This window comes from Paraburkholderia sp. Tr-20389, assembly GCF_017104565.1.
Taxonomy (GTDB): domain Bacteria; phylum Pseudomonadota; class Gammaproteobacteria; order Burkholderiales; family Burkholderiaceae; genus Paraburkholderia.
On sequence record NZ_JAAGPD010000009.1, the window covers coordinates 1 to 229003 of the forward strand.

Here is a 229003-nt window from a genome sequence, read left to right on the forward strand (position 1 = left end):
TGCGACGGCGGCAGTCGCCGCCGAGTGCGGCGCCACGGGCTCGACGCGCGAGCGGGCTTTCGAATCGAGCTGTCGATGCAGACGGCAATATGTGGCGACCGCGAGGCCGAGCGCGACGCCGAATACGAGTCCCGAGAAGCGCGGGCCGAGTGGATTGCCGCCGATCGACGTCGCAGGCAGAGCGGCGAGCAGCAGGATCGCGCGTCCGAACACGGGCAAGAGCGGCGCGCCGGGGCTGCGCGCGCGCCATCGGCGGTACGCGTTGGCGCAATGCCACAAGGTCACCAGCACCGCCAGCGGCAGCGCGAGCCCGAACAGCAGGCCGCCTGCGAACAGCTGATAGATCCAGAAGTTATGGCCCGCCGCCCATTCGTGGATCGCGTAGAAATCCTTCTCGCTGATCGTTCCTGCCAGATCGGGCAGGTATTGCGGCGAATAGCGATAGTAGTGACCGTAGCCTTGGCCGAGCAGCAGCGATTGTGTCGACGAGGTCACCTGATCGACCTGATCCTTGATTTCGGCAAGGCGCGTGATGGTGGTCGGATCCTTGCCCGTCTGCGTGTTGGCGGCCACCGTGAAGCGCTGCATCCAGTGTTCGCTGACGGACGGCATGCTCCAGATGGCTGCCGCAGCCATCGCGCCGAGCACGATGCTCACGATGAACACGCGGAAGGCCGAGCGCAGCAGATAACGCAGCGACGGCGCGCTCATCCACGCGGCCATCACGAACAGCAGCACGGTGCCGACCAGCAGGCTGCGCGTCACGCTCAGCAACTCGACCATCACCGTGCCGAGAAACACGGCGAGCATGAAAGGCGAAAAGCGCCGCGCCAGCACGAATTCATGCAGCAGCACGCCTTGCAGTCCGAGCAGCGTCACGGAGACGATGCGAAAGCGCACATCGGCGATTCCGCCCAGGCCGCCGCCCGTCGCGATGCCGAAGATGAAGGTAAAGACGAGACAGATCAGATTCGCCCAAAAGAGTGCCTTTTCGATCTGGCCGATGCGGTTTTCGTGCCACGGATGGCAGGCCAATGCGTAGCCGAGCAGAAACAGCAGAAACGGCAACACCACGCGCAGATAGTTGCCGAAATCGTTGCCTTGCACGAGTTGCGAAATCAGGCTGCCCGGCACGCTGAGCACGAGGCAGAGTGTCACGAAGCGGCGCAGCGGGGACGCGTCGCGAAAGCGCGGCGCGATGAAGATCAGCGCGAGCGCGGCGGCGAGCGTCGGGGCGACGAGCAGTATCTGCGCGGCGTGGCCCGAATCGGCATCCGGCGCCTTGTAGTCGAGCGCGAGCGGGCACAAGCACATCCAGATCCACAACGTAGCGTACTTGTTGCGCATCGACGATTCTCCCCTTCCCGGTGCGGTGCATTTATCGTGTCAGCGGCGCGCGCCACTGTTCAGTCTGAATATAAATGGATGGCCTGGCGTCAAGTCCGGAGCAGGCGTAATACGCCTGGGTTCTGGCGGGGTCGCACGATGCGGGCAAAAGCCCGTAGTCAGACGGTTTGGCGGGGTCCGCCAGGCTGTCCGACAAGGACAGCAACTTGGCGCACGAGTGCGCGGTCAAGCTAGCAACATGACTGACATATCGTGCGAAAAAGTGCCGTGTCGACGATGCTGCCCGCAGTGGCTCGTCGATGGTGTCCGGCCATGAAAGCAGGCACGAAATCGCAGTGGCTCTCCGCGTGGCGGCTCACAAACAAAGACCAGCAAACGACGTCGAAGGGGAACAGGCATGAAGTTATTCGGCAGCGCGCAATCGATGACGCGGGGCAGGTCGGTCGAGCTCGACTTCGTGCGCGGCATCGCGATTCTCGCGGTAATGGGCTACCACTTCCATGTGAATCACACGGGCAGCGCGCTGATCTCGATCATCGAGTATCCGCTGAAGAACTTCGGCCGCGAAGGCGTGAACCTGTTCTTCACGCTGAGCGGCTTTCTCGTCGGCGGGCTGCTGCTGCGGCAATACGCGGAGACGGGACACGTCGACGCGCGCCGCTTCATCGTGCGGCGGATGTTCAAGATCTGGCCCGCGTATTACGTGCTGATCCTGTTTCATTCGATAGTCGGCCGTCATCCGCTGGATACCTTCCTCTGGCAGAACCTGACGCATTTGCAGAATTACTTCGGCACTTCGATTTCGCAGACGTGGAGCCTCGCCGTCGAAGAGCACTTCTATCTGTTCCTGCCCGCCGTGCTGCTGCTGTTTGCGCGCTGGAAGATGCGCGCCGGTTCGATCATCAGCGTGCTCGGCGGCATCTGCGTGGTCGTGCTGATCGCGCGCTGTCTCGAAGTCGCGGGCGGCGACCTGCAAGCAGCGTTTTTCTATACGCAGTACCGGATCGACAGCTTGCTGTACGGCGTGATTCTCGCGGCGATCTACTGGATGAAGCCCGACGTGTATCAAGGCATCGCGAAGCGCACGGGCTGGCTGCTCGCGGTCGTGGCCGTGCTGGTCGCGTGGCTCGTGCTCGCGACGAAGCATGAGCCGCTCGACGAAAGCATCGGCTACACGATTCAGGCGATCGGCTTTTGCGCGTTCATCGTGCTGATGCTCGAGCACTCGGGCAAGGTGCGCGATTCGTTCGCGTATCGCGCGGTCGCGTGGCTCGGCGTGTATTCGTATGGGATCTACCTGTGGCACTCGCTCGCGCTCGCGCCCGGCGACATCGTGATCCGCAAGGCGACGGCGCTCGGCTTGCCGCCTGCGGCGATCTGGTTCGTCGCGCTCGCCGCACAGTCTGCCATCGCGATCATCGCGGGCTACGTGATGACGCGTGCGGTCGAGTATCCGTTCCTGCGGCTGCGCAACGCGCTGTTCCCGGCGAAGCGCAACGCGTCGGTGCGAGAGGAAATGCCCGTTGGCGGGCAGCTGTCCTGATACAAACGCTGCTTCAAACCTGCTGCAAAGCCTGATTCAAAACTATTTCATGCTGCACAGTGCCGCACGCATCGCGTGCGCGCGGGCGGGCGAACCATCGGGCCCGCAGGGGAGAACTTGCGTGGGCTCCACAGGAACGCCGACATGGCTTGACCGCATCGGCAGCCGTTGCCTACGGCGCGTGAGCGTGTCAGGAACGCTCGCTCTGCATGCGCCGTCGCCCGCGATGACGTCGGGCGCCGTTATCGCGAAGGCGGTCGCGCGCGACGAAGCGCGCGTCGCCGCACTCGATGCCGGCCGCGCGCTCGCGATCGTCGGCGTGATTCTCGTGCATCTCGCGCTCTTCATGCCCGCGTTGCCCGCATGGCTGCAGGCCCTTGCGGACATGGGGCAATACGGCGTGCAACTGTTCTTCGTGATCAGCGCCGTGACGATCATGCTGACGCTCGAAGAGGAAACGAAGCGCTTCGGCGACGATCGCGCGCTGATCGCGTGGCGCTTCTACATCAAGCGTTTCTTTCGAATCGCACCGCTGTATTACCTCGCGATTGCCGTCTATTCGCTCGGCAATCTTCTTGCGGGACACTTCAATACGCAGGTCACGGCGCCGCACGATGTATCCGATGTCCTCGCGAATCTGCTCTTCATTCACGCGTGGTTGCCGAGTGCGGTGAACACGGTGGTGCCGGGCGGCTGGTCGATCGGCGTGGAGATGTGCTTCTATCTGTTCGCGCCGCTCATCTTCATCGCCACGCGCACGCGGCAGGGACTATGGCGCACGTCGCTGGCGTTGCTGGTGTGCAGCGCAGTCGTGCTCACGGCGGGCGCGTGTGCCGGCGACGTCTGCACCGTCGAGAACAATTCGTTCCTCTACTACTGGCCGCCGACGCAACTGCCGTGCTTCGTCGTGGGCTTCATATTCGCGCGTTACGGCAAGCGGCTGCTGCTGCGCGACGGCATCGACCTGTCGCGGTTCGGCAGCGCGTGTGCGCTGGCTGCCTTCGCCGCTTTTCTCGTGCTGCTGTACGCGACCGGCTCCGGGCTGGGTCTCGCGCACTGGCTCGCGCCTACCGTCGCCGCGTGCGCGGCCGCCGCGCTGTTGCTGCTGCTCGCGCAATTGCCGCGACGCTATCCGGGGGCGCGGATCGTCGCCGCGTTCGGGCAGAACAGCTATGGGCTGTACATCTGGAGCTTCGTCGTGATCCTGATGGTGCGTGTCGCGTTGAAAACGCCGCTCGATGCGCTCGATCATCGGGGGCCCGTGCTGGGTTTCGCGATCGCCGCGCTGTTCGCGTGCTGCGCGAGCTATGTGGCCGCGCGGATCAGCGCGGCACGCATCGAGAAGCCATGCGCGCAATGGGCGCGGCAGGTGCTGCTGCCGCGCGTGGCGCCTGCGAAGGGAATCGAGCGGGTGAGCGGCGAGACGCCTGAATGAGCGCTCCGGATGCACGCTGACATGTTGACCGTGCGACGACGCAGACGCGCGTTGCGTCCTGACCTCAGACGCGCGCTTCGATTGCCGCGGTGATCGTCTGGCGCAGCGTTTCCTTGAACTGACCGAGCGTGTTGCGCGCGAGCAGATGATCGAGCGGCCGCTGATGCTTCTCGCCGCGCCGCCATTGCTCTGCGACGTCATCGAGCGCGCGCTTGATCGAATCCGCTGACAGATCGTCGAGACACGGCCCAAGCTGGCCGTCGCGGCAGAACCAGCCGATCAGTCCATCGCTCGTGGCGACGACGGGCTTGTCGAAGCGGTAGGCCTGCACGAGCACGCCGCTCATCCCATAGTGGCCCTTGTAGCCGAGCCAGACGACGTCGCACGCGGAGAACAGGTCGCGCTCCATCTCGTTCGAAATGAAGCGGTCGAGAATCACGGGTGCGGGCTTGAGAATCGGAATGAACGCGCGCATGAAGCCACGGATCTCCTGATCCTGTTCGCCCGCGAGCAGCAGCGTCGGTGCGTCCTTCATGCCTGCCAGCGCTTCCGCCAGCTCGCAGATGCCCTTGCGCTCGCTGATCGAACCGTAGACGAGCAGATAGCGGCCAGTGGGGTCGAGATCGAGACGCTCGCGCGCGACCAGGGGATCTTCCGCCTTCGCATCGGGGAACGGATCGGCGACATAGCGCACGGCCGCCCCATGTCTGGGCTTGTCCCGGCCGATCCATTCGGGCAGCGTCGGATCGATCGACAGAAGTGTGCGCAGTCCTTTCGTATGCACCGCGCGCCGGAACAGCAGCGACTTCAGCGTATTGACGAGCGGCCGCCCCGGCGTACGCACGCCGACCTTGCGATGATGGAAGGTTGCGCGCATCGTAATCGCGATCCACGGCGCGTGGCCGAACGGCGTGCCGAGCAGCGGCAGTGCATGGAAGAAGTAATCGACGTACGGCACGACGACGAGACGGACGCGTTCGGCGTGCTTGACGGAGTCGTAGGCGAGCTTGAAATAGGCATGAAACCGCGCATAGCTGATGCGCTTGAGCCCCCGGCCTTGACGCTGGTTTTCAGCATCGACGAAGGCGATCTGCAGATCCTCGCGCCGCGCGGACATGATCTCGCGCGCGAGCCGATGATCCTCGTTCGAGTTCTCGGTCACGACGAGACATGGATAACCTGCTTCGAGGCAGGTCTGCGCGATCCATTCGACATAGCGCCACCGATGCCCGGTGAAATTCGGCTCGATGATGACGATATAGCCGCGACTCGCGGCATCGGCGATGGGTGCTTCGATGGGGGCGAGATGGGTTGCACGTTCCATAGCGATCGTAGGGAGCAGCCGTGCGTTCACCTTAGCATCAGGCCTTCGCCGTGAACCGACAATTTCGCCATTTCTTTGGCGACAACAGACAGTCTGAATGGTGCCGTTGCCGAATCTGACTGACAGATGGCGTCCGTGTGCGGGTACGGCGAGTTACCTTGAGGGACGGCGTGCGTGAGCCGACGGACGGGCTGTGTCTGCCACGGGAACGGGCGCTCGAGCGCCGGCTTCGATCGACAGCCTTGCATGGGACAGGAGAAAAAGATTGCGGACGATGAGGCTACCGGGGTTCTCGTTCAGGGCAGGCCTGGGTTCGAGCGCAGCGACATGGGTGCTGTTGCAGCAGGTGTTGATGCGCGGGCTCGTGGCTATCAAGTTTCTCGCGATCGGCCGCATTCTCGGGCCGGAGGCGATCGGCAGCGTAAGCGTCGCGCTGCTCGCCGTCGCAATTGCAGAGTCGCTGTCTGATACGGGACTTTCGCAGGCGGTGATCCAGGGGCAGGCCGCGCCGACGCACGATGAGCTGGGCGCAGTGTGGACCACGCTCGCGACGCGTGGTCTCGTGATCGGCGCCGCGCTCGTCGCGATAGCGCCGCTGATGAACAGTCAGTTCCATCTGGGCGGCGCGCTGCTGCTCCTGCAGCTCGCGGCGCTGTTGCCGTTGCTGCGCGGCGTCGCGTCACCCGCCTATTACGTCGTGCAGCGCGAGCGGCGCTTTCAGCATGTCGCGCTCATCGAGATCTCGGCGGCTTTTCTCGACTGCTGTTGCGGCCTCGCGCTGGCCCTCGCGGGGGCGGGCGCGTATTCGGTGCTGCTCGGGATGATCGTCGGCGAATCGCTGAAGACGGCGCTCACGTGGATCACGATGAGTCCGCGTCCGCCCATCCGGTTGCGCTGGTCGGGCATCGGTCATTACATCGGTTTCAGCCGCTGGATCTGGGCGGGCAGTGTCGTCAACCTGATCCTCAACCAGTTCGACAAGGTCGTGGTCGGCAAGCTGCTCGGTCCCGCGCAACTCGGCGCGTATCAGATGTCGTCGCGGCTCGCGCAGATGCTGCTCGCCGATGCCGCGATTGCGATGTCGCAGTACCTGTTCCCGACTTTCGCCGCACGCCATCGCACCGATCCTCACGCGGCCGCGCGGCTCTTCAAGCGCTATATCGGCTTGATCGCGCTGGGGCTGGTGCTTGTCGTGATCGTGCTGCGGCTGGCGGCGCAGCCGCTGTTCGCGCTGATACTCGGCCCAGCCTGGCTGCCTGCCGTGCCGCTCTTCAAGATCTTCCTGATCAACATGGCGATCGGTGCGCTGATCGCGGTGCTGGTGTCGTATCTGCGCGCGGTCGGCGACGCGAAGGCGACGACTCAGGCGTCCGTGATCCAGGTGCTCGTGCTGCTCGCCTGCGTGCCGCCCGCGACGCACTACTGGGGCGTGACGGGCATCGCGTGGGGGATGACGGTCGGCCTCAGCTCGGCGGCTGCATGGATGATGTACCGGACCGCGAGGGTGCTGTGATGCGGATACTTCATCTCGTGCTGGAGCCGCGGCTGTCGGGCGCGGAAGTGCTGGCGAAGGATCTCGCGATCCATCAGCAGCGCGAGGGCAGCGTGGTCGGCGTGACGGCGTTGTTGCCCGAACGGCCCGACTTCGCGCCGTTCACGCGCGAGCTGGCGAGCCACGGCGTCGAGTGTGCGTTTCCCGCCAGGCGTTCGAGTCTGCCCGGCAAGCTGATTCATCTCGCCGCTGTGCTGCGGCGTTTCAGGCCCGACGTGCTGTTCGCGCATGCGACGATCCCCGCGTTCTATGCGCGTGCGCTGCCGACCAGCGTGCCCGTGATCTACGTGATGCACTCCGCCGTCAACGACTTCGAGCGCAAGCTGTTTCGCAACGTCGAGCGTCTGCTGTCATCGCGGGCGCGGGCCGTGATCGGCGTATCGCCGGCGAACGTGCGGGACTACAACGACTGCGTCGGCTCGCATCCGCTCGTGACGTTGATTCCGAATGGCGTCGACATGTCGCGCTTCGCATTCGACGATCGTCCGCGTTCCGGCGATGCGCCTCAGCAGATCGTGCAGATCGGCCGTTATACGTCGGTGAAGAACCAGTTGCAGACGGTGCACGCGTTCAGCGAGGTGGCGGCGCAAGTGCAGGACGTGCGGCTGCAACTGTACGGCGTGGTCGAGGATCCCGCCTATCTGGCGGCAATTGAGGACCTGGTGAAGAAGCTCGGCATCGAAGACCGGGTCAGGGTCGATGGTCCGCATTCGGACGTGAGCGGCGTGCTGCGCGCGTCGAACGTGTTCGCGATGCCGTCGCGCTCGGAAGGGCACAGCATTGCGTTTCTCGAGGCGCTGGCGTCGGGGATTCCCGTCGTCGCGAGCACGATTACACCGTTTCAATTCGCGAAGACGCTGCCCGGCGTTCAACTCGTCGATACCGACGATACGTCCGCCTATGCCGCGGCGCTGTTGACGGCGCTGGCGCAGCCCAAGGTGCCGAGGTCGCTTGCGGGTTTGACGCTGCAGGATACGGCGCAGCGTTATCTGGCCGTTGCGCAACAGGTGATCGGCGCGCGGGTTTGAGTCTGTTGCCCGCTCTTTCGGGCTCGCGGTGGCGTGCGCCGCGCCTTCAAGGCTTCAACGCTGCGCGGACGATCTCCGCGAGCTTTCTGCCGAGTGTCGGCGAATTCAGTTGCTGGTACTTCGAATGCGCGGCGGCGGCCGCCGCGCGCATCGTGTCGGGCGGCATCGTCCACACGCGGCGCAGCGTATCCGCGAGCGCATCGACGCCGCCTTCGCGCGGATAGAAGAACCCTGTGCTGCCGTCCTCGACATAGCCGGGCTCCGGTCCCATGTGCCGCTGCATTTCGTCGTGCACGAGGGGCGGCAGGCTCAGGCCGAACATGTGCACGACGCTCAGGCCCGCCGCGCCCGGATAGCAGCCGATGCGGCACTGCCGGCTGATCGCGGCGATGCGGCTTTCGTCGAACACGGGACCGTACCAGACGACATACTCGCGGTCGCCGTACAGGCGCTTGAGTTGCGCTCCGTGCTTGCCGCCTCCGACCAGATGCAGCGTGATCTCATGATCTTCGCTGCGCAGACGGCCGACGGCTTCGATCAGCGCATCGACGTTCGAATCGTCGCGCAGCCGCCCGATGAACAGGATGCCTGTCTCCTTGCCGGATTTCTCGGCGGGATCGACGGTGTGTTCAACGGTCAGCGAGTTATCGGCCACGATCAGTTTCCCTGAAGGACATCCGACGCCTTCCAGCGAACGCTTGGATGCGTCGGTGTAGCAGATGTACTGCGTCGACAGCGCGACGGCGATCCGGTAGCACAGCCCGCGGATCACGCCGACGTCTTCTTCGTGCCGGTACAGGCCCTGTCCGTGAATCAGGACGGGAATGCGCATCGTGCGGCCGGCCACCAGCGCGAGCCAGAGCGACAGGTAGCGGATATCGGCGAACATCAGCACGGCAGCGGGGCGCTCGCGCAGGATTCGTCCGACGACCTCGCGCTGCATGTTGATGCCCGGCGAAAACACATGGCTGATCTGCGTTTCGACGAATTCCGCGCACGCGGGTTTTTCCCGCGAGAATCCGTTCGATTCCATACCCGCGGAACTGGCGAAGAGCTTGACGGAAAAGAGCCGGTTAAGCGACTCGATGACCTCCATCCGATAGTGCGCGATCAACGGCTGCACATAGAACACGGTCCGCTTGTTGTCGGCCGTCGTGCTTTTGCCCAGCGACGCAGTACTCCAATCGGTAAGCAGTTTGTCGGTCACCGGATCAACCCTTTGCAGGTTAGTGATGCGCTGTTGATTGAAGGCCGCTTGAATTATGCAGTAGACAATTCCCTTACGCAGATTAAATGGCCGAAATTGACTACGGCGAAGGGGTTATTGTCGGGAAAACACTATTTTTTCTGAAGCCGGAATGGGATATGACCGGTGCGAGGCTTTCTGTTTCACATATTGCACGCGCCGGATGTATGCCAGGCAAGGGTTTGACGCACTATTCGCGGTGATGGGCGCGGTGCGGCGGCTATGCTGAAAAACGCATTCTTTGGCGGCGGTATTTCGATTTAATTGTGTCTTTTTAAAAGCGCCGATCGTGATTTTGCAATTGGGAATGCGGCCAGTAATTTTGGCGGAGCTTAATGAAAATGAATGGGCGCGGGTAAATTTTTCGCGAGCGATGACGGCGCTTGCGAGGCACGGCGGAAATTGGCGATCGGGATGCGTCGTGCAGAAAGCGTGACGCGAAATGAAAAGGGCTCAGCTTGCGCTGAGCCCTTCATATCTTTGGTAGGCCGTACGGGATTCGAACCTGTGACCAACGGATTAAAAGTCCGCTGCTCTACCAGCTGAGCTAACGACCCAAAAGAGAAGCGAAATTATAGCGACGCTACATCAGACTGTCAATAAACGGGCCGGCAATCATCGCCTGCGCGTGCTCCAAAAGAAAAGCCCGGAACGGTGAAGTTCCGGGCTTTCCGGCGAGAGGCGCGCGTATCGGTTCTTGAAGCGTCGACACTGCGCGTTTACTGCATCATGACAAACGGACGTCCGGCGAGAGCCGGGTGTCACGAATCATTTGATCTGCGAGAGCTTGCTTTGTGCCGACTGCGCGACATCCGAGCCGCCGTACTGCGCGACGATCTGTTCGAGCGTCTTCTTGGCGGCCGCCTTCTGGCCTTGTTCGAGCTGGTTGTTCGCGATGGCCAGCAGCGCCTCAGGCGCGCGCGGATGCTGCGGATACTTCTGCACGACGCCTTGCCACACTGACGTCGAGCCCTTGTAGTCGCGCAGCGCATACAGCGCGTTGCCTAGCCAGTATTGCGCAGTAGGCTGATACGGGCTTTGCGGATACTTCGCGATGAAGCTGCGGAACGACGTCGCCGCATTCTTGAAGTCACCGCTGCGGAACTGCTGTGAAGCCGCGTTGAACGCCTCCGTTTCACCCGGCTGCACGGTGCCTTCCACGCCATCGACCGTCTGTTGCTGCGGCTCGAACTTCTTCAGACGACCGTCGAGGTCGGTGTAGTAGTCCTTTTGCTGCTTCTGCAACGTCGTGACCTGATTGGTGAGGTCCTCGTTCTGTCCGCGCAGCGTCGCGACCTGCTGGTTCAGCTGGTCGAGACGGTTTTGCTGATCGAGGATCGTGCGTTGAGCCGCCGACAGCTGGCTCGACAGACTATCAGTCTTGGTGCGCAGATCGAGGATCGCCTGGCGAGCCTGATCGTCGTCGAACATGCCGGCGTGAGCGGGCAGGGCCATCACGGCCGACCCCGCGACGCAGGCGGCTGCGGCCATGCGCAGCCAGGAGAAACGGTGCGTCATACGGCTTGTCACCTATTACTGTTGATAGACGAGGTCCGCGCGGCGGTTTTGCGCCCACGACGCTTCGTCATGACCCGTTGCCTGCGGCTTTTCCTTGCCGAGGCTCACGGCTTCCATTTCCGAATCCGGCACGCCCAGCAGCGACATCGAACGGCGGACGGCTTCAGCACGCTTCTGGCCGAGTGCCAGGTTGTATTCGCTCGTGCCGCGCTCGTCGGTGTTGCCCTGGATCAGGACGTGACGTTGCGGGTGGCTCTTCAGGTACTGAGCGTGTTGCTGCAGCAGCGGCTGGTAGTCGTCCTTGACCGAGTAGCTGTCGAAATCGAAATAGATGCTGCGCTTTGCCAGCGGGCTGTTCGGATCGTTCAGCGGATCGACGTTGACCGTGGCGACATCGTTCGGGTTGGGTTGTGCGCCCGTCGCGCCGCCCTTGCCGGCGTTTTCGTCGAGCTTCACGCCCGAATGACAGGCAGCCAGCGTGCCGACCATTGCCACGGCCAACGCGATACGAAGTTTGGACATCATGCTTTACTCTCCTTGTGTGTTATTGCATAAACGGGCCCCAGGACGGCTCGCGTACGCTGCCACCCTGAACGGACAGGACCTGCCGCGTCCGACCATCGGTCGATACTGCGGCCAACACGCCACGGCCGTTCACCTGAGTGGCGTAAAGAATGTACTGACCATTCGCCGCGAAGCTCGGCGATTCGTCATGTGTTGTATCGGTGAGCGCCGTCGCGACGCCCGACTGCAGATCCTGGATATACAGCTTGAAGCCCCCGCCCGTGCGCGAGATGTATGCGAGCTGCTTGCCGTCCGGGCTCACGCGCGGACTCGTATTGTAGTTGCCCGTGAACGTCACGCGCTGCGCGCCGCCCGATGCCTCGCCGCCGGCGGGCATCTTGTAGACCTGCGGCTGGCCGCCGCGGTCGCTCGTGAAATAGATCGACTGGCCATCCGGCGAGTACGACGGTTCGGTATCGATCGAGCTGCCTTGCGTCAGGCGGCGCAGGCCGCTGCCGTCGGCGTTGACGGCGAAAATCTGCGTGTTGCCCGTGCGCGACAGCGCGACGGCCAGCGTGCGGCCGTCGGGCGACCATGCGGGCGCGCTGTTGTTGCCCTTCTGGTCGGACACGACGACGCGGCGCCCCGTCGGCAGATCGTGGATATAGACGATCGGCTTCTTCTTTTCGAACGAGACATACGCGACCTTGGTGCCGTCCGGCGACCACGCCGGCGAGATGATCGGTTCCGGGCTGGACAGTGCGATGTGCGCGTCCTGGCCGTCGGAATCGGAAATCTGCAACTGGTAGCGGTTGCCCGTCTTGATCACGTACGACAGACGCGTCGCGAACACGCCGCGGCCGCCCATCAGCTTCGCGTAGATGTAGTCGGCCACCTTGTGCGCGCTCATGCGCAGGCCGCTCTCCGGGCTGACCAGCTCGAGGCCGCCGAGGCTTTGCTGGTTGACGGTGTCGTACAGCTTGAAGCGCACCTGGTACTGGCCGTTCGGCAGCTTGGTGACGCTGCCCGCGACGAATGCGTTCGCGCCTTTCGCCTTCCATGCGCCCAGATCGACGGAATCGCCTTCCGATACGGGCGCGCTGCCGGCGTCGATGTTGGTGAATTTACCGCTGCGCTGAAGATCCTGGCGGACAATCGTGCTGATCTGCTGGGGAGAATTTGCCTCGTTGGCAAAATTTGCCGTGGCGATCGGGAACTGGGTGGACCCGACGCCCGTCACGAGGACGTTGAGTTGCGCATGGGCGGCACCGCCCGCGGCGATCAGACACGACGCTACGAGTGCTCGCAGGCCTAGCTTGGTCATCAAACTCATTGTTTATAGATTCCCCAAAAAACGAATTTCTAACACTTCACAACTGCAAACAGACCGGCTTGAGCAGAAATCGTTCCCGGTAAGCCCGCGTAAGCGGGCGAATCGGGAACGGAGCATCAGGCGGCCGGTCGCAGTGTGATCTTGAAGCTTTCAGGCGTCTTGCCGTTGACGTCCTGCGGCATCGGGTCGGAGCGCTGGACGGCGCGCAATGCGGCGTCATCCCACGCCTGGTTGCCGCTGCTGCGCGTGACCGTCGCGCTCAGCAGCGTACCCGTCGGCGAGCAGCGAACGGAAACGACGGTTTCGAGACCCGACGTATCGCCCGACCAGATGATGTTCGGTTGCACGCGACGCTTAACCTTGTCCGCATAGCCCGGCGACGTGGCGTTGCCGCCCGAGCCGGTGCCCGTGCCGCTCTTCGCGAGGCCGTTGCCCGTCGAGCCTTCACCGCCCGCCATACCCTGCATCGCGGCGAGACGCTGACGGCGCTCCGCGTCGAGCTTCTTCGCGGCCTCGGCCTGCGCTTGAGCCTGAGCCTGAGCTTTCGCCTTGGCGGCCTTCGCGGCGTCAGCCTTCGCCTGCGCGTCGGCTTGCGCCTGCTTGGCTTCCTGTTCCTTCTGCTGTTCTTCCTGCTGCTTCTTCAACTGCTCCTGCTTCTGCTGGGCGAGTTGCTGCTGCTTGAGCTTTTCAGCCTGCTGTTGCTGCTGCTGTTGCTGCTGCTTGAGCTTCGCGGCGGCGGCTGCGGCGGCCTGGTCTGCCGCGAGTTGCTTCTGGCGCTTAGCCTCGGCTTCCTGCTGAGCCTGCAGCTTCTGCTGGCGCTGCTGCTCGGCGAGTTCGGCCTGACGCTGGGCTTCCTGCTGCTGCTTGCGCTTCTTCTCCTGCAGCGCGATGTCGGCCTCTTCGTCGTTCACCTGCGGCGCCGGCTTGACGGGCGCGGGCGCGGGCGGCGGCGGAGCGGGGCGCGGCGTCGGCACGTCGGGCACTTCCGTCCACAGTTCGGCTTCGGCGCCTGCGGGCGTGCTGTTCTGCCAGTGAATGCCGTGATACAGGAAGAATCCGAGCAGCACGTGCATCACCACGGCGAGCGCAATGGCGCGGCCTGTACCGCGCTCGCGCGGCGGTTGCAGCGGATAGGCGTTGTTCTGTCGGCGGGTCATTGCGATTTGACGAGCAATCCAACGCGCTTGACGCCGCGAGCCTTGAGGTCGGACATCACGTTCATCACGACTTCATATTTGACGGTTTTGTCGGCGGCGATCACGACAGGCTGATCGGGATGCGACGCTTCGCGGTCGGTGACGAAGCCGCGCAGGTCGGCTTGCGTCATCGTCTCCTGCTGGGTCGCGCCTGAGTCGTCCTTGTACTTGACGCTCATGTTGCCGTCGGCCTTGATGTTGACGACGACGGGCGGCGTCTGCTGCTGCGGCGCGGCGCCGCCGACCGTCGGCAGATTCACGATGGACGGCGCCACGAGCGGGGCCGTCACCATGAAAATCACGAGCAGCACGAGCATCACGTCGATGTACGGCACGACGTTGATGTCGGCCATCGCGCGGCGCGAGCGGCTGCCGCGCATGCTGGAACGAACTGAACCGGCCATCGTGGGACTCCTTAATGGGCCTGACGCTGCAGGATGTTCGAGAACTCTTCGATGAAGGTTTCGAAGCGGATCGCGAGGCGATCGATGTCGTGCGCGTAGCGGTTGTAGGCGACCACGGCGGGGATCGCGGCGAACAGGCCGATCGCCGTTGCCGTCAGCGCTTCGGCGATGCCGGGCGCAACGTTCGCAAGGGTAGCCTGCTGGACGTTCGCAAGGCCGCGGAACGCGTTCATGATCCCCCAGACCGTGCCGAACAGACCGATATACGGGCTGACTGAGCCGACGGAAGCGAGGAACGCGAGGTTCGCTTCGAGTACGTCCATTTCGCGCTGGAAGGCAGCGCGCATCGCACGGCGTGCGCCGTCGAGAATCGCGCCCGGATCGTTGATCCGCTTTTCCTTGCCCTTCAGGAATTCACGCATGCCCGACTCGAAAATACGTTCGAGCGCACCGATCGTGTGACGGTTGTTCGCGGCGCTCTGATACAGCGCCTGCAGGTCGCCGCCCGACCAGAAATCGCGTTCGAAACGTTCAGTCTGCGCCCGCGCGCGGCGAATCGCAAACCACTTGCGGAAGATGAAAGTCCACGACATCAGCGACAGCAGCAACAGCAGCGCCATCACTGCCTGCGCCAGCAGGCTCGCATTGAGAACGAGAGAAATGATCGACAGATCTTGTGTAGTGTTCATAGAGGTTCGATGTAACGTCCCGGGTGGGGCGTCCGGCTGCAAGGTGGGTCGAAGCGTTCGGTCGGCATTCAGTCGGCAAACCGGAAGCTTCGGCGGGTCCTTCGCCGAACCATACTTGGTCTTGTTGTGACCGTTACGAGTTCACTGTCCAGGTAACAACGCGTTCAAATACTCGCCGTTGACACGCTGGCGCCGCTTGAGTCCGGTCCGCGCTGCAAGGCGGCGTGAACCGGTGGAGGAATGGCTGACGGCTTCATCGATTGTGCGTCGACACAACCGACGCGGATCGTCCCCGTCGCCAGCAGCGTGTCGCCACGCCAGGCTTCCTGGGCGAAATCCACCGACGCGCGGCCAAGCTTCTCGATCCGGCTGACGATGCGCAGCATGTCGTCGAGCCGGGCAGGCGCGCGATAGTCGAGGGCAGTGCTGCGCACGACGAAGAGCGCACCCGTTTCTTCAGCCAGCTTGCGTTGATCGACGCCGCACGCGCGCAGCCATTCGGTGCGCGCGCGCTCGAAAAACTTCAGGTAGTTCGCGTAAAACACGATGCCGCCGGCGTCGGTGTCTTCGTAATACACGCGAATCGGCCAGATAAAGCCGATTTCGGCACCGGACTGACTATCAGACATATTCATGGCGCGCATTTTACCGGAACGCAAAAGGGCGCCGCATTTTTGGGCACTGTTGTACCGGAATGTGTTCTGCGCACGCGACAGGCGCCGCATCGACGCCACCCTGTGCAGGGCTGTGCGGTCGATGCGGCACGCTCGCGATGCCTAGCCCCGATGGATGTTCAGGCCGGCGAACGACTGTGCGACGGGCATCAACTCGATTGTATTGATGTTGACGTGCGCGGGACGCGTCGCGATCCAGTAGATGGAATCGGCGATGTCTTCCGCCGTGAGCGGCTGGACGTTCTGGTAGACGTTCGCCGCCTTCTCGTCGTCGCCGCGGAAACGTACGTTCGAAAATTCGGTGCCGCCGCACAGTCCCGGCTCGATGTCCGTCACGCGGACGGGCGTGCCGTGCAGGTCCGCGCGCAGATTCAGGCTGAACTGGCGCACGAAGGCCTTGGTCGCGCCGTACACGTTGCCGCCCGGATACGGCCACATGCCCGCCACCGAGCCCAGATTGAACACGTGTCCGCGATTGCGCTCGATCATGCCCGGCAGGAACGCGCGCGTGACCTGCACGAGACCCGTGCAGTTGGTGTCGATCATCGTGGTCCAGTCGTCGAGCTCGGCGCGCTGCGCAGGCTCGAGACCGAGCGCGAGGCCGGCGTTGTTGACGAGCACGTCGACGGCGGCAAAGTCGGCGGGCAGCGCGGCGGGGACGGCTTCGACGGCCGCGCGGTCGCGCACGTCGAGCTCGAACGGCAGCAGGTTGTCGCCGAGTTCGTCGGCGAGCGCCTGAAGACGGTCCTTGCGGCGCGCGGTCGCGACGACGCGGTGGCCGCCTTTGACGAAAGCCCGGGCGATAGCGGCGCCGAATCCTGCGGACGCGCCGGTGACGAACACGATCATTGCTGTTCCCTGGTCGGTGGAGAAAGGCCACAAGCCTACTTCCAACGGCGCGATGCGGCAAGAATGACCCCGCCGCGCGAAGGCGCGTTCGGGCAGGCCCCCCGGCGGTCGCCGCACCGGTATGGCGGGGCTGCGGGCGGCTTGCGCGGGGCGCTCTCCCGCTTGGTTGCCTATTCGACCCGGTTCCAATACACTAACGCGCTCACCCCTGCGTGACTGGCGATAGAACCCAATGCTGTCAAGCCTGACGGGTTCAAGGTGGAGCGTCCCACCGTGAAGCGCAGGGTGCCGTTTTGCCGTTCGCCTGGGCAGCCATGTATCGCGCGCGCCGTCGTTTGCGCTGCCGGTGGTTGTCCTGACTCGCGTGTGCGGCACCTCCTTCATACGCCACGTCAAGCCTCCCGCCATCAGCAGTGGCCAGCAGTGCTGCGTACCTACTACGCTCCCGGCACACGACCTGCGCACGATCCGGTCAACCTGAACACACTTAACGGAACCAGCATGTTTGACAGAGCCCAAAGCACCATCGCCAACGTCGATCCGGAAATCTGGAACGCCATCCAGGACGAAAACCGCCGTCAGGAAGAGCACATCGAACTGATCGCGTCGGAAAACTACACGAGCCCGGCCGTGATGGCCGCGCAGGGCTCGCAGCTCACCAACAAGTACGCCGAAGGCTACCCGGGCAAGCGCTACTACGGCGGCTGCGAATACGTCGACGTCGTCGAGCAGCTCGCGATCGACCGCGTGAAGCAGCTGTTCGGCGCGGAAGCCGCGAACGTCCAGCCGAACTCGGGCTCGCAGGCCAACCAGGGCGTGTTCTTCGCGATGCTCAAGCCGGGCGACACGATCATGGGCATGAGCCTCGCGCACGGCGGCCACCTGACGCACGGCTCGCCCGTCAACATGTCGGGCAAGTGGTTCAACGTGGTCAGCTACGGCCTGAACGAAGCCGAAGACATCGACTACGAAGCGGCCGAGAAGCTCGCCCAGGAACACAAGCCGAAGATCATCGTCGCGGGCGCATCGGCGTTCGCGCTGCGCATCGACTTCGAGCGTCTGTCGAAGATCGCGAAGTCGGTCGGCGCGTATCTGATGGTCGACATGGCGCACTACGCCGGCCTGATCGCGGCAGGCGTCTACCCGAACCCGGTGCCGTTCGCCGACTTCGTCACCACGACCACCCACAAGAGCCTGCGCGGCCCGCGCGGCGGCGTGATCCTGATGAAGGCCGAATTCGAGAAGCAGATCAACTCGGCAATCTTCCCGGGCATCCAGGGTGGTCCGCTGATGCATGTGATCGCGGGCAAGGCCGTCGCGTTCAAGGAAGCGCTGGCGCCCGAATTCAAGGAATACCAGCAACGCGTGGTCGAGAACGCGCGCGTGCTGGCTGAAACGCTCGTCAAGCGCGGCCTGCGCATCGTCTCGGGCCGAACGGAAAGCCACGTGATGCTGGTCGACCTGCGCGCGAAGAAGATCACGGGCAAGGCAGCGGAAGCGGCGCTCGGCGCGGCGCACATCACCGTCAACAAGAACGCGATTCCGAACGATCCGGAAAAGCCGTTCGTGACGAGCGGCGTGCGTCTGGGTTCGCCCGCGATGACGACGCGCGGCTTCGGCACGAAGGAAGCCGAGCAGGTCGGCTTCCTGATCGCCGACGTGCTGGACAACCCGGAAGACACGGCGACGATCGAGCGCGTGCGCGCGCAGGTCGCCGAGCTGACGCAGCGTTTCCCGGTTTACCGCTAAGCCGCCATGCGCTGCCCCTTCTGCCGGCATGACGACACGCAGGTTGTCGACTCGCGTGTGTCCGAGGACGGCGCCGCGATCCGGCGCCGCCGGCGCTGCCCGGCCTGCGACAAGCGTTTTACGACGTACGAGCGGGTCGAGCTGGCGTTGCCCTCGGTCGTGAAGAAGGACGGCAGCCGCACGGAATTCGATCGCCGCAAGATCGTGGCTAGCATGCAACTGGCGCTGCGCAAGCGTCCAGTTGCTGCCGACGCCATCGATGCCGCCGCGTCGCGCATCGAATATCAGCTGCTTGGCAGCGGCGAGCGCGAAGTGCGCAGCGAGCGCCTCGGCGAACTCGTGATGAACGAACTGCGCGCGCTCGACACCATTGCGTACGTGCGCTTTGCTTCCGTCTACCGGCGCTTCGAAGACGTCTCCGAATTCGAAGACGTCATTGAAGAGTTTCGCCGGATGAACGCTCCTCCGGCCGCGCCCGCGAAGCCTACCCGCAAGCGCTGATTGTTCGCGCATCCGCATTTTCTCTCCCTGAAGTTCTGCCGCGAATTCACTTGATGCACGGGCATTTTCGTGCAGGAATTCGCGCGCCCGCCACCTGGCCATCCGGCTAATTGTTGGCGTTCCTGCACGCCGTTAGAGTCATCGCGTTCTTGGCGAAAATCGAGGAATGCTGATGAAACGGGATGCTCATACGCGGCGCGCACGCCGTGGCTTCACGCTGTTCGAAACGCTCGTGGTGATCGCACTGCTGGCGATCATCGCGACGTTGACGGTGCCGTCGTTCGTCGCGTGGCACGTGCGCGATCAGGTCGACGCTCGCGCACGCGCGCTGCTGGCCACGCTCAGTTACGCACGCGGCGAGGCGTTGCGCCGGGGCGCACGCGTGACCGTGTGCCGCGTCGACGCCGCGCGTCATTGCCTCACTACGGCGCAGCCGTGCAAGACGGGTGTCGTCGACTGGTCGTGCGGGTGGGCCGTGATGATCGAGCGCGCGAGCGGCTTCTATCCGTTGCGCGTGCAGCCCGATCTCGCGTCGGTCAGCATCGCGGGCGCGCTCACCAATCTGACGTTCACGCCGCCCGCAGGCCAGGTCAACGGCAGCTTCCGCAGCTTCGATATCGGTCCGCGCGCCGATTCGAAGGCGACGCAAGGCAAGGACTGGCGGCGCTGCATTCGCATCGCGGCGGGCGGACGTGCGCGCATCGCTGACGGCGCATGCGGAGCAACGGCATGACGCGCGCGCTTCTCTCATTGCAGCGCGGCCAGACATTGATCGAAGTGCTGGTTGCCGTGGCCGTGACGGCTGTGACTGTGCTTGGCCTGATCGCCGTCCAGCTGGCGATCGCACGCGATGCGCGAGCCATGTCTTATCGTGCGCAGGCGGCACTTGTTGCGGATGCCATCGCAGAGGCGGCGCGCGCGCCGAGCCCCAACGAAGCCTCGACCAGTCAATGGAAGACCCGTGCAGCGAGCCTGCTGCCGAAAGGCGACGTCGGCATAAACGCCGGGATTGACCTTGCGTTCTCCCGAGTGACATGGGCGTGGCAGGCAAGCACGCCGCGCGGCATCGCGAATCCCGGTGACACAATCGATGCGCCTGCGTCGTGCGGCGACGTCGATGTGCCGCGAGGCATGCAGTGCGTTGCCATCGCGTTCTCACGATGAAAGCACGTGTCTCTTTCACGCGTGCATGCGGTTGGCAAAGGCGCTTCGGACACGCATGCGGTCACACGCTTCTTGAGATGACGATCGCGCTCGCGCTCGGACTGATCGTGACGGCGGGCGTGGTGTCGCTGTACCGCTCGCAGCGAATCGCCTTTGCACGGGCGGCCGACGCAGCGCAGATCCACGAAGCGGCGATGAGCGCGCTGACGCTGATCGGCGAGCAGTTGCAGATGGCAGGTTTCGTTTCCGCCGACATGCCACGCCCGTATTCCGCGCGGCCCGCGCTATTCGGCTGCACGGGTGGAAGGCCGATCGGTACGGACGACAATCCGACCTGCGAGTCTCTCGCGACACATTCGGACGGGGTCGCAGTGCGTTATGTCGCCGACAGCGTCTCGACATGGCCGTCCACGACGGGGCTCGCGACAGACTGTCTCGGCCAGGGCGTCACGAAGACGGACGCCGATGCGCCTGGCGCGCCTGTCGTCAACCGCTTCTATGCGAAGACGAGCAGCTCCACAGGTGAGCCGGAGCTGTATTGCGAAGGCACGGGGAAGGCCAATTCTTCGCAGCCGCTCGTCGAAGGCGTTGAGCGCGTGCGCTTGCGGTATTGGCTCGCGGGTGCATCGTCGGCGGCGGACGCGGCGGCGTTGGCACCCGCGCAATGGGCCAACGTCGTTGCCGTCGATCTTTGCGTGCTGGTTCGGGGCACGCCGCAGAACGCGCGAACTGGCTACGTCGATTGCGACGGCGTGTCGGCGGTCGGTTCGGACATGCGCGTGAGACGCGCATTCTGGCGGCGCGTCGCGATACGCAACATCGAGGGAGGCGCAACATGATCCCTTTTCAATGCAGATCGCGGCGACTGCGCGCACGCAGCCAGGGCATTGCGCTACCCGTCGTGTTGCTGATCGCCGCCATGATGCTGACGACGTCGGCCGCATGGTTCGAGCAGACGGTGGCGGCGGCGCGCAACGCGGCAGGCATTGGCGATCATCTGATCGCATTGCATGCGGCGGACTCGGCTCTGACCGCGTGCGCCCGCAATCTCGTCAACGGATCGCTCACAGGCGTATCGCCTGTACAGGGAGCAAGCGGCGAGCCGGTTGGATGGAAGTCGCAGACGACGTTCGAATCCAGCGCGATCACGCCGTTCGCATCGTGGCCTGTGTCGCTATCGGTCCGCGCTCCGCAATGCCTGATCGAGACATGGCGATTGTCGAATCGCGCTAACGCACAGGCCTTTCTCGTCACCGCGAGAGGCTACGGTCGCAGCGCGGATTCGCAGATGTGGCTGCAACTGCAACTGGTAATCGACGGCAGCGTGGTGGAAAAACATTGGCGCCGTATTGCCGCGCGTCCCTTCTGAGTGCACATCTTATGAGCGTCGACATGAAGCCGAACACGCACGCCTTTTCCCTGCTAGAACTGGTTGTCGCACTGGCGATCGCAGCGACGTTCGCCGCTTTCGCGATGCCGTCGTATCGCGACCATATTGCGAAGGCGCACCGAACCGATGCCGCGTCCGCGCTGTTTCGCGCGGCGCAGTTCGCCGAGTCCGCCGTGCGCGCAGATGGTGCACCGTTGCCGTCCGGTTTCGATCAGGCGCCGCAAGCGGGAAGGGCAATCTACCGGCTGCGCATTCTGCCCGCCGACGAGACCAACGGTGGCTATGCGCTCGAAGCCCAGCCGCTCGAAAACGGTCCGATGGCCGGCGACGCGTGCGGCACATTCATACTCGATGCAACGGGCTTGAGGAACAATCGGGGTGCAGCAGGCGCCGCCCCTGACGACTGCTGGAGCGCGCGCTAGATGGGAAAGATATCGACGACGCGCGTCCCGTCAGGGCGGGTTCATATCGGCGTCGTCCGACGCCGTGGAGGCCGCCGGTTTGCGCGATTCGCGCTTCACCTGCTGATAGATGCGAAACGCTTCCCAGGCCGCGAGGCCGAGGCTGCCCCACTTGAGCGTGGGCTTCGCCACGCCGAGCACGCTGTTGCGAATCGGCTTGGCGAGCACCAGCGACACGATCGAGCTGATCAGCGGATATTCCTTGAGCAACGCGCCAATCCCGCTCGCGGCGCCGCCGCGCCGGCGTCCCCATGGCATCGAACTCATCGCGCCGAAGCCCGGCAGGATGAACTTGAGCCAGCTGAAATGCGTGACCGCATTACGGAGTTCGTAGGTCGCCTGCGCGAGTTCCATGCGCTCGACGTCCGCGCGCACGATCAGCAGTTCCTTGCGCAGCGCGCGCAGATGCGGCGCGCTGAGGTCTTTGGCGGTCGGTCGGCGGCTGCGAAATTCGTTATCGGAATGGACCTGGCTCATGAAGTTGATCGATGGCGTTGGACAAGGGAGAGAAGGACGCTGCGTTCAGCGTTTGCGGAAAATGTCGCGATCTTTCTCAAACTCGTGAAGCGTGGCTTCGAAGATCATCGGTGCGTTGTGCAAGCCGCTGCGCGCTTTCAACGCGCAGACGATCGCCAGGATCGCATAGACGAGCGTGATGCCGGCGAGTGCCTGCCAACGGTAGGTGTCCCAGAACGCGATTGCGACCAGCGCGGTGAGCGCGATCAAGGCCATCGTCGCGAGCATCATGGCAGCGAGGCCCATGAACAGAACCATCAGCAGTCGGTCCTTCTCTTCGGCCAGTTCGATGCCGATGAGTTCGAGCCGTGTCTGCAGGATCGAAAAGAACGAACTGAGAATGCGCCGCAGTGGTCCGCGGTCCCCGCTCTGCGATTGTGTATCGATCATGGCGTCAGCGTGTTGCGCGCGAGGATGCGCGAAGAAGGCGCGGACAGGGCGCGCGCGCCCGTCCGCCTGTCAGCGAAGCGCGCCGGCCGCCGAATGCACGGCCGGCGGCTCCACTCGCATTACTTGCGATTGATCAGCAGGCCAACCAGCACGCCCACTCCGGCTGCGATGCCGATCGACGCCCACGGGTGTTCGTGGACATAGTCGTCGGTGGCGCGAGCGGCTTTCTTGCCTTTCTCGACGACCACGACCTGCACGTCGGCTGCCTTTTCCTTCGCCTGCTTGAGACGCGAGAGCGCCGTCTCGCGCAGTTCAGAAGCGCGTTCGCCGGTGGCGCTCGCGGCCTGCTTCAGCAGATCTTCCGCGTCTGCGAGTACGGTTTTGATATCCGACATCAATCTCTCCTTGTTGACTTCCGACATTGACTGCTCCCTTCGTGCACGCTACGCGTGAATCGTAACCAAAGAAACGGCCGCTGGCGAGCCAGCGGGCCGTGCGCATGGGTTACGCGCAAATCGCGCGCAATTTCCCGAACGCGGTCGCATGAAGCGTTCCCGAACATCGCGTGCGTTTCATATCGCCCGTTTCGAACGTTTACGCTCATGGCCGTGCAGAGCACTCCACCGTTTGATGGAGCTGATCTGTCCCGCTAAGTTTCGTACATCGGCGAGAAAATTACAAAAACTGATAAGCGTTTTAGCGAATGTTCGTTAGAAGTGCATGCTCCCGTCCCTTATGCTCTAATTTGTACCCCTCGACCGGGCCGAGCCTGGCGAAACATTCGAACACTTCTAGGAGCTGCACTATGAGTCTACGTCTTGGCGACGTCGCACCCGATTTCGAGCAGGAGTCGAGCATTGGCCGCATCAGTTTCCACGAATGGCTGGGTGACAGCTGGGGCGTTCTGTTTTCGCACCCGGCCGACTTCACGCCCGTCTGCACGACGGAACTGGGCCTGACCGCAAAGCTCGCGAGCGAATTCGAGAAGCGCAACGTGAAGACGATCGCGCTGTCCGTCGACAGCAAGGAATCGCACGGCGAATGGATCAAGGACATCAACGAGACGCAGGCCGCGAACGTTGGCTTTCCGATTCTCGCCGACGGCGACCGCAAGGTTTCGCAGCTGTACGACATGATCCATCCGAACGCGAACGAAACGCTGACCGTGCGTTCGCTGTTCATCATCGACCCGAAAAAGAAGGTGCGACTGATCATCACGTACCCGGCCAGCACGGGCCGTAACTTCGACGAAGTGCTGCGCGTGATCGACTCGCTGCAGCTGACGGATAACTATCAGGTCGCCACGCCCGGCAATTGGAAACATGGCGACGATGTCGTGATCGTGCCGTCGCTCAAGGACGAAGAAGAGATCAAGCGCAAGTTCCCGAAGGGCTACAAGGCGCTGCGTCCGTATCTGCGTTTGACGCCGCAACCGAACAAGTAAGCGACGGCTTCTTACGAGGCGAAAAGAAAAGCCCGCGTTTGTTGAGAACGCGGGCTTGTTATTTTGGCGCTGTCCGAGGCGGGCGGAGGTGTCAGAAGAACGCCTGAATGCCCGTCTGTGCGCGTCCGAGAATCAGCGCGTGAATATCGTGCGTCCCTTCGTACGTGTTGACCACTTCCAGATTCACCAGATGCCGCGCGACGCCGAATTCGTCCGAAATGCCGTTGCCGCCCAGCATGTCACGCGCCATGCGCGCGATGTCGAGCGCCTTGCCGCATGAATTGCGCTTCATGATCGACGTGATTTCGACGGCCGCCGTGCCTTCGTCCTTCATCCGGCCAAGGCGCAGCACGCCTTGCAGGCCGAGTGTGATTTCCGTCTGCATGTCGGCGAGCTTCTTCTGGATCAGCTGGTTGGCGGCGAGCGGGCGGCCAAACTGCTTGCGGTCGAGCGTGTACTGACGCGCCGTGTGCCAGCAGGATTCCGCCGCGCCGAGCGCGCCCCACGCGATGCCATAACGCGCCGAGTTCAGACAGGTGAACGGTCCACGCAGACCTTTCACGCCCGGCATCAGATTTTCTTCAGGCACGAACACTTCATCGAGAACGATCTCACCCGTGATCGACGCACGCAGGCCGACCTTGCCGTGGATCGCGGGCGCGCTCAAACCCTTCCAGCCTTTCTCAAGAATGAAGCCGCGAATCTCGTCCTTGCCGTCCGTTTCGAGCTGCGCCCAGACGACGAACACGTCCGCGATCGGCGAATTGGTGATCCACATCTTCGCGCCGGACAGCGAATAGCCGCCGTCGACTTTCTTCGCGCGCGTGACCATGCTGCCCGGATCGGAGCCATGGTTCGGCTCGGTCAGGCCGAAGCAGCCGATCCACTCGCCCGAAGCGAGCTTCGGCAGGTATTTGTCCTTCTGCGCGTCGGAGCCGAACTCGAAGATCGGGACCATCACCAGCGACGACTGCACCGACATCATCGAGCGATAGCCCGAATCCACGCGCTCGACTTCGCGTGCGATCAGCCCGTAGCTCACATAGTTCAGGCCGGGGCCGCCGTATTGCTCGGGAATGGTCGGGCCGAGCAGACCGAGTTCGCCCATTTCGCGGAAGATCGCGATGTCCGTCTTCTCGTTGCGGAACGCGTCGAGCACGCGAGGCGCGAGCTTGTCCTGCGCGTAAGCCTCTGCGGCGTCGCGCACCATGCGTTCTTCTTCCGTGAGCTGCTGGTTCAGGAGCAGCGGGTCTTCCCAGTGAAATTGCGCGGCGGCTGCCATGACGTATCTCCTTGTCGACGAGAAGGGGCGCTTTCGTCCAGATTCCCGTCCGAATGCTTGACTTGAGTTCCGCTCTGCGAAACAATGTTTTGCAAAACGACGATTGAGTGTAGCACCCGATGTCGAAACCTGCATCCACAACATCCCCAAGTTCCGCGATGTCCGTGTCCGCACGCACGTCCGATGCCGTCGACGAGCGCAAGTTCGTCGTCGCGCTGGCTCGCGGGCTCGATTTGCTGCGCGCGTTCCGGCCTGGCGAGACGCTGCTCGGCAATCGCGACTTCGTCGAGCGCACGGGCCTGCCGAAGGCGACGGTGAACCGGCTCGCGTACACGCTGACGGTGCTCGGCTATCTGCGCTTCGACGAGGCGCTCGGCAAGTACGCGCTCGACGCCGGCGTGCTGTCGCTCGGCTTCGCGCTGCTGTCGGGCACCGACACGCTCGAACTCGCGCGCCCGCACATGCGCAATTTCGCGCGCGAGGTCGGCGCGGCGGTGTCGCTCGGCTGTCGCGACGGACTCGACATGATTTATCTGGAGACGATCCGCAGCGAGACGGCGCTGACGCTCGGCCTCGCATCGGGTTCGAAGTTGTCGATGCTGACGAGTTCGATGGGGCGCGCGTATCTCGCCGTCCAGCCCGCCGACGTGCGGGCCGCATTGCTCGACGAATTGGAGCGCGCAGCGGGCGACGAAGGCGCGGCGTTGGTCGCGCAGGCGCAAAAGGAAATCGACGCCTACGCGAGCGAAGGATGCTGCTATTCGTTCCGCGACTGGCACGACGATGTGAACGCCGTGGCCGTGCCGTTCAGCGATCCGCGCGACGGCCGCCTGCTCGTGTTGAGTTGCAGCGGGCCGGCGTCGTCGATGGGGGAGAGCGTGTTTCGGGAAATGGTCGCGCCACGATTGAAGGCGCTCGCGCGCCGGCTGGGCGACAGTCCTTGAATAATCTCAAGCCGTCCGGTTCTCGTGCACGACGAATAGCGGTCCCTGCACGAATCGCACGTCGTACTGCTGCAGAAGATCGAACTGCGCTTCCGTCGCCACGCGATTGAAGATCAACGGAATCTTGAGCCGATTCGCATAGCTGACCAGCGGCTTCACCATCGAATCGCGCAACGCCGAAGCGGCGTCCATCTTGACGAAATCCAGTCTCGCCATGTCCGACACGGACAGGATCTGCCCCGCGTTCGGCAGGTTGCCGGCCACCTTGAATCCATAGTGCTGATAGCTCTTGGTCAGATAACCAAGAAACGTCCGATGCGCGACCGCAGCGGGCGGCAATTCGATCACCACCCGCGACGGATTCAACCCAAACGACATGAGCACGGTCGAGAAATGTCGGCCGTGATCGTAGCGCACGCTTTTCAGCAACCGCTCGTGCACGCGCAGGAACAGCAGGCCGTGCCGCTGCGGGCCGAAGAAGTTGATGGAGTGCATTGCGCGCGACATGCGGTCGAGCGCCACCAGTTGCTGGTCGTCGGGTACGTGATCGAACGGGTCGAACGCGTCGAGCGGCGTGCCGTCGACCAGTTGTGTGACCGCCTGGACGCCGAGTTCGTCGCCGAAACGGTCCGCGCTGTCCGGCGACGACGATAACGACTGCGCAAGCGCATGCACCGAGATGTCGAAGATCGGTTCGTAGCTGCTGCCGATTTCGACGTCGCCGTAAGTCGCGATGGCCTCGCCGCTGCGCGGGCCAGCGCCCATTCTTAGATGCTCCCCGAGAAACGGGTGAGTGGAGGCGCGTTCGACGAGTTCGGGGATGGTCAGCGGAATCATGAATACGTGGGGAGCGGACTGGGATCGCGGCGGACGCCGCATGATTCGATGGTAGCAGCGGCGGCCGCTCTTTCATGCACCAAATACTGATATGGATTTCGCCGTTCGTGTGGCGCTCGTGGCCCAACTCGGGGTTAACGTTAATTTCACTAATCATAATCTGTTTTACTATTCGTAAAACGTCGGCGGCGATGCGCGAGCACGCGGCCAAAGCATTCACGGAGATCACTGCATGGAATCGAGCACACGACGCGAAATACAGCCGGGCTACCAGTCGGGCTTCGCCAATGAATTCGCCACCGAGGCGTTACCCGGCGCGCTGCCGCAAGGCCGCAATTCGCCGCAGCGCGCGCCGTACGGGCTCTACGCGGAGCAACTGTCGGGCACCGCGTTCACCGCGCCGCGAGGCCACAACCGGCGCTCGTGGCTGTACCGCATCCGGCCGGCGGCCGTGCATCAGCCGTTCACGGCGTTGCCGTCGCACCGGCTCGTGGCGAATTTCGCCGAGGTCCCGCCGACGCCGCCCAACCAGCTACGCTGGGATCCGCTGCCGATGCCGACCGAGCCGACCGATTTCATCGACGGCTGGGTGACGATGGCGGGCAACGGCTCGGCGGAAGCGATGAGCGGCTGCGCGATCCACGTGTATGCGGCCAACCAGTCGATGCAAGACCGCTTCTTCTACAACGCCGACGGCGAACTGCTGATCGTGCCGCAGGCTGGGCGCCTGTCGATCTTCACGGAAATGGGCAAGCTCGATATCGAGCCGTTCGAGATCGCGGTGATTCCGCGCGGCGTGCGTTTTTCGGTGGCGCTGCCGGACGGTCGCGCGAGCGGCTACATCTGCGAAAACTTCGGCGCGCTGCTGCGCTTACCCGACCTCGGGCCGATCGGCTCGAACGGACTCGCGAATCCGCGCGACTTCCTCACGCCGCACGCCGCCTATGAAGACCGCGAAGGCGACTTCGAACTGGTCGCGAAGATGAACGGTCACTTGTGGCGCGCGGACATCGGCCACTCGCCGCTCGACGTGGTCGCATGGCATGGCAACTTCGCGCCGTGCAAATACGATCTGCGCCACTTCAACACGATCGGCTCGATCAGCTACGACCATCCGGACCCGTCGATCTTCCTCGTGCTGCAATCGCAGAGCGACACGCCGGGCGTCGATTCGATCGACTTCGTGATCTTCCCGCCGCGCTGGCTCGCCGCCGAAGATACGTTCCGTCCGCCCTGGTTTCACCGCAATGTCGCGAGCGAGTTCATGGGGCTCGTGCATGGCGCGTACGACGCGAAGGCGGAAGGCTTCGTGCCCGGCGGCGCGAGCCTGCACAACTGCATGTCGGGCCACGGCCCGGACGCCGACACGTTCGAGAAGGCGTCGAACATCGACACGAGCAAGCCGAACAAGGTCGACAACACGATGGCCTTCATGTTCGAAACGCGCACGCTCATCAAACCGACCCGCTTCGCGCTCGAAACGGCGCAGCTTCAGGCGCATTACTTCGAATGCTGGCAAGGTCTCAAGAAACACTTCAACCCGGAGCAACGATGAACGCATTGAGCGATCTTCAGGCGACGCTCGACGCGTCGCGCAAGAGTTGGATCGAATCGGCGAACGATCCGTCCTGTGATTTTTCGATCCAGAACCTGCCGTTCGGCATCTTCACCAACGGACTGAACGCGACTCGCCGGGTCGGCGTCGCGATTGGCGATGACATCGTCGATCTGGCTGCGCTCGAAAGCGCGGGCCTGCTGACGGTGCCGTCGTCGGGCGCCGGCGACAGCGTGTTCGTGCGCGACGCGTTGAACGACTTCATCGCACTGGGCCGCGATACGTGGCGCAGCGTGCGAATCCAGTTGAGCAAGCTGTTGTCGCGCGATAACGCCACGCTGCGCGACGACGCCGAACTGCGCAACCGCGCGCTGATCCGCCAGGCCGACGCGACGCTGCATCTGCCCGTACAGATTCCGGGCTACACGGATTTCTATTCGTCGAAGGAACACGCGACGAACGTCGGCTCGATGTTCCGCGATCCGAAGAATGCGCTGCTGCCCAACTGGCTGGAGATTCCGATCGGGTACAACGGACGGGCGTCGTCAGTGGTGGTGAGCGGCACGCCCGTGCGCCGTCCCAACGGGCAGTTGAAGCTGCCCGATCAGGAGCGGCCGGTGTTCGGCGCGTGCCGCAAGCTCGATATCGAACTGGAGACGGGTTTCTTCGTCGGACGCGGCAATGTGCTGGGCGAACCTATCCCCTGCGAGCAGGCGGAGGATCATATCTTCGGCATGGTGCTGCTGAACGACTGGAGCGCCCGCGACATCCAGCAATGGGAATACGTGCCGCTCGGGCCGTTCAATTCCAAAGGCTTCGCGACCACGATCTCGCCGTGGATCGTCACGCTCGATGCGCTTGAACCGTTCCGCGTCGCGCAGCCTGTGCAGGATCCGCAGCCGCTCGACTATCTGCGTCACGGCGGCGAACATGGCTTCGATATCTCGCTCGAAGTGCTGCTGAAGCCAAAGGCCGCGAAGGAAGCGACGACGATCTCGCGCACCAGCTTCCGTCACATGTACTGGACGATGGCGCAGCAGCTCGCACATCACACGGTGTCGGGCTGCAATACGCGTGTCGGCGATCTGATGGGTTCGGGCACGATCAGCGGACCGACGGACGATTCGTTCGGCAGCCTGCTCGAACTGACGTGGAACGGCAAGAATCCGCTGCAGCTTAAGGGCGGCGGCACGCGCGCGTTCATCGAAGACGGTGACGAACTGACGCTCGCCGGATGGTGCCAGGGCGACGGATATCGCGTCGGCTTCGGTACCTGCGTCGGCGAGGTCGTACCGGCGCAGCGCTGAATCATCAGCGAGATCAGGACGCGGCGCTCGCCACGCCGCGTCTTTTTTCCCACAGCGCCGCGGCGAGAAACGCCAACGCGCTCACGAGCACGACGCCGATCATCGCGTCGTTGCCGACACTCTTCATCAAGGCGCCCGCGACCAGCGGCCCGCCGAAACTCGCGATGCTCCATGAAGCGCCGACGAGCGAACTCGCCGACACCAGCGCCACGCCGCGAAAGCGTTCACCACATGCGACGAGTGACAGCGTGTAGATCGCGCCCGCCGCCGCGCCCAGCACATACAGCAGCGGCCAGCACAGCCAGGGCGACTGCACGGCCCACGGCAGCAGCGGCAGCAACACGACGACGAGCACGGCGCAGCCGATATGCACGCGCTCGCGTCCGAGGTGATCCGCGAGCCAGCCGATCGGAAACTGCATCGTCGTATCGCCGAGCAGCAGCGCCGACGCGAACAGCACCGCTACTTCGCTCGAAATGCCATGCGCCATCGCGAAGAGCGGCATCAGCGAGAGCGCGATCGTATCGAACAGCGCGAAAAAACCCGTGCCGAGCACCAGCGCAGGCATCTGCGGCAGCACGCGACGCCAGCTGCCGTGCGGCTCGTGTTCGTCGGATGCGTGAGGCGCCGAGCGGATCATCGACAGCACGGGCAGTGCGATCAGAAAGATCGCGCCGCAGATCAGGAAACGCGACGCGTCGTGCTGCGCGATCTGACTGACGAGCACGGGGCCCGCCATCTGGAACAGCGTGAAGTTGGTTGCGTAGATCGCGACGACGCGGCCACGCGATGCGTCGTCGGCGAGCTGGTTGACCCATGCTTCGCCGATCGTGAAGAGCAGCATCAGCGCCGCGCCGCACAGCACGCGCAGCACGGCCCAGACGAACAGATTGGCGGTCAGCTGCATCAGCGCGGTGGCGATCGCGACGATCAGCACCGAGCCGATGATTGCGTGGCGGCCGCCGCAGCGCGCGGCGATCCAGCCGGCGACGGGCACCACCAGCAGCCCGCCGCCCGCCTGCGCAGCCGTCAGCAGGCCGACGACGTCGGTGCCGTAGCCCGCTTGCGTCAGCGCGAGGGCAGTGAGAGGAAGGGTCGCGCCGCTGCCGAGGCCGACGACGGCGACGCTCAGGATCAGCGCGAGGAAATCACGTGAGAAGACGACTTTCATCGGGCGAGATGCTACACCGCCACTGTGTCACGCGCACCCTGTGATGCCGGGTATGGGCGGCTGTCGCTCAGCCCGCCACAGGCACACGCCGATCGAGCGACACCGACCACCACGTGAGCGCCACCGCGCCCGCCGCCGTCGCGACGCCGACCCACGGCAGCGAGGTGAGCGGCGCGCCCGCGCCGATCGCCATGCCGCCGAGCCACGCGCCCGTCGCATTGCCGAGGTTGAACGCACCCTGATTGAGCGTCGAGGCCAGATTCGGTGCACTGCTTGCACGATCGACGATCAGCATTTGCAGCGGCGGCACGATCGCGAACGCGAGCACGCCCCACAGGAAGATCGTGATCATCGCGGGGATTTCGCTGTGCATCGTCATTGCGAAGATCGACAGGATCGCGACGATCGCGAGCAGGAACGATAGCAGCGACTGCACGGGACGCCAGTCGGCGAGCTTGCCGCCGAGCGTGCTGCCCACGGTCAGGCCGAGGCCGAACAGCAGCAGCACCATCGTCACGGCGTGCGGCGTGAAGCCCGTCACGTCTTCGAGGATCGGCGTGATGTAGGTGAAGGTCGAGAACAGGCTCGCGGAGGCGAGCACGCTCGTGCCGAGCACCATCAGCACCTGCGGGTTCTTCAGCACCGTGAATTCGTGGACGAGGCTGGCTTTCTGCATCTCGATCTTCGACGGCAGGCACAGCGCCAGCGCGACAGCCGCGAGCACGCCGATGGCTGTCACGGCCCAAAACGTCGCGCGCCAGCCGACGGCCTGGCCGAGCGCCGTGCCGAGCGGCACGCCGAGCACGTTGGCGAGCGTCAGGCCCGTGAACATCAGCGCGATCGCCTGTGCGCGGCGGTTCGGCGCAACGAGCCCGGCCGCGACGACGGAGCCGATGCCGAAGAACGCGCCGTGGCAGAACGCGGTCACGATGCGCGCGGCCATCAGCACCGCGTAGCCCGGTGCGATCGCGCACAGCAGATTGCCGAGAATGAAGATGCCGATCAGGCTCATCAGCGCCTTCTTGCGCGGCATGTTGGCGACCGCGATCGCGACGATAGGTGCGCCGATCGTCACGCCGAGCGCATACGCCGATACCAGCATTCCCGCGGCTGGAATCGACACGCTCAGATCGCGCGCGACATCGGGCAGCAGCCCCATGATGACGAACTCGGTGGTACCGATTCCAAACGCCGCGATAGCAAGCGCAAGCAGGGGCAAAGGCATGATGGGACTTTTACGGGAGGGTCGCGGCGGCGGACGGAAGCGCCGTGCGCGTTGCCGTCGCGCGCTTTCGGGACGAGTGCGCAGACGTCGGCAGGGGTAAATCAGTAGGGGATTGTACCTAAGCCATATCGGCCGTGCAGTCTGCGTTGCGCACTGTTGTATTTCGTCGATCCGGATGCGATTGCGTAGCGAAAAGCCCTTATTTCAAGGGACTTTTTTGTCAGGTGAATGATGTGGTCCGGCGTCCAGTACGCCGCCGTGGCGGCCCGCACCCGCAGCGAATGCGGCGGCGCCCGTCAGCCCTTGCTCGAACACGGCCTCGTAGCCGCCTGCGCCCTCGCGGCGCAGGGCTTCTGGCAGATCGTCGAGTAACGAATTCTCGTAGACGGAGCGGCGGTCGGCGAGCAGCGCCGCCTGCGGAAATGCGGCCAGTTCGGCGGCCAGTTGCTCGGCGGCGGCGCGCGCGTGGCCCTTCGGCACGACGCGGTTCGCAAGACCGAACGCGAGCGCTTCATCAGCCGTCACGGCGCGGCCCGTCAGGATCAGATCGAGCGCGCGAGATTGCCCGATCAGGCGCGGCAGCCGGATCGTGCCTCCGTCGATCAGCGGAATGCCCACGCGCCGGCAGAACACGCCCAGCACGGCGTCTTCCTCGACCACGCGCAGATCGCACATCGCCGCCAGTTCCAGACCGCCCGCCACCGCATGGCCAGCAATCGCGGCGATCACCGGCTTCGTGAACATCATGCGCGTCGGTCCCATCGGTCCGGGGCCGCTGCCGTCGGCGTGCAATTCATTGCGCCGCGCGTCGTCTTGTAGAGCAGTGAGGTCTGCGCCCGCGCAGAACGTGCCGCCCGCGCCCGTCAGCACCGCGACGCGCCATGCGTCGTTTGCTTCGAAGCGGCGGAATGCGGCGCACAGCGCTTCCGCTGTTGGGCGGTCGACGGCATTGCGGCGCGCGGGCCGGTCGATGACGATCGTCGCGACGGCATCAAGCGGGCGCGCAACTTGCTGATTCTGTGCAATTGGGTTTTTTTGTGCAGTTTCAATTCGCACGTGTTCGCCGAACTGTTCGCTAGCCATCGTTCGCTCCGTTGAGAAGCTTTCGCAAAGACCTGGACTGAATGAAAAGCATCGTTTAAAAGCGGCCGCGCGCATGCCGACACCCTTAAGAAGCGCGCAAAACGACCGCTAAACGGGAAACAACTCGAGAAGCATCGCCGACGCGACGATGCGTGGCGAACGGATGGCGATGCAGCGCGAATCGCTTGTTCGCACGTCACGCGGTTTTAACAATCGACTCGTAGCTTAGGCGAATTTTGAACAGCCAGGGCGCGCGCACGCACCGGCGCAAGGAGCACGCCCATGTCCACCTTGATGGAATCACCGATCGCATCACCTGCGGCGTCGCCGTCGTCCGGCAGCGAACCCGTCTGGATCGTGCCGCTGCACGATCATCCACCGTACGGACACGTGCGCCTGAAGCGCGTCTTCTCGACGGACGGCACGCGGCATCAGGTCGTGCTCGTCGATGCACGCAAGCTGGTCGCGTGCGCCGATCGTGACGACACCGATTACGTATTGCGTCCCGTGCAGGAATGGCATCAAGGGAAGCTGCGCGGCATCCGCGAGTTTCTCGATCCATCGAACACGCGCATTCCGCAGATGCCCTATGTGACGATCACGACGCGCCGGGCGCCGGGTGTGCTCGGCCTGCTCAGGCTCGAACACGAGGGCGTGGTCGCGTTCCGCAACGGCCAGCATCGCGCGCGCTACATGATGGCGGCGGGCGCCGTGTGGTTTCCCGTGGAAGTGCACGAGCGCGAAGCTGCGCTGCTGCGTCAGTACTGCGGCGCGTCCGACGATGCCCGCACGGCATTGCGGCCCACGCCGGCCAATGCGAGCGGCGGCCCGCACTCGACGCCATGAGCGTCTGACGAGCGACGCGTCGTCATTCGACGCCGCGCCGCTTCAACCGCTCGCGGGCGGCGCCTCGACGACGTTGCGAGGCGTGCCGTCCCGCCACGCCTCGACATTGCCAAGTGTCGTCTGCGCGATTTCCGTCATCGCCTCGCGCGTGAAGAACGCCTGGTGCGCGGTGACGATCACGTTGGGGAACATCAACAGCCGCGCGAGCACGTCGTCCTGCAGCGGCAGATTCGAATGATCCTCGAAGAAGATCCCGCCTTCTTCCTCGTACACATCCAGCCCGAGATGTCCCAACTGGCCGCTCTTGAGCGCGCCGACCAGCGCATTGCTTTCGACCAGCCCGCCGCGCCCCGTGTTGATCAGCATCGCGCCGCGTTTCATCTTCGCGAGCGCGTGGCTGTCGATCAGGTGATACGTGGACGGCAGCAGCGGGCAGTGCAGGCTGACGATGTCCGAATCCGCGAGCAGCGTATCGAGCGGCACGTAGCGTCCGCCGAGCGCGATCAGCTCGGTGGCGGGCGGACCGGGATCGTGCGCGAGCACCTGCATGCCGAAGCCCGCCATGATGCGCGCGAAGCAGCGGCCGATGATGCCCGTGCCGATCACGCCGACCGTCTTGCCATGCAGATCGAAACCGAGCAGGCCGTTCAGCGAGAAGTCGCCTTCGCGCGTACGCGCGACCGCGCGCGCGAGCTTGCGGTTCAGCGCGAGGATCAGCCCGACCGCATGCTCGGCGACCGCGTACGGCGAATAGGCCGGCACGCGCACGACCCCGATGCCGAGCCGTTGCGCCGCCGCGAGATCGACGTGATTGAAGCCCGCCGAACGCAGTGCGATGAGCCGCGTGCCGCCCGCGTGCAGAGTTTCGAGCGTCGCGGCGTCGACGCTGTCGTTGACGAACGGACACACGACCTCGTAACCCTCGGCGAGAACGGCCGTGTCCGCGTCGAGATGCGACTCCTGAAAGTGCAACTCGAAGCCTGACGCGGCATTCGCCTCGGTGAACGTGTCGATGTCGTACTGGCGGCTGCTGAACAGGATCATGCGCATGTCACGGCTCTCCTCATGGGCTTCCTGTGCGGCGTCGGCGGTGCGTGGGCCACGGCGCGCACCTCACGAAGCGTGCTGCGCGAGATGCAGGTCGTGCGCCACGATCGCATGCGCGGCGACGGGCAGGACGGTTGCCGGACAGCCCGCATGCTCGACGGTGTAATCGACGAACGCGCGCGTTTTCGCGGGCAAATGACGGCGGCGCGGATACACGAGCGACACCTTGGCCTGCGATTCGTCGACGGTGTAATCCTGCATGATGCGCTTCAACGCGCCCGTTGCGAAGTCGTCGGCGACCAGCGACTCGGGCAGCACGGCGATGCCCATGCCCGCGATCGCCGCGAGCCGCACGAGCAGCGGACTGTTGACCGTGTATGAAGGTTCGAGCGTGACGGGTTGCGCGTCGCCGTCGTTGTCGATGAAATGCCAGACGGTGGGGCCGCGCTGCTCGGCGGGTGTCGCAATACACGAATGCAGCGCCAGCTGCTCAGGGTGGCGCGGCTCCTCGCGCGTCGCCAGATAGGACGGCGCCGCGCACGCGACGAGTCGCTGCGTTGCAAACGACAGTTCGATGCTGTCGATCTCGGCCGCCGCGCCCGGTGTCGGCGCCGGACTCGCGATGAAGAGCCCGACGTCATAGCCGTCTTCCAGCAGGTGCGGCATGCGCTCGGCGAGTGTGAGCCGGATCCGCACCTTCGGATAATGCCGCCGGTAGCCGTCTAGCAGCTGCGTGAGCGCCTGGGCCGATAGCGCGCCCGTTGCGACGACGCGCAGCGTGCCGCCCGGCTCGCGCTCCGTGCCCGCGACCGAGCCCTCCAGATGGTCGAGTTCCTCCAGCAGCCCACGGCAGCCTTCCAGATAATGCGTGCCGGCTTCCGTCAGCGAAAGGTTGCGCGTGGTGCGGTTGATGAGGCGCGCGTGCAGATGCGCCTCGAGTGTGGCGATCGAGCGAGTGACCAGTGCGTTCGATACCTTCAGTTGCTGGGCCGCGCGTCTGAAGCTCTGTGTTTCGGCGACCCGGACAAAGACCCGCATTGCGTAGATCTGATTCATGGTGGCGCCCTCTAAAGCGCGATGCTGCCGCGCGTCGTTGACCCGGTGGTGGCGTGCGGCAGATAGTTCTGCGTCGGCCTTTGGCGGGTGTAATACGGGCATATTGAATGCAATTTGCCCGCACAGGAATTTTGCAGATCCGGCTTAAAAATAATATTGACAGTCGCCGACGATTACAATATCTATAAAAACGATGAGGACATTTCGCAAATGTAAAAATGCCTCATCCCGTGATTTGACGCAATCCGGCGATACGATTCCCGCTCGCTTCAAATACGGACATAAAAAAGCCATCAGGCTGCAGAACGCTGTCCTCTGTTGTTCAACAACTTTACGAGGGAACGATGCCTGTCAACGGAACCAACACGAGCTGATTTTCAGCTTTCTCACCGCCGCGCCATTCCGGACTGACGCATGCCCGTCAGTGCGGCGCAGCACATTTCGCTTCGAATATAGCCGATTAATTCGGGCGAATATACGCGCACATTTTCATTTAACGCGACTAATGTCCGTGGGGATAATCGCGCGCGCAAAATTTTTAAAAAAATTCGTACAAGATCCGCCTTGCCGGGAAATCCGAACATGGTCGCCGAATTGCTTAAGTCTCAGCCGGAGATTGCGCTGTTCGCGAGCCTTGCGCTCGGCTATCTGATTGGTTCGTTCAAGCTGGGGCCGATCCAGTTGGGCGGCGTGTGCGGCACGCTGATCGTGTCGCTGCTGCTCGGCCAGACGGGCGCGCGCATCGCGCCCGACCTGAAGAACATCGCGTTCGCGCTGTTCATCTTCGCGCTCGGCTTCACGGGCGGCCCCCAATTCTTTGCCAACGTCGGGCGCGGCTGGCGCTACGGGCTGCTGTCCGTCGTCGAGATCGTCTCGGTGCTCACGCTCGTGATGATCGCGGTCGCGCTGCTGCATCTCGATCCGGGTACGGCGGCGGGACTGCTGGCGGGCGCGGCGACGGAATCTGCCGTGATCGGCACGGCGTCGGAAGCCGTTGCGAAGCTCGGCCTGTCCGACGCCGAGACGCTGCGCCTCGAGGCGAACATCGTCACTGCGTACAGCGTCAGCTATCTGTTCGGGCTTATCACGATCGTGCTGTTCACCAGCCAGTTCGCCGCGCTGCTGTTGCGGGTGAATCTGCGCGAGGAAGCCGAACGCCTCTGGCGGAAGCTGGGCGGCGGCGAGTCGCTCGGCGAAGGGGAGCGGCTCGCCGCGCCCGCGCTGGTCGGACGCGCGTTCCGGATCGGCCCGGCGGCGGGCGTTGCCGTCGGCGCGTTCGAAGCCCGATACGGACACAACCTGACCATCGAGCAGATCGAGCGCGGCGGCGCGCGGCTGGCCGTTGCGCCCGAACTCGCGCTCGCGCCCGGAGACCTGGTGCTGGTCGGCGGTCGGCGCGAGGCGCTCGTGACCGCCGCGCCTTCGCTCGGCGAGGAAGTCGCGGCCGGGCACCATTTCTCGACGGCACTCGCCGACTCCATCGACGTCGTGCTCACGCGCAAGGATGCGCACGGCGCGACGATCCGCCAGTTGCGCGAGCGCGCGGACCCGGTGCAGGGGCGCGGCATCTACATCGCGGCCGTCACGCGGCTGGAGACGCGCGTGCCGGCGCTGCCCGGCACGGAACTGAATCGCGGCGACGTGCTGACGCTGGTCGGCATGAAGGAAGGCGTGATGCGCGGTGCGCAGCGGCTCGGCTACGTGCTGCCCGCGACGCTCAAGACCGACTTCGTCTATCTCGGGCTCGGCGTGCTGATCGGTATGGGGATCGGGCGTCTGTCGGGCACCTTCGGCGGCGTCACGCTCGCGCTCGGCACGGGCGGCGGGTGTCTGCTGTCGGGACTGCTGTTCGGCTGGATCCGCTCGCGGCATCCCATCGTCGGCTCGCTGCCGCCCGCCGCCGCGCAGATTCTCAAGGATTTCGGACTCGCTACCTTCATTGCCGCCGTCGGCCTTTCCGCCGGTCCGGATGCGATCAAGCTCGTGCGCGAGTACGGGCTCGCGCTGCCCGTCGCCGGGATTCTGATGGTGCTGGTGCCTGGTCTGTTGTCGCTGTGGATCGGCCGCATGTTTCTCAAGCTCGACGCGCCGATGCTGCTCGGCGCGATTGCCGGCCAGCAGTGCAGCACGCCCGCGATCAGCGCACTCGTCGGCGTGACGGGCAATTCGACGCCCGTCATCGGCTACACGATCACCTACGCGCTGTCGAACATCCTGCTGCCGCTGATGGGGCCCGTTGTCGTCGGGCTGACGGCGCAGTTCGGGCACTGACGGCAATGGTAACGACGACATCGGGATTCGCGCGGCCGGACAGCGTCGCGCGGGCAGGAGCGGCGGACGGTAGTGCCACGTCGTCCGCTGCGTTTCGTTCGCGGGTCACGCGCCCGCCTTTTCAATGAGAGGGCACGATGGACTGGATACACAACATCTTTCACAAATCACCGGAGATAGCGCTGTTCCTGTCGCTGGCCGTCGGTTACTACATCGGCCAGATCAATTTCGGCAAGTTCCAGCTAGGCGGCGTCGGTGGCTCGCTGCTGGCGGCCGTCGTCATCAGCCAGGCGGGCGTGTCGATCGACAGCGGCGTAAAGGCGGTGATGTTCGCCGTGTTCATCTATGCGGTCGGGTACGACTCGGGGCCGGGCTTCTTCAACTCGCTCAATCGCAGGACGCTGCGCGAGATCGCGATGGCGCTGTTTCTCGCCATCTCCGCGCTGATCACGGTGATCATTTGCGCGAAGATTTTCCATCTGAACAAGGGGCTCGCCGCCGGGCTGGCGGGGGGCGCGCTGACGCAGTCGGCCATCATCGGCACGGCGGGCGATGCGATCGCCCGGCTCGGACTGCCGCCCGAAGAGGTGAAGTCGCTGCAGTCCGACGTCGCGATTGCGTACGCGGTGACCTACGTGTTCGGCTCTCTCGGCGCGATCATCGTGTGCGTCAACATCCTGCCCAAGTTCATGGGCCGCGACCTGCGCTCGGCCGCGCTCGACGCCGAGGCGAAACTCGCGGGAGGCACGCCGTCGCGCGCGCCGGGGCAGTTGCCCGCGTTGCCGGATCTGGTGGGCCGCGCGTTCAAGGTCGGGCCTGCGGCGGGGCGCAAGGTGTCCGAGATCGAAATGGCGGGGCAGGACTTCATTTCGATCGAGAAGATCCGGCGCGGCGGCAAGGAAATCGAGCCCGGGCCGAACGTCGTGCTGAATGCCGACGACGTCGTGCTGCTCGTCGGGCGGCGCGAAGGCATGGTGCCCGTCGCGCCGATGATCGGCCCCGAGGTCTCGGACGTGACCGACGTCAGCGCCGTCATGCAGACGCGCCAGGCCGTGTTCACCGCGAAGGGCCTGAACCACACGACGATCAGGGCCGTGCGCGAAACGGTCGACCGTGATCTGCGCCACGGCGTGTTTCTCGAAAGCATCACGCGCGTCGGCCAGCCGGTGCCGATCCTGCCCGAGACGCAGCTCGAACACGGCGACGTCATCACCTATTTCGGCTCCGCGAAGGACACGAAGCGTGCGGTGCAGGCGACGGGCTACGAGCTGCCGTATTCGATCAAGACGGACTTCATCTACATGGGCATCGGCCTCGTGATCGGCCTGCTGATCGGGCTGATCGTCGTCAACGTGGGCGGGGTGCCGCTCACGCTCGGCTCGGGCGGCGGCTGTCTGCTCGCGGGCCTCGTGTTCGGCTGGCTGCGCGGCAAGCATCCGATGTACGGCGTGATGCCGCCCGCCGCGTCGCGTCTGTTGCAGGACTTCGGGCTGGCCGCGTTCGTCGCCGTGGTCGGGCTGAACTCGGGCTTGCAGGCCGTCACGACGGTCAAGCAGCTTGGCCTCACGATCTTCCTGCTCGGCGTGCTCGTCACGATACTGCCGCTGATCCTCACGATGCTGTTCGGCCGCTACGTGCTGCGCTACGACAACGCGGCGATTCTCGCGGGCGCGCTGTCCGGCTCGCGCAGCGCGAATCCGGCGTTCGGCGGCGTGCTGGACAAGGCCGAAAGCGCGGTGCCGACCGTGCCGTTCGCGATCACGTATGCGATTGCGAACGTGCTGCTGACCTTGCTGGGGCCGCTTGTCGTCGGGCTGGTTTGAACACGCTGACTCGATCGAACCGATTCATACGATCGTCAGGACTGTAGCCGGTGCAGCGAGCGGGCCAATGCCCGCGTCGCGTCGGCGCATTTCCTCTTCTACTGGAGAACGCATCATGGCAAAGGACAAAGGCAACGACAAGGCAGCGCTGCAGGCGCTCAGCCCGTTCGAACTGAAGGACGAGCTGATCAAGGCGGCAGGCGGCGGCGCCGTCGAGCGCCCGGCCAACGCGTCGATGCTGAACGCGGGCCGCGGCAACCCGAACTTTCTCGCGACGATTCCGCGCTACGGCTTCTGGCAACTCGGTCTGTTCGCGATGCGCGAGTCCGAGCGTTCGTTCGCGTATATGCCAGAGGGCGTCGGCGGCTTTCCGAAACGCGAAGGGCTGTCCGAGCGCTTCGAACTTTTCCTGCGCGAGAACAAGGGGCTGCCGGGCATTTCGTTTCTCGCGGGCTGCGTGTCGTACGTGCGCGACCAGCTGGGTCTGTCGGGCACCGACTTTCTCTATGAGATGTGCGAAGGCATTCTCGCGTCGAACTACCCCGTGCCCGACCGCATGCTGAAGCTGTCGGAGACCATTGTCGGGCAGTATCTGCGGCGCGAGATGATCGGCAAGTATCCGTTCGTCGGCGAGTTCGACATCTTCGCGGTCGAAGGCGGCACGGCGGCGATGACGTACATCTTCAACACGATGAAGCAGAACCACCTGATCAAGGCGGGCGACACGATCGCGCTCGGCCGCCCGATCTTCACGCCGTACATCGAGATTCCGACGCTCAACGACTACGAGCTGAACGTCGTCAATCTGGACGCGGACGTCGAGAACAACTGGCAGTACTCGAAGGCCGAACTCGACAAGCTGCGTGATCCGAAGGTGAAGGCGTTCTTCCTTGTGAACCCGAGCAATCCGCCTTCCGTGCGTATCAGCGACGAGAGCCTCGAATACATCGCGCAGATCGTCAAGGAGCGCCCGGACCTGATCCTGCTGACGGACGACGTGTACGGCACCTTCGCCGACGACTTCGTGTCGCTGTTCGCGCTTGCGCCGAAGAACACGATCCTCGTGTATTCTTATTCGAAGTATTTCGGCGCGACGGGCTGGCGCCTCGGCACGATCGCGACGCACAAGGACAACATCCTCGACAAGCTGATCGCCGAACTGCCGAAGGACACGAAGAAGATTCTGCACAAACGTTACGAGTCGATCACGACGGAGCCGGACAAGCTGAAGTTCATCGACCGGCTGGTCGCCGACAGCCGCACCGTCGCGCTGAATCATACGGCCGGGCTGTCGACGCCGCAGCAGGTGCAGATGGTGCTGTTCTCGCTGTTCTCGCTGATGGATACGCCGGATGCGTACAAGAACGCGCTGAAGCGGCTGATCCGCAGCCGCAAGCGTGCGCTTTACGAAGAGATCGGCATTGCCTTCGACGAGAAGGATGCGAACCAGGTCGATTACTACACGATCCTCGACATGGAGTATTTCGGCGAGCGCGCGTACGGCCGGGAGTTCGTCGACTGGCTGCTGAAGAATACCGAGGCGTCGGAAATGCTGTTCCGGCTTGCTGCCGAGGCGCGGGTCGTGCTGCTGCCGGGCATGGGCTTCGGCACGAAGCATCCGTCGGGACGCGTGTCGCTCGCGAATCTCAACGAGTCCGACTACCGCAAGATCGGGCGCGCGATACGCAAGCTGACGGAAGACTACGTCGAGCGGTATCGCAAGGAGACGGGCAAGAACCTCGTGCGGAAAGAGGTGAAGTGACAGGTGAAGTGACAATCGAGGTCAAGTGACAATCCGGCATGCGAAGACGGGGATGCATCCCTTGCGCAAACGGACATATGGGTGAATGATCGAACGACGGCCCGCCGCCCGCAGGTGCTGCTGCGCGCGGCGGGCCGTTTTTCCTGCAACGTTCACTTCCGTTTCATGCGTACCGATCATGACCATTACAACGTCCAACGTCGTTCCCTGTCCTGAAGTCGAATCGCTCGATGCGATTCTTCCCGAAGAACCGCTCCTGATGATGGGCGCCGGCCCTGTGCCGATCCCCGCCGCCGTCGCGAAGGCCAATGCGATCGTCATCAACCATCTGGGCAACACGATGGCCAAAGTGGTCGGACAGGTGAAGACGATGGCGCGCTACGTGTTCCAGACGAACTCGAAGTGGGTGCTAGGCGTCGCGGGGCCGGGCTCGGCCGCGATGGAAATGGCGATTTCCAATCTCGCGTGGCGGGGCACACGTGTGCTGAGCATCAAGAATGGCTTTTTCAGCGCGCGGATGGCGGAGATGGGGCGGCGCGTCGGTGCGGACGTGACGCTGCTCGAAGTCGAGGACCGCGCGGTTGCGACGCTCGAGCAGATCGAAGAGGCGATCCGCCGCACGCGTCCTGAGATCGTGACGATCGTGCAGGGCGAGACGTCGAACACCGTCTGGAACTACCACCTGAAGGACATCGCGGCGCTCGCGAAGAAGGCGGGGGCGCTGGTCGTCGTGGATGCCGTCTGCACGCTGTCGACGATGCCGCTCGACATGGATGCCTGGGGCATCGACGCGGTGATCACGGGCGGGCAGAAGGGTTTGTCGTCGATTCCGGGCGTATCGCTGATCGCGTTTTCGGATGCGGCGTGGGAGCGGGTGAAGGGGCGCAAGGATGCTAGCCCGCACTGGTGTCTGGATGCGTCGCTGGCGGAGAACTTCTGGCACAACGCGGGGTATCACTACACGGCGCCTGTGTCGGGTGTGCTGGCGCTGCACGAGGCGTTGCGGCTCGTGTGCGCGGAGACGCTGGAGAAGCGCTTCGCGCGGCATCTGCGGTGCTCGCTTGCGTTGCAGGCGGGGATCAGCGCAATGGGCTTGCAACTGTATGCGCCGGCTGAGTGCCGGTTGAATTCGGTGGTGGGGATCGAGGTGCCTGCCAGGCCGTCGCTCACACCTGCCGATATTTGCGGGCATATTTCGCGGTATCACCAGGTGGAGATTTCGGGATCGTTCGGGTTGCCGATCGTGCGGATCGGGCAGATGGGCGAGCAGGCTCGCGCTCATAATCTGTTTCGCACGCTCCATGCGTTTGGGCGGACGATGTCCGAGCTTGATGTCAGGGTTGACTTGCCAGCTGGCGTGGCGGCTTTGGAGCGGGCTCTCGCCGCTGGAAGGGATTGAGTTTTGGTTTGTTTGTTTGTTTGTCTGTCTGCGACGTAGTCGCCATTCTTGCCTTCTCGGCGCGGGCTTCGCCTTTTGGTTTTTGCTCCGCGCTTTCGCTGGCATCCGCGCTTTCGTAGTGGTTGTTCATGCGTTGCCCCTGTGCGGGGCGGCACCTACTTTTCTTTGCAGCGGCAAAGAAAAGTAGGCAAAAGAAAGCCGCTCACACCGCCAGCCCTTGTTCCTGCCTGCGGGCCCCCAACGGGTCCCGCACTCCACTCGGCAACACTTTGTTTTGCGCCCGTTGCCAGCGCCTTGAGCAGGCGCATCACCCACTCCAGTCACCCGCAGGCAGCCAGCGGCAGCGACTCGTCTGCGCCGCCCAGGTGGCAAACTGTGTGTAGCTTGTCGCACCATATGCGTTGGCGATCCTACGACACCGATCCGCTTTTCCGTCCGGAGTGATGCACGTCCGTCGCGATCGCCTACACACAGTTTGCCACCTGGGCGGCGGTGGACTTTCTGGTAGAGCAGGCCGTGACGTGGGAGCGTGGAATGGGTGATGAGAATCCAAGAGCGCTGGCAACGAGCATGGATTAGCGCGCTGCCGCATGAAGCGTAAGAACTGTTGAGGGCCCGCAGGCAAACACACCGGCTGGCGGTGTGAGCCCGCTTTCTTTGCTTACTTTCTTTGCGGCGGCAAAGAAAGTAAGTGCCGCCCCGCACAGGGGCAACGCCAGCAAACCAGAAGCAAAACGCGGACGCCAGCGCTAAGTCAAGAACCGGAAGGAAAACCGCCGCGCCGCGAAAAGCACCAGCAGTAAACGTCAAGCAGCAGCAGGCGCATTCGGCGTTCGCGCATTGCGCAAATACAGCATGGTGGACAGACCGACAGCCGCCGCAGCGGCAACAGCTGCAAACAGAAACACCGATCCGTATCCAAACTCACCGGCAATATATCCGGCCAGCGGCCCAGTAATCCCGAGCGACAAATCGAGGAACACCGAATACGCCGACAACGCCGCGCCACGGCTGGCAGGCGGCACGAGCCCAACCGCCTCGACGCCCAGCGCCGGAAACACCAACGCAAATCCAAACCCCGTCAACGCAGCGCCCGCAAGCGCAACATGCGGCTCCGGCGCGAGCCACAACAACAGCAAGCCAGCGCATTCAAACGAAAACGAAGCAATCGCGACGCGAAACCCGCCATACGTCTTGATCGTGTTGGCAAACAGCAGACGCGCACCGATGAACAGCGTGCCGAACACCGTCAGCGACAACGCAGCATTAGGCCAATGATTGGCCGCATAGAACAGCGTGATGAACGTCGCAATCGAACCGAAGCCCGCCGAGCCGAGCGCGAGGCCAATGCCGTGCGGCAGCACGCGCGTGAACACGCTGCGATACGACATCCGCTCGCCATGCACGACCGGCACAGGCGCAATTCGCTGCGCGAGCGTATAGCCAATCGCCGCCAGTGCGATCACCACGACGCCAAGCGCGAAAAAGCCCACGCTGCGCGAAATCCATACGCCCACCGGCGCGCCGATCGCGAGCGCGCCATACGTGGCGATACCGTTCCACGAAATCACGCGCGCATTGTTCGTCGTGCCGACCCGTCCGATGCCCCACAGGATCGCACCCGTGCCGCACAGGCTTTCGCCGAAACCGAGCACCAGCCGGCTCAGCACCAGCAGGCTCAGGCTCAACGTCGGCCAGCGGCCCAGCAAGACGGCCAGCAACAACATAATGCCGCTCGCGCCGCAGCCGAGCAGACCAATCGTCACCGTCTTCTTCGGCCCGAGCGTGTCCGCCGAACGGCCGGCAATCGGACGCGACGCGAGCGTCGCGAAATACTGGACGCTGATCGCCAGGCCCGCGATCACCGCGCTGTAGCCAAGGTCGTCATGGACGTAGCCAGGCAGCACGGCAAGCGGCACGCCGATCGTCAGATAACAAAGAAACGTGAAGAAAACGACCGGAATGATCTGCAAAGTGGTCGCAAATTCGCTGCGCGGTGTAGCGGAGTCGGCGGACATGGGGAAAACGAGACTTGAATTTGGCGGGGAGCCATGATTTTCCCATGGAACCGATTCCCCTGCAGGCTCCGCTTAAAAATTTTCTCGTCGAAACAACGCGCTGAAACGGCCTTCTGACGGCTTCCCATCAAATTTTTCGGCATCGCGTCGCCCGTACGAATCAATCCGATTGTCCTAATCTCGTTAAAAATTACCAAAACAGCTTGAAACGGACATCCAGATATAAGCCGAGCTACCGTCCGCTGTCTCAATTTATCGCTCCAGCTGTATGTCCCCCATGCGATCGGGCCTATGGGTTGTGAATATTGATGATGCTACTTTTCGACCATCAGCCGCACCGTCCGCAGCCCCACGCGGACGCGAACAACCGAAACGAGCACGAGACATGAGCCAGCCGATCCGCTTCTACCATCGCAACGCGATCCGTGAAATCACCGACGCGCCCGTCACCCGCACCGTTCTTCAATACCTGCGCGAAGACGCGCGCTGCACGGGCACCAAGGAAGGCTGCGCGGAAGGCGACTGCGGCGCGTGCACGGTCGTGGTCGGCGAGCGCAACGACGCGGGCGGCGTCAGCTTCAAGGCGGTCAACGCGTGCATCCAGTTTCTGCCGACGCTCGACGGCAAGGCGCTCTTCACCGTCGAAGACCTGCGCCAGCCGGACGGCAGCCTCCATCCCGTGCAGGAAGCGATGGTCGAATGCCACGGCTCGCAATGCGGCTTCTGCACGCCGGGCTTCGTGATGTCGATGTGGTCGATGTATGAAAAGCACGGCCACGAGCACGCCTGCAGAAACAAGACGGTGCCAGACCGCGCTGACATCGCCAACGCGCTGACGGGCAATCTGTGCCGCTGCACCGGCTATCGCCCGATCATCGACGCGGCCGAGCGCATGTTCCAGCTGCCCGCGCCGAAAGCGCCCGTCGACGTGAAGGCGCTCGCAGCGAAGCTTGCGACGCTCGAACGCGGCGAAACCTTCCACTACGAACACAACGGCCAGCAGTTCGACGCGCCGCGCACCGTCGCCGCGCTCGCGCAGATCAAGGCCGCCGCACCCGACACGCGGATTCTCGCGGGCAGCACCGACATCGGCCTGTGGGTCACGAAGATGATGCGCGACCTCGGTCATATCGTGTACGTCGGCCAGATCGCCGAAATGCAGAAGATCGACGTCACCGAAGACTGGATCGAAATCGGCGCCGGTGTCACCGTCGAGCGCGCGTACGCCGAACTCGCGAAGCAGTATCCCGAACTGACGGAGATGTGGCAGCGCTTCGCGTCGCTTCCCATCCGCAACGCGGGCACGCTCGGCGGCAACGTGGCGAACGGCTCGCCCATCGGCGATTCGATGCCGGGCCTGATCGCGCTGGGCGCGCGGGTCGTGCTGCGCGGCGCCGACGTCGAACGCGAACTGGCGCTCGAAGACCTGTACCTCGCGTATCAGAAGAAGGACATGGCCGCGCACGAGTTCGTCGTCGGTCTGAAGGTGCCCGCGCGCAATGCGGCGCGTAAGCACTTCCAGTTCCGCACGTACAAGATTTCGAAGCGCTTCGACTCGGATATTTCCGCCGTATGCGCCGCGTTTTCGTTCATCGCCGACGGCGAGACGATCCGCGAGCCGCGCATCGCGTTCGGCGGGATGGCCGCGACGCCGAAGCGCGCAACGCACGCCGAAGCCGTGCTCGCCGACAACGACTGGCACGAAGCCACCGCGCAGATCGCGATGCTCGCGCTCGCGAAGGACTATCAGCCGCTGTCCGACATGCGCGCGACCAGCGACTACCGCCTCGAAGCCGCGAAGAACACGCTGTACCGCTTCTGGCTCGAAACGCGCCCGAACAATCCGCTGCAAAAGAGCGCGCTCGATGTGCGCGCGGTGCTGGCGGCAGGCGCGGACGCCTGATAGCGAACGGTACGAATACGGAGAACCAGCAGAATGAACCAGCAAGCCGAACCGTTCCTGAAAGACGCGAAGGAACTCGCCGACTTTACGCAAGTACATGTGTCGCGCCCGCACGAATCCGCGCATCTGCACGTGAGCGGCCGAGCCACCTACACCGACGACATCCCGGAACTCGCGGGCACGCTGCACGCCGCGCTCGGCCTGTCGCCGAAAGCGCACGCAAAGATCCTGTCGATGTCGTTCGACAAGGTGCGCGCGACGCCCGGCGTCGTCGCCGTCTTCACGGCTGACGACATTCCCGGCCACAACGATTGCGCGCCGATCGTCAAGGGCGACGATCCGATCCTCGCAGATGGGCTCGTCCAGTACGTCGGCCAGCCGATGTTCATCGTGGTCGCGACGTCGCACGACGCGGCGCGCCTCGGCGCACGTCGCGCGGATATCGAATTCGAGGAACTGCCCGCCGTGCTGACGGCGCAGCAGGCGCGCGCCGCGAACCAGAGCGTGATTCCGCCGATGAAGCTCGCACGTGGCGATGCCGCGTCGAAGCTCCAGCGCGCGGTGCATCGCGATGCGGGCGAAATGCTGCTCGGCGGCCAGGAGCAGTTCTATCTGGAAGGGCAGATCTCCTACGCCGTGCCGAAGGACGACGACGGCATGCACGTGCATTGTTCGACGCAGCACCCGACGGAAATGCAGCACCTCGTCGCGCACATGCTGAACGTGCATTCGCACAACGTGCTGGTCGAGTGCCGCCGCATGGGCGGCGGCTTCGGCGGCAAGGAATCGCAGTCGAGCATGTTCGCGTGCTGCGCGGCGCTGGCCGCATGGAAGCTGCTGTGTCCCGTCAAGCTGCGCCCGGACCGCGACGACGACATGATGGTCACGGGCAAGCGCCACGACTTCCACTACACGTATGACGTCGGCTACGACGACGAAGGCGTGATCGAGGGCGTGTCCGTCGACATGACCTCGCGCTGCGGCTTTTCGGCCGACCTGTCCGGTCCTGTGATGACGCGCGCCGTGTGCCACTTCGACAACGCGTACTTTCTGTCGGACGTCGCGATCGACGGCTTCTGCGGCAAGACGAACACGCAGTCGAACACCGCGTTTCGCGGCTTCGGCGGCCCGCAGGGTGCGTTCGCGATCGAATACATCATGGACGACATCGCGCGCTCGCTCGGCAAGGATTCGCTCGACGTGCGCCGCCGCAACCTGTACGGCAAGACTGAGCGCAACCAGACGCCGTATGGACAGGTCGTCGAAGACAACGTAATTCACGAACTGATCGACGAACTCGAAGCGACGAGCGACTATCGCCGGCGCCGTGCCGAAGTGTTCGAGTTCAACCGCAACAACGACGTGCTGAAGAAGGGCCTCGCGCTCACGCCCGTCAAGTTCGGCATCGCGTTCAACGTCACGCACTTCAACCAGGCGGGCGCGCTCGTACATATCTATACCGATGGCTCGGTGCTCGTGAATCACGGCGGCACGGAAATGGGCCAGGGCTTGAACACGAAGGTCGCGCAGGTGGTCGCGCATGAACTCGGCGTGAGCTTCAACCGCGTGCGCGTCACGGCGACGGATACGTCGAAGGTCGCGAATACGTCGGCGACGGCGGCATCGACGGGCTCGGACCTGAACGGCAAGGCCGCGCAGGACGCCGCGCGTCAATTGCGCGAGCGCCTTGCCGCGTTCGCCGCCGACAAGTTCGGCGCGGGCGAAGTGACGGCGGCGGAGGTGCGCTTCGCGGGCGACTGCGCGCTGATCGGCGATGCTGTCGTGCCGTTCGAGGAAGTGATCGCGAAGGCGTATCTCGCGCGCGTGCAACTGTGGTCCGATGGTTTCTACGCGACGCCGAAGCTCTACTGGGATCAGGCAAAGCTGCAAGGCCGGCCGTTCTTCTACTACTCGTACGGCGCGGCCGTGTCGGAAGTCGTGATCGACACGCTGACGGGAGAAATGCGCGTGCTGCGCGCCGACGCGCTGCACGATGTGGGCGCGTCGCTGAACCCGGCCATCGACGTGGGCCAGGTCGAAGGCGGCTTCATTCAGGGCATGGGCTGGCTCACGACGGAAGAACTGTGGTGGAACGCCGGCGGCAAGCTGATGACGCACGCGCCGTCCACGTACAAGATTCCGACCGTCAACGACACGCCGCCCGATTTCCGCGTGCGTCTCTTCAAGAACCGCAACGCGGAGGACAGCATCCATCGCTCGAAGGCGACGGGCGAGCCGCCGCTGCTGTTGCCGTTCTCGGTGTTCTTCGCGATTCGCGATGCCGTGGCCGCTGTCGGCGACTACAAGGTGAATCCACCGTTGAACGCGCCCGCGACGGGCGAAGAAATCCTCAAGGCGATTCGCGCGGTGCGCGCTTCGCGCTCGGCTTGAACGTTATAAGAGGGCGCTCGCCATGATGCACGTTCCGTCTTCTGTCGACATGCCCGTTCAGATCGGCCGGCGCAGCGGCCACGCGACGAAGCTACCGCCGCCGATGCACGTCGTGCTGTTCGGCGCGGGCCATGTCGGCCATGCGCTGATCTCGCTGCTCGGCCGGCTGCCGTGCGTGGTGCAATGGGTCGACGAACGCGACGAGCTGTTCCCCGACGAAGTGCCCGCGAACGTGCAGGTCGAGGCGACCGACACGCCCGCCGCGATCGTCGACGAAGCGCCCGCCGGCGCGTACTTCCTCGTGATGACGCACAACCACGCGCTCGATTTCGCGCTCGCCGAGCGCATCATGCGGCGGCGCGATTTCACGTACTTCGGGATGATCGGTTCGAAGACGAAGCGCGTGAAGTTCGAGCGTCGTCTGATCGATCGTGGCGTCGATCCGCAGCGTCTGTTCGAGATGACCTGTCCGATCGGCGTGCCGGGAATCGTCGACAAGGCGCCGCCGTCGATTGCCGTCGCCGTCTGCGCGGAACTGCTGCAGGTGCGTTCGCAGCAGATTTCGCTCGCCGATCTCGCATCCGCTCAGCAGGCGGACTGCGTCGGCGCGTGATTCACTGACCGATTCCTCCAGCGGGCGCAGCGGGCACACTCGCGGCGCCCGTTTTTTTCTCCGCCTTTTCTTCACGTGCCGCCGCCCGCGCGCGCCGCGGCTTATTTGCCACCAGCATCTCCGACACCTGCGCCATCAGGCTGCGCAGCCATGCGATATCGCTTGGCCGGTCCGGTTGCGGATGCCACATCTGATAGCACTTGATGCGCGGAAACGGAATCGGCACATCGACCACGGCCAGCGGCAACATCTCCGCATAGTGCAGTGCGAAGCGGCGTGTCGTCGTGAAGATCAGATCCGATTGCAGCAGCACCTGCGGTACGAGACCGAAATAGGGCAGCGTCGCGACGATACGGCGCGACGCCTGCGCGCGCGCGAAACCCGTGTCGATGGCGCCGCCGCGCGCGCCGCTGTAGTGCGCGGGCGCGAGATGCGGCGCGGCGAGATAGGCGTCGCGCGTGAGCGGCGCCTTTGCCAGCGGATGATCGGCGCGCATCATGCACACGACGGTATCGGAGAACAGGTCGCTGCGCTCGAAGCGCACGTCGGGCTTCGGCCAGTTGCCGATCACGAGATCGAGTTCGCCCGCATCGAGCGCGGAGGTGTGATCGAAGAGCGGCCCGAGCGACTCGATCTCGAGCCGCGCATGCGGCGCCGCCTCGCGGAACTGCGCGATCACGGTCGGCATGAAGAAATCGTTCAGATAATCGGGCGCGGCGATGCGGAACGTGCGGCGCGAGCGCGCCGGATCGAAGTCGCCGTGCGGCGTCGCGACGAAGTCGACATCGCGCAGCACTTTCTGCGCGGCCGCCAGCAGCGATTCGCCGTATTCCGTCGGCACCATGCCTGACTTGCCGCGCACGAGGATCGGATCGTTCAGCGTTTCGCGCAGCTTGCGCAGCGCGGTGCTGATGGCGGGCTGCGTCTGGTTCAGCCGCAGTGCCGTCTGCGTGACGCTGCGCTCGACGAGCAGCGTGCGCAGCACGCGCACGAGCCAGATATCGAGTGAAGCGGCGGTGTCGTCATCCATGAATCGGCGGGGCGGGGGAGGCCCGTTGAAGGCATTTCGAGTGCTTGTGTCAGGCGGTGCATCGTGCGTGCGCGGCGTCTCGTAGTCGACGCCGTGCCGCACGCGTACGAAGCCATAACCTTATGCCCGTTTAACCGGCGCGGGCATAGTGCGCGCCCTATGCCGGGCATCACGGCCGGCGATCCGCTCATGCTTTGCGCGCCGCGCCGCCGCCGTGCGACGCGGGAAGAGACTCACGCCTGCGCCAGACCCTTCGGCAGCGACGTGATCCGCTTCACTTCCTTCGATTCGAGCCAGTTCGGCGTGCGCGCGCAATAGAGCACCATGGGCAGCGCGTCTTCACCCCAGAACAACTGCTTGTTCAGCCAGAACGTCGGCACGCCGAACACGCCGATCGCGATCGCGTCAGCGCCGTTGCGCATCATTTGTGCGCGTGTCGCTTCGCGTTCGATCAGTTCCTGGCCGTCCGGCACCTTCAGGCGTTCGCACAGCGCGGCGAAGCCTTCGTCGGTCGACGGATCGCGGCCGTCGCGCCAGATGAAGCGGAATATCTCGCGCACCGTGTGCAGGTCGGAGCCGAGCGCGACGGACAGTAGCATCGGCCTCGTCGAATCGAACGGATGCGAGGGTGGCATGCGGAACGGAATGCCCAGTTGCTCCGCGCGAAACAGCGCGTACCGGTACGTGAAAATGCGTTTCGCGGGCACGTCGTAGGCGACCCGCTGGCCCCAGTGGCGATACAGGTCGTTCAGCAGCACCGGCGTCAGCACGAACGGCAGTTCAGGCCATTTATCGTGCTGTTCGAGCAGCAGATACGAGAACGGTGAGACAAAGTCGTAAAACCACAACGGCTGCGTGGCGTCGATGCCATCGGTCATGATGTCTCCCGGTTGCCTGAATCGGCGGGCTGTCGGCGATGCCGCGCGTCAGCCCATTCTGATTGTTTCGATCTTACGCGGAGCAAGCCCCGTGCGCATCATTTGACGAAATGCCGTTGCGGCATTGTTTGTTGCGCGGACGCTCGGAGGGTGCGTCATGACGCACCCGGTCTCGACAGGGCGGTCCTAGCGGTTCTCTCCGCCTTCGCGGTCTTCGTGGCCTTCGTTCGCCGCGTGGCCCTCGTGCATGGCCGCGCGCGCTTCGGCGCGGCCGACGGCGCCTGCCTCCGACGAACCCGGCGTTCCCGCGGCGCCCCCGGCGTCACGCGTCGCAGCCGCTTCCGACGCGCGCGCGAGGCGCGTCCGGACGAAGCCGATATGCTCGCGCAGCACGTAGAACTGATCCGCATACGCAAGCGGCATCTTCAGTCCGTTCACCGATTCCTCGATCTTGTCGAGTCTCACGATGAGCGCCTCGCGCTCGGCCGCCGAGGTGTCGCTGAGCGCCTCGCGCTCGATCGCGATCAGCGCGCCGTACCAGCGGTAGATGCGAGATTTCACACGCCACGCATACAGCGACGGCACGAGCCGCAGCCCCGGTATCAGCACGACGATGATCGGGACGAGGACGACCAGCAGCCGGTCCGCGAGACTCGCGAGCCAGAACGGCAGCATGCGATAGAGGAAGCCCTTGCCCGACTTGTAGTAGCGGGCGGCGTCGTCGCTGATCGTGAAATCATGCGCGAGCGGCGCGGGGAACTCCCCCGCCTTCTGCAGCGCCGTCGCCTTGCCATGCACTTCGCGCGCGGCTTCGATCAGCAGATCGGACAGCGCGGGATGCAGCGAGTCGCGCGCGACCAGTTCGGCTGTGGGCGCGATCATGTGCAGCGCGGTCGACGGCAGGTTCTTGCCGAGATCGAACGAGCCCATCGGCATGTCGAGTTGCGTCAGATACGGGAAGCGTTTGGCATACGCGCTCGCCTGGGTGAAGTCGTAGAACTGCACGCCCGCCGTGCGATACAGCTTGCCCATTACGGGCGGCTGCGCGGAATCGCCCGTGAGGATCGCCGCATCGATCTTGCCTTCCGTCAGCGCGCGGGCGGCGTCGTCGCCCGACAGCGGCAACAGTTTCGTCGTACCGTCGGGCGTGATCCCGTTCGCTTTCAGCAATTGCAGCGCGAGTTCGCGCGTGCCGCTGCCTTCGACGCCGATCGCGATGCGCTTGCCCTTGAACTCCGACAGCAGCGTGACCATCGGCCCGCGATAAAAGATCGCGACGGGCACATAGGCGACGCTGCCGAGCGACATCAGATCGTCCGTCGGTTTGGACGGCGCGATGCCGTCCTGCACGAAGCCAACATCGACGTTCGCGTGCGGGTCGGCCAGACGACGGTAGTTGTCGAGCGAGCCTTCCGTCTCCAGCACGTTGAGCGTGATGCGGTTGCGAGCGAGGATTTCCTTGTACTTCTGCGCCGCGACCCAGAAGGTGCTGCCTTTGGGACCGGCCGCCATCGTCAGCGTATCGGGCGGGGCCGGCTGGATCAGGCGCACGGCGATATAGATCGCGATGGCGCTGATGATCAGGATCGGTCCGAACGAGATGGCGAGATCGCGCCACGAAATCGCCACGAAACGGGCGACGAGCTTGGGCGGCTTGTGTTCAGCCGTGCGTTCCGGCCGACGTCCTTCGGAAGGCTTCATGGGAATGCGGGGCGGTCGGATGAATGATTTCGCGCCGATGGTACATGAGATTGACGGCGCGGCGGCACGTCGGGCGGACCGACGGCGCCCTAAACGCGTAACAAAAGGTGACCAGACGGGCGATCGTGAAAGGCTTGGGCCGTTTGCAGAATGTGGGAAGCCGGCGTCCTGGGCCGGGCGAGGTATCCGCCGAACCGTCGACGGAAACCGTGCGTCACGCGCGATATCCTTTGCAGAACTTGCGCGGCTAGATTACATTGGCATCGCTGCCGCGAATCGACGTTGGCGCAGCGCGACCCGGCCAGACTCAAGAGCACAGGGCACGCTGCCAACCGCGCGGCGCACGGCAAGCGTCATGCATCGTCGCGCAAGGTGGATCGCGCCGGCCGTCACCACTTCCAATGCCTCTCGCAGACCGTGACAACGCTCCAGGCTCGCCATGCCTCGTTGCGCCTTCGTGCGCGCGCGCAGGCGGGCCGTCCGCAGTCGTAACCAAGCCGCAAGTGAAACGCGGTCCAAACCAAAGCAAAAAGGAGAAGTTATGAAATCGGTCGATTTTCTGAAGGCAGTGGGTGGTGTTGTCGCAATGGTCGTCGCATGCCACACGTATGCCCAGGCAAGCGACTCCACGGCAACCGGCACGACGGCAACCGCGCCCGCCGCGAACTCGAAGGCCGCCAAGAAGGAAAACCGCACACTCGGCAAGAAGGTCCGCTCAGCGCTCACGAAGGGTGGCGTCGACGTGTCGAAGGTCAACGTGCGCGCCCACGGCGGCGCTATTTCGCTGACGGGCACCGCGCCTGACAACGACCAGATCCAGAAGGCCGGCGAAATCGCGAAGGGCGTCGAAGGCGTCACTTCGGTGTCGAACAAGATCAACGTCAAGCAGCAGTAAGCGGCGAAGGCCGCGCCGGCGCAGGGCGGATCGAATGATCCGGCGCGTGCGGCAACGGCCAGCCGGTCGCCGCCGGACGGCACGCTGCAGATCGCGGCGTGCCTGGCGGTCGACATGACAAGCGGGCTCCCGTCCGAGACGGGAGCCCGCTTCATTTTGCATGCCGTTGCGCTTCAGGACGAGCGATATAAAGCGGCGGCCCGTGTGACGAGCGCGTGACAACCATGCACGCTCAGCGCGCATGCGTGCAGCCGATTGTGGCAGCCACCGGCCAAACGCGACGGACCTTCGCTCTTGCACGCCGTGACATACTTTTTACCCGCCGGGTGCGGTACTGTGAAGCTATCGATCTTCGCCGGGGACCGCTATGGACACGACCCGTTTCACTTACACCGATTTGCCCATCGGCGAGCGCGCGGCGTTCGAGCTGGTGTGCGCGCGGCATGGTTTCGCGCCGGTGCATTTCGACATCAGCGCAAGCGACGATCCCGATGACAACTCGCATCAATCGCGTCTTCTGACGATACGGCGCGGCGGCTGGGCGCAGTCGTATCACGAGGATACGGCGGGGCATTGGGTGCGTCAGTTCGAGACCGATCTGAACTGCCGCTTCTTCAAGTAACCGTCGATGTGATCGCCCGCACGCGGCGGACGTGTGCGCGCGTTCGCGCTCAGGCAATCACCAGCCTCACGCCGACGAGCGTCAACGTGGCGGCGAGGAGGTTGCGCAGCAGCTTTTCGGGCGCCTTTGTCGACAGGTAGCTGCCGAGCACGATGCCCGGCAGCGAGCCGACCAGGAGCGAGATCAGCATTGACCAGTCGATAGAGCCGAGCAGCCAGTGGCCCGCGCCCGCGAGCAGCGTGAGCGGCACGGCGTGCGCGATATCGGAGCCGACGATGCGCGTGGTCGGCAGCAGCGGATAGAGCAGCAGGAGCACCGTGACGCCGATCGCGCCTGCGCCGACCGACGTCAGCGACACCAGCACCCCGAGGACGGCGCCCGTCAGCATGGTCAGCGCGAGCGTGCTGCCCTGGCCCGTCCCGCGCGTGCGCGACGCCGCGAACGCGGTCAGCTGCGGCCGGAACACCAGCGCAACGGCCGTGATGAGCAGCGCCACGCCGAGCACGACGGAGATCAGATGGCCGCCGCGCGAGGACGTCATGCCGTAGCGGTGCAACAGGATCAGCGTGATCGTGGCGGCGGGCACACTGCCCGCGGCGAGACGCAACGTCACCTGCCAGTCGATCGACCCCTTCACCCCATGTACGAGCGTGCCCGTCGCCTTGGTCGCGGCGGCGTACAGCAGATCCGTGCCGACGGCCGTCGCGGGATGGACGTTGAAGAGCAGCACGAGGATCGGCGTCATCAGCGAGCCGCCGCCGACGCCCGTCAGTCCGACCAGAAAGCCGACGAAGAGACCGGACGCGGAATACAGGAGATCGATATGGGGAAGTGCCATTGCGCGGACCGCGGACGGTCGTAAAAGGTTGCGGGCAAGCTTGCCGGTACTGTCGCCAGAGCGCCGCGCCCGGGCTTGCGCGTCGGGCGAACGACGCTGAGCGGCGCGGCGAAAGACCGCTATTGTCGCAAAACCGGCGCTGCCGCGTACGAATCCGAGGCGATACCGTTATCGGGGTTGTCCCGACAGTCGGCTTACAATAACTGTTTCGGGCGCCACGGTGTGCCGGACAGCGCGCTCATGGCGACGTCCGCCAGGCTGGCTGCGTCTTGCTCCCGCCACTTCGGCTGGTGCTTTCCCCGTGTGTTTTTCGCGCGTTTTTCCATCCGCAGACCGATAAAAATGAATCCCGGCGTCGCCTACGCATTGCTCGCGTTCACTCTGTGGGGACTGTTTCCCGTCTACTTCAAGTCGCTGCATCAGATTTCACCCGTGGAGATGCTCGCGCACCGGATGGTGTGGTCGATGCTGTTTCTCTTCATCGTGTTGACGGTGCGGCAGCAGTGGCGGTGGCTTGCGCCCGTGCTGCGCGATCGGCGGCTGCTGGCGCGCTTCGCCGCGAGTGCGCTGTTGCTGTCGACGAACTGGGGCATCTATATCTGGGCCGTCAACGCGGGGCATATCGTCGAGGCGAGCCTTGGTTACTTCGTCAATCCGCTGATCAATGTGCTGTTCGGCCTTGCGTTTCTCGGCGAGCGTCTGCGGCGCGTGCAGTGGGTGTCCGTCGCGATCGCCACGTCGGGTGTGCTGTGGCTCACCTGGCAAAACGGCCATCCGCCGTGGATCAGCCTTGCGCTTGCCTTCAGCTTTGCGGGTTATGGCTTGTTGCGCAAGACGGCGCAACTCGGCGCGCTCGAAGGGCTGACACTCGAAACGGTGCTGCTGTTTCCTGTGGCGGTGCTGTATCTGTTCTTCGCGTCGTCGCACGGGGAGAGCGGGTTTGGCGCGGCGTCCGTCGGGGTGAAGGTATTGCTTGCGCTCGCGGGACCGATCACGGCCGTGCCGCTGCTGCTGTTCGCGGCGGGTGCGCGGCGCATTCCGCTGTCGATGCTCGGCTTGATTCAGTACGTGACGCCTTCGCTGCAACTGCTGATTGGCGTGCTGATCTATCGCGAGCCGTTCGGGCAGACGCAGCTGATCGGCTATGGCGCGATCTGGATTGCGCTCGCGCTGTATTCGCTCGATGGCTTGTGGCGCGCGCGTTTTGCGCGCGCCTAGGGGCCGATGATCAGATCGCGCGTTTGATCTCGACGACGCCGAACGCGGCGAGCGCGAAGCCTGCGATACGGTCGATGATCACCCGCAGTTTGTGACCGATGGCATGCCGCGCGAGCGACACGGCTGTCACGAGGAAGCACCACCACGCGATCGATCCGCAGAACACGCCGAACACCGTCGTGAGTGCGACGCCCGACGAAAACGGCCCGCGCGGCGCGAGGGTCGTGAAGAGGGCCGCGAACATGATGACCGTCTGCGGATTGGTGAGGGTGAGGAGCAACGCGCTCGCGAATGCTTTTAGGGCCCCTGCGTGGCCGATGGCTGCGAGTTTGCTGTTTTTGTCGCTGTTGCCATTGCCATTACTGCCGTTGTCGGCGGGGACTTTTTGCAGCATCGTGCGGATGCCGAGATACAGCAGGAAGAGTCCTGCGATGATGTGCAGCGGTTTGTCGTAGGCAAGCATGAATTGCGACACACTGACGAGGCCTAGTGCTGCCACCAGGCCGTAGATCGCGTCGCCGCCCGCGATGCCCAGGCCGATCGCCAGCCCCGCGCGTGGGCCTTCCGTTAGCGTTCGGCGAATGCATAGCATGCCCATCGGGCCGACCGGGGCGGCCACTGCGAGGCCTACGCCTGCCGCTGTCAGAAATAAGGTGGTGCTGAACATTTGGGGTTCCTTTGGTTTTTTGTCTGCGACGCTGGTTGGGTATTTTGCCTTTTTTGCTCGTCGCTGCGGTTTTGTTTCGCTGGCATCCGCGTTGTGTTTCCGCGCTGGCATCCGCGTTTTGCTTCTGGTTTGCTGGCGTTGCCCCTGTGCGGGGCGGCACTTACTTTCTTTGCCGCCGCAAAGAAAGTAAGCAAAGAAAGCGGGCTCACACCGCCAGTGCTAGTTGTTGCCTGCGGGCCCTCAACAGTTCTTACGCTTCATGCGGCAGCGCGCTAATCCATGCTCGTTGCCAGCGCTCCTGGATTCTCATCACCCACTTCAAACTCCCGGGTTACAGACCACGTTACCAGAAGTCCACGGCCGCCCAGGTGGCAAACTCTGTGTAGGCCGTCGCGATCGAAGTGCACCACTCCGGACTGAAAAGCGGGATCGGTGTCGTAGAAGCGCGAACGCATATGGCGCGACAACCTACACACAGTTTGCCACCTGGGCGGCGCAAACGGACCGCCGCCGCTGGCCGCGCTATGGGTGGCTGGAGTGGGGGATGCACCTGTTCAAAGCGTTGGCTACGGGCGCAAAACGATGAGTTGCCGTGTGAAGTGTGGGACCCGTTGGGGGCCCGCAGGCAGGGACACGGGCTGGCGGTGTTAGCCCGCTTTCTTTGCTTACTTTCTTTGCGGCGGCAAAGAAAGTAAGTGCCGCCCCGCACAGGGGCAACGCCAGCAAACCAGAGACAAACCGCGGATGCCCGCGAAACAAACCGCGGAGGCCCGCGAAACAAACCGCGGATGCCAGCAACAACCACCAGCATACAAAAATCAAGCAACCGCCGCACGCCCACGATGCTCAGCAGCAAGAAACATATACATAGCCGGCACAACAAAGAGCGTAAACAAAGTCCCAATAGAAAGCCCGGAAAAAATAACGAGCCCCATAGCATTACGCCCTGCCGCGCCGGCACCAGAGGCGATAACGAGTGGCAAAACCCCGAGCACCATCGCGGCAGTGGTCATAAGAATAGGCCGCAACCGCACAGCGGCAGCCTCTTCGAGAGCCTCGCGCTTACCGCGACCCGCCCGCTGCAACTCATTAGCAAACTGCACGATCAGAATGCCGTGCTTGCTGACCAGACCCATCAGCGTAACAAGCCCGACCTGCGTATAGATGTTGAGCGTCGACAGCCCCATGTTGATAAAAATGAGCGCTCCAAACAACGCCATCGGCACAGAAACAAGAATCACGACAGGATCGCGAAAACTCTCGAACTGCGCGGCCAGCGCAAGAAACACGATGATCGTCGCGAACATCAGCGTAACGACGAAGCCCCCCGATTCCTGCACGAACTGCCTCGACAATCCCGAGTAGTCCGCGCTATAGCCGGTCGGCGCGGCATCCGTCGTCGCCTTGCGCAGGAAGTCGAGCACCTCGCCCTGCGAAATGCCCGGCGCGATCACGCCCGAGATCGTCGCCGAGTTCAACTGCTGGAAGTGATTGATCGATTCGGGCACGACGTTCTGCTTCAGATGCGTGACCGTCGATGCAGGAATCACGCTGCCATCCGGCGTGCGCAAATAGTAGTCGAGCACCTGCGACGGATTCAGCCGGTCCGTTTGCAACACTTGCGGAATCACCTTGTACGAACGGCCCGCAATCGAAAAGTAATTCACGTAGTTGCCGCCAAGCGCCGCGCCCAGCGTCTGCCCGACATCGCTTTGCGTGAGCCCGAGCGTCGCCACCTTGTCGCGATCCACCACCAGCACGCTCTCCGGCTTGTCGATCTTCAGATCGCTGTCGACGAAGAAGAACATGCCGCTCTCGCGCGCCTTCTGCAGCACCGTCTGCGACACTTCGTTGAGGTTCTCGAACGGTTCCGTCGTGCTGATCACGAACTGCACGGGCAAGCCCTGCGCGCCCGGCAACGGAGGAAACTGGAACGCGGCCACGCGCGCGCCCGCGATACCGTTCCACTTCGCCTGCAACTCCTGCTGCAACTGCGTGGCGTTCTTCTTGCGCTTGTCCCAGGTCTTGAACAGCACGCCGCCGATACCCTGATTCAACGTCGGCGCGCCCGTCAACTGGAACATCTGCGAATACTCGGGCAAGCCCTTCGAGATGTCGAACACCTGATCCGCGTAAGTCTGCATCTGCTGGATCGTCGCGTTGGGCGGCCCCTGGATCTGCGACAGCACGATGCCCTGGTCCTCTTGCGGCGCGAGTTCCGATTGCGAAGTCATGAACAGATAGACGGTGCCGCACAACAGCAGCGCGCCCATCACGATGAACACGGGCCACGTGTCGAGCATCGCATGCAGAAGCCGCGCATAGCCGTGGTGCACGCGCTCGAACTGCCGGTCGACGAAACGCGCGAAGCGCCCCGACTCCTGATCCATGCGGAAAAAACGCGAGCACATCATTGGCGACAGGCTCAGCGCGATCACGCCCGACACGGCCACCGCGCCCGCCAGCGTGAATGCGAACTCGGTGAACAGCGCGCCCGTCAGTCCGCCCTGAAAACCGATGGGCAGATACACCGCGATCAGCACGACCGTCATCGCGAGAATCGGCCCGCCCAACTCGCGCGCGGCGATCAACGCCGCTTCGAATGGCTGCTTGCCTTCTTCCTTCATATGCCGGTCGACGTTCTCGACCACGATGATCGCATCGTCCACCACGAGCCCGATCGCGAGCACGAGCGCGAGCAGCGTCAGCAGATTGATCGAGTAGCCGAGCAGTTGCATCACGAAGAACGTGCCGATCAGCGACAGCGGCATCGCGATCACGGGCACGATCACCGCGCGGAAGCTGCCGAGGAACAGGAAGATCACGACCGTCACGATCAGCAGCGCTTCGACGAGCGTCTTCACCACTTCTTCGATAGCGGTGTTGATGAAGTCGGTCGCGTCGTAGACGATGTCGCCCGTCATGCCCGTCGGGAACTGCTTCTGCAGATCGGGAAAGATCGCTTTCACACGCTTCGCGACATCGAGCACGTTCGCATCCGGCGCGACCTTGATGCCGATGAATACCGAGCGCTTGCCGCTGAATGCCACGTTGAAGTCGTAGCTGTCCGCGCCGAGCACGACATTGCCGACATCTTCGAGCCGCACGATCGCGCCGTTCTTCTGCTTGACGACCAGCTTCTTGAAGTCGTCGACGGAGTGCAGATCGGTGCCCGCGTTCAGGTCGACGCTGATCATCTGGCCTTTGGTCGTGCCCAGCGTCGCCAGATAGTTGTTGCTGCCGAGCGCCGTGAAGACATCGGATGCCGTCACGTTGTGCGCGGCGAGCTTCGCCGAGTCGAGCCACGCGCGCAACGCGAACTGGCGGCCGCCGAGAATTTCCGCCGTCTGCACGCCCTGAACCGAATCGAGCTTCGGCTTCACGACGCGCAGAAGATAGTCGGTGACGTTGTTGCTTGGCAGCACGGTGCTGTAGAAGCCCATGTACATCGCATCGGTAGTCTGACCGACCTGCACGGTGAGCACGGGCTGCTGCGCCTGCGGCGGCAACTGGTTGCGCACCGACGCGATCTGCGTGTTGATCTCCGTCAGCGCGCGATTCGAGTCGTAGTTCAGGCGCAGCGTCGCGGTGATCGTCGATACGCCCGTCGTGCTCGTCGACGACATGTAGTCGATGCCCTGCGCCTGCGCGATCGCCGCTTCGAGCGGCTGCGTGATGAAGCCGGCCATCGTGTCCGCGCTTGCGCCGTAGTACGAGGTCGTGATCGTGACGACGCCGTTCTCGGTCTGCGGATATTCGCTGACCTTCAGCGTCGACAGCGCTCGCAGGCCGAGCACGAGAATCAGCAGGCTCACAACCGATGCGAGCACCGGCCGTTCGATAAAGATGTCGGTGAATTTCATCGGCGGCCCCTTATTGTTCCTGAGGCGTCGGATTCGGGCTGTCCGCAGGCTGTACGCGATTGTCGATCACGAGCGGCGTGCCGTTCTTCAGCTTCAACTGGCCGCTCGTCACGACCTGCGTGCCTTCGGCAATGCCCTTGAGTATCGCGACCTGATCGCCGCGCGTCGGTCCCGGCGTGACGAACACCTGCTGCGCGACGGGCATGATCTTGCCTTGCGCGTCCTTGTGTTCGCCGGGTTTGACGACGAACACGGTCGCGCCGTACGGGTTGTACGTGATGGCCGTCTGCGGCAGTGTCAGATAGCGCTCTTCGCCGCCCGCATCGATCTTCACGTTCGCGTACATGCCGGGCAGCAGCTTGCGTTCGCGGTTGTCGACGGTGGCTTCGATCTGCACGTTGCGCGTCGTGCTGTCGACGCGCGGATTGATCGAGCGGATCCTGCCGTCGAAGGTGCGGCTGCTGTACGCATTCGTATCCACGACGACGGTTTGTCCCACCTGCAATTGCCCGAGTTGCTGCTGCGGCAGATAAAAGTCGGCGTAGATGGGATCGATGGCCTGCAACGTGACGATGGCATCGCCGGGGTTCATGTACTGGCCGGGATTGACCGTCGTGATGCCGACGCGTCCTGCGAACGGCGCGCGGATCGTTTTCTTGTCGACGAGCGCGGCCTGCTGATCGACCTGCGCACGCTTGCTCTTGAGGTCGGCGGCATCGGCATCGAGTTGCGCCTTGGCGATGGCCTGAATGTCGAACTGAGCTTTGTCGCGCTTGTAGACAGTTTGCGCGAGGTCGGCGGCCGCTTGCAGCGACGCGAGTTGCGCGCGGTCCGAATCGTCGTTCAGGCGCAGGAGCACCTGGCCTGCCTTCACTTCCTGCCCCGAGTTGAACGCAATCTCACGCACGAGCCCAGGCACTTCCGTCGTCACGTCGACGCCGCGCACGGCGCGCAGGCTGCCCACGGCAATCAGTTGCGGCTGCCACTGCTGATAGCGCGCGACGGCGGACGTGACGGTCGCGGAGGGCACCGCGTTGCTCGCCATGAACTTGCGGATCATGTGCGCCTTGAACAGATTGAAACCGATCAGTGCGCCGAGCAGTACACCCACGCAGATCAGCATGATGATCATCCGCTTTGCCATCGGTCTTTTCGTCGTCATCGTCATGTCCTTGCACGGCAAACTGAGGCACAAACCTGTCCGGCGGCGCTGCGTTTCATCGCCTGCGCTGCCCGGTGACTGCATGAAGAATCACTGCGGAATCACTGCGATGTAGCGACGGGCGGTGCTGCGCCCGTCGCCGCGTCGTTCCACCAGCCGCCGCCGAGGGCCTGGAACAGCGCCGCCGTGTCCGCGTAGCGCGCGGCCTGCGCCTGCGCGAGATTCACGACGGTCTGCTGGTACTGGCGCTGCGCATCGAGCAGCGCCAGATAGCTGACGCCGCCGACACGAAACTGGCCGCGCGTCAGGTCGAGCGAATCGCTGGCCGAACGCCACGCGTCCGTTTGCGCGGCAAGTCCCGTCGCATCGTGTTCGAGCGCGCGCAGCGTATCGGCGACGTTCTGGAACGCGAGCAGCACGGTCTGGCGATACTGCGCGTTGGCCTGATCGAAGGCGGCCTCGGCCGCGCGTTTTTGCGCGCTCAACTGGCCGCCGTGAAAGATCGGCTGCGTGATGCCTGCGCCGATGCTCCAGATCATGTCGGCGTACTTGAGCAGGCCGGCAGGCGTCAGCGCTTGCGGACCGTAGCTCGCGGACAAGGTGATCTGCGGATACATATTGGCCGTCGCCACGCCAACCTGTGCGCTGGCCTGATGCAGCGTCGCGTCGGCGGCGAGAATGTCGGGCCGCTGCCTGACGAGCGAAGAGGGCAAGCTCACAGGCAGGCTTTGCGGCAGCGTGAACATCGACAGCCTGAATTCGGGCACACCCGTGTCGCTCGGCGGCTTGCCGGCAAGCACGGCGAGCTGATGCCGCGTCTGGTCGAGCGATTGACGCAGCGGCGGCAAGGTCGCCCGTGTTTGCGCGAGCAACGTTTCCTGCGAGAGTACAGCCGTGCGGCCCACGCCGCCCAGATCGAACTGCTTGTGCAATACGTCGAGCTGCGATGCCTCGTCGTGGGCAATGCGTTCGGTTGCGTCGATCTGTTCGCGCAACGACGCTTCCTTGACGGCCGCCGTGACGATGTTCGCCGACAGCGCCAGATACGCGGCCTGCAACTGATAGCCCTGGTAGTCGATCTGCGAGCGCAGCGATTCGAGTTCGCGCCGCGAGCCGCCGAACACGTCGAGGTTGTACGAGACGTTCACCGACGCGTTATACAGATTCAGCACTTCCGTAAGCCCCGGCTGGCCGAACGTGACGCCGTTGAACTTCTCGCGCGTCGCATTGAGCTTCGCATCCACTGAGGGATAAAGCGCGCTGCCCACTTCCGCGCGATAGTTCTCGCTCGCCTGCCGCAGTGCAGCCTGCGCAGCCGCGACGTTCGGGCTGTTGGCGAGCGCTTCGCGGATCAGCGCATCGAGCGGCTCGCAATGAAAGAGCGTCCACCATTGCGCGGGGATGTCCTGCCCGCCGACGAATTGCTGCGGCACGCCCGTTGCGCCCGGCGAGGACGCCGTCTGATCGGGCAAGGGCGTGGGTGTATAGGTTTCGGTGGCGGGCGGGGCAGGCGTGCGGTAATCGGGGCCGACCGTGCAGCCGGACAGCGGCATCACGGACGTGCTGACGATGGCGAAGATGCTGAACGATACGGTGATCGAAGCTGTGATCGAAGCTGTGATCGAAGCTGTGATCGAAGCGGAATGCGTGCCGCACGCACGAAGAGGATGGCGGCATGACGCCAGGCATGAAAGTCTGTGCGAGCGACTGCGACTGAAACTGCCATTGACGTCATCGATCATCTATCCACCCTGGCTTGCCTGCGCGGACTACGAACGAAACAGCGGATGCAGCATTCAACAGCCTGATGCCGCGCATAGCCTAGCATGGGTCGTTACAAACGCAATCATGCATGCAGAAGCTTTAGGGGATTAGACGCGCATGACGATCGACAAACGTTAAATGCAGCAGCGAAAACGCCGCAGGCATCCTGTGTCGATGCATGCGGCGTTTGTCGAAGGGCAGGTAGATGAACGATTCGGTGAGCGATCGAATATCGCTGCACCAGGTGATTTGACAATCGAATGCGGGCACATTCAAAAGATGCGTTCGCGCCCTTACAGCAACGAAGGATTCAATGCGTCGCGCCGCGCTCGCCCGATGTCGCGACCGTACCCGGCTTGCGCAGCATCTTGTCGACTTCGCCTGCATGCATCTCTTCGGTGGCGATCATCTGCCGAGCATATTCTTCGAGCGCGACGGAGCGGTCTTTCACCAGCGCGAGCAGATCGCGATAGAGGCCGAGCGCGACCTCTTCGGCCGTCAGCGACTCGCGCAGGATGGAGGCGATATCCGTCGTATGCGAATCGAGCAGCGGCCCGATGCCGAGCGACGGATACTCGCCGAGCGTCGTGATCCATTCGCCCGCCAGATGCGCATGCGTGAGCGATTCGTCAGCCTGCTGGCGAAGCCACGACACGATGGGAATACGGCCAAAGCCGAACACGAGGAAAGAGTAGTGCGTATAGCGAACCACGCCTGCCAGCTCGGATTCGAGAATCTGGTTCAGTACGGCGATGACCTTGTCCTTTTCGATCTCCGGCATGTGGCCCTCCGTGGTGCTCGTCGAAAGTCGGTGGATGTTGCGAGAGCAGAGGTTTCATTGTTGGACGCACCTCTGCAAAGATCAAGTGAATCGCCGTATGGAAACCAACGACACATCAGCGCGTGACGACGACGGGCACCGCTGCAACCGGCTGCGCATAGACGATGCGGTTGCCGGGCACGACGGCATACGCGGGTGCCGCGGCGATGGGAACGGCGACCGTCGCGTAGGGCAAAGGCTTCGCGGGCGCGGGTGGCGGCACGACGGCCACGTAGGGCACGACAGGCGCAGCGGGCACGACGGGCACGGCGTAATGCGGTTGCGGCGGCACGTAATAGAGTGTACGCGCCGGCACATACAGCGCGGCGGGCACATAGGCCGCGTGAACGAAGACGGTGCCGGCGAAGGCGCTGGTCGAACAGGCGATCCCCATTGCGGCGATCGCGGACGTATAAGCAGAGCGAATGTTCACATGAAACTCCTGAAGCGGACATCGTCGGCGGATGCGAGGTGAAGTCCTGACGTTGCCGCCGACGTGCAAACGATACGCATCGGGTCCGTCGAAGGGCAGCGATAACTTGTTTCATTCGATGTCGGAAAAAGCACGCTCATATATGAAGCGCATGCTTCGGGGCGAACGATGCATCGTTCGCGAACATGCGGCGAACAACGCGCAAAGCGACGACATATTTCGACATAACTTTGAAATTGCCTTCTCCCCGTCCGGCTACCAGAATTCGCTTCGCCAACGACGAATCGCAACACCGCGTAGCGAAGAAGTTGAATGAAACGATGGAGATGGGAAATGAAGAAGCTGATCGCTATCCTTGCTTTGTGCATTGCATCGACGGCCGCCATGGCGCAGACGGCGCCGCAACAGATGTCGGCCTCGCCGCGCATGGAGCGCATGATGTCCCAGTTGCAGGAGCGCTTTGCGGCCGCCAACACGACGCACGACGGCAAGCTGACGCTGGCCCAGGCGCAGACGGGCATGCCACGTGTGGCGCAGTATTTCAGCGAGATCGACACGCAGAAGCAGGGCTACGTGACGCTCGCGCAGATCGAGGCGTTCATGGCGCAGCGAGCGGGATCGCACTGACCTAAAAACGGGTCGGCATGAAGCTACACTGTTTGCAGTACGGCCAATCGCATGAGCGACGAAGGAGTCTTCATGGACCGACCCGCCCGCATCATCGTGCTCGACGACGAAGCGGAACTCCGCAACATGTTGCAGCGCTTCCTGAGCGGACACGGCTTCGAAGTGCGTGCCGTCGAAAACAGCAAGCGGCTCGAACGCTATCTGCAGCGCGAGCCCTATGACCTGCTCGTGCTCGATCTGATGATCGGCGAAGAAGACGGCCTGCAGATCTGCGCAAAACTGCGTGCGGAAGGGCACACGCTGCCCATCCTGATGCTGACGGCCAAGGGCGATCCGCTTGACCGTGTGATCGGGCTCGAAACGGGTGCCGACGATTACCTCGCCAAGCCCTTCCTGCCGCGCGAACTGGTGGCGCGCATCAATTCGCTGCTGCGCCGCCAGAAAATCGCATCGAACGATCCGACCGTCACCACGCAGACGCTGCGTTTCGGCGACTTCCGGCTCGATGTCGGCAAGCAGTGTCTGTACCGGCAGGACGATCCGCTCGAACTGCACTCGGCGCAGATGTTGCTGCTGACGGCGCTCGCGGCATCGCCAAATCGGGCGGTGAGCCGCGACAACCTGATTGCGCGCGCGCGAGGCCGCGATCACGATGCGCTCGATCGCAGCATCGACGTGCAGATTCTGCGGCTGCGGCAAGCGATCGAACACGATCCATCGAAGCCGCGTTTCATCAAGACCGTGTGGGGCGTCGGCTATATGCTCGTCGCCGACGTCGAAGCATGAGCGCGCGCATGCTGCGGTATCTGTTGCCGCGCAGCGTGCTCGGGCGCAACATCGCGCTGCTGATCGTGCTGGTGGCATTCAGCCAGATCTGCGCATTGAGCGTGCTGGTTCACTACGTGCAGAAGCCGCGCGTCGAACGCGCGGCTGCCGTGTTCGGCGCGTACATCAAGACGCTGGATAACGCACTGACGGCATCCCCGGAGAACGCGCGCGAGACGCTCGTCGCGCGGCTCGATGCGCGCAGCGAGCCGCCCGCAGAAGCCGTGTCCGAGCCGAGCGTTCGCTTGCTGGCGTTCTATCGCACGTATCAGCTGGTGACGTTTCTGGAGACGCTGCATCGCTATCTGCCGCCCGGCACGGAAGTGCGCTGGCAAGGCGTGCCGCATCCGCGCATGTGGATACGCATGCACGTGGCCGCGACGCCGTACTGGATCGGCTTGCAGGTGCCGGAGGAAGCGCAGGGCGGCGGCATGCTGACGGCGGTGCTGCTGTCGATCGGCCTCGGCCTGCTCGCCGCGCTGACGGGTTTCGCGCTGCAGGCGTACCTGAACCGTCCGCTGCGCGAACTGGCGCACGCGGCGCGGCGCGTGAGCGCGGGCGAGACACCGCCGCCGCTGCCCGTCGACGGTCCGACGGAAATCGCGCAGGTGAGCGGCGCGTTCAATCAGATGACGCAGGCGCTGCAGCAGGCGGAAGCGACGCGCGCGTTGATGCTCGCGGGCATTTCGCACGACATCCGCACGCCGCTGACGAAGCTGCGTCTCGCGATGGCGATGGCCAACGACACGAACGGCGACGAAGCGTTCGTAGGCGCTGCGGAGTCCTATCTCGACCAGATCGATACGATCCTTCAGCAGTTCATGGACTATGCGGGCAGCGGCGAGCGCGAAACGCCGCAACGGGGCGATCTGAACGCGCTCATCAGCCAGCTGGCCGCGGACTTCGCGGGGCTGGGGCACGAGTTCGACTTGCAGCCGGGCGAGTTGCCCGAACACGCGTTCAGGCCGATCACGATGATGCGGCTCGTGATGAACCTGATGCAGAACGCCGTCGTCTATGGGCAAACGGGACTCGCCGTCAGGACATGGGCGGATGCGCAGGCGATATACGTGGCCGTCGGCGATCGCGGCAAGGGCTTGAGCGCGGAAGAACTCGAACGACTCAAGGCGCCGTTTCAGCGCGGCAAGAACGCGCATGGGAAAACGGGCGGCACGGGGCTCGGGCTCGCCATCGTCGAACGCATTGCGCGCCTGCATGGCGGCACGCTGGAGTTTCATGCGCGCGAAGGCGGCGGGCTCGAAGTGTGGGCCGTGCTGCCGATCCAGATCGCCGCGCGTGCGGCGGGCGCGCCGTCGGCTTCGGGCGAGCCGTCCGCGGCACAGCCGGCCGCGTGAGCCGGTCGAGCCGCTCACGCGTGCAAGACAATTCGCGTGTGAGCCGCTAATCTGTCGGCTGTCCGGATTCCGCCCGCCGGCGCTCGGCGGCAACAGCGATGACACGCGTCGACTCTCCCTTCGATATCGAACATCTGGAAGACGAGTGGCTCGAAGCCGATGGTGTGGGCGGCTTCGCGTCCGGCACTGTCGGCATGCTGCGCACGCGCCGTTACCACGCGCTGCTGCTGACGGCGACGCGCCCGCCGTCGGGCCGCGTGGTGCTCGTCAATGGGATCGAAGCGTGGGTCGAAGCGAATGGCGCGCGTTATCCGCTGACGATGCAGCGTTATGCGCCCGATATCATCTATCCCGACATCGCCGCGAGTCTGGTCTCGTTCGAGACGGCGCCTTGGCCGACATGGCGATTTCGTATCGACGACACAACGTGCGTGATCGCCGAAATCTTCGTCGTGAAGGAAACATGCGAGACGGTACTGCGCTGGCGTATCGCGTTCGATAACGATGCACCCCGCGATGTGCCTCTCACATTGCATGTCCGTCCATTGATGTCGGGCCGTGACTATCACGCGCTGCATCATGAAAACGGCGCGTTCGATTTCGCTGCCGCGATCGACGGCGGACGCGTTCAGTGGCAGCCGTATCGCGATCTGCCCGCCGTTCGCGTCGTGACGAACGGCGCCTACGAGCATGCGCCCGACTGGTATCGCAACTTCTGCTATGTGCGCGAACGTGAGCGCGGCCTCGACTTTACGGAAGACCTCGCGACACCGGGTGTCTTCACGTTCGACCTGCTCGCCGGCGATGCGGCGATGATCCTGAACGCGAGCGTATCGAACGACGCCGTGCGTGTTCCTGCGCAAGCGGCGATCGATCATGCAAACGCGCTCGCAGAGAAAGAAGCCACCCGCCGAGCGACGTTCGCTTCCCGTTTGCATCGCTCGGCCGATGCCTATGTCGTCGCGCGTTCGGCGGGCCGCACGATCGTCGCGGGCTTTCCGTGGTTCACGGATTGGGGCCGAGACACGTTCATCGCGATGCGCGGCCTGCTGATCGCGACGGGGCGGCACGCGGAAGCCGAAGCGATCCTGCTCGCGTGGGCAGGCACGATATCGCAGGGCATGTGCCCAAACCGCTTTCCCGATTACGGCGACGAGCCTGAATACAACTCGGTGGATGCGTCGCTGTGGTTCGTCATCGCCGTGCACGACTATCTGGCGACGGGACATGTGTCGAACGCGACGCGCGACCGCCTGCATGAAGCCGTCGAGACGATTCTGTCCGGCTACACGCAGGGCACGCGCTACGGCATACGCGCCGACGGCGACGGCCTGCTGCGCGCCGGCGTGCCGGGCGTGCAACTGACGTGGATGGACGCCAAGGTCGGCGACTGGGTCGTGACGCCGCGTATCGGCAAGCCGGTCGAAGTGCAGGCGCTGTGGTTCAACGCGTTGTGCATCGCGGCGCAGTGGAACGCGCGATGGAATGAAGCGGCTGGGCGCGCAGCAGCTTCATTTGTGCAGCGCTTCGTCGATCTGCAATCGGGCGCGCTGTTCGACAACGTCGATGTCGATCATGTGCAAGGCAGCGTCGATCGCTCGATCCGGCCCAATCAGATTTTTGCCGCGGGCGGTTTGCCGTTTGCACTGGTCGAAGGAGAGACGGCACGCGCGGTCGTCGCGCAGGTTGAGGCGCACCTGCTGACACCGCTCGGATTGCGTACGCTGTCGCCGGAAGCTCCTGGGTATCGCGGGCGTTATGGCGGCTCGCCGCTCGAGCGCGACGGCGCCTATCACCAGGGGACGGTGTGGCCATGGCTGCTCGGACCGTTCGTCGAAGCATGGCTGCGCGTGCAGCGTCCGGACGATGCAGCACGCCGCGCGGCGCGTGCACGCTTTCTCGCGCCGCTCGATGCGCATCTGGATCGGGCGGGCCTCGATCATCTGTCGGAAGTCGCGGACGGCGATGCGCCGCATGCGCCCGGCGGTACGCCGTTTCAGGCGTGGTCGCTGGGGGAACGGTTGCGGATCGGCGTATTGCTGGGCGAATAACACGAAGGCAGCGTGCAGGCGGAACTGCCCGTTCCGCAACGCGACTCACCCATTCCGCGCTACGATGTGACTCCCACCGTCACCCGAGAGACGAGGACGCCGTCATGCCTCCGCTGCGCGCTGGAAATCTGCTTGCCACGGTCGAAGGGATCCGCCTGCATTCCAGCGAGTGCGCGCGATGGCAGCGTTGGGGCCCGTACCTGAGCGAGCGTCAGTGGGGCACGGTGCGCGAAGACTACAGTCCCAACGGCACCGCGTGGGACTACTTCCCACACGATCACGCGCGCAGCCGCGCCTACCGATGGGGCGAAGACGGTATCGCCGGTTTCGGCGACGACACATTGAACTGGTGCGTGTCGATCGCCATGTGGAATCGCGCCGATCCCATCCTCAAGGAGCGCCTGTTCGGTCTCACGAACCAGGAAGGCAACCACGGCGAAGACGTCAAGGAACTGTACTTCTATCTCGACGGTACGCCGACGCATTCGTATATGCGGATGCTTTACAAATATCCGCATGCCGCGTTTCCGTATCAGGATCTCCTTGAAGAAAACGCGCGGCGCGGCGCGGACCAGCCCGAATACGAAGTGCTCGATACGGGCGTATTCGACGACCTGTGCTATTTCGACGTGACGGTCGAATACGCGAAGAACACACCCGAAGACATCGTGATGCGCGTGACCGTCGAGAATCGCGCGGACGAATCGGCATCGCTCGATCTGCTGCCGCAAATCTGGGCGCGCAACAAGTGGTCGTGGAAAGAGACGGACCAGCGTCCGAAGCTCACGAAGGAAACCGTGCATGGCGTCACGCGTCTGCTCGGCACGCATCCGGGCCATGAGCCGATCATCGTGACGGCATGGTCGCCTGACACGACCGTGCTCGAATGGCTGTTCTGCGAGAACGATACGAACGTCAGGCGCCATTTCAACATGGACGCGCAAGGTCCGTTCAAGGACGGCTTCAACGATTACCTCGTGCATGACGACGCCGACGCGATCCGGCGCGACGGCGGCACCAAGGCGGCTCTGCACGTGCCGCTGAATCTGCCGCCGCAGGGCAAGGCCGTGGTCTATCTGCGCTGGCGGCCGGAGTTCGCGGTCGACGAAACGCCGCTTTGCGCAGACGATCTTTTTACGCAGCGCATCGCCGAGGCCGACGCTTTCTATGCCGCGTTGCAGCACGATATCGCAGGCGCCGACGAACGGCTTGTGCAGCGTCAGGCGCTCGCGGGCATGTTGTGGTCGAAGCAGTACTACCAGTTCGACGTGCAGCGCTGGATGGACGGCGACCCTTTGCAGCCGACGCCGCCCGCGTCGCGCAAGAACGGCCGCAACCGCGACTGGCGGCATCTGTGCAATGCCGACATCGTGTCGATGCCCGACAAGTGGGAGTACCCGTGGTACGCGTCGTGGGACCTCGCCTTTCATGCGGCGGCATTCGCGTTGATCGATCCCGCGTTTGCGAAGCGCCAGTTGCTGCTGCTGGTGAAGGACCGCTACATGCATCCGAACGGGCAGATTCCCGCCTACGAGTGGGCGTTCAGCGATGCGAATCCGCCCGTGCATGCATGGGCGGCATGGCGTGTCTACGAAATCGATCGCGCGCTGACGGGCAAGGGCGACCGCGATTTTCTGGAACTCGTCTTTCACAAGCTGCTGCTCAACTTCTCGTGGTGGGTGAACCGCAAAGACGCTGATGGCCGCAATATCTTCCAGGGCGGCTTTCTCGGGCTCGACAACGTCGGCATTTTCGACCGCTCGTCGCCGCTGCCGACGGGCGGTCATATCGATCAGGCCGACGGCACCGCATGGATGGCCGCCTATGCGCTGGACCTGATGCGTATCGCGCTGGAACTCGCCTTCGCGAATCACGTGTTCGTCGATATCGGCGTGAAGTTCTTCGAACACTTTCTGTATATCGCGCAGGCGGTGAGCTGCGAAGACGGTTGCGATACAGGCTTGTGGGACTCGGAAGACGAGTTCTTCTACGACAAACTGCGCCTGCCCGACGGCACCAGCGTGCCGATGCGCGTGCGCTCGATCGTCGGCCTGATTCCGCTGCTCGCCGTTCATGTGCTCGAAGAGCGTTTGCATGGCTCGCTGCCGGGCCTGCGCGATCGTCTCGTCTGGTTCCTGCGCAACCGGCCCGATCTCGCGAGCCTCGTGTCGCGCTGGAATGAACCGGGGCGCGGCAACAACCTGCTGCTGTCGCTATTGCGCGGGCATCGGATGAAGGCGCTGCTCAAACGCGCGCTCGACGAAGCGGAGTTCCTGTCCGATCACGGCATACGTGCACTGTCGCGTGTGCATCGCGACGAGCCGTATGTCTATCGTCACAACGGTCAGAGCTTCTGCGTGAAGTATTTGCCTGCCGAATCGGATTCGCGTGTGTTCGGCGGCAATTCGAACTGGCGCGGGCCCGTGTGGATGCCCGTGAACTATCTGCTGATCGAGTCGTTGTACGAATTTCACCGCTATTACGGCGACGATTTTCGCGTCGAGTATCCGACGGGCTCGGGCAACAAGCTCTCGCTGTCCGAAATCGCCGATGCGCTCGCGCAGCGCACCACGACGCTCTTCCTGAAGGACAGGAACAACGAGCGTCCCGTGATGGCCGCGTATCCATTGTTGCAGGCGGACCCGCGCTCGCAGGATCTCGTCCTCTTTCATGAATACTTTCACGGCGATAACGGGCGCGGTGTCGGCGCGTCGCATCAGACGGGATGGACGGGCCTTGTCGCGTTGCTGCTGCAGCCGCGCAAACACGCAAGCTCGGGGATCTTGCCCGCGACGGGCGAGGTGCCGGAATCCGAACGGGTCGCGGCTTCCGTGAAATAGATCGCACTGCATGCCGCCCATGCTGCTGTTCGATTGAACCACGCGGCATCGCGGCAGGTCTTTCAGATATCGCCACTCGTGGCTCATCGACGGAAAGCGTGCCATGTCCAATGACGCGAAACATACCGACGCTTCACACTCCCAGCCCGCAAGCTGCAAGATCGGCGCGGGGCCGCATGCAGCGGGCGGCCCCGCAGGCAAGCAGCCCGCGCCGCCGTGCACGCTCGTCATTTTCGGCGCGGGCGGCGATCTCACCAAACGGCTGCTGACACCGTCGCTCTATAACCTGAGCGTAGACGGCCTGCTCGACGACGGCATGAACATCATCGGCGTCAATCACGGCGAACGCGAAACGAAAGAGTGGATCGACGATCTCGGCCAGTCGCTGAAGCAGTTCGCCGCCGACAAGGCCAGCGAAGCTCACACCGGCAAGGTCGACGAGAAAGCCTGGAAGCGGCTGTCGTCGCGCATGGAGTACATGGCGGGCGAATTCGAAGCGGATGACGTTTTCGAAGCGCTCAAACAACGCATCGATCAAACCTCGCATGGCAATGCGATCTTCTATCTGGCCGTGGGCGCGCGCTTCTTCAAGCCGATCGTCGAGCGGCTCGGCAAGCATGGCTTGCTGAAAGAAGACGCGCAACAGCAGGTCCGCTTCCGGCGTCTCGTGATCGAGAAGCCGTTCGGCACGGACCTCGCTTCTGCGCGCGATTTGAACGCACACATCCTGCGCTATGCAAGCGAATCGCAGGTGTTTCGCATCGACCACTTTCTCGGCAAGGACACCGTGCAAAGCGTTCTGGCCGTGCGCTTCGCCAATGCGATGTTCGAGCCGGTGTGGCGGCGCGAATACATCGACAACGTACAGATCACGGCGTCCGAAACGCTCGGCGTGGAAGGGCGCGGCAAGTTCTACGAGCAGACGGGCGCGTTCCGCGACATGGTGCCGAACCATCTGTTCCAGCTGCTGGCGATGGTCGCGCTGGAGCCCCCCAATTCGTTCGATGCCGAAGCGGTGCGCGATAAGAAGGCTGAACTGTTCGACGCGATCGAGCCGCTCAAGCCATCGGACGTCGTGCTCGGCCAATACGAAAAGGGCGATGCGGGCGTGGGCTATCGCGACGAACCCGATGTCGCGCGCGACAGCACGACGGAGACCTATGCGGCTGCGCGCGTGTTCATCGACAACTGGCGCTGGGCCGGCGTGCCGTTCTATTTGCGCACGGGCAAACGCATGGCCGCGCGGCGCACGGAAATCGCCGTGCAACTGAAGCGCGTGCCGTTCCTGCTGTTTCGCGACACACCTGTCGAAGCGTTGACGCCGAACGTCTTCACGCTGCGCATCGATCCCGCTCACGGCACGCGGTTCGACTTCAACGTGAAAGTACCGGGACCGACGATGCAGATGGGCGCGGTGCGTTCGGCCTTCAACTACAACGACTTCTTCGCGGAGCGCGCGAACGTCGGCTATGAAACGCTGCTGTACGACTGCATGCTCGGTGACGAGACACTGTTCCAGCGGGCCGACAGCATCGAGTCGAGCTGGTGTGCGGTCGATCGCGTATTGCATCCCGAAGGCGGCGCGCTGCCCGTGCATGGCTATGCGGCGGGCGGCAATGGGCCGGTGCAAGCCGACGAACTGCTCGCGCGCGATGGCCGCGCGTGGCGCCCGTTGCAAGACGCGGAATAGACCTGTGAACACGAAGACGAATGGAGGGGACGACTTGGCCAAGACTAAAGAAGCGCGGCAACGCAAGGCCGCGAGCAGCGGCGAACGGATACTCGCAATCGACATCGGCGGAACGGGCCTGAAGGCGGCCGTGATCGACGCAGGCGGCGAGATGAAAAGCGAGCGCGTGCGCGTGGCGACACCGCATCCGTGCAAAGCGGAGCAACTGGTCGATACGCTGGCGACCCTCGTGCAGCCGCTCGTCGACACACATCATCCGACACGGATGTCGATCGGCTTTCCGGGCGTCGTGCGCGACAACCGCGTGCTCACCGCACCGAATATCGGCGACCCGAGCTGGCGCGGCTTTCCGCTTGCGGACCAGCTTGCCGCGCGAGTCGGTGGTTTGCCCGTACGCATGATCAACGACGCCGAGATGCAGGGCTTCGCGGCGATCGAAGGGCACGGCCTCGAATTCGTGCTGACGCTCGGAACGGGTGCGGGCACCGCGCTCTTTCGCGACGGCGAGTTGATGCCGCATCTCGAACTCGCGCATCATCCCGTCAGCAAGGGGCGCACGTATGACGAGTACATCGGCAATGCGGCGCGCGAGAAAGCGGGCAACAAGCGCTGGAACCGGCGTGTCGAGAAGGTGATCGGCATCCTGGCTTCGCTCGTGAATTACGACAAGCTGTGGATCGGTGGCGGCAATGCAGAGCGTCTGGCATTCGAATTGCCGCCCGATGCGGCGATCGTGTCGAACGCGGCGGGCATCGAAGGCGGTGCGAAGCTGTGGCATCCGCAGTCGGTTCGCGAGACGAGGCAATTGCCGCAAGCGAACGGGAAGACAGGGGCCTCCGGAAAATGACTCTGACCACACGTGCGGAATAAAACGGCATGCCCGTTCGTTTCGTTCCATGCAGCCGCAACGTGCGGCTGCATCTCTTTCGACGGAGCCGCACGATGAAAACGCTTCTGTATTACGCCCGGCTCGCAGCGTTGGCTGGCGCGTGCCTGTCGACAGACTTCACACATGCCGTCGCGGCGGAGCCTTTCGAAGTCACGTCGCCGGGCACGGCCGATGGCGGCACCATCGATTCGAGCCACGCAGCTAGCGCGAACAATTGCGGCGGCGGCAACCAGTCGCCCGCCGTGCAATGGCGCAACGGGCCTTCGGGCACGCGCAGCTTCGCGGTGACGTTGTTCGATCCCGACGGCGCCAAGGGCCTCGGCGTGATTCATTGGGTGTTGTACGGGATACCCGCGTCGATGAACGCGATGGCGCATGGCGCGCCGGCTCCCTCGGGAAGCGTGAGCGGCATCAATCGCACGGGGCAGCCCGGCTATTACGGACCGTGTCCGCCCGTCGGCGATGTGCCGCATCACTATGTGCTGCAGGTCTATGCGCTCGACCTCGCGCCCGATGCGCTCCCGGCCAATCTCAATCACGATGCGTTTCTCGCAGCCGTCACCAACCACGTGCTGGCCGCGAGTAGCACCGTGCTGCGCTATGGACGCTAGCGATGAACTGAGCTGCGTGTTCAGCGCTGCGCATCGCCCCAGCGATACTCGACGGTCGCTTCGTCGAGTTGCTTCTTGATCTCGGGATCGAGCGCATAGTCGACGGCAGCGAGCGAGTCGTTCAACTGTTCGACGCGGCTCGCACCGATGATCGCCGAGGTAATGGTGGGATTCGCTAGCACCCATGCGATGGCCGTCTTCGTCATCGGCTCGCCCGTTTTCGCGTTGATGTCGCGCAGCGTGTCGATGGTCTTGAACTCGCGCTCGTGCCAATAGCGCTCCGAGTACATTGCGCCAGCCTTGCCGACCGTTTCGGTGAAGCGTCCGTCCGTGGGCTTCGCGTCGTGACGATGCTTGCCTGTCAACAGTCCGCCCGCGAGCGGGTTGTAGGGGATCACGGCCAGGCCTTCTTCGTCGGCGAGCGGCAGCAGTTCGCGTTCGATCTGCCGGAACAGCAGGTTGTAGCGCGGCTGCACTGACACGAAGCGCGCGGCGCGCAGCACGTCCGAACGTCCCAGCATGCGCGCGAGCCGGTATGCGAGATAGTTCGACACGCCGATATAGCGTGCCTTGCCCGAGCGCACGATCACGTCGAGCGCTTCGAGTGTTTCGTCGAGCGGTGTGTCGCGGTCGTCGGAGTGCAACTGGTAGAGGTCGACGTAGTCGGTGTTCAGGCGCCGCAATGAATCGTCGATGGCATCGAGCAGATGTTTGCGCGATGCACCCTGATTCCACGGATGCGGGCCCACCTTGCCGACGGCTTTCGTCGCGAGGATGAAGCGCTCGCGCTTGCCCTTGAGCCAGCGCCCAATGATCTCCTCGGTGCGGCCTGCGAGATCTTCGCCGCCGCCGAGCGGGTAGACGTCGGCGGTATCGATGAAATTCACGCCGGCATCCGTCGCCTTGTCGAGAATGCCGCGCGATACGTCTTCTTCAGTTTGCAAACCGAACGTCATCGTTCCGAGACACAAACGCGAGACAGTCAGGCCCGTATGGCCGAATTTGCGGTATTGCATGATCGACTCCGCGAGAAGGGTAAGGGTTGTGTGCAGCAGGTTGAGATGCAGAAGATAGAGCATAGCGGCTATTGCGAGTCGGCGTCGCGGCGCTGCCATCGCGCATACATTGTGCTGACAACGGCGTGGGCTGTGCTCAGAAAACTTTTTATCGGCGTCGGGTCTAAACGGCTTTGTCGCGCGTCGAGGTTCTTCTCCGATGAGTGTCGAAAGAAGTGAGCATCTCAAACACGGCGGTTTGCCGGCACGCGCAGTGCTTGCGGGCGCAGCTGTCGTCGCGGTAGGTTTGCTGGTCGCGTGCGCCGTCGCCATCAAAAGACAGCGAGGTAATGCGCGAGTGCCCGAGCCGGCGAAGCGCGTCGATCTGGACCGCTATGCGGGGCACTGGTACGAATATGCGCGCTACGACAATCGCTTCGAACGCGGCCGCGATTACGTCACGGCCGACTATGCGAAACGCGATGACGGATTGATCAGCGTGATCAACACGGGGCGCGAAGGCGGCGCGAACGGACCGCGGCGCATCGCGCGCGGCAAGGCGCGCGTGACGCCCGGCTCGAACAACGCAAAGCTGAAGGTGTCGTTCTTCGGTCCGTTCTATGTCGGCGACTACTGGGTGCTCGATCATGACGACGATTACCGCTGGTCGATCGTCGGCGAGCCGGGTGGAACCTATCTCTGGATCCTCACGCGCGAAGCAAAACCCCCAGTCGAACTGCAACACGCGCTGCTGGAACGCGTGCGCGCATTGGGCTATGACCTGTCGATGCTGCGGCGTACGCAGCATTGAGGGTGCCCTCGATTGCCGATTGAAATTTTTTCTACCGCTCTTTCCTTTTGCGCAAGCGAGCCCCGCACATCCTTCAATTGCGGCCGGAAACCACGCTCAACGCGGTAATACTTCCCTTCGGTTCGCGCGCTTTCGCGCAATTACTTCCGCTTTTTCGCATCGGCATGAATTTCGCATCGCAGGTCATATTGCGACTCCGCATCGATCCGCGCTGATCGATGTGGCCTTTCGAACCGGAGTGTGACCTGCCCACGTAAAGCATCGAGTGAAGGAACCGTGGCTTGTCGCACCATACTGCGTCAAATGTCATGGATACCAACTCTACTGTCACGACCATCCGGAGCGGCGCGCACCGTATCACCGACCATCGGGACGATATCTTCTTCGCCGCCGTATCGACGACCCGCATGCCGATGGTCGTCACCGATCCCAATCTGCCCGACAACCCGGTGATCTTCGCGAACCATGCGTTCCTGCGCATGACGGGTTACGAGCTGACGGAGATCATCGGCAGCAACTGCCGCTTTCTGCAAGGACCGGAGACCGATCGCGCGACCATCGACGAAGTGCGCGCCGCGGTTGCGGATCGCCGCGAACTCGCGACGGAGGTGCTCAACTATCGCAAGGATGGTTCGACGTTCTGGAACGCGCTGTTCATTTCGCCCGTGTTCAACGAACAGGGCGAACTCGTCTATTTCTTCGGCTCGCAGCTGGACGTCAGCCGCCGCCGCGACGCGGAGGACGCATTGCATCAGGCGCAGAAGATGGAGGCGCTCGGCCAGTTGACGGGCGGCATTGCGCACGACTTCAACAACCTGTTGCAGGTGATGGCGGGCTATGTGGACGTGCTGCAAATGGGCATCGAAGGCAATGCGCAAAGCAGCGTGATGGCGCAAAGCCTCGATCGCATCCGCGGCGCGGTTGCGAAGGCGACGACGCTCACGCAGCAGTTGCTCGCGTTCGCGCGCAAGCAGAAGCTCGTGGGCCGCACGGTCAATCTGAACACGCTGGCGGACAGCATGGTCGAGCTTGCGCGGCGCACGCTCGGTGGCAACATTTCGTTGAGAACGGAATACGAGGAAGGACTCGGCAATTGCCGCGTCGATTCGACCCAGCTCGAAGTCGCGCTGCTCAACGTACTGCTCAATGCGCGCGATGCGCTCACGTCGCGGCGCGATGGCGTGGTGACGGTGCGCACGGAGACCGTCGAACTGGAGCAGCAGGAGACGGTCGGGTTCGCCGACTTGCGCGCGGGTTGCTATGTGACCATCGCGATTTCCGACAACGGCTGCGGTATCCCGCCTGAAATACTCGACCGCGTGATGGACCCGTTCTTCACGACCAAGGACGAAGGCAAGGGTACGGGTCTGGGGCTGTCGATGGTGTATGGCTTTGCAAAGCAGTCGGGCGGCGCGGTGAACCTTTATTCGGAGCCCGGCGTCGGCACGACGCTGCGGCTTTATTTCCCCGCTGTCGGAGGCAATGCGCAACGCCGGCCGTCCGCACCGAAAGCGATCGAAAAGGCGGGCAACGAAATGATCCTGATCGTCGACGATCGTGTGGAAGTGGCCGAGGTCGCACAAGCGATGCTCGAGCAGATCGGCTATCGCACGCGCGTCGTGCTGAACACGAAGGAAGCGATGGACATCCTGCAGGAAGGCACGCACCTCGATCTGCTGTTCACCGACCTCATCATGCCCGGCAACATGAACGGCGTGATGCTCGCGCGCGAGGCGCGGCGTCTGCATCCGAAGATCAAGGTGCTGCTGACGACAGGCTACGCCGACGCGTCGTTGGAGCGAACCGATACGAACGGCAGCGAGTTCGACATGATTCACAAACCATACAGGCGCGCCGAACTGGCGCGCAAGGTGCGGATCGTTCTCAACGGACCGACAGGGGTCGGATAACTTTCAATGCAGTTCAGGTCGATCAGCGCGGTTATCGAATGAACACGTTGTGATCCTTTTCATTTGTTGCCACTCGCGGATAAAATTTATGTTCGGTTCCGTTCAACCTGCGGCGACACGCGGGGTGCTAAAACAGCATCGCGCGTTCGTGTTTTAACCGGACCTCGAATGTTGCGACCACCTATACCAGACAACGAAAGCGAGCGCGTGGAGACATTGCGTTCGTTCCATATCCTCGATACACCGCCAGAAGAGCGGTTCGACCGTCTAACGCGCCTCGCGCGACGCCTGTTCGGCGTGCCCATTGCAGCCGTGACGCTGGTCGACAGTCATCGCCAGTGGTTCAAGTCGCATCCCGGCCTCGAAGCGTCTGAAACGCCGCGCGATGTATCGTTTTGCGGCCATGCCATTCTCGACGGCGACCTGTTTCTCGTGAACGACGCATCGCTCGATGTGCGTTTCGCCGACAATCCGCTCGTGACGGGCGATCCGAACATCCGTTTCTATGCGGGTTATCCGCTTACCGTCGACAACGGCAGCCGGCTCGGCACGCTATGCCTGATCGACGTGAAGCCGCGTGCGCTCGACGACGAGGAGCGCGTGCTGTTGCGCGATCTCGCACGCATGGCCGAGCAGGAAATCGCCGCCGTGCAGCTCGCGACCACCGACGAGCTGACGGGCCTGTCGAACCGCCGAGGCTTCGAAGCACTCGCGCAGCATGCGATCAAACTCTGCAAGCGCGCGCAGAAGGCTGCCTCGTTGCTGTTCTTCGACCTGAACGGCTTCAAGCAGATCAACGACGTGTATGGTCACGCGGAAGGCGACCGTGCGTTGATTGCATTTGCGACGGTGTTGCGCACGGCGCTGCGCGACAGCGATGTGATCGGCCGGCTAGGCGGCGACGAGTTCGTCGTGCTGCTGACCGAGTCGGACCACGAAGGCACGCTGCAGACCGTCGAGCGGCTGCGGCATCAGCTGGATCTGCACAACCAGGCGGCGCAAACGCCTTATCAGCTGCATTGCAGCGTGGGCACGGCGACCTGCGAGCCCGACAGTCCGCAGACTATCGACGACCTGCTGGCGCAAGCCGACGTCGCGATGTACGCGAACAAGCGCGCACAACGCTAAATACTGGGCGACTGCGCAAACGTTCGCGCAGCCGCCCGCCGCGCGTTCGCTTCATCGTCGTTCAGCGGTTTTCCAGCACCCACCTTTCTTCGCGCTCCAGCCTGAGCAGCGCATGCTCGAACATCGCACGCGCGCGGCCCGAGATATTCGAGAGATAGACATGCAACAGTGCATCGGCGGGCGTGCGCGAAGCGCAACTGACGCTGTACTGCTCGAACGCGCTCAACTGCATGATGATGTTTGCCAGATGCTTGGGGCACTCGCATGCGATGGTGGTCGACGCATGCGCCATCGCCATCAATGCTTCATCGGTGTAGTGGCGTTGCGGCGCGGGCTCGCGCATGTCGGGCTGCGCGGCCTTCGTGCCCGTCTTGCGCTGAAAGTCGCCCAGCATCTGCGAGACCGACGGCTGGTCGAGCGGCTCGCGTATCGTGCGTACGCCGACGCGTTCCAGCAGGTTGATCGTGTTGGCTGCGGCGAACGAGTACACGACGACGATGTTTTCCGCATGCGTCGATGCGCTCAAGGCAAGCACGCGTTCGACATCGTCGGTGTGCAGCGACGGCAGATGAATGATCAGCACGTCGGCAGGCTGATTCATGCGCTCGGTGAACGCGGCCGTCATGTTTTCGAAGACCTTCGGCTCGCCGGCGAGTTCGGCCTGCATCGCGTGCAGGTGCTGGCGGATCGTATTGGCGAGCGCCGTGCCGACGATGCGCAGACGCAAGCCCGGCCGGCCTTCCGTGAGCGGCGACACGGGCGTCTTGTCGACATGCATGAACGCGAGGCGTTCGAGTTCGCCCGTCTGCAAGGTGGCGATCGAGCCGATCGAATAGCCGCGATCGACGAGCCCCTTGATCATCGCCACGCGCCGCACGTCGGCTTCGCTATAGAGGCGGTGGCCGGACTGCGTGGTAGGCGGCGCAACGACGCCATAGCGGCGCTCCCAGATGCGCAGCGTGCCCACGGGGAGATTCGCCATGCGAGCGACAGCCCCGATGCGATAGCGCGGCACGACTTCGGGATCATCCACTGTGTTGTTCATGAATCGAAAACCCTTGGAGAAGTCGATTCGAGTCTAACAAGCGCGACGATGTTTTGAGGCGGATTTTTTTGTTCAATGATGCCGCAAAGCCGCATGCACAAACGTTTCGCGGGGCGCGACCCTTTGAATCGCAAGCGTTTCGAGGGTTCTTGCACGCATTCTGTCCTGCCTGTTGCGCGTGCGTGCGGAAAAGGTGCTTGTACCGCTTTTGACCAGGATCGAACGATTCGGAGCTTGTGCTACGCATTCATGCGATGTATGGACGCGCGTGCGCCGAAGGCATCTAGCGTGCGTGCTTGAGCGTAGAGCCGCGCACGATCAGTTTCGGTTCGGACGTCACGCAGATGCGCGGTGCTTTCTGATGCGAGCCATGCGCGCGCGCGGGCCGTTCGATCAGCTCGCGCAGCAGCGACACGGCGAGTTCGGCGGCTTCGACCGTCGGCACCGCGACGGTCGTGAGAGGCGGGCGCGATTGCTGCGCGAGTTGAATGTCGGTGATGCCGACTACGGAGAGATCGTGCGGCACATCGCGCCCGAGATCGGCGGCTGCGTGAATCGTGCCGAGTGCGGGCAGGTCGTTGGTCGCGAAGATGGCTGTGAGCTTTGCGTCGCGCTCCAGCAGATCGCGCGCGGCCGTGTAGCCCCCTTCGATCGTATCGGGCGCGTAGCGCACGTTTTTCGCGGGCACTTTCAAACCAGCTTCGCGCATCGCGTCGACGAAGCCTTCGTAACGCGATCCGTGGATGCCGGACGGTTTGCTGCCGACCACCGCGCCGATCCGCGTGTGACCGAGTTCGATCAGATGCCGCGCGGCGAGCCGGCCTGCGAGCCGGAAGTCGACGGCAACACACGGCAAGCCGGGCGGATCGTCGGGGCGTTCCCACATGCACAACACCACGGGCGTTCCGCGCGCTTCGGCCTTGCGCAGATCGTCGAAGTCGAGGTTGGCGTTCATCACGAGCACGCCCTCGGAAAGCGAGCCCGCGAGCTGGTCGAGATAGGTGCGACCCGCGTGCGGGTCTTCGTTCGTGTTGCAGATGATGACGAAGTGCCCGCTCGTGCGCGCCGCGCGTTCGGCGGCGAGCGCGAACTCGGGATAGAACGGATTCGCGATACTCGACACCATCAGCGCGATGGTCGGCGCGCGGCCTTCGGCGAGCGCGCGGGCTGCGAGATGCGGACGATAGTTGAGCGCCTCGACGGCTTCGAGCACGCGCTGGCGTGTCTGTTCTCCGACGCGTCCGCGATTGCGCAGCACGTTCGAAACGGTGGCCGACGTGACGCCGGCGCGCCGCGCGACTTCGCTCAAGGTGGACATGGTTCGTAGCGTATCCTCAATATGTGGGACATGCGTTCATCATTTGCATTGGCTACGAAGGCGGGGCACCATGCGCAAAACGACAGAACGATTCACGGAGACAAGCCTTACTGTCTGACAGAAGGCCTTCAGAAGGACCAGCGATCGCATAGCGGTCGTTTTTTCGGTCATTCAGATTAAGCGCTTAATCTCCGCTTCGGGCTGATTAAATCACGGAGTCGAAGCGATGGCGAGCATTTCGTTGAAGGGCGTGCAAAAAGCGTATGGAGACAACGCGCCCGTGATCCGCAACGTCGATCTTGAGATCGGCGAAAACGAGTTTTGCGTGTTCCTCGGTCCGTCGGGCTGCGGCAAGTCCACGCTGCTGCGCATGATTGCAGGGCTGGAGGACGTGACGGACGGCGACCTGTCGATCGGCGGTCGCATCGTCAACGACGTGCCCGCTGCCGAGCGGGGTGTCGCGATGGTGTTCCAGAGTTACGCGCTGTTTCCGCATATGAGCGTGTACGAGAACATGGCCTTCGGCCTCAAGCTCGCGAAGAAACCGAAAGCGGAAATCGACCGCAAGGTGCAGGAAGCAGCGCGCATCCTGCAACTCGAAGCGCTGCTCGACCGCAAGCCGCGCGCGTTGTCGGGCGGCCAGCGGCAGCGTGTCGCGATCGGCCGCGCGATCGTACGCGAGCCCGGCGTGTTTCTGTTCGATGAACCCCTGTCCAACCTCGATGCGACGCTGCGTGGCCAGACGCGCATCGAGATCGCGCGCCTGCACAAGCAGTTCGCTACGGCGAGCGTCGTCTATGTGACGCACGATCAGACGGAAGCGATGACGCTCGCCGACAAGATCGTGCTGCTGCACTCGGGCAAGGACACGGAACGCTACGGCAGCATCGCGCAGATCGGCGCGCCGCTCGAGTTGTATCACCGGCCGAACAGCCGCTTCGTCGCGGGCTTCATCGGCTCGCCGCGCATGAACTTCCTGCCCGGCAGAGTGACGGCGCTCGATGCGCAAGGCGTCGACGTCACGCTCGATCACACGAACGAAGTCCTGCGCGTCGCTGTCGACGGCAGCACCTTGCAAGGCGGACAACCCGTCACGCTCGGCGTGCGTCCCGAGCATCTCGAACTCGTGACGGACGATGCATCACGACATGATGCAACGCTCACGCGCACCATCTCGCTGATCGAGCGTCTGGGCGAGCACAGCTACGTGCATCTCGAACAGCCCGGCGGCAACGTACTGATCGCCAAGGTGCCGGGCAATGCCCGCATCGAACAGGGCGATCGCGTGGTCTTCGCCGCGCCCGTCCGTGCCTGCCATCTTTTCACCGAAGACGGATTCGCCGTGAAGGCGCTCGATACCGTCGAACACTACATTTAAGGGACACGCGCATGCGCCTAGGAGTCTGTTATTACCCGGAGCACTGGCCGGAATCGATGTGGGAAGACGACGCGCGCCGCATGAAGGCGCTCGGCATCGAGCAGGTGCGAATCGCGGAGTTCGCGTGGAGCCGCATGGAGCCGACGCCCGGCGAATACGACTGGGGCTGGCTCGATCGTTCGATCGACGTGCTCGGCAAGGCGGGCCTGCAAGTGGTGATGTGCACGCCGACGGCCACGCCGCCGAAGTGGCTGATCGACCGTCATCCCGACATTCTGCCTGTCGGTGCCGATGGACGTCCGCGTGCGTTCGGCTCGCGCCGTCACTACGATTTCTCGTCGCCGTCGTATTTCGAAGCGTCGCGCAAGATCTGCACGGCGGTGGCCGAGCGCTACGGCAAGCATCCCGCCGTCGCTTACTGGCAGACGGATAACGAGTTCGGTTGCCACAACACGGTAGTCAGCTATTCGCCTGCTGCCGTCGCGCGGTTTCGCGAGTGGCTCAAGGAGCGCTATCAGACCATCGACGCGTTGAACCGCGCATGGGGCACCGTGTTCTGGAGCATGGAGTATCGCAGCTTCGACGAAATCGATGCGCCCGTTGCGACCGTGACGGAAGCGCATCCTTCGCATCGGCTCGACTATCGCCGTTTTGCATCGGATGAAGTCGCGCGCTACAACCGCATGCAGGTCGAGATCATTCGCGCGCATTCGCCGGGTCGTCCCGTCGCGCACAACTTCATGCAGCTGTTCACCGAGTTCGATCACTACAAGGTCGCGCGCGATCTCGACGTGGCGACGTGGGACAGCTATCCGCTCGGTGCGCTCGAAGAGCAGTGGTACGCACCGGAGATCAAGGCGAAGTTCCTGCGCACGGGGCATCCCGACTTCGCATCGTTCAATCACGACGTGTATCGCGGCATGTCGAAGCTGCCGTTCTGGGTGATGGAGCAGCAGCCCGGACCGGTGAACTGGGCGCACTGGAATCCGTCGCCGCTGCCAGGCATGGTGCGTCTGTGGAGCTGGGAAGCGTTCGCGCACGGCGCGGGCTGCGTGTCGTACTTCAGATGGCGTCAGGCGCCGTTCGCGCAGGAGCAGATGCACGCGGGCCTGAACACGCCGGACAATCGCCTCGATATCGGCGGCAGCGAAGCGGAAAAGGTCGCGCATGAAATCGCGCAGGTGTCGTCCGCAGGTGCCGATGCTGACGCGAACGTGCGCAGCAAGATCGCGTTGATCTACGACTACGAAGCGAAGTGGCTCTTCGAGATTCATCCGCAGGGCGCCGACTTTCACTATCCGCGTTTCGCGTTCGAATACTACTCGGCGCTGCGTGCGCTCGGCTTCGACGTCGACGTGATTTCCGCCGATGCGCCGCTCGACGGCTACAAGATGATCGTCGTGCCGCCGCTGCCCGTCGTGCCCGGCGATTTCGCCGTGCGGCTCGCGGCATCGGGCGCGCAGATCGTGCTCGGTCCGCGTACGGGTTCGAAGACGCCTGACTTGCAGATTCCCGCGAACCTGCCGCCCGGCGCGCTCGCGTCGCTGCTGCCCATTCGCGTGTGGCGCGTCGAATCGATGCGGCCCAACGTGACCGAGCCGGTGCAGATCAACGGCGCGGGCGACGGACTGCGTGAAGGCCATGCACGTCACTGGCGCGATCTGATCGATGCCGCCGACGAACGCAGCTTCGGCGTGCGCGCGCGTTTCGCCGACGGCCATCCCGCCTACGTGCAGCATGGTTCCGTGCATTACTTCGCGAGCCTGTTCGACGATGCGCTCACGCAATCGCTGTTCGCGCGCATCGCGACGGAAGCCGGCCTCACGCCGACGCCGCTCGGCGACAGCCTGCGCATCAGCCGGCGTGGCAAGCTCGCGTATGTCTTCAACTACGCGAATGCACGGCATACGATCGAAGGCGTCGATGCATCGCGCTTCGTGATCGGCACGCGTGAAGTCGAGCCGCAAGGCGTATCGGCATACCGGTTGGAGTAACCCATTTACTTCGCAACGCAGCAGTGATCCAGCATGTAAGAACCAGGACGCAAAAGGAGACAGGAGCATGACAGCAAAACGATTCAATGCGCGCACCGCGATTGCAGCGGCTGCCCTCGCAGTGGCGGCGGCCGTTGCGCCGTTCGCGGCAAGCACGGCGGAAGCCGGCACGCTGACGATGAACATCGCGTTCAAGGGCGCAAGCCAGCGTGCGGTGTGGCAGTCGGTGATCGACGACTTCAAGAAAGCGCATCCCGACATCGACGTGAAGGCGTCGTTCATCGATGAAGAGGCGTACAAGGTGCAGTTGCCGGGCTGGCTGTCGACGGTGCCGCCCGACGTGCTCAACTGGCACAACGGCGAGCGCATGGCGTACTACGCGCGCCGCGGCCTGTTCGAGGACCTGAGCGGCGACTGGAAGAAGAACGGCTGGGACACGATGTATGCGTCGACCAAGGAATCGTCGACCTACAACGGCAAGCAGTACGCGGCGCCGACCGTGTACTACTCGTGGGGCCTGTTCTACCGCAAGGATCTGTTCCAGAAAGCGGGCATCGCGTCTGAGCCGAAGACGTGGGATCAGCTGATGGACGCATGCAAGAAGCTGAAGGCGGCGGGCATCACGCCGTTCGCGGTCGGCGGCCGCGATGCATGGACGCTGGCGGGCTGGTTCGATTATCTCGACCTGCGCATCAACGGCAATGCATTCCACCAGAAGCTGATGGCGGGCGAAGTGCCGTACACCGATCCGCGCGTGAAGAAGGTCTACACGACGTGGAAGCAACTGCTCGACGACAAGGATTTCATCGACAACTCGCTCTCGTACGATCTGGATGCCGCGCAGCCGTTCCTGTTCCAGGGCAAGGCCGCGATGATGCTGATGGGCACGTTCATCACGGGCGGCTTCCCGCCGAACGTGAAGCCGAACATGAGCTACTTCCAGTTCCCGATCATCGACTCGAATGTGCCGACGGCGGAAGATGGTCCCGTCGAATCGCTGCATATTCCGGCGAAGGCAAAGAACAAGGCGGACGCGCATACGTTCCTCGCGTTCGTCGAAACGCCTGAGCAGGGCGCGAAGCTCGCAACGGGTCTCGGCTCGCTGTCGGCGAACAGCAAGTCGCCGGAACCGGAAGATCCCATTTCGAAGATCGGTTTCCAGATCCTGTCGAACACGAAGGGCGGCATTGCGCAGTTCTACGATCGCGACATGACGAAGGAAATGGCCGACGAAGGGATGAAGGGCATGCAGCAGTTCATCGCCGATCCGACCAAGCTCGATGCGATCCTCGCGCAACTCGAGCAGACGCGTAAGCGCATCTACAAGAAGTAAGCTTGTGAAGCAATGCCGTCGGGCCGTTTGCATCGCGGTCCGGCGCGCAGCACCACTTGGAGAATCGTCGTGTCGCACTCCGTCACACGTCAGGACATCAACGGCACGCCGCCTTCGCAGCCGCAGGCGTCGCCGTTGCCCCGCGCCGCCGGCAAAAAGCGCGGGCCGTCGCCCACCGCGCGGCGCCAGCGCAAGGCCGCGTTGCTGTTTCTCGCGCCCGCGTGCTTCATGGTTGCCGTTTATGTCGTCTGGCCAATCCTGTCGTCGATCTGGCTGAGCTTCTTTAACTGGGACGGCATGACCGACAAGGTCTTCGTCGGTCTCGCGAATTACATCGAGCTGTTTCAGGCGCCGACCTTCTATACCGCGCTGAAGAACAACCTCATCTGGCTCGTGCTGTTCCTGCTCGCGCCGCCGATGGGTCTTGCCGTCGCGCTGTACCTGAACCAGGCGGTGTCGGGCATTCGCGTTGTGAAGTCGCTGTTCTTTGCGCCGTTCGTGTTGTCGGGCGTGGTGGTCGGGCTGATCTTTTCATGGTTCTACGATCCGACCTTCGGCCTGTTCGCGGTGATACTCGGCCACGGCATACCCGTGCTCGGCGATGCGCACTACGCGACTTTCGGCATCATCTTCGCCGCGCTGTGGCCGCAAACCGCGTACTGCATGATTCTGTATCTGACGGGTCTGACGTCGCTCAACAGCGAGCAGCTCGAAGCCGCGCGCATGGAAGGCGCGAAGGGCTGGGCGATGCTATGGCATGTGGTGCTGCCGCAATTGCGGCCCGTCACGTTCATGGCGATCGTCGTCACGGTGATCGGCGCGCTGCGCAGTTTCGACCTGATTTCGGTGATGACGGGCGGCGGTCCGTTCGAAAGCTCGACGGTGCTCGCGTACTACATGTACGACCAGGCGATCAAGTATTACCGCATCGGCTACTCGGCATCGATTGCCGTCGTGCTGTTCGCGATCATGCTCGTCTACATCGTCTATCACCTGCGCCGCATGCTGCGCAACGAACAGTAAAGCAAGGAGCGACTCATGTATCCGATGCCCGTCGCCAAATGGAAACCGGTCAACCGGCGGCTGTACAAACTCTCGTTGCCGGTTGCGCTGCTGATCTGGCTGCTGCCGATGATCGCCGTGCTCGTCACCTCGGTGCGTTCGACGGAAGAACTCAGCGAAGGCAATTACTGGGGCTGGCCGAAGCACATCGCGCTGATCGACAACTATCGCGAAGCGCTCACCACGTCGCCGATGCTGCATTACTTCTGGAACAGCGTGCTGATCACGGTGCCGTCCGTGATCGGTTCGATTGCGCTGGCGGCGATGGCAGGCTTCGCACTCGCCATCTACAAGTTCCGCGGCAACACGACGCTGTTCGCCACGTTCGTCGCGGGCAATTTCGTGCCGATCCAGATCCTGATGATTCCCGTGCGCGATCTGTCGCTGAGCCTCGGCATCTTCAATACGCTCAGCGCCCTGATTCTTTTTCACGTGGCGTTTCAGACGGGTTTTTGCGCGCTTTTTCTGCGCAACTTCATCAAGCAGTTGCCGTATGAACTCGTCGAAGCGGCGCGTATCGAAGGCGCGGGCGAGTGGACCGTGTTCTTCAAGATCGTGCTGCCGCTGATTCGCCCGGCGCTTGCCGCGCTCGCCATTCTTGTCTTCACGTTCGTATGGAACGATTACTTCTGGGCGCTGTGTCTGACACAGGGCGACGAGGCCGCGCCGATCACGGTCGGTGTCGCGGCGCTCAAGGGTCAATGGACGACAGCCTGGAATCTCGTATCGGCGGGATCGATACTGGCCGCGCTGCCTTCCGTCGCAATGTTCTTTGCGATGCAAAAGCACTTCGTGGCAGGGCTTACGTTCGGCGCCACGAAAGGCTAACCGTGTTTCGTCGATGTCTCCTGGTAGAAGGTTGCCCGCGTAAGCGGGCTTTTTTCTATCGACGGCCTGTTACTGGCCCGGCATCACGGCAGTGTGCACGCCCGCGAGCGGCGAACCATAGCCGCCCGACTGCGCATTGTTCGGCGTGCCGTTGACGAGTTGTGCGCGCGGATCGGTCGGATTCAGATTGAGTTCGCCCGCCTGCTGGTTGCCGTGCGTCGGATACTCGCTGCCGCGTGGGGCGTTGGGCATCAGGCGCGTGCTGTTGGCGGGCGCGTTGACGTCGTCATATACGGAAAGCCCTTGCGCATGCGTCAGCGCCGCGCTCATCGAAAGCGCGAGGGCAGCAGTCAGTTGAAGAAAAGCGGTGGTCTTGCGCACGATGAACTCCTTGCTCGAAGAAAGGGCGCGCGTGATGAACGGGCACCGGGCGCACGCCGCTGAGACGCTTTAACTATTGGACATCGCCTTCGCGAGTTCAAGGCGCAGCGCTTGTGCGTGACGGGTGCGCGCGGGTCGCGTCGCGCTTTTGTTGCGGTTCTTCGTTAAACCGGCTCAGCGCTCGACTTATTCCCCCGCGATCTCGCCGACCGTGCGCCGTACCGCGCGCAGTATTTCATTCGCGAATTCCGGCTGCGCCTTCAGCGCCGCACGCGACGCCGAGATCGCGCCGATCAGCGCCGCCGAAATCGCAATCGCTTTCTCGCGGTGGTTGCCCTTCGCCTTGTGCGCGTGCAGGTGCTTTTCGAACACGGCGGACATCTTCTCGAAGCCGTCGCTGTAGCGCGCGCTGATCGCCTCATCCTGCCGGCCGATTTCGCTTGCCGTCGCGGCCAGCGCGCAGCCGTTCGCAATGTCGTCGCGTCTTTCTTCCGATAAATAGCTATCGAGCAGTTCGCTCAGAGTAGGCAAACGGCCGTCGTGCGCAGAGACCATCCGCGAGTGGCTGATTGCCAGCCCGTGCGCGAGCGCTTCGGCCGCGAGCGCTTCCTTCGACGGGAAGTGCGCGTACAGCGCGCCATGCGTGAGCCCCGCCGCCTTGCCGATTTCGGCCACGCCGACGCCGTCGATGCCGCGTTCACGGAAAAGGCGCGCGGCCGTTTCGACGAGGGCCGCGCGGTTTTGCGCCGCCTTTTCCTTGCTGACTTTCATCACTGACCTACCTTGTCCGACATACGCCAATGAAACGCGATCGCGAAAAAATGCTTGACACGCATTGATTGCGATCACTATCATTAATTTAAGATTGCAGTTGCAATTATAAGGCAGCTGCCGGCGGATGTCCGCCTCGAACCTCAACTTTTGGAGAATTGATCATGTCATTCGCAAACAAGACGGCGCTCATCACGGGCGGCAACGGCGGCATCGGTTTTGCGGCTGCGCGCATCCTGATCGAGCAGGGCGCGCGGGTCGCCATCACGGGCCGCGACCAGAAAAAGCTCGACGAAGCGGCGGCCGAACTCGGCCCGAATGCGCTGGCGATCCGCGCCGACATCAACGATCCCGCCGCCATCGACGACGTGATGAAAACGATCGCCGACAAGTTCGGCAAGCTCGATATCGTGTTCGCGAATGCGGGCGTGAGCGGTGCGACGCCCGTCGGCGAGACGACGGCGGAGAAGTTCGAGTCGATCATGCGTACCAACGTGACGTCCGTGTTCCTGACCGTGCAGGCCGCCGTGCCGCTGATGGGCGAGGGTGGCGCGATCGTGCTGAACGGTTCGGTGATGCGTCAGTTGGGCGCGCCGGGTTCGTCGGCGTATTCGGCATCGAAGGCGGCCATTTCCGGCATGGCGCGTGTGCTCGCATCGGAGCTCGTCACGCGCGGCATCCGCGTGAACACCGTGATCCCCGGCGGCACCCGCACATCGATCTGGACGCGCGGCGATCGCGAAGGCGCGACGCTCGATGCAACGGAAGCCGCGCTCAGCCCGATGATCCCGATGAACCGTTTCGCACTCGCCGAAGAAGTGGCGCAGGCGGCCGTGTTCCTCGCGTCGGATGCGGCGTCGGGCATGACGGCCGCTGAGATCGTCGTCGACGGCGGCAACACGGGTGCGCCGATGGGTGCGCCGGCGTTCCGCCGTTAAGCGTCAGCTAGCAGTACAAAGAAGAAGGGCGATGCGCCATCGCGCATCGCCCTTCGATGTTTGCAGCGGCGCGAACCGTCAGGCCATCCCCGCGACGATCGCCGCCACGATCGATCCGAGCACCAGCACGGCGCCGATCGTGCGGCGCTTGTTCAACTGCGTCCACAGCAGCACGCCCGTCAGCGACAGCAGGATCACGCCGCCCGCGAACGTGTCGATCAGCAGCACCCAGCCGATGCTGAGCCCAACGCCCTTGTGCAGATTCGTCAGTGCCGCGAGGAAGGTGTTCGCGCTACGCTTGACGGTCACATAGTCATTGCCGACCCAGTATTCGGCCTGCGTGTTTTCGTTCGGCGTGGCAAACGACACCTGCCAGTGTTCCGGCTGCACGGCCGTGCGGTCGCCCCATGCGACGGGATGCGGCGGCTCTTTCTGCATGCGTCCGGGCTTGCCTTGCACCTTGAGTTCCTGCTTCAGCCATTTCGCGAGATCGCGTGGGGTTTCGGGCGCAGGCTGCGGCAACTTCACTTGCAGCGACTCGACTTGCGGCTCGCCCGTCGATACGCGCAGCGGCCCGCCGCGATGGTTCAGCAGAAAGCCGCTGGTGCCCATCAGCAGACCGAGCGCCGCGCCCCACAGGCCGATCCAGCTATGTACCTTGCGCAGCCAGCGGATGAACGTGATGCGGCGCGAGCCGGAAGGCGGTGCGCCATTGCCGGCGCTCTTGTTCTTGCTGTCGGTGCGCGGGGGGCGATCGACGGCAATGATTTCGGGTGTGTTCACAGGTCGCTCCAGGTTGCACCTGACCTCAACCGTCGTCGACATGGCGGCGCACGCGTCGGGCCGCGAAGGCTTGCGACGCGCGTGATGCTTCGAGACGGAATGACCATCGACGGGGGGATGCGATGGCGTTGGCTGGCTGGCCGCGTCGCTTCAATGGCGCGCGCAGTGGGCTGGCTTTGCGATCAGATAAGGCTGCCTATGATTTCACGGCGTAATGAATGCCGCAATCGCCGGGCGCGATTTACAACAATGGCAATGTTTCGACAGATTACGTAAGGAGTATGCAAGCTCAGCGCACGCCGAGGCGGTAGACCGTCGTGTGGCGATAACGCGCGCCGGGCCGCAGCACGACATCTTCGGCATCGGGCATGTTCACCTGATTCGGAAACGCCCCTGTTTCAAGGCACAACGCGGCGTGCTTGCCATACGTCTTGCCGTTGCGCCCGTTGACGCCAGCGAGAAAGTTGCCCGAGTAGAACTGCATGCCTTTCGCGTCCGTCGACACCGTCAGTTCGCGTCCGCTCGCGGGATCGTAGAGCGTGGCAGCCGGTCGCACTGCGCCAGCGCCGTCGCGCAGCACGTAGCAGTGATCGAAGCCGCCTGCGCGCGCGAGTTGCGCATCGGGCCAGTCTAGGCGTGCGCCGATGGGCGCGCCCGCGCGAAAGTCGAACACGCTGCCGGCGACGTCCTTGCGTTCGATGGGGATCATCGTTTCGTCGACGGTGAAGAACGCGTCGGCATCGATCGAAATCACATGGCCGCGAATTTCCGGTGCCTCGGCGAGTGCATCGCCCGACAGGTTGAAGTACGCGTGATTCGTCAGGCTGACAGGCGTGGGCGCATCGGCGGTGGCGTCGTAGTCGATCGTGAGCGCGCCGTTGTCGTCGAGCGCATAGCGAACGGTCGCCGTCACCGCACCGGGAAAGCCGGCGTCGCCTTCGGGCGATTCATGCGACAGCACGAGCGCGCCGTCCACTTCGCGCGCCTGCCACAACGCCTTATGAAAACCGCTCGCGCCGCCGTGCAGCAGATTGTCGCCGTCGTTGCGATCGAGCTGATAGGTCACGCCGTCGAGCGTAAAGCGCGCCTGCGCAATGCGGTTCGCCCAGCGGCCGATTGTCGAGCCGAAGAACCAGCGGCTCGCGAGATAGTCGGCGGGCGTGTCGTGGCCGAGCAGCACATCGGCGACGCGGCCCGCGCGGTCGGGCGCATGCCACGAGACGAGCGTCGCGCCCAGGTCGCTGATCGCCGCGCGCATGCCGTGCGCGTTGCGCAGCGTGAACAGACGGATGTCGCCGAGGCCGGGCAACGTGCCCCAGCGTTCGACCTGGACGCTGGATGAAAGAGGGGTGTCGGTGCTTTGCATGTCGGCGAAATTCATGGCGGTCGCGGATCGAACCAGCTTAAGGCATTTGAGCGGAGGGCGCATCGGGCGCGGATTGTTCGGACTGCGCCGCTTGCAGGCGCTCTTGATACTCGCGCGGCGTGCAGTCGAGTTCGCGTCGGAACACGGCATACATGTACTGCAACGAAGTGAAGCCGCAGCGTATCGCGACCTCCGCGCTCGACATGTCCTGCTGCGCGAGCAGTTGCTTCGCGACGTCGAGCTTGTGTTTGAGGATTTCCTGATGCACGGTGCAGCCGAGTTCGCGCCGGAAGTAGTCTTCGAGCGACGAACGCGATACGCCCACGTAATCGGCGACCTGTTCCGTCTTGATGCCCTGGCAGGCGTACTGGCGGATGTAGTGACGCGCCCGCATCACATACGGGCTGGCGAGCGGCTCGTGCTTGGTCGATTCGCATACGTTGATACCGACGGGCGGCACGAGAATGCGGCGGCCTGCAAAACGCGCACCGCCCAGCATCTGATGCAGCAGGTGCGCGGCCGTGCGGCCCATTTCCTCGGTGCCTTGAATCACCGATGAAAGCGGAATGCGCGTGAGCGAACGCGTCAACGGATCGTTGTCGATGCCGATGATCGCAACCTGTTCGGGCACGGGAATCCCGCTGATCAGACACGCCTGCAATAGCTGACGCGCGCGCGCATCCGTCACCGCGATGATGCCGACGGGCTTCGGCAGGCTTTGCAGCCATTCAGTGAGTTGCACGCTTGCCTGGTGCCAAACGGGTGCGCTGGTGGGCAACCCGCGATGCACGTCGCCTTCGAGTCCGTCCGCTTTCAATAGCGCGTTGAACGCGAGTTCGCGTTCCTGCGCCCAGCGGTTCGTCGGCGATTCGGGCAGGCTGTACAGCGCGAAGCGTTGCAGCCCCGCGCCGATCAGATGCTTGTAGGCGAGCGACACGAGCTGCATGTTGTCGGTCGCGATGTACGGCAGATTCGGCGGATACGCGGATGCGTCTTCATACGATCCACCCACGGCTACGACGGGCAGAGGCGAATCGGCGAGTGCTTCGCACACGGCGGGATCGTCGAAATCGGCGATGAAGCCATCGCCTTCGAAGTGCTCGATGCCGTTGAGCCGTGCGCGGAAGTCTTCTTCGAGAAACAGATCCCATGCGACGCGCGTCGACAGCAGGTAATTGCCGATACCCGTGATGATCTCGCGGTCGTACACCTTGTTCGCATTGAAGAGCAGTGCGATCCGATGCGTGCGTTGAGCGGTGTGCTGTCGTGTCATCGAGTCTCCCGGCGCGCGCTGTTGCGCCGTTGTCTCCGTGATATCTACGCGTGCTGCGCCGCAAGGCAGCCGCACATTTAAGTGTTCTGCTTATTCTAGGCGTCACTCGCCCTGGCCCGCCAATGGATTTTTCCCGGTAACAAGAATCACCAGTCGCGCTGGCGGATTTCGCAATTGCCGCGCCAACGCACAAGCGTCAGCATGGCGTCACATCACGCACGGTTCGATGCGAGTGCATCGGCCGACACATACAGGAGACGCGCATGTCTTACTTCGAACACTTGCCCGCTGTGCGCTACGAAGGCCCGCAGACGGACAACCCGTTCGCTTATCGCCACTACGACAAGGACAAGCTGGTGCTCGGCAAGCGCATGGAAGACCATCTGCGCGTTGCCGTGTGCTACTGGCACACGTTTGGATGGCACGGCGCGGACATGTTCGGCCCCGGCACGTTCGAGCGTCCGTGGCACCGTGCCGGCGATGCGCTCGAAATGGCGCGTGCGAAGGCCGACAATGCGTTCGAACTGTTCTCGAAACTGGGTACGCCGTACTACACGTTCCATGACATCGATGTCGCGCCCGAAGGCGACAGCATCAAGAGCTACGTGAACAACGTCAAGGCGATGACGGATGTGCTCGCGCTCAAGCAGGAGCAGACGGGCATCAAGCTGTTGTGGGGCACGGCGAATCTGTTCTCGCATCCGCGCTATGCGGCGGGCGCGGCGACCAATCCGAATCCCGATGTGTTCGCGTTTGCCGCCACTCAGGTCTTTAACGCGCTCGAAGCGACGCAGCGTCTATCCGGCGCGAACTACGTGCTGTGGGGCGGACGCGAAGGCTACGAGACGCTGCTCAATACGGATCTCAAGCGCGAGCGCGAGCAGCTTGGCCTCTTCATGAGCATGGTGGTCGAGCACAAGCACAAGATGGGTTTCAAGGGCGCGCTGCTGATCGAGCCGAAGCCGCAGGAGCCGACCAAGCATCAGTACGACTACGACGTTGCGACGGTGCATGGCTTTCTCACCCAGTTCGGCTTGCAGGACGAAATTCGCGTGAACATCGAAGCGAATCACGCGACGCTCGCCGGTCACTCGTTTCATCACGAAATCGCCAATGCGTTTGCGCTCGGCATCTTCGGCAGTATCGACGCGAATCGCGGCGACGCGCAGAACGGCTGGGACACGGACCAGTTCCCAAATAGTGTGGAAGAACTGACGCTCGCGTTCTACGAGATCCTGCGCAATGGCGGCTTCACGACGGGCGGCATGAACTTCGATGCGAAGGTCCGACGTCAGAGCATCGATCCCGAAGACATCGTGCATGGCCATATCGGAGCGATCGACGTACTCGCGGTGGCGCTCGAGCGTGCTGCGCATCTGATCGAGAACGACCGGCTTGCCGCGTTCAAGCAGCAACGCTACGCGGGCTGGGACAGCGACTTCGGACGCAAGGTGCTGGCGGGCGGCTATTCGCTCGAGTCGCTGGCAAGCGATGCCGTAGCGCGGAACATCGCGCCTCGTCATGTGAGCGGACAACAGGAGCGTCTGGAGAACATCGTCAATCAGGCGATCTACTCATCCGCGAAATAACGCATCCACGCAGCACGAAAAATCGTTAGCAGCGCCGGTAGATTTCGCAATTGCTCCGCCGGCGCGCACGGCACACGCTGACGTGCAACCAAAACTGGGGCAGCTTTCGACAATCGACGCTCGCGAACAGGTATTCGCGGCGCATCCTGAGGTTAAGACGGCGGTTCGATTTCTCGCATTCGAAACCGCACGCAACCCTAAATGGAGTGAGACATGAAATCTGCAATGCGCCGTTCCGTATTGAGTTCCCTCGTTTGCGCCGCGATGGCCGCCGGCCTGACGATGATTGCGCCGCTCGCGCACGCGAGCAAGGACAAGCCCGAAATCGGCTTCTGTATCGACGATCTGCGCGTCGAGCGCTGGTCGCGCGATCGTGACTATTTCGTTGCGGCTGCGACGAAGCTCGGCGCGAAAGTTTCCGTGCAATCGGCCGATGCGAGCGAAGCGCGGCAAATCTCGCAGATCGAGAATCTGATTTCGCGCGGCGTCGATGTGATCGTGATCGTGCCGTTCAATTCGAAGACGCTCGGCAATGTCGTCGCCGAAGCGCACAAGGCGGGCATCAAGGTCGTGTCGTATGACCGCCTGATTCTCGATGCCGATGTCGACGCCTATATCTCGTTCGACAACGAGAAGGTCGGCGAACTGCAGGCGCAAGGCGTCTATAACGCGCAGCCGAAGGGCAACTACTTCCTGCTCGGCGGCGCGCCGACCGACAACAACGCGAAGATGCTGCGCGAAGGGCAGATGAAGGTGCTCAAGCCCGCGATCGATCGCGGCGATGTGAAGATCGTCGGTCAGCAGTGGGTGCCGGAATGGAGTGCCGCGACGGCGCTGCGCATCACGGAAGATGCGTTGACCGCGAACAACAACAAGATCGACGCGATCGTCGCGTCGAACGACGGTACGGCAGGCGGCGCGATTCAGGCGCTGGCCGCACAGAAGATGGCGGGCAAGGTGCCCGTGTCCGGCCAGGATGCGGATCTTGCGGCCGTCAAGCGTGTTGTAGCGGGTACGCAGACGATGACTGTCTACAAGCCGCTGAAGCTGATCGCCGGCGAAGCAGCCAAGCTCGCCGTCGATCTCGCGAAGGGCGACAAACCCGCATACAACGCGAAGTACGACAACGGCAAGAAGCAGGTCGATACCGTGCTGCTGCAACCGACACTGCTCACGAAGAGCAACGTCGACGTCGTGATCAAGGACGGCTTTTACACGCAAGCGCAACTGGCTGGCAACTGATTGCGGGCACGGGCGCTTCCTCGTCTTCATGACGGGAAAGCGCCCGCGCATCTTTCATCCATCCAGGACATTACGCATGGCACAAGCGCTTCTGGAGCTGCGCGGCATCGCCAAATCGTTTGCCGGGGTGAAGGCGCTCGACGGTATCGATCTCGTCGTCGCCCCCGGCGAATGCGTCGGACTATGCGGCGAGAACGGCGCAGGCAAATCGACGCTGATGAAGATCGTCTCCGGCGTCTATCCGCACGGCGACTGGTCGGGCGAGATTCTTTGGGACGGCAAGCCGCTCGTCGCGCAGAACATCCGCGATACCGAACGCGCGGGCATCGTCATCATCCACCAGGAACTGATGCTCGTGCCGCAACTGTCGGTGGCCGAGAACATTTTCCTCGGTAACGAAATCACGCTGCCCGGCGGTCGCATGAATTACGCGGCGATGTACCAGCGCGCCGATGAGTTATTGCGCGAACTCAACATCACCGGCATCAATGTCGCGCAGCCGGTGATGAACTACGGCGGCGGGCATCAGCAACTGATCGAAATCGCCAAGGCGCTGAACAAGCAGGCAAAGCTGCTGATACTCGACGAGCCTTCTTCATCGCTCACTGCTGCTGAGACGACAATCCTGCTCGATATCGTGCGCGATCTGAAGAAGCGCGGCGTCGCCTGCGTGTACATCTCGCACAAGCTCGACGAAGTGGAAGCCGTATGCGACACGATCACCGTGATACGCGACGGCAAGCACGTCGGCACGCAGCCGATGAAGCAGCTCACCACGGATCGCATCATCGCGATGATGGTCGGGCGCGAGATCGCGAATCTCTTTCCGCACGAGCCGCATGACATCGGCGATGTGATCTTCGAGGCACGCAACGTCACCTGCTACGACGTGACGAACACCAACCGCAAGCGCGTCGACAATGTGTCGTTCGCGTTGCGCAAGGGCGAAATACTCGGCGTGGCGGGTCTGGTCGGCGCGGGGCGCACGGAGTTGATGCAGGCGATCTTCGGCGCGTATCCGGGCATGAGCGAAGCCGAAGTGTGGATGGACGGCAAGCGCCTGAAAATCCGCGCGCCCGCCGATGCGATTTCCGCAGGCATTGCGATGGTGCCCGAAGATCGCAAGCGTCACGGCATCGTGCCGCAACTGGGCGTGGGTCACAACATCACGCTCGCGGTGCTGCAACGCTTCGCGAAGGGCGGGCGCATCGATACGGCATCCGAACTCGATACGATCAACTCGGAGATGAAGCGCCTGTCGGTGCGCGCGGCGTCGCCGATGCTGTCGATCGCGAGTCTGTCGGGCGGCAACCAGCAGAAGGCGGTGCTCACCCGCATGCTGCTCACCCATCCCTCCGTGCTGATACTCGACGAGCCGACACGCGGTGTCGATGTCGGCGCGAAGTACGAAATCTACAAGCTGATGTTCGCGCTCGCGAAGCGCGGCGTGTCGATCATCATGGTGTCGTCGGAATTGCCGGAAGTGCTCGGCGTGAGCGATCGCGTGCTCGTGATCGGCGAAGGCGAACTGCGCGGCGACTTCGTCAATGAAGGGCTCACGCAGGAACACATTCTCACGGCTGCCATCGCGACGAATCCGAAAGGCGCGAACATCCACGGCAACGACCCCACTCAACTGGCGAGCGTCGCATGACTCCTGATCTCACTTCTTCCGATAGCCAGACCAGGCACGGTACCGCGCTTGCCTCGGGGCAACGTATCAAGCTGCTGTTCGCGCGCTACAAGCTGCTCGCGTTGCTGCTGGCCGTCGCCGTCATCTGGGTGTTCTTCTCGTTCCTCACGGAAGGCGCATTCGTCACGCCGCGCAATCTGTCGAACCTGCTGCGGCAGATGTCGATCACGGGGATGCTCGCATGCGGGATGGTGTTCGTCATCATCGCGGGCGAGATCGACCTGTCCGTCGGTTCGCTGCTTGGATTGCTCGGCGGCGTCGCGGCGATACTCGACGTCACGTATCACTGGCCGCTCGCGGCAACGCTGCCCGTCGTGATGCTGCTCGGCGTGGTCGTCGGGCTCTTCAACGGGTGGTGGTCGACGTATCGGCGCGTGCCGTCGTTCATCGTCGGACTGGGCGGCATGCTCGCGTATCGCGGCGTGCTGCTCGGCATCACGGGCGGGTCGACGATCGCGCCGGTGTCCGACAATTTCGTCTTCATCGGTCAGGGCTACTTGCCGCGTATTGCGGGCGACACGCTCGCCGTCGTGCTGTTCGTGCTGCTCGCGGCGCTGACCGTGCGGCAGCGGCAAAAGCGTCAGCACTACAAGTTGAGCGTCGTGCCGGTGTGGCAGGACGCGGCGAAGATCGTCGCGGCGGGGCTGATCCTGCTCGCGTTCGTCGCGACGCTCAACCGTTACGGCGGTATTCCCGTGCCCGTGCTGCTGTTGCTTGCGCTGCTCGGCGTCTTCACGTACATCGCGACGCAGACGGTGTTCGGCCGGCGCATTTATGCCGTCGGCTCGAATCTCGAAGCGACGCGTCTGTCGGGCGTCAACACGAACCGCGTGAAGCTCGCGATCTTCGCACTGATGGGGCTGATGTGCGCATTCGGCGGCCTCATCAATACCGCCCGGCTCGCGGCGGGCTCGCCGTCGGCGGGATCGATGGGCGAACTCGATGCAATCGCGGCGTGCTTCATCGGCGGCACATCGATGCGCGGCGGTTCGGGCACCGTCTACGGCGCGTTGATCGGCGCGCTCGTGATGGCGAGCCTCGACAACGGCATGTCGATGCTCGATGTCGACTCGTACTGGCAGATGATCGTGAAGGGCGGCATTCTCGTGCTGGCCGTGTGGATCGACGTGATCTCGGGGTCCGACCGGCGGTAGCGCAGAGCGCACGGCGGTGGTGCGCTGCACCACTGCACAGCATCCGCGCGCTTCGTTGAGGCGCGCGCAGGCGCCCTGAAACGGGCGCTTTTTCCTGGTGGGCTGCAACGGCGAAAGGACGCGCGCAAAAAAATCAGAGGCGTCGCGCAGGTCATGCCCAGCAAGCGATTGCGCGGTTTTCTTCTGCGCCTTCAGGTCCCTTTCTACCCGCATCCGCTGGCCCGAAACAGGCCGATGGCATACCTATTGCGTTAATCCGTCGCGAAGCCAACGGCGGCTTCGACGTATCGACGAATTTTCGGGCACGCTCGCGACGCGAGCGGTCCCATGGGGCAACGGCGTCCCGAAGTGCAACGTGCGAGGAGCGTTCGATCCATGCGATCGGGCGACGCACATGCGCTTCGGGACGTTTTTTTTTGCGCAACCGAAACACGCGCATCGACGCGACCAGCGCTATGAACGAGCAGATCACCACGCAACGTATGGAAGTTTCCGGACAGACGATCGGCGAGCTGATCAATCTGTCGGGCCGTCAGCGGATGCTGTCGCAACGCATCGTGCTGCATGTGCTGCTTGCATCGCACGGCGATGCGGCGGCGCTGGCGGTCGTGCGCGAATGCCTCGTGACGTTCGCGTCGACGCATCGCGTGCTGGTGCATGGCGACGAGCGTCTGCCCGGCGCGTTTTCGGAGGCGTTGCAGCAGCTCTACTACGGCACGCGCAAGGCCGACGAGCGGGTGCAGCGATTCATCGCGCTCACGGATGAAACGGTGACGCGCGTCGATGCTAACGATGACGCGACAAGCGAATATGTCGATGCGCTCGTCGCACAAGCGACGCCGCTGCTCGAACTGCTGCAGGAGATCACGCTCGCGTATCAGAACGAGATGCGCGGCATCGAAGCGGCGACGCAGCGCCGTCAGTCTGCGATAGCAGAACAGCTGTCGAGCATTTCGATGCAGGCGAACATCGTCGCCTTGAACGCACGCATTTCGGCAGCACGCGCCGGCGCTTACGGACGTGAGTTCGCCGTCATCACGCAAGTGCTCGCCGACATCATCAAGGAGATGGACGCGCTCATTTATAGCGTCGTCGATCGCGGCGCGGACGAGCCGGCTTCGCGCCGCGATGTGTCGCGCAAGGCGTCGCATGGAGCAGCGCAATTGTCCTCACGCCCGCACGTCACCGCACGCAGTACCCAACGCATATCCCCTTAGTTCTTCTTTGTTTGCCGGACCCACGCACCAGCCTGCTTTCGTTCAATGAGAGAGACCCATGAAAAACCTGTTGAATTCGCTTGCGAGCGGTAACTGGCGCGCGCTGCTCGCGTGCTTCCTTTACTTCGATACCGGCTTCACCGTCTGGGTCATGTTCGGGCCGCTGGCGCCGTTCATCAACAAGAGCATCGCGATGTCGCCCGCCGAACTGGGCTTTCTCGTCGCGGTGCCCGTGCTCGGCGCGGCGATCCTGCGCGTGACGCTCGGCAATCTCTATCAGGCTTGCGACGGTCGACGCGTGGCGCTGATGGGCGTCGCGCTGTCGGCGATTCCTTCCGTCGTGCTGCTGCTGATGCCGGGCACGCCGTCATACACGTTGCTGCTGATTCTCGGCGTGTTCCTCGGCGTCGGCGGCGCGAGCTTCGCGGTCGCGCTGCCGATGGCGGGCAGCAACTATCCGCCGAAAGTGCAGGGCCTGGTGCTCGGCCTCGCGGCCGCCGGCAACATCGGCGCAGTGCTGGACGGCTTCATGTTCCCGGCACTCGCCGATCAGTTCGGCTGGGCGAAGGCTGCGGGCGCAGCGTTGCCGCTGCTGGGTCTCGCTGCCGTCGCGCTGTTCTTCTGGGCCAAGGATCTCGGACAGAAGACGGGCAGCGGTGCACAGGCGCTGCGCAGCTTCATCGTGACGCTCGTGGGTCTCGTCGCGCTCGTCGTCGCCGTGCATGCGGGCGTGTTCGGTGCGGGCAAGACGGGCGTGCTGCTGCTGCCCGTGCTCGGCGCGCTGCTCGCGATCGCCGTGCTGCCCAAGCACTATCGCAGCGTGCTCGTCGAGGGCGACACGTGGGTCGTGATGCTGGTCTACAGCATTACGTTCGGTGGCTTTGTCGGCATGTCGTCGTATGTGACGACGCTGCTGATCTCGCTGTATCAGATGCCGCGCCTCGAAGCGGGTCTCTTCATGTCGCTGCTGGCGTGTATCGGTGCGCTGGTGCGTCCCATCGGCGGGCTGGTCGCGGATCGTATTTCGGGTGTGCGTGCGCTGGTGATTCTGCTGGCGGCGATCTCGCTGTGCGACTTCCTGTTCGCCGCGTGGATGCCGCCTGTGTCGGCGGGCATCGCGTTGCTGATCGCGATGTACGTGTGCTTCGGTCTCGGCAATGGCGCGACGTTCCAGCTCGTGCCGCAGCGCTGGAAGGGCAAGACGGGCCTGATGTCGGGCATCGTCGGCGCGGCGGGCGGCATCGGTGGATTCTATCTGCCTGTGATCATGGGCATTGCTAAGGAAGGCACGGGCAGCTATCAGATGGGCTTCGCGACGTTCGGCGTGCTGTCGGCGCTCGCGTTCGGTCTGGTGGTGCTGCATCGCGCGCGGTGGCTGGAATGGGCGCTGCCGAAGGAAAGCGCCATGGTTGTCGAGCCGATTCGCGCAGGCGTGAGCGTGGACAGCGGGGCTTGAGGGTTTCGTCTCCGTCTCGTGCCTTGCGGCGCAAACGATGCTGAAGTTGTCGTGTATGACCCTCCCGTCCGTCGTGCTTGAACTCTAGACTTCACCGCATGGACAGCACGATGGATCGGAGGAAGAGATGGTCGACGCAGCAGGGATAGCGCAGCACTACGGGCCGGAAGGTTTGCTCGATCGCCTGACGGCTGCGCTGTCCACGATGGGGCGCGACGCAGGCCCGCTGCGGATGGAAGAGCTTGCGCCGCTCGATCAGTTCCACTCGCGCGGCCTGGCGGCGACGGTCGAACTTGCACGTGCACTCTCGCTCGACAGTTCGATGAGGGTGCTCGATATCGGATCGGGTCTGGGCGGCCCGTCACGTTATCTTGCGGCGACCTATGGCTGTACCGTGCATGGCGTCGACCTGAGTCTGCCGTTCGTCGAAGCGGCGACTTTCCTCGCGGAGCGAACGGGACTCTCCGGCCTCGTCAGCTATCGACGCGCCGATGCGCTTCATCTTCCGTTCGACGCCGGTGAGTTCGACGTGGCATGGACCCAGCATGTCGCGATGAATATTGCCGATCGCGTTGCGCTCTATCGCGAGACGTCACGTGTTTTGCGTGCGGGCGGCCGCTTTGCGATCTTCGATGTCGTCGCGGCCTCCGACACGCCTTTGCATTTCCCCGTGCCGTGGGCACGTGGACCCGAAGCGAGTTTTCTCGTCACGGCGGATCGCATGCGTGCGTTGCTGGTCGAGCAGGGATTCCGGCCGGTTTCGCAAATCGATACCACTCAGGCGGCGCTCACCTGGTTCTCGGAACGGGAAAAGGCCCGCGCGCAGCAAACGACGCCGCCCGCGCTCGGCCTGCATCTCGCGATGGGACCGGGCTTCGCCGAAATGACGGCGAACCTCGCACGCAATCTGCGTGAAGGGCGTGCAGCGCTCGTTCAGGCCATCTACGAAAAATCCTGAACTCACGCGCGATACTCCCACTCCAACCTCGCCAGGCTCGCGACAGCTTGCCTGGCCGCGTCACCGTCGCGAATTCAAGCCGGCTTCCCAGGGTTTTCAACTAGGGTACGATGCTCCTGGTCGCAAAATTCCCGCTTGCGAGGCCCGGAATTGCATCGGCTGCGAGCGGGTGGACGCTTGTCTATCTTCCCTAAGCTGCTGTATCTGCTAGGTTTTTCGGCGGCCGCAGCGGTACCGGCAGGCGCGCCGTCCGGCTCTTTTTGCAAGCCGACAATCATCATCCATCGCCTTCTTGAATTTGTAATTCCCCGTCCATATAATTAGCACTCACCGCACGAGAGTGCTAACAACATCGCTGGTTGGCGGTGCCAGCCGGCATACCTCAGCGTTCTTCAGTCCCAATCAAGAGAGGATCTATCCATGAACCTTCGTCCTTTGCATGATCGCGTGATCGTCAAGCGTCTGGATCAGGAAACCAAGACCGCATCGGGCATCGTGATCCCCGACGCAGCCGCAGAAAAGCCGGATCAAGGCGAAGTGCTGGCTATCGGCCCGGGCAAGCGTGACGACAAGGGCGCTCCCATCGCGCTCGACGTGAAGGTCGGCGACCGCGTCCTGTTCGGCAAGTACGCAGGCCAGACCGTCAAGGTCGACGGCAACGAACTGCTGGTGATGCGCGAAGAAGACATCATGGCCGTTGTCAACAAGTAAGCACTTGTTCCCGGTTCATTCTCAAGAATTCAAGGAGTTAGAAGATGGCAGCTAAAGACGTCGTGTTCGGCGATTCCGCCCGTGCCAAGATGGTTGAAGGCGTGAACATTCTCGCCAACGCAGTGAAGGTCACGCTCGGTCCGAAGGGCCGTAACGTTGTGCTCGAGCGCAGCTTCGGCGGCCCGACGGTCACCAAGGACGGTGTGTCGGTCGCGAAGGAAATCGAGCTGAAGGACAAGCTCCAGAACATGGGCGCGCAAATGGTCAAGGAAGTTGCTTCCAAGACCAGCGACAACGCCGGTGACGGCACGACGACGGCAACGGTTCTGGCCCAGTCGATCGTTCGCGAAGGCATGAAGTACGTCGCATCGGGCATGAACCCGATGGACCTGAAGCGCGGTATCGACAAGGCCGTCGCAGCAGCAATCGAAGAGCTGCGCAAGATCAGCAAGCCCTGCACGACCAACAAGGAAATCGCGCAAGTCGGCGCGATCTCGGCGAACAGCGACACGTCGATCGGCGATCGCATCGCTGAAGCAATGGACAAGGTCGGCAAGGAAGGCGTCATCACCGTCGAAGACGGCAAGTCGCTGCAAGACGAGCTGGACGTTGTCGAAGGTATGCAATTCGACCGCGGCTACCTGTCGCCGTACTTCATCAACAACCCGGACAAGCAAGTCGCCGTTCTGGACAACCCGTTCGTGCTGCTGCACGACAAGAAGGTGTCGAACATCCGTGATCTGCTGCCGGTTCTCGAGCAAGTCGCCAAGGCTGGCCGTCCGCTGCTGATCATCGCTGAAGACGTCGAAGGCGAAGCGCTGGCTACGCTGGTCGTCAACAACATCCGTGGCATCCTGAAGACGGTTGCCGTGAAGGCTCCGGGCTTCGGCGACCGCCGCAAGGCAATGCTGGAAGACATCGCGATCCTGACGGGTGGCCAGGTCATCGCCGAAGAAACCGGCCTGACGCTGGAAAAGGCGACGCTGGCTGAACTGGGTCAAGCGAAGCGCATCGAAGTGGGCAAGGAAAACACGACGATCATCGACGGCGCCGGCGAAGCAGCAAGCATCGAAGCGCGCGTCAAGCAAGTGCGCACGCAGATCGAAGAAGCGACGTCGGACTACGACCGTGAAAAGCTGCAAGAGCGCGTGGCCAAGCTGGCCGGCGGCGTTGCAGTGATCAAGGTCGGTGCTGCGACCGAAGTCGAAATGAAGGAAAAGAAGGCACGTGTCGAAGACGCTCTGCACGCAACGCGCGCAGCTGTGGAAGAAGGCATCGTGGCCGGCGGCGGCGTCGCGCTGATCCGCGCACGCAGCGCGATCGGTGGCGTGAAGGGTGACAACGCTGACCAGGACGCAGGTATCAAGATCGTCCTGCGCGCAATGGAAGAGCCGCTGCGCCAGATCGTCACGAACGGCGGCGAAGAAGCCAGCGTCGTGGTGGCAGCAGTTGCAGCCGGCACGGGCAACTACGGCTACAACGCAGCAACGGGTGAGTACGGTGACCTGGTGGAAGCCGGTGTCGTCGACCCGACGAAGGTGACGCGTACGGCACTGCAGAACGCAGCTTCGGTTGCTGGCCTGCTGCTGACGACGGACGCCGCTGTCTGCGAACTGCCGAAGGAAGATGCACCGATGGCTGGCGGCATGCCCGGCGGCATGGGCGGCATGGGCATGGACATGTAATTCCAGGTCACTGGAATGCATGAGGGAGGCGCGCTGTGAAGCGTGCTTCCCGTGCCAAAAGAAAAAACCCGCAGTCGCGGGTTTTTTCTTTTGATGTTTCTGGTTTTAGTCTTCAGCGCTGTAGCACCAGAAAGCGTTCGCGCAGATGTTCGAGCACACACGATACGCTGGAAGCCTCACTCAGCGCCGCCGTATCGACGAGCAGTTCGGGGTTCTCGGGCGCTTCGTACGGCGCGGTCACACCCGTGAACGACTTGATGACGCCCGCCTGCGCCTTCGCATAGAGCCCTTTGGGGTCGCGTTTCGCGCAATCGTTTGCTGAAGCGGCTACATAAGTCTCGACAAAGCTGTCATTGCCGATGATCGCGCGCGCCATGTCCCGGTCTTCGCGCATCGGCGAAATCAGGGCGGCAATCACGATGAGCCCGGCGTCGTTCATCAGTCGCGCGACGTGCGCAACCCGGCGGATGTTCTCCCGGCGGTCTTCCTTCGAAAAGCCAAGGTCGCTCGTCAAGCCGTGACGGATGTTGTCGCCGTCGAGCACGTAGCACGCGTGCCCCATGGACATCAGTTCGCGCTCCAGATGAAACGCGATGGTCGACTTGCCGGCGCCCGACAAACCGGTGAGCCAGACAGTGACGGGCTTATGGCCGAGCAACACGGCGCGGTCGCGGCCCGTGATCGTGCCGTTGAAACGTTGGACGTGAGGTTGTATGCGTTCGGCGGGCGCGCGGTTTTCCGGCTCATCGCGAGCGGCGCGACTGTTCGGCGCGCTGCTTTGAGCGCAGCGTGCGCGCGCGTCGGGAACGGCAGCAGCAGCGGCGCCAGGGCGGAGATCTTCCAATTCGGTTATCCGTTCGTTTTCCGCCGTAGAAACCGGCAGTCTGCCGTTGGCTTGGCCTAAATGTGGCGCGGTGTGCGTTGGAGTGAAACGCACGGCGCAGGCATCAAACGAGGTGTCAACCGGACAGCAGGGCAAGGAATATTACAGTTCGTAATTGTACTATTTAAGCGTTCGCCCTGCTGTAACAGATAATTACGGCTGTAATATGTGGTTTGCGAATTCGCGCTTGACTGAAGCGATTTCTTTCGCTTAGCCAACACTCGACCAGCAGCCGATCAACTGCGGAAACTAATGACGAGCCTCGCCCGGCGACGCGTCCGTCCCGCCCGCCAGCGGCACCTCGTCATCACTGCTTCGCGCCCAGAAGAAACGATCGGGAAGGTAAGCACCCATACCCGGACGGAAGGCGGCCTGGGTCGCCTGGAACAGATATTCCTGGGCTTCTCGCACGGCTTCGGCCGGTTCCTGGCCATTCGCCAGCAGCGCGGCGATCGCGGCGCCGAGCGTATCGGTGACGCCCATGATCCGTTGCTGTGTGCGATCCCACATGTCTTGCCGCAACTGGCCGTCCTCGCTGAACAGCGTATTGACGAGCCGGTGCGTGCCCGTTTCCGTCGACAGGATGTATTCACAACCCTGCGACAGCAAATGGGAAATCGCGGCATCGAGTGTCGGCGCTTCGGCGTCGCCGTCCGGTTGCGCGAGCGCAAGGAGGGCAGCGGTATCCGCGACCAGCAACGTGGTTTGCGGCGCGAGCAGATCCGCGATCGCTTCGCGTAGTTCGTCGGCGGCGAGTACGTGCTCGTCGTCGAGCGTGAAGTCGGGCGCCAGGATGAGCGGGATGTCGTCGTAATCCGCGACGACTTCGGCGATCGCGCTGACCACTTCCGCGCGTGTCGCCGCGCCGACCTTGAAGGCGGCGATCGGCATGTCTTCCAGCAGCATCCGCGCTTGCGTCGCGACGACTTCCGGGTCGAGGCCGGTGACTTCGTCGCAGCTCGCCGAGTCGCGCACCGTGTAGCCCGTCAGCACGGAGACGCCGTGGCAGCCCATGCTGGCAAGCGTCATCAGGTCGGCTTGCAGCCCGCCGCCGCCGGTCGGGTCGGACAGGCCGAAGGTGAGAACGATCGGAGGGGTGTCGCTGGCCATGAAATTGTGGTGGGGTCGTTGAGCGGAACATTCGCAGGCCGTACGGCGCTCGCGCGCGTCCGTGCGGCCCACACAGACGGCTCAATTATGCGGCCATATACGATTGCGGGGCACTTTTTCGCATCTGTCGGCGCGCCGTGTCACACATAACGCCGCAAAATGTCGCGTCCGATCGCTCGGACCCCGCATCCGCTAGGCATGGGGGCGGCAACACGGTACCATCATGGCTCCCGTTTCCACGGACTTTTCGACGCGACTCAAGAATGGAATATAAGAGCTGGATGTGCCTGATCTGCGGCTGGATCTACGATGAAGAAGCCGGTCTGCCAGAGGAAGGAATCGCGCCGGGCACGCGATGGGAAGATGTTCCCATCAATTGGACCTGTCCCGAGTGCGGCGCGCGCAAGGAAGACTTCGAGATGGTGCAGATCTGATCGATACGCGTGATGGTGGCGGGCTGTTTCTTGCCCGCCATGCAAGGCCGGTCGATTCGAAACGAATCGTTTTCGCGCGGGATGGAACATCCGCGCACACGCGATGTCGCAGGTTAACGCGTGACTGAGCTTTCCATGCGGTTGATCGCGTTTTAGTCCTTTAGTCCAGCAGGTGCCGTTTCGTGTGCGTGGCGCTTTTTGCGCGCCGATGCCGCCGTGAGCGGCCGCTCGCAGCCGCGCCGCAGTCCGCGCGTTGGTTTGGGCTGGCGGCGCCGTTTTGGAGCCATGCAGTCGGTGGCCCGGCAATTGCACTACTTTCGCCATACCGGCGGTTCCGGTGGCGCAGTTTCGATGCCGCCTGACAGTGCCGGCGTTCCCGAAGCCTGCTCATGACTCTTCGATCCGCATCGCCCGATACGCTCGACGCTCTACCGAATCCCCGTGGCGGTGCCGTGCGCCCCGCGGAGCAGGCCATTGCCGACGCGCTCGACGCGTTCGAGCAGCGCCGCGACATGAACGGGCAACTGCTCGTCGCCGGACGCGCGTTGCGCGAGGCGGGCTGGATCGCCGCGCAACGTTTCACCGACGCGCTGCTGCTCGTCTCGCCGATGGCCGCGAGCGGCCTCGCCGACGAAGCCTCCGCGCGCGCTGCATTCGGCGCGGCGCTGCGGGCGTTCCGCACGGCGCTCGAGCGCCGCAATCTGCGCGAACTCGGCTGCTCGGCTGCGCTTTTCGAGCACTATCGCTCGCTCAGCACGCATATCGCGCAGCACACGCCGGGCTACAGCGTGGCCTTCGAAGACATCGCTCTGGCCGGTCGGCCCATACCTCCCGTTTCGCTGCGTTCGCAATCGGCGGCGCGGCTCGCGCATTTGCGCGCGCGCTACGAGCAGGCCTTGCTGCCTGTGCTGCGCTCGAAAGGGCACGTCAGCACGAGCGCGGTCGCGGGCCTCGTCAATGCCGCGCTCGACGATCTCGATGCCTGCCTCGTCGAACTGGCAGGTCCCGATCCCTATGATTTCTGGCGGCTGGCGCTGGCGTGCACGCGGTCGATGCGCGCGAACGGGCACACCGTCGAAGACATCGAAACACGGCGTTTCTATGCCCGTTGCAACTTGGCGCTCGCCGACGAGCAGCGCGGCATTCCGCTCGCGCCGCGCTCGCTGGTGCGTGCGACGCTTGCGTTGCTGTGGCGCGACTATGCGCTGTTCGGCGCGGCTGCCGAAGACACGGAGAACGTCGAACTGCTGCGCGACTATGGCTTGACGGTCGACTGGCATATTGCCGGCACCCAGGCATCCGAAGCACTGTGGGAGGCAGGCGCGCACCAGGCGGAAACGCTCGCGGCGCACGTCGGCAAGTCGCGCGAACTCGGCATGCTGACCGTCAACGCCAACGCGTACGAAGACTTTCTACAAACCGCCGATGTCGCGATCTCCGCGCTAACGGATCACGCGCGCGCCGCTGACAATCCGCAGAAGGCGGATCCCAGCGCCGCGTTGCAGGCGGGCGATGCCGCGTACCGTCTCGGCGCGGCGGCGTCGGCGCTCGGCCTTGGTCAGGTGGCGCTGCTCGCGGATGCGCTGGGCCTCGCGTGGCGCCGCCGCGCACACGCCGGCGTGTCGACGCCTGCCGTGCGGGCGCATGTGGTGGTCGACGCGCCCGACGCGCGTTCGCTCGAAGCCGCCGCCGAAGCATTGCGCGCGATGCTGCATAAAGTTGCCGCTGGCGTCGCGCCGCAGTCGGCTGCGAACGTGCTGGCTGCGCTGACGCGATCGATCGAGCAGGGCGGCGCATAAAAACGGGCACAGGCGAACCCGGCCCACATCACATGGGGACGGTCCTTCGTCCTATGCCATCCGCCGCGCGATAGCGCACGCGCGTCGTCCCCGGCAAGGTAGAGGCGCGTGATAGAGTGCAGTTTCATGGACTGCGGTTTTCCGGCGGCGCCATTGCAGACTGCCTGCCAGCAACGCCGGCAACCAGCCTGCTGCACGATTCTGGCGCAAGGAGCGAGCCCCGCAGTCGCGCATTGTCTTTGCTAAACTTCCACCTATGCCCAAGAGTAACGATCGCATCAATCTGACCAACCAGTTCCTGATCGCCATGCCGAACATGGCGGACCCGACGTTTTCAGGAACGGTGGTCTACCTTTGCGATCACAGCGAGCGCGGCGCGCTCGGCCTCGTCATCAACAGGCCGACGGATATCGACCTTCAGGCGCTCTTCAATCGCATCGATCTCAAGCTCGAGATCGAGCCTCTTCTGCATGTCCCTGTGTATTTCGGCGGCCCGGTGCAAACCGAGCGCGGCTTCGTGTTGCACGACGCATCGGAAAGTACGTATACCTCGTCGATGCAGGTGCCCGGCGGCCTCGAAATGACGACCTCGAAAGACGTGCTGGAAGCCGTCGCGAGCGGTAAGGGCCCGGAGCGTTTTCTGCTGACGCTCGGCCACGCCGGCTGGGGCGCGGGGCAACTGGAAGACGAAATTTCGAAGAACGGCTGGCTCACGGTTCAGGCCGACCCGAAGATCGTCTTCGACGTACCCGCCGAAGACCGTTTCGAAGCGGCGCTCGCGCTGCTCGGCATTTCGTCTTCGATGCTCTCCGGCGAAGCAGGTCACGCATGAGCGGTGTGGCCGGACGTGAGGCGACGCTGCTCGCGTTCGACTACGGTGAAAAGCGGATCGGCGTTGCGGTCGGCAATTCGCTCACCCGCAGCGCGCGACCGCTCGTCGTTCTACAAAATCGCAACCGCGAATATCGCTTCGAAGCCGTCGGCAAGCTGATCGACGAATGGAAGCCGGACGCGCTCGTCGTCGGCCTGCCCATGCACCCCGACGGCACACCACACGAACGAACCCAGCTCGCGAAGCGGTTCGGCAACCAGCTGAACGGACGCTTCAATCTTCCCGTCTCATGGGTCGACGAACGCTATTCGTCGGTCGAGGCGGAAGCGGGCATCCGCAGCGGAACGCGGCAGGCGGGCATGCTCGACGCCGAAGCCGCGTGCATCATCCTTCAGCAATACCTGGACGGACTGACCGACGATCATGAGTTCCATTGACGCCGAGGCGCTCTACCGCGCCGTGCTCGAACAGATTCGCGCCGCATACGGCGACGCGCTGGGCGGTTCCGGCGGCGCAGTGTTCGCCGGCATCTACAGCGGCGGCGCGTGGCTTGCCGAACGTCTCGCGAAAGATCTGAACGTGTCGACGTTCGGTGTCGTCAACGTCGCGCTGCATCGCGACGACTACGCGAAGAAGGGTTTGCACACGCAGGCCAATCCGACTTCGTTGCCGTTCGAAGTCGAAGGCCGGCGCATCGTGCTCGTCGACGACGTGCTGTACACCGGCCGCACCGTGCGCGCCGCGTTGAACGAACTCTACGACTACGGGCGTCCCGCATCGGTCGAACTTGCGGTGCTGGCCGATCGCGGCGGGCGCGAGCTGCCGGTGGCGGCGCGCTTCGTCGGCGGCACGATCGACGTGCCGGCCGATGCGACGCTCGTGCTGTCGCGCGACGGCGAGCGCTTCACGTTTCACACCGAGCCGCGCGCGGATTGAGCGCGGCACTTCGGCATCGAAAGCAATACGGGCAGCACACGCAGTCCCGAGTCTGATTCAGGAAGACCATGAACACGCCCAACCTGGTTCCCCAAGGTTCCACCGCTTCCGCCGACAACGCCGCGTCAACGGACCGTTTTCGCTACGGTTTCCTGAAGGGCAATCCGCAGCTCACAAAGAACGGCGAACTGAAGCATCTGCTGACCATCGAAGGCCTGCCGCGTGCAATCGTCACGCACATTCTCGACACGGCCGAGCAATTCGTCAGCGTGACTGATCGAGAAGTGAAGAAGGTGCCGCTGCTGCGCGGCAAATCGGTATTTAACCTGTTCTTCGAAAACTCGACGCGCACGCGCACCACGTTCGAAATCGCCGCGAAACGGCTGTCTGCGGACGTGATCAACCTGAACATCAACGCATCGTCGACGAGCAAGGGCGAGTCGCTGCTCGACACGATCAACAACCTGTCGGCGATGCATGCCGACATGTTCGTCGTGCGCCACGCGTCGAGCGGTGCGCCGTATCTGATCGCCGAGCATTGCGCGCCGCACGTGCACGTGATCAACGCCGGCGACGGCCGTCACGCGCACCCGACGCAGGGCCTGCTGGACATGTACACGATCCGCCATTACAAGCGCGATTTCACGAATCTGCGTGTGGCGATCGTCGGCGACATTCTGCATTCGCGCGTCGCGCGTTCGGACATTCATGCACTCACCACGCTCGGCGTGCCGGAGGTGCGCGCGATCGGTCCGCGCACGCTGTTGCCGGGCGGTCTTGAGCAGATGGGCGTGCGCGTGTTCCACAATCTCGACGAAGGGCTGAAGGACGTCGACGTGATCATCATGCTGCGTCTGCAGAACGAGCGGATGAGCGGCGCATTGCTGCCGTCGGCGCAGGAATACTTCAAGAGCTGGGGGCTGACGCCGGAGCGCCTCGCACTCGCGAAGCCCGACGCAATCGTGATGCATCCGGGACCGATGAACCGTGGCGTCGAGATTGATTCGCAGGTGGCGGACGGTCCGCAATCGGTGATCCTCAATCAGGTGACGTTCGGCATCGCGGTGCGCATGGCGGTGATGGGTATCGTCGCGGGCAATAACGACTGACTCACATCCGTCTCAGAGACAGCAGGCAAGCAGGCAAAAAAGGCAGCGCATGAAGATTCATATTCAAGGCGGCACGCTGATCGATCCGGTAGCGGGCACCGAGCAGCAACAGGACGTATTCATCGCGGCGGGCAAGATCGTCGCGCTCGGCAACGCGCCCGCCGATTTCAACGCGGCGAAAACCATCGACGCGAGAGGCCTGTGTGTGGCGCCGGGCTTCGTCGATCTATCGGCGCGGCTGCGCGAACCCGGCTACGAGCACAAGGCGACGCTCGAATCCGAAATGGCCGCCGCGCTCGCCGGCGGCGTGACGAGTCTCGTGTGTCCGCCCGACACCGATCCTGTACTCGACGAGCCGGGCCTCATAGAAATGCTCAAATTCCGGGCGCGCAATCTCAACCGCACGCATGTGTATCCGCTCGGCGCGCTGACAGTCGGACTCAAGGGGCAAGTCATCACCGAAATGGTCGCGCTGACGGAGTCGGGCTGCGTCGGTTTTTCGCAGGCCGATACGCCTATCGTCGACACGCAGGTTCTGCTGCGCGCGCTGCAGTACGCGAACACCTACGGCTACACCGTGTGGCTGCGCCCGCAGGATGCGTATCTCGCGAAGGGCGGCGTGGCGGCGAGCGGCCCGCTCGCGTCGCGGCTGGGTCTGTCGGGCGTGCCCGTGTCGGCCGAAACGATCGCGCTGCATACGATCTTCGAACTCGTACGTGTGACGGGTGCGCGTGTGCATCTGTCGCATGTGTCGTCGGCGACGGGCGTCGAGCTGATGCGCGCGGCGAAGGCGGAAGGGCTGCCTGTGAGCTGCGACGTCACGATCAATCATGTGCATCTGATCGATCTCGACATCGGCTACTTCGATGCCCAGTTCCGGCTCGATCCTCCGCTGCGTTCGCAGCGCGATCGCGAAGCGATCCGTGCGGGCCTGCTGGACGGAACGATCGACGCGATCTGTTCGGACCACACGCCCGTCGACGACGACGAAAAGCTGCTGCCGTTCGCCGAAGCGACGCCCGGCGCGACGGGGCTCGAATTGCTGTTCTCGCTTACGGTCAAGTGGGCCGACGAGGCGGGCATTCCGCTCGCGAAGGCGCTGAACCGTATTACGGCTGCGCCCGCCAACGTATTGAAGCTGCCCGCTGGGCGCATCGAAGCGGGCGCAACCGCTGATCTATGCGTATTCGACCGTAACGGCCATTGGCGCATCGAGCCGCGCGCGCTGAAGAGCCAAGGGCACAACACGCCGTTCCTCGGCTATGAACTGCCGGCTCGCGTGCGCGCGACGGTCGTGTCAGGGCAGATCGCGTTCGAGCAGCACTGAGTGCGTCCGTACTCGTACGACACCCGGCAAAGAATGCAAAGATAAGCGGAAGACTCGCAACATGAAGCTCGCGTTTCGCAAGGTTCGACTGGTGGTGCATCTACTCCAGGGCATGTGGCTGCTCTCGACACGTTTTCCGCGCGCAAGCGCACAACAGCGTCTGGAACTGAACCGCGCCTGGTCGGTGCGCATGCTGCAGCTGTGCGGCATGCGCCTCGTCGTGCACAACGACGGCGCGCGGCTCGACGAAGGCGTGCTCGTCGTCGCGAACCACATTTCGTGGATCGACATTTACGTGATCAACGCGTGGCGGCCGACGCCGTTCCTGTCGAAGGCCGAGATCCGCAAGTGGCCCGTGGTCGGCTGGTGTGCGGAGCAGCTCGGCACCGTATTCATTCAGCGCGAGAAGCGCAGCGACGCGAAGCGCATCATGCATGATCTCGCTAGCCGGCTGAACGCAGGGGAACTGATGTGCGTGTTCCCGGAGGGCACTACGACCGATGGCGTGCAACTGCTGCCGTTTCACGCGAACATGTTTCAGGCGGCCGTATCGGCGTCGCGGCCCGTCCAGCCCGTGTGCATGATGTACGAGGATGCGCAGGGAGGGCAGTCGACGGCGCCTGCGTATATCGGTGAGATGTCGCTCGGTCAGTCGCTCGATGCGTTGCTGCGCGGCGGCCCGCTGACGGCGCATGTGTATGTCGGCGCGCCGCTCGCACCGGGTGCCGACCGGCGTTTACTGGCGGCCGAAGCACAAGCCGCCGTGGGCGCGGCGCTCGCCGCGCTGCAAGACCCCGAAGCGCGCCGCTCGGGACAGATCGCGGATCGCACGCAGGAGTTCATCGACGCCGCTTCAAAGAGCCCGCAGGAGTCGCTGCCGGGTCCGGACGTCGACATGACGCGCCACGCGTAGCGTGTCGGCCGCGTTCAGTTCACATCGGCGCGGCAGCCTTCGCATTCCACTTGCGTGACGGTGCGTTCGGCGGGCGACTGGGCCAGCCGGACGGCCGACAACTGTTCGCCCCACACGCAGCCCGAATCGAGACCGATCAGGTTGTCGCGGACCATCAGGCCGAGTGCGGCCCAGTGTCCGAAGACAACCGTGATGTCGTCGGTCTTGCGGTCCGGCACATCGAACCACGGCATGAAGCCCGCGGGCGCCGACCCGACACCGCCGCTCGACGAGAAGTCCATCACGCCGTCGGCATTGCAGAAGCGCATGCGGGTGAGCGCCGTGCACGTGAGGCGCAGCCGGTCGATGCCCTTGAGGCCCGGCTTCCAGCGGTTCGGCTCGTTGCCGTACAGGCCGGCGAGCGTTTCCTTCCAGCCCGGCGCGCGCAACGCACGTTGCAGTTCGTCGGCGAGTTCCAGCGTCAGGGCGACATCCCATTGCGGCAGCACGCCCGCATGCACGAGCAGCATGCCGTTCTCGTAGTGAACGAGCGGCCGGTGACGAATCCAGTGCAGCAGATCGTCTGCGTCGGGCGCGGCGAGGATTTCTTCGATCGTGTCGCCTTTCTTCGACTTTCTGATTCCCGCCGACACCGACAGCAGATGCAAATCGTGATTGCCCAGCACGGGCACCGCGCGGTCGCCTAGCGCGATGATGTCGCGCAGCGTCGCGAGCGACTCGCCGCCGCGGTTGATCAGGTCGCCCGCGAACCAGAGTCGCGCGTCGGCGGGCGGTGCGGCCTTCGCGAGCAATTGCTGGAATTGGGTACGGCAGCCCTGCAGATCGCCGAAAGCGAGGGGAGCGGAAGCGGTGGAAGCGGTCATCGGCAAGAAGTGGTGGTCCGAAGGGGGACAGTCGCGAGCGGTTTTCGCGCTGTCACGATGCGCCCGGCATTGAATTCGACGCGCTGGCAGCTGAGCTGCATTGCACAACGCGACATGATAGCGCGCGTGCCCAGCGGTGTCCGGCAACGAAAACGGGTCCGGACGGCGGCCACGCCGTCATTGCCGCGATCCCGACGCAAGCACGGAATTATTTTGATTTTTTTCGGATTTTTTGAGGATTTTCTGGCGGTCAAACTACGCTTCCACGCCCATTGGGAATGAACAGGGTCGATTCATTCGTCCGACATAATCGGCCGATGCGCGCTTAAGGTGCACCTGGCGCACTCAGATCGAGGGAGGAAGTGATTTGCGGCATCCGTCTCAACCAGTCATCCATCGCGTTCTCATCACGGGAGCGAACGGTTTCACTGGGGCCTACGTCCGCGAAGAACTCGCCGACGCGGGTTACGAGGTCATCGGTACGACGGCGGGCGAGCCGGCGGCCGGCGAGCGGACGCTCGACATTACTTCCCTGTCGGATTGCCGCCGTCTGATCGGCGAGCTGAAGCCGGCGTTCATCGTGCATCTTGCGGCGATCAGCTTCGTCGCGCATGACGATCCGTTGGAAATGTACAACGTCAACGTGATCGGCACGACGAATCTGCTGCAGGCCTGCGTCGACGTCGGACACGAGCCGCGCAAGATCCTGATTGCGAGCAGCGCGAACATCTACGGCAACGCGGAAGGCGTCGTCGACGAGAACACGCCCGCCGCGCCCGTCAACCACTACGCGGCGAGCAAGCTGGCGATGGAGCATCTGGTGCGGACCTGGTTCGACCGGCTGCCGATCGTTGTCACACGGCCCTTCAACTACACCGGACGAGGGCAATCCGAGCGTTTCCTGGTTCCCAAAATCGTTTCCCATTTCGTCCGTCGGCGGCCGTTTATCGAGCTGGGAAACCTCAATGTCGCACGCGATTTCTCGGACGTCCGGATGGTGTCGCAGGCCTATCGGGCGCTGCTGGAATCGCCCGTCGCCGGGGAGACGCTCAATGTGTGCAGCGGCAGCCCGCGCACCCTGACGGATATCATCGACATCGCGCGCGAGGCGTCCGGGCATGATCTCGAAATTCGCGTAAATCCCGCCTTCGTCCGTCAAAATGAGGTCAAGGTGCTGGTCGGATCGGCCAGGCGGCTCAATCGCGTCGTGCCCGACATGCCCGCCATCGACCTCGAAGACACCATCGGCTGGATGCTTTCCATCGCCTGATTTTCAAACTGCATCAGTTTGTTAGTGCGCTGGTGTTTCTCTTCGACACCTTTATAATGGCCGGTTACGTACCCACGTGCGCCCGTGTGACGCCCGGTCAGTTTTGCCGGCGGCATCGACAGTCAGGTAATAATTGCCAGACGGCTGCCGCCACGGCACCCGGTCCACTCGGCCAAGAAAATCTCAAGAAGGAATCCCATGATCCTGGTAACGGGCGGTGCCGGCTTTATCGGCGCCAATTTCGTGCTTGAATGGTTGAACGCCTCGGACGAGCCGGTCCTGAATCTGGACAAGCTCACCTACGCCGGCAATCTGGGCACGTTGAAATCGCAACAGGACAACCCCCGTCACGTGTTCGTGCGCGCAGACATCTGCGATCGCGACGCGCTCGACAAACTCTTCGCCGAGCACAAGCCGCGTGCGGTGCTGCACTTCGCCGCCGAAAGCCACGTCGACCGCTCCATTCACGGACCGGCGGACTTCGTGCAGACCAACGTCGTCGGTACCTTCACGCTGCTCGAAGCAGCCCGATCGTACTGGAACACGCTGAATGCCGCAGACAAGGCAGCCTTCCGCTTCCTGCACGTATCGACGGATGAAGTGTTCGGCTCGCTGTCGGCGACCGATCCGCAATTCTCCGAAACGACGCCTTACGCGCCGAACAGCCCGTATTCGGCGACCAAGGCAGGCTCCGACCATCTCGTGCGTGCGTATCACCACACGTATGGTCTGCCCGTGTTGACGACCAACTGCTCGAACAACTACGGCCCCTACCAGTTCCCCGAAAAGCTCATCCCGCTGATGATCGCGAACGCGCTCGCGGGCAAGCCGCTGCCCGTGTATGGCGACGGTCAGAACGTGCGCGACTGGCTGTACGTCGGCGACCATTGCAGCGCGATCCGCGAAGTGCTCTCGCGCGGCGTGCCGGGCGAGACGTACAACGTCGGCGGCTGGAACGAGAAGAAGAACCTCGAAGTCGTGCATACGCTGTGCGACCTGCTGGATCAGAAGCGTCCGAAGGTGCAGGGCTCGTATCGCGACCAGATCACGTATGTGACCGACCGTCCGGGCCACGACCGCCGTTATGCCATCGATGCGCGCAAGCTCGAGCGCGAGCTGGGCTGGCTGCCGGCGGAAACGTTCGAAACGGGCCTCGCGAAGACGGTGCAGTGGTATCTCGACAACCAGGAATGGGTCGACGAAGTCGCTTCGGGCGAGTACCGCAAGTGGGTCGAAACGAACTACGCGCAACGCGCGTAAGGGCGGAACGATGGCGCGCAAGGGCATTATTCTGGCGGGCGGCTCGGGCACCCGGCTGTATCCTATAACGCATGTCGTATCGAAGCAGCTGCTTCCCGTGTACGACAAGCCGATGATCTATTACCCGCTGTCGACGCTGATGATCTCGGGCATCCGCGACGTGCTGATCATCTCGACGCCGCAAGATACGCCGCGCTTCGAAGCGATGCTCGGCGACGGCAGCCAGTGGGGGATGAACATCCAGTATGCGGTGCAGCCGTCGCCGGATGGCCTCGCGCAGGCGTTCATCATCGGCAAGGACTTCGTCGGCAACGATCCGTCGGCGCTGATTCTCGGCGACAACATTTTCTACGGTCACGATCTGGCGAAGCAGCTGGAACGCGCGAATGCGCGCACGGATGGCGCAACGGTTTTCGCCTATCACGTGCACGATCCCGAGCGCTATGGCGTGGTCGAGTTCGACAAGGACTTCCGCGCGCTGTCGATCGAAGAGAAGCCCGCTAAGCCGCGTTCGAACTACGCGGTGACGGGTCTGTACTTCTACGACAATCAAGTTTGCGATATTGCTGCCGATATCAAGCCTTCAGCCCGTGGTGAGCTCGAAATCACGGACGTGAATTCGCGTTACCTTTCGCAGAAGACGCTCGATGTGGAAATCATGGGCCGCGGCTATGCCTGGCTCGATACGGGTACGCACGATTCGCTGATTGAAGCGGCGACGTTCATCGCGACGCTGCAGAAGCGGCAGGGTCTTGTGGTTGCGTGTCCGGAAGAGATTGCGTACCGGCGTAAGTGGATCGGCGCCGAGCAATTGCTTGCGCTCGCCAAGCCGTTGTCGAAGAACGCATACGGGCAGTATCTGCAAAACCTTCTTACGGACCAAGTCGCATGGCCATCAGCGTAACTGCAACGGCGCTTCCTGAAGTCAAGCTCATCGAGCCGAAGGTGTTCGGTGATGCGCGCGGTTTTTTCCTGGAAAGCTTCAACGCACGGGAATTTGCAGAGAAGGTCGAGGCGGGCGTCGAGTTCGTGCAGGACAACCATTCGCGTTCCGCGAAGGGTGTGCTGCGCGGGCTTCACTACCAGATCCAGCATTCGCAGGGAAAGCTCGTGCGGGTGGCGGAGGGCGAAGTGTTCGACGTCGCGGTGGACATACGCAAGAGTTCGCCGAATTTCGGCAAGTGGGCCGGCGTCGTGCTGTCGGGCGACAACCACCGGCAACTGTGGATTCCGCCCGGCTTCGCGCACGGTTTCGTCGTGCTGTCGGAGTCGGCGCAGTTCCTTTACAAGACAACTGACTACTGGTCGCCGGAGCACGAGCGCAGCATCGTCTGGAACGATCCCGAGATCGGCATCGAATGGCCGATCGATTTCGAGCCGGTGCTGGCCGCCAAAGACGCAGCCGGAAAGCGCCTGAGCGAAGCCGAATGCTTTGCGTGAGGGTGATATGACGGCGTCTGCGCAACGGACCATCCTGCTGACGGGCGTCAACGGCCAGGTCGGATTCGAACTGGCTCGCAGCCTTCAGGGGCTCGGCACGATCGTCGCGCCGCGCCGCGGCGAACTCGATCTTTCCGACCTGGAGCAGGTTCGCCGTGTCGTGCGGGAAGTAAAGCCCGCACTGATCGTGAACCCGGCCGCTTACACGGCCGTCGACAAGGCGGAAACGGATGTCGACGCCGCGATGCGGATCAATGCCGAAGCGCCCGCCGTGCTCGCCGAAGAGGCGAAGCGCCTGGGCGCGGCACTCGTCCACTATTCGACGGACTACGTATTCGACGGCACGAAAGACGGTGCGTATGTCGAAGACGACGCCGTCAATCCCATCAATGTCTACGGGCGCAGCAAGCTGGAAGGCGAGCAGGCGATTGCCGCCGTCGGCGGCGCGCATCTGATCTTTCGCACCAGCTGGGTGTACGGCACGCGCGGCAAGAACTTTCTGCTGACCATGTTGCGCCTTGGCGCGGATCGTGAGGAGTTGAGTGTCGTCGCGAATCAGTTCGGCGCGCCGACATGGTCGAACACGATTGCAACGTCGACCGCACACGTGCTGGCCCAGGCCACTGCCGCCGACGGCGAGCAATGGTGGCGCGAGCACTCGGGCGTCTACCATCTGACGTCCGGGGGCGTCACGTCGTGGCACGGCTTCGCCGAGGCGATCTTCGAGTTCTCGGACCTGCAGAAAAAGCCGTCCGTGAAGCCCATTCCCGCCTCCGCCTACCCGACACCGGCAAGCCGGCCGACCAATTCGTCGATGTCGAACGACAAACTGGCTGCCGCATTCGGTGTGCGTGCCCCGGATTGGCGTGACGCGTTGCAGCTATGCATGGCGGCACCTTGACGCAGAAGTCGGCTGCGCCCCGTGCCGGTGCGGTGGTCGTTTTTTTCAATCCGGACGCAGCGTGTATCGAACGAGCCAACCGGCTCGCGTCGACGATGCATTGCGTCGTGGTCGACAACACCCCTGCCATTCGCCCGGCTGCCAGCCTCGGCTTGTCGGAAGCTGTCGAGTATCTGCCGAACGGCGAGAACGTCGGCATTGCGACCGCGCTCAATCAGGGCATCGAGGCGCTCCGGCGCAACGGCGTCGAGATGGCGCTGCTGTTCGACCAGGACAGCGATCCGCCCGCCGCGCTCCTGACGGACCTTCCCGCCGAAGTCGCACGCTCGAACGAGGCGGGGGAACGGGTCGCGCTCGTCGGCCCCGCGTATGATGATCCGCGTCTTGGCGGCGTCGCGCCGTTCGTGAGGTTCCGTCACTGGAAACTCGAACGGCTGGTGCCCGAGGGCAACGAGCCCATCGATGTCGACTTTCTGATTACCTCCGGTTCCTGCATTAACCTGCGCTACTGGTCCGAGGTGGGCCCGATGGACGACGCGCTTTTTATCGATTTCGTCGATCTGGAGTGGTGTGTGCGGGCGAAGCAGAAGGGCTACCGTATTCTGGGGCTGCCGTGGATACGGATGAGCCACGAACTCGGCGCCGAACCCGTGCGGATTTTTGGCCGCCCGTACCCGATGCACGGGCCGTTGCGCCATTATTATCAGTTCCGCAACGTCATCGCTCTGCTCAAGCGCTCGTACATGCCGTGGAGCTGGAAAACCACGGAGCTGGTCAAGCTTCCCGTCCGGCTCGTGGTCTATTCGTTCTTCCCTGACCAGCGTTCGCAGCACATCATGATGGCCTTGCGGGGCCTGAGAGACGGCTGGGCTGGCCGGCTGGGGCGCCACTGAGGCGACGGAGCCCGGCCATTCGATTGCGACGTGGCCCGCGAGCGGCGGGCTGCGCGACTTTATGACTACGCGAGTGTGAGTGTAATTGGGCGGCGCAGGCAGAGCGGCCGCGTTGCCCGCGATCACGGATTGAAGGAGCTTATTTTGGAGTGTTACGCATGAACGTGCCGACGACCCGGGCGATCGACCCGCACGCGGCGACGCCTTGCGGCCCTGTTTCCCTGGTGTCGGGGCTGTGGCGCAACCGCCAGCTTATCGCGCAGATGACGCGCCGCGAGGTGCTCGGCCGCTATAAAGGTTCCGCGATGGGACTCGCATGGTCATTTGTCCAGCCGCTGTTCATGCTGACCGTCTACACCTTCGTGTTTTCCGAAGTGTTCAAGGCGCGTTGGGGCGGTGCGGGCGCCGTGCAGAGCAAGACCGAGTTCGCCGTGCTGCTGTTCGTCGGGCTGATCGTGCTGAATCTGTTTTCGGAAGTGATCAACCGCTCGCCCACGCTGGTGATCGCGAACGTCAACTTCGTGAAGAAAGTGGTGTTTCCGATCGAAGTGCTGCCGGTCTCCACGATGGGCGCGGCGCTCTTCCACAGTCTGGTCAGTGTCGCGGTGCTGTTGTGCGCGATCCTCATTTTCAACGGCAGCCTGCCCTGGACGGTCGTGTTCTTCCCGCTCGTGCTGCTGCCGCTCGTCATCGTCACGCTGGGCCTCGCGTGGATGCTCGCTTCGCTCGGCGTGTTCCTGCGCGACGTGGGGCAGACCATCTCGCTGCTGACTACCGTCCTGATGTTTCTTTCGCCCGTGTTCTATCCTGTTGACGCGGTGCCGCCGCGCTTTCGGCCGTTCATCATGGCCAACCCGCTCACGTTTGTGATCGAGCAGGCGCGCGACGTGCTGGTTTGGGGAAAGCTGCCCAACTGGCTGGGGCTTGCCCTCTACCTGATCGCGGCGTGTCTCGTCGCGTGGGCCGGCTATGCGTGGTTCCAGAAGACAAGAAAGGGGTTCGCCGATGTCCTCTGACGATATCGCTATCGGCGTACACCAGCTCGCCAAACGCTACCAGATCTACGAAACGCCGCGCGACCGCCTGAAGCAGTTCGTGCTGCCGCGCATCCAGCGGCTCGCCGGCGGGCAGCCGAAGCACTATTTCAGCGAGTTCTGGGCGCTCAACGACGTGTCCTTCGAGGTGAAGAAGGGCGAGACGGTCGGCATCATCGGCCGCAACGGCAGTGGCAAGTCCACCCTGTTGCAGATGATCTGCGGCACCTTGAGCCCGACGCAGGGTCATGTCGAGGTGAATGGCCGTGTCGCCGCGCTGCTCGAACTGGGCGCGGGTTTCAACCCGGAGTTCACGGGTCGCGAGAACATCTTCATGAACGGCACGCTGCTTGGTCTCAGCAAGCAGGAGATCGAGGCGCGCTACGACGACATCGTCGCGTTCGCCGACGTTGGCATGTTCATCGATCAACCCGTCAAAATGTATTCGTCGGGCATGTACGTCCGCGTTGCGTTTGCGATTGCGGCGAGCATGGATCCGAGCATTCTGATCGTCGACGAGGCGTTGGCCGTCGGCGATCTCGCGTTTCAGGCCAAGTGCATGGTCCGGCTTCGCGAGCTGATGGACCGCGGCACGACGGTGCTGTTCGTGAGCCACGATATGAGCAGCGTGCGCAATATCTGCAGCAAGGTGCTCTGGCTGAAGCAGGGGCGGGCGGTCGCGTATGGCGCTCCGAAGCAGGTGGTCGGAGCTTACGTCAGCGAGATGAACCTCGAGATCAACCGGATCTCGGGCGGGCATCCCGTGGAAGCCGCGCCCGAGCAGGTGGACGTGGCGCCCGCAGACGAGGTCATTTCGCAGGAAGCCGCGACTTTCCTCGACGGTCATACGCGCTACGGCGACGGACGCGCCACGATCCTGAATGTCACTATCATGAACGCTCAGGGAACGCCGACGGAACTGCTCGAGTTGCACGAGTCGTATACGGTGCGCGTGATCGTCAAGGCGAACGTGGATATCGAGCGGCCCGTGGTGGGCTATTCGGCGCGCGATTTCAAGGGCAACCAGGTGGTCGGGGCAATGAATTCCAACTTCCCCGACGTCGAGATGCCGTCCTTCGAGGCAGGCAAGGTTTACTGCATCGATATCACGGGGACCAATACGCTGACCCAGGGCGGTTACACCGTGAACGTCGGCATCGAGAACATGGTTCAGCAGAACAAGGTTCATCAATACCTGGATGTGCTGGAAAACTGCAGGGTGTTTCAGAGTACATTCGGCCCGCGCGCCGAGAACATTTTCCCGGCGATGGTCTGGCAGGACGTCGAGTTCGAAGTCAGGGAAATCAGTGCACGCGTTGCGGCGTAGAGCGAATGTATCGTTGGTGGAGGAATGAGCATGGCGTCACCCAACCGGTTTGAACATATCGGCTTCGACGATTTCCGGCGCTTCGCGCAGGATGAGTCGATGTCGAAATACGAGCGCATCGGGTTTCCCGACTCATATCGTCAAGGCCACGAAGCGGCGATCTTCGCGGACATCTGCGCCAAGCTGACCAACCTGAATCAGGACGGCCGCAAGGTCGTCGATATCGGTCCCGGCTGCAGCGACTTGCCGAAAATGCTGATCGATCTGTGCGCGTCGAAGGGGCATCCGTTGACGCTGATCGACAGCATGGAAATGCTGAAGCTGCTCGACGATGCGCCTTTCATCGAAAAGGTGGACGCGATGTATCCGCAATGCCCGGACTGGATTGCGGAGCAGGCGGGCAAGGTCGACGTGATCCTGTGCTACAGCGTGCTGCATTACGTGTTCGTCGATGTGAGCTTCTTCCGCTTTCTCGATGCGTCGCTGTCGTTGCTGGCGCCGGGCGGGCAGATGCTGATCGGCGACATCCCGAACATCTCGAAGCGCAAGCGTTTCTTCGCCAGCGAGACGGGTGTGCGCTTCCACAAGGATTACATGAAGACGGACGAGGCGCCCGTCGTCGAATTCAACAAGGTCGAATTCGACCAGATCGACGATGCCGTCGTGATGTCCCTCGTCCAGCGGGCGCGCGCGCAGGGATTCGATGCCTACGTGGTGCCTCAGGCCCCGGCGCTTCCAATGGCCAACCGCCGCGAGGATATCCTCATCGTCAGACCTTGAGGGCACGATATGACAAAGACGAAAAAGCTGGTCATTCTCGGCGACAGCGCCTTCGCGGAAGTCGCGTACGAGTGCTTCACGCACGACTCGGAATATGAAGTCGTCGGGTTCTCCGTCGACTCGGCCTTCCTTGGCCGCGATCAGTTGTTTGGCTTGCCCGTCGTGCCGTTCGAGGAGATCGAGCGTTTCTTCGATCCCGCCGAAGTCGAGTTCTATGCGGCGCTCGTCTATTCCCAGCTCAACCGTTTGAGGACGCGCTTTTACGATCTCGCCAAAGGCAAGGGCTATCGCGCGGCGAGCTACGTGAGCAGCCGCGCGTTCGTATGGCCTAACGCCGTGATCGGCGAACACTGCTTCATCTTCGAAGACAACACCGTGCAGCCGTTCGTGAAGATCGGCAACAACGTGGTGCTGTGGAGCGGCAATCACATCGGCCATCATTCGACCATCGAGGACAACTGCTTTATCTCCTCTCATGCCGTGATCTCCGGCTTTTGCACGGTCGGCGCCAACACGTTCATCGGCGTCAATTCCGCGATCGCCAATAACGTCGTCATCGGCGCGGATAACTGGCTCGGCGTGGGCGTCAACATACTCGGCAACACCGAACCCGACTGCATTTTCAAGGGCGAGCAGCCTCAGCCGGCCAAGGTATCCGCGCGGCGTTTTTTCAAGGTCAAGGCATGAAGTGGCACAAGCTGGGTGTCGTCTGGAAACCCGATGGATCGCTCGGCTGGGCGCGCACGCATGCGATGGGCCCCACGCCTTACCGGCTCAACGACGACGTGATTCGCGTCTATCTGACCTGCCTGGACGACAAGGGGCGCGGCCGGCCGGGTTATGTCGACGTGTCGAGCGCGGACCCGACGAAGGTCCTGAACGTGTCGACGCAGCCCGTGCTCGATATCGGCGAACCCGGAACGTTCGATGACAATGGACTGATGGTCCTGAGTCTCGTTCCCGTCGACGCCCGAACCGTGTACATGTACTACGCGGGCTTCGAACTCTGTCTGAACGTGCGGTATCGGATCTTCACGGGTCTCGCGATCAGCCGGGATGGCGGCGAGACGTTCGCCCGCTACAGCCGCGCGCCGATTCTCGACCGTAGCGACAGCGAACGGATGATTCGCGGCGGCAGCTTCGTGATCAAGGACGGCGGCGTATTCAAGTTGTGGTACGTCGCGGGCAACGACTGGACCGAGCTTCGCGGAAAGATGATGCCCGTCTACGATCTGCGATACCAGGAGTCCGCCGACGGACTCAAGTGGTCGGACAGCGGCACGTTGTCGATGGCGCTGACAGGCGACGACGAGCATGGTTTCGGCCGGCCCTGGATCGTCAAGCGCGACGACGGCACGTACCAGATGTTCTATTCGATCAGGCGTGTTTCCTTTGCTGCGTATCGTCTCGGCTATGCCGAATCCAGCGACGGCATCAACTGGTTGCGCAAGGACGACGACATGGGGCTCGACGTATCGCCGGACGGCGTGGATTCGGAAGCCATCATGTATTCGGCGCCGATATCGGTCGGCGCGAAAACGTACTGCTTCTACAACGGCAATAACTTTGGCGAGCAGGGTTTCTGCGTCGCGGAGCTCATGTCGTGACTCTCGACGTCGTTCGCTATCAACCGTCCCTCAGCGAAGCCTGGGATGCGTTCTGCGAGAACGCGGTGAACGGCACGTTCCTGCATACGCGCCGTTTTCTCGCGTATCACGGCGACCGTTTTCGCGATGTATCCGCTTTGCTGATGCAGGACGGCGCCATCGTCGGCGTGTTTCCTGCCGCCGAAGCGCCCGCCGATCCTTCGATGGTCGTCAGCCATCCAGGCATCACCTATGGCGGCATCGTGCACACGGGTGCCTTGTGCGGCGGCAGAACGATCGAAGCTTTCGAGCGTCTGAGGGAGCACTACCGGGCGGACGGATATCGGCGTTTGCGCTACAAGGCGGTACCGCATCTCTATCAAGTCCGGCCTTCGCAGGACGATCTCTATGCGCTGTTCCGGATCGCCGCCGTCCGCTCGCGTTGCGACCTCTCCTGCACCATCGACCTGAACGATCGCGCCAGGCCTTCGGAGCGCCGTCGGCGCGGGTTGAAGAAGGCACAGAAGTCAGTGACCGTGGTGTCGGGTGCCGGGCAGGTGCGGTCGTTGTGGCAGGTGCTGGCCGATAATCTGACGCGTAAGCACGATGCCGCTCCCGTGCACAGCATCGATGAGATGGAGCAGTTGATCGCGCTGTTTCCTGATTTCATCGACTTGTTCTGCGCGCGGATAGACGGTCGAGTCGAGGCGGGTGTCGTCGTGTTCAAGACTCGCACCGCATGGCACGCGCAATATATCGCTGCGAGCGAAGCCGCCTACGCGGTGTCCGCGCTCGACGCGGTATTCGATCGCGTCATTGCCGACGCAACTGCGGCGGGTGTCCGCTATTTCGACTTCGGCACGAGCAACGAGCGCGAGGGGACGGTCCTCAATGAAGGCCTCTACCAGTACAAGCACGAGTACGGAGGCGGAGGCGTCGTGCACGAGTTTTACGATATCGATCTACTAGGTGCTTAGCATGGCGCTGTCCGACTGCAAGATTATTGATTTGCCCAAGATCGCGGATCCGCGCGGGAATCTGACCTTTATGGAAGGTCAGCGACACGTTCCCTTCGATATCAAGCGGGTCTTTTACTTATACGATATTCCGACGGGCGAGTCTCGAGGCGCGCATGCGCACAAGGAACTGCATCAATTCCTGATCTGCCTGTCGGGCAGCTTCGACGTTGCACTGGACGACGGGACGGACAAGAAGATCGTTCACCTCAACCGCCCTTGGCATGGCTTGCATATTCCGCCCATGATCTGGGCGGCCGAACTGAATTTCGATCCGGGTTCGGTGTGTCTGGTGCTGGCGTCGATGCCGTTCAACGAGTCGGACTACTATCGGGACTACGACCAGTTTCTGGCCGCTCTGCAGCCGCGTTGACGGTCGTCCACTGCCGCGATCCTCTTCGACAGTAAGGAACACAATTGTGAAAGTGCCATTTCTTGATGTCCGCAGCGCTTATGTCGAGCTCAAACCCCAACTCGACGAAGCCGTTGCGCGCGCGCTCGATTCGGGCTGGTACATCTTCGGACAAGAGGTTGCCGGATTCGAAAAGGCATTTGCCGAATACACGGGCACCCGCTTTGCGATCGGTGTCGGCAATGGTCTCGATGCGCTGCGTATCGCGCTGATGGCGATGGGCGTGTCGGAAGGCGACGAAGTGATCGTGCCGTCCAACACCTATATCGCGACGTGGCTGGCCGTGACGCAGTGTGGCGCGCGCCCGGTGCCCGTCGAGCCCGACTTCGAGACGCTCAATATCGATCCGAATCGCATCGAGCAGGCGATGACCAGCAAGACCAAAGTCATCCTGCCCGTGCATCTGTATGGGCAGCCTGCGGAAATGGGGCCGATCGTCGATCTGGCGCGCAGCAAAGGGGTTCGGGTGCTGGAGGACGGTGCACAGGCACACGGCGCGCGCTACCGCGGCGAACTGATCGGCGGACATGGCGATGCCGTCACGTGGAGCTTCTATCCGGGCAAGAATCTCGGCGCGTTCGGCGATGCGGGCGGCGTCACGACCAATGACCCAGAACTCGCCGACCGGATTCGTACCATCGCGAACTATGGTTCCAAAGTGAAGTACGTGAACGAGGTGTGCGGGGTGAATAGCCGTCTCGATCCCATTCATGCTGCCGCGCTGGCAGTGAAGCTGCCGCTGCTTGAGGAGTGGAACGCGCGTCGTGTGGCGATCGCCGACTATTACCGGAAAAATCTGACGAACGCCGCTGTGCGGGTGCCGACGCCGCATCCCGATTGCGCGTCGTCGTGGCACCTGTTCCCGGTGTTCACGGAGCGCCGCGATGCGCTGCAGGCGAGCTTGAAGGAGGCGGGCATCGAAACCCTCATCCATTACCCGATCCCTCCGCATTTGCAGCAGGCGTATCAGTCCCTCGGTTACCAGAAGGGTGCTTTCCCCATTGCCGAAGCACTGGCCGAGACGGAGCTGAGTCTGCCGATCGGGCCGCACATGTCGCTCGAGCAAGCGGCTTATGTTTGTGAAGTGATCGCGAGTTTTCAGTAATGCATGAACTTGATCTCGGCCGGCTGGAAGAGTCGGTCGCGAAACGTATATCGAAGTTGCAGTACGGCGATGCGATGGTGCGCATCAAGTCGTTCGTCGAGCAGGTCATCAATGATCCGGAGTCCGTTGCCGCCGTGTTCGCCAGCCGCGAACTCGATGCCCTGTGCAGTAGGCTTGCTAGCGTGTACTACGGGCATCGTCGCGAGCCGGGCAGCGAAGGGCGCGGCACGGTGATTCTGGCATCCGAACTGGTTCGGGCGGGAGGCCATGTCGAGCTGATCAAGGATTATCTGGCTCTTGGGCTATTCGAGAGCCCCGTCCGCGTCGCGTTGAGCGATCTGTTCAACCGGATGGATCGCAGCACGATAGAAGAGTGGGAATCCCTGCTCGGTTGTGAAGTCTTCATCGCGGAAGATGCGGGGCTCGACGGCAAGCTGGACGCTCTCGACGCGCAGATCAGCGAATGGAACCCGTCGACGATCCTGACGCTGGCTCACAACCAGGACGTCGTATGTGTAGTCGCGGCGCACTTTCCCGGTGCGACACGCCGCTATTACATCCATCATGGCGACCATCACCTGTCGCTCGGCGTCACGTGCGAAGCATTCGAGCATGTCGATTTGCACAATATGTCGTATGAACTGTGCAAACACGAGATCGGCGTGCAGCATCAGCACTATTGGCCGCTGACTGCCGTCAGACCGTCCCGGATCAAAACCGAGTTTCTCGAACGGGGCGCTTTGACGACAGCATCATGTGGACGGATGTCGAAGTTCGAGGCGGGCACGTACGCTTTTTGTTACGAGCGCGCAGTGGCGCTCATGCTGAAAGCAACGCGCGGTTATCACGTCCACATCGGCGAGTTGACTGCGGATTTCATGCAGAAGATTCACGCCGAACTCGATGCCGAGAACGTTAGCCACGACCGGTTCATTCACGTCGAGTGGGTCCCTTCGCTGTGCCAGGCGCTCATCGAGCACGCAGTCGACGTCTACGTCGCTTCTTTCCCGATTGGCGGAGGGAAGGCGTTGATCGAGGCGCTGTCCATCGGCCTTCCCGTCGTCACGCACGCGTCCTATCGCTCTCGCTATCATTCGAGCTTCGATCTGACGTATCCGGAGAGCTTTGTCTGGAGCGGCTATGAGGAGCTTGTGGAAATCTTTGGTCGATGGAACGAGGCGCTGGTGAAGGAGCAAGCCGCGTTGGCGTTGCAGTATTTCGAACGTTACTACTCCAAAGAAGCCTTTTTGAAGGCTTTCGCCGATGGTCGAAATGCTGATGCGGATGTTCCGCCATTGCACCTTTATCACGGCAATCGGCTTCAGACTTATCTTGATATAAGGCGTATGCGAGAACAGGTACTCGGTCCGCTTGAGTCGGAAAACAAGCGAATACTGACTGAGTGGGCCAATCTGCACGCTGCGTATGAGGAGCACAGTGCTACCATCCTGAGGCAGCAACTGGATATCGAGCGGCTGTCGAATGAGAAGAACACACTGGCGATGAAACTCCTGGAGCAGCAGGCCGCCTTCCAGCAGGCGCGAGACGAAGAGCTTGCGCGGTCGTGGAAAAGCAAGGCGAAAAAGCTGCTTTATGTGATGCATGCAAATAAGAAGAGTTGATTGCCTCACTCTTAGAAACCTTCAAATAATTTTGGTGTAAACAGGTGAGAATTGTCAAAAACCTATTCAAGAAGACCGGTGTCAATGTCCAGAAGGCGCCGGTAGGACCGCCTGAAGATTTTGATCCGGAAACCTATCTGAAATTGAATATCGACGTTCGCGAGGCGGGTGTCGATCCCGTCCAGCATTACGTCGAACACGGTCGTGCGGAGAAGCGGGCGTACAGTTTCCCGCCGTTCGAGTACTTCAAGAAAGAATCATTCGATCCCGCGCACCAAACCGCTCTGCTCGTCACGCACGAGTGTTCGCTGACGGGCGCCCCCGTTCTCGTCTACAACATCGCGGAGCAGTTGTCCCGCTCGATGAACGTGGTCGTGCTCGCACTTGGCCCGGGCATGCTCGAGGCTTTGTTCAAGGACCTCGATATTTCGTACGTGCCCGCGCATTACGCGCGCTTCAGCTCCCTGTATTCCGAGTATGCGATCGAGCGTCTCGTTCGTGAGTTCAAGCCCACGTTCGCGATCGTCAATAGCATCGAGTCGCAGCTCGTCGTCAAGCCTTTGCAGCAAGCCGGGATTCCCCAGGTCAGCCTGATTCACGAATTCGCGCCGTGCTATCCGGATCCGCGCGAGCGCTTCGAAACAATGATGAAGGTGCCGCAACAGGTCGTGTTCTCTGCGGACGTCACGTTCGAAGATGCGGCGCGTTTCGTCGACGACTACAACCCCGAGAAGATTCATATCCTGCCGCAGGGGCGTTCGAGCATCCCCGGCAAACGTCTCAATGACGAAACCGCGCAAAAGGAGCAGGCAAGGTTGCGTTCCATCTTGCGGCCCGAGGGTGACGATGGAAGGCAATATGTCGTGCTCGGCGCGGGGTCGGTGAATTTTCGCAAGGGTATCGATCTGTTCCTGCAGTGTGCGAGCCGGATCAACGCGAAGGTCGGCGAGGGTAAATGCCGGTTCGTGTGGATCGGGCAGGGCTACCAGCCGCGCAAGGACCCTGCGTATTCCGTCTATCTCGAAGACCAGATCTTGCGAGCGGGTTTGACGGAAAGCGTCCAGATCATCGACGAGACGACGGAGATCGAAACGGCGTACGAGTTGTCGGATCTTTTCCTGCTGAGTTCGAGGCTCGACCCATTGCCGAACGTCGCACTCGACGCCATGTTCTTCAGCAAGCCCGTGGTTTGTTTCGACCAGACAACGGGGGTCGTGTCCTTCCTCGAACGCTTTGGGCTGAAAGAGGCCTGTGTTGCCGAGTATCTCAACGTCGAGGATCTCGCTGACAAGGCCAGCCGTCTGCTGCTTTCTCCGGAGAGCCGGGCGCATGTGGCCGAGACACTCGCAGGCCATGTCGCCGAAAGCTTCGACATGTCGCGCTATGTCGAGCGGATCGTCGCGCTGGTCAAGCCCACGTGACGCAAATCGGGTGTCGATATGAATTCGAATAGCCTTGGAACGTCGAGGTCGCTGGCCGTCGATGCCGTCGTCGCATTGATGTTGGCCGGGCTTGCTGCGTGGGCCAATATCCTGTGGATCGAATACAACCGGTTCGGTCTCGCGTTGACGATCGACGAAGCCGGCTACATGTCCCAGGCGATCGCCTACGCAAGAGCGCTCAAATACGGCGGCGTGACCGGGTGGTTGGCCGCATTGTCGTATCCGACGAAGTTCGCTCCGCTAAGCCCGATCGTTTCGTCCGCCCTGATGGCTCGCTGGGGCATCGACGAAAACATAGCCTTCTACACCCACATCCTGTTCTATGCGGGCATCGTACTGATCGTCTTCTGGTGGGTGCGCGAGCAATCAACCCGGCTCGCCGCCATTTGCGCAGCGTTGCTCGTTGCGACCCTGCCCGATATCGTTTTTTATACGAGAACGTATCAATATGGGCTGCCGACGGCGTTCTTCTTCTTGCTGAGTCACTTCGCCTACTACAAGTCGAGGCGTTTCAGCTCATGGTTCTGGTCGTTTTGCCTGGGTGCGGCGCTAGGGCTGATGCTGCTGTCCCGAACCATGAGCATCGCGTTTCTGCCGGCGTTTGGCCTCATATGGCTCGTGGACAGCTGGAAGCTTCTCAAGCAGAACATGGCGCGGCTGGTGATGAGCATCGTGGTGTTCGCGCTCGTCGCCGTTCCCTGGTATGCGTTGAACTTCCACGAGATATTCGGCTATCTCTTTTCGTTCGGCTATGGCGCCAACTCCAAAGAGTATGGCGGCACGATTCCGTACTTGTCTCTTACCTACGTGAGCCGACGAATCCAGTTCTTCATGGATTCGATCTATAACGTTCACTTCGTATTGGTATTCGTATTCTTCGCGATCTGCGTCGTGCAGCAGGCAAGGGCGCTGATCAGGAAAGACAAGTCCGCGAATCCGACGCTTTGGGTTCCCGCCTTCGTCTCGGTGCTGTGCATCGCTATCCTGCTTTCGTCGAAGAACATCGGGTCAGGGTTCGACGCGCCTCTTTATCCTGTCATGGCGATATGTGCCGTCTGTACGGTGCCGAACCTGACGACTAGCCGCGCGGTGCGGGGCGTCATCTATGCGGTCATGCTTCTGGGCGCGTTGATGGTCGGCTATCTGCAATCCACGACAAGCGCGTGCGGAAATGCGCCGCGATTGCTGGTCCGGCCACTGATGGGCTCAACCCAGAAGAAGGTCTGCGACGGATTCATCGGGGAATATATTCGCGGCGTGGGGGAAAACGGTGAAGACAAAACCAACTGGGACGATATTCCTTATCCCGTTCAAAAGCAGTGGCGAGATGTGAGCTCGCAGCTGGCTGACCGGATGCATGACGTCAACAAGAGCGGTGGCGGGATCATCTACGGTACGCGTAACCGGCTGGTGAACGTGAACACCGTCATGCTGGAGTTCATCAAGAAGTTCGGCTATATCTTGCCCGCCGCGCAAATCGATCCCTTGTTGCTCGACCCAACGTATAAGGCGTACCGCGAGTGGCTCGATCAGACGGCCACGCCCAACACCTGTGCGGTGGTGATGATGAGCAGCGTCAGTGGCGACTTCTTTCCCAGGCCGGACCTCGGTTTGCTGAAGCAGGTTGTCGCGGATCGCGGATTTGAATTGACCGCGCGAATTCCAACGCCTGAATCCGACATGTACGCGGAACTCTGGACCTCCAAACACGGATGTAGTAATGACGGAAAATAACTATTCAAAGACCGGACGTAGTGATGTGCCGCTCTACGTTCTATTCGGGGTTTTGCTAGCCTTTTTCATCTATCAGAATGTCGAATGGCTGCTCAAATATCGATTCGGTCAATCACTCGATATCGACGAGTCCGGCTATCTGTCGACGGCGATCGTGTTCGCGCAAGCGAAGTTGGGTGGCCACTGGTCGGGCTGGTGGCACGCGATTGCCTCGCCGCTCGGGTTCGCGCCGATGGCGCCCGTTGTCGCGTCGCTTGCGATGATCGGCTTCGGCGTCAACGAGAATTACGGTTTTCTCTGCAATGTCGGCTTCTGTGCCGGATCGCTGATCTTGATGTTCGTCGCGCTGCGCCGCCTTTCGCTGCCGCACGCATTGCTCGCTTCCGTGCTGCTGGCCTGTCTGCCCGGTTTCGTCATTTTCAGCCGTAGCTTCCAGTTCGTATCGGCGACGACGTTCTTCTATTTCGCGGCCTTCGTTTTCTTTGCATTCTCCGATGGCTATCGTCGTACGCCTTACGCCATTCTGGTCGGCGTCGCGCTGGGAGGCATGATCCTGTCCCGAACGATGGCGTTGGCCTTCCTGCCGGCGTTCGCGTTTGCGTTTCTCGTTTATCTCTTTCTGGTGCGCGGCTTTTCACGCGTAGTCTTCAGGAACATCGTATTGTCGATCGTCGCGTTTGCTGTCGTGGCGGGGCCTTGGTACGTGAAGAACTTCCAGAGTGTGTTCGGCTATCTTTTCTCGTTTGGCTATGGAGCGCACGCGGCGGAGTACGGGCATTCGCAAGGCATCTTCACGATGGCGAACCTGAGCCTGCGCGTCGAAATGATCTTCGTGCAGATGCGTCTTCCGCATTTCGTTATCATCGTTCCCACCTTTTTTGCGGCGCTTCTGTTCCTGTTGGTCGGCAAGCGACGTGACAAGACGGATAACCTCATTCTCGCCGCCTGTGTGCTTTGCCTGTCCTGCTTCATGATTCTCTGGACGAGCCAGAACATGGGAACGGGCTTCGATGCGCCCATCTATACCGTGATGATCTTCGGTGCAGTCGCCTGGCTGAGCAGAATCAGCTGGCGCTGGATTCAGTTCGTCTTTGGTGCGCTGACACTCGCTACGTTCTCGTTGGCCAGCTACGCGCATCAGGATCTTTACCGCTGCTCGGCAATGCCGAAAGCGTTCATTCAGGGGGCCGCCGGGTTTAGACCTTTGGTCGACTGTGGTTCGCTCGTGCACGTATCGTTGAAGCAAAACGGATTTGCCCCAGAAAATGATCCGAATTTCATCCTGAGTCGCGACGGTGCTGTCGCGTGGCGCGATCTGAATCGGCATATTGCGTCGTATCTGGTGCAAGAGGATGCCAACAGAAGTCCTGTTTTGCTCCTGTCCCGTCACATGATCGCCAACGTGAATTCCATCGGCCTGGAAACGATCAAGAAGTACGGCTTCAATTTGCCGATGATTCAGATCGATCCAAGTGTGTTGACGCCGACACAGGAGTCTTACTCGCACTGGCTTGCGGATGCGCCTCAAGATTCGGCGTGTTTCGCGTTGATGTTGAATGAACAACAGGGTGAGTTTTCGCCGCGTGCGGATCCGGCAGTGATGTCGTCGGCTTTGAAGAGTTCGAATTTCGAGCCGGTTGGTCAATTCGACACACCGCGACCGGGACAGCATTTCACGGTTTGGAAGCGGAATGTGGCCGCATGTCATGTCGCTGCGGCTCAGCAATAGGCGCGCAATATCGCTGTGACCCGAACGACGTAACAGTCGATTCTCTGCAGCAGGCCCGGGAGCTGACGCAATCGGGCTTTTTTTATTGCAGCATCGAGCATGCGATCTAGCGATTTATTCGCATTCTGAAACGCTGGCTTCTGAATAAGATTTCGTAACCGCTGGTCGCTTGATGCCCACTTATGTTTGGGCTACCTTCTCCTGTGCGGACCGCAGCCTTGTACTCATTCAACGTGAATTCAGATCGAGACGGCAGTCTGGCTTATCTCTCCAATGACATTGACGTGCCGACAACCGGATTGACGCTACTGTCATAGGGTTTAATGGAAATTGCAGCATGATTAATCGCTTATTCGATCTCGGTGTCGAGACGTTCATTGAGTCCAGTCTTGATAACGATGACGAACTCAGAAAACCTCTTGTGTTCATTCACATCGGCAAAACGGCGGGCTCGTCGTTTCGCGAGGAACTGGCCGACCGGTTTCAGCCCTGCGAAAATGTTTTCGTCGACTTTTCCAAAGTCGAATTGCCCGTTACGCCCGAAAAGTACGCGGCAATCATGGAAAGCAATCTGGCCGACCTGAACGATAATCGCATGCGCAGGTGCCGGATGGTCTCCGGGCACTTTTCGTACAGTCAGATTTCCCGGCAGCCCGATCTGGCTCGGGGCAGGCTGATAACGTTTCTTCGGAATCCGATTTCGAGGCTCACGTCGTCCTACGAATATCATGGTTCAGCCGCTCATCCCGATCGCGATTCGTTCAAAGCGCAATACCCGACGTTTCGCCATTACATTCAGGATCCGCAAAACATCAATGAGATGTATCGCCAGCTCACGCCAGCTAATTTCAGCGATGGCGCGGATGCGGCGGAATGGATCAAGCAGAACTATTACTGGATTGGGCTGCAGGAAAACTACGTCGCATCCGTCAAGCTACTGTTTGCAATGAACGGTATGCGTTTTTCTCCGCAACATAGCATTAGAAAGTCAGAGTCGAGCCACACGGGTTTCAGCGCCGAGGACATCCGTCTTGCCGAAGAACTCAATCGGTTCGACCTGCAAATATTCAACAGCTTCAACGAACGCTATGCGTCGATGTGGGCCGAAATCTATCATTGGACGGATTTCGACCGCATTTTCAGTCAGTATCTTTCGAAGTGAGATCAGCGCAACGGCCAATCAGCTAAGGTCGTTAAAGCTCGATTGGCCGAAGTAAAGGGGCAGGGGCGTCAGGCTATGGACGCTTCAGCCGGCTCGGTTCGCTCCGAGGTGCTAAACGGCGAATACTGCAAATACGCCAGCAATCGCACCTCTCTACGCCCGCGGCTGACGGTGTCCAGGATCATCCCCGTCATCAGGCTCAAAGAAGCCAGTATCACCAGGCTCATCGACAGGATGGCCGTCGGCAGGCGCGGCACCAGGCCCGTCTCCACGTAGTGCGCGAACACCGGCTCGATCAGCACCAGTGCGATCAACGTCAGCAGTGCGCTGAAACAGGTGAAAAAGAACATCGGCCGTTCGTGACGGATCAGCTTCATGATCAGCATGAGGATCCGGTAGCCGTCACGATAGGTGTTCAGCTTGCTTTCCGAGCCCTCGGGCCGGCCGCGATACGGACCCTCGACGTGCGAAATCGGCATCGACAGTTCGAGCGCGTGGATGGTCAGCTCGGTCTCGATGTCGAAGCCGGCAGACAACGCGGGAAACGACTTCACGAAGCGTCGAGAGAACACCTTATAGCCCGACAGCATGTCCTTGACCCGGTTGCCGAAGATCTTGCGTACGACGCCCGTCAGCATCTGGTTGCCGAAGCGGTGGCCGCCCCGATAGGCCGCATCCTCGGTTTCCTTGCGGATGTAGTTGACCAGATCGTACGGACCGGACATGGCCGTGCGCAACATGTCGGGCGCGAGGCTGGCTTCGTAGGTGTCGTCGCCGTCGGCCATGATGTAGTAGTCGGCGTCGATGTCACGGAACATCCTGCGCACGACATGGCCTTTGCCCTGTTGCGTTTCTTTCCGCACGATCGCGCCTGCCTGCGCGGCAACGCTTGCCGTGTTGTCGCGCGAGTTGTTGTCGTAGACATAGATCGTCGCGTCGGGGAGGGCTTCCCTGAAGTTGCGGACCACCTTGCCGATGGCGACTTCCTCGTTGTAGCAGGGAATCAGTACTGCGATCTTGCACGGCCTCATTATTGTTTCCTCTATTGCGACTTCTTTTTCGTGGCAGGCATCAGCAACATGCCAAAAGCGATGAGCATGGCAATCCATGCCCAGATCATATGCGGCGGCTCGTAGCCGAAGACGATGCTGCTGTTGCCCGCAGGCAAAGCGATGGTCTGGAACAGGTCTTTGTGTTCAGCAATCGGGGTCGGCGAACCGTTGACCTTCGCCGTCCATCCGGGAAAGAACAATTCGCGCCGCAGCAAGGTGGATGGCGCAGAGCAGTCCACCGAGACGTGTTCGCGATCGTGCGCCGTGATGCGGCACGCCCGACCAGGCTCTTCGAAGTAAGGCTTCGGTTTGCCGAGCTCGTAAATGTTCATGACCTGGTCGGCATAGACCTGTTTGGCCAGCGTCCGCTTGTCGTCGCGTATCGGCAATCTGATCTGCAAGCCGTGACCCGTCTGTACGCCCGCGGGCCCGGTCAGTTGCTGATCGTCGGCCGGTTCGCGTGCAGCTGCCATCCATAGCGCGAGGGGCTTGCTGCCGCCGCTGCGCGCAAAGCGGTAGCGGATGACAGAGTGTGCGTCCACCGGCAGCACGCGGGACAGCGGGATATAGAACGTCGAATTGTCGTTCGATCCCTTCAGGTCCCGCTGTCCGCTGGCACACGCCGAGTCGATGCAGACTTCCGCTGCGAGCATGCCGTCCGACGTGTTGCCGTAGTTGCCGATCGACACGCCGATCTGGTCGATCGTGACGGGTTTGTCCGTCATGCCGGGCGGCAACGCGCCCGACACGGCTTCGCCGGGCATGATGGGAAGCGGCGCTTGCGACGCGGCGTCTGTCTTGCTGGAGAGCGTCGAGACGAACGGGTTGTCGCCGGCCCGTGCGATGACGTATTTAACCCCGATCCATTCGTAGTTCTCCAGATTGCGGACCAGCTCCTGGCTCGACGTCGGCACCGTGGAACCGGCAGTCCGATAGTTGCCGATGAAGGCGATGGGATCCGCGTAGGCATCGAGATTCGCCCGAATCCAGTCTACCCAGCGCCGGTTGATCGGCAAGTAGTTGTGGTTGATCGCGGCGAGGCCGAAGTAGGCGCCATAGTTCGCCTGGATCGGACCGAGCGAATAGATGCGTTGCAGTCCGACGTTTTTCTGCAGGAAGCCGATTGCTTCCATGTCCACGTCGCCCGAGCGTGGGTTGCTCAGCGTCGGCACCGAGAACATCAGCACGCTGTCGACGATGAGCAACGCGGCAATCGCCGTGGCGGCCCGAGCCGGACGGAAGCGCAACAGAATCGCGCCGAACACGCCCACGGAAATCACGCCCCACAGAACGGAAGCCAGCGCCGCGTTCCGCACCGGCACGAAGCCGCGAAGATGGGACCATAGCGACGCCGCATAGACGACGCCCGCGATCAGCAGCAGCGCGGACAGAATCGCGATGTGGCGTCGATGCGTGGCTCGCTCGTGCTGTTGTGAGCGAAGATCGTCGAGTGCCTGTGCTGCGAGGATGATGAAGGCGAGTTCCCACGTAGGTACCGCGTAGCGATAGAACGCGGCCTGCGAGACCCCGGGGATCAGGTTCCACAACGTGCTCACGACGGGAACGCCGAACGATTTACCCAGCACCATGAACAGCCAGCCCAGCAGCAGCCACGTGAGCGGCGTACGTCGCAGCATGGCACCGTACAGTCCGACGACAACCACGATCAAGCTGAGATAGCCGCCTATGCCGCCCCAGATCGCGCCCAGGCGGTCCCAGGCAAACCCGCCGGCAGCAATCGGACCGAACACATAAGGGAACAGCAGACTTGGCAACACGCCTGCCGGATCGAGCGCGGCGTGGGCGAACCCGCCGTCATGGCCGCCGAGCCAGGCATGCGGCAGGAACTCGAAGAAGGCGAGGACTTGCGGCGCGCAAAGCGCCAGTCCGACCACGCCGCCGATCGCGAGGCGCACGATGAACGCGAGCCTGAATCCCGGCGCTTGCCACAGGCGCAACAGCGACCATGCGAGCGCGAGCAGGCCATTGAGATACGCGGTTTCGGGAAAGCCGGCGACGACGCTCATCCACAGAGCAACGGCGAACAGGCGCCAGCCGCGCGGCATCCCGAGCGCCGATTTGGCGAATGCGCGCTCGACGCCCCACAGCATCCACGGCAGGAAAGGCACAGGCAGCGCGGGCGCGTGATCGAACCAGGCGAGCGCACCGTTGAACGCAAAGAGCGCGCCGCCGGTCGCAGCGGCGAAACGGCTCAGTCCCAACTGACGAAGCAGCCCATACGTGCCCCAGCCTGCGATGATTTGCAGCAGGACGTGCTGCAGCAGCATGCCGTTGGGCAACAGCAGCATCAAGGTCGGCGGGAAGAATGCGGCCGGCTGATATTCGGCCGCGAGCGGCAAGCCGACACCCGAGAAATAATTCCACCAGGGCACGGTGCCGTTGAGCCACTCCAACGCCGCGCGATAGCCGAGCGCCTGAGCGGTGAAAGCGTTGTTGGGATCGACGTACGGGAAGCCTTGCGTCAGGCCAGGCTTGTAGTGCTGAGCCACCATGCCGAGATACAGCATCGGGTTCGCATGATAAAGACCTGCGAGTCCGGGCAGCGCCGCGATGACGGGCAGCAGAAAAAGCAAAAGCAACGGAACAGCGTCCGTTCTCCGAATACGCCAGATTGTCGTCGACAAAAGGTAATCCCCGAGTGAATCCGAACGCGCCCGGCCGCGTAGGGCGGGGCGCCGGCATGCCCCTGAATCCGGGTCGCGGCAAGGCATGCCGCTTCTGTAGCGGCCGGATGCCTGATCTCACCGGGCCAGCATCCACATACACAGCACCCGTCAGACTGATGCGTACGCGAGGCGGGTCCCCGCGTGCGCTTCGGCCGTTATTCGTGGATCTGCGAGCGCAGCCATGCGGCCGTCATTTTAATTCCAGCGTCCAAAGCGACCTTGGGTTCCCAGCCGAGCTCTCTTTTAGCCAGCGTGTTATCGAGCACGCTCGCGGGAACGTCGAACGGACGACCCGGACGATACGTCCGCTCGACGGGATGCCCGAGTATCGCTTCGATCTTGCCGATGATTTCGTTCAGGCTCGTGCCATAGCCCGAGCTGATGTTGAACACCGACTCGCTGCCATCGTATTGAACCGCGCGCGCAAAGGCCTCGGCGACGTCGCCGATGTACAGGTAGTCGCGCGTGACCGTGCCGTCGCCCCAGATCTCGAATGGCTGCTTTCTGAGCGCCTTGTCGAGAAAGACGGCGATCGCGCCCTGCGCCGTCTCGACGCGTTGCCGCTCTCCATAAGGATTCGCGACGCGCAGGATGTTCGCCTTGATCCCGTACTGATACTGGTAGAGCAGCAGGTATTTCTCGATCGCCAGTTTCGTGATGCCGTACGACACCTTCGGATTGGTCGGATGCTTCTCGTCGATAGGCAGATAGACGGGGTCGCCATACACGGTTCCGCCCGACGAAATGAACACGATCTTCTTCACGTTCTTCGCGACCATCGCGTTCAGCAACTGCAGCGTCGCGACGAGATTGCTCTGGACGTCGTAGATGGGATCGTCGTTCGAACTCTTCGGCAGCGTGGTCGACACCAGATGGACGACGATGTCGGAGCCGTCGATGGCCTCCGTGACGTCGTGCACGCTGGTGAGATCGCCCGTCATCCAGTGAACCTTCTCGCTGTCGTTGAACTGACGATAAGGGTCGACACGCGGGCGCTCGAACACGCAGATCTCGTGGTTGTCGCGCAGCAGGCGATCGACGATCGTCGAACCGATGAACCCGCCGCCACCGAAGACGGTAATTCTCATGCCATTTCCTTTTTCGCGAGCGGCGCGGCATGGCGCGGCAGCGGTTCGATCCGGGGAGGGCTGGCGAGGGAGAAGTCGGTTCGGTCCAGCGCCAGGTTCGGACTGTAGGCGGGATCGTAGTTCAACGTATGTCCCCAGCGTGCCTGCATGTAATCGACTTCACGAGCGAAGCGCGCCGCCTTTTCCGGATTGTCGTCCGTGCCGCGCGTTGCCGATTCGTGATGATACAACTCCGCGAAAGGCGTCCAGACGTTGCGATAACCGGCATCCCGGACGCGCAGGCAGAAGTCGACGTCGTTGAAAGCGACGGTCAGATCGGCTTCGTTCAAGCCACCCACCTGCTCATAGATCGACTTGCGGATGATCAGGCAGGCGGCCGTGACAGCGGAAAACGAACTGATGACCGCGTTGCGCGAGAAATAGCCGAAGCTGTCGCGTGCGAACAGCCGGTGCGCATGGCCGGCTACGCCCCCGAGTCCCGTGACGACGCCCGCATGCTGGATCGTTCCGTCGGGGTAGAGCAGCTTCGCGCCGACGGCGCCGACGCCCGGCTGGAGGGCCAGCGACACCATCTCTTCGAGCCACGTGTCGGTGATCACCTCGATATCGTTGTTGATCAGGCCGACGAGTTCGCCGTTCGCGCTCGCGACCGCCATGTTGTTGAGCGCGGAGTAGTTGAACGGGCGGTCGTCGCGAATCACGCGGATGTTGTCGGCGGCCTTCAGGCTCTCCAGGTAGTCGAGCGTGGCCTGCTCGTCGGAGCCGTTGTCGACGACGATGATTTCGTACGGCGCGTAAGTCGTCTTGTTCTGGATGCTGTCGATACACTGCTTGAGCAGACCGACGCCGTTGCGCGTCGGAATGATCAGGCTGACGAGCGGCAGACGTTCGGGCAGGCGATAGCGCACGCGATAGCCGAATGACAGGCCTTCGACGCTGGCGTCGACGCCTTGCCGCGCGAAATGCTCGTTCAACGCGCGCTCGCCGGCGATGACGGCATAAGGCTTGGCGTCGCCCGATGCGGCCGTGCTCGAAGGATGCACCCGCCAGTGATACAGCACGCGCGGAATGTGAACGATCGCCTTCGCCCCGATGCGCTCCAGGCAACGCAGCGCGAGGTCATGGTCCTGCGAGCCTTCGAGGCCGGTGCGGAAGCCGCCGATTTCATCGAGCAGAAGCTTCTGATAGACGCCGAAGTGGGAAATCATGTTCTGCGAATAGAACAGGTCGATGTTCATATCGCATTTGAAGTAAGGATCGTGACGCCGGCCCTTCGTATCGATCTTGTCTTCGTCGGAGTAGAGCAGGCGCGCGTCGGGGCGGCGGATGATTTCCTTGGCCACGAAGTAGAGCGCATGCGGCGCGAGCAGGTCGTCGTGATCCAGCAAGCCGACCCAGTCGGACGTCACCAGTTCGAGCGCGCTATTCGATGCCGCCGAAATGTGGCCGTTCTTCTCACGGAACGCGACGCGGATTCGCGAATCTTCCCGCATGTATCGCTCGAGCAGCGGACGGACTTTCGGACTCGTCGATGCGTCATCAGCAATGCAAAGTTCCCAGTGCGGATAAATCTGATTGCGGACGGAGTCGATGGCTTCGGCCAGCCATACGGGATCCGCGTTGTAGGTCGGCATGAGCACCGAGATGCGCGGTGGCGCGGCCATCGCCGCGATCTCCGACTTCATCGCCGCGATTACTTCCGCGTCGAGCGTGTCGTACTTCTCGATCCAGTCGGCGTAGGCCTGGCCGGGGATCGGACGATTCCCGGCGCGCCTTCTCAGCCCGGTCAACCCTTCGCGCCTGAAGACGCCCACGCTTTTCTTCAGCAACGGATAGGCGCCGTCGCGTCGGACGAGGCCAATGAACCGCTGGGCGAAGTTGACATATCTCTTCATGTTGAACTGGGGCAGATGCTGTAGGTGGTCCGGGCTCGAATCGATGGCTGCGCGCTTACTTGTGCCACGTGAGTACGGACGACGCCGCATAGTTGAAGACCGCACCGAGGATCGCACCGGCCAGGCCTGCAAGAATCTGGTTCGGCTCGAACTGGACGAGCCAGCTGGCTGCACCGACGTTCGCAAACGTGCCCAGGCTGCAGACCAGATAGAACGTCGCCATGCCAATCACGAATTTTATGCCCTTCAGCCGGCGATCGCGGTAGGTGAGCTGGTTGTTCAGCACGAAGTTCCAGGCCATCGCGACCAGCGTGGCTGTCAATTGCGCGGACGGGAACGCCATGCTGAACCCATGCAGTGCGGTCTGCAGCACGGCCAGGTGCACCGCGATCCCTGTGGCGCCGACGATCAGGAACATCAGGAAGCGGATCGGCAGGAAACCGCCCGACAACTTGGAAAACAGCAGCCCCAGATATTCGGCCGTCACCAGCGTGTCGAGCTTGGACTCGCCGGCCACGCGCTCGCGGAAGTGATAGGGGATTTCGACCGTCTTGAGATGCGTCGGCGTGGACGCGATGATGTCGAGCAGGATCTTGAAGCCTTCTTCGGACAGCTTTCCGGCGACGGCGTCGACGCGCGCGCGCGGAATCATGAAGAAGCCGCTCATCGGGTCGCTCACGTCGATGCGCAGGAACTTGCGCGCCAGGTTGGTCGCCTGGTTGGAGCCCCATTGGCGGATCGGCGAAAGGCCCTGGCTGGAGGCATCCTCGCCGGCGTAGCGGGTGCCGATCACGAGATCCGCACCGTCCTTGATCGCCTGGTACATTTTCGGCAGGATCGATTCGTCGTGCTGCAGGTCGGCATCCATCACGGCGACCGTCGGCGCAGCGCTCGACAGGATGCCCTCGATACAGGCGCCCGACAGTCCGCGGCGTCCGATACGGTGGATACAGCGAACACGGGAGTCGCCGTGAGCGATCTGCTTGACCGTTTCGAACGTCTTGTCCGGGCTGTTGTCATCGACAAAGATGACTTCCCAGCGGATATCGGTCAGGACGCGATCGAGCTTGCGAACGAGTTCGCCGACATTGGCCTTTTCGTTGTAGGTCGGGACAACGATGGACAGTTCTGGCGCGATCGAATTGCTGGCCGGTGCGATCGACTGTTGCGGATGCGTGGAATGCATGGAGGGCGATCCCTTGAACACTATCTTTAAATTTCGTGAATGGAGCAATCGAAGTGCTGGCGGTCGGCTGTTCGGCGGGTTGTTACTGTTCTCGCTTCAACCTCGGGGCACGGCCGCATTTTCAGGATGCGGGTCACGCATGCCTTCGGCAGACGGCTCCAGTTTTTTAGTAAATGGCGAGTCGTTTTTCTAATGGAATGCGCGAGGCCGCTCCAGGTGGCGATGCGCATGACGACGCGACTGCCCTCGTGCACAGCGGCGCAGTCGCGATTAGCGGAAAACGGGCGCGGCGACCGGGTGACGACCCGCCGGCCCCCGACGATCAACCGATTTCGGCATGAAGCGGCACATCGGCGGTCTCAACCGACCGGTCCCGGTGCTTGAACAAGATCATGCGAGAGCTCATGAGGTTCACGAACATGCCGGCGATGCTGCCCACGGCGACACCGATGATCGGATGTGCCGCCGCAACGGGATACTTCGATACCGTGAAATAGTAGGCCGAATAATTGACGGCGCCGCCCATCAGCATGAGCAGGAAATAAACGGCGAATTCGGATTTCGCGTCGAGCGACGAGCGCTTGTTCTTGAAAGTCCACGCCCGGTTGATGAGCCAGGTCGTGAATGCGGCGCAGACGAACGAGGTCGCCCGGCCGTAGAAGAGGCCGAAATGGCCTTTCGTCAGATAAAGGACACTGGTGTCGACGACAAAGCCGATTGTACCGACGACACCGAATGCAAAAATTTCCCTAATAAAGGCGATCGAAAAGAAGCGGGTCATATGCTGGTTGCCTAAGTGGGATATCGACGGCCCACACCGTTTACGCAAGGAATGCTGTCCTTTCGGTCGCACTGCCAAGTGGCGTATGGTACATGAACGGGCATCCGGCGACGAGCGCGTTGAGGCGAGCGTGCCGGAAGGGCTTGACCTTTACTTCCTTTCGTGTCTGCCGTAGCGGTCGTCGAAGCGGACGATGTCGTCTTCGCCGAGATAAGCGCCGGATTGGACTTCGATCAATTCCAGCGGGATCTTGCCCGGATTTTCCAGCGCGTGGACGTTCCCCACGGGGATATAGACCGACTCGTTCTCGGTCAGCAGCGTTTCGTGCTCGCCGTTCTGGACACGAGCGGTGCCCGACACGACCACCCAGTGCTCTGCCCTATGATGGTGCATTTGCACGGAAAGCTTGGCGCCGGGGTTCACCGTGATGCGCTTCACCTGATAGCGCGCGCCTTTGTCGATCGAATCGTAGCTTCCCCACGGACGGTAGACCAGACGGTGCTGAACGGCCTCCGAGCGCTGCTCGGCCTTCAGCTTCTCGACGATTTTCTTGACGTGCTGGACATCCTTTTTGTTCGCAATCAGAACGGCGTCGTCGGTGTCGACGACGATCAGGTTGTCGAGGCCGACAGCCGCGACCAGACGGCCGCCCGACGACTGCAGGAAGCAGTTTTCGTTGCCGAAGCCGATCACGTCGCCCTTGGTCACGTTGCCTTCACCGTCCTTCTCGGCGACGTCCCACAGCGCGGACCACGAGCCGACGTCGCTCCAGCCCGCATCGAGCGAGACGATCATCGCCTTGTCGGTCTTCTCCATGACGGCGTAGTCGACGGAATCTTCCGGCGACTGGGCGAACGCTTCCTTGTCGAGCCGCACGAAGTCCAGGTCGTCCTTGGCGGCGTCGAGCGAAGCACGGCAGGCCGCCAGCATCTCCGGCGCGAATTTCTCGAGTTCTTTCAGATACACCGACGCGCGGAACAGGAACATGCCGCTGTTCCAGAAGTATTCGCCGGATGCCAGGTAAGCGCGCGCGGTATCCAGATCGGGTTTTTCGACGAACGTCGCGAGCCGCATCACCTGGCCTTGCTCGCCGGGTGCCGCGCGCAGATAGCCGTAGCCCGTTTCCGGCGCGACGGGTTTGATGCCGAAGGTCGCCATCGCGCCGGTTTCGGCAACCTGCGCGGCCGCTGCGACGGCTTGATGGAACACCTCGACGTCGCGGATCACGTGGTCGGCGGCGAGAACCAGCAGCAGCGGGTCGGAGCCGTCGCGCAATGCCTGCAGCGCCGAGACGGCGATGGCAGGCGCGGTATTGCGGCTAACCGGTTCCAGAATGATGGTGGCGTCGAGCGAATGGCGCTGACGCAGCTGTTCGGCGACGATGAACCGATGGTCGTCGTGACAAACGACCAGCGGGCTGCACAGGCCCTCGATACCTTCCAGCCGGTTCAGCGTTTCCTGCAGCATGGTGCGTTCGCCCGTCAGCGGCAGAAACTGCTTCGGGAAAAGCGCTCGGGAAAGGGGCCACAACCGCGTTCCGGAGCCGCCAGCGAGGATGACGGGCACGATGGGTAGGTTCGCCATGAGGAAGCCTTCAAGCAATAAAATTCTGGATCACGCTCGATAAAGCGTGGAAAACGCCGGCCCGGCGTCGTTCTCGCCGGTTCGGCGAGGGTGCAAAGTGCACGCGACTTTACTTCGTCGTCGTTTATTGAGCAAGTGAAAGCGCTTTACAGAAAGAATGCCGAAATATGGCGCGCGCCCGATTTGTCCTGTTTTGTTATTTACTGTTTCTTTACGGTAACAAAGCGAAAATCGAGTTGCCGAATCCTCGCATTTTCCGCAAACTTGCGACTCCGATTTGCCCCTACCAAAAATACAGTGTCGCCCACCAGACACGCTGCTTTAACCACATGAACACTACGCGTGAGTCGGGCAACGAGATCGAGGGTCTCTCCGTGTCTTTGGTCGTGTACCGGACGGACCCGGCGCAGCTCGCACAGACACTGAAAAGTCTCGCTGCCGCATACGATGCGCTGAAAGAGGCGCGTCCGGCATTCAAACTGCATGTCAGTCTCGTCGATAACGGCGGGTCGCCCGATACGACGGCCTCCGTCGGTGCGCTGCGCGCGCGCGGCGCGACCTGCTCGATCATTGCCGGGCACGGCAACGTAGGTTATGGCCGCGGCCACAATCTGGCCATCGAGGGCGCGGCGTATCGCTACCACCTCGTGCTGAACCCGGACATCGATCTCGACCGGAACGCGCTGGTGCGCGCGGTCGATTTCTTCGAAAGCCATCCGGACGTCGGTTTGCTGACGCCGCGCATCGGCGAGGAAGACGGCAGCATCCAGTATCTGTGCCGCCGCTACCCGACGCTGCTCGACCTGTTCGTACGCGGTTTCCTGCCCGCACGCGTCCGCCGGTTCTTCACGCGGCGTCTTGCGCGCTACGAAATGCGCGATGTCATCAACGACCGCGACATCGTGTGGGATCCGCCCATCGTCAGCGGCTGTTTCATGCTGTATCGAACCAATGTGCTGAAGCAGCTCGCCGGCTTCGACCCGCGCTATTTCCTCTATTTCGAGGACTACGACCTGAGCCTGCGCACGCACGAAGTCGCCCGGATCGCCTATCTGCCCGCGATGCGCGTGCTGCATCATGGCGGCGGCGCGGCTCGCAAAGGCTCCGCGCACATCCGGATGTTCGTCGCGTCGGCGTTCCGGTTCTTCAACCGTTTCGGCTGGAAGTGGCTATGAGTCATGTGGTCGTGAGCGGGGCGAACGGGTTCGTCGGACGCGCGCTGTGTCGCGCGCTGCTCGACGCGGGTCATCGCGTGACGGGACTCGTGCGGCGTTCGGGCACATGCGTGGACGGCGTGGTGGAATGGGTCGACGCGAGCACGGACTACAACGGCATCGCGCAGTCCTGGCCCGCCGGCCTGACAGCCGACTGCATCGTGCATCTGGCCGCTCGCGTGCACGTGATGCACGACACCGCGGCTGACCCCGATGCCGCGTTCCGCGCGACCAATGTCGACGGCACGCTGCGGCTCGCGGCGGCGGCGCAGCAGCGTGGCGTGCCGCGTTTCGTGTTCGTCAGCAGCATCAAGGCCGTCGCCGAGAGCGACCACGGCAAGCCCTTGCGTGAAGACGATACGCCGCGCATCGACGACGCGTATGGCCGCTCGAAGCGTGCCGCCGAAGAAGACCTCATCCGTCTCGGCGACGCGACGGGGTTGGAGATCGTCATCGCCCGCCCGCCGCTCGTCTACGGGCCGCAAGTGCGCGCTAACTTCCTGCGTCTGATGGACGCCGTCTGGCGCGGCGTGCCGCTGCCGCTCGGCGGCGCCGACGCACGGCGCAGCATGGTCTACGTCGGCAATCTGGCGGATGCGCTGATGCGCTGTGCAACCGATCCGCGCGCGGCAGGCCAGCGCTTTCACGTCGCGGACAGCACCGCACCGACTGTCGCGGAACTGGTGCGCGCGCTGGCGCGGCATCTCGGCAAGCCGGCGCGGCTGCTGCCCGTGCCGGCCGGCTGGCTGCGGGCGGCGGGGCGATTGACGGGCCGCTCAGCGCAGGTCGATCGTCTGATCGGCGGTCTGCAGGTCGATACGTCGCACATTCGCGACGTGCTTGGCTGGCAACCCCCGTTCTCGACCGACGAAGGTCTGTCGGCAACCGCCGACTGGTATCGTTCGACTCACTGAACCGTTCATGCAGATGCAAGATTCACTGATGTCTCCGTGGACTTTTCCCCTCGTTGCCGGCGTGGCCGTCTGCGCGTGCGCGGCGATCCTGTATCTGCTGCTGAAGACAGGCCTCGCGTGGCGTCTCGCGACCGACATCCCCAACGACCGCTCGCTGCACGTGCGCCCGACGCCGCGCGTCGGCGGCTGGGGCATCGTGCCTGTCGCCGTCGTCGCGATGCTGCTGGTTGCGCCGTCCCTGTGGTTCGTCGCGCTGGCGACGGCGTTTCTCGCCGCCGTGTCGCAGGTCGACGACCGGCGCGGTTTGCCCGCGCGCGTGCGTTTCGCCGCGCATCTGATCGCCGTCGTCGCCACTGTCGCGCTGTTTCCGGCTGCGGCGTCGTGGTGGGTGCTCGTGGCGCTGGCATTTCTGATGATCTGGCTGGTCAATCTCTACAATTTCATGGACGGCGCGGACGGTCTCGCGGGCGGCATGGCGCTGTTCGGCTTCGCGGGTTACGCGGCGGCGGCGCTGCTCTCCGACCATCCGATGCCCGAGCTCGCCCTCGCATCGCTGGCGGTAGCGGCGGCAGCGCTCGGTTTCCTGTTCTTCAATTTCCACCCGGCACGGATCTTTCTCGGCGACGCGGGCTCGATTTCGCTCGGTTACCTGGCGGGCGCGCTCGGTTACTGGGGCTGGCGCGGCGGCGCGTGGCCCGTGTGGTTCCCGGCACTCGTGTTCGCGCCGTTCATCGGCGATGCGTCAGTGACGCTCGCGCGGCGCCTCGCGCGCGGTGAAAAGTTTTGGCAAGCGCACCGTGAGCACTACTATCAACGCATGGTCCGCTCGGGCGTCGGTCATGCCGGCACCGCGTGGACGTGGTATGCGGTGATGGTCATCGGCATAGCACTTGCTTTATTCGCACTCGGCCGGTCTGCGGCCACTCAGTGGGGCATCGTAGTGGGATGGGCCGGCGTGCTGGTCGTCGTCGGAAGCATCGTCGATCTGCGCTGGCGCCGGTTCCAGGCCACACTGTCCAAACATTCCGAGGTATGACGCTGATGCTCAGAACCAAAGCCAGCTGGCTATCCTTCAGCGCTTTCCTGTTCGACCTGGCCGCCGTCGCCGGCACGTGGCTCGTCGCCTACGTGATCCGCTTCAACGGGGCCGTGCCCGTCGATTTCCGCGACGGCGCGCTGCACGCGCTCATCTGGGTGCTGCCCGTCTACGGCATGATGTTCCGCATCTTCGGCCTGTACCGCGGCATGTGGGTGTTCGCGAGCCTGCCCGACCTGATGCGTATTTCGAAGGCGGTCGCGACGGGCGCGTTGCTGTCGATGATTCTCGCCGTGATGATCCAGCCCGTCCCGATCATTCCGCGTTCCGTGCTGCTCGTCTCGCCGCTGCTGCTGTTTCTCGGCATGGGCGGCTCGCGCGCGTTGTACCGCGCGGCGAAAGAGTTCTATCTATACGGCGGCCTCGTCGCGCAGGGCAAGCCTGTCGTCGTGATCGGCGCGGGCACGGCGGGCGCGATGCTGGCGCGCGAACTGTCGCGTTCGAGCGAATGGCGCCTGATCGGCCTGCTGGATGACGACGTGTCGAAGCAGGGCCGCGAGATCTACGGCTACAAGGTGCTGGGTCCGATCAGCAAGCTGCCGGAAATCGCCGAGGCGATGAAGACCGAGTACGCGATCATCGCGATTCCGTCTGCACCCGTCGAGCAGCAGCGCCGCGCGGCCACGCTGTGCGTGCGCGCGGGCGTGCGCGCGATGGTGCTGCCCGCGTTGGCGGATATGACGGAAGGGCAGGCGTCGATGTCGCGCGTGCGTCATATCGACCTCGAAGATCTGCTCGGACGCGAGCCCGTGCATATCGACACGCCGCACGTCGAAGCGTTGCTGCACGCGCGCGTGGTGATGGTGACGGGCGCGGGCGGCTCGATCGGCTCGGAACTGTGCCGCCAGATCCTGCGCTTCAAGCCCGCGCAACTGATCGCCTTCGATATCTCCGAGTACGCGATGTACCGGCTCGTCGAAGAGTTGCACGAGCGCTTCCCCGGGCTGTCGATCGTCCCGGTGATCGGCGACGCGAAGGATTCGCTGCTGCTCGATCATGTGATGGCGCGCTTCACGCCGCACATCGTCTACCACGCGGCCGCCTACAAGCACGTGCCGCTGATGGAAGAGCAGAACGCGTGGCAGGCGCTGCGCAACAACGTGCTCGGCACCTATCGCGTGGCGCGCGCGGCGATTCGCCATGACGTGAAGCGCTTCGTTCTGATTTCGACCGACAAGGCCGTCAATCCGACCAACGTGATGGGCGCGAGCAAGCGACTCGCGGAAATGGCCTGTCAGGCGCTGCAGCAGACCAGCGAGCGCACGCAGTTCGAGACGGTGCGCTTCGGCAACGTGCTCGGCAGCGCGGGCAGCGTGATTCCCAAGTTCCAGCAGCAGATCGCGAAGGGCGGCCCCGTCACGGTCACGCACCCGGAAATCACGCGCTTCTTCATGACGATTCCCGAGGCGTCGCAACTCGTGCTGCAGGCATCGAGCATGGGTCACGGCGGCGAAATCTTCATTCTCGACATGGGCGAGCCGATGAAGATCGTCGATCTCGCGCGCGACCTGATCCGTCTGTACGGCTTTACCGAAGAGCAGATCCGCATCGAGTTCACAGGTTTGCGCCCCGGCGAGAAGCTGTACGAAGAACTGCTCGCCGACGAGGAAACCACGACGCGCACGCCGCATTCGAAACTGCGCATCGCGCAGGCGCGCGGCGTGCCCGACAATCTGCTCGACGAACTGTTGCCGTGGCTGATGCAGCATCGCGTGCTGACGGACGACGAAGTGCGCCGCGATCTGCGTCGCTGGGTCGCCGAATATCAGCCGACGCTGCTCGCGCCGCCGCTGCGCAGCGTGCCGTCGCCGGCGGGCAAGCGGGCATTGATGTAACGAAAAGGGCGCCGAGGCGCCTTTTTTCATGTCTGTCGCGGGTGGCCGTCGTTCGGGTCGCCAGGTAAGCCGCGGCTTGCGCCGGCCCCGGAAGCCATCAGAAGCCGGAACGGCAGGGATCCGGCACGCCGCCGTTCGAGTGGCCCACCCTTGACATCGCAACCGTCGCGACGGCCGTTCCCAGGAGCTTCAACGCAATGTCCACGGCGTCGGGGTCGTCGACCTGCTTGTCGAGCCGGCGTTTCGAGTAGGCCGTGCATTCAGGCGCGGTATGGGACGTATCGACGTGGGTCGCGCTCCATTTGACGTTGTCGATTACCACGGTGTTGGCGAACGCGAGCGGGGCAACGGAAAGCGCACATAGCGCAAAAAGCGCGACGCCGATCTGACTGATGCTCATCGAACGCTCCCGGGTTCAGAAAGAGCACCGCCTCGTCAGAATATGGCGCGGTGCGCTATCTCATGGTAGAGAGTCGTTGCGCGCCTGCCATTGGGGATTCCATCAGGAATGCCGTCTTTTGCGGACCACCAGCCAGCGCGGCACCTTGAACCGCACGATGCTCACGTACAGCCACACATACGTCGCGGCGAACACGATCACGAAGCAGAACAGATGCAGCGTGTGCCGCCAGAACAGCGTCGCGGGAACCACGGCGATCAGGCAGAGCAGCCAGAGATACGGCGACGTCAGCGAATTGCGCCGCGTCAGCTCGCGCGCGGTGCGTGCGCCGACCGCCCAGCGCATCAGGCGCTTGTAGACGAGCATGTGCAGATGCACGCCGTCGGGAATGCCGGGCGAGATGCCGCGGATGAACTTCTTCCGGTAGATCGAGAAGCAGGTTTCGAAGATCGGGTACATGAACAGCAGCACGGGATACCACGCCGACACGTCGCGGTTGCGCATCACGAGCATGATCGACAGTTCGCCGAGCATGAAGCCGATGAAGTAGGCGCCGCCGTCGCCGAGAAAGATCAGGCCCGCCGGGAAATTCCAGATGAAGAAGCCCATCACCGCGCCCATCATGATCAGCGACGCCGACAGCACGATCGGGTCGTGCACCTGGAACGCGACATAGGCCAGCGACGCGAACATCATGAACGCGACCATCGACGCCAGCCCGTTGAAGCCGTCGATGATATTGATCGCGTTGGCAAGCGCCGCGACGGCCAGAACGGTCACCGCGCAGGAGATCGCGGCATAGGAGAGCAGAAAGTCGAGCGGCGGCACGCTGATGCGCGTGACGGCGATGCCGAGCACGAAGTAGGCGAGCGCGGCGGCGACCATCGTGCAGATGAGCCGTGCGAGCGGCGACACCTTCTTGGTCAGGTCTTCGATCAGACCCGAAGCGAACGCGGGAAGGCCGCACGCGACGACGCCGAGTATTCCCGCCGACACGCCCGGATAAGGGCGATACAGCTGGATCGCCGACACCACCAGTCCAATCAGAATGCCCGTTCCGCCGATTCGCGGCACGGGCCGCGCGTGGAATTTCTGCACGCCGGCCAGATCGGTGTCCGCAAACGTTTCATGCAGATGCGCGTACCGCACGATCACGAGCGTGACCAGTAGTGAAACGATGAAGCCGAGCGCGAAACTGAGCATGAAAGTCGGGGCTGGAAAGCAAACGGTGGATTATACAAATGAAACGCAGCGCGCCCGGACGGGTTGACCGGAGCGCTATTTTCAGCAAACGTCGCGCGCCGTCCCACATGCTGCGTCATGGATTCTCCCTATTCGGAGTCCGCCACGCGATGCCGATAGCCATCGATGGGGCTGCCATCCCGGCCAGCCGACTGCACGTCACGGACACTCATGCTCAATAACATCACAATCCGGCAGGGACTGACGCTCGTCATCGGCATCTTCGCGGCATTTCTTCTGATCGTGATCGGCGTCGGCTGGGGCGCGCTGAAAGTCACCAATGACGGCTTGCAGGATGTGCAGCAGTCGTCGGCGGCGATGAGCGCGCTCACGTCGAGTTCTGAGAAGCTCTTGCAGGTGCGGCTGTCGCTCGGCAGCTACGAGACGCTCTTCAGCGTCGGCAAGGATACGGACGGACTGCTCGCCGCCGCACACAAGGTGCTCGACTCGTCGAACGAGGATTTCCGCAGCTACATGGCTTCGCCGTTCGGCAGCGATGAAGAGCGCAAGCTCGCGCAGACCGTCGCCGACGCGCGCACGGCGCTCGTCAATCAGGCGATCGAGCCGGAGCACAAGGCGCTCGTCGACAACGACTTCAACACCTTCCGCACGATTCAGGGCGAAACGGCCGACCGCTTCTACGGCGTCTACGCGAAGGCGATCGCCGCGCTCCAGCATGCGCAGGCCGACAATCGCCGGCATGAGGCCGAGCAGTTGAGCCGGCGCTTCGTGATTTCGACGGGCCTGTTCATCGCGATCGGCGTAGCCGCGTTGGTGGTCGGCGCGATGGCGCGCGCGGGTTTGTCGTCGGCGGTGGTGAAGCCGGTGAACCAGACGATCCGCCATTTCCGCAGCATGGCCGACGGCGATCTGACAACGGCCGTCAAGGTGCGCTCGCGCAACGAAATGGGCCAGCTGCTGCAGGCGCTGTCGCAGATGCGCGACGGGCTGGTCGACACGGTGTCGAAAGTGCGTGGCAGCACGCATTCGATTACGCTCGGCGCGAACGAGATCGCCGCCGGCAATGCAGACCTGTCGAGCCGGACCGAGCAGCAGGCGGCCGCGTTGCAGGAAACGGCGGCGAGCATGGAAGAGCTGTCGGCGACCGTCAAGCAGAACACCGACAACGCGAAGCTCGCGAGCCGTCTCGCGCAGGGCGCGCTGGAAACGGTGGTGCGCGGCAGCGACGTGGTGACGCGCGTCACGGAAACGATGGACGGCATCACGACATCGTCGCGCAAGGTCGGCGAGATCATCGGCATCATCGAGGGCATTGCGTTTCAGACCAACATCCTTGCGCTGAACGCGGCCGTCGAAGCGGCGCGCGCGGGCGAGCAGGGGCGCGGCTTCGCCGTGGTCGCGTCGGAAGTGCGCGCGCTGGCGCAGCGCTCGGGTGCGGCGGCAAAGGAGATTCGCGAGCTGATCGGCGATTCGACGGCACAGGTCGCGCAGGGCGCGTCGCTCGTTGCTGATGCTCGCAAGACGATGGAAGAGGCGATGAACTCCGTCCAACGTGTGACGGGCATCATGAACGAGATCGAGGGCGCCGCTCACGAGCAGAGCGACGGCATCGAGCAGATCAACAAGGCGATCGGGCAGATCGATGAAGTGACGCAGCAGAACGCGGCGCTCGTCGAGCAGGCCGCAGCGGCAGCAAAGACGCTCGAAGCGCAGGCTGTTGTGCTGCGCGAGGCGGTTGCCGTATTCAGGCTCGAAGCCGCGCATGGCGCAGCCTGAGACCCGACTGCGCGTGCGCTTTTGCCGGTGGCCTGAGCCCGGCGAAGCCGCCCGATTTCACCTCGATGATGTCGAGCGGCGTCTTGCCGGGATTTTCCCGCCGGCGTAACTGAGCAAAACCCGTTACTCGAAGCCGCGCGGATTCTGCGCCTGCCAGCGCCAGTGGTCCGCACACATGCGCTCGATGCCGTATTGCGCTTGCCAGCCGATCACGTCGAGCGCCTTCGCGGGGTTCGCGAAGCACTGCGCGACGTCGCCCGGGCGGCGCGCGACGATCTCGTACGGCACCGGCTTGCCGGACGCCTTCTCGAACGCCTTCACGACGTCGAGCACGCTATAGCCCTGGCCCGTGCCGAGATTGACGACGAAGCTCGCGTCGCGCTTGACGAGGGCATCGAGCGCCGCGATGTGTCCGCGCGCCAGATCGACGACGTGAATGTAATCGCGCACGCCTGTGCCGTCCGGCGTGTCGTAATCGCCGCCGAACACGCGCAGCCTTTCGAGCTTGCCGACGGCGACCTGCGCGACATACGGCATCAGGTTGTTCGGCACGCCGCCCGGGTCTTCGCCGATCAGGCCGCTTTCGTGCGCGCCGACCGGGTTGAAATACCGCAGCGTCGCGATGCGCCACGACGGATCGGAGAGTTCGAGGTCGCGCAGGATCTGCTCGGCGATCAGCTTGCTCTGGCCGTACGGATTGGTCGCCGAGAGCGGGAACGATTCGTCGATGGGCGAGCTCTTCGGCACGCCGTAGACGGTCGCCGACGAGCTGAATACAAACTGCTTCACATTGCGCGCGCGCATCACGTCGAGCAGCACGAGCAGGCCGTCCATGTTGTTCCGGTAGTACTCGAGCGGCTTCGCGACCGATTCGCCCACCGCCTTCAGCGCGGCAAAGTGAATCGCGCCCGTGATGGGATGCGTGTCGAAGATCGTGTTGAGCACGGCCTCGTCGCGCACGTCGGCTTCGTAGAACGCGACTTTCTTGCCCGTGATCTTCTCGACGCGCACGATCGATTCGCGCTTGCTGTTCACGAGATTGTCGATCACGACCACGTCGTAATCGCTGTTGAGCAGTTCCACGCACGTGTGCGAACCGATAAAGCCTGCACCGCCCGTTACCAGAATCGTGCCCTTCGTGGTCATGCTGAGCTCCCTTATTAGAGTGATATGCCCGTCAACTGCTGGATCAGGCTCTTGTACCGTTCGACGACACCGCGTTCGTCGAATTCACGCGTGACTTTCGCCCGGCCGCGCTCGGCCATCGCGCGACGTTCGTCGTCGTGCATGTCGAGCATTCGCGCGAGCGCCGCTGCGAGGCTATCTACACTACGCGCTTCGCATAACAGGCCGTTGACACCGTCCGCGACGACTTCGCGGCAGCCCGGCACGTTGGTCGCGACAATGGGCCGTCCCATCGCCGATGCTTCCATCAGCGTACGCGGCACGCCTTCGCGGTACGAAGGCAGCACGACGCAATCGGCGGCGGCGATCAGCGGGCGCACGTCATGCGCTTCGCCCAGATAGTCGATTACGCCTTCGCGCACCCATGCATCGACTTCGGCCTGCGAAATCGCGCTCGGATTGTCGACGCCGACAGGGCCGAGCAACTGAAAGCGCGCATCAGGATAGGTTGCGCGCAGTCGTCTTGCTGCTTCGACATATTCGCCCACGCCTTTATCCCACAACAGGCGGCCGATTAATACAAAAGAAAATGCCCGCTGATTATTTTCATCGGCATTTTTACGATCAGGCAAAGGCGTGAAAGAAAACTGTTCGAGATCCACGCCTTCGCCATGCAGAAGCCGAGCGCGCTCGGGATGCGCCAGCAGCTTCTGGTCGCGAAAAGCGGCTTCGTCGTCCTGATTCAGAAACCATATTTCGCGCGGAAAACGGAATGCAAAACGATACAAAAGTTTGGCAATCTGCGCGGCGCGGCTCTTCTGGATAAAAACATAGCCGAGGCCCGTCGTAACGGCAACGGAATCGACGCCCGCCAGCTTCGCCGCGATCGTGCCGTAGATGTTCGGCTTGATCGTGTAGTGAAACACGATATGCGGACGGATCGACCGATACAGCTTGTATAGCGCGCCCATCGTGCGCAGATCGTCGCGCGGATTCGTGCCTTTCGACGCGACGTGCAGTTCGATGCAGTTGCAGCCCATCTGTTCGAGCAGCGCAGTCGTGCGGTCGCGCGGCGCGATCACCGTCACCGCGACGCCGCGCGCGACGAGTGTCCGTATCAGCCCTTGCCGGTACTGGTAGATCGCGAACGCGGTGTTGCAGACGAGCGCGATGCGCAGCGCGCCGGCGGATTCGATGGATGGCTTCATGCTTGCGATGCGTTGTAGTGTGTGCGCATGTCAGGTGGGCGCGTAGAGCCGCTTTTTCATGCGTTGAAGCGTCTTGTAAGGCGTCACGAAGTGCAGCAGGTTCTTCGCGAGACCCAGCCAATCGCACACGTTCAGCACATTGAAATACCGCATCTGCAAACGCAGCGTCGATGCGATCTGGCGGCGGCGTTTCGTCGCGCTGATGCCGCCTTCGTTCAATTCGTAATACAGGCCGAGTTCGGGCAGGTTCGCGCAGTCGTAGCGCTGCATCAGGCGCAGGAACAGATCGAGGTCTTCGGCCGCCTTGTAGGCTTCGCGATAGTTGCCGACGGCCAGCACGGCGTCGACCCGCAGCATCATCGACGGATGCACGAAACACGCGCGCAGAAAGCGCACGCGGCGGATCGTGCGCGGCTCGGCGGGCGGCGTCAGCATGAACAACGGCGCACCATCGCGCGACACCACTTGCGTCCACATGCCGAGACCCGCGACCTGCGGATGTGCTTCGAGATACGCGCGCTGCTTCGCGAGACGCCCCCGCACGGCCAGATCGCCGGCATCGATGCGCGCGGCGTAGCGGAAGCCGCGTGCCGCGAGCGCTTCGATGCCCGCCTGCAACGCGCGTTCGATCCCGCCGTTCTGCGGCATGCGCAGCACGTCGATCGACATGTTCGGCAGCGTCGGCGCGACGATGGGCGGCGTGCTGCCATCGTCGACGATCAGCACGTGAATGCGCGCGTCTTCGCTGAATGAGGCCAGCGTGCGGTCGACGTCGACCTGGCCGTTGTACGCGGGCATCAGCACCGCGACATCGTCGAGTGAGCCGGTTAGGGGCTGCGTGAGTGAAGGAGACGTCATGGACGCAGCTTGTAACGGATGTAATAAATATTGACCGACGCCGCAGCCAGATAGCCGCACGCGAGTCCGATCAGCGCGCCATACGCGCCGAAGCGGGGGATCGCCAGCAGGTTGACGACGCACGCGACAGCGAGCGCGAGCAGCCATTTCGACAGCAACACGAACTTCGCCTGATACTTGAGGACGACCAGGTTACCGATCGCCTCGATGCCCGCGGGAACGGACAACCATACGGCCCAGCGGAAAATATCGACGGCCTCTTCGAAGTTCGGCCCGAACACGCGGCGAATGATGAAACCCGCCAGCAGGTCCAGCACGAACGCACCCGCGATCATCAACACGGCCGTCATCGCCGTGAGCCGCCACATGTTGCGGCGCAGTTGTACGGCGTCCTGAATCCGGTAGACGAAAGCCGGCGCAAGCGTTTGCGCCAGCATCAGCGCCAGCGTGATCCAGTTTTCGTTCAGCTGTTGCGCGGCCGAATAGCGGCCGAGATCGGCGAATGAAATTGCGCGCTCCAGCATCAGCCGGTCGAGCTTGAGGAACAGGTACATGCAGATCAGGCCGAGCCAGAACACCGTGCCCGCCGTCGCGAAGTGGCGGAAGAGCGCGCGGTCGATGTGCCAGCCGAGCTTGCCGCCGTGGCGCTGCATGTAATAGATGACCAGCACTGCGCCAATCACGGCCGATTCGAGCGCCCACAGCCAGCCGAAGCGAGACGGCGCGGCGGCGGCGCGCACCAGCAGCCAGACGAGGAGCGCCTTGGCGATGGCCGTCGTCATGCTGGTGAGCAACTGCGGCTTGCTGTAGGTCATGCTTTGCAGCCACGCGTTGATCACGCCGACGAACGGCTCGCGGAACAGCATCGTCACGGCGAGGCCGGCGAGCATCGCGCCGACGACGGGATCCGTGAGGCCGGCGGCAATCCCGATCCATGTCAGCACCAGCGCCACGGCCGACACCGAGAGGCGCAGCGCGAATGCGCTGCCGAGCACGGTGCCCACCTCGCCGGGCGGACGATGGACGATGGTCGGCACGAGAATCTCGGCACCGCAGACCCATGTAATCGGCGACAGCACGAGCAAAAGCGTGTTGGCGTACTGCCATTTGCCGAACACGTCGGGGCCGAAATAACGCGCCAGCACGCCGCTGATCGCGATCGCCACGCCGATCTGGGTCAGGCGCTCGAGCCCAAGCCAGACAAGGTTTGCGACAGCGCGCGTGACGTCGGGATTCGCGAAACGCTTAAGCGCCGGCATCCGCATGATGTCCGGACGCACGCTGCGGGCACGGGAGGTGCATGTAGTCTTGATATTGGCGTGCCCAGCCGATCTTGCGATGCGGCAACTTTGTGAGCGCGAGGCGTCTAAGCATTAGAATGGCGCCAGTAAGGCGTCGCTGAAAAGCGCAATTATAAGTTGTATCCGGATCGCTTCCGGCAAGGCACAGTGCCATGACCACGCTGTGTCAACCCCATTTCCCATTGCACGTAAGTGAGCCAATCCATGATCTCGCAATCCATATTCAAGGCATATGACATCCGCGGAGTGATCGGCAAGACGCTCGACGCCGAGACCGCGCGTTCGATCGGCCGCGCATTCGGCAGCGAAGTGCGCGCACAGGGCGGCGATGCTGTCGTCGTTGCACGCGACGGACGTCTCTCCGGTCCCGAATTGATCCAGGCGCTGTCCGACGGCCTGCGCTCGGCGGGTGTCGACGTGGTCAACGTCGGCATGGTGCCGACGCCCGTCGGCTACTTTGCGGCCAGCGTGCCGCTCAAGCTCGACGGCGGCGAACGCCGGGTCGACTCGTGCATCGTCGTCACGGGCAGCCACAATCCGCCGGACTACAACGGCTTCAAGATGGTGCTGCGCGGCGCGGCCATCTACGGCGAGCAGATTCAAGGCCTGTACAAGCGCATCACCGAAAACCGCTTCGAAAGCGGCAGCGGCACGTATCAGGACTACGACATTGCCGATGCGTACCTCGAGCGCATCACGAGCGACATCAAGCTCGCGCGTCCGCTGAAGCTGGTGGTCGACACGGGCAACGGCGTCGCGGGCGGCCTTGCGCCGCGTCTGTTCAAGGCGCTCGGCTGCGAGCTGGTCGAGCTGTTCACGGAGATCGACGGCAACTTCCCGAATCACCATCCGGACCCGGCGCATCCTGAGAATCTGCAGGACGTGATTCGCGCGCTGAAGGAAACGGACGCGGAGATCGGCTTTGCGTTCGACGGCGACGGCGATCGTCTGGGCGTGGTCACGAAGGACGGCCAGATCATTTATCCCGACCGTCAGCTGATGTTGTTCGCCGAAGAAGTGCTGTCGCGCAACCAGGGTGCGCAGATCATTTACGACGTGAAGTGCACGCGCAATCTTGCGACGTGGGTGAAGGAGAAGGGCGGCGAGCCGCTGATGTGGAAGACGGGCCACTCGCTGGTGAAGGCGAAGCTGCGTGAAACGGGCGCGCCGCTGGCGGGCGAAATGAGCGGCCACGTGTTCTTCAAGGACCGCTGGTATGGATTCGACGATGGTCTTTACACGGGTGCGCGTTTGCTCGAAATTCTTGCGCGTGTGCAGGATCCGAGCGCGCTGCTCAACAGCCTGCCGAATTCGCACTCGACGCCGGAATTGCAGCTGAAGCTGCAGGAAGGCGAGAACTTCGAGTTGATCGCGCGTTTGCAGAAGAGCGCGACGTTTCCTGACGCCGATCAGGTTGTGACGATTGACGGCTTGCGCGTCGAGTATCCCGATGGGTTTGGGTTGGCGCGTTCGTCGAATACGACGCCTGTCGTTGTCATGAGGTTTGAGGCCGACAATGATGCGGCCTTGAAGAGGATTCAGGAAGACTTCCGGCGTGTCATCCTCGCTGAGAAGGCTGACGCCAAGTTGCCGTTCTGATTTTGGCTTTTTTGGTTTTGTCTGCGACGTCTTTGGGTTCTTGCCTGGAGGCGTCGTTGTTTTTTTAGTTGCTGTTGCTGTTGCTGTGTTGTTGTTGTTGTTGTTGTTGGCATCCGCGATTTGCCTTCGTAGTTCATGCGTTGCCCCTGTGCGGGGCTGCACTCACTTTCTTTGCCGCCGCAAAGAAAGTAAGCAAAGAAAGCGGGCTCACACCGCCAGTGCTAGTCGTTGCCTGCGGGCCCCCAACGGGTCCCGCACTCCACGCGGCAACTCATCGTTTTGCGCCCGTTGCCAGCGCCTCGAACAGGCGCATCACCCACTCCAGTCACCCGTAGCGCATTCAGCGGCAGCGAATCGTCTGCGCTGCCCAGGTGGCAAACTATGTGTAGGTTGTCGCACCGCATGCGTTCGCGCTCTTACGACACCGATCCGCTTTTCAGTCCGGAGTGGTGCACTTCCAGCGCGACGGCCTACACATGGTTTGCCACCTGGGCGGCGGTGGACGCCTGATAACGCAGTTCGTGACGCGGGAGTGTGAAGTGGGTGATGCGTGCAGTTAGCACGCTGGCAACGGGCGCAAACAAGCGCGTTGCCGCGAGGAGCGTAAGAACTGTTGGGGGCCCGCAGGCAAGAACACGGGCTGGCGGTGTGAGCCCGCTTTCTTTGCTTACTTTCTTTGCGGCGGCAAAGAAAGTGAGTGCCGCCCCGCACAGGGGCAACGCATGAACTACGACGTGAAACCGCGGATGCCAGCGGCAACTCATCGCGGATGCCAGCGATAGCTCACCGCGGATGCCATCGGCAACTCACCGCGGATGCCAGCGAAAGAAAAAAACCGGCAACGCCGCGCCGCAGGCAAAAACCGAAGACAAAAAACCGGATTCCGCGCGCCCGGCAAAGACCGCGCTAAAATTGCGCTTTCAATGAAAACCCCCTTCACGCCGACCAATCGGCGTTCCCATTCTTGAGCGCGCAAAAGATACTAATCGTGAGAGTGTCGTCGCTGGGCGACGTCGTTCACAACATGCCCGTCATCGCCGATATTCGCCGCCGTCATCCCGATGCGCAGATTGACTGGCTCGTCGAGGAGAGTTTCGTCAAACTCGTCGAACTGGTTCACGGCGTCCGGCGCGCGATTCCGGTCTCGTTGCGGCGCTGGCGCAAGCGCATTCTTTCCGTCGACAACTGGCGCGAAATCGGCGCGTTCCGCCGCGCACTCGCGGCAGAAAACTACGATCTCGTCATCGACTGCCAGGGGCTCATCAAGACCGCGTGGGTCGCGAAGATGGCGCGCGGGCCGCTCGTCGGCCTCGGCAATCGAACGGACGGCGCGGGTTACGAATGGCCCGTGCGCTTCTTCTACGACCGTTGTGTGCCGATCGAGCCGCGCACGCACGTCGTCGAACGTACACGGCAACTGGTGGCGGCAGCGCTAGGCGATCCCGCGCCGAAGCCCACCGACGAGATCGACTTCGGACTCGACACCAGCCGCGCAGCACTCGCGCTGTCGGAAGCACAGCTGAATCTTCCCGTGCCTTACGTGGTGTTCGTCCACGCGACGTCCCGCGCGGACAAGCAGTGGCCCGACGCCGCGTGGATCGAACTGGGCCAGACGCTCGTGCGGCGCGGCGCGTCGATCGTTCTGCCGTGGGGCAGCGACGCCGAACGCGCAACGAGCGAGCGCCTTGCGAAGGAGTTCGGCGCAGCCGCGATCGTGCCGCCGAAACTGTCGCTGCCCGCCGTGGTCGGACTGATCGAGGGCGCGTCGGCCACGGTCGGGGTTGATACAGGTCTGGTTCATATCGCAGCCGCGCTGAAGCGCCCGACTGTCGAGTTGTACAATTTCGCCACTTCATGGCGCACGGGCGGCTACTGGTCGCCGAACGTCGTGAATCTCGGCACGGCGGGCCAACCGCCGACGCTGCAGCAGGTGAAGTCCGCGCTGACCAGCTTCGGCCTGCTGTGACGCGGCTTTATCCGCTTTGAAAAGGCGATCATGAACGAATCCCAGATCATCGAAGTTGCAAGCGCCGACTGGCACGGCCAGGGTTTGTCGGTGCCGCGCGAGACGCTGCTCGCCGGCGTCGAACGCGGCAAGGTGCTGTATTTCCCGAACCTCGCGTTTGCGATCGAAGGCGGCGAACGTGCTCTGCTCGATCCCGCACTGGCTGACCCCAAGCGCAAGAACATCAGCCTCGCGCCGAACGGCGGCGCGCTGCACGGCGTGCTGGGCGATGCCGTCACGCAATCGGCCGTGCGCGCGCTGATTGCGCGCTATCAGTCGAATGCGCGGTCGCTCGTCGACGGCCTCTTTCCCGAGTACAAGGGCAAGCTGCGCGTCGCGCCGACCAGCTTGCGCCTGCATCAGGTGGAAACGCGCCAGACGTCGTGGCGCAAGGACGATAGCCGCCTGCACGTCGATGCATTCCCATCGCGTCCCAACTACGGCGAGCGCATCCTGCGCGTGTTCACGAACATCAATCCGGCCGGCGCGCCGCGCGTGTGGCGCGTCGGCGAACCGTTCGAAGATATGGCGAAGCGCTTTCTGCCGCGCATCAAACCGCAGATGCCGGGCTCGGCATGGCTGCTGAATCTGCTGCACGTGACCAAGTCGACGCGCAGCGAGTACGACCATCTGATGCTGAATCTGCACGACGGCATGAAGGCCGATCTCGACTACCAGAAGGTGTCGCCGCAAGTGACGATGCCGTTCCCGCCGGGCAGCGTGTGGGTATGTTTCTCCGATCAGACATCGCATGCCGTGATGTCCGGCCAGTTCATGATGGAGCAGACCTTCTTCTTGCCCGTCAAGTCGATGGTGCAGCCCGAGTGCGCACCGCTTGGCATTCTTGAGCGTCTGAAGGGCAGGGCGCTGGTTTGAACGGCGCGCTGCTTGTTCTGCTGAAAACATCGCGAGACACCGCTGCGGGCGTGTCCATGTCCGCTGTCATCACGCGCTTCATGTCGTGCATGGAGGCCCGATGCTGAGGGCTGTCTATAACGCGTTGTGGTGGCTGGTCGCGCCGCTTGCGGTGCTGCGTCTTTTGATCCGTTCGCGCAAGGAGCGCGGCTATCGCGAGCATATCGGCGAGCGCTTCGGTTTCGGGCGCGGCCGCGTGCCCGAGGACGATACGCCGCTGATCTGGGTGCATGCGGTGTCGGTGGGCGAGACGCGGGCGGCGCAGCCGCTGGTCGAAGCGCTCATCAAGGCGAGGCCCGACGCGCGCATTCTGCTTACGCACATGACGCCGAGCGGCCGCGCAACGGGCGAGCAGATCTTTGGCGACCGCGTGTTGCGCTGCTATCTGCCGTACGACATGCCGCGGGCGGTGCGGCGTTTTCTGAAGGCATGGCGACCGTCCGTCGGTCTCGTGATGGAAACGGAAGTGTGGCCGACGCTGATCGACGAATGCCGGCGCGCGGACGTGCCGCTCGTGCTGACGAATGCGCGGATGTCGGAGCGCTCGTACCGGCGCGCGGCGAAGTTCGGCACGGCGACGCGCGGCGTGTTCGGCGGCTTTGCGCGCGTGCTGGCGCAGAGTCCATCGGATGCTTCGCGGCTTTCATCGCTCGGCGCGCGCAACGTAGCGGTGCTCGGCAATCTCAAGTTCGACATGAACACGCCGCCCGAACTCGCGGCGCGCGGCCATGCGTGGCGCGCGGCGATCGGCACGCGTCCCGTGTGGGTCGCGGCGAGCACGCGCGAGGGCGAAGAGGAGCTGGTGCTGCAGGCATTCGCTGCGCTTGGCGTCGACGATGCGCTGCTGGTTGTCGTGCCGCGTCATCCGCAGCGCTTCAATGAAGTGGCGGCGCTGGTCGAAAAGAAGGATTTACGTTGCGTGCGGCGCTCGGCCTGGGCGCCGACGGGTGCGGTGGCGGCGGACGAAAGCGCCGTGCCCGAGTTGCCACGCGATGTGAAGGTGCTGCTGGGCGATTCGATGGGTGAGCTGGGTGCTTACTATGCTGCGTCGGATGTGGCGTTTATCGGCGGCAGTCTGCTGCCGTTGGGCGGGCAGAATCTGATCGAGGCATGCGGTGTGGGTGTGCCCGTGCTGATCGGGCCGCACGTGTTCAATTTTACGCAGGCCACGGCCGATGCTGTGGCTGCCGGCGCGTGTGTGCAGGTGAAAGATCCTGTCGATCTGGCCCGCGTCCTGCGGGAGTTGTTCGAGGACAAGCCTCGACGTGTTGCAATGGGGGGGGCGGCTTCTGCCTTCGCCGCTCGGCATAGGGGTGCTACTTCGCGCACCGTGGATGTGCTCACTACGCTGTTGCCTGGTTGAGTTGTGCTTTTTTTGATGTCTGCGACGCAGTCGCCATTCTTGCCTTCTCGGCGCGGGCTTCGCCTTTTAGTTTCTGCTCTGTGGTCTCGCTTTCGCTGGCGTCCGCGTTTTCGTGTTGGTAGTACATGCGTTGCCCCTGTGCGGGGCGGCACCTACTTTTCTTTGCAGCGGCAAAGAAAAGTAGGCAAAAGAAAGCCGCTCACACCGCCAGCACGTGTGATTGCCCAGGGGCTCTCAACGTCCCCGTCCCCCGCGCGGCAACGCATTGTTTTGCACCCGTTGCCAGCGCCTTGAACCGGCGCATCACCCACTCCAATCATCCGTAGCGCAGCCAGCGGCAGCGACCCGTTAGCGCCGCCCAGGTGGCAAACTGTGTGTAGGTCGTCGCGCCGTTTGCGTTGGCGCTTCTACGACACCGATCCCGCTTTTCAGTCCGGAGTGGTGCACTTCCGTTGCGACGGCCTGCACACAGTTTGCCACCTAGGCGGCAGTCGACTTCCTGGTAATGCGGTCCGTGATGCGGGAATGTGAAGCGGGTGATGCGTGCAGTTAGCACGCTGGCAACCGGCGCAAACGAGCACGATGCCGCGTGGAGCGTAAGAACTGTCGGGGGCCCGCAGGCAAGCACAAGAGCTGGCGGTGCTTTGCCTTCTCGGCGCGGGCTTCGCCTTTTAGTTTCCGTCCCGTGGTCTCGCTTTCGCTGGCATCCGCGCTTTGCCTTCGTAGTTCATGCGTTGCCCCTGTGCGGGGCGGCACCTACTTTTCTTTGCCGCGGCAAAGAAAAGTAGGCAAAAGAAAGCCGCTCACACCGCCAGCCCGTGTGATTGCCCAGGAGCCCCATCGTCCCCGTCCTTCTCGCAGCAACACGTTGTTTTCCGCCCGTTGCCAACGCACCGAACCGGCGCAGCACCCACTCCAATTACCCGCAGTCAGCCAGCGGCAGCGAATCGTCCGCGCCGCCCAGGTGGCAAACTGTGTGTAGGTTGTCGCGCCGTATGCGTTGGCGATCCTACGACACCGATCCCGCTTTTCAGTCCGGAGTGGTGCACTTCCGTTGCGACGGCCTGCACACAGTTTGCCACCTGGGCGGCAGTCGAACTCTGGTAACGCAGGCCGTGACGCGGGAGTGCGAAGCGGGTGATGCGTGAGTGAGCACACTGGCAACGGGCGCGAACGAGCACGTTGCCGCGTGGAGCGTAAGAACTGGTGGGGGCCCGCAGGCAAAAACAAGGATTGGCGGTGTGAGCCCGCTTTCTTTGCTTACTTTCTTTGCGGCGGCAAAGAAAGTGAGTGCCGCCCCGCACAGGGGCAACGCATGAACTACGAAGGCAAATCGCGGATGCCAGCAAAAAAACCCCAAAGAAAAGCCAGAATGCCGACTACGTCGCAGACATCAAAAAACCAAACAGCGACTGCGTCGCAGACATCAAAAAACCAAACAGCGACTGCGTCGCAGACAAAAAAAACCTCACACCACCAGCAACCCCTTGCGTTCAATAAACGAAATCACATCGGCCAGCCCTTCAAGCGCCTTGAGATTACACATGACAAAAGGCCGCGCGCCGCGCATCTTCGCGGCATCAGACGCCATCACGTCGAGATTCGCGCCGACCATAGGCGCCAGATCCGTCTTGTTGATGACGAGCAGATCGGACTTCGTAATACCAGGCCCGCCCTTGCGCGGAATCTTCTCGCCGCCAGCGACATCGATCACATAAATCGTCAGATCGGACAACTCAGGACTGAACGTCGCGGCAAGATTATCGCCACCCGATTCAATAAACACGATGTCGGCATCAGGAAAGCGCCCAAGCATCCGGTCCACCGCTTCCAGGTTGATGGAAGCATCCTCGCGGATCGCCGTATGCGGACAGCCGCCCGTCTCGACACCCATGATGCGCTCGGCGGGCAGCGCGCCCGCCACCGTCAGCAGGCGCTGGTCTTCCTTCGTGTAGATGTCGTTGGTGATCGCGACGAGGTCGTACTTGTCGCGCATCGCCTTGCACAGCATTTCAAGCAGCGTCGTCTTGCCGGAGCCGACAGGCCCGCCGACGCCCACACGCAGCGGCGGCAGTTTCTTCGTGCGATGCATCGTATGAGGTGCGTTCATGATTCGATGGAAAGAAAAGCAAAAGGCTATGAGCGGAAAAGCCGCGAATACTGCGACTCGTGACGCGCCGACAGAATGCCGAGTTGCGGCGCGAAGGTATTGATATCGTCGGGCGACGTGGCGAGCGCCTGCTTGACGGCAGCATCGATCGGCTCGCGCAGCGCGACGATGATGCGCTGTCCGGCAAGCTGTCCGAGCGGCACAGCCTTCAACGCAGCCGCCGCCTGGTTCTCGACCCAGCTGAATGCATAAGCGGCGAGGGCGGCATCGGTGGCGGCGTCGTGCGCGAATGCGGCGAACGCGAAGGCCGTCGGCTGCCCGATCGGCGTCATCGATGCGAGCGTCGCGCGCCGCCCATCGTCGCCCCATTCGAGCGATGCGCACAACTGCCGCAACGACCAGCCCATCTGTTCCGTCTCGCGCCGCAATTCCGCCGATTCGCGGCTCGCGAGAAACTCGCGGTTCGCCTCAGCCAACCCGGACCGATCATGCGCGCGCCAACGTTCGATCTGATGCGCGAGAAACGGCAGCTCGCCATGCGCAAGCACATCCGACAGACCGCTTCTGATCCACGCGCAAGCCGTCTCGGCATCGGTGACGAACTGCGCTTCGATGGCCGCTTCGAGCCCCTGCGAATAGCTGAACGCACCGATCGGCAGCGCCGGCGATGCGAGATGCAGCAGCGCAGTCAGTTCAGCGATGCGCATGTCGATGGCCGTGGTCATGATCGTGACCACACGACGAACCGCAATCGCCATGATCGTGACCATGAGCGTGAGCATGCGAATGATCGTGCGAGTGCGTATGCCCATGATGCTCGCCATACACCTGCTGCGCGAGCGCATAGTCTTCGGCAAACGTCTCGTCGTGACCATGCCGATGGCCGCCGCCATACGCGCCCGTTTCGGGCTGGAACGGCATCTCGACCTGATCGACGGAAGCGCCGAGCCGCTTGAGCATATCGGCGAGCACAGGATCGTATTCGAGCTTCAGATAATCCGCGCCGACTTCGACGGGCGTGTGCCGGTTGCCGAGGTGATACGCAGCGCGCGTCAGCGTCAGCACGTCGGGCGCGCGCACGTACAGCACCGATTCAGGCGCCGCGACCACGCGTACCAGACCGCCATCGTCGGCGACGAGCACATCGCCGTCGCGCAACACCGTGCCGCGCGGCAGCACCAGCGCGATTGCTTCGCCGTTGTCGAGCGTGGCGGCGAGGCGGCTCTTGCAGCGCGCATCGAACGCCAGCGTGAGCGTCGGTGCGCGTTTGATCAGGACGGGCGCAAGTTTGATATGTGCGCCCAACAGCTTGTCGATCGTTCGCATGTCAGAACAGGAAATAGCGTTGCGCCATCGGCAGGACTTTCGCCGGCTCGCAGGTCAGCAACTGTCCATCGGCGATCACCTGATACGTCTCGGGATCGACGCTGATCGACGGCTGCCACGCGTTGTGGATCATGTGCGCCTTCGAGACGCTGCGGCAGTTCTTCACTGCAACGATACGCTTGCTCAGGCCGTAGCGCCCGGCAATGTTCGCATCGAGCGCCATCTGCGAAACGAAGGTCAGCGAGGTGCGCCCCAGGGCGCCGCCGCGCGTGCCGAACATCTCGCGATAATGCACGGGCTGCGGCGTCGGAATCGACGCATTCGGGTCGCCCATCTGCGCCATCGCGATCATGCCGCCCTTCAGGATCAGCGCAGGCTTGACGCCGAAGAACGCCGGTTCCCAGAACACGATATCGGCCCATTTGCCCGGCTCGATCGAACCGACTTCGTGCGCGATGCCATGCGTGAGCGCCGGATTGATCGTGTACTTCGCGACATAGCGCTTCGCGCGGAAGTTGTCGTTGCGCGCATTGTCCTCGGGCAGCGCGCCACGCTGCACCTTCATCTTGTGCGCGGTCTGCCACGTGCGGATGATCACTTCGCCGACCCGGCCCATCGCCTGCGAATCGGACGAGATCATCGACAGCGCGCCGAGATCGTGAAGGATGTCTTCGGCCGCGATCGTCTCGCGGCGAATGCGCGATTCGGCGAACGCGATGTCTTCCGCAATCGACGGGTCGAGGTGATGGCAGACCATCAGCATGTCGAGATGTTCGTCGAGCGTGTTGACGGTGTACGGGCGCGTCGGATTCGTCGACGACGGCAGCACGTTCGCTTCGCCGCAGACCTTGATGATGTCGGGCGCGTGGCCGCCGCCCGCGCCTTCCGTGTGATACGTGTGGATCGTGCGGCCCTTGAACGCGGCCACCGTCGCTTCGACGAAGCCCGCTTCGTTCAAGGTATCGGTGTGGATCGCGACCTGCGTGTCGGTATCGTCGGCAACGGAGAGACAGTTGTCGATCGCGGCGGGCGTCGTGCCCCAGTCCTCGTGCAGCTTCAGGCCGATCGCGCCCGCCGCGATCTGTTCGAGCGCGGGCTGCGGCTGGCTCACATTGCCCTTGCCGAGAAAGCCGAGATTCATCGGATAGCCGTCGGCCGCCTGCAGCATGCGCTCCATATGCCACGGCCCAGGCGTGCAGGTCGTCGCATTGGTGCCCGTCGCGGGGCCCGTGCCGCCGCCCAGCATCGTCGTTACGCCGCTCGCGAGCGCTTCGTCGATCTGCTGCGGGCTGATGAAGTGAATGTGCGTGTCGATACCGCCTGCCGTCACGATCATCCCTTCGCCCGCGATCACTTCCGTTGCCGCGCCGATCGCGATCGTCACGCCGGGTTGAATGTCGGGATTGCCCGCCTTGCCGATCGCCGCGATGCGGCCGTTCTTGATGCCGATGTCGGCCTTGACGATGCCCCAGTGGTCGAGAATCAGCGCGTTCGTCACGACGGTATCGACCACGTCGGCCGCAACGCGCTGCGACTGGCCCATGCCGTCGCGAATCACCTTGCCGCCGCCGAACTTCACTTCCTCGCCGTAGATCGTGTAGTCGCGCTCGACTTCGATCAGCAGGTCCGTATCCGCGAGACGCACGCGGTCGCCCGTCGTCGGGCCGAACATTTCCGCGTACGCGCGGCGGCCAATGCGTAATGTCATGTTTGAGAGGTTCCTGAATAGGTCCGCGAATGTGCCCGCGAACAGGCCCGCGAATGCGCAGCTATCACAGCTTGCCCATCACCTTGCCATTGAAGCCATAGACGACGCGATCGCCCGCCAGCGCGACGAGTTCGACGGTGCGTTCCTGGCCCGGCTCGAAGCGCACGGCAGTGCCTGCCGCAATGTTCAAGCGGAAGCCGCGCGCAGTTTCGCGATCGAATGACAGCGCCGCGTTGACTTCGTAGAAGTGGTAGTGCGAGCCGACCTGCACCGGACGATCGCCCGTGTTCGACACTGTGACCGAAACGGTCGCGCGCCCTGCGTTGAGTTCGAGTTCGCCGTCGTCGGTAATCAGTTCGCCTGGGATCATGCGCGCCTCGTCACGGAATGGGGTGATGGACGGTCACGAGCTTGGTGCCGTCGGGGAAGGTGGCTTCGACCTGGATATCGGGAATCATCTCGGGCACGCCGTCCATCACGTCGTCGCGCGTGAGCAGCGTGGTGCCGTAGTGCATGACTTCGGCGACCGTCTTGCCGTCGCGCGCGGCTTCCATCAGCGCCGCCGTGATAAATGCGACGGCTTCCGGATAGTTGAGCTTGAGTCCGCGTGCGCGGCGCCGTTCCGCGAGCAGCGCGGCCGTGAAGATCAGGAGTTTGTCTCTTTCGCGTGGAGTGAGCTTCATCGCATTCGTTGTGTGGCGCCCGCATGGAGGCGGGCGCGTGAGTCGTTCTATGGATGCATGGGCGGCGCACGTCGTACGCAGCGCCGCCTCACGATACCAGCTTCTACCGACGCACCGCTTACAGATCGGCCGGCAGTCCCGTGCCGAACCATTTCTTCGACATCGCGTTGAGCGTGCCGTCGTGCTTCGCTTGCGCGATGGCGGCATCGACCTTCTGCTGCAGACGCGGCTCGTTCTTGTTGAGCCCCACGAAGCACGGTGAGTTCTTGATCACGAACTTCGGTTCCGGACGGCGCGGCGGGTTCTTCGCGAGAATCGCCGCGGCGACGATATTGCCTGCCGCGATCAGTTGCACCTGGCCCGACAGGAACGCGGCGATGGTCGCGTTGTTGTCTTCGAAGCGTTTGATGGTCGCATTGGGCGCCATCTGCGTGAGCGCGATTTCTTCGAGCGCGCCGCGCGTTGCGCCGACGGTCTTGCCCGTCAGATCGGCGGGGCTGCTCACCTTGACGTCTGCGGGACCGAATACGCCTTGATAGTAGGGCGCATAGGCCGACGAAAAGTCGATGACCTTCTCGCGCTCCGCTGTCTTGCCGAGCGACGAGATCACAAGATCGACCTTGTTGGTTTGCAGATACGGAATCCGGTTCGCGCTGTTGACGGGTACCAGTTCGAGCTTCACGTTCATCGACTTCGCGAGCAGCGCGGCCGTATCGATGTCGTAGCCTTGCGGCTTCAGATCCGGACCGACCGAGCCGAACGGCGGATAGTCTTCGGGCACGGCGACCTTGAGGACGCCTGCCTTCGCGATGTTGTCGAGTGCGTCGGCGTGCGCGAAGGGCGCGGCGAGCAGGAGTGGTGCGAGCAGCAGCGTGGCGAGCCACGCGCGGCGCGGGAGATGGGCGGTTGTACAGGTCATGTCGGCGATGGGCTTCGGCGTGTGATTTTTAGCGGATCTCGCAGACGCATGTCGAGGCATGCGTCTGCGAGGCGCCAATAGCAGCAAAGGCTATGCCATGCTTTATGTGAAAGGCTTGGCCGATTGTCGCGCAGCGCTGTTGCACCACGTCGACGCGCAGACGTGCCCGATGATGGTGCGCCGAGGTTGATCGCTCAGGTCGTCCAGAGACGCAGCGGCGTCGCCTCGACACGATGCACGATTGGCCGCAGATGCAACCAGCATTGGGTCAACGCATGCTGGAGCGTTTCCATCGATCGCGCGACGCCTCGCACGATCAGCACGCCGGGACAGACACACGATGCAGCGGCGCGGATCGTATCGTCGAAGGGCAACTGCGCGGTGACCGACTCGGCGAGCGCGTCGTCGCATCGAGGGCTGACGGCCCACAGCGTGCCGAATGCAGGGAAGTGCGCGAGGCCTTGCGGCGCGTTGCGCAACGGGTCGCCGGCGGCGAGCTTCGTGCGCTCGAACCACAACGGCTGACCATCGGCGCCGACGATGCGTGAGACCGCGCGCAGTTGACCCGCCGACCATGTTTCGCCCGCCGCCTGCCGGCCGAGCTGGGTTGCGTCCCAGCCGAGCGCCGTCGCGCCTTCGTCGAGTGAGAGCGTGAAGTCGAGCGCAGCGTTCGCGTGATCGAAGACGATGTTGTTCTGGGGCAGCCAGTCGAGCTTCGCGTTCGCGCCGACGCGAATCGCGATGCGCTGTTGCGCCGTGCGCCCATTGGACTTGTACCACTTGGTTGCACCGGGCGTCGTCAGCACGGCATGCGTGTCGGCGCCGAGGCGAATGTCGATATCGAGCCGGTCGCCACCTGCCACGCCGCCGGGCGGATGCACGATGACGGCGTGGCAGATCGACGGTCCCTCGGGATAGAGGGGCCGTTGCAGTCGCAGGGGCCCTTCGTGCAGCCGGTGCGCGAGGGTCGTGCGTTCGCCGTGCCGGGCGAAGCCGAGTTCGAGCCGCGCGCGCCATTGGGCGTGCGAGGGGTCGTCGATGGAGGCGAGTGTGGCGTGCTGTTCGTGTAGCGACATGCGGCGAGGATAGCAGTTGATGGCGTTCCTCGGGCGTCACACCGCGATCAGATGGCGCACGCCGTCGGCGTCCATATTGACGCCTTCGCCGCCTGCGACGATCTCGCCGCGGCTCATCACCCAGTAGCGGTCGGCGATGGCTTTGGCGAAGTCGTAGTACTGCTCGACGAGCAACACGGTGAGACCCATTTCCTCAACGAGTTGCCTGAGGGTTCTGCCGATGTCCTGGATGATCGACGGTTGAATGCCTTCTGTCGGTTCATCGAGGATCAGCAATTGCGGTTCGCTCATGAGTGCGCGGCCGATGGCCAGTTGTTGCTGCTGACCGCCGGACAGGTCGCCGCCGCGGCGTGATTTCATGTCCTTCAGGACGGGGAAGAGTTCGTAGATTCTGTCCGGGATTTTCTTCGGAGCTTTTTTGCTGGCTGCGCCCACCAGCAGGTTTTCTTCGATCGTCAGTCTCGGGAAGATGTCCCGGCCTTGTGGCACATAAGCGAGTCCCTGCGCGACTCGGGCGTGCGGAGCGAGTTTTGTTATCGGCGTGTCACGCCAGCTGATTTCGCCGGTTTTGATGGGGGCTACGCCCATCAGGGTTCTTAATAGCGTCGTCTTGCCGACGCCATTTCGCCCTAGCAGCACGGTCAGTTTTCCGTCCGGTACGGTTAGCTTCACATTTCTTAATATGTGGCTGCCGCCGTAGTACTGGTTCAGGTTTTCTACTTCAAGCATGTCGGTTCCTTTTTTTGCCTTCTTGCGGCAGGCGGCCTTTTTTTTGCTGGTCTTTCTTTGTTGTCGCTGGCGTTCGCGATATGTTGTCTCGCTTCATGCGTTGCCCCTGTGCGGGGCGGCACCTACTTTTCTTTGCAGCGGCAAAGAAAAGTAGGCAAAAGAAAGCCGCTCACACCGCCAACTCTTGTGCTTGCCTGCGGGCCCCCAACGGGTCCCGCACTCCACACGGCAACACGTTGCTTTGCGCCCGTTGCCAGCACCTTGATCCGGCGCATCACCCACTCCAGTCACCCGCAGGCAGCCAGCGGCAGCGATTCGTCAGCGCCGCCCAGGTGGCAAACTGTGTGTAGGTTGTCGCACCGCATCCATCGGCGCTTCTACGACACCGATCCGCTTTTCAGTCCGGAGTGGTGCACTTCCATCTCGACAACCTACACACAGTTTGCCACCTGGGCGGCGGTCGATTTCTGCTAACGCGGTCCGTGACGCGGGAGTGCGAAGTGGGTGATGCGTGCAGTTAGCACGATGGCAACGCGCAAAAAATAGCGCGTTGCCGCGTGGAGTGCGGGACCGGTTGGGGGCCCGCAGGCAATGACTAGCATTAGCGGTGTTAGCCCGCTTTCTTTGCTTACTTTCTTTGCGGCGGCAAAGAAAGTAAGTGCCGCCCCGCACAGGGGCAACGCTAGCAAACCAGAAGCAAAACCGCGGATGCCAGCGAACGCCCTAGCAAACCAAAACCCCAGCAAACCAAAACCCCAGCAAACCAAAACCCCAGCAAACCAAAACCCCAGCAAACCAAAACCCAACCCGCCTCCTAACGCCCAAGATAACTCTCAATCACGCTCTCATCCCGCTTAACCTCATCGAGAGAGCCTTCAGCAAGAACGCGACCTTCGGCCATCACAGTCACCTTGCCGGTTTCACCGGCCAGAGCAGCCACAAACTCCATATCATGCTCAACGACCATCATGGAACACGATCCGCGAAGGTGATTCAACAACCCAGCCAACTCCATAGTCTCATCATCAGTCATGCCGGCCGCAGGCTCATCGAGCAACAAAAGTGCAGGTTGCTGCATCAGCAACATCCCAATCTCGAGACGCTGTTTCTGTCCGTGCGATAACTCGCCGGCAGGCCGCAACGCCTCGCCCTCGAGGCGAATCAACGACAACGTCTCTTCGATCCGCGCCTGCGCCGAACGATCCAGCCGCGCCCGCAGCGAAGCCATCCACCCCTTGTCCATCTTCATCGCGAGTTCGAGGTTTTCCCACACGGGATGCTGCTCGAACACCGTCGGCTTCTGAAACTTGCGGCCAATGCCCGCGCGGGCAATCGACGGCTCGTTCATGCGCGTCAGGTCGATCGTCTGCCCGAGAAACACCTTGCCGGAATCGGGCGCGGTCTTGCCGGTAATCACGTCCATCATCGTCGTCTTGCCCGCACCGTTCGGGCCGATGATGCAACGCAGTTCGCCCACATCGATCGACAGCGACAACGCATTCAACGCGCGAAAACCATCGAACGAAACGGTCACGTCTTCCAGATACAGAATCGCACCGTGCGATACGTCGATCTCGCCAGGCGTGACGACGCGCCCCATCGACGCGACGCCGGAGAGCGCGCGTCCATCGTGTTCTTCAGGTAACGCGAGATCGGGAACCATCGGGTTTTCGTTCATTGGCGGTTCCTCTTGCGTGTGACGAGTTCGAGCAATCCCATGATCCCGTTCGGCAACAGCAACGGCACCAGCACGAAAATCAGCCCCAGGAAGAACAGCCAGTACTCCGCGAAATAAGCCGTGAAAAAGCTCTTCGCGCCATTCACCGCAAACGCGCCGATGATCGGTCCGATCAACGTGCCGCGTCCGCCTACCGCCACCCAGATCGCCATCTCGATCGAGTTGCCCGGCGACATCTCGCCCGGATTGATGATGCCGACCTGCGGCACATACAGCGCACCCGCAATGCCGCACAACACGGCCGATACCGTCCACACGAACAGCTTGTACGCGAGCGGGTTGTAGCCGAGGAACATCAGACGCGTCTCGCCGTCGCGCACAGCCGTCACGACGCGCCCGAGCTTCGACGTCACGATCGCACGCGCGCCGATGAACGCCAGCACCAGCACCCCGAACGTCATCAGAAAGAGCGTGGTGCGCGTGCCCGGATGCGTGATGGGGAAACCCGCTATGCGCTTGAAATCGGTGAAGCCGTTGTTGCCGCCGAAGCCCGTTTCGTTGCGATAGAACAGCAGCATCGCGGCGAAGGTCATCGCCTGCGTGATGATCGACAGATACACGCCCTTCACCCGCGAACGGAACGTGAAGAAGCCGAATACCCACGCAATCACGGCAGGCACCAGCACGACGAGCAACAGCGCATACGCGAGATGCTGCGTGCCTTCCCAGTACCACGGCAACTGATGCCAGTCGAGAAACACCATGAAGTCGGGCAGGTCGCTGCCGTATTTGCCGTCATGGCCGATCGCGCGCATCAGGTACATGCCGATCGCGTAGCCGCCGAGTGCAAAGAACAGGCCGTGCCCGAGGCTCAGGATGCCGCAGTAGCCCCACACGAGATCGAGCGCTAGCGCGGCGATTGCGTAGCACATCAGCTTGCCCGTCAGCGTCATCGCATACGCGGACAGATGGAACGCGCTCGTCTCGGGCAGCACCAGCGCCGTGAACGGCACGCCGAGTCCCACGGCAATGATCAGCGCGATCAGGAATTGCCATGCGCGCCGGGACAGCAGTGCAGGGCGCGGCGGCAAGCCGAGCGCGAAACCTTCGAGTCGTTCGCGTTCGCCCGTAGGCGCGATACCGCGTGCGTTGTCCGCTGCGGACGGAGAAGCATGAGAAGTCGCCGATGTCATGTCACGCCTCCGCGCTGCGGCCCTTGAGGGCGAACATGCCCTGCGGACGCTTCTGGATAAACAGGACGATCAGCAAGAGCACCGCGATCTTCGCGAGCACGGCGCCCCAGAACGGCTCGATGGCCTTGCTGACGAGTCCGAGCCCGAAGCCGCCGATCACCGTGCCCGCCAGCTGGCCGACGCCGCCCAGCACGACGGCCATGAACGAATCGATGATGTAGCTCTGTCCGAGGTCCGGGCCGACATTGCCGATCTGCGACAGCGCGCAGCCGCCGAGTCCCGCGATGCCCGCGCCGAACGCGAACGCATAGGAATCGACGTATGCCGTCTTCACGCCGACGCACGCGGCCATGCGGCGGTTCTGCGTGACGGCGCGCACGAACAGCCCGAGGCGCGTCTTCGTCAGCACGGCCCATGCAATCGCGACGACGATCAGCGAAAACGCGAGAATCGCGAGCCGGTTGTACGGCAGGATCAGGTTCTGCATCACCGTGACGCCGCCGCTCATCCACGACGGATTCACGACCTGCACGTTCTGCGCGCCGAACAGCATGCGCGTCGCCTGAATCAGGATCAGGCTGATACCGAAGGTGGTGAGCAGCGTTTCGAGCGGACGTCCATACAGATGCTTCAGCACGAGCCGTTCGAGCACGATGCCGACGAGTGCGGCCACCGCGAACGACGCGGGCACGGCGAGCAGCGGATACCAGTCGAACGCGCCCGGCACGTAGCGCTGTACGAGGTTCTGCACCACGTACGTTGCATACGCGCCGATCATCAGAAACTCGCCGTGCGCCATGTTGATCACGCCGATCAGACCATAGGTGATCGCCAGGCCGAGCGCCGCGAGCAGCAGCACGCTGCCGAGCGACAATCCCGCGAACAGCGTCCCCGCAATCTCGCTGCGGCGCTGAATCGAGTCGAGTGCATCGATGCCTTGCTGCGCCGTCTCGCGCACCTGCGCATCGCTTTCGACGAACGTGCCGTCGGGTTTCTTCGCGACGAGCGGGCGCAGCAGTTCGTACATGTCGAGATCGTGCCGCGCGGCAACGAGCTTCACGGCTTCGAGGCGCTTCGCCGCATCGCTGTCGTGCAGTGCCGTCATCGCCCAGAGCGTGTCGAGGCGCTTCTTCAGCGCCGGGTCGGTTTCCTTCGCGCGCGCGGCGTCGATCTGCGGCTTCATCGAAGGATCGGGGCTTTGCAGCAGCGCGGCAATGGCGGCGGCGCGTTTGGCCGGGTCGGGCGAGTCGAGTTGCAGGCCCGACAGCGCGCCCGCGACTTTCGAGCGCAACAGGTTGTTCAGTGTGACCGGCTGCGCGTCGCCGGCGGCGACGGTCTTGCCCGTCACGGCGTCGCGCGCGGTGTCGTTGTCCTGTATCAGGACCTCGCCGCTATCCGTGGCGAGCGCGCTGTCTTCGGAGAGCGCCTTCAGCAGTGCAAGCGAGGGCGCATCGTGATTCGCGATCAGCTTGTCGATGGCGGCCGACTTCGCATCGAAATCGTCGCCGGCAAGCGGCGCGACTTCGTCGGTCGTCAACGCGTAGGCACTCGCCGGCAGGGCGATGGTCAGCGCCGCAATGAGCGCGACGCGGGCCGCGAGCGTGGAAATTGAATACGCCATGATGTGCTTGAGAAATGGATCAGCAAGACCAGCAGGCCGGCGCGGTGCGCCGCCCGCATATGGCGCACCGTCGGTTGCAGTAACTCAGTTCCGTTGAGTCAGATCAGATCGAATCAGGCCACGCGCGAGCGCCGGCGCAGGAACTCGGGAATCGACGTGACGACATCCGGCTTGCCCTGGTTGCCCGCGATATACGGGCTCCACGGCTGCGCGCGAATGGCGGTCTTGGTCTTCCACACGACGTTGAACTGGCCGTCCGCGCGCACTTCGCCGATCATCACCGGCTTGTGCAGATGGTGGTTGCCGTCCATCTCCAGCGTGAAGCCCGACGGCGCGGCGAACTTCTGGCCGACCATCGCGACGCGCACCTTGTCGACGTCGGTGCTCTTCGCTTTTTCGACAGCCTGCTTCCACATGTGGATGCCTACGTACGTCGCTTCCATCGGGTCGTTCGTCACGCGCTTCGTGCCGCCGGGCAGATTCTGCGACTTGACCCATCCGGCCCACTGTTCCTTGAACTTCGTATTCGACGGGCCCTTCACCGACATGAAGTAGTTCCATGCCGCGAGGTTGCCGACCAGCGGCTTCGTGTCGATGCCGCGCAGTTCTTCCTCGCCCACCGAGAACGCGACGACGGGCACGTCGGTCGCCTTCAGCCCCTGGTTGCCGAGTTCCTTGTAGAACGGCACGTTCGAGTCGCCGTTCACCGTCGAGATCACGCAGGTCTTGCCGCCCTGCGCAAAGGTCTTGATGCTCGCGACGATCGTCTGATAGTCGCTGTGGCCGAACGGCGTGTAGACCTCCTGGATGTCGCTCTCCTGCACGCCTTTCGACTTGAGGAAGGCGCGCAGAATCTTGTTGGTCGTGCGTGGATACACATAGTCGGTCCCGAGCAGGAAGAAGCGCTTGGCGCCGCCGCCTTCCGCGCTCATCAGGTATTCGGTGGCGGGAATCGCCTGCTGGTTGGGCGCGGCACCTGTGTAGAACACGTTGCGCGACATCTCTTCGCCTTCGTACTGCACCGGATAGAAGAGCAGGCCGTTCAGTTCCTCGAACACGGGCAGCACCGACTTGCGCGACACGGACGTCCAGCAGCCGAACACGCAGGCGACCTTGTCCTGCGTCAGCAACTGGCGGGCTTTCTCGGCGAACAGCGGCCAGTTCGACGCGGGATCGACGACGACGGGCTCGAGCTTGCGTCCCATCACGCCGCCGCTCGCATTGATTTCGGCGATCGTCATCAGCGCGGTGTCTTTCAGCGAGGTCTCCGAAATCGCCATCGTGCCCGACAGGGAGTGCAGGATGCCGACCTTGATCGGGCCGCTGCCCGTATCGGCATGCGCGAAAGGAACCTTGCCCGCGAGCGCGAGCGCGCCCGACATGGAGCCGAGCTTCAGCAGACTGCGACGTTTCATGTGCTTCCCCTTGCCATAGGATGGTGTTGAGCGGCGGACGGACAGCGTGTGTCCATTCCTTGTCTGGTTATGTGTGTGCAGCGCTTGCCGGGCCGGATACTGCAAGGCATATGCCAACTTTGCATCGAACGCTTCAAAGGGCGCCGTGCTTGCTGTGGTGCGGCTCGCTGGCGGTGCGGCCGCCTGTGCCGTTATGCGCGTTGGGCGCGAAAGCGGTGCAGCGCTGAGGGTCGCGCCTCGTTCAGGTGCGCGCCGCGCAGCAACGGAGCGTGTGGCGCGATTCCGCGGATGGATGAGCGCGACGTCGGTGCATCGCCGCCGCGCTGTTGTGCACGGACGCGGAAGCGTCAAGGGAAGTCGATTGAGGGAGCGCGGCGAGCATGAAAAAACGGCGGATGGCTTGTATGCCGATCCGCCGCTGGTTGTGTGGGCATCAGTTGATGCGCTGTCGATCAGAACGCCACGTAGGGTCCTGTTTGCGGGCCCGCCAATACGCCGCTCAGCGCCGTATAGACGCTGCGTCCGAAGAAGAACGGCAAGCCCCACATGAACATGCTGTTCAGCGGTGCGCCGAGATTGTCGTGCGCCGCATAGCCCAGAGGGAACAGGCTCGACGAATCGGCGATCGCGAACGGGACGGTCGATTGCGCATTGCCGGTGTTCGACATCATCGAAGCGCTCAGATTCTGAGTGATGGTCGGCACGTACCAGCCTCCGGAGATGGCGGGCAGCGTCGAATCATAGAAAAACAGTCCATTCGAGCCGCTGTCGATGATGCTCGAGAACGTGCGCCCCTTGTAACTCGTCGTGAACAGTCCGCGATCCGTTACGGTGAGGCGCGTGGCGCCGGCCGGCAGCGCGTTGTTGTCGCGTGTGCCGATGCCGAACAGCAGTTCCCCTGTGACGCTCGCCTGGCCTGTTGCAGGCAGCGCGGGCAAGCGGATGACCGTGCCGTTGTTGTCGGTCGCGAACGCGGCGACGGGGTTGGCCGTCTGTTTGTCGAGCGGCACAGTCGCGGCGGTGCACGACCAGGGCGTCGGGCAGTAGTAGTACGTGGCCGCGAGCGCCGTTTGTGCCGCCTCCGGGAAGTCGTGCGCCAGATGGCCTATGCCGACGATCCCGTTCGCGCCCAATTTCGCGACATCATTCATGCTGGACGCACCACGTGCGGTGCAGTCATTGGGTATCCACGTGAATCCGCTGTCGCCGATCACCTGAATCGGAATATTGCTCGCCGTCTCGCCGCCGATCTTCACATCTGCGCGCTTTATCGGCCCCCACGTGTAACCGGACGCGAAGATCGCGCACTGGGCGAGCGCTGCCTTGCCCGTCGTATCGTTACCGGCACCCGTCTGCGCGGGCAATCTGGCGGCGAACGCCGCGCCGAGGGCGGCCGATGTCACGCGTACGCCAGCCGAGCCCGTGTCGAGCAGCATGTGATCGACGGTCGCGCATTGCGTCGCGCCTTGGGCGCCCGGCACACAGATCTTCACGCTGACGTAGGGTGTATTGACGATCGTGGAGTCGAGCGTGTTGTCGACCGTGATGGGCACGGTGTTGACGACGACGGGAGGAGACGGTGGCGGATCGTTCGCTTTGGTGTTGCCGGTCGTGCTGCTGCCGTTGTTTGCCGTCTGTGTGCCGCCTGTTGTGCTCGTCCCGCTTGCGGGCGTGGCGGCAGAAGGTGTGCTCGCGGCGATCGGCGAACTCGCAACCGCAGGCGCACTGGCTGCAGGAGACGGACTCGCTGCGGCAGGCGCACTCGCTGCCGGCACTGCACTCGCCACCACCGGTGCGATCGCCGAACCTGCCGGCTTGTTGGGCGCCACATCGTTGACGGGCGCATTCGGGCTGTCGTCGCCGCCACCGCCGCCACATGCCGTCAACGCAACGCTTGCCGCGAGTAACGCGACGACGAGCGGCCGACCCGAAGCGCGACACGAGAAGAATGTTTTCATTGCAGCGCATCCACGTTGACGTTGGCGGGCACGAGCCGCAGCACGTAAGCCCGGCCGGCGAAGGCACCCTGGTTCCCGACGGACTCGATCTGCAAATCGCCGTCGCGCGCGATCAGTGGGCCCGTGCCGCGCGAGGCGCGTTGTCCGGCAGCGACCAGGTTGGGAAAATAGCTGCCGAGCAGCGCCTGCATGTCGGGCCGGGTGGGCCCTTGCCAGGTCACCGCGAACACGACATTCGCCGCCGATGCATATTCGCGGACCGTGACGCCGTCGGCGGTTCGTGTTTCGTGAACGGTGTAAGGCGCGGAGGAAGCTGGCGCGGTCAACGCGGCCCGCGAAGTAGTGGACGTGGCGCGGACGCCTGCCGATGACGACGGCGCAGCGCCAAGCGTCGCGTGGCAAACGACGGGCAATAACATCGCCGCCGCCGCGACGACCCTGATCGATTTCATACGGTCATGCTCCTGAAAGGGAGCGTCGTATGTTGATCGATGAAATTTTAGGATGGCGTAATAATTGGCTGTTTTTTGTGTGGGATAATTCCGAAACTTTTAAGTCGTGTCGCGGGACAGTCGCCTCGCAACCGAAGGTACAAATGAAAAGCGCCGGCATGAAGCCGGCGCCCGATATGAAGCGGTGAAACGCAGCAGCGCTCAATAAGTCGGCACGGAAGGATCCACCTGACGCGACCACGCGTCGATGCCGCCGTACAGATTGAACACGTCCTTGTGGCCGCGCGATTCGAGGAACATCGCGACCTGCGCGCTGCGTGCGCCGTGATGGCAGATGCAGACGATCTGCACGTCGTCATCGAGTTCTTCGCTTCGCGCGGGAATGTCGCGCATCGGAATCGACACGCTGCCGGCGATCTTCGCTGTTTCGATTTCCCACGGTTCGCGCACGTCGAGCAGCACGGGCGTCGGGCGCGACTTGTCGGCGAGCCATTCGGCAAGAGCGGGAGCGGTCAGGTTTTGCATCGTCAGCCTCGCGGTTTAATCAGGGTAGTGCTCAGAACTTGAAGCGCGGTGCGTGCACGGCGTTCTGCAGCGGTTCGACATAGGTTTCGAACACGTCGGCGATGCGGAACTGCTTCTCGTCGACGCGCGTGATGATCTGCGCCTTCATCACGGGCGCGGTGCCGACGAACGCGGCAAGACGGCCGCCGACCTTCAGATGCTCGAGGATTTCCTGCGGCAGCACGGGCAGGCCGCCCGACACGCAGATGATGTCGTACGGTGCGGCTGCCGCCCAGCCGCGTGCGCCGTCGCCCGTGGCGACTTCGGCGTTCAGCACGCCGTTCGCGGCGAGATTCGCCTTCGCGAGTTCGGCCAGTTCCGGCTCGATATCCACCGTCAGCACATGCTGGGCACGGTGCGCGAGGAGGGCTGCCATGTAGCCCGAGCCCGCGCCGATTTCCAGCACCGACTCGTGCTTCTTCACCGCCAGTTCCTGCAGCACGCGTGCCTCGACGCGCGGCGCGAGCATGTGCTGTCCGGCGGGCAGCGGAACTTCGAAATCGACGAACGCCAGCTCGCGGTATGCGGCGGGCACGAAATTCTCACGCTTGACGATCGACAGCAGATTCAGCACGTCCTGGTCGAGCACTTCCCACGGACGGATTTGCTGTTCAATCATGTTGAAACGCGCTTGTTCGATGTTCATGATCAATTCGGCGGTGTGGTTGGGACGCGGGAAGTGGGCAAGCGGGTGGATCGAGGGACCACTTTTGCCGTTGTTCCCGTTGTTCGTTAACTGCGAAATTGTACCAAACCACGCGGCCCCGCCGTCCGCTCGCGGGCACATCGTCTGCAGGCAGCCGCTCGGGCCGAGCGCAGCGAGCCTCGGTGAAAGTCCCTAGGCAATAGGGCTTGCGATTCGCCGCCGTGTCGACCAAGAATGTAATCGATTACATTTCCGGAGCGAAACCCGGTGGACAAACCGTCCCAGCGCGGGTCTCAGCGCGTGTCACAGCATGACCCGCACGCACAGCCGTCCTATGCCGCCGAGCCCGGCGCACGCGCTGGCGGGGAAGGGCTGTCGATTGCGGGCGTCGCGGAACAGGCGGGGGTGTCGGTGGCCACCGTGTCGCGCGTGCTGAACGGACATTCCAACGTGCGCCCGGAAACGCGCGACAAGGTGTTGGCCGCCGTCGCGACGAGCGGTTACCGCGTGAACGAACTCGCGCGCAACCTGCGTACGGCCGAAAGCCGCCTGTTGCTGACGATGGTGCCCGACGTCGGCAACCCGTTTTACGCGGAGGTGATACGCGGCATCGATTTCATCGCGCGCCAGCACGGTTACTTCATGCTGTTGTGCGACACGGGTGCCGATCCGGGCCGCGAGCGCAGCTATTTCGACCTGCTGCGCCGCCGTCGCGCGGACGGCGCGATCTGCCTCGATCCCGCCACCGTGCAGCAGGCACTCGCTGAGGAGTCGAACGCGCTGCCGTGGGTCGCGTGCTGCGAATTCGATTCGTCGGTGGGCGTGCCGTATGTCGGCATCGACAACTACCGTGCAGCGGGCGACGCCGTGCGCCATCTGCTCGTGCGCGGTCACCGGCGCATCGCGCTGATCAATTCCGACGATCACTATCTCTACGCGCAGCAGCGTCAGCAAGGCTATCTGGATGCGTTGCGCGACGCCGGCATTGCGCCCGACGAGCGCTGGCGCATCAACGTGAACAGCCTCGACTACGAGGCGGGCGCGTCGGCGGCCGCGCTGCTGATGACATACGCCGACGCGCCGACAGCGGTGTTCGCGGTGTCCGACACGCTTGCCATCGGCGTGATGAGCGGCTTGCGCCGCGTCCGCAAGCGTGTGCCGGACGACGTGGCCGTGGTCGGGTTCGACGACATTTCGCTGGCCGCGCAGATCGATCCGCCGCTCACGACGATCGCGCAGCCGATGCGCGAGCTTGGCGAAACGGCCGCGCGTCTGCTGTTGCAGCGGCTGGCGAATCCGAATGAAAACGTGCCGGGCGTGCTGCTGCAGCACCGGCTCGTCGTCAGACAGAGCGCTTGAGAGGAAGCCGCGATGAGCCTCGCCGTCCGCTTCGACGATATCCGCAAAGACTTCGGGCCGGTGCGCGTGCTGCACGGCGTGAGCTTCGATCTCGCGCCTGGGCGCATCTACGGTTTGCTCGGCGAGAACGGCGCGGGCAAGTCGACGCTGATGAAGATTCTCGCGGGCTACGAAACGGCGACGGAAGGCACGGTGCTGATCGACGGCCACGCGCAGCGGTTCGATGGGTCGCGCGAAGCGGAAGCCGCGGGCATCGTGCTGATTCACCAGGAGTTCAACCTCGCCGAGCATCTGACGATCGCGCAGAACATGTATCTCGGCCACGAGAAGCGCAAGGGCTTATTCGTCGACGACACGGCGATGCGTAGCGAGGCGAAGCGATATCTGGAACAGGTCGGGCTGCACAAGCATCCCGACACGAAGGTCCGCGATCTGATCGTCGCGGAAAAACAGATGGTCGAGATCGCGAAGGCGCTGTCGCGGCGTGCGCGGCTGTTGATCATGGACGAGCCGACGGCGACGCTCACGCCGTCCGAAACCGAGCGTCTCTTCGCGCTGATGAGCAAGCTCAAGTCCGACGGCGTGACGATCGTCTACATCTCGCACAAGCTCGATGAAGTCGAGCACATCACCGACGAAGTGATCGTGATGCGCGACGGCCGCTTCGTCGCGCGCAGCGAGACGGCCTCGCTCGCACGGCAGCAGATGGCGAACCTGATGGTCGGGCGCGAACTGTCCGACATGTTCCCCGACAAAACGCCGCCCGCGGACGACGCGCCCATTGCGTTACGAGTGCGCAATCTGAGCGTGCCCGAGTGGGTCGACGACCTGAGTTTCGAGGTGCGCGCGGGCGAGGTGTTCGGCTTCGCGGGGCTGGTCGGCGCCGGGCGCACGGAAGCGTTCGAGGCGATCATCGGTTTGCGCAAGCGCACGGCGGGCACGATCGAGATCGCCGGACGCAAGGCCGATCTGCATAGCCCGCGCGATGCGATGCGGCGTGGTCTCACGTATCTGAGCGAAGACCGCAAGGGTAAGGGTTTGCATGTGAACCTGAGTTTGCAGGACAACCTCACGCTGATGACGCTCGATCGCTACGCACATCCTCTGCTGGACATGAAAGCGGGACGCGAGGCATTGACGCGCGCCGTGCGCGAGTTCGGCATTCGCACGGGCGATCTGGGCAGCCGCGCGCGCATGCTGTCGGGCGGCAACCAGCAGAAGCTCGCGCTTGCCAAGTTCCTGCAGCCGGACCCGAACGTGATCGTGCTCGACGAGCCGACGCGCGGCGTCGATATCGGCGCGAAGCGCGACATCTATTTTCTGATTCACCGGCTCGCTGCCGAAGGGCGTGCCGTGGTCGTCATCTCATCCGAACTGATCGAGCTGATCGGGCTATGCCATCGCGTCGCGGTGATGCGCGCGGGCCGCCTGCAGGCGACGCTCGGTCTCGGCCATCTGACCGAAGAGGAGTTGATCGCTCATGCAACGGGCACACACTGACGCCGCGCCGGCGGGGCGCGCGATGCGGCTTGCGCATCGTCTGCACGGGCTGGGGCCGCTCGCGGGCCTGATCGTGCTGTGCATCGCGGGCACGCTGCTCAATCGCGACTTCGCCACTGTCGACAACATGATGAACGTGCTGACGCGCACGTCGTTCATCGGGATCATTGCTGTCGGCATGACGTTCGTGATTATTTCGGGTGGCATCGATTTGTCGGTTGGGTCGATGGCTGCGCTGATTGCGGGCAGCATGATCTGGTTGATGAATGCACTCGCTGCGTCGCCTGGCGGGCATGCATTTGCGCCTTTGACGATCGTTTTGATCGGTATTGCCAGTGCCTTCGTGCTGGGCGGTGTGTTTGGTTGTGCGCATGGTTTGCTGATTACAAAGGGGCGCATCGAGCCGTTCATCGTCACGCTCGGCACGTTGGGGATTTTTCGTGCTGTGCTGACATGGCTTGCCGACGGTGGTGCGTTGACGCTCGATAACAATCTCTCCGATCTCTATGGGCCTGTTTATTACGCGAGTCTGTTCGGCGTGCCGGTGCCTATATGGGTTTTTCTCGTCGTTGCGGCGGGCGGCGCGTTGATCTTGAATCGCACTGCGTTTGGGCGTCACGTGCAGGCGATCGGCTCGAATGAGCAGGTTGCAAGGTATGCCGCGATTCGCGTCGATACCGTGAAGATCGTAACTTATGTTTTGCTCGGGATTTGTGTTGGTGTGGCCACCGTGTTGTATGTGCCGAGGCTTGGGTCGGCGACACCTACTACGGGCTTGCTTTGGGAGCTTGAAGCGATTGCCTCTGTTGTAGTCGGTGGCACCGCGCTTAAGGGCGGTGAAGGGCGGGTTGTCGGTACTGTTATCGGTGCGGTCTTGCTCTCGGTGATCGCTAATATTCTTAATCTCACTAGCATCATTAGTGTTTATTTGAATGCGGCTGTGCAGGGTGTTGTGATCATTGTTGTCGCTTTCTTGCAGCGGGGGCGCCGCTAGGCGCTTTTTGTCTGCGACGTAGTCGCGGTTCTGGCTTTTTTGGGGTTTTGGTTTTTGCTGGCATCCGCGCTGTGTTGTCTGTCGCTGGCATCCGCGTTTTGCCTTCGTGCTTCATGCGTTGCCCCTGTGCGGGGCGGCACCTACTTTTCTTTGCAGCGGCAAAGAAAAGTAGGCAAAAGAAAGCCGCTCACACCGCCAGTGCTTGTTATTACCCACGGGACCTCATCGTCCCCGTGGCGCATACGGCAACTTGCTCGCCTGGCTCAGTTGCTAATGCATGAGCAATTGCCTCGCCCGCTTCATGTTCTCGTGCGGCGGCTGGCGGTGGCGGAAGTTCGACGCCGCTTTGCAGCGTGCAGGTTGTCATACCGTTGATGTCTGGGCACGGGATGTTTTTTGGCAAGAACGCAATGCTTCGCGGCGCGAAAGACTACACACAGTTTGCCACCTGGGCGGCGGCGGAAGTCTGGTAACGCGGGCTGTGACGCGGGAGTGTGAAGTGGGTGAGGCGAATCCAGGGGCGCTGGCAACGGGCGTGAAATAGCGTGTTGCCGTCTGGAGTGCGGGACCGGTTGGGGGCCCGCAGGCAGGAAGAAGAATGAGCGGTGTGAGCGGCTTTCTTTTGCCTACTTTTCTTTGCCGCTGCAAAGAAAAGTAGGTGCCGCCCCGCACAGGGGCAACGCATGAAGTACGAAGGCAGTTCGCGGATGCCAGCGAAAGTGCAAAGCAGGCAAAAAACAGCAGTTCGGCAACCCATTGACGAAAAACAGGAGACAAGAACCATGAACAAGATCATTCGTGCAGTTGGCGCCGGCATGCTGGCGCTAAGCGTCTCAACCATCGCAATTACAGCGGCACGCGCCGACGAAAAAGTAACCCTCGGCGTCGCCATCCCCACCGCCGATCACGGCTTCACAGGCGGCATCGTGTGGTGGGCGAACAAGGCAAAAGCCGATCTGGAAAAAGCCCACCCCGACCTGAAAGTCATCGTCAAGACAGCAGCCAACGCGCCGGAACAGGCGAACCAACTGCAAGACCTCGTGACCGTCAACAAGATCAATGCGCTCGTGATCTTCCCGTATGAATCGGCGTCCCTCACGCAACCCGTCGCGCAAGTGAAGAAGAAAGGCGTCTACGTGACGGTAGTCGACCGCGGCCTCACCGACACCAGCGCACAAGACGCGTACGTAGCCGGCGACAACACCGCGTTCGGCAAGATTCCCGCCGAATATCTCGCGAAAGCACTCGACGGCAAAGGTGACATCGTCGCGCTGCGCGGCATTCCGACCACGCTCGACAACGAACGCTGGACTGCCTTCACAGGCGTGCTAAAAAACTATCCAAACATCAAGATCCTCGACGCGAAATACGCGAACTGGAATCGCGACGACGCCTTCAAGGTGATGCAGGACTACCTGACGCGCTTCAAGCACATCGACGCCGTCTGGGCCGCCGACGACGATATGGCCGTCGGCGTCATGAAGGCGATCGATCAGGCCAAACGCAGCGACATCAAGATCGTGTTTGGCGGCGCGGGTTCGAAAGGCATGGTCAAGAACGTGATGGACGGTGCGCCGCTCATCAAGGCCGATGTGTCGTACTCGCCGAAATTCATCTACGACGCGATCAAGCTGACGGCCGAAGCACGCCTCAAAGGCGACAAGCTGCCGCCGACGACGATCATTCCCTCCGTGCTGATCACGAAGGAAAACGCGAAGGACTTCTACTTCCCGGATTCGCCGTTCTGATCGCACACGCTGCGCTTCGCGGCAATACGCGCGAAGCGCAACGCTTTCCCATTCATCACACGGAGCAGCACGATGAAAACGATCAAAGGTCCGGCGATCTTTCTCGCGCAGTTCATGGGAGACGATGCGCCATTCGACAATCTCGCGCATCTCGCACAATGGGCCGCGAGTCTCGGCTACAAGGGCATTCAGGTGCCCGCCGATCCGCGCCTCGTCGATCTCGAACAGGCGGCATCGAGCCAGACGTATTGCGACGATCTGCTCGGCGTCGTCGCGAATGCGGGCGTCGCAATCACCGAACTGTCGACGCATCTGCAAGGTCAGCTCGTCGCCGTACATCCTGCGTATGACGTGCTGTTCGACGGCTTTGCCGCGCCGCATGTGCGCGGTAATCCCGCCGCGCGCACCGAATGGGCCGTGCAGCAGATGAAGTGGGCCGCGCAGGCATCCGCGCGTCTCGGGCTCACGACGCACGTGACGTTCTCGGGCGCACTCGCGTGGCCGTATATCTATCCGTGGCCACAGCGTCCCGCAGGTCTCGTCGAAGCGGCATTCGACGAACTCGCGCGTCGCTGGACGCCCATTCTCGATGCGTTCGACGCAGCCGGCGTCGACGTCTGCTACGAATTGCATCCGGGCGAGGATCTGCACGACGGCGTCACTTTCGAACGGTTTCTCTCGGTCGTGAAGAATCACAGGCGCGCGAATATCCTGTTCGATCCGAGCCACTTCGTGTTGCAGCAACTCGACTATCTCGCGTTCATCGATATCTATCACGAGCGCATCAAGGCCTTTCACGTGAAGGACGCCGAGTTTCGTCCCGATGGGCGGCAAGGCGTGTATGGCGGTTATAGCGGGTGGGTCGAGCGCGCGGGACGCTTCCGTTCTCTGGGCGACGGCCAGATCGATTTCGGCGCGATCTTCTCGAAGATGGCGCAGTACGATTTTCCGGGCTGGGCAGTGCTCGAATGGGAGTGCGCGCTGAAGCATCCCGAAGACGGCGCGCGAGAAGGCGCCGACTTCATCCGTCGACACGTCATCCGCGTGGCCGAGCATGCGTTCGATGACTTCGCAGGCAGCGGCGCGGATCAGGCGCAATTGAACCGCGTACTCGGGCTCTGAGGCCGGCGGTCGAACCCGTCGAACCCGTCGAACAGGAGCAGATCGCGATGACACGAAGACTCAGGCTGGGCATGGTCGGCGGCGGGCAGGGCGCGTTCATCGGCGCGGTGCACCGGATCGCGGCGCGCATCGACGATCGCTTCGAACTGGTGGCGGCCGCGCTGTCGTCCGATCCGCAGCGCGCGCAAGCCAGCGCCGACGAGATCGGCGTCGCGCGCAGCTACGCGAGCTGGGACGAGATGGCGCGCGCCGAAGCCGCTCGCGACGACGGCATCGACGCGGTGTCGATCGTCACGCCCAACCATTTGCATGCACCCGTGGCGACGGCATTTCTCGATGCCGGCATCCACGTGATCTGCGACAAGCCTCTGGCGATGACGCTCGAAGAGGGCGAAGCGCTCGCGCAACTCGCGCGCGACAAGAAGCGGCTCTTCGCGCTGACGCACACGTACTCTGGCTATCCGATGGCGCGTCATGCGCGCGAACTCGTCGAGGCGGGCGAGATCGGCGAGCTGCGCGTCGTGCAGGTCGAGTATGCGCAAGACTGGCTCGCAAAGCCGATCGAACTCGCGGGCGACAACCGCCAGGCTGCATGGCGCACCGATCCGAAGCAGGCGGGGCGGGCGGGCTGTCTCGGCGACATCGGCACGCATGCCTACCATCTCGCGGCGTTTGTGACGGGCGTGCTGCCGATCGAGATCGCCGCGGAATTGCATACGTTCGTCGCAGGCCGTCAGGTCGACGATCATATTCAGGCTATGTTGCGCTATGAGAATGGCGCGCGCGGCATGTTGTGGGCGAGCCAGGTGGCGAGCGGCGCGGAGAACGCGCTGCGTTTGCGCGTTCATGGGACGAAGGCGGGCATCGCGTTCGATCAGGAGAACCCGAACGAACTGCTGTTCACGCCATTGGGCGGCGCGACGCAAAGGCTCACGCGCGGGCGTGTCGACAGCGCGGTTGCGCGACACGCGACGCGCGTGCCACCTGGGCATCCCGAAGGTTATCTGGAAGCATTCGCGCAGCTCTATAAGGACGCCGCGATGCAGATCGAAGCGATCGACGCGGGCCTGCCCGTGCCGCCCGAAAGCCGTTTGCTGACGACCGTCGACGACGGGGTCGCGGGCTTGCGTTTCATCGATGCCGTTTTCGAAAGCCACGCTAAGCTCGCGTATTCACGCGTGAAAAACGGCTGATGTGCGGCCGCGTATTCAGCTCTTGCTGCGTTTGATCTGTTCTTCGAACGCGAGGTCGAGCTTGCTCGCCTTGCGCGGCTTCTTCGGGCCGTAATCGTCGACGAATTTGACGAACTCGTCGAGCGGCAGCGGATCGGACACCTTCTGGTCCGTGCCGCTCGATTTGTCGACGAGATAGAACAGTCCGCCCGACAAACTGATCGCCGCAAAGCGAGGATTGCCGCTGCGGGTCTTCAGCCGTTCGACGGCGTGGATGGCTCGGGTCGTGCGCATGATGAGGTGCTGCCGTGCAGTGCTTGAGTTTTTGAGATCGCTGCACGATTCTACGACGTATACTCGCCCGCCGGTCGTCGGCCGTTTTCATTGGCCGATCAGTCCTCCCATCACGTTCACGCTGGTCCAGCAGCGTTGCGTAGAAAACCTCGAAGCGATACTCGCCATGCCTTCACTCCAGGACGCTCTCGATGCGCTCGCCCACGCGCCCGACGACATCGAACGGTTGCGCGCCGTCTGTGTCGCGCTGCTCGAGGACATGCGCGACGACGAACTGCTGCCGTACACCGAGCGCGCGCTCGCGATCGAGCCGCGGGATCTCCATTTCGTGAACTGGCATGCGAATGCGCTAACGCTGCTGGGTCGGCATTTCGATGCCGTTGCGACATGGCGCAAGCATGCGGCGTTACCGTGGCGGCCCGCCTACTACAAGATGAGCCTCGGCCAGAGCCTCGTCATGTCGGGCGATACCGAGCGCGGCATCCCCATGCTGCACGACGCGTGGCAGCAGGCCGCGGCCGAAAGCGAATGGTTCATGCACAAGGCAGCGCATCTGTACGGCGAGGCCTTGCTGCGCACGTCGCGCCCGGCGGGCTTCGAGCCGTGGCTCGCCCGCAATCGCGGTGACACGGGCAGTTACCGGCCCGCCGATATACCGGCATGGTCGGGTGAGCGGGACCTGCGCGGCAAGCGCGTGCTGATCGTGCATCAGATGGGTTTCGGCGATCAGTTTCTGCTGTTCTCCGGCATATCGCAGTGGCGCGCGGCGGGCGCCGAGCTGATGATCACCTGCGATGCTCAACTGCATCCGCTGTTGCAGGCGTCGCTGCCCGACTGCCACGTCGTGAGCGCAACGCGTCCGTTGCGACACGACGAGCCGTTACCGGATGCGCTGGCCGACGAGGTGCGCGCGTTCGCGCCCGATCTGTACGCGACGCTGCTGCATCTGCCGTTGCTGGCCGCGCAGCAGTCGCCGCTGCCGTCGCCGTTTTTTCCGGCCTATCTGCGCGCCCCCGAGAGCGAGCGCGAGACGGCTGCCGCGTGGGCGAGCGATCTGCGCGCGGCTCAGCCCGGTAAATCGCTGGTCGGCATTTTCTGGGACTGCAACCAGCGGCATGCGCATGAAGTCGGCGCGGTGATGCGTTGTTCGGCGATCCGGCGTAGTTTGCCGCTGACGGAAGTCGATCATCTGGTAACGCAGCCGTCGGTTGCGGCGAAGCGGCATTTCGTGAGCCTGCATCATCCTGTCGTGCAGAGCTTCGCCGGCATGCCGTCGGGCAACATCAGCGTGTATGAACCGGGGATCAGGACGTTTGCGGAAACGGCCGCGTGCATCGAACAACTGGACGCCGTCGTTGCCGTCGATTCAGGCGTCGCGAATCTGAGCGCGATGCTCGGCCAGCTGACCATCGTTCCGCTGAACCTGGCAAGCGAATGGCGTTGGGGCGTGGATGGCGACTGCTCGCCGTGGATGGAGAATCTCAAGCCGCTGCGCCAGACGCTGATGGGCGACTGGCGCAGCGTGATCGACGAGGCGATCGCGTTTCTGTCGTAAGAGCAGGCGTGGCAGGTCGCACGCCTTGCTTTAGTCGACGCGGGCGCGCGAAACGCTCACTGGCTGAGGTAGGTGAACTTCCCGCCCTTGATGATCCCCATCACGCTCGCCCGCTGATCGAGGCCGACGTGATCCTTCGCGCTCGTATTCACGACGCCATTCGGCACCACCAGTTCATGCGCATGTTCGAGTTCCGTGCGCAGCGCCGCGCGAAACTCCGGCGTGCCCGGCTGCGCCGTCTTCAGCGCGCGCGCAACGGCGTCCTGCAGACGCGGATAGACACCCGCCGCATCGCCCGCGAACTGCGTGACCGTGTTCGGTCCATATTGCTTTTCATACGCATCGACGAAAGCCAGCGCGGCCTTCTTCGCGGGATGATCGGCGGGCAGCGTACGTGCGACGACGACCGGCTGCGTCGGAAACAGGGTGCCTTCGACATCCTTGCCGCCGAGCTTGATGAACTCGGGCGTCGCAATGCCGTGCGTCTGATAGATCGTGCCTTTATAGCCGCGCTCGACGAGCGTGCGCTGCGGCAGCACCGTCGGCGTGCCAGCGCCTGCGATCAGCACGGCATCGGGCTTCGCCGCCATCAGCTTGAGGATCTGGCCCGTGACGCTCGCATCCGTGCGGTTGAAGCGCTCGGTCGCGACCACCTGAATGTGGCGCAGCGCCGCGAACTTCGTGAACTCGTTGAGCCAGCTGTCGCCGTAACTGTCCGCGAAGCCGATGAAGCCGACCGTCTTCACATTGTGATTCGACATGTAGCGGGTCATCACGTCGGCCATCGCGCTGTCCGTCTGCGCCATCTTGAACGCCCAGATCTTCTTGCCTTCCTGCGGCTCGACCACGCTTGCCGAGCCGATCAGCGTGATCATCGGCGTCTGGCTTTCGGCGACGGGATCGAGCGCGGCGAGCGCCGCCGGCGTGATGTTCGGTCCGACGATCACGTCGACGTGATCTTCGTTGATGAGCTTGCGGATGTTGCGCACGGCCGCGCCCGGATCGGAGCCGTCGTCGAGCACGATGTATTGCGCCGGCTGTCCGGCGATCGTCTTCGGCCACATCAGCATCGCGTTCTTGCTCGTGATGCCGATCGCGGCGGCGGGCCCCGTGCTAGACAGGTCGATGCCGACCTTGATGTCCGCGTGCGCGGCGGCGGCGGCGAACAGCGTGCCGATCGCGGCGGCGCGCGTCAGACGGCGCAAGGTGTTGCTCAGCTTGTTCTTGTTGTGCGACGACATGCGAAAGATCTCCCGGCGGGTAACTTTTTGGCCAACGCGGCTGTTGTTATAGCGAATCAAAAAACTCAAAGCTCGTACGTTTCGTGCTCGCCCTTGAGCGCCTGTTCGATCAGCCTGCGATTCAGGTTCGGCGACAGCAGTTCGACGAGCGTGTACACATAGCTGCGCAGATACGCGCCGTGCTTGAGCGCGACACGCGTGACGTTGCTGCCGAACAGGTGCCCGACGGGCATCGCGCGCAGATGGCGGTCGCGTTCGGCATTGAACGCGATGTCGGCCATGATGCCGACGCCCAGACCCAGTTCGACGTAGGTCTTGATCACGTCCGCGTCGATTGCTTCGAGCACGATGTCGGGATGCAGCCCGCGCAGACGGAACGCGTCGTTGATCTTCGTGCGACCGGCGAACGCATTGTCGTAGGTGATCAGCGGATATTGGGTCAGATCGTCGAGCGACAGCTGCTTGCGCTCCAGCAGCGGGTGGTCGGCGGGCATCACGGCCAGATGGTGCCAGGTGAAACAGGGCAGCGACACCAGTTCCTTATAGGTCGAGATCGCTTCCGTCGCGATCGCGACGTCGGCCTGGTCGTGCAGCACCAGTTCGGCGACCTGGGTCGGGCTGCCCTGCAGGATCGACAGGTGCACCTTCGGGAAGCGCTTCTTGAATTCGGCGATGGCGGCGGGCAGGGAGTAGCGCGCCTGCGTGTGCGTCGCGGCAATCACGAGGTTGCCCTGATCCTGGGCCGCGTAATCTTTACCGACCCGTTTGAGGCTCTCGACCTCCTGCAAAATCCGCTCGACGGACGCCAGAATGATCCGTCCCGGCTCCGTCAGCGAGCGCACGCGTTTGCCGTGCCGTGTGAAGATCTCGACACCCAGCTCGTCTTCCAGCTCGATGATCGCCTTGGAGACGCCAGGCTGGCTTGTATACAGCGCCTTGGCGGCCTCCGTCAGGTTGAAATTCTGGCGGACGGCCTCGCGCACGAAGCGGAACTGATGCAGGTTCATATATAACCTCGCCGCATATCAAAAGAATTTTTTAGTCGTTTGAAATATAAGGCGAGTTTATTACGATTTGTCCAGTTTTTCCAATATGGATATCTGTTTTTGTCATTAGCAAATGAGAGATGCGTCTAAACGGCATGCTGCCGGCGCACTCCAAGCTGACTGGTAAGACGAATCCGAGGCGCAGCGTAACCGGAACGCCGCGTCGTGTGAGACGAACACAAATCTTGGGGTCCCCGAATGTACCAATACGATCAGTACGACCAGACCATCGTCGATGAACGCGTCGCGCAGTACGCCGACCAGGTTCGTCGCCGCCTGTCGGGCGAATTGAGCGAAGAAGAGTTCCGTCCGCTGCGCCTGCAGAATGGCCTGTACATGCAGCGCCACGCGTACATGCACCGCATCGCGATTCCGTACGGCAACCTGCGCAGCGACCAGCTGCGTATGCTCGCGACCATCGCGCGCGAGCACGACCGCGGCTATGGCCATTTCTCGACGCGCTCGAACATCCAGTACAACTGGATCCAGCTCGAGGACACGCCTGAAATCCTGCGCAAGCTCGCGTCTGTCCAGATGCACGGCATCCAGACGTCGGGCAACTGCATCCGCAACATCACGGCCGATCAGTTCGCGGGCGTCGCGCCCGACGAGATCGTCGATCCGCGTCCGTGGGCGGAAATCATGCGCCAGTGGTCGACGTTCCACCCCGAATTCGCGTGGCTGCCGCGCAAGTTCAAGATCGCCGTGTCCGGCACGAAGGAAGACCGCGCGGCGGTGCAGATCCACGACCTGGGCGTCTATCTGAAGAAGAACGCCGCGGGCGAAGTCGTCGCGAGCATTCTCGCGGGCGGCGGACTCGGCCGTACGCCGATCATCGGTGCGATCATCAAGGAAGACCTGCCGTGGCAGCACCTGCTGACGTACTGCGAAGCCGTGCTGCGCGTGTACAACCGCTATGGCCGCCGCGACAACCTGTATAAGGCGCGTATCAAGATTCTCGTGAAGGCGCTGTCGCCCGCGAAGTTCGCGCAGCAGGTCGACGAAGAATGGCAACACCTGAAGGACGGTCCGTCGACGCTGACGGAAGCCGAAGTCGCGCGCGTGTCGCAATACTTCCAGCCGCCCGTGTACGAGAAGTTGCCGGACACGGACGCTTCGTTCGAAAAGCATCTGCTCGAAAGCAAGCCGTTCGCGCGCTGGGTCGAGCGCAATGTGCGTCCGCACCGTGTGTCGGGCTACTCGTCGGTGACGATCTCGCTGAAGCCGCGCGACATCGCACCGGGCGACGCAACGGACACGCAGATGAACGCTGTCGCCGACTGGGCGGATCAATACTCGCTCGGCGAAATCCGCGTGTCGCACGAACAGAATCTGATCCTCGCGAACGTCAAGAAGCGCGATCTGTACGCGCTGTGGGAACAGGCGAAGGCGCAAGGTTTCGCGACGCCGAACATCGGCCTCTTGACCGACATCATCGCGTGCCCGGGCGGCGATTTCTGCTCGCTCGCGAACGCGAAGTCGATTCCGATTGCGCAAGCCATCCAGGAGCGCTTCGACAACGCGGACTTCGTGTATGACCTCGGCGACCTGTCGCTGAACATCTCCGGTTGCATGAACTCGTGCGGTCACCACCACGTCGGCAACATCGGCGTGCTGGGCGTCGACAAGGACGGCTCCGAGTGGTACCAGGTGTCGCTCGGCGGTGAGCAGGGCACGGGTGCGGACGGTGCGAAGCTCGGCCGCGTGATCGGCCCGTCGTTCTCGGCGGAAGAAATGCCGGACGTGGTGTCGAAGGTGATCGACACGTTCGTCGAAAACCGTATCGACGGCGAACGCTTCATCGACACGTACAACCGCATCGGCATCGCACCGTTCAAGGAACGCGTGTACGCATCGCGTCAACCGGCTCACGCGTAACGGCAAGGGATCAAAAGATGGCATCGATTATCAAGGACCGCGCAATCGTCAACGATGACTTCACGGTTGTCCGCGCAGCCGAAGACGGCGCGCTGCCCGAAGTGAGCGCCTTGCCCGCCGGCAAGATCATTGTTCCCCTCGCGTTGTGGCAAGCCTCGCGTGACGAACTGACGGCCTCGCGCGGCGCGCAGGAAATCGGCGTGTGGCTCGCGCCGGACAGCGAACCGGCCGACATCGTCGCGGACTTCGACAAGCTCGCGCTGATCGCGGTCGACTTTCCCGTGTTCCGCGACGGCCGTGGCTACAGCACCGCGCGCCTGTTGCGCGAGCGCTATGGCTACAAGGGCGAGATCCGCGCGATCGGCGACGTGCTGCGCGACCAGATCCGCTTCTACGAGCGTTGCGGCTTCAACGCGTACGCGCTGCGTGCGGACAAGGATCTCAACGACGCGCTTAAGGCGTTCACCGAATTCACGGTGCAATACCAGGGCGCCTTTGACGATCCGTCGCCGCTGTTCCGTCGACGCGAAGCGGCCGCTGCTGCGCAAAAGGCAACGGCATGACAGACGCCGCCGCTATCACGCCCGAACTTCAGGCGAAGATCGAACGACTCGACGCGCTGCTCGATTCGATCGGCCAGCGTCACGAGGTGGTCAAGTTCGCCAGCAGCCTCGCAGCGGAAGACATGCTGCTGACGCACGCGATTCTGTCGCGCGGCGTAAAGATTGGCATCTTCTCGCTGAATACGGGTCGCCTGCATGCGGAGACGCTCGGTATGATCGACCGCGTGCGCGAGCGCTATGGCTACGAGATCGAACAGTTTCATCCGCAAGCGGCCGCCGTCGACGAATACGTCACGCAGCACGGTCTGAATGCGTTTTACGAAAGCGTCGATCTGCGCAAGCGTTGCTGCGAAATCCGCAAGGTCGAGCCGCTGAACCGCGCGCTCGCCGAAGTCGGCGCGTGGGTGACGGGGCAGCGTCGCGAGCAGTCGGTGACGCGCGCGGAACTGCACGAGGAAGAGCAGGACGGCGCTCGCAACATCGCGAAGTACAACCCGCTCGCCGACTGGACGGAAGCCGATGTATGGGCTTACCTGAAGGCTTTCGATGTGCCCGTGAATCCGCTGCATGCGCGCGGCTATCCGAGCATCGGCTGCGAGCCGTGTACGCGCGCCGTGCGCCCCGGCGAAGACAGCCGGGCAGGGCGCTGGTGGTGGGAATCGCGCGATACGAAGGAATGCGGCTTGCACATCACGACGATCCCGGTCACGGTGATCGGCGAAAACGCCTCCGCCTGATGTGCATCGCCACGCCGACGACGCAGATTTCGATTGAATCTTTACGTGTCGCACGCATCTGGTGAGAACCTGATCATGCGACACGAACCAACGAAGGACCCAAACATGAGCACGACGCTCGATTCGAATCTCAACGCACCGCTGTCCGTGACGGCGAACCGGATGGATCACCTCGACTGGCTCGAGGCTGAGTCGATTCACATCCTGCGCGAACTCGTTGCCGAATGCAGCAAGCCTGCGCTGCTGTTTTCGGGCGGCAAGGACTCCGTCGTCGTGCTGGCGCTCGCGTTGAAGGCGTTCGGCCTCGGCGCGAACCGCAAGACGCAGCTGCCGTTCCCGCTCGTGCACATCGACACGGGTCACAACTACGATGAAGTGATCGATTTCCGCGACCGTCGCGCGCAAGAGATCGGCGCGGAACTGGTGGTCGGTCACGTCGAAGATTCGATCAAGCGCGGCACCGTGCGTCTGCGCCGCGAAACGGATTCGCGCAACGCCGCGCAAGCCGTCACGCTGCTCGAAACCATCGAGCAATACGGCTACACGGCGATGATCGGCGGTGCGCGCCGCGACGAAGAAAAGGCGCGCGCGAAAGAGCGCATCTTCTCGTTCCGCGACGAATTCGGCCAGTGGGATCCGAAGGCGCAGCGCCCGGAACTGTGGAGCCTGTATAACGCGCGTCTGCATCAGGGCGAGCACCTGCGCGTGTTCCCGATCTCGAACTGGACGGAACTCGACGTGTGGCAATACATCGCCCGCGAGAACCTCGAACTGCCGTCCATCTACTACGCGCACAAGCGCGAGATCGTGCGCCGCAACGGCCTGCTTGTGCCCGTGACGCCGCTCACGCCGATCCGCGAAGGCGAGTCGAGCGAAGAAGCGCTGGTGCGCTTCCGCACGGTGGGCGATATCAGCTGCACGTGCCCGGTCGAAAGCGATGCCGACGATGTCGAGAAGATCATCGCTGAAACGGCCGTGACGGAAATCACGGAGCGCGGCGCGACGCGCATGGACGACCAGACGTCGGAAGCGGCGATGGAACAGCGCAAGAAGCAAGGTTATTTCTAAAGAGCACGCAGAGGAAAGAGTCAACATGAGCACTACGCATCAACCTGAAGACCTCGGCGTGCTTCGCTTCATCACGGCAGGCAGCGTCGACGACGGCAAGAGCACGCTGATCGGCCGCCTGCTGTACGACAGCAAGGCTGTGCTGTCGGACCAGCTGTCGGCGCTGTCGCGCGCGAAGAACAAGCGCACCGTAGGCGACGAAATCGATCTGTCGCTGCTGACGGACGGCCTCGAAGCCGAGCGCGAACAGGGCATCACGATCGACGTCGCGTACCGCTACTTCGCCACGGCGAAGCGCAAGTTCATCATCGCCGACACGCCGGGCCACGAGCAGTACACGCGCAACATGGTGACGGGCGCATCGACGGCGCACGCGGCCATCATTCTCGTCGACGCGACGCGCGTCACGTTCGAGAACAACGAAGCGCAACTGCTGCCGCAGACCAAGCGCCACAGCGCCATCGTCAAGCTGCTCGGCTTGCAGCACGTGATCGTCGCGATCAACAAGATGGACCTCGTCGAGTACAGCGAAGCGCGCTTCAACGAGATTCGCGATGCGTATGTCGCGCTCGCGCGCCAGCTCGGTTTGAGCGACGTGCGCTTCGTGCCCGTGTCGGCACTGAAGGGCGACAACATCGTGACGGCGAGCGAACGCATGCCGTGGTATGCGGGCGAGCCGCTGCTCGACGTACTCGAAGCACTGCCCGTCGATACCGCAACGCATGAAGCGCTGCGTTTCCCGGTGCAATGGGTCGCGCGTCAGGACGGCAGCCAGGCCGACGACTTCCGCGGCTACATGGGCCGCATCGAATCGGGCGAAGTGAAGCTCGGCGATTCGATCGCCGTGCTGCCGGCGAACCGTGCGGCGACTGTCGCTGAAATCATCGCGCCTGTGCCGGGCGGCACGGCGCAGGTGGACCGCGCGTTCGCGGGCCAGACGGTGACGATCCGCCTCGCGGAAGACGTCGACGTCTCGCGCGGCGACACGTTCGTGCTCGCTTCCACGCCCGTGCAGCCGGCGAAGAAGCTCGAAGCGGACCTGTGCTGGTTCGACGAGACGCCGCTGTCGACGGCTCGCAAGTATCTGCTGAAGCAGACCACGAACACGGTGTTCGCGCGCGTCGGCGGCATTCAGCAGGTGCTGGACGTGCATACGCTGTCGCACGCGACGGACCGCCACGAACTGGCGATGAACGATATCGGCCGCGTGTCGCTGACGCTGCAAAAACCGATCGTCGCCGACGAGTACGACGCGCATCCGGGCACGGGCGCCTTCGTGCTGATCGACGAAGCGACGCATCACACCGTCGCGGCGGGCATGATCCGTTCGGTTTCCGCCTGAAGCGTTTGAAGTTCGCAGCGGAACGGAGCCAGCAAATGGGTAAGGTGTATCTGATCGGCGCGGGGCCGGGTGCGGCGGACCTCATCACGGTTCGCGGCGCGCGGCTGCTGGAACGCGCCGATGTCGTGCTGCACGATGCGCTCGTCGAGCCGGCGATGCTCGACTACGCGCCGCATGCGCGCAAGATCGCGGTGGGCAAGCGCTGCGGCAAGCGATCGACGGCGCAGCACTTCATCAACAAGCAGATCGTCGATGCCGCGCGCGAGCATGACGTCGTCGTGCGGTTGAAGGGCGGCGATCCGATGCTGTTCGGTCGCGCCGACGAAGAAATGCGTGCGCTCGAAGCTGCGGGCATTGAATACGAAGTCGTGCCGGGCATCACGGCGGCGCTGGCGAGCGCGGCTTCGCTGCGCCGCTCGTTGACGCTGCGTGGCGTGTCGCGCAGCGTCGCGCTTGCGACTCATAGCCGTGCGCCGGATTCCGCCGAGATTCGCGAGCAGGTGAATGCCGACTCGCTGGTGTTCTACATGGGCCGCGACAGCGCGCCTGAGATCGCGCAGCAGTTGATCGACGCGGGCCGTGCCGGGTCGACGCCCGTGGCGATCGTCGAAGCCTGTTCGACGCCGCGCGAGCGCATGCTGACGCTGACGCTCGATGGTCTTGCAGCGGGCGAGGCACAGTTGTGGCTCGATCCGTCGCAACCTTCGCTTCTGATGATCGGCGAGGCGTTTGCGGAGAGAGTGGCGGCTGGCCAGTCGCACACCGGTGAGCACGACGAGGCTGCGTTACGAGTTGCCTGAGTCGTCGCGGTCTCTACTAGATCGGCCGCATTCGCGCGAGTGAATGCGGCCGATTGTCTTTGGTCGATCTGTGGGCCGGGCACGTGCATTGCGTTAAGCTTTCCTTTCGCTTTGCATTCAGCCTTTGCTCATGTCTTTTTCTTCCTTGCGTCGTTCGCTGTTGATTGCGCTTGCGGCTGGTCCGATGATCGGCGCGCGTGCGCAGCCTGCTTCTTCCGTATCGATCAATCTTGCTGCGCGCGAGCGGTTCGAACAGCTGGAGGCGTCGAGTGGCGGCCGCCTGGGCGTCGCGGCGCTCAGAACGTCGGACGGTGCGTATGTCGGCTATCGGGAGTCGGAGCGTTTTCCGATGTGCAGCACCTTCAAGCTGCTGGCCGTCGCATTGATCCTGAAGCGCAGCATGGCCGAACGCGGCTTGCTCGACGAGCGCATCCGATACGGCGATGCGGAACTCGTCGCCAATTCCCCAGTGACGAAGGGGCGCTCAGGCGAGGGGATGACGATAGGCGAGTTGAGCGCGGCGGCGCTCCAGCACAGCGACAACACGGCGGCCAATCTGTTGCTGACGGCGCTTGGCGGGCCGGAGGTGTTGAACCAGTTTGCGCTGTCGATCGGCGATACGTGGTTCGATCTCGTACGCAAAGAAACCGAAGTGAATACATCGGTGCCGGGCGACATGCGCGACACCACTTCACCGCGCGCGATGATGCTCGACGCGCAGAAACTGCTGCTCGCAGACGACGTGCTGGGTTCGCGCGAGCGCGAGCAGTTGAAGGCGTGGATGTTGGGCAATACGACGGGCGCAACGCGCATCCGCGCGGCCGTGCCGAATTCAGGTTGGCAGGTTGCGGACAAAACGGGGAGTGGAGATTACGGCACGGCGAACGACGTTGCGGTGGTGTATCCGCCATCGTCGGCGCCGTTGGTCGTCGCGATCTACTTCACGGGCGTGACGCCGAAGGAAACGCCGCCGCAGGACGAAATCGTGGATGAGGCAGCGCGGATCGTCTTCGATGCTTTGCGGTGATTCGGGGATATGCGGCGGCAATGGCGGCGCGACAACTTGCACACGGTTTGCGGCAAGAGGTCCGGCGCGAGCGATGACACAATCCGCTGGAGCAGCGGGTCAAGCGGGTGGGGCGATGGTTAGAGCGCGGGCAACGGACAAAGACAAGCACGTTGCCGCATGAAGGGTGGGGACGTCGAGAGCCCTTGGGAAAACGTCAAGCACTGGCGGTGTGAGCGGCTTTCTTTTGCCTACTTTTCTTTGCCGCTGCAAAGAAAAGTAGGTGCCGCCCCGCACAGGGGCAACGCATGAAGTACGAAGGCATAGCGCGGATGCCATCGACAACACAACGCTGATGCCGGCGAAAAAAACTCAGAAAGCCTGCCGCAGGCAATAAGCAGCAATCGCCTCGATGACGTCGTCATCTTCGCCGACGGCAGTCGAACACCGAATGTCTAGAGAAGGATGCGCGGCGCGACACTCATCGAGAATGACGGGCAAGTCACGCCGGATATGCCCGCCTTGTCCGAAGAAAACCGGCACGACGGTAACGACAGAAACGCCATTGGCGACCTGCGCCGCCACTGCCGTAGGCAAATCCGGCGTCATGAGTTCGAGAAACGCGAGGGAGACGGGCCCCGCAGAGGCCCCCCGCAACGCGACAAGACGCGCGGAGAGCCGCTCAAAGGGCTCAGCCCAGCGAGCATCGCGGGCCCCATGCGCGAACAGCACGATTCCATGAGATCCCATCATCCGAGCGCCCCGCAAAGAAGAAAAAGCTAGTGCCGATCAACCCACTTCAGCCCGACCAGGCCGAGCACGAGATAGATCAAAGCCGGCGTCGCGGCCGTCAACGGCGCAGGCCAGGTATTCAGATTACCGATATGCGAGAACAGCGTATTGAACAGCTGAAAGCTCATCCCCAGCATGATCCCGCCGAACACCTTCATGCCGACCACGCCGGCACGCGTATGCAGATACGCGAACGGCAGCGACAGCACCAGCATCACGAACACCGCGAACGGATACAGCAGCTTGCGCCACAACGCGATCTCGTAGCGCTGCGTGTCCTGATGATTCTCGGTCAGATGCTGGATGTAGCGGAACAGGTTGAACATCGACATCCGTTCCGGCGCGACCAGCAGCACCGACAGAATCTGCGGCGTGAGTTCCGAGCGCAGCGAATATTCCGGCAACGTCACCTGCTTCGCGCGATACACCGGGTTCAACGCATCGGCGGGTTTGCTGGCGTCCTGCGCGACGTCGATCAACTGCGTGTCGGTGACGTCCGTCAGCAGCCAGTGGCCGGGCGGCTGATACTTGCCCGACTTCGCGATGCGCACGTTCGACAGGCGGAACTTCGAATCGAATTCGTAGATGCGCACGTTCGAGATCGTCGCGTCGGGCTGCAACTGTCCGACGTTCACGAAGCGCGTCACCTGCTCGCCGTCGGCACGCGCCGTCAGCGTGTCCTTCACCCAGACGCCCGACTCGAAGTTGCTCGACACCGACGAGCCCAGCGCCTCGAGACGTACGCGCTCCGACAGCTGGTCCGTGTACGGTCCGACCACTTCGCCGATCAGGTACGTCAGGAACACGAGCGGAATGCCGATCTTCAGCAGCGAACGCAGCGCCTGATTCGTCGCGAGACCGGACACGCGGAAAATCGTGTACTCGGAATTCGCCGCCATCTGCGCGAACACGTAGATCGCGCTGATCAGCGCGGCGACGGGGATGATTTCGTAGAAGCGCGACGGTGTCTGCAGCGCGACGCGCAGCACCGCGTACTGGAACTTGTAGTTGCCGTGGCCGACCGAGTTCAGTTCGTTGATCAGGTCGAAGAAGAAGAACAGACCTGAAAACGCGAACAGAATGAAAACGAACGTGAGGTAGACCTGACGCGCGAAATACTTTTCATAGATGCGCATCGGTTACGCCCCCTGCGTCGAGCGGTCAGCCGAGCGGCTGAACATGGCTCGCGTGAAGAGCGGCCGGTTGCGTACCCGCAGCCAGAAAATGAACACCACGATCAGCGAGACGAGAATATGCAGTCCCACGAGACCCACGCCGAACGACATCTTGCCCTGCTCGATCCACGACTGCACGACGTTCAGCAGGTTCGAATAGGTCAGATAGATCAGCACGGCCATCACGAGGTTGATCGTGCGGCTGCGGCGCGGATTCTGGTGCGCGAGGGGAATGGCGAGCAGCATCAGGTTGATCGCGATCAGCGGCAGACCCGCGCGCCATGCGAACTCGGCGAGATTCTGGCGGGTCGGGTCGCGGAACAGATCGAGCGTCGGCGTGCCCGTCGTGGTCGGCGTGCTGACCACCGGCTGGCTCTGGATCTTCACGCCGTAGCGCTCGAACTCCATGATGCGGAAGTCGGGATGGCCCGGTTCGCCGTCATAGCGGCGGCCGTTTTCGAGCACGACGAAGCGGTCGCCGTTCTTGTGCGTTTCCGTGTGGCCGTTCTTCGACACGACCACGTTCAGCTTGCCGTTCTCGGTGCTGGTGACGAACACGTTTTCGACGTGGCCCTGGTCGGGCGACATCTTCTCGATGAAGAACACACGATGGCTCGTAGCCGATTCGCGGAACTGGCCCGGCGCGAGCAGCGAGACCTCGTCGCGCTGCTGGAAGCGCGCGCGGATCAGCTTGCTCTGCTGGTTCGACCACGGCCAGCCGACGAACACGAAGAATGCGATCAGAATGATGATGGGCGTCGCGAACAGACCGATTGGCTTGATGAAGCGCGCGAGGCTCACGCCCGAGGCGAGCCACACGACCATTTCGGAATCCTTGTACCAGCGCGTGAGCACGAACAGGATCGACACGAACAGCGTCGCGACCAGCATGATCGCGAGATAGCCGATGACCGTCAGGCCGATCAGCACGAGCACGTCGCGCGGGTCGATTTCACCTGACGCCGCGAAGCCGACGATGCGGATCATCATCGTCGTCAGAACCAGCGTGAGCAAAACCATGAACACGGCACCAGCCGTGTACGCCAGTTCGCGCTGGAGAGAGCGTTCAAAAATCATGGTTGATGAAGAGAGGGCGCGCTCCGGTAGACGGCGGGGTTGGGCCCCATCACGCCTTTCGTGCAGCCGCCGCGGGAAAAATAGCGGATAATTGCGGCTTTCATCCTAAGCCCAGATTTTATCCGAGGACAAGCGCGATGGACTTTAGCATAAAAGCCTGTGATTGGAGCAAAGGCTCGACCAACGGGTTCCTTACCGGCAAATCGGATTGCATCGTGATCGGCGTCTTCGAATCGCAGACGCTGTCGGGCGCGGCGCTGGAAATCGACGCTGCCACCAAGGGACTGCTCACGCGCATCATCAAGGCGGGCGACATGGACGGGAAGACGGGCAGCACGGTCTTCCTGCATGAGGTGCAGGGCATCGGCGCGTCGCGCGTGCTGCTCGTCGGCCTTGGCAAGCAGGATTCGTTCACACAGAAGGTCTACGGCGACGCCGTGCGCGCCGCGTGGCGCGCGATCCTCGGCACGAAGGTCGCACAGGTCACCTTCACGCTGGCGCAGGCGCCCGTCAAGGAGCGTTCGTCCGACTGGGCGGTGCGCGCCGCGATCCTCGCGCTGCGCGAGTTGACCTACAAGTTCACGCAGATGAAGAGCAAGCCCGACACCAGCACGCGTGCGCTGAAGCGCATCGTGTTCAGTGTCGACGCGGCGGACGAGAAGCTCGCGAAGGTTGCCGTCAAGCAGGGCGTCGCGCTCGCGAACGGCATGGATCTCACGAAAGATCTGGGCAATCTGCCGGGCAACGTCTGTACGCCCACCTATCTCGGCAACACCGCGAAGAAGCTCGCGAAAGACTGGAAGCTGAAGGTCGAGGTGCTCGGCCAGAAGCAGATCGAAGCGCTGAAGATGGGCTCGTTCCTCGCGGTCACTCAGGGTTCCGTCGAGCCGCCTCAATTCATCGTCCTCCAGTATCAGGGCGGCGCCGCGAAGGCCGCGCCCGTCGTGCTGGTCGGCAAGGGCATCACGTTCGACACGGGTGGCATTTCGCTGAAACCCGGCGACAGCATGGACGAGATGAAGTACGACATGTGCGGCGCGGGCTCGGTGCTCGGCACGCTGCGCGCGGTCGCCGAAATGGGCCTGAAGCTGAACGTGGTCGGCATCATTCCGACCTGCGAGAACATGCCCGCGGGCAACGCAACCAAGCCGGGCGACATCGTCGCCAGCATGAAGGGCCTGACGATCGAAGTGCTGAACACGGACGCGGAGGGGCGCCTGATTTTGTGCGACGCGCTCACCTACGCCGAGCGCTTCAAGCCGGCCGCCGTGATCGACATCGCGACGCTGACGGGCGCCTGCATCATCGCGCTCGGCCATCACAACAGCGGCCTGTTCTCGAAGGACGACGCGCTTGCGGGCGAACTGCTCGACGCTTCGAAGGAAGCGTCCGACCCGGCATGGCGCCTGCCCCTCGACGACGAGTACCAGGATCAGCTCAAGTCGAATTTCGCTGACATCGGGAACATCGGCGGCCGTCCGGCGGGTAGCGTGACGGCGGCGTGCTTCCTGTCGCGCTTCACGGAAGCGTATCCGTGGGCGCACCTCGACATCGCGGGCACCGCGTGGAAGAGCGGCGCTGCGAAGGGTGCGACGGGCCGTCCCGTGCCGCTGCTCGCGCAGTTCCTGATCGACCGCGCCGCACAATGACGCATCGCAGTTCGATCGTACGTAAGGTAGTGAACCAGGATCGCCGATGACCCGAATCGACTTTCATTCGAACGTCGGCGATTCGCTGGTGTATGCATGCCGTCTCGTGCGCAAGGCGTATCAGGCCGGCCAGCCGCTCGTCGTGCTGGCCGAGCCGCCGCGTCTGCGCGCGTTTGACGAGCAGTTGTGGACTTTTTCCGCACTCGATTTCATCCCGCACTGCCTCGCGGCGAGTCCTCTCGCGGCGCAAACGCCCATCGTGCTGGCGTCGTCGCTCGACGACGTGCCGCATCATCAGATACTGTTGAATCTGAGCGCGACCGTGCCGCCGCAGTTCGCGCGCTTCGAGCGCCTGCTGGAAATCGTCGGCAACGCGCCCGACGAACTGGCTGCGGGGCGCGACCGCTATCGCTTCTATCGCGATCGCGGCTATGCTTTGAACAACTACAAGCAGGGCGCCTGACCGGTTCCTGTTCGCTCGATGCGCGGTGTTGTCCCGCGGTCTTGTCCGATAGGTGCAGAACCGGCGTGTCCGATCTTTAAAGGGAGTGTTTTCGTGTCCCAATCTTCCGATCCTTCCGATCAAGACATCCCCCTTCTGACCGACGTGATGGAGGCGGGGCACGACCCGCATGCGAAAACGAAGCGCCACAAGCGCAGCGGCTCGCATGAGCATGAGGGTTCGCATGCGCGCAAGCATCGGGCGGGGCATGAAGCGGCGCATGAAGCGGCCCATGACGCGCACGAGTCGGCACAAGTCGAACCGGCAGCGCCGCCCGCCGACGATGACGACGTGCCCGTGCTCGATTCCGTCTACGAGTCGCCCGAAGTCCCGAGTGGCCACGCGCTGCAGTCCGACGAACCCGTCGCCCAGCCCTTGCACGAAGCGCCGCATGCGCCGGCGCGCGAGCCTGCACAGTTCGTACCGGGCGAAGCGGAATTCACGTCGGGCTCGACGGCCGAGCGCTACGTCGCGCCGCCCGCTCCGGATTCGGCGCCGGAGCAGCCCGCAAGCGTGCCCGCTGCCACATCCGACTACGACGCCGACGTACTGGCCGAGCGCCTGCGCGGCCGTTTCGCGACGTATCTGAAAGGAGATGGAAGGAATCTGATCGAGGCGCGTTGTCGTGATGCCTTCCAGGATCACACGATCTGGCTCGTCAATCAGATCACCCGCGAAGTTGCGCTCGCGCTGGAAACGGAGATGCTTAGCTGGGTGCGCGAAGCGATTCGCGAAGAACTCGGCAACTCGACGACGGGCAAGTAACGGGCAAGTAACGAGCAAGTAACGAGCAAGTAACGAGCAACTAAGCGGCGCGCGGTTATTTGAGCGTCAGGATCCAGCTTGCCAGCGAGGTGGCTTCGTCCGGCGTGAGCTGGGTGTTCGCGGGCATCGGCACCGGGCCCCAGACGCCTGCGCTGCCTTCGAGAATCTTGTGCGTGAGGTAATGAACGGCGTCGCTGCGCGACGCGTATTTCGCGGCGACATCGTGCAGCGACGGTCCCATGAATTGCCGCGTCACCGAATGGCAACTCATGCAGTTCTGCTTCTGTGCCAGCGCAAGCCCCTGAGCCGGCTCAGCGCGCGCCGCGCCCGTGAATGCCAAAGTGCCTGCCAGCACGCATGCTGCATACGACTTCGATTTCATTGTGGTCTCCGCCGGTGACTATGGCCGGCTCGTGGTGGACGCATTATAAGAGCAAAGGGGCACACGGCGATCCGTGTGCCCCTTCGTCAATCGAAGCATGGCTTGTCGGCTGGCGATGCTGCGCCGCGTCAGTGACGCGACGCTTCCCGTCGATGCGTCAGCCCGTGACGGCGCCCTTGTTGGCCGGTTTCGCGAGCGCCGCGAACTTGGCCAGCACGCCGCGCGTGTAGCGCGGCGCGGGCTGCTTCCATGCGGCGCGGCGGCGCTGCAGTTCGCCGTCGTCGACGTTCAACTGCAACAGCAGCTTGTGTGCGTCGATCGTGATCGAATCGCCTTCCTGAACGAGCGCGATCGTGCCGCCGACGAATGCTTCCGGCGCGACGTGTCCCACCACCATGCCCCACGTGCCGCCCGAGAAACGGCCATCCGTGATGAGGCCGACCGACTCGCCCAGTCCCTTGCCGATGATCGCCGATGTCGGCGCGAGCATTTCCGGCATGCCGGGGCCGCCTTGCGGGCCGAGATAGCGCAGCACGACCACGTCGCCCGCCTTGATCTTGTCGGCGAGGATGGCTTCCATCGCGCTTTGCTCGTCGTCGAATACGCGCGCCGGCCCTGTGATGACGGGGTTCTTCAGCCCGGTGATCTTCGCGACCGCGCCGTCTTCCGCGAGATTGCCCTTGAGAATGGCCAGATGGCCTTCGCTGTAGAGCGCCTGGTCGATCGGATAGATCACCTTCTGGTCCGCGCGCGGCTTGGCCGGCACGTCCTTCAGTTCTTCGGCGATCGTCTTGCCCGTGATCGTCATGCAGTCGCCGTGCAGCATGCCCGCATCGAGCAGCAGCTTGAGTACCTGCGGGATGCCGCCGGCCTTGTGCAGATCGGTGGCGACGTACTTGCCCGACGGCTTCAGATCGCAGATGACGGGCACCTTCTTGCGCATGCGCTCGAAGTCTTCGATGCTCCATTCCACTTCCGCCGCGTGCGCGATGGCCAGATAGTGCAGCACGGCGTTGGTCGAGCCGCCCGTCGCCATGATCAGCGCGACGGCGTTTTCGATCGATTTCTTCGTGATGATGTCGCGCGGCTTGAGATCCTGCTTGACGGCTTCGACCAGCACGCGCGCCGACTCGGCCGCCGAATCGACTTTCTCCTGATCCGGGTTCGCCATGGTCGACGAATACATCAGCGACATGCCGAGCGCTTCGAATGACGAACTCATCGTGTTGGCCGTATACATGCCGCCGCACGAGCCCGTGGTCGGGCAGGCGTTCTGCTCGACCCCTTCGAAATCTTCCTGCGACATGCGGCCCGCGGTGAACTCGCCCACTGCCTCGAAGGACGACACGATGGTCAGGTCGGTGCCTTTCCAGTTGCCCGGCTTGATGGTGCCGCCGTACACGTAAATACCCGGCACGTTCATCCGCGCGAGGCCGATCATGCCGCCCGGCATGTTCTTGTCGCAGCCGCCGATCACGACGACGCCGTCCATCCACTGACCCTGCACACAGGTCTCGATGCAGTCGGCGATCACTTCGCGTGACACGAGCGAGTACTTCATGCCTTCCGTGCCCATCGACATGCCGTCCGAAATGGTCGGCGTGCCGAACGTCTGCGGATTCGCGTCGCTGCGCTTGACGGCTTCGACGGCGGCGTCGGCGAGGCGTTGCAGGCCCGCGTTGCACGGCGTGATGGTCGAGTGGCCGTTGGCGACGCCGATCATCGGCTTGTCGAAGTCTGCCTTCTGGTAGCCGAGCGCGTAATACATCGAGCGGTTCGGCGAACGCGCGACGCCTTGCGTGATGTTCTTCGAACGACGGTTGTACGGCATGGGGAGCTCCATCCAGTTGTTTTGTGATGCGCCGCCGTGCTCGCGGTCCGCGTGCGGCGCAACGGCCTCACGCGGGTTCCGGCGCAGTTCTCTAGTCTAGTTCGGGCGGCGCGTTGGACAAGAATGGAGTGCGGGGAAAAGAATGTCCAATATATTATTCATGGGTGATTAGGTCGTAAAATGTATCAATGAGCCTGCCATCGATGCCTGACCTGCGCCAGCTGCGCTACTTCGTGACCGTCGCCGAAGAGAAGCACTTCGGACGCGCGGCGGCGCGGCTATCGATGACGCAGCCGCCGCTGTCGCAGGCGATCCGTGCGCTCGAAGACACGCTCGGCGTCGAGTTGTTCGCGCGCACGAAGCGCTCGGTCGAGCTGACGCCCGTCGGCGCGGACCTGTTGCCCGAGGTGAGGCGTTTGCTCGCGGGCGCGGAAGGGTTGCGGCCGTTCGCGCAGAGTCTGGCTCGCGGCGAGGCGGGCGTGTTGTCGCTGGCGTTCGTGTCGACGGCGGACTACGGGCTGCTGCCGCCGCTGTTACGCGAATTCGGCACGCGTTATTCGCGCGTGCGGCTCGAACTGCTCGAAGCGACCAGCGACGTGCAGATCGACGAACTGGTCGCGGGCCGCATCGACGCGGGCCTCGTGATCGGGCCGCTGCCGCCGCGCTATGCATCGCAACTGTCGTGGCTGCCGCTCGCGCGCGAGCCGCTGGTGATCGCGATGTCGACGGAGATGGCGGCGCGCATCGAGGGCGCTGACGAGGGTGCTGCCGAATGGCGTGATGAACCGTTGAGCCTCGCGCAAGCGGGCGATGTGCCCCTCGTGGTCTTCCCAAGGCGTCTGGCCCCAGGCTTTTATGACATCATTATGGATTGCTACGGCGCGGCCGGTCTCACGCCGCGGGTCGGCCAGGAAGCGATCCAGATGCAGACGATCGTGAGTCTCGTGTCGGCGGGCATGGGCGTCGCACTGGTGCCGCAATCGCTGCGTAACCTGCGGCGCACGGGTGTCGTGTATCGTCCGTTGCGCGAGGCGGTGCCTGCCGTGGTCACGGGGCTCGTGTGGCGCGCGGCGGAAGCGAGTCCCGTGCTGGCCGGTTTCATCGACATCGTGCGTGCGCATGCCGATGTGCTCGCCGTCTAGCGAACGCTTTGCTGTTGCATGCGTCCAATGCGCTTGAGTCTCAGATTTCCCGAACCCCTATAACGATACGATGCACATCCACCCGAATTTCGATCCCGTCGCCATCCATCTGGGGCCGCTCGCCGTCCGCTGGTACGGCCTGATGTATCTGGTCGCCTTTGTCATGGCGATCGTCGTGGGCCGGCTGCGGCTGCGTCTGCCGCACGTCGCCGCGCAAGGCTGGACGCCGAAGGACATCGACGACATGCTGTTTTACGGCGTGCTCGGCACGATCCTCGGCGGGCGCCTGGGCTACGTGCTGTTCTACAAGGCGAGTTGGTACTTCGCGCATCCTCTCGATGTCTTCAAGGTCTGGGAAGGCGGCATGTCGTTTCACGGCGGCTTTCTCGGCGTGACGCTCGCGATGATTCTGTTTGCATGGCAGCGCAAGCGCACGTGGCTGCAGGTGACGGACTTCGTCGCACCGATGGTGCCGACGGGTCTTGCGGCGGGGCGCCTCGGCAACTTCATCAATGGCGAGTTGTGGGGGCGTGTGACTTCGCCCGATGCGCCGTGGGCGATGCTGTTCCCGGGCGCCGCGAACGAAGACGCGGGCTGGCTTGCTGCGCATCCGGCGCAGGCTGCGCAATGGCATCTCGCCGATGTATTCGCGCAATATCACATGTTGCCGCGACATCCGTCGCAGTTGTATGAGATCGCACTCGAAGGTGTCGTGCTGTTTCTTGTGCTGTGGTTCTTTTCGCGGAAGCCGCGGCCTGTAGGTGCTGCATCGGCCGTGTTTCTGATTGGGTATGGGCTTGCGCGGTTTACCGTCGAGTTCGCTCGGGAGCCGGATGATTTTCTTGGGTTGCTGGCGCTTGGGTTGTCGATGGGGCAATGGCTTTCGCTGCCGATGATCATCGGCGGTGTCGTTATGTTGTTGTGGGCGTATCGGAGGAATGGGCGCTCGGCCGCGCAGGTTGCCGGTGTTTAGTTTGTCTGCGACGCTAGTCGCTCTGTTTAGGTTTTTTTTGAGGCTGGCGTCCGCGTGATGCCTCTGGTTCGCTAGTGTTGCCCCTGTGCGGGGCGGCACTTACTTTCTTTGCCGCCGCAAAGAAAGTAAGCAAAGAAAGCGGGCTCACACCGCCAATCCTTGTTGTTGCCTGCGGGCCCCCAACTGTTCTTACGCTTCACGCGGCAACGTGCTCGCTTGCGCCCGTTGCCAGCGTGCTAACTGGACGCATCACGCGCTTCACATTCCCGCGTCACGGCCTGCCTTACCAAGCGTTCACCGCCGCCCAGGTGGCAAACTGTGTGTAGGCTGTCGCACCGTATGCGTTCGCGTTCCTACGACACCGATCCCGTTTTTTCGTCCGGAGTGGTGCATCTACGTCGCGATGGCCTACACATAGTTTGCCACCTGGGCGGCGCAGATGAATCGCTGCCGCTGGCTGCACTGTGGGTGATTGGAGAGGGTGATGCGCCTGTTCAAGGCGCTGGCAACGGGCGCAAAACGATGGGTTGCCGTGTGGAGTGCGGGACCGGTTGGGGGCCCGCAGGCAAGTACAAAAGCTGGCGGTGTGAGCGGCTTTCTTTTGCCTACTTTTCTTTGCCGCTGCAAAGAAAAGTAGGTGCCGCCCCGCACAGGGGCAACGCATGAAGTACGAAGGCACAACGCGGATGCCAGCAAAAAAACCCCAAAACGGCGACTAGCGTCGCAGACATAAAAACATCACTTCATCTGCACGGACCCAGACACGTTAACGGTCACAGTCGAAGTCCCACCCTCGACAGGCACAGGAGCAGCGGCCTTAGCGCTCACATCCGACCGCATGCTCATCATCATCACGGGCCGCGGCGGTACGCCGCCGCTATGCCCGACGCTCACTTCGCGGATCGTATAGCCGCTGTAGCCAAACGCCTGCGCCGACGCCGTCGCCTGCTGTTTGAAGGAAGCGATTGCCTGACCCGTCAGCTTCTGCTCGGCAGCACGCTGCGCCTCCGGCGACAAAGAGAACTGCACATTGCCAACCTGCATGATCGAAGCAATCTGTCCCGCGAGCTTCGACGCCGCCGCGAAGTCGTGCGACTCCAGCACGATCTCCGTGCGGCCGCGCCACGCGGAAATGCGTCCATCGCGATCCGTCGACGGATAGATCGAGAACGACCCCGTGCGCGCCGTCACGCCGCTCACGCCCTTGGCCTTTTGCAACGCCTGGTCGGCATGCTGGTTCAGCGTGCCCGTCAACGACGACGGATCGCTCGCTTCCTGTTCGTAGAACAGCGTGATGTCGACGACGTCCTGCGGCACTTCGGCGCTAGCCTGCGCGTTCAGCGACAGCACACCGGCCGGCTGATACTGCTGCACAACGGTTTGCGCATTGGCCGCAGCGGCCGTGAGCGCGAGTGCGAGCGGCGCCGCGAGCGTCCACACGAGCGCGGATTTTTTCGTCATTGTTCGACTCCTTCGTTGAGCAGGTTGTGCGTGCATGCATCGGCGCATACGTTTGCCGCCGGGTTCGCTCGGCGCGAGTGGCATGACGCTTGCGAGGCGATTAGGCGCCTGAAAGGGTCGTCTGGTTCCCCGAGTCTCTCTTCAAATCTCGCTCGAAACTAATTGTCATGCGCCGAGCGAAAACGCTCATCGCGCATTCATGCTGCGCGCTTCGCGAGCCGCTTCGTGATGAACGCCCATTCGGCTTCCGTGACGGGCGTGATCGACAGACGGTTGCCCTTCGCGAGCACGCGCATGTCGGCGAGTTCGGGATGCTCGCGCAACTCGGCCAGCGGGATCAGCGCGATCTTCTTCTGGAACACGACGTCGACGAGCGTCCAGCGCGGCGTTTCCCGGTTCGATTTCTCGTCGTAGTACGGGCTCTTCGGATCGAACTGGGTCGGGTCGGGGTAGGGCGTGGACGACACCTCGGCGATGCCCGCGATGCCCGGCTCCGGGCAGCTCGAGTGATAGAACAGCACGCCGTCGCCGACCTTCATGATGTCGCGCATGAAGTTGCGCGCCTGATAGTTGCGCACGCCCGTCCACGGCAGCGTGCGCTGCGGCGCGTTCGCGAGATCGTCGATGCTTGCTTCGTCCGGTTCGGACTTCATCAGCCAGTAGCGCATGAGTCGATTGAACGTGAGGGAGAGGAAAGTGATCGGGGAACAGTCAACTGCTTGTCACACGGCGCACGACGCTTGCATGAAGCGCAGGCGAACGGACAAAGAAAAACGGCATCGGACGTGGTCCGATGCCGTTCGTATAGGTCCCCGCCTTAGCCGCTAGGTCGGCATCCTGAACCTGAGGTTCAGAATTGGTCGCAGTTAGCAGCACTTCGGGTACATCAGACTGAGTGACGCGCACGCCCGTGCTACAAATTTCCGCAACCGTGCATATAGCATTGGTTCAAGGAATATATGACCTTGGCGAACCAGGCAGGGAAGCTGAAAAACGTTTGCTCTACAACATGGGCCCGACTGCCAACCAATCAAGCCCGTCAGAATTCTATTTACTGCACGCTGTACTGTTGAATCACAGTGCCCAGCTGCTCATTCATCTGGTGCATTGTACGCCGGATTTCTTCGGCGGGAAATGATTCTCCATGTCGCACGCTGGCTTGCAGCCTAAGCAGTTCCGATGCCAGCGACAACGCCGCCATCACTGCGATACGGTCCTGACCGCGCACGTTGCTGTTGGCGCGGATCCGGTTCATCTCGGCGTCGACACGTGCCACCGCTTCGAGCAGCGCCGCTTCCGTTTCCGGCGAGCAGGCGAGACGATACGGCTGGCCAAGGATCGACACTTCGATCTGCTTCGTGGTCATACGTTTTCTCCGTGGCGGGTCGCGTCGTTGTTCGCGTCGTGATTGGCCTGCGCCTGCTGTTCGGGTGCAAGGAGATCGAGTTGATTGTCGGCTTCGTGAGCGCGAGCGCGCGGCAGTTTCTCGAGGATGGCGTTGAGGCGCACCTGGGCGTCGTCGATTTTCGCGGACAGCGCATCGCGCTCCGCCTGCAATGCGTTGCGTTCTTCGCGGGTCTGTTCGAGTTCTACGCGGGTGGCTTCGCACTCGGCTCGCGCCTGGGCGAGCTGTTCTTCGAGCGCGATGCGCGCTTCGTTATAGCGCTGGCTGATCTCGATCAGCCGGCCGATGTTCTGTGACAGTGTTTCGAGTTCGGTGAGCATGTGCTGCGTCCTCTAAAGACATGGCATTCTAGCGCGGAATGTCGCACGCTCGGACATTTGTCTCGTTTCGAGACGTAACAGTAGCGCTTTAACGCGGCATTATCCAGTGCGTTGCCCGGATGCGGGATCACGATCCACGCATTTTTACCCTTTAAAAAGGGGCTTTTTTAACAGACGTCCGTCGGGATGCGGATGATGAATCCCGTTTCTTGACGCGTCTACTCGCCACTTCTACACTTGCGGCACTTTGGTGCCCGCACGCGGTATCGCACCGCGCGCAGTTAAACGGGAAGCAGGGAGCGAAGTCCGCCCGGACGAGCCAACCTGCGCTGTCCTCGCAACGGTACAACGATGCAAGTCGATCCATGCACGTGTCGAGCCGCCCATCGGCCGATACCGTGCGACACACGCCACTGCGCATGATGCGCGGGAAGGCGGATCGGCCAGTCGTCAGCCCGGATACCGGCCAGAGCCGGGAAGCATGGCGCTTCCCGAACAGGCATCGGCCCACGAGGAGCGGGCCGCGCACAGGCCCACAGGATTCTTTCGATGCTGACCCCGCTGTTCGTTCATCCGGCGTATTCGCGTCCGGTGTTTTCGCGCCCGCATGCGCCGCGCCTGCCCGTCGCGCCGCTCGCCGCGCTCGCCATCCTGGCCTATGCGTGCGTGCCGCTCGCTGCGCACGCGCAAACTGACGACACCGCGAACCCATCCGCCACATCTACGGATCGATCGGACAACGCGTCGAATCGTCCGCGGACGGCCGCGTCCTCTTCGCAGGATACGGCGACGCTGTCGCCCATCGTCGTGACGGCGGACCGCGGCGCGCAGCGTCTTGCCGACGCGATTCCGCAGACCACGCTGTTCGACGCGCAGGACATCGCGGACACGACTGCACGCGATTTGCCAGGCCTGCTGCAGTTCGCGCCCGGCGCACAGATCGTGCGCAACGGCGGTCCCGGCTCGACGTCGAGTCTCTTTCTGCGCGGCGCATCGGCAACGCAGTCGCTGGTGCTGATCGACGGCGTGCGGGTCGATTCGGTAAGTCAGGGGGCCGCGCAGCTCGAGCAGATTCCGCTCGACCAGATCGATCATGTCGAAGTCGTGAACGGCAATGTCTCGGCGTTATACGGGTCGGGTGCGATTGGCGGCGTCGTGCAGGTGTTCACGAAGGACGGCGGCAATCATCCGCCGCGTTTTCATTTCGAGGTCGAGTACGGCAGCTATCGCACGCAGCGTCAGGCGGCGGGTGTCGACGGCGCGCTCGACAAAGACGGCAGAACGACCTTCAGCGTTACGTTCGCGCGCGCGAAGACAGATGGCTTCTCGTCGATCGATCCGGCGCTCGCGCCAGTCAATCCGAACGCGAACGGCTACTTCAACGAGAGCGTGAGCGCGTCGCTGCGTCACAAGCTCAACGACAGATGGGACATTGGCTTGCGCTACTTCCAGTCGAACGGCAACGACAGCTTCGACAATCCGTTCAGTCTGCCCACCGATCTCAACAACTTGCACAGCAAGGTTCAGACCGCGTCGGCCTTCGCGAACGGCAAGCTCGCCGACTGGTGGACCACGCACGTCGTCGTCGCGACGGGCAACGATCGCAGCAACACGTCGCTCAATGGCGACTACCTTTACCGCTACGATTCGGACAACCGGCAATACACGTGGCAGAACGATTTCACATTGGCGCGCAACCAGAAGCTGCAACTCGGCTATGAGCATCTCGACCAGACGCTCGATTCCAACCAGTACAGCGCGCCCGACCGTCACGTGAACTCTGCTTTCGGGGGCTACACGGCACGCTTCGGCAACAGCCAGATCCAGGCGAATCTGCGGCGCGACCAGTACTCGGATTTCGGCGGCGCCAACAGTTACTATCTCGGCTATGGCTACGATTTCGACGAACACTGGAAGGCGACTGCAAGCTGGTCGGATGCGTTTCGCGCGCCGAGCTTCAACGACCTGTACTACCCGTATAGCGGCAATCCGCTGATCCAGCCGGAGCGCAGTCATTCCGTCGAAGCGGCGCTGCAATACGCATCGGATGCGCTCGGCCTGATGAAGCTAACCGCGTTCCAGACGCGCTATACGAACCTGATCGACTATGTGCAGACGACGCCCGGCATCTATGTCGCGGAGAACGTGGGGCATGCGAAGGTGCAGGGCATCGAGGGATCGTGGGCGGGCCATGTCGGCAAGACGGACGTGCGCGCGGCCGTGACGTTTCAGAATCCCGTCGACGAAGACACGCACACGGAGCTGAACCGGCGCGCGCGTCATTTCGCGTCGTTCTCAGCGAATCGCAACATCGGCGGCTGGCGTGTGGGCGGCGAGTGGATCGTGAGCGGCGAGCGCGACGACAGCGGCACGCCGCTCGGCGGATACGGCGTCGTGAACCTGTCCGCGCGCTACAACATCACGAAGGCCTGGTACGTGGCCGCGCAAATCCAGAATCTCTTCGACAAGGACTATGAACTCGCCTACACGTACAACACGCCGCGACGCGGCGCGTACCTCACGCTGGGCTGGCAGCAGCCGTAGCAGGCGATGAACGGGGTCGTGCAACATCAACGGATGCGGCCCGCGCGCGGCATGAGCGCGAAGCGCGCACTGGCCATCTGGGCCGCCCTCGCGTTTGCTGCGCTCGCCGTGTTCGTCGCATCGCTTGCATTGGGCAGCGTGAGCGTTGCGCCGCTGCAGGTGTTCGATGCGCTGCTGCCGTCGCATGACGGATCGTCCGATCTCGCCGTGCAGATCGTGCGCACGCTGCGCCTGCCGCGCGCGCTCGCAGGCTTCGGCTGCGGCGCGCTGCTTGCGCTGGCGGGCGCGTTGCTACAGGTGTTGCTGCGCAATCCGCTTGCGGAGCCGTATGTACTCGGCGTATCGGGCGGCGCGGCGAGTTTCGAGCTCGTCGCGATGATCGCGGGCTGCGCGTGGTGGCTCGTCGATGCATCCGCGTTCGCGGGTGCGTTCGTGTCGATTCTTCTTGTGCTGGGTCTTGCGCGCGGTGCGCTGTGGCGCGGCGAGCCGCAGGATGCATCGCCGCGTCTGTTGCTGACGGGTGCCGTCATCGCGGCCGGGTGGGGCGCCGTCATCACCTTGCTGCTGACGGTCGCACCCGAGAGCCGCTTGCGCGGCATGCTGTTCTGGCTGACGGGCGATCTGAACGGCGGCGGCATGCCGTGGCTCGCGCTCGCGGCGTTGTGTGTGGCGTTGATCGCGATCGTGCCCGTCGCGCCGCAACTGAATGTGCTGCTGCGCGGCGACGCCGCGGCGCAGGCGCTCGGCGTGCAGGTGACGCGCACGAGGCTGCGTGTCTATCTGGTCGCGTCGCTCGCGGCGGCGGCGGCCGTGACGACGGGCGGCACGATCGGCTTCGTCGGACTGGTGGTGCCGCACATGCTGCGCCTCGCGTTCGGCAACGATCAACGGATGCTGCTGCCTGCGGCGGCGCTCGGTGGCGGCGTCGCGGTGATGGGCGCCGATCTGGTTGCGCGCACCGTGATCGCGCCGGCGCAGTTGCCCGTCGGCGTGATCACCGCGCTGATCGGCGTGCCTGTGTTCCTGTGGATGCTGCTGCGTCGGAGGCACGCATGACCGCCCGTGCCTCCAACGGCATCACGCTGCATGCCGATCAACTCACGCTGCGCGCAGGCTTGCGCACGTTGCTCGACGACTTCACGCATACGTTCTACCCAGGCGAAGTCTGGTGCATCGCGGGGCCGAACGGTGCGGGCAAGACGACGTTCATCTCGACGCTAGCCGGTCTGTTGCGCCCAGCCAAAGGGCACATCGAACTCGACGGACGGCGCGTGAACGAATGGCCGCTTGCGCGTCTCGCGCAGCGCCGCGCATTGATGCCGCAAGCGTCGCACGATGCCTTCAGCGCGAGCGTGCTCGACATCGTGCTGCTGAACCGCTTTCCGCATCTGGCCGGCTGGGGCTGGGAGCGCGACGAAGACCGCAGGGCCGCGCACGCGGCGCTCGACACGCTCGGTCTCGCGGATTTCGCGTCGCGCGACGTGCTGTCGCTGTCGGGCGGCGAGCGGCAGCGCGTCGCGCTCGCGGCCGTGCTGTGCCAGGACGCGCCGCTGCTGTTGCTCGACGAGCCGCTTGCGCATCTGGATCTGCACCATCAGATCGATTGCCTCGAGGCGTTGAATCGATGGACACGCGGCGCCGGGCGTACAGTGATGTTCTCGTGCCACGATCTGAACCTGGCGCGGCGTTTCGCGACGCATGCGCTGCTGCTGGAAGGCAACGGCGTCGCGCATGCGGGACGCGCGCGCGACGTGCTGACGCCCGAACTCGCCAGTCGCGCATTCGGCTATCCGCTCGTGCTGATTCGCGACGGCGACGATGAGGCGCTGATTCCTGCATCGCGCCCGCCGGCTCACCCCTGAACACGCATGAACCGAACCATTCAAGCAGATACCAACATGACCACTTCGCATTCCCTGCCTCACGTCGCGCCGCTCGAACAGTCGCTGCGCGCCGACTTGCAACGCATCATCGATCTGAAGACCAAGCCGCCCGGCAGCCTCGGTCAGCTCGAAACGCTCGCGCGTCAGATGGGCATGATCCAGCGGACGACGCAGCCGTCCGTCACGCGGCCTGCGATGATCGTCTTCGCCGCCGATCACGGCATTGCGAACGCGGGCGTCAGTCCGTATCCGCAAGCGGTGACGGCGCAGATGGTGCTCAACTTTCTGGCGGGCGGCGCGGCGATCAATGCATTCAGCCGCGTCGCGGGCCTCGAACTCGAAGTGGTGAATGCGGGTGTCGCGCATGATTTCGAACCGCACGACAGGCTCGTCGATATTCCTCTGGGTAAGGGCACGCGCAACTTCGCGCAAGCGCCCGCGATGACGCGCGACGAAGCGCTCGCCGCGATGCGTGCGGGCGCCGAACGCGTGCGGCATCACGCTGCGCTCGGCACCAACGTGATCGGCTTCGGCGAGATGGGCATTGCGAACACGTCGTCGGCGGCATGCCTGATGAGCCGGCTGTGCAGCGTGCCCATCGACGATTGCGTCGGGCGCGGCACGGGGCTCGATAACGCGGGCCTCGTGAAGAAGCGCAACGTGCTGGCGGCGGCGCTCGCCCATCACCCGGCGTCGGACGATCCGCTCGATGTGCTCGCAACCTTCGGCGGCTTCGAGATCGCCATGATGGCGGGCGCGTATCTCGCGGCGGCGGAGGCGCGCATGACGATCGTCGTCGACGGTTTCATCGCGACTTCCGCGCTGCTGGTCGCCGATGCGTTCGCGCCCGCCGTGCGCGACTACTGCGTGTTTGCGCATGCATCGCACGAGGCGGGGCATCGGCGCATGCTCGATTATTTCGGCGCGGTGCCGCTGCTCGCACTCGATCTGCGTCTCGGCGAAGGCACGGGCGCGGCGCTTGCTATGCCGCTGCTGCGCGCGGCTGTCGCGTTCGTCAACGAGATGGCGAGCTTCGAGTCGGCAGGCGTCGCGCAACGCGATGCATGATGCTTCGCGTGCACATCAAAACAGACGTTTGACCGTGATAGAACAGCGTTGACAACAGACAGTGAATCGACGGCGATGAGTAGATCACGATGAATGAGCTGCGTTATTTCTTCACGGCGCTCGGTTACTTCACGCGCGTGCCCGTGCCGCGCTGGGTCGGCTACGAGCCGCATTATCTGAACGCGGCGGCGCGTTACTTCCCACTGGTCGGCGCGCTGGTCGGCGCAGCAGGCGCGATCGTATACATGGCGGCCTTGCGCATCTTTCCGGCGGGCGTCGCCGTACTGCTGTCGATGGCGACGACGCTGCTGATCACGGGTGCATTCCACGAAGACGGGCTGGCCGATTGCGTCGATGCATTCGGCGGAGCCTATACGCGCGACGATGCGCTGCGCATCATGCACGACTCGCGCATCGGTGCATTCGGCGCGATTGCGCTGCTTGTCGCGCTCGCGCTGAAGTGGCAAACGCTCGCTGCGTTGCCGCCGCTGCGCGCGGCATGGCTGATGATCGCGGCGCATGCCGCGAGCCGCGCATGCGCAATCAGCTATCTGGTCACGCTCGACTACGTGCGCGCGGAAGGCAAGGCCAAGCCCGTTGCACAACGCATGTCACGCAATGCGTTCGGCTGCGCTATCTTTCTGGGTATGCCGTGGCTTTTCTGGCCGCAGTGGCGCGCCGGCTGCGTCACGCTGCTCGTGCTGATCGCGTTGCGCTTCATGCTGGGCCGCTATTTCGTCAGACGCATCGGCGGCTATACGGGTGACTGTCTGGGTTTTGCGCAGCAGATTTTCGAACTGGCCATCTATCTGGTGGGACTCGCATGGATATCGTTCTGATCCGTCACCCGGCCGTCTCCGTCGATGCAGGCGTGTGCTATGGGCAAAGCGACGTGGCGCTTACGGACGCGCCAGAAACGTCGGCGGCCGCGCTCGCTGTGCGTCTCGCGACCTTGCAGGTGCCCGCGCCGCGCGTGCTGCTGTCGAGTCCACTCACACGCTGTGCGACGGTCGCGGCTGCGCTCGCGGCGAACTTCGGTTGCGCCTACAGCACCGACGACAGTCTGAAGGAAATGGACTTCGGCACGTGGGAACTGCAACGTTGGGACGATATCGATCGCGCGTTGCTCGATGCATGGGCCGAAGATTTCACAGGCGCTCGCTCGCATGGCGGCGAAAGCGTCGAGCAGTTCATGACGCGCGTGCGCGCCTGGTTCGACGCGTTCCAGCAAACGCGCGAACTGACGCCTGCCTACGTCGTCACGCATGCGGGCGTGATGCGGTTGATCGCGGCGACGGTACTCGGACTGCCTGTCGAGCGATGTCTGAAGTGGTCGATCGATATGGCGGGTTGCGTCTGGTTGCGACGCGACGACACCAGCCAGGAGTGGTCGGTCGTCCGCTGGAACGCGTGATGTCCTAGTGGCCTGCGCGGCGTGCGCGCGCTGTGTCGAGGTCCGCGCACAGTTGCGCCGCGCCTTGCGCGATACGCGGTGCAGGGCGATTGATCAGATCGCCGTCGATCGCGAACAGGTTGTTGCGCGCCACGGCCGTCATCGCGGGCCACGCCATCCATTTATCGAGCGACGGCAACGGGCGGCCGGGTTGCGTGGCGCCGGGCGCGGCCGTGACGATGGCTTCGGGATTGGTGGCCAGCACCGCTTCAGTCGAGACCGTCGGCACCAGCGGTTCGAGCTTTGCGAACACATTGCGGCCGCCGCACAGCGCGATCACATCGCTGATCATGTGTTCGCCGTTGAGCGTCATCAGCGGCTCGTCCCACACCTGATAGAACACGCTCACCAAGGGCTGCTTCGCGTAGCGTTCGCGCAGCCCCGCAATCTGCTGGCGAAAGTCGCGTGCCGCTGCATCGGCGGAAGGAGACGTGCCGAGCAGCACGCCGAGTTTCGTCAACGACGCGGCGATATCGTCGAGACGATGCGGCTCGCTGAAGTAGAGGGGGATGTGCAGCTCGCGCAGGCGGTCGGTTTGCCGCTGCGCATTGCCATGCCGCCACACGACGATCAGATCGGGCTTCAACGCGACGATGCGTTCGAGATCGAGCGCCTTGTTGTCGCCGACGCGCGGCACCTGTTTCGCCTCGGGCGGATAGTCGCTGTACGTGACCGCGCCGACGAGCTTCGCACCGCCGCCGGCCGCATAGATCATTTCCGTCACGTGCGGCGCGAGGCTGATCACGCGTTGAGCGGGCTGCGCGAGCGTGACCTGCGCGCCCGTGTCGTCGACGGCGGTGACGGCCGCGTGCGCATGCAAGGTGAGGGCGAGGGCGCATGCCGTGGCGAGCGCGCGAAGCGATGGGCAGCGTTGCATTATTTCTGGAGCATCGTCATCGCGTGATGCAGCGCGGCCTCGAAGCGGGTCCACTCGCCGTCGGTTGCGGGCAGGCCGAAACGCACGCTCGCGGGACTGGCGAAGAAGCGCGTCCAGACGCCTTGCGTGGCGAGCGCGTGATGCAAATGCGCAGCGCGTGGGTCGGCGATCCATGCGAACAGCGGCGTCGAATGCGCCGTGAAGCGATGGGCGTGCAGAAGCGCGACGAGCCGCGCGCCGTCGCTCACGAGTTGCGCGCGCATGGCTGCTTGCCACGCCGGGTCGGCGAAGGCTGCGCTGACGGCATGACGGGCAGGCCCGCTGACGGTCCACGCACCCAGCGTTTCATCGAGCGATTGGAGTAGTCGCGGACACGCCAGCACGAAGCCGGCACGCACGCCGGCGAGACCGAAGAACTTGCCCGGCGAGCGCAGCACGACGAGGCCTTCGCGATGTGTGTGCGCAGCGATCGATTGAGACGGCAGCACGTCGGCGAACGCTTCGTCGACGATCAACGTGCCGCCGCGCGCGCTGAGCGTCGCATGCCATTGCAGCAGTGTCGAAGCGCTCAGATGTTCGGCTGTCGGATTGTTCGGATTGACGACCACGACATGCATGATCTCGTCGGGCAACAACGCGCACGTGACGTCGAGCGTCGTCACGCGATGTCCCGCGCGCGCGAACGCAGGCGCGTATTCGCCATACGTCAGCGGCGCGATGCCGACCGTGCCGCGCGGGAGCAGCAGCGGCAGCGCGCGGATTGCCGCCTGGCTTCCCGCGACGGGCAGCACATGCGATGCATCCGGCGCGCCGTAGTAGCGCGCTGCGCGTTCCGCGAAACCATCGCCGTTGTCGGGCAGACGACGCCATGCATCGGCGGGAACGGGCGGCACCGGGTAGCCGTGCGGATTGATGCCCGTCGACAGATCGAGCCACGCATCGTAAGGAATGCCGTAGCGGCGTGCCGCTTCGTGCAGGTTACCGCCGTGCTGAATGATCGGCGTCATCGGCTAGCTCTGGAACGGCACGCTCAGCAGCGCGAGCGCGATAAACGCGGCGAGCCACAGAATCACGCTCCGCTCGACCAGTATCAATGCCGCCTCGACATGCCGCGCGCTCGCCGTGTGACCTGCGCCGAGCATCGGACGCTGTTCTATCACGCCGTGATAGACGGCGGCGCCGCCGAGCAGCACGTTGAGGCTGCCCGCGCCGGATGCCATCACGGGCCCCGCGTTCGGGCTGTCCCAACGCGGCGCCTGATCGCGCCAGCATTGCAGCGCGGTGCGTGTATCGCCGAGCAGCGCATAGCTGAGCGCCGTCAGGCGTGCAGGCACGTAGTTGAGCGCGTCGTCGAAGCGCGCGGCCGCCCAGCCGAAGCGCAGGTAGCGCGGCGTGCGATAACCCCACATCGCATCGAGCGTATTCGCGAGACGAAAGGCCAGCGCGCCCGGGCCGCCGAAAATCGCGAACCAGAACAGCGCGCCGAAGATCGCATCGTTGCCGTTCTCGAGAGCGGATTCGACGGCGGCACGCGACAGCGCGCCTTCATCGGCATGCGAGGTTTCGCGCGACACGATGCGCGCCGTCAAGATGCGCGCCTGCGCGAGAT

At 63.1% G+C, this 229003-nt stretch carries 204 protein-coding genes, 1 tRNA gene, 1 other RNA gene and 2 riboswitches (1 of these 208 cut by a window edge); of the genes, 115 read left to right on the plus strand and 91 right to left on the minus strand.

Features of this window, described 5'->3' with window-relative positions; all coding sequences use genetic code 11:
* The coding region (locus G3N95_RS12685) for a hypothetical protein (RefSeq protein WP_205970343.1) at positions 1-1347 on the minus strand (1347 nt) is incomplete at its 3' end.
* A 397-nt stretch (positions 1348-1744) separates the two neighbouring features.
* Between G3N95_RS12685 and G3N95_RS12690 the strand changes: the two genes are divergently transcribed.
* A complete protein-coding gene (locus tag G3N95_RS12690) occupies positions 1745-2890 on the plus strand; it encodes an acyltransferase (protein WP_205970344.1) in 1146 nt (381 codons plus the stop codon).
* Between the two features lie 187 nt (positions 2891-3077).
* Positions 3078-4325 carry an acyltransferase gene (locus tag G3N95_RS12695; RefSeq protein ID WP_346778372.1) on the plus strand — a complete coding sequence of 416 codons (1248 nt, stop codon included), beginning with the start codon at positions 3078-3080 and terminating at the stop codon, positions 4323-4325.
* Between the two features lie 64 nt (positions 4326-4389).
* Here G3N95_RS12695 and G3N95_RS12700 read toward each other — a convergent pair whose 3' ends face one another.
* Positions 4390-5649, minus strand: a complete 1260-nt coding sequence (locus G3N95_RS12700) for a glycosyltransferase (RefSeq protein WP_205970346.1) — start codon at positions 5647-5649, stop codon at positions 4390-4392.
* A gap of 274 nt (positions 5650-5923) precedes the next feature.
* On the opposite strand from G3N95_RS12700, the gene G3N95_RS12705 reads away from it, so the two are divergent.
* Together G3N95_RS12705 and G3N95_RS12710 are read left to right on the plus strand one after the other, a co-directional pair.
* Positions 5924-7162: an oligosaccharide flippase family protein gene (locus G3N95_RS12705; RefSeq protein WP_205970347.1), complete on the plus strand. Its 1239-nt coding sequence runs from the start codon at positions 5924-5926 to the stop codon at positions 7160-7162.
* On the plus strand, positions 7162-8229 hold the full coding sequence (locus tag G3N95_RS12710) for a glycosyltransferase family 4 protein (RefSeq protein WP_205970574.1): 1068 nt from the start codon (positions 7162-7164) through the stop codon (positions 8227-8229). The genes G3N95_RS12705 and G3N95_RS12710 overlap by 1 nt, the downstream gene beginning before the upstream one ends.
* 46 nt (positions 8230-8275) lie before the next feature.
* Here G3N95_RS12710 and G3N95_RS12715 read toward each other — a convergent pair whose 3' ends face one another.
* Complete coding sequence (locus G3N95_RS12715) at positions 8276-9436, minus strand: glycosyltransferase (protein ID WP_205970348.1); 1161 nt, start codon at positions 9434-9436, stop codon at positions 8276-8278.
* 86 nt (positions 9437-9522) lie between these two features.
* On the opposite strand from G3N95_RS12715, the gene G3N95_RS12720 reads away from it, so the two are divergent.
* Entirely contained in the window at positions 9523-9678 is a 156-nt protein-coding gene (locus G3N95_RS12720; RefSeq protein WP_205970349.1) for a hypothetical protein, read from the plus strand.
* A gap of 278 nt (positions 9679-9956) precedes the next feature.
* On the opposite strand, the gene G3N95_RS12725 is transcribed toward G3N95_RS12720, so the two are convergent.
* The 9 genes from G3N95_RS12725 to ydfG form a co-directional block, all read right to left on the minus strand.
* Positions 9957-10032 (minus strand) — tRNA-Lys (locus G3N95_RS12725).
* A 211-nt stretch (positions 10033-10243) separates the two neighbouring features.
* Positions 10244-10993 (minus strand): tol-pal system protein YbgF, encoded by a 750-nt coding sequence (gene ybgF, locus G3N95_RS12730; protein WP_205970350.1) that lies wholly within the window; start codon positions 10991-10993, stop codon positions 10244-10246.
* A 15-nt stretch (positions 10994-11008) separates the two neighbouring features.
* On the minus strand, positions 11009-11518 hold the full coding sequence (gene pal, locus G3N95_RS12735; RefSeq protein ID WP_205970351.1) for a peptidoglycan-associated lipoprotein Pal: 510 nt from the start codon (positions 11516-11518) through the stop codon (positions 11009-11011).
* 19 nt (positions 11519-11537) lie between these two features.
* Positions 11538-12830, minus strand: coding sequence for a Tol-Pal system beta propeller repeat protein TolB (tolB, locus tag G3N95_RS12740; protein WP_205970352.1), 1293 nt, complete (start codon positions 12828-12830; stop codon positions 11538-11540).
* 116 nt (positions 12831-12946) lie between these two features.
* On the minus strand, positions 12947-13987 hold the full coding sequence (tolA, locus tag G3N95_RS12745; RefSeq protein WP_205970353.1) for a cell envelope integrity protein TolA: 1041 nt from the start codon (positions 13985-13987) through the stop codon (positions 12947-12949).
* Positions 13984-14430 (minus strand): protein TolR, encoded by a 447-nt coding sequence (gene tolR / locus G3N95_RS12750; protein WP_205970354.1) that lies wholly within the window; start codon positions 14428-14430, stop codon positions 13984-13986. The genes tolA and tolR overlap by 4 nt, the downstream gene beginning before the upstream one ends.
* 11 nt (positions 14431-14441) lie before the next feature.
* Positions 14442-15119: a protein TolQ gene (gene tolQ, locus G3N95_RS12755; protein ID WP_012401829.1), complete on the minus strand. Its 678-nt coding sequence runs from the start codon at positions 15117-15119 to the stop codon at positions 14442-14444.
* Between the two features lie 164 nt (positions 15120-15283).
* Positions 15284-15763, minus strand: a complete 480-nt coding sequence (ybgC, locus tag G3N95_RS12760; protein WP_205970575.1) for a tol-pal system-associated acyl-CoA thioesterase — start codon at positions 15761-15763, stop codon at positions 15284-15286.
* 132 nt (positions 15764-15895) lie between these two features.
* Positions 15896-16642, minus strand: coding sequence for a bifunctional NADP-dependent 3-hydroxy acid dehydrogenase/3-hydroxypropionate dehydrogenase YdfG (gene ydfG, locus G3N95_RS12765; protein WP_205970355.1), 747 nt, complete (start codon positions 16640-16642; stop codon positions 15896-15898).
* A gap of 202 nt (positions 16643-16844) precedes the next feature.
* Positions 16845-16959: riboswitch (ZMP/ZTP riboswitch) on the plus strand.
* A 184-nt stretch (positions 16960-17143) separates the two neighbouring features.
* Here ydfG and glyA point away from each other — a divergent pair.
* From glyA to G3N95_RS12800, 7 genes are all read left to right on the plus strand, one after another.
* Complete coding sequence (glyA, locus tag G3N95_RS12770; protein ID WP_205970356.1) at positions 17144-18391, plus strand: serine hydroxymethyltransferase; 1248 nt, start codon at positions 17144-17146, stop codon at positions 18389-18391.
* Between the two features lie 6 nt (positions 18392-18397).
* Complete coding sequence (gene nrdR, locus G3N95_RS12775) at positions 18398-18892, plus strand: transcriptional regulator NrdR (protein ID WP_205970357.1); 495 nt, start codon at positions 18398-18400, stop codon at positions 18890-18892.
* Between the two features lie 172 nt (positions 18893-19064).
* Positions 19065-19625, plus strand: a complete 561-nt coding sequence (locus G3N95_RS12780; RefSeq protein WP_205970358.1) for a GspH/FimT family pseudopilin — start codon at positions 19065-19067, stop codon at positions 19623-19625.
* Entirely contained in the window at positions 19622-20056 is a 435-nt protein-coding gene (locus G3N95_RS12785; RefSeq protein WP_205970359.1) for a prepilin-type N-terminal cleavage/methylation domain-containing protein, read from the plus strand. Before G3N95_RS12780 ends, G3N95_RS12785 begins: the two co-directional genes overlap by 4 nt.
* Positions 20057-20133: 77 nt before the next feature.
* Entirely contained in the window at positions 20134-20895 is a 762-nt protein-coding gene (locus G3N95_RS12790; protein WP_205970360.1) for a PilW family protein, read from the plus strand.
* A complete protein-coding gene (locus G3N95_RS12795) occupies positions 20892-21425 on the plus strand; it encodes a hypothetical protein (RefSeq protein WP_205970361.1) in 534 nt (177 codons plus the stop codon). Before G3N95_RS12790 ends, G3N95_RS12795 begins: the two co-directional genes overlap by 4 nt.
* Before the next feature lie 23 nt (positions 21426-21448).
* Positions 21449-21868, plus strand: a complete 420-nt coding sequence (locus tag G3N95_RS12800; RefSeq protein ID WP_205970362.1) for a type IV pilin protein — start codon at positions 21449-21451, stop codon at positions 21866-21868.
* A gap of 30 nt (positions 21869-21898) precedes the next feature.
* Here G3N95_RS12800 and G3N95_RS12805 read toward each other — a convergent pair whose 3' ends face one another.
* From G3N95_RS12805 to G3N95_RS12815, 3 genes are all read right to left on the minus strand, one after another.
* Positions 21899-22384, minus strand: coding sequence for a DUF3318 domain-containing protein (locus G3N95_RS12805; RefSeq protein ID WP_205970363.1), 486 nt, complete (start codon positions 22382-22384; stop codon positions 21899-21901).
* A gap of 45 nt (positions 22385-22429) precedes the next feature.
* Positions 22430-22813, minus strand: coding sequence for a phage holin family protein (locus G3N95_RS12810; RefSeq protein WP_205970364.1), 384 nt, complete (start codon positions 22811-22813; stop codon positions 22430-22432).
* A 119-nt stretch (positions 22814-22932) separates the two neighbouring features.
* On the minus strand, positions 22933-23235 hold the full coding sequence (locus G3N95_RS12815) for a DUF883 family protein (RefSeq protein ID WP_007584918.1): 303 nt from the start codon (positions 23233-23235) through the stop codon (positions 22933-22935).
* A 383-nt stretch (positions 23236-23618) separates the two neighbouring features.
* Between G3N95_RS12815 and G3N95_RS12820 the strand changes: the two genes are divergently transcribed.
* Positions 23619-24257: a peroxiredoxin gene (locus G3N95_RS12820; RefSeq protein WP_205970365.1), complete on the plus strand. Its 639-nt coding sequence runs from the start codon at positions 23619-23621 to the stop codon at positions 24255-24257.
* Positions 24258-24348: 91 nt separating this feature from the next.
* Here G3N95_RS12820 and G3N95_RS12825 read toward each other — a convergent pair whose 3' ends face one another.
* A complete protein-coding gene (locus G3N95_RS12825) occupies positions 24349-25539 on the minus strand; it encodes an acyl-CoA dehydrogenase (protein ID WP_205970366.1) in 1191 nt (396 codons plus the stop codon).
* A gap of 158 nt (positions 25540-25697) precedes the next feature.
* On the opposite strand from G3N95_RS12825, the gene G3N95_RS12830 reads away from it, so the two are divergent.
* Positions 25698-26483: an IclR family transcriptional regulator gene (locus G3N95_RS12830; protein WP_205970367.1), complete on the plus strand. Its 786-nt coding sequence runs from the start codon at positions 25698-25700 to the stop codon at positions 26481-26483.
* Between the two features lie 6 nt (positions 26484-26489).
* Here the strand turns inward: G3N95_RS12830 and G3N95_RS12835 are convergent, their stop codons facing one another.
* Positions 26490-27320 carry an EAL domain-containing protein gene (locus G3N95_RS12835; RefSeq protein WP_205970368.1) on the minus strand — a complete coding sequence of 277 codons (831 nt, stop codon included), beginning with the start codon at positions 27318-27320 and terminating at the stop codon, positions 26490-26492.
* A 232-nt stretch (positions 27321-27552) separates the two neighbouring features.
* On the opposite strand from G3N95_RS12835, the gene hmgA reads away from it, so the two are divergent.
* Together hmgA and fahA are read left to right on the plus strand one after the other, a co-directional pair.
* A complete protein-coding gene (gene hmgA, locus G3N95_RS12840; RefSeq protein ID WP_205970369.1) occupies positions 27553-28875 on the plus strand; it encodes a homogentisate 1,2-dioxygenase in 1323 nt (440 codons plus the stop codon).
* Positions 28872-30182 (plus strand): fumarylacetoacetase, encoded by a 1311-nt coding sequence (gene fahA, locus G3N95_RS12845; RefSeq protein WP_205970370.1) that lies wholly within the window; start codon positions 28872-28874, stop codon positions 30180-30182. The genes hmgA and fahA overlap by 4 nt, the downstream gene beginning before the upstream one ends.
* A 13-nt stretch (positions 30183-30195) precedes the next feature.
* Here fahA and G3N95_RS12850 read toward each other — a convergent pair whose 3' ends face one another.
* The 3 genes from G3N95_RS12850 to G3N95_RS12860 form a co-directional block, all read right to left on the minus strand.
* Complete coding sequence (locus G3N95_RS12850; protein ID WP_205970371.1) at positions 30196-31353, minus strand: MFS transporter; 1158 nt, start codon at positions 31351-31353, stop codon at positions 30196-30198.
* Between the two features lie 67 nt (positions 31354-31420).
* Positions 31421-32578 (minus strand): MFS transporter, encoded by a 1158-nt coding sequence (locus G3N95_RS12855; RefSeq protein ID WP_205970372.1) that lies wholly within the window; start codon positions 32576-32578, stop codon positions 31421-31423.
* 204 nt (positions 32579-32782) lie between these two features.
* Complete coding sequence (locus G3N95_RS12860) at positions 32783-33661, minus strand: crotonase/enoyl-CoA hydratase family protein (RefSeq protein WP_241018461.1); 879 nt, start codon at positions 33659-33661, stop codon at positions 32783-32785.
* Positions 33662-33943: 282 nt separating this feature from the next.
* On the opposite strand from G3N95_RS12860, the gene G3N95_RS12865 reads away from it, so the two are divergent.
* Positions 33944-34507 carry a hypothetical protein gene (locus G3N95_RS12865; protein ID WP_205970373.1) on the plus strand — a complete coding sequence of 188 codons (564 nt, stop codon included), beginning with the start codon at positions 33944-33946 and terminating at the stop codon, positions 34505-34507.
* A 42-nt stretch (positions 34508-34549) separates the two neighbouring features.
* On the opposite strand, the gene G3N95_RS12870 is transcribed toward G3N95_RS12865, so the two are convergent.
* Together G3N95_RS12870 and G3N95_RS12875 are read right to left on the minus strand one after the other, a co-directional pair.
* Positions 34550-35557 (minus strand): 2-hydroxyacid dehydrogenase, encoded by a 1008-nt coding sequence (locus G3N95_RS12870; protein ID WP_205970374.1) that lies wholly within the window; start codon positions 35555-35557, stop codon positions 34550-34552.
* 63 nt (positions 35558-35620) lie between these two features.
* Entirely contained in the window at positions 35621-36610 is a 990-nt protein-coding gene (locus G3N95_RS12875; protein WP_205970375.1) for a LysR family transcriptional regulator, read from the minus strand.
* 582 nt (positions 36611-37192) lie between these two features.
* On the opposite strand from G3N95_RS12875, the gene aspT (G3N95_RS12880) reads away from it, so the two are divergent.
* The 4 genes from aspT (G3N95_RS12880) (at position 37193) to G3N95_RS12895 (ending at position 43865) form a co-directional block, all read left to right on the plus strand.
* Positions 37193-38881, plus strand: a complete 1689-nt coding sequence (aspT, locus tag G3N95_RS12880) for an aspartate-alanine antiporter (protein WP_205970376.1) — start codon at positions 37193-37195, stop codon at positions 38879-38881.
* Between the two features lie 137 nt (positions 38882-39018).
* A complete protein-coding gene (gene aspT, locus G3N95_RS12885; protein ID WP_205970377.1) occupies positions 39019-40704 on the plus strand; it encodes an aspartate-alanine antiporter in 1686 nt (561 codons plus the stop codon).
* Between the two features lie 115 nt (positions 40705-40819).
* Positions 40820-42466: a bifunctional aspartate transaminase/aspartate 4-decarboxylase gene (locus G3N95_RS12890; protein ID WP_205970378.1), complete on the plus strand. Its 1647-nt coding sequence runs from the start codon at positions 40820-40822 to the stop codon at positions 42464-42466.
* Positions 42467-42644: 178 nt separating this feature from the next.
* A complete protein-coding gene (locus tag G3N95_RS12895) occupies positions 42645-43865 on the plus strand; it encodes an aminotransferase class V-fold PLP-dependent enzyme (RefSeq protein ID WP_205970379.1) in 1221 nt (406 codons plus the stop codon).
* Between the two features lie 806 nt (positions 43866-44671).
* Here G3N95_RS12895 and G3N95_RS12900 read toward each other — a convergent pair.
* On the minus strand, positions 44672-45883 hold the full coding sequence (locus G3N95_RS12900) for an MFS transporter (protein ID WP_205970380.1): 1212 nt from the start codon (positions 45881-45883) through the stop codon (positions 44672-44674).
* Between the two features lie 385 nt (positions 45884-46268).
* On the opposite strand from G3N95_RS12900, the gene xdhA reads away from it, so the two are divergent.
* From xdhA to xdhC, 3 genes are read left to right on the plus strand one after another with little or no spacing between them, the layout of a single operon-like run.
* Entirely contained in the window at positions 46269-47786 is a 1518-nt protein-coding gene (gene xdhA / locus G3N95_RS12905; RefSeq protein WP_205970381.1) for a xanthine dehydrogenase small subunit, read from the plus strand.
* 33 nt (positions 47787-47819) lie between these two features.
* Positions 47820-50177 (plus strand): xanthine dehydrogenase molybdopterin binding subunit, encoded by a 2358-nt coding sequence (xdhB, locus tag G3N95_RS12910; RefSeq protein WP_205970382.1) that lies wholly within the window; start codon positions 47820-47822, stop codon positions 50175-50177.
* Positions 50178-50199: 22 nt separating this feature from the next.
* Positions 50200-50790 carry a xanthine dehydrogenase accessory protein XdhC gene (xdhC, locus tag G3N95_RS12915; protein ID WP_205970383.1) on the plus strand — a complete coding sequence of 197 codons (591 nt, stop codon included), beginning with the start codon at positions 50200-50202 and terminating at the stop codon, positions 50788-50790.
* A gap of 1 nt (position 50791) precedes the next feature.
* On the opposite strand, the gene G3N95_RS12920 is transcribed toward xdhC, so the two are convergent.
* From G3N95_RS12920 to G3N95_RS12930, 3 genes are all read right to left on the minus strand, one after another.
* Complete coding sequence (locus G3N95_RS12920; protein WP_205970384.1) at positions 50792-51820, minus strand: LysR substrate-binding domain-containing protein; 1029 nt, start codon at positions 51818-51820, stop codon at positions 50792-50794.
* Between the two features lie 233 nt (positions 51821-52053).
* Positions 52054-52698: a 2-hydroxychromene-2-carboxylate isomerase gene (locus tag G3N95_RS12925; protein ID WP_205970385.1), complete on the minus strand. Its 645-nt coding sequence runs from the start codon at positions 52696-52698 to the stop codon at positions 52054-52056.
* A gap of 186 nt (positions 52699-52884) precedes the next feature.
* On the minus strand, positions 52885-54399 hold the full coding sequence (locus tag G3N95_RS12930) for a TAXI family TRAP transporter solute-binding subunit (protein ID WP_205970386.1): 1515 nt from the start codon (positions 54397-54399) through the stop codon (positions 52885-52887).
* A 541-nt stretch (positions 54400-54940) separates the two neighbouring features.
* On the opposite strand from G3N95_RS12930, the gene G3N95_RS12935 reads away from it, so the two are divergent.
* Together G3N95_RS12935 and G3N95_RS12940 are read left to right on the plus strand one after the other, a co-directional pair.
* Positions 54941-55294: a BON domain-containing protein gene (locus G3N95_RS12935; protein WP_205970387.1), complete on the plus strand. Its 354-nt coding sequence runs from the start codon at positions 54941-54943 to the stop codon at positions 55292-55294.
* A gap of 367 nt (positions 55295-55661) precedes the next feature.
* Positions 55662-55916, plus strand: a complete 255-nt coding sequence (locus G3N95_RS12940) for a hypothetical protein (RefSeq protein WP_205970388.1) — start codon at positions 55662-55664, stop codon at positions 55914-55916.
* A 49-nt stretch (positions 55917-55965) separates the two neighbouring features.
* Here G3N95_RS12940 and G3N95_RS12945 read toward each other — a convergent pair whose 3' ends face one another.
* The gene (locus G3N95_RS12945; RefSeq protein ID WP_205970389.1) at positions 55966-56754 is read right to left on the minus strand and encodes a sulfite exporter TauE/SafE family protein; all 789 of its coding nucleotides are present in this window, start codon (positions 56752-56754) and stop codon (positions 55966-55968) included.
* Between the two features lie 342 nt (positions 56755-57096).
* On the opposite strand from G3N95_RS12945, the gene rarD reads away from it, so the two are divergent.
* On the plus strand, positions 57097-57972 hold the full coding sequence (gene rarD, locus G3N95_RS12950) for an EamA family transporter RarD (protein ID WP_205970390.1): 876 nt from the start codon (positions 57097-57099) through the stop codon (positions 57970-57972).
* Positions 57973-57982: 10 nt separating this feature from the next.
* Here rarD and G3N95_RS12955 read toward each other — a convergent pair whose 3' ends face one another.
* The 4 genes from G3N95_RS12955 to G3N95_RS12970 all read right to left on the minus strand — a co-directional run bounded on the left by G3N95_RS12955 (position 57983) and on the right by G3N95_RS12970 (position 65217).
* Complete coding sequence (locus G3N95_RS12955) at positions 57983-58639, minus strand: LysE family translocator (RefSeq protein WP_205970579.1); 657 nt, start codon at positions 58637-58639, stop codon at positions 57983-57985.
* Positions 58640-59457: 818 nt separating this feature from the next.
* Positions 59458-62502, minus strand: a complete 3045-nt coding sequence (locus tag G3N95_RS12960; RefSeq protein WP_205970391.1) for an efflux RND transporter permease subunit — start codon at positions 62500-62502, stop codon at positions 59458-59460.
* A gap of 10 nt (positions 62503-62512) precedes the next feature.
* Complete coding sequence (locus G3N95_RS12965) at positions 62513-63664, minus strand: efflux RND transporter periplasmic adaptor subunit (protein ID WP_205970392.1); 1152 nt, start codon at positions 63662-63664, stop codon at positions 62513-62515.
* Between the two features lie 101 nt (positions 63665-63765).
* Complete coding sequence (locus G3N95_RS12970) at positions 63766-65217, minus strand: efflux transporter outer membrane subunit (protein ID WP_205970393.1); 1452 nt, start codon at positions 65215-65217, stop codon at positions 63766-63768.
* Here G3N95_RS12970 and G3N95_RS12975 point away from each other — a divergent pair.
* On the plus strand, positions 65198-65539 hold the full coding sequence (locus G3N95_RS12975) for a hypothetical protein (protein WP_205970394.1): 342 nt from the start codon (positions 65198-65200) through the stop codon (positions 65537-65539). The two genes, G3N95_RS12970 and G3N95_RS12975, sit on opposite strands and share 20 nt — an antisense overlap.
* Before the next feature lie 199 nt (positions 65540-65738).
* Here G3N95_RS12975 and G3N95_RS12980 read toward each other — a convergent pair whose 3' ends face one another.
* Together G3N95_RS12980 and G3N95_RS12985 are read right to left on the minus strand one after the other, a co-directional pair.
* Entirely contained in the window at positions 65739-66209 is a 471-nt protein-coding gene (locus tag G3N95_RS12980) for a ferritin-like domain-containing protein (protein WP_205970395.1), read from the minus strand.
* A 115-nt stretch (positions 66210-66324) separates the two neighbouring features.
* Positions 66325-66681 carry a hypothetical protein gene (locus tag G3N95_RS12985; RefSeq protein WP_205970396.1) on the minus strand — a complete coding sequence of 119 codons (357 nt, stop codon included), beginning with the start codon at positions 66679-66681 and terminating at the stop codon, positions 66325-66327.
* Between the two features lie 333 nt (positions 66682-67014).
* Between G3N95_RS12985 and G3N95_RS12990 the strand changes: the two genes are divergently transcribed.
* From G3N95_RS12990 to G3N95_RS13025, 8 genes are all read left to right on the plus strand, one after another.
* On the plus strand, positions 67015-67308 hold the full coding sequence (locus G3N95_RS12990; RefSeq protein WP_205970397.1) for an EF-hand domain-containing protein: 294 nt from the start codon (positions 67015-67017) through the stop codon (positions 67306-67308).
* Positions 67309-67380: 72 nt separating this feature from the next.
* On the plus strand, positions 67381-68094 hold the full coding sequence (locus tag G3N95_RS12995; protein ID WP_205970398.1) for a response regulator: 714 nt from the start codon (positions 67381-67383) through the stop codon (positions 68092-68094).
* Positions 68091-69488 carry an ATP-binding protein gene (locus G3N95_RS13000; protein ID WP_205970399.1) on the plus strand — a complete coding sequence of 466 codons (1398 nt, stop codon included), beginning with the start codon at positions 68091-68093 and terminating at the stop codon, positions 69486-69488. The genes G3N95_RS12995 and G3N95_RS13000 overlap by 4 nt, the downstream gene beginning before the upstream one ends.
* A 98-nt stretch (positions 69489-69586) precedes the next feature.
* Positions 69587-71539, plus strand: a complete 1953-nt coding sequence (locus tag G3N95_RS13005; RefSeq protein WP_205970400.1) for an amylo-alpha-1,6-glucosidase — start codon at positions 69587-69589, stop codon at positions 71537-71539.
* Between the two features lie 104 nt (positions 71540-71643).
* Positions 71644-74379 (plus strand): glucosidase, encoded by a 2736-nt coding sequence (locus tag G3N95_RS13010; RefSeq protein ID WP_205970401.1) that lies wholly within the window; start codon positions 71644-71646, stop codon positions 74377-74379.
* Positions 74380-74482: 103 nt separating this feature from the next.
* Positions 74483-76069 (plus strand): glucose-6-phosphate dehydrogenase, encoded by a 1587-nt coding sequence (gene zwf, locus G3N95_RS13015; protein ID WP_205970402.1) that lies wholly within the window; start codon positions 74483-74485, stop codon positions 76067-76069.
* A 34-nt stretch (positions 76070-76103) separates the two neighbouring features.
* Positions 76104-76916 carry an ROK family protein gene (locus G3N95_RS13020; protein WP_205970403.1) on the plus strand — a complete coding sequence of 271 codons (813 nt, stop codon included), beginning with the start codon at positions 76104-76106 and terminating at the stop codon, positions 76914-76916.
* A gap of 95 nt (positions 76917-77011) precedes the next feature.
* Entirely contained in the window at positions 77012-77569 is a 558-nt protein-coding gene (locus G3N95_RS13025) for a YbhB/YbcL family Raf kinase inhibitor-like protein (RefSeq protein ID WP_205970404.1), read from the plus strand.
* Between the two features lie 20 nt (positions 77570-77589).
* Here the strand turns inward: G3N95_RS13025 and G3N95_RS13030 are convergent, their stop codons facing one another.
* The gene (locus tag G3N95_RS13030) at positions 77590-78585 is read right to left on the minus strand and encodes an aldo/keto reductase (RefSeq protein ID WP_205970405.1); all 996 of its coding nucleotides are present in this window, start codon (positions 78583-78585) and stop codon (positions 77590-77592) included.
* Positions 78586-78784: 199 nt separating this feature from the next.
* Here G3N95_RS13030 and G3N95_RS13035 point away from each other — a divergent pair, with 199 nt between their 5' ends.
* The 3 genes from G3N95_RS13035 to G3N95_RS13045 all read left to right on the plus strand — a co-directional run bounded on the left by G3N95_RS13035 (position 78785) and on the right by G3N95_RS13045 (position 82413).
* Complete coding sequence (locus tag G3N95_RS13035; protein ID WP_205970406.1) at positions 78785-79375, plus strand: lipocalin family protein; 591 nt, start codon at positions 78785-78787, stop codon at positions 79373-79375.
* 308 nt (positions 79376-79683) lie between these two features.
* Positions 79684-81285, plus strand: a complete 1602-nt coding sequence (locus tag G3N95_RS13040; protein WP_205970407.1) for a hybrid sensor histidine kinase/response regulator — start codon at positions 79684-79686, stop codon at positions 81283-81285.
* Positions 81286-81453: 168 nt separating this feature from the next.
* On the plus strand, positions 81454-82413 hold the full coding sequence (locus tag G3N95_RS13045; RefSeq protein ID WP_205970408.1) for a sensor domain-containing diguanylate cyclase: 960 nt from the start codon (positions 81454-81456) through the stop codon (positions 82411-82413).
* 61 nt (positions 82414-82474) lie between these two features.
* Here G3N95_RS13045 and G3N95_RS13050 read toward each other — a convergent pair whose 3' ends face one another.
* Positions 82475-83458, minus strand: a complete 984-nt coding sequence (locus G3N95_RS13050; RefSeq protein ID WP_205970409.1) for a MerR family transcriptional regulator — start codon at positions 83456-83458, stop codon at positions 82475-82477.
* 283 nt (positions 83459-83741) lie between these two features.
* A complete protein-coding gene (locus tag G3N95_RS13055; protein WP_205970410.1) occupies positions 83742-84776 on the minus strand; it encodes a LacI family DNA-binding transcriptional regulator in 1035 nt (344 codons plus the stop codon).
* A 226-nt stretch (positions 84777-85002) separates the two neighbouring features.
* Here G3N95_RS13055 and ugpC point away from each other — a divergent pair, with 226 nt between their 5' ends.
* The 5 genes from ugpC (at position 85003) to G3N95_RS13080 (ending at position 91371) form a co-directional block, all read left to right on the plus strand.
* Positions 85003-86154, plus strand: a complete 1152-nt coding sequence (ugpC, locus tag G3N95_RS13060; RefSeq protein WP_205970411.1) for a sn-glycerol-3-phosphate ABC transporter ATP-binding protein UgpC — start codon at positions 85003-85005, stop codon at positions 86152-86154.
* Between the two features lie 11 nt (positions 86155-86165).
* Complete coding sequence (locus tag G3N95_RS13065; RefSeq protein WP_205970412.1) at positions 86166-88148, plus strand: beta-galactosidase; 1983 nt, start codon at positions 86166-86168, stop codon at positions 88146-88148.
* A gap of 67 nt (positions 88149-88215) precedes the next feature.
* A complete protein-coding gene (locus G3N95_RS13070; RefSeq protein ID WP_205970413.1) occupies positions 88216-89481 on the plus strand; it encodes an extracellular solute-binding protein in 1266 nt (421 codons plus the stop codon).
* A gap of 69 nt (positions 89482-89550) precedes the next feature.
* Positions 89551-90504, plus strand: coding sequence for a sugar ABC transporter permease (locus G3N95_RS13075; protein ID WP_205970414.1), 954 nt, complete (start codon positions 89551-89553; stop codon positions 90502-90504).
* 15 nt (positions 90505-90519) lie between these two features.
* Positions 90520-91371 carry a carbohydrate ABC transporter permease gene (locus G3N95_RS13080; protein ID WP_205970415.1) on the plus strand — a complete coding sequence of 284 codons (852 nt, stop codon included), beginning with the start codon at positions 90520-90522 and terminating at the stop codon, positions 91369-91371.
* 69 nt (positions 91372-91440) lie between these two features.
* Here G3N95_RS13080 and G3N95_RS13085 read toward each other — a convergent pair whose 3' ends face one another.
* Together G3N95_RS13085 and G3N95_RS13090 are read right to left on the minus strand one after the other, a co-directional pair.
* Complete coding sequence (locus G3N95_RS13085) at positions 91441-91701, minus strand: hypothetical protein (protein WP_205970581.1); 261 nt, start codon at positions 91699-91701, stop codon at positions 91441-91443.
* A gap of 237 nt (positions 91702-91938) precedes the next feature.
* Entirely contained in the window at positions 91939-92607 is a 669-nt protein-coding gene (locus G3N95_RS13090) for a TetR/AcrR family transcriptional regulator (RefSeq protein ID WP_241018466.1), read from the minus strand.
* 80 nt (positions 92608-92687) lie between these two features.
* Between G3N95_RS13090 and G3N95_RS13095 the strand changes: the two genes are divergently transcribed.
* Positions 92688-93461 (plus strand): SDR family oxidoreductase, encoded by a 774-nt coding sequence (locus G3N95_RS13095; RefSeq protein ID WP_205970416.1) that lies wholly within the window; start codon positions 92688-92690, stop codon positions 93459-93461.
* Positions 93462-93539: 78 nt separating this feature from the next.
* Here the strand turns inward: G3N95_RS13095 and G3N95_RS13100 are convergent, their stop codons facing one another.
* From G3N95_RS13100 to G3N95_RS13110, 3 genes are all read right to left on the minus strand, one after another.
* Positions 93540-94244 (minus strand): PepSY-associated TM helix domain-containing protein, encoded by a 705-nt coding sequence (locus G3N95_RS13100; RefSeq protein ID WP_205970417.1) that lies wholly within the window; start codon positions 94242-94244, stop codon positions 93540-93542.
* A gap of 289 nt (positions 94245-94533) precedes the next feature.
* Positions 94534-95625 carry an aldose epimerase family protein gene (locus G3N95_RS13105; protein WP_205970418.1) on the minus strand — a complete coding sequence of 364 codons (1092 nt, stop codon included), beginning with the start codon at positions 95623-95625 and terminating at the stop codon, positions 94534-94536.
* Positions 95626-95647: 22 nt separating this feature from the next.
* Positions 95648-96883, minus strand: coding sequence for a DNA-binding transcriptional regulator (locus G3N95_RS13110; RefSeq protein WP_205970419.1), 1236 nt, complete (start codon positions 96881-96883; stop codon positions 95648-95650).
* 263 nt (positions 96884-97146) lie between these two features.
* Here G3N95_RS13110 and xylA point away from each other — a divergent pair, with 263 nt between their 5' ends.
* From xylA to groL, 9 genes are all read left to right on the plus strand, one after another.
* Complete coding sequence (xylA, locus tag G3N95_RS13115) at positions 97147-98472, plus strand: xylose isomerase (RefSeq protein ID WP_205970420.1); 1326 nt, start codon at positions 97147-97149, stop codon at positions 98470-98472.
* Between the two features lie 213 nt (positions 98473-98685).
* The gene (gene xylF, locus G3N95_RS13120) at positions 98686-99714 is read left to right on the plus strand and encodes a D-xylose ABC transporter substrate-binding protein (RefSeq protein WP_205970421.1); all 1029 of its coding nucleotides are present in this window, start codon (positions 98686-98688) and stop codon (positions 99712-99714) included.
* Between the two features lie 76 nt (positions 99715-99790).
* A complete protein-coding gene (xylG, locus tag G3N95_RS13125) occupies positions 99791-101368 on the plus strand; it encodes a D-xylose ABC transporter ATP-binding protein (protein WP_205970422.1) in 1578 nt (525 codons plus the stop codon).
* Positions 101365-102561: a sugar ABC transporter permease gene (locus G3N95_RS13130; RefSeq protein WP_205970423.1), complete on the plus strand. Its 1197-nt coding sequence runs from the start codon at positions 101365-101367 to the stop codon at positions 102559-102561. Before xylG ends, G3N95_RS13130 begins: the two co-directional genes overlap by 4 nt.
* Positions 102562-103016: 455 nt before the next feature.
* On the plus strand, positions 103017-103778 hold the full coding sequence (locus G3N95_RS13135) for a type IV pili methyl-accepting chemotaxis transducer N-terminal domain-containing protein (RefSeq protein WP_205970424.1): 762 nt from the start codon (positions 103017-103019) through the stop codon (positions 103776-103778).
* 58 nt (positions 103779-103836) lie between these two features.
* Positions 103837-105234, plus strand: coding sequence for an MFS transporter (locus tag G3N95_RS13140; protein ID WP_205970425.1), 1398 nt, complete (start codon positions 103837-103839; stop codon positions 105232-105234).
* A gap of 127 nt (positions 105235-105361) precedes the next feature.
* A complete protein-coding gene (locus G3N95_RS13145) occupies positions 105362-106192 on the plus strand; it encodes a methyltransferase domain-containing protein (protein ID WP_205970426.1) in 831 nt (276 codons plus the stop codon).
* A 420-nt stretch (positions 106193-106612) separates the two neighbouring features.
* Positions 106613-106903 (plus strand): co-chaperone GroES, encoded by a 291-nt coding sequence (locus G3N95_RS13150; RefSeq protein ID WP_028372031.1) that lies wholly within the window; start codon positions 106613-106615, stop codon positions 106901-106903.
* Between the two features lie 44 nt (positions 106904-106947).
* Positions 106948-108588 carry a chaperonin GroEL gene (gene groL / locus G3N95_RS13155; protein ID WP_205970427.1) on the plus strand — a complete coding sequence of 547 codons (1641 nt, stop codon included), beginning with the start codon at positions 106948-106950 and terminating at the stop codon, positions 108586-108588.
* A gap of 112 nt (positions 108589-108700) precedes the next feature.
* Here groL and cysC read toward each other — a convergent pair whose 3' ends face one another.
* The gene (gene cysC, locus G3N95_RS13160) at positions 108701-109303 is read right to left on the minus strand and encodes an adenylyl-sulfate kinase (protein WP_205970583.1); all 603 of its coding nucleotides are present in this window, start codon (positions 109301-109303) and stop codon (positions 108701-108703) included.
* Between the two features lie 417 nt (positions 109304-109720).
* The gene (locus tag G3N95_RS13165) at positions 109721-110581 is read right to left on the minus strand and encodes a hydroxymethylpyrimidine/phosphomethylpyrimidine kinase (protein ID WP_205970428.1); all 861 of its coding nucleotides are present in this window, start codon (positions 110579-110581) and stop codon (positions 109721-109723) included.
* Positions 110582-110844: 263 nt separating this feature from the next.
* Here G3N95_RS13165 and G3N95_RS13170 point away from each other — a divergent pair, with 263 nt between their 5' ends.
* The 8 genes from G3N95_RS13170 (at position 110845) to G3N95_RS13205 (ending at position 117931) form a co-directional block, all read left to right on the plus strand.
* The gene (locus G3N95_RS13170; RefSeq protein ID WP_004186709.1) at positions 110845-111015 is read left to right on the plus strand and encodes a rubredoxin; all 171 of its coding nucleotides are present in this window, start codon (positions 110845-110847) and stop codon (positions 111013-111015) included.
* Positions 111016-111404: 389 nt separating this feature from the next.
* The gene (locus G3N95_RS13175) at positions 111405-112814 is read left to right on the plus strand and encodes a hypothetical protein (RefSeq protein WP_205970429.1); all 1410 of its coding nucleotides are present in this window, start codon (positions 111405-111407) and stop codon (positions 112812-112814) included.
* Positions 112815-113070: 256 nt separating this feature from the next.
* On the plus strand, positions 113071-113646 hold the full coding sequence (locus G3N95_RS13180) for a YqgE/AlgH family protein (RefSeq protein ID WP_054919329.1): 576 nt from the start codon (positions 113071-113073) through the stop codon (positions 113644-113646).
* Entirely contained in the window at positions 113643-114083 is a 441-nt protein-coding gene (gene ruvX / locus G3N95_RS13185; protein WP_205970430.1) for a Holliday junction resolvase RuvX, read from the plus strand. Before G3N95_RS13180 ends, ruvX begins: the two co-directional genes overlap by 4 nt.
* Positions 114070-114582, plus strand: coding sequence for a bifunctional pyr operon transcriptional regulator/uracil phosphoribosyltransferase PyrR (gene pyrR, locus G3N95_RS13190; RefSeq protein ID WP_205970431.1), 513 nt, complete (start codon positions 114070-114072; stop codon positions 114580-114582). The genes ruvX and pyrR overlap by 14 nt, the downstream gene beginning before the upstream one ends.
* A 68-nt stretch (positions 114583-114650) precedes the next feature.
* Positions 114651-115691, plus strand: coding sequence for an aspartate carbamoyltransferase catalytic subunit (locus G3N95_RS13195; RefSeq protein WP_205970432.1), 1041 nt, complete (start codon positions 114651-114653; stop codon positions 115689-115691).
* Positions 115692-115740: 49 nt separating this feature from the next.
* The gene (locus G3N95_RS13200) at positions 115741-117018 is read left to right on the plus strand and encodes a dihydroorotase (protein ID WP_205970433.1); all 1278 of its coding nucleotides are present in this window, start codon (positions 115741-115743) and stop codon (positions 117016-117018) included.
* Positions 117019-117079: 61 nt separating this feature from the next.
* The gene (locus tag G3N95_RS13205) at positions 117080-117931 is read left to right on the plus strand and encodes a lysophospholipid acyltransferase family protein (protein ID WP_205970434.1); all 852 of its coding nucleotides are present in this window, start codon (positions 117080-117082) and stop codon (positions 117929-117931) included.
* A gap of 14 nt (positions 117932-117945) precedes the next feature.
* Here the strand turns inward: G3N95_RS13205 and G3N95_RS13210 are convergent, their stop codons facing one another.
* Positions 117946-118794: a symmetrical bis(5'-nucleosyl)-tetraphosphatase gene (locus G3N95_RS13210; protein ID WP_205970435.1), complete on the minus strand. Its 849-nt coding sequence runs from the start codon at positions 118792-118794 to the stop codon at positions 117946-117948.
* Positions 118795-119161: 367 nt separating this feature from the next.
* Here G3N95_RS13210 and G3N95_RS13215 point away from each other — a divergent pair, with 367 nt between their 5' ends.
* From G3N95_RS13215 to G3N95_RS13305, 19 genes are all read left to right on the plus strand, one after another.
* Positions 119162-120064 (plus strand): GDP-mannose 4,6-dehydratase, encoded by a 903-nt coding sequence (locus tag G3N95_RS13215; protein WP_205970436.1) that lies wholly within the window; start codon positions 119162-119164, stop codon positions 120062-120064.
* Positions 120065-120262: 198 nt separating this feature from the next.
* Entirely contained in the window at positions 120263-121324 is a 1062-nt protein-coding gene (gene rfbB, locus G3N95_RS13220) for a dTDP-glucose 4,6-dehydratase (RefSeq protein WP_205970437.1), read from the plus strand.
* A gap of 10 nt (positions 121325-121334) precedes the next feature.
* Entirely contained in the window at positions 121335-122228 is an 894-nt protein-coding gene (gene rfbA, locus G3N95_RS13225) for a glucose-1-phosphate thymidylyltransferase RfbA (protein ID WP_241018476.1), read from the plus strand.
* Positions 122213-122764 carry a dTDP-4-dehydrorhamnose 3,5-epimerase gene (gene rfbC, locus G3N95_RS13230; RefSeq protein ID WP_205970438.1) on the plus strand — a complete coding sequence of 184 codons (552 nt, stop codon included), beginning with the start codon at positions 122213-122215 and terminating at the stop codon, positions 122762-122764. The genes rfbA and rfbC overlap by 16 nt, the downstream gene beginning before the upstream one ends.
* 7 nt (positions 122765-122771) lie before the next feature.
* Complete coding sequence (gene rfbD / locus G3N95_RS13235) at positions 122772-123665, plus strand: dTDP-4-dehydrorhamnose reductase (protein ID WP_205970439.1); 894 nt, start codon at positions 122772-122774, stop codon at positions 123663-123665.
* On the plus strand, positions 123647-124558 hold the full coding sequence (locus G3N95_RS13240; RefSeq protein ID WP_205970440.1) for a glycosyltransferase family 2 protein: 912 nt from the start codon (positions 123647-123649) through the stop codon (positions 124556-124558). Before rfbD ends, G3N95_RS13240 begins: the two co-directional genes overlap by 19 nt.
* 158 nt (positions 124559-124716) lie before the next feature.
* Positions 124717-125574 (plus strand): ABC transporter permease, encoded by an 858-nt coding sequence (locus G3N95_RS13245; RefSeq protein ID WP_205970441.1) that lies wholly within the window; start codon positions 124717-124719, stop codon positions 125572-125574.
* Positions 125564-126919, plus strand: a complete 1356-nt coding sequence (locus tag G3N95_RS13250; protein WP_205970442.1) for an ABC transporter ATP-binding protein — start codon at positions 125564-125566, stop codon at positions 126917-126919. The genes G3N95_RS13245 and G3N95_RS13250 overlap by 11 nt, the downstream gene beginning before the upstream one ends.
* Before the next feature lie 30 nt (positions 126920-126949).
* Positions 126950-127699, plus strand: a complete 750-nt coding sequence (locus tag G3N95_RS13255; RefSeq protein WP_205970443.1) for an SAM-dependent methyltransferase — start codon at positions 126950-126952, stop codon at positions 127697-127699.
* A 9-nt stretch (positions 127700-127708) separates the two neighbouring features.
* On the plus strand, positions 127709-128386 hold the full coding sequence (locus tag G3N95_RS13260) for an acetyltransferase (protein WP_205970444.1): 678 nt from the start codon (positions 127709-127711) through the stop codon (positions 128384-128386).
* Complete coding sequence (locus tag G3N95_RS13265; RefSeq protein WP_205970445.1) at positions 128383-129306, plus strand: hypothetical protein; 924 nt, start codon at positions 128383-128385, stop codon at positions 129304-129306. Before G3N95_RS13260 ends, G3N95_RS13265 begins: the two co-directional genes overlap by 4 nt.
* Entirely contained in the window at positions 129303-130262 is a 960-nt protein-coding gene (locus G3N95_RS13270) for a GNAT family N-acetyltransferase (RefSeq protein ID WP_205970446.1), read from the plus strand. Before G3N95_RS13265 ends, G3N95_RS13270 begins: the two co-directional genes overlap by 4 nt.
* A gap of 1 nt (position 130263) precedes the next feature.
* Positions 130264-130674, plus strand: a complete 411-nt coding sequence (locus tag G3N95_RS13275; RefSeq protein WP_205970447.1) for an FdtA/QdtA family cupin domain-containing protein — start codon at positions 130264-130266, stop codon at positions 130672-130674.
* 46 nt (positions 130675-130720) lie between these two features.
* A complete protein-coding gene (locus G3N95_RS13280) occupies positions 130721-131818 on the plus strand; it encodes a DegT/DnrJ/EryC1/StrS family aminotransferase (protein ID WP_205970448.1) in 1098 nt (365 codons plus the stop codon).
* The gene (locus G3N95_RS13285; protein ID WP_205970449.1) at positions 131818-133440 is read left to right on the plus strand and encodes a hypothetical protein; all 1623 of its coding nucleotides are present in this window, start codon (positions 131818-131820) and stop codon (positions 133438-133440) included. Before G3N95_RS13280 ends, G3N95_RS13285 begins: the two co-directional genes overlap by 1 nt.
* Positions 133441-133583: 143 nt before the next feature.
* Positions 133584-134861, plus strand: coding sequence for a glycosyltransferase family 4 protein (locus G3N95_RS13290; RefSeq protein ID WP_241018479.1), 1278 nt, complete (start codon positions 133584-133586; stop codon positions 134859-134861).
* Between the two features lie 18 nt (positions 134862-134879).
* Complete coding sequence (locus G3N95_RS13295) at positions 134880-136616, plus strand: glycosyltransferase family 39 protein (protein ID WP_205970451.1); 1737 nt, start codon at positions 134880-134882, stop codon at positions 136614-136616.
* A 334-nt stretch (positions 136617-136950) separates the two neighbouring features.
* A complete protein-coding gene (locus tag G3N95_RS13300) occupies positions 136951-138345 on the plus strand; it encodes a hypothetical protein (protein WP_241018482.1) in 1395 nt (464 codons plus the stop codon).
* A gap of 337 nt (positions 138346-138682) precedes the next feature.
* Positions 138683-139507 carry a sulfotransferase family 2 domain-containing protein gene (locus G3N95_RS13305; protein ID WP_205970453.1) on the plus strand — a complete coding sequence of 275 codons (825 nt, stop codon included), beginning with the start codon at positions 138683-138685 and terminating at the stop codon, positions 139505-139507.
* Positions 139508-139575: 68 nt separating this feature from the next.
* On the opposite strand, the gene G3N95_RS13310 is transcribed toward G3N95_RS13305, so the two are convergent.
* From G3N95_RS13310 to G3N95_RS13340, 7 genes are all read right to left on the minus strand, one after another.
* Positions 139576-140538, minus strand: coding sequence for a glycosyltransferase family 2 protein (locus G3N95_RS13310; RefSeq protein ID WP_205970454.1), 963 nt, complete (start codon positions 140536-140538; stop codon positions 139576-139578).
* An 11-nt stretch (positions 140539-140549) separates the two neighbouring features.
* On the minus strand, positions 140550-143159 hold the full coding sequence (locus tag G3N95_RS13315; protein ID WP_205970455.1) for a hypothetical protein: 2610 nt from the start codon (positions 143157-143159) through the stop codon (positions 140550-140552).
* A 242-nt stretch (positions 143160-143401) separates the two neighbouring features.
* Positions 143402-144334, minus strand: coding sequence for an NAD-dependent epimerase/dehydratase family protein (locus G3N95_RS13320; RefSeq protein WP_205970456.1), 933 nt, complete (start codon positions 144332-144334; stop codon positions 143402-143404).
* Complete coding sequence (locus G3N95_RS13325; RefSeq protein ID WP_205970457.1) at positions 144331-146229, minus strand: glycosyltransferase family 2 protein; 1899 nt, start codon at positions 146227-146229, stop codon at positions 144331-144333. The genes G3N95_RS13320 and G3N95_RS13325 overlap by 4 nt, the downstream gene beginning before the upstream one ends.
* A gap of 55 nt (positions 146230-146284) precedes the next feature.
* Positions 146285-147415: a glycosyltransferase family 2 protein gene (locus tag G3N95_RS13330; RefSeq protein WP_205970458.1), complete on the minus strand. Its 1131-nt coding sequence runs from the start codon at positions 147413-147415 to the stop codon at positions 146285-146287.
* A gap of 322 nt (positions 147416-147737) precedes the next feature.
* Complete coding sequence (locus G3N95_RS13335; RefSeq protein WP_205970459.1) at positions 147738-148196, minus strand: GtrA family protein; 459 nt, start codon at positions 148194-148196, stop codon at positions 147738-147740.
* Between the two features lie 150 nt (positions 148197-148346).
* Positions 148347-149780, minus strand: a complete 1434-nt coding sequence (locus G3N95_RS13340; RefSeq protein ID WP_205970460.1) for a mannose-1-phosphate guanylyltransferase/mannose-6-phosphate isomerase — start codon at positions 149778-149780, stop codon at positions 148347-148349.
* Positions 149781-150109: 329 nt separating this feature from the next.
* Between G3N95_RS13340 and G3N95_RS13345 the strand changes: the two genes are divergently transcribed.
* Genes G3N95_RS13345 through G3N95_RS13360 form a run of 4 tightly spaced genes read left to right on the plus strand, consistent with a single transcriptional unit; the run spans position 150110 to position 154839 of the window.
* Positions 150110-150955 (plus strand): glycosyltransferase family 2 protein, encoded by an 846-nt coding sequence (locus G3N95_RS13345; protein WP_205970461.1) that lies wholly within the window; start codon positions 150110-150112, stop codon positions 150953-150955.
* Positions 150952-151908 (plus strand): SDR family oxidoreductase, encoded by a 957-nt coding sequence (locus tag G3N95_RS13350; protein WP_205970462.1) that lies wholly within the window; start codon positions 150952-150954, stop codon positions 151906-151908. Before G3N95_RS13345 ends, G3N95_RS13350 begins: the two co-directional genes overlap by 4 nt.
* 7 nt (positions 151909-151915) lie before the next feature.
* Complete coding sequence (locus G3N95_RS13355) at positions 151916-152944, plus strand: glycosyltransferase family 4 protein (protein ID WP_205970463.1); 1029 nt, start codon at positions 151916-151918, stop codon at positions 152942-152944.
* 5 nt (positions 152945-152949) lie between these two features.
* Positions 152950-154839: a nucleoside-diphosphate sugar epimerase/dehydratase gene (locus G3N95_RS13360; RefSeq protein WP_205970464.1), complete on the plus strand. Its 1890-nt coding sequence runs from the start codon at positions 152950-152952 to the stop codon at positions 154837-154839.
* 97 nt (positions 154840-154936) lie between these two features.
* On the opposite strand, the gene G3N95_RS13365 is transcribed toward G3N95_RS13360, so the two are convergent.
* Positions 154937-155239, minus strand: a complete 303-nt coding sequence (locus G3N95_RS13365) for a hypothetical protein (protein WP_205970466.1) — start codon at positions 155237-155239, stop codon at positions 154937-154939.
* 102 nt (positions 155240-155341) lie between these two features.
* Positions 155342-156442: a glycosyltransferase gene (locus G3N95_RS13370; protein ID WP_205970467.1), complete on the minus strand. Its 1101-nt coding sequence runs from the start codon at positions 156440-156442 to the stop codon at positions 155342-155344.
* Positions 156443-156652: 210 nt separating this feature from the next.
* Here G3N95_RS13370 and G3N95_RS13375 point away from each other — a divergent pair, with 210 nt between their 5' ends.
* Entirely contained in the window at positions 156653-158218 is a 1566-nt protein-coding gene (locus G3N95_RS13375; RefSeq protein ID WP_205970468.1) for a methyl-accepting chemotaxis protein, read from the plus strand.
* A gap of 123 nt (positions 158219-158341) precedes the next feature.
* On the opposite strand, the gene galE is transcribed toward G3N95_RS13375, so the two are convergent.
* Genes galE through G3N95_RS13395 form a run of 4 tightly spaced genes read right to left on the minus strand, consistent with a single transcriptional unit; the run spans position 158342 to position 162668 of the window.
* Positions 158342-159364, minus strand: coding sequence for a UDP-glucose 4-epimerase GalE (gene galE, locus G3N95_RS13380; protein WP_205970469.1), 1023 nt, complete (start codon positions 159362-159364; stop codon positions 158342-158344).
* Between the two features lie 14 nt (positions 159365-159378).
* Complete coding sequence (locus tag G3N95_RS13385; RefSeq protein ID WP_205970470.1) at positions 159379-160551, minus strand: glycosyltransferase family 4 protein; 1173 nt, start codon at positions 160549-160551, stop codon at positions 159379-159381.
* A gap of 30 nt (positions 160552-160581) precedes the next feature.
* Complete coding sequence (locus tag G3N95_RS13390; RefSeq protein ID WP_205970471.1) at positions 160582-161409, minus strand: glycosyltransferase; 828 nt, start codon at positions 161407-161409, stop codon at positions 160582-160584.
* Positions 161406-162668 carry an oligosaccharide flippase family protein gene (locus G3N95_RS13395; protein WP_205970473.1) on the minus strand — a complete coding sequence of 421 codons (1263 nt, stop codon included), beginning with the start codon at positions 162666-162668 and terminating at the stop codon, positions 161406-161408. The genes G3N95_RS13390 and G3N95_RS13395 overlap by 4 nt, the downstream gene beginning before the upstream one ends.
* A gap of 246 nt (positions 162669-162914) precedes the next feature.
* On the opposite strand from G3N95_RS13395, the gene G3N95_RS13400 reads away from it, so the two are divergent.
* The 4 genes from G3N95_RS13400 (at position 162915) to waaA (ending at position 168592) form a co-directional block, all read left to right on the plus strand.
* The gene (locus tag G3N95_RS13400) at positions 162915-164309 is read left to right on the plus strand and encodes a phosphomannomutase/phosphoglucomutase (RefSeq protein WP_205970475.1); all 1395 of its coding nucleotides are present in this window, start codon (positions 162915-162917) and stop codon (positions 164307-164309) included.
* Positions 164310-165273: 964 nt separating this feature from the next.
* On the plus strand, positions 165274-166275 hold the full coding sequence (waaC, locus tag G3N95_RS13405; RefSeq protein WP_205970476.1) for a lipopolysaccharide heptosyltransferase I: 1002 nt from the start codon (positions 165274-165276) through the stop codon (positions 166273-166275).
* Positions 166276-166305: 30 nt separating this feature from the next.
* Positions 166306-167190 (plus strand): Kdo hydroxylase family protein, encoded by an 885-nt coding sequence (locus G3N95_RS13410; protein ID WP_205970477.1) that lies wholly within the window; start codon positions 166306-166308, stop codon positions 167188-167190.
* A 100-nt stretch (positions 167191-167290) separates the two neighbouring features.
* Positions 167291-168592 (plus strand): lipid IV(A) 3-deoxy-D-manno-octulosonic acid transferase, encoded by a 1302-nt coding sequence (gene waaA / locus G3N95_RS13415; protein ID WP_205970478.1) that lies wholly within the window; start codon positions 167291-167293, stop codon positions 168590-168592.
* Here waaA and G3N95_RS13420 read toward each other — a convergent pair.
* The 18 genes from G3N95_RS13420 to G3N95_RS13505 form a co-directional block, all read right to left on the minus strand.
* On the minus strand, positions 168573-168719 hold the full coding sequence (locus G3N95_RS13420; RefSeq protein WP_205970479.1) for a hypothetical protein: 147 nt from the start codon (positions 168717-168719) through the stop codon (positions 168573-168575). The genes waaA and G3N95_RS13420 overlap by 20 nt on opposite strands.
* 1341 nt (positions 168720-170060) lie before the next feature.
* Positions 170061-170702, minus strand: coding sequence for an urease accessory protein UreG (gene ureG / locus G3N95_RS13425; RefSeq protein WP_205970480.1), 642 nt, complete (start codon positions 170700-170702; stop codon positions 170061-170063).
* A gap of 26 nt (positions 170703-170728) precedes the next feature.
* Entirely contained in the window at positions 170729-171409 is a 681-nt protein-coding gene (locus tag G3N95_RS13430; RefSeq protein ID WP_205970584.1) for an urease accessory UreF family protein, read from the minus strand.
* Positions 171396-172028: an urease accessory protein UreE gene (gene ureE, locus G3N95_RS13435; protein ID WP_205970481.1), complete on the minus strand. Its 633-nt coding sequence runs from the start codon at positions 172026-172028 to the stop codon at positions 171396-171398. The genes G3N95_RS13430 and ureE overlap by 14 nt, the downstream gene beginning before the upstream one ends.
* Position 172029: 1 nt before the next feature.
* Positions 172030-173736: an urease subunit alpha gene (gene ureC, locus G3N95_RS13440; protein ID WP_205970482.1), complete on the minus strand. Its 1707-nt coding sequence runs from the start codon at positions 173734-173736 to the stop codon at positions 172030-172032.
* A gap of 64 nt (positions 173737-173800) precedes the next feature.
* On the minus strand, positions 173801-174106 hold the full coding sequence (locus tag G3N95_RS13445) for an urease subunit beta (RefSeq protein WP_205970483.1): 306 nt from the start codon (positions 174104-174106) through the stop codon (positions 173801-173803).
* Between the two features lie 10 nt (positions 174107-174116).
* Positions 174117-174419, minus strand: coding sequence for an urease subunit gamma (gene ureA / locus G3N95_RS13450; RefSeq protein ID WP_205970485.1), 303 nt, complete (start codon positions 174417-174419; stop codon positions 174117-174119).
* Between the two features lie 118 nt (positions 174420-174537).
* On the minus strand, positions 174538-175338 hold the full coding sequence (locus G3N95_RS13455) for a transporter substrate-binding domain-containing protein (RefSeq protein WP_205970487.1): 801 nt from the start codon (positions 175336-175338) through the stop codon (positions 174538-174540).
* Positions 175339-175532: 194 nt separating this feature from the next.
* Complete coding sequence (locus G3N95_RS13460; protein WP_205970488.1) at positions 175533-176414, minus strand: urease accessory protein UreD; 882 nt, start codon at positions 176412-176414, stop codon at positions 175533-175535.
* Between the two features lie 36 nt (positions 176415-176450).
* Entirely contained in the window at positions 176451-177143 is a 693-nt protein-coding gene (urtE, locus tag G3N95_RS13465) for an urea ABC transporter ATP-binding subunit UrtE (RefSeq protein ID WP_205970489.1), read from the minus strand.
* A gap of 814 nt (positions 177144-177957) precedes the next feature.
* Entirely contained in the window at positions 177958-178821 is an 864-nt protein-coding gene (gene urtD, locus G3N95_RS13470; RefSeq protein ID WP_205970490.1) for an urea ABC transporter ATP-binding protein UrtD, read from the minus strand.
* Positions 178818-180014 carry an urea ABC transporter permease subunit UrtC gene (urtC, locus tag G3N95_RS13475; protein WP_205970491.1) on the minus strand — a complete coding sequence of 399 codons (1197 nt, stop codon included), beginning with the start codon at positions 180012-180014 and terminating at the stop codon, positions 178818-178820. Before urtC ends, urtD begins: the two co-directional genes overlap by 4 nt.
* Before the next feature lies 1 nt (position 180015).
* A complete protein-coding gene (gene urtB, locus G3N95_RS13480) occupies positions 180016-181635 on the minus strand; it encodes an urea ABC transporter permease subunit UrtB (protein WP_205970492.1) in 1620 nt (539 codons plus the stop codon).
* Between the two features lie 113 nt (positions 181636-181748).
* Complete coding sequence (urtA, locus tag G3N95_RS13485) at positions 181749-183050, minus strand: urea ABC transporter substrate-binding protein (RefSeq protein ID WP_205970493.1); 1302 nt, start codon at positions 183048-183050, stop codon at positions 181749-181751.
* 452 nt (positions 183051-183502) lie between these two features.
* Positions 183503-185008 carry a DUF3443 domain-containing protein gene (locus tag G3N95_RS13490; protein ID WP_205970494.1) on the minus strand — a complete coding sequence of 502 codons (1506 nt, stop codon included), beginning with the start codon at positions 185006-185008 and terminating at the stop codon, positions 183503-183505.
* Positions 185005-185460, minus strand: coding sequence for a DUF2844 domain-containing protein (locus G3N95_RS13495; protein WP_205970496.1), 456 nt, complete (start codon positions 185458-185460; stop codon positions 185005-185007). The genes G3N95_RS13490 and G3N95_RS13495 overlap by 4 nt, the downstream gene beginning before the upstream one ends.
* Positions 185461-185661: 201 nt before the next feature.
* Entirely contained in the window at positions 185662-185985 is a 324-nt protein-coding gene (locus G3N95_RS13500) for a rhodanese-like domain-containing protein (protein ID WP_205970497.1), read from the minus strand.
* A gap of 31 nt (positions 185986-186016) precedes the next feature.
* On the minus strand, positions 186017-186670 hold the full coding sequence (locus G3N95_RS13505) for a protein-L-isoaspartate O-methyltransferase (RefSeq protein WP_205970498.1): 654 nt from the start codon (positions 186668-186670) through the stop codon (positions 186017-186019).
* Positions 186671-187042: 372 nt separating this feature from the next.
* Between G3N95_RS13505 and G3N95_RS13510 the strand changes: the two genes are divergently transcribed.
* From G3N95_RS13510 to G3N95_RS13535, 6 genes are all read left to right on the plus strand, one after another.
* Entirely contained in the window at positions 187043-188029 is a 987-nt protein-coding gene (locus tag G3N95_RS13510; RefSeq protein ID WP_241018498.1) for a LacI family DNA-binding transcriptional regulator, read from the plus strand.
* A 12-nt stretch (positions 188030-188041) separates the two neighbouring features.
* Positions 188042-189529, plus strand: coding sequence for a sugar ABC transporter ATP-binding protein (locus G3N95_RS13515; RefSeq protein WP_205970499.1), 1488 nt, complete (start codon positions 188042-188044; stop codon positions 189527-189529).
* Entirely contained in the window at positions 189510-190523 is a 1014-nt protein-coding gene (locus tag G3N95_RS13520; protein ID WP_205970500.1) for an ABC transporter permease, read from the plus strand. The genes G3N95_RS13515 and G3N95_RS13520 overlap by 20 nt, the downstream gene beginning before the upstream one ends.
* A 782-nt stretch (positions 190524-191305) precedes the next feature.
* The gene (locus G3N95_RS13525; protein ID WP_205970501.1) at positions 191306-192271 is read left to right on the plus strand and encodes a substrate-binding domain-containing protein; all 966 of its coding nucleotides are present in this window, start codon (positions 191306-191308) and stop codon (positions 192269-192271) included.
* 72 nt (positions 192272-192343) lie between these two features.
* Positions 192344-193393 (plus strand): sugar phosphate isomerase/epimerase family protein, encoded by a 1050-nt coding sequence (locus tag G3N95_RS13530; protein ID WP_205970502.1) that lies wholly within the window; start codon positions 192344-192346, stop codon positions 193391-193393.
* Between the two features lie 47 nt (positions 193394-193440).
* Entirely contained in the window at positions 193441-194586 is a 1146-nt protein-coding gene (locus G3N95_RS13535) for a Gfo/Idh/MocA family oxidoreductase (RefSeq protein ID WP_205970503.1), read from the plus strand.
* A gap of 15 nt (positions 194587-194601) precedes the next feature.
* On the opposite strand, the gene G3N95_RS13540 is transcribed toward G3N95_RS13535, so the two are convergent.
* Complete coding sequence (locus G3N95_RS13540) at positions 194602-194859, minus strand: hypothetical protein (protein ID WP_205970505.1); 258 nt, start codon at positions 194857-194859, stop codon at positions 194602-194604.
* A gap of 166 nt (positions 194860-195025) precedes the next feature.
* Between G3N95_RS13540 and G3N95_RS13545 the strand changes: the two genes are divergently transcribed.
* Positions 195026-196414 (plus strand): hypothetical protein, encoded by a 1389-nt coding sequence (locus G3N95_RS13545; RefSeq protein ID WP_205970506.1) that lies wholly within the window; start codon positions 195026-195028, stop codon positions 196412-196414.
* 56 nt (positions 196415-196470) lie between these two features.
* On the opposite strand, the gene G3N95_RS13550 is transcribed toward G3N95_RS13545, so the two are convergent.
* Both G3N95_RS13550 and G3N95_RS13555 read right to left on the minus strand, forming a co-directional pair.
* Positions 196471-197655, minus strand: coding sequence for an ABC transporter substrate-binding protein (locus tag G3N95_RS13550; RefSeq protein WP_205970507.1), 1185 nt, complete (start codon positions 197653-197655; stop codon positions 196471-196473).
* 65 nt (positions 197656-197720) lie between these two features.
* Positions 197721-198662, minus strand: a complete 942-nt coding sequence (locus G3N95_RS13555) for a CysB family HTH-type transcriptional regulator (RefSeq protein ID WP_012401617.1) — start codon at positions 198660-198662, stop codon at positions 197721-197723.
* Between the two features lie 237 nt (positions 198663-198899).
* Between G3N95_RS13555 and G3N95_RS13560 the strand changes: the two genes are divergently transcribed.
* From G3N95_RS13560 to bla, 7 genes are all read left to right on the plus strand, one after another.
* On the plus strand, positions 198900-200579 hold the full coding sequence (locus G3N95_RS13560) for a nitrite/sulfite reductase (protein ID WP_205970508.1): 1680 nt from the start codon (positions 198900-198902) through the stop codon (positions 200577-200579).
* A gap of 17 nt (positions 200580-200596) precedes the next feature.
* Entirely contained in the window at positions 200597-201142 is a 546-nt protein-coding gene (locus G3N95_RS13565) for a DUF934 domain-containing protein (protein WP_205970509.1), read from the plus strand.
* Positions 201139-201879 (plus strand): phosphoadenylyl-sulfate reductase, encoded by a 741-nt coding sequence (locus G3N95_RS13570; protein ID WP_205970510.1) that lies wholly within the window; start codon positions 201139-201141, stop codon positions 201877-201879. Before G3N95_RS13565 ends, G3N95_RS13570 begins: the two co-directional genes overlap by 4 nt.
* 105 nt (positions 201880-201984) lie before the next feature.
* Complete coding sequence (gene cysD / locus G3N95_RS13575; protein WP_205970511.1) at positions 201985-202947, plus strand: sulfate adenylyltransferase subunit CysD; 963 nt, start codon at positions 201985-201987, stop codon at positions 202945-202947.
* A gap of 25 nt (positions 202948-202972) precedes the next feature.
* Positions 202973-204289, plus strand: coding sequence for a GTP-binding protein (locus tag G3N95_RS13580; protein ID WP_205970513.1), 1317 nt, complete (start codon positions 202973-202975; stop codon positions 204287-204289).
* A 35-nt stretch (positions 204290-204324) separates the two neighbouring features.
* On the plus strand, positions 204325-205089 hold the full coding sequence (gene cobA / locus G3N95_RS13585; protein ID WP_205970515.1) for a uroporphyrinogen-III C-methyltransferase: 765 nt from the start codon (positions 204325-204327) through the stop codon (positions 205087-205089).
* A gap of 130 nt (positions 205090-205219) precedes the next feature.
* Entirely contained in the window at positions 205220-206116 is an 897-nt protein-coding gene (bla, locus tag G3N95_RS13590) for a class A beta-lactamase (RefSeq protein WP_205970516.1), read from the plus strand.
* Positions 206117-206467: 351 nt separating this feature from the next.
* On the opposite strand, the gene G3N95_RS13595 is transcribed toward bla, so the two are convergent.
* The 3 genes from G3N95_RS13595 to lptF are packed head-to-tail and all read right to left on the minus strand — an operon-like array spanning position 206468 to position 209139.
* The gene (locus G3N95_RS13595) at positions 206468-206845 is read right to left on the minus strand and encodes a CbiX/SirB N-terminal domain-containing protein (protein ID WP_205970586.1); all 378 of its coding nucleotides are present in this window, start codon (positions 206843-206845) and stop codon (positions 206468-206470) included.
* Positions 206846-206874: 29 nt separating this feature from the next.
* Positions 206875-208023, minus strand: a complete 1149-nt coding sequence (lptG, locus tag G3N95_RS13600; RefSeq protein WP_205970517.1) for an LPS export ABC transporter permease LptG — start codon at positions 208021-208023, stop codon at positions 206875-206877.
* Positions 208024-208026: 3 nt separating this feature from the next.
* Positions 208027-209139, minus strand: a complete 1113-nt coding sequence (gene lptF, locus G3N95_RS13605) for an LPS export ABC transporter permease LptF (RefSeq protein WP_205970518.1) — start codon at positions 209137-209139, stop codon at positions 208027-208029.
* A gap of 137 nt (positions 209140-209276) precedes the next feature.
* On the opposite strand from lptF, the gene G3N95_RS13610 reads away from it, so the two are divergent.
* The 3 genes from G3N95_RS13610 (at position 209277) to G3N95_RS13620 (ending at position 212055) form a co-directional block, all read left to right on the plus strand.
* A complete protein-coding gene (locus tag G3N95_RS13610; protein ID WP_205970519.1) occupies positions 209277-210788 on the plus strand; it encodes a leucyl aminopeptidase in 1512 nt (503 codons plus the stop codon).
* A 46-nt stretch (positions 210789-210834) separates the two neighbouring features.
* Positions 210835-211251: a DNA polymerase III subunit chi gene (locus G3N95_RS13615; protein ID WP_205970520.1), complete on the plus strand. Its 417-nt coding sequence runs from the start codon at positions 210835-210837 to the stop codon at positions 211249-211251.
* Between the two features lie 93 nt (positions 211252-211344).
* The gene (locus G3N95_RS13620; protein ID WP_205970521.1) at positions 211345-212055 is read left to right on the plus strand and encodes a DUF2486 family protein; all 711 of its coding nucleotides are present in this window, start codon (positions 211345-211347) and stop codon (positions 212053-212055) included.
* A gap of 55 nt (positions 212056-212110) precedes the next feature.
* Here the strand turns inward: G3N95_RS13620 and G3N95_RS13625 are convergent, their stop codons facing one another.
* Positions 212111-212437, minus strand: coding sequence for a c-type cytochrome (locus G3N95_RS13625; protein WP_205970522.1), 327 nt, complete (start codon positions 212435-212437; stop codon positions 212111-212113).
* Between the two features lie 157 nt (positions 212438-212594).
* Positions 212595-214268 (minus strand): dihydroxy-acid dehydratase, encoded by a 1674-nt coding sequence (gene ilvD, locus G3N95_RS13630; RefSeq protein ID WP_205970523.1) that lies wholly within the window; start codon positions 214266-214268, stop codon positions 212595-212597.
* A gap of 188 nt (positions 214269-214456) precedes the next feature.
* Here ilvD and G3N95_RS13635 point away from each other — a divergent pair, with 188 nt between their 5' ends.
* Both G3N95_RS13635 and lgt read left to right on the plus strand, forming a co-directional pair.
* Positions 214457-215410 (plus strand): LysR family transcriptional regulator, encoded by a 954-nt coding sequence (locus G3N95_RS13635; RefSeq protein WP_205970525.1) that lies wholly within the window; start codon positions 214457-214459, stop codon positions 215408-215410.
* 70 nt (positions 215411-215480) lie between these two features.
* Positions 215481-216383, plus strand: a complete 903-nt coding sequence (gene lgt, locus G3N95_RS13640; protein ID WP_205970526.1) for a prolipoprotein diacylglyceryl transferase — start codon at positions 215481-215483, stop codon at positions 216381-216383.
* A 738-nt stretch (positions 216384-217121) separates the two neighbouring features.
* On the opposite strand, the gene G3N95_RS13645 is transcribed toward lgt, so the two are convergent.
* The 5 genes from G3N95_RS13645 to G3N95_RS13665 all read right to left on the minus strand — a co-directional run bounded on the left by G3N95_RS13645 (position 217122) and on the right by G3N95_RS13665 (position 219569).
* On the minus strand, positions 217122-217844 hold the full coding sequence (locus G3N95_RS13645; protein WP_205970527.1) for an SIMPL domain-containing protein: 723 nt from the start codon (positions 217842-217844) through the stop codon (positions 217122-217124).
* Between the two features lie 197 nt (positions 217845-218041).
* Positions 218042-218512, minus strand: a complete 471-nt coding sequence (locus tag G3N95_RS13650) for an EVE domain-containing protein (RefSeq protein WP_205970528.1) — start codon at positions 218510-218512, stop codon at positions 218042-218044.
* A gap of 137 nt (positions 218513-218649) precedes the next feature.
* Positions 218650-218831, minus strand: a non-coding RNA gene (ssrS, locus tag G3N95_RS13655) — 6S RNA.
* Between the two features lie 64 nt (positions 218832-218895).
* Positions 218896-219210 (minus strand): cell division protein ZapA, encoded by a 315-nt coding sequence (locus tag G3N95_RS13660; RefSeq protein ID WP_205970529.1) that lies wholly within the window; start codon positions 219208-219210, stop codon positions 218896-218898.
* Positions 219207-219569 (minus strand): ATPase, encoded by a 363-nt coding sequence (locus tag G3N95_RS13665; protein ID WP_205970530.1) that lies wholly within the window; start codon positions 219567-219569, stop codon positions 219207-219209. The genes G3N95_RS13660 and G3N95_RS13665 overlap by 4 nt, the downstream gene beginning before the upstream one ends.
* A 231-nt stretch (positions 219570-219800) precedes the next feature.
* Positions 219801-220055, plus strand: a riboswitch (cobalamin riboswitch).
* A 63-nt stretch (positions 220056-220118) separates the two neighbouring features.
* On the opposite strand from G3N95_RS13665, the gene G3N95_RS13670 reads away from it, so the two are divergent.
* From G3N95_RS13670 to cobC, 6 genes are all read left to right on the plus strand, one after another.
* A complete protein-coding gene (locus G3N95_RS13670) occupies positions 220119-222113 on the plus strand; it encodes a TonB-dependent receptor (protein WP_241018486.1) in 1995 nt (664 codons plus the stop codon).
* 6 nt (positions 222114-222119) lie between these two features.
* Positions 222120-223169 (plus strand): iron ABC transporter permease, encoded by a 1050-nt coding sequence (locus G3N95_RS13675; RefSeq protein WP_205970532.1) that lies wholly within the window; start codon positions 222120-222122, stop codon positions 223167-223169.
* Positions 223166-223975, plus strand: a complete 810-nt coding sequence (locus G3N95_RS13680) for an ABC transporter ATP-binding protein (RefSeq protein ID WP_205970533.1) — start codon at positions 223166-223168, stop codon at positions 223973-223975. The genes G3N95_RS13675 and G3N95_RS13680 overlap by 4 nt, the downstream gene beginning before the upstream one ends.
* A 36-nt stretch (positions 223976-224011) precedes the next feature.
* Positions 224012-225064: a nicotinate-nucleotide--dimethylbenzimidazole phosphoribosyltransferase gene (gene cobT / locus G3N95_RS13685; RefSeq protein ID WP_205970535.1), complete on the plus strand. Its 1053-nt coding sequence runs from the start codon at positions 224012-224014 to the stop codon at positions 225062-225064.
* Between the two features lie 89 nt (positions 225065-225153).
* Positions 225154-225903, plus strand: coding sequence for an adenosylcobinamide-GDP ribazoletransferase (locus G3N95_RS13690; RefSeq protein ID WP_205970536.1), 750 nt, complete (start codon positions 225154-225156; stop codon positions 225901-225903).
* On the plus strand, positions 225888-226478 hold the full coding sequence (gene cobC, locus G3N95_RS13695; RefSeq protein ID WP_205970538.1) for an alpha-ribazole phosphatase: 591 nt from the start codon (positions 225888-225890) through the stop codon (positions 226476-226478). The genes G3N95_RS13690 and cobC overlap by 16 nt, the downstream gene beginning before the upstream one ends.
* Before the next feature lie 4 nt (positions 226479-226482).
* On the opposite strand, the gene G3N95_RS13700 is transcribed toward cobC, so the two are convergent.
* The 3 genes in view from G3N95_RS13700 to cbiB are tightly spaced (at most 3 nt apart) and all read right to left on the minus strand, a layout consistent with a single transcriptional unit that may run on beyond the window.
* Positions 226483-227394, minus strand: coding sequence for a cobalamin-binding protein (locus G3N95_RS13700; RefSeq protein ID WP_205970539.1), 912 nt, complete (start codon positions 227392-227394; stop codon positions 226483-226485).
* The gene (gene cobD / locus G3N95_RS13705) at positions 227394-228401 is read right to left on the minus strand and encodes a threonine-phosphate decarboxylase CobD (RefSeq protein ID WP_205970540.1); all 1008 of its coding nucleotides are present in this window, start codon (positions 228399-228401) and stop codon (positions 227394-227396) included. Before cobD ends, G3N95_RS13700 begins: the two co-directional genes overlap by 1 nt.
* 3 nt (positions 228402-228404) lie before the next feature.
* Positions 228405-229003, minus strand: partial view of an adenosylcobinamide-phosphate synthase CbiB gene (cbiB, locus tag G3N95_RS13710; protein ID WP_205970541.1) — the 3' portion only. 343 nt of this gene lie beyond the right edge of the window; 599 of the gene's 942 nt are visible here — the last part of the coding sequence; its start codon lies off the right edge, out of view; the stop codon is at positions 228405-228407.

Excerpts from the sequence above, each read along its gene's own strand:
- G3N95_RS12865 (WP_205970373.1), top strand. The coding sequence starts at position 33,944 with ATGTCCACCTTGATGGAATCACCGATCGCATCACCTGCGGCGTCGCCG.
- urtC (WP_205970491.1), bottom strand. The coding sequence starts at position 180,014 with ATGACATCGGCGACTTCTCATGCTTCTCCGTCCGCAGCGGACAACGCA.
- G3N95_RS13335 (WP_205970459.1), bottom strand. The coding sequence starts at position 148,196 with ATGACCCGCTTCTTTTCGATCGCCTTTATTAGGGAAATTTTTGCATTC.
- G3N95_RS13635 (WP_205970525.1), top strand. The coding sequence starts at position 214,457 with ATGAGCCTGCCATCGATGCCTGACCTGCGCCAGCTGCGCTACTTCGTG.
- G3N95_RS13330 (WP_205970458.1), bottom strand. The coding sequence starts at position 147,415 with ATGCATTCCACGCATCCGCAACAGTCGATCGCACCGGCCAGCAATTCG.
- G3N95_RS13240 (WP_205970440.1), top strand. The coding sequence starts at position 123,647 with ATGCATGGCGGCACCTTGACGCAGAAGTCGGCTGCGCCCCGTGCCGGT.
- pyrR (WP_205970431.1), top strand. The coding sequence starts at position 114,070 with ATGAGTTCCATTGACGCCGAGGCGCTCTACCGCGCCGTGCTCGAACAG.
- cysD (WP_205970511.1), top strand. The coding sequence starts at position 201,985 with ATGAGCACGACGCTCGATTCGAATCTCAACGCACCGCTGTCCGTGACG.
- G3N95_RS12860 (WP_241018461.1), bottom strand. The coding sequence starts at position 33,661 with ATGGCTAGCGAACAGTTCGGCGAACACGTGCGAATTGAAACTGCACAA.
- G3N95_RS13360 (WP_205970464.1), top strand. The coding sequence starts at position 152,950 with ATGCTCAGAACCAAAGCCAGCTGGCTATCCTTCAGCGCTTTCCTGTTC.
- G3N95_RS13370 (WP_205970467.1), bottom strand. The coding sequence starts at position 156,442 with ATGCTCAGTTTCGCGCTCGGCTTCATCGTTTCACTACTGGTCACGCTC.
- tolQ (WP_012401829.1), bottom strand. The coding sequence starts at position 15,119 with ATGAACACTACACAAGATCTGTCGATCATTTCTCTCGTTCTCAATGCG.
- rfbD (WP_205970439.1), top strand. The coding sequence starts at position 122,772 with ATGACGGCGTCTGCGCAACGGACCATCCTGCTGACGGGCGTCAACGGC.
- G3N95_RS13325 (WP_205970457.1), bottom strand. The coding sequence starts at position 146,229 with ATGAAGAGATATGTCAACTTCGCCCAGCGGTTCATTGGCCTCGTCCGA.
- G3N95_RS13085 (WP_205970581.1), bottom strand. The coding sequence starts at position 91,701 with ATGAGCGCGGCGCTGACGCATGCGCAAGGGCTTTCCGTATATGACGAC.
- waaA (WP_205970478.1), top strand. The coding sequence starts at position 167,291 with ATGCTGAGGGCTGTCTATAACGCGTTGTGGTGGCTGGTCGCGCCGCTT.
- G3N95_RS13625 (WP_205970522.1), bottom strand. The coding sequence starts at position 212,437 with ATGAAATCGAAGTCGTATGCAGCATGCGTGCTGGCAGGCACTTTGGCA.
- G3N95_RS13180 (WP_054919329.1), top strand. The coding sequence starts at position 113,071 with ATGCCCAAGAGTAACGATCGCATCAATCTGACCAACCAGTTCCTGATC.
- xylF (WP_205970421.1), top strand. The coding sequence starts at position 98,686 with ATGAAATCTGCAATGCGCCGTTCCGTATTGAGTTCCCTCGTTTGCGCC.
- G3N95_RS13385 (WP_205970470.1), bottom strand. The coding sequence starts at position 160,551 with ATGAAGCCATCCATCGAATCCGCCGGCGCGCTGCGCATCGCGCTCGTC.
- rfbA (WP_241018476.1), top strand. The coding sequence starts at position 121,335 with ATGGCGCGCAAGGGCATTATTCTGGCGGGCGGCTCGGGCACCCGGCTG.
- xylA (WP_205970420.1), top strand. The coding sequence starts at position 97,147 with ATGTCTTACTTCGAACACTTGCCCGCTGTGCGCTACGAAGGCCCGCAG.
- G3N95_RS13065 (WP_205970412.1), top strand. The coding sequence starts at position 86,166 with ATGCGCCTAGGAGTCTGTTATTACCCGGAGCACTGGCCGGAATCGATG.
- G3N95_RS13340 (WP_205970460.1), bottom strand. The coding sequence starts at position 149,780 with ATGGCGAACCTACCCATCGTGCCCGTCATCCTCGCTGGCGGCTCCGGA.
- ybgC (WP_205970575.1), bottom strand. The coding sequence starts at position 15,763 with ATGCGCGCCATGAATATGTCTGATAGTCAGTCCGGTGCCGAAATCGGC.
- hmgA (WP_205970369.1), top strand. The coding sequence starts at position 27,553 with ATGGAATCGAGCACACGACGCGAAATACAGCCGGGCTACCAGTCGGGC.
- urtD (WP_205970490.1), bottom strand. The coding sequence starts at position 178,821 with ATGAACGAAAACCCGATGGTTCCCGATCTCGCGTTACCTGAAGAACAC.
- G3N95_RS13515 (WP_205970499.1), top strand. The coding sequence starts at position 188,042 with ATGAGCCTCGCCGTCCGCTTCGACGATATCCGCAAAGACTTCGGGCCG.
- G3N95_RS13460 (WP_205970488.1), bottom strand. The coding sequence starts at position 176,414 with ATGTCGCTACACGAACAGCACGCCACACTCGCCTCCATCGACGACCCC.
- G3N95_RS13595 (WP_205970586.1), bottom strand. The coding sequence starts at position 206,845 with ATGGGATCTCATGGAATCGTGCTGTTCGCGCATGGGGCCCGCGATGCT.
- glyA (WP_205970356.1), top strand. The coding sequence starts at position 17,144 with ATGTTTGACAGAGCCCAAAGCACCATCGCCAACGTCGATCCGGAAATC.
- urtE (WP_205970489.1), bottom strand. The coding sequence starts at position 177,143 with ATGCTTGAAGTAGAAAACCTGAACCAGTACTACGGCGGCAGCCACATA.
- G3N95_RS13210 (WP_205970435.1), bottom strand. The coding sequence starts at position 118,794 with ATGACCGCTTCCACCGCTTCCGCTCCCCTCGCTTTCGGCGATCTGCAG.
- G3N95_RS13260 (WP_205970444.1), top strand. The coding sequence starts at position 127,709 with ATGACAAAGACGAAAAAGCTGGTCATTCTCGGCGACAGCGCCTTCGCG.
- G3N95_RS13495 (WP_205970496.1), bottom strand. The coding sequence starts at position 185,460 with ATGAAATCGATCAGGGTCGTCGCGGCGGCGGCGATGTTATTGCCCGTC.
- G3N95_RS13200 (WP_205970433.1), top strand. The coding sequence starts at position 115,741 with ATGAAGATTCATATTCAAGGCGGCACGCTGATCGATCCGGTAGCGGGC.
- ureC (WP_205970482.1), bottom strand. The coding sequence starts at position 173,736 with ATGACATTACGCATTGGCCGCCGCGCGTACGCGGAAATGTTCGGCCCG.
- G3N95_RS13010 (WP_205970401.1), top strand. The coding sequence starts at position 71,644 with ATGCCTCCGCTGCGCGCTGGAAATCTGCTTGCCACGGTCGAAGGGATC.
- G3N95_RS13140 (WP_205970425.1), top strand. The coding sequence starts at position 103,837 with ATGAAAAACCTGTTGAATTCGCTTGCGAGCGGTAACTGGCGCGCGCTG.
- G3N95_RS13530 (WP_205970502.1), top strand. The coding sequence starts at position 192,344 with ATGAAAACGATCAAAGGTCCGGCGATCTTTCTCGCGCAGTTCATGGGA.
- G3N95_RS12720 (WP_205970349.1), top strand. The coding sequence starts at position 9,523 with ATGGCCGAAATTGACTACGGCGAAGGGGTTATTGTCGGGAAAACACTA.
- G3N95_RS13195 (WP_205970432.1), top strand. The coding sequence starts at position 114,651 with ATGAACACGCCCAACCTGGTTCCCCAAGGTTCCACCGCTTCCGCCGAC.
- G3N95_RS12935 (WP_205970387.1), top strand. The coding sequence starts at position 54,941 with ATGAAATCGGTCGATTTTCTGAAGGCAGTGGGTGGTGTTGTCGCAATG.
- G3N95_RS13445 (WP_205970483.1), bottom strand. The coding sequence starts at position 174,106 with ATGATCCCAGGCGAACTGATTACCGACGACGGCGAACTCGAACTCAAC.
- G3N95_RS12785 (WP_205970359.1), top strand. The coding sequence starts at position 19,622 with ATGACGCGCGCGCTTCTCTCATTGCAGCGCGGCCAGACATTGATCGAA.
- G3N95_RS13000 (WP_205970399.1), top strand. The coding sequence starts at position 68,091 with ATGAGCGCGCGCATGCTGCGGTATCTGTTGCCGCGCAGCGTGCTCGGG.
- xdhC (WP_205970383.1), top strand. The coding sequence starts at position 50,200 with ATGATGCACGTTCCGTCTTCTGTCGACATGCCCGTTCAGATCGGCCGG.
- ugpC (WP_205970411.1), top strand. The coding sequence starts at position 85,003 with ATGGCGAGCATTTCGTTGAAGGGCGTGCAAAAAGCGTATGGAGACAAC.
- G3N95_RS13395 (WP_205970473.1), bottom strand. The coding sequence starts at position 162,668 with ATGCCGGCGCTTAAGCGTTTCGCGAATCCCGACGTCACGCGCGCTGTC.
- G3N95_RS13615 (WP_205970520.1), top strand. The coding sequence starts at position 210,835 with ATGACCCGAATCGACTTTCATTCGAACGTCGGCGATTCGCTGGTGTAT.
- G3N95_RS13110 (WP_205970419.1), bottom strand. The coding sequence starts at position 96,883 with ATGACACGACAGCACACCGCTCAACGCACGCATCGGATCGCACTGCTC.
- G3N95_RS13390 (WP_205970471.1), bottom strand. The coding sequence starts at position 161,409 with ATGACGTCTCCTTCACTCACGCAGCCCCTAACCGGCTCACTCGACGAT.
- G3N95_RS13165 (WP_205970428.1), bottom strand. The coding sequence starts at position 110,581 with ATGGCCAGCGACACCCCTCCGATCGTTCTCACCTTCGGCCTGTCCGAC.
- urtA (WP_205970493.1), bottom strand. The coding sequence starts at position 183,050 with ATGAAACGTCGCAGTCTGCTGAAGCTCGGCTCCATGTCGGGCGCGCTC.
- G3N95_RS12890 (WP_205970378.1), top strand. The coding sequence starts at position 40,820 with ATGGCAAAGGACAAAGGCAACGACAAGGCAGCGCTGCAGGCGCTCAGC.
- G3N95_RS13250 (WP_205970442.1), top strand. The coding sequence starts at position 125,564 with ATGTCCTCTGACGATATCGCTATCGGCGTACACCAGCTCGCCAAACGC.
- G3N95_RS12995 (WP_205970398.1), top strand. The coding sequence starts at position 67,381 with ATGGACCGACCCGCCCGCATCATCGTGCTCGACGACGAAGCGGAACTC.
- G3N95_RS12835 (WP_205970368.1), bottom strand. The coding sequence starts at position 27,320 with ATGATTCCGCTGACCATCCCCGAACTCGTCGAACGCGCCTCCACTCAC.
- G3N95_RS12800 (WP_205970362.1), top strand. The coding sequence starts at position 21,449 with ATGAAGCCGAACACGCACGCCTTTTCCCTGCTAGAACTGGTTGTCGCA.
- G3N95_RS13265 (WP_205970445.1), top strand. The coding sequence starts at position 128,383 with ATGAAGTGGCACAAGCTGGGTGTCGTCTGGAAACCCGATGGATCGCTC.
- G3N95_RS13175 (WP_205970429.1), top strand. The coding sequence starts at position 111,405 with ATGACTCTTCGATCCGCATCGCCCGATACGCTCGACGCTCTACCGAAT.
- G3N95_RS13170 (WP_004186709.1), top strand. The coding sequence starts at position 110,845 with ATGGAATATAAGAGCTGGATGTGCCTGATCTGCGGCTGGATCTACGAT.
- G3N95_RS12815 (WP_007584918.1), bottom strand. The coding sequence starts at position 23,235 with ATGTCGGAAGTCAACAAGGAGAGATTGATGTCGGATATCAAAACCGTA.
- G3N95_RS12855 (WP_205970372.1), bottom strand. The coding sequence starts at position 32,578 with ATGCCTTTGCCCCTGCTTGCGCTTGCTATCGCGGCGTTTGGAATCGGT.
- G3N95_RS13660 (WP_205970529.1), bottom strand. The coding sequence starts at position 219,210 with ATGACCACGAAGCAGATCGAAGTGTCGATCCTTGGCCAGCCGTATCGT.
- G3N95_RS12690 (WP_205970344.1), top strand. The coding sequence starts at position 1,745 with ATGAAGTTATTCGGCAGCGCGCAATCGATGACGCGGGGCAGGTCGGTC.
- G3N95_RS13035 (WP_205970406.1), top strand. The coding sequence starts at position 78,785 with ATGAGTGTCGAAAGAAGTGAGCATCTCAAACACGGCGGTTTGCCGGCA.
- G3N95_RS12710 (WP_205970574.1), top strand. The coding sequence starts at position 7,162 with ATGCGGATACTTCATCTCGTGCTGGAGCCGCGGCTGTCGGGCGCGGAA.
- G3N95_RS12925 (WP_205970385.1), bottom strand. The coding sequence starts at position 52,698 with ATGACCGATGGCATCGACGCCACGCAGCCGTTGTGGTTTTACGACTTT.
- G3N95_RS12980 (WP_205970395.1), bottom strand. The coding sequence starts at position 66,209 with ATGCCGGAGATCGAAAAGGACAAGGTCATCGCCGTACTGAACCAGATT.
- tolR (WP_205970354.1), bottom strand. The coding sequence starts at position 14,430 with ATGGCCGGTTCAGTTCGTTCCAGCATGCGCGGCAGCCGCTCGCGCCGC.
- G3N95_RS13555 (WP_012401617.1), bottom strand. The coding sequence starts at position 198,662 with ATGAACCTGCATCAGTTCCGCTTCGTGCGCGAGGCCGTCCGCCAGAAT.
- G3N95_RS13580 (WP_205970513.1), top strand. The coding sequence starts at position 202,973 with ATGAGCACTACGCATCAACCTGAAGACCTCGGCGTGCTTCGCTTCATC.
- G3N95_RS13665 (WP_205970530.1), bottom strand. The coding sequence starts at position 219,569 with ATGCTCACCGAACTCGAAACACTGTCACAGAACATCGGCCGGCTGATC.
- G3N95_RS12895 (WP_205970379.1), top strand. The coding sequence starts at position 42,645 with ATGACCATTACAACGTCCAACGTCGTTCCCTGTCCTGAAGTCGAATCG.
- G3N95_RS13245 (WP_205970441.1), top strand. The coding sequence starts at position 124,717 with ATGAACGTGCCGACGACCCGGGCGATCGACCCGCACGCGGCGACGCCT.
- lptG (WP_205970517.1), bottom strand. The coding sequence starts at position 208,023 with ATGCGCATCTATGAAAAGTATTTCGCGCGTCAGGTCTACCTCACGTTC.
- cobC (WP_205970538.1), top strand. The coding sequence starts at position 225,888 with ATGGATATCGTTCTGATCCGTCACCCGGCCGTCTCCGTCGATGCAGGC.
- G3N95_RS13045 (WP_205970408.1), top strand. The coding sequence starts at position 81,454 with ATGTTGCGACCACCTATACCAGACAACGAAAGCGAGCGCGTGGAGACA.
- G3N95_RS13070 (WP_205970413.1), top strand. The coding sequence starts at position 88,216 with ATGACAGCAAAACGATTCAATGCGCGCACCGCGATTGCAGCGGCTGCC.
- G3N95_RS12870 (WP_205970374.1), bottom strand. The coding sequence starts at position 35,557 with ATGCGCATGATCCTGTTCAGCAGCCGCCAGTACGACATCGACACGTTC.
- G3N95_RS13205 (WP_205970434.1), top strand. The coding sequence starts at position 117,080 with ATGAAGCTCGCGTTTCGCAAGGTTCGACTGGTGGTGCATCTACTCCAG.
- tolB (WP_205970352.1), bottom strand. The coding sequence starts at position 12,830 with ATGAGTTTGATGACCAAGCTAGGCCTGCGAGCACTCGTAGCGTCGTGT.
- G3N95_RS13040 (WP_205970407.1), top strand. The coding sequence starts at position 79,684 with ATGGATACCAACTCTACTGTCACGACCATCCGGAGCGGCGCGCACCGT.
- urtB (WP_205970492.1), bottom strand. The coding sequence starts at position 181,635 with ATGGCGTATTCAATTTCCACGCTCGCGGCCCGCGTCGCGCTCATTGCG.
- G3N95_RS13080 (WP_205970415.1), top strand. The coding sequence starts at position 90,520 with ATGTATCCGATGCCCGTCGCCAAATGGAAACCGGTCAACCGGCGGCTG.
- G3N95_RS13025 (WP_205970404.1), top strand. The coding sequence starts at position 77,012 with ATGAAAACGCTTCTGTATTACGCCCGGCTCGCAGCGTTGGCTGGCGCG.
- G3N95_RS12795 (WP_205970361.1), top strand. The coding sequence starts at position 20,892 with ATGATCCCTTTTCAATGCAGATCGCGGCGACTGCGCGCACGCAGCCAG.
- G3N95_RS13005 (WP_205970400.1), top strand. The coding sequence starts at position 69,587 with ATGACACGCGTCGACTCTCCCTTCGATATCGAACATCTGGAAGACGAG.
- G3N95_RS13540 (WP_205970505.1), bottom strand. The coding sequence starts at position 194,859 with ATGCGCACGACCCGAGCCATCCACGCCGTCGAACGGCTGAAGACCCGC.
- cobT (WP_205970535.1), top strand. The coding sequence starts at position 224,012 with ATGACCACTTCGCATTCCCTGCCTCACGTCGCGCCGCTCGAACAGTCG.
- G3N95_RS12955 (WP_205970579.1), bottom strand. The coding sequence starts at position 58,639 with ATGTTCAGCACCACCTTATTTCTGACAGCGGCAGGCGTAGGCCTCGCA.
- G3N95_RS13400 (WP_205970475.1), top strand. The coding sequence starts at position 162,915 with ATGATCTCGCAATCCATATTCAAGGCATATGACATCCGCGGAGTGATC.
- G3N95_RS13285 (WP_205970449.1), top strand. The coding sequence starts at position 131,818 with ATGCATGAACTTGATCTCGGCCGGCTGGAAGAGTCGGTCGCGAAACGT.
- G3N95_RS13030 (WP_205970405.1), bottom strand. The coding sequence starts at position 78,585 with ATGCAATACCGCAAATTCGGCCATACGGGCCTGACTGTCTCGCGTTTG.
- G3N95_RS13430 (WP_205970584.1), bottom strand. The coding sequence starts at position 171,409 with ATGCGCATCGCTGAACTGACTGCGCTGCTGCATCTCGCATCGCCGGCG.
- G3N95_RS12945 (WP_205970389.1), bottom strand. The coding sequence starts at position 56,754 with ATGGCACTTCCCCATATCGATCTCCTGTATTCCGCGTCCGGTCTCTTC.
- G3N95_RS13545 (WP_205970506.1), top strand. The coding sequence starts at position 195,026 with ATGCCTTCACTCCAGGACGCTCTCGATGCGCTCGCCCACGCGCCCGAC.
- xylG (WP_205970422.1), top strand. The coding sequence starts at position 99,791 with ATGGCACAAGCGCTTCTGGAGCTGCGCGGCATCGCCAAATCGTTTGCC.
- G3N95_RS13670 (WP_241018486.1), top strand. The coding sequence starts at position 220,119 with ATGCTGACCCCGCTGTTCGTTCATCCGGCGTATTCGCGTCCGGTGTTT.
- G3N95_RS12705 (WP_205970347.1), top strand. The coding sequence starts at position 5,924 with ATGAGGCTACCGGGGTTCTCGTTCAGGGCAGGCCTGGGTTCGAGCGCA.
- G3N95_RS12930 (WP_205970386.1), bottom strand. The coding sequence starts at position 54,399 with ATGAAGCCTTCCGAAGGACGTCGGCCGGAACGCACGGCTGAACACAAG.
- G3N95_RS12805 (WP_205970363.1), bottom strand. The coding sequence starts at position 22,384 with ATGAGCCAGGTCCATTCCGATAACGAATTTCGCAGCCGCCGACCGACC.
- G3N95_RS13490 (WP_205970494.1), bottom strand. The coding sequence starts at position 185,008 with ATGAAAACATTCTTCTCGTGTCGCGCTTCGGGTCGGCCGCTCGTCGTC.
- G3N95_RS13355 (WP_205970463.1), top strand. The coding sequence starts at position 151,916 with ATGCAGATGCAAGATTCACTGATGTCTCCGTGGACTTTTCCCCTCGTT.
- G3N95_RS12965 (WP_205970392.1), bottom strand. The coding sequence starts at position 63,664 with ATGACGACGAAAAGACCGATGGCAAAGCGGATGATCATCATGCTGATC.
- bla (WP_205970516.1), top strand. The coding sequence starts at position 205,220 with ATGTCTTTTTCTTCCTTGCGTCGTTCGCTGTTGATTGCGCTTGCGGCT.
- G3N95_RS13275 (WP_205970447.1), top strand. The coding sequence starts at position 130,264 with ATGGCGCTGTCCGACTGCAAGATTATTGATTTGCCCAAGATCGCGGAT.
- rfbB (WP_205970437.1), top strand. The coding sequence starts at position 120,263 with ATGATCCTGGTAACGGGCGGTGCCGGCTTTATCGGCGCCAATTTCGTG.
- G3N95_RS13050 (WP_205970409.1), bottom strand. The coding sequence starts at position 83,458 with ATGAACAACACAGTGGATGATCCCGAAGTCGTGCCGCGCTATCGCATC.
- cobA (WP_205970515.1), top strand. The coding sequence starts at position 204,325 with ATGGGTAAGGTGTATCTGATCGGCGCGGGGCCGGGTGCGGCGGACCTC.
- G3N95_RS13350 (WP_205970462.1), top strand. The coding sequence starts at position 150,952 with ATGAGTCATGTGGTCGTGAGCGGGGCGAACGGGTTCGTCGGACGCGCG.
- G3N95_RS12960 (WP_205970391.1), bottom strand. The coding sequence starts at position 62,502 with ATGAAATTCACCGACATCTTTATCGAACGGCCGGTGCTCGCATCGGTT.
- cobD (WP_205970540.1), bottom strand. The coding sequence starts at position 228,401 with ATGACGCCGATCATTCAGCACGGCGGTAACCTGCACGAAGCGGCACGC.
- G3N95_RS13565 (WP_205970509.1), top strand. The coding sequence starts at position 200,597 with ATGGCATCGATTATCAAGGACCGCGCAATCGTCAACGATGACTTCACG.
- G3N95_RS13345 (WP_205970461.1), top strand. The coding sequence starts at position 150,110 with ATGAACACTACGCGTGAGTCGGGCAACGAGATCGAGGGTCTCTCCGTG.
- fahA (WP_205970370.1), top strand. The coding sequence starts at position 28,872 with ATGAACGCATTGAGCGATCTTCAGGCGACGCTCGACGCGTCGCGCAAG.
- G3N95_RS13690 (WP_205970536.1), top strand. The coding sequence starts at position 225,154 with ATGAATGAGCTGCGTTATTTCTTCACGGCGCTCGGTTACTTCACGCGC.
- lptF (WP_205970518.1), bottom strand. The coding sequence starts at position 209,139 with ATGATTTTTGAACGCTCTCTCCAGCGCGAACTGGCGTACACGGCTGGT.
- G3N95_RS12940 (WP_205970388.1), top strand. The coding sequence starts at position 55,662 with ATGGACACGACCCGTTTCACTTACACCGATTTGCCCATCGGCGAGCGC.
- G3N95_RS13700 (WP_205970539.1), bottom strand. The coding sequence starts at position 227,394 with ATGCAACGCTGCCCATCGCTTCGCGCGCTCGCCACGGCATGCGCCCTC.
- G3N95_RS13570 (WP_205970510.1), top strand. The coding sequence starts at position 201,139 with ATGACAGACGCCGCCGCTATCACGCCCGAACTTCAGGCGAAGATCGAA.
- G3N95_RS12790 (WP_205970360.1), top strand. The coding sequence starts at position 20,134 with ATGACGATCGCGCTCGCGCTCGGACTGATCGTGACGGCGGGCGTGGTG.
- G3N95_RS13505 (WP_205970498.1), bottom strand. The coding sequence starts at position 186,670 with ATGAACATCGAACAAGCGCGTTTCAACATGATTGAACAGCAAATCCGT.
- G3N95_RS13130 (WP_205970423.1), top strand. The coding sequence starts at position 101,365 with ATGACTCCTGATCTCACTTCTTCCGATAGCCAGACCAGGCACGGTACC.
- G3N95_RS13455 (WP_205970487.1), bottom strand. The coding sequence starts at position 175,338 with ATGACCTGTACAACCGCCCATCTCCCGCGCCGCGCGTGGCTCGCCACG.
- aspT (WP_205970376.1), top strand. The coding sequence starts at position 37,193 with ATGGTCGCCGAATTGCTTAAGTCTCAGCCGGAGATTGCGCTGTTCGCG.
- G3N95_RS13520 (WP_205970500.1), top strand. The coding sequence starts at position 189,510 with ATGCAACGGGCACACACTGACGCCGCGCCGGCGGGGCGCGCGATGCGG.
- G3N95_RS12970 (WP_205970393.1), bottom strand. The coding sequence starts at position 65,217 with ATGCCGCTGTCCGGCTGCACGGTCGGCCCCGATTACCGCACGCCTGCC.
- G3N95_RS12780 (WP_205970358.1), top strand. The coding sequence starts at position 19,065 with ATGAAACGGGATGCTCATACGCGGCGCGCACGCCGTGGCTTCACGCTG.
- G3N95_RS13550 (WP_205970507.1), bottom strand. The coding sequence starts at position 197,655 with ATGTCGTCGCACAACAAGAACAAGCTGAGCAACACCTTGCGCCGTCTG.
- G3N95_RS13310 (WP_205970454.1), bottom strand. The coding sequence starts at position 140,538 with ATGAGGCCGTGCAAGATCGCAGTACTGATTCCCTGCTACAACGAGGAA.
- G3N95_RS13145 (WP_205970426.1), top strand. The coding sequence starts at position 105,362 with ATGGTCGACGCAGCAGGGATAGCGCAGCACTACGGGCCGGAAGGTTTG.
- G3N95_RS12700 (WP_205970346.1), bottom strand. The coding sequence starts at position 5,649 with ATGGAACGTGCAACCCATCTCGCCCCCATCGAAGCACCCATCGCCGAT.
- lgt (WP_205970526.1), top strand. The coding sequence starts at position 215,481 with ATGCACATCCACCCGAATTTCGATCCCGTCGCCATCCATCTGGGGCCG.
- ruvX (WP_205970430.1), top strand. The coding sequence starts at position 113,643 with ATGAGCGGTGTGGCCGGACGTGAGGCGACGCTGCTCGCGTTCGACTAC.
- G3N95_RS12850 (WP_205970371.1), bottom strand. The coding sequence starts at position 31,353 with ATGAAAGTCGTCTTCTCACGTGATTTCCTCGCGCTGATCCTGAGCGTC.
- ydfG (WP_205970355.1), bottom strand. The coding sequence starts at position 16,642 with ATGATCGTGTTCGTCACCGGCGCGTCCGCAGGATTCGGCGCCGCTATC.
- ilvD (WP_205970523.1), bottom strand. The coding sequence starts at position 214,268 with ATGCCGTACAACCGTCGTTCGAAGAACATCACGCAAGGCGTCGCGCGT.
- G3N95_RS13375 (WP_205970468.1), top strand. The coding sequence starts at position 156,653 with ATGCTCAATAACATCACAATCCGGCAGGGACTGACGCTCGTCATCGGC.
- G3N95_RS13135 (WP_205970424.1), top strand. The coding sequence starts at position 103,017 with ATGAACGAGCAGATCACCACGCAACGTATGGAAGTTTCCGGACAGACG.
- G3N95_RS13295 (WP_205970451.1), top strand. The coding sequence starts at position 134,880 with ATGAATTCGAATAGCCTTGGAACGTCGAGGTCGCTGGCCGTCGATGCC.
- groL (WP_205970427.1), top strand. The coding sequence starts at position 106,948 with ATGGCAGCTAAAGACGTCGTGTTCGGCGATTCCGCCCGTGCCAAGATG.
- G3N95_RS12990 (WP_205970397.1), top strand. The coding sequence starts at position 67,015 with ATGAAGAAGCTGATCGCTATCCTTGCTTTGTGCATTGCATCGACGGCC.
- G3N95_RS13255 (WP_205970443.1), top strand. The coding sequence starts at position 126,950 with ATGGCGTCACCCAACCGGTTTGAACATATCGGCTTCGACGATTTCCGG.
- ureE (WP_205970481.1), bottom strand. The coding sequence starts at position 172,028 with ATGCGAACGATCGACAAGCTGTTGGGCGCACATATCAAACTTGCGCCC.
- G3N95_RS13560 (WP_205970508.1), top strand. The coding sequence starts at position 198,900 with ATGTACCAATACGATCAGTACGACCAGACCATCGTCGATGAACGCGTC.
- G3N95_RS13055 (WP_205970410.1), bottom strand. The coding sequence starts at position 84,776 with ATGTCCACCTTGAGCGAAGTCGCGCGGCGCGCCGGCGTCACGTCGGCC.
- ureG (WP_205970480.1), bottom strand. The coding sequence starts at position 170,702 with ATGAACGCACCTCATACGATGCATCGCACGAAGAAACTGCCGCCGCTG.
- G3N95_RS13150 (WP_028372031.1), top strand. The coding sequence starts at position 106,613 with ATGAACCTTCGTCCTTTGCATGATCGCGTGATCGTCAAGCGTCTGGAT.
- G3N95_RS12900 (WP_205970380.1), bottom strand. The coding sequence starts at position 45,883 with ATGTCCGCCGACTCCGCTACACCGCGCAGCGAATTTGCGACCACTTTG.
- G3N95_RS13305 (WP_205970453.1), top strand. The coding sequence starts at position 138,683 with ATGATTAATCGCTTATTCGATCTCGGTGTCGAGACGTTCATTGAGTCC.
- G3N95_RS13535 (WP_205970503.1), top strand. The coding sequence starts at position 193,441 with ATGACACGAAGACTCAGGCTGGGCATGGTCGGCGGCGGGCAGGGCGCG.
- G3N95_RS13645 (WP_205970527.1), bottom strand. The coding sequence starts at position 217,844 with ATGACGAAAAAATCCGCGCTCGTGTGGACGCTCGCGGCGCCGCTCGCA.
- tolA (WP_205970353.1), bottom strand. The coding sequence starts at position 13,987 with ATGACCCGCCGACAGAACAACGCCTATCCGCTGCAACCGCCGCGCGAG.
- G3N95_RS12875 (WP_205970375.1), bottom strand. The coding sequence starts at position 36,610 with ATGAATCAGATCTACGCAATGCGGGTCTTTGTCCGGGTCGCCGAAACA.
- G3N95_RS13525 (WP_205970501.1), top strand. The coding sequence starts at position 191,306 with ATGAACAAGATCATTCGTGCAGTTGGCGCCGGCATGCTGGCGCTAAGC.
- ybgF (WP_205970350.1), bottom strand. The coding sequence starts at position 10,993 with ATGACGCACCGTTTCTCCTGGCTGCGCATGGCCGCAGCCGCCTGCGTC.
- aspT (WP_205970377.1), top strand. The coding sequence starts at position 39,019 with ATGGACTGGATACACAACATCTTTCACAAATCACCGGAGATAGCGCTG.
- ureA (WP_205970485.1), bottom strand. The coding sequence starts at position 174,419 with ATGAAGCTCACTCCACGCGAAAGAGACAAACTCCTGATCTTCACGGCC.
- G3N95_RS12920 (WP_205970384.1), bottom strand. The coding sequence starts at position 51,820 with ATGGATGACGACACCGCCGCTTCACTCGATATCTGGCTCGTGCGCGTG.
- G3N95_RS13420 (WP_205970479.1), bottom strand. The coding sequence starts at position 168,719 with ATGTACTACCAACACGAAAACGCGGACGCCAGCGAAAGCGAGACCACA.
- G3N95_RS13675 (WP_205970532.1), top strand. The coding sequence starts at position 222,120 with ATGAACGGGGTCGTGCAACATCAACGGATGCGGCCCGCGCGCGGCATG.
- G3N95_RS12820 (WP_205970365.1), top strand. The coding sequence starts at position 23,619 with ATGAGTCTACGTCTTGGCGACGTCGCACCCGATTTCGAGCAGGAGTCG.
- G3N95_RS13090 (WP_241018466.1), bottom strand. The coding sequence starts at position 92,607 with ATGATAGTGATCGCAATCAATGCGTGTCAAGCATTTTTTCGCGATCGC.
- pal (WP_205970351.1), bottom strand. The coding sequence starts at position 11,518 with ATGATGTCCAAACTTCGTATCGCGTTGGCCGTGGCAATGGTCGGCACG.
- xdhA (WP_205970381.1), top strand. The coding sequence starts at position 46,269 with ATGAGCCAGCCGATCCGCTTCTACCATCGCAACGCGATCCGTGAAATC.
- G3N95_RS13610 (WP_205970519.1), top strand. The coding sequence starts at position 209,277 with ATGGACTTTAGCATAAAAGCCTGTGATTGGAGCAAAGGCTCGACCAAC.
- zwf (WP_205970402.1), top strand. The coding sequence starts at position 74,483 with ATGTCCAATGACGCGAAACATACCGACGCTTCACACTCCCAGCCCGCA.
- G3N95_RS13410 (WP_205970477.1), top strand. The coding sequence starts at position 166,306 with ATGAACGAATCCCAGATCATCGAAGTTGCAAGCGCCGACTGGCACGGC.
- G3N95_RS13500 (WP_205970497.1), bottom strand. The coding sequence starts at position 185,985 with ATGCAAAACCTGACCGCTCCCGCTCTTGCCGAATGGCTCGCCGACAAG.
- G3N95_RS13320 (WP_205970456.1), bottom strand. The coding sequence starts at position 144,334 with ATGAGAATTACCGTCTTCGGTGGCGGCGGGTTCATCGGTTCGACGATC.
- xdhB (WP_205970382.1), top strand. The coding sequence starts at position 47,820 with ATGAACCAGCAAGCCGAACCGTTCCTGAAAGACGCGAAGGAACTCGCC.
- G3N95_RS13105 (WP_205970418.1), bottom strand. The coding sequence starts at position 95,625 with ATGAATTTCGCCGACATGCAAAGCACCGACACCCCTCTTTCATCCAGC.
- nrdR (WP_205970357.1), top strand. The coding sequence starts at position 18,398 with ATGCGCTGCCCCTTCTGCCGGCATGACGACACGCAGGTTGTCGACTCG.
- G3N95_RS13650 (WP_205970528.1), bottom strand. The coding sequence starts at position 218,512 with ATGCGCTACTGGCTGATGAAGTCCGAACCGGACGAAGCAAGCATCGAC.
- rarD (WP_205970390.1), top strand. The coding sequence starts at position 57,097 with ATGAATCCCGGCGTCGCCTACGCATTGCTCGCGTTCACTCTGTGGGGA.
- G3N95_RS13300 (WP_241018482.1), top strand. The coding sequence starts at position 136,951 with ATGTTCGTCGCGCTGCGCCGCCTTTCGCTGCCGCACGCATTGCTCGCT.
- G3N95_RS12830 (WP_205970367.1), top strand. The coding sequence starts at position 25,698 with ATGTCCGTGTCCGCACGCACGTCCGATGCCGTCGACGAGCGCAAGTTC.
- G3N95_RS12810 (WP_205970364.1), bottom strand. The coding sequence starts at position 22,813 with ATGATCGATACACAATCGCAGAGCGGGGACCGCGGACCACTGCGGCGC.
- G3N95_RS13680 (WP_205970533.1), top strand. The coding sequence starts at position 223,166 with ATGACCGCCCGTGCCTCCAACGGCATCACGCTGCATGCCGATCAACTC.
- G3N95_RS12825 (WP_205970366.1), bottom strand. The coding sequence starts at position 25,539 with ATGGCAGCCGCCGCGCAATTTCACTGGGAAGACCCGCTGCTCCTGAAC.
- rfbC (WP_205970438.1), top strand. The coding sequence starts at position 122,213 with ATGGCCATCAGCGTAACTGCAACGGCGCTTCCTGAAGTCAAGCTCATC.
- G3N95_RS13365 (WP_205970466.1), bottom strand. The coding sequence starts at position 155,239 with ATGAGCATCAGTCAGATCGGCGTCGCGCTTTTTGCGCTATGTGCGCTT.
- G3N95_RS13095 (WP_205970416.1), top strand. The coding sequence starts at position 92,688 with ATGTCATTCGCAAACAAGACGGCGCTCATCACGGGCGGCAACGGCGGC.
- galE (WP_205970469.1), bottom strand. The coding sequence starts at position 159,364 with ATGACCACGAAGGGCACGATTCTGGTAACGGGCGGTGCAGGCTTTATC.